We start from the raw sequence: 230,686 nt of genomic DNA, 5'->3' as shown, positions 1-230,686 counted from the left end.
TTACTGCTAGGAGAAGTCCTGTACCGAGCGCTCCATCCCCTCTCAAAATCAATAGCCAAAGGACGGATGTAAAAGCAAAACTTTCTCCTGTGTTTTTAATGAGTCTTGATATGAATAATGAGGTGAAGCGTTTATTCCAAACACTTTCACTGAGATTCGTCTTTTCCATCACACAAATCCTTTCAACAATATATTACAATTACATATTTTACCTTATTTTCTCTTTTATTCATACTATTTATTTGAAAATTTGAACTTAATTGTTTTTTATTATAAAGAAAAAAGAGGCATGACACATGCCTCTAAAGACTTATTCCAACCGACTCTTAGTCAATTGCTTACGGCTTTCTCTGATAGGTCCAAACACGGTTATGGTTCGAGTTATCCGGAAAGACGTCGCCTGCTTGAAGCTTAATCTTTAAAGGATCTTTCACCATACTGCCGGTTTCACCGATCTCGACATACACACCATTATTTGGTGCTTTATTCCCTGATTTAAACTGATGCTGCTGACCCATTTCCATCCTCCTTTCTCGATGATGTTATTATGTCCCGTGACTTGCCTCTCCAATCCTTTATGCAAAAAGTCCCTGCTCCTACGAGTCAGGGATACTTTTCATTTATTTGGTTTGTTGATACATGAGCTCTTTGATTAATGCTTTTTGAACATGCAGGCGGTTTTCTGCCTGCTGAAATACTTTTGAGTGCGGTCCGTCAATAATGTCTGCTGTCACTTCTTCTCCGCGGTGTGCCGGGAGACAATGAAGGAAAATATAATCTTTTGCTGCATGACGCATTAGTGCGTCATTGACTTGATATTCTTTAAATTCAGCAAGACGTTTCTCTGTTTCTGCTTCCTGCCCCATGCTTGTAAACACATCTGAATAAATGACATCTGCATTTTGGACAGCAGCGACAGGGTCTGTCGTAACGATGACTTCTGCGCCTGATTGTTTTGCAAACTCACGTGCTGTGTCTGTTACTTCTTGAAGTGGTTCATAGCCTTTTGGTGATGCAACTGCAATATCACAGCCTAGCTGCGCACAGCCAACCATCAAGGAGTGAGCTACGTTATTTCCGTCACCGATGTAGGCGACTTTGATTCCTTTTAATGTTCCTTTTGCTTCTTTTATCGTCAATAAATCAGCAAGTGCCTGGCATGGATGGGAGTAGTCAGTCAGTCCATTGATGACAGGAATGGAAGCGTATTGTGCCAGCTCCTCGACCTTCTCATGTTCAAAGGTTCGAATCATAATGCCGTCTACATAGCCAGACAGCACCTGCGCTGTATCACTGATCGTTTCTCCTCTGCCGATTTGCAAATCATTTGAGCTGAGGAAGAGCGCGTGTCCCCCCAGCTGCGTCATTCCCGCTTCAAACGACACGCGGGTTCTAGTTGACGATTTTTCAAAGATCATCGCTAACGTTTTCCCTTTGAATAAATCTTGGTATGGGTTTTGTTTCATTTCTTCCGCTTTTTCAATTAAATAAGCAATGTCATTGATTGAGAAATCTTTTAATGATAAAAAGTCTTTTCCGTATAATGTTGGTTGCACGTCAACTTGACTCATGCCGTCACTTCCTTTTTGTATAATTCTTGGAGCGATACTGGTGATACATCTCCATTTTTTCCTTGCAGGAATGCTTGAACTGTTTCATATTCTGTTAGAACTTGGACGCCGTGTGTGAGTGCTTTTACTCGTTGCTCTTTTGCCTCTTCATCTTCGCCTAAATGGATATGAAGGGATTTATCTTCGTTTTGCAGCCAAGTGTCAAAGCTGTCCGTCCAGACGTCAAAGCCTGCATGTTTTGCTTCATCTACCAATTGTTCACTGCCTTTTATAAAAAGGCTACCTTTCTGATGCCAGATCGACTCAAACACTTTTTTCAAGGCGCTTTCGGCGTTTTTGCCTACACACATTCCTTCTCCTGTCGCTTTCATTTCAGGTGTCAGCTTTAAGTCAATATCTTGAATGGCATGTGATGAGAAGACAGGGAATTTGACCGCTGTTCCCCCTTTGTTTTTCGTTACTGGGTTCAGTTCTTCAAGCTTTGCACCCGCTAATAATTGAGTCGCAAGCGGAATCATGTCAATGCCCATCACCTTGCTGACAACTGGAACGGTCCGGCTCGCCCGCGGATTCACCTCTAGTACAAGCGCTTGATCCCCTTTGATCACAAATTGGATATTCATAATGCCCTTAAACGCTAATTTCTTCGCTATTTGTTCGGACGCAATATCCACCTGCTGTTTGATGTCTTCACTGATAGAGACACTTGGTAAGATGGCAAAGCTGTCACCTGAATGGACGCCCGCTTTCTCAATATGCTCCACGATCGTTGGGATGAAAGTCGTTTTTCCGTCAGAAATCAGATCCACTTCAACTTCTTTTCCAGTGACATACTCATCAATTAAAATTGGATACGGCAAATGATCTGGCTGATCAAGTAGTGACGTCAAATGCGCTTCTGATTGGACAACAATCATTCCCATTCCGCCAATGACATACGATGGGCGAATTAACACAGGGTAACCGATGCTTTTAGCATGCGTGAGCGCTTCTTCTTTTGAATGAGCTGTATTTCCTTTTGCATGAGGTAGGTTCAGTTCATCAAGAAGCTGATAGAACAGATCACGATCTTCCAGCGCATCTAGCGTGTCAAAGGATGTACCTAACAACGTAATGCCCGCTTTTTCTAAACCTTCTGCTACATTGATGGCAGTCTGTCCGCCAAATTGAACGATGACGAAATCAATTTGCTCTGCTTCCACAACGTTTAAGATGTGCTCTAATGTAATGGGCTCAAAATATAAACGATCTGCGATTTCATAATCCGTACTGACCGTCTCTGGATTGTTGTTCATCATAATGGTTTCAAAGCCAAGCTTTTGCAGGGTAAGAACGCCATGCACCGCACTATAGTCAAACTCGACTCCTTGCCCAATTCGAATTGGACCAGAGCCAATGATGAGTGCACGCTGTTTGGTTTTCTCTTGATCCTCTCCATCACTTTTGCCAAAGTATGTGGAATAGAAGTAGTTCGTTTTTGCATCAAATTCCGCTGCACATGTGTCGACAATCTTAAATGAAGCCGTAATGCCATATTCTTGACGAAGCTGTCTAATAGCCTCTTCATTATTGCCTGTTAGAAGAGCAATCGTTTCATCAAGGAAGCCCTTTTCCTTTACCTTTTTCAAGGTGTCTTTTGAGAGTGTTCCCTCATGGTTCTTCAATTCCTGTTCGAGAGTGATCATATTGTTGAACACATGTAAGAAGAATAGATCGATTTTCGTCGCTTGATGGATCGCTTCAACCGTTTCCTGTCTTGAAAGAAGCTCCATGACAGCGAAGAAACGTCGATCGTCTGGTGTTTTGACAAGCTCAAATAGTTGTTCAGTCGATTGGTCTTTCAATTCTGGCAGGTGAAAGCCCTTTGTTTTGATTTCAAGAGAGGCGACCGCTTTTTGGATGGCTGATTCTAAATTACGGTCAATCGCCATGACTTCGCCAGTCGCCTTCATTTTTGTACCTAATTGCCGATCTGCCTGTTTAAATTTATCAAACGGCCAGCGCGGGAATTTCACGACGACATAATCGAGTGCCGGCTCAAAACTAGCATAAGTTGTGCCTGTGAGCGGGTTTTTCAGTTCGTCTAGTGTATAGCCTACCGCAAGCTTTGCTGCCATTTTAGCAATCGGATAGCCCGTTGCTTTTGAGGCAAGAGCAGATGAACGACTAACCCGCGGATTCACCTCAATGACAAAGTATTCTTTACTGAGTGGATCAAGGGCGAATTGGATGTTGCATCCCCCGACTACATCCAGTGCTGAAATGATTTTCAGGCTCGCTGAACGAAGCATTTGATAATCCTGATCCGTTAATGTTTGCGAAGGCGCAACGACAATCGAGTCTCCTGTATGCACGCCAACTGGATCGATATTTTCCATATTACAAACCGTAATACACGTATTTTGACGGTCTCTCATGACCTCATATTCGACTTCTTTAAAACCCGCGATGCTTTTTTCAACTAAACACTGATGAATCGGGCTCGCTAAAAGGGCTCCTTCAATAAGCGGTTTAAACGCTTCTTCTGTTAAAGCAATTCCGCCGCCCTTTCCGCCAAGTGTGTATGCTGGTCTTAGGATGACTGGGAAGCCTACTTCTTTTGCAAATTGAAGGGCATCCTTTGCATTATCCACAATTTCACTATCTGGCACAGGTTCGTTCAACTGCTTCATGAGAGCACGGAATTTCTCTCGATCTTCACCGTTTTCAATTGTTTCAACTGACGTTCCGAGCAGGGTTACCCCGTGCTTTTTCAGCACATCGGCTTTTTCGAGCTCGACAGCAAGGTTTAAAGCGGTCTGTCCGCCAAGGTTGGCTAAAAGACCATCTGGTTTTTCCTTTTCGATGATTCTTGTCACTGAATCAACTGAAAGCGGTTCAAAATAGATTTCATCAGCAAATGATTCGTCTGTCATAATGGTTGCTGGGTTGTTATTCACTAAAATGACTTTGTAGCCCTCTTCTTTTAGGGCCATACATCCTTGTGTTCCTGAGTAATCAAATTCTGCTGCCTGACCAATGATGATTGGACCAGACCCGATGACTAGAATGGTTTGTATGCTTTGATCTTTAGGCATGTGCAACTTCTCTCCTTGCTTGTTTCACTTTCTCAATAAAATCATCGAATATCCATTCACTTTCAGCAGGACCTGGGTGTGCTTCTGGATGAAATTGAACTGACATAATGAGCTTCTCTTTATGAATGAATCCTTCGACAGATCCATCATTAACATGAAGGAATTTCACGTCCACTTCTTTGTCATTCATGCTTTTTTCATTCACCACATAGCTGTGATTCTGACTTGTCATGAAAACACGTTTGGATTCTGTATCTTGTACAGGGTGATTCGCCCCGCGGTGGCCAAATGGAAGCTTATACGTATCCCCGCCAAGTGCAAGAGCGATTAATTGATGACCTAAGCAGATTCCAAGTGTCGGGAAGGTCATCATGATGTCATGAATGGTTTTTAAATATGGCTTCATTGTTTTGGGATCTCCAGGCCCATTTGATAGCAGGACCGCATCTGGCTTAATTTCAAACACCTTTTCCAGCTGTTTGTACGGAATGACGGTTACTTTACAGCCGCGCGCTTCAAGCGAATCTGCTATTGATTTTTTAAAGCCAAAATCAATAAGCGCTACATGTTCCTCGCCGCTGCCTTGTGTGTAGATTTCATCCTCTGTCACCTGTGCGACCACATTGTCTTGTTTCATGGCCGGCGGTGTTTCGTTTTCGTCTGCACTGATCACAGCATTCATCGTCCCATTTGCCCGGATGTTTTGCACGACTGCTCGTGTATCAGTATGAGTCAGAAGCGGAATGTTCCACTTTTGTAAATAATCTTTTAAGCTAACCGCTGCCAGATGGTGAGAGAAATGATCCGCTGCTTCATACACAACGACAGCTTTCACTTGTGGTTTTTTGCTCTCAAAGTCTTCATGATTAATGCCGTAATTTCCGATGAGCGGATATGTGAAAACAATGATTTGTCCCTTATAGGAAGGATCTGTGAGCACCTCTTGGTAACCGGTCATCCCTGTAAAGAAAACCACTTCTCCTGTCATGCCAGCTTCTCCTGTCAGATCTCCTTCAAAAGAGGCTCCATCTTCTAAATTTAAATAACCTTTCATGCTCGTGTCACCCCAAATTGAATAATTAGTAATATAAATGCATTTTTATGCGTTTTGGTGTAAAAAAATTTATGCCGTCACTGTTTCATTTGCTAAAACATGAGTAATCGCTTCTATTGCTTGATCTATTTCTGCTTTTTCTACATTCAGCGGAGGCAATAACCGAATCACATTCGGACCAGCTGGAAGTACCAGCAATCCCTGTTCTCTCAGAGCTGTGATATAATCACCGACTGGCTGATGACATTCAACCCCTGCCATCAATCCTTTTCCGCGTACTTCTTTTACGATATTCAGTTGTTTCAGATCTTGTAGTTTTTCTAGCAGATAAGCGCCTTTTTCTTTGACTTCTGTCAGAAACTCATCTTTGAAAATGACATCGAGTGTTGCATTCACAGCAGCCATGGCAAGCATGTTGCCACCAAAAGTTGTTCCATGTGAACCTGGTGAGAATGCGTCTCCTAAAGCCTTTTTCCCGATGACTGCACCGACTGGGAAGCCATTTCCTAATCCTTTAGCAGAAGAGATAATATCAGGATCAAGTCCCGTCTGTTCGTATGCAAATGCTGTTCCTGTACGTCCAATACCCGTTTGAATCTCATCTACGATCAGAAGTGCTTCATGCTTTTGGCAAAACGCTTGAACAGCTTCTAGAAATTCTGTTGTCGCTGGATTTACGCCACCTTCTCCTTGCACAACCTCAAGCATCACCGCTGCCACATCATCGACTTCACATGCAGCAATAGCGTCTGGGTCATTAAACGGTACATAATGAAAGCCTTCCAGCATAGGGCCAAAGCCCGTTTTGATTTTATCTTGACCTGTAGCAGCCATACCAGCATACGTGCGCCCATGAAAAGAGTGCAAAAATGTCACGATATTTGTTTTCCCTGTTGCTTTACGCGCTAATTTGATTGCACCTTCATTTGCCTCAGCTCCGCTATTACAGAAAAACACGAGATCCCCTGAACTGTTTGCAGCCAGCTTTTCTGCTGCTTTTTCCTGCAGCCCATTTTCAAATAGATTCGATACATGCCAGACGTGATCAAGCTGCTTCTTGATGGCTTGATTGACCTTTGGGTGATTATGACCGAGATTTGTGACCGCAATGCCTTGTATAAAGTCTAAATATTTTTTCCCATTTGTATCGACTGCCCAAGAACCTGCTGCCTCTTTAATTTCAACATTCCACCGTCCATAAGTTTGAAAGAGATGACTCACAGGACCGCCTCCTTTTCCTTCACAATTCTTGTTCCTTTAAAGGTTTCCCCTGTAAAGATACTTCCTTTACCATTGACGATCATGACTTCATCCACATCTCCTGATAAAGCACTCAAAGCGGATTGTACTTTTGGAATCATTCCCCCGGAAATAATGCCTTCATCAATGAGCGTGAGAGCTTCTTGTTCGGTGACGACATCTAATAATTCACCATTTTTTAAAATGCCTTCCACATCTGTAACAAACATGAGCTTATCAGCTTTCATCGCTCCTGCGACAGCTGATGCTGCTAAATCAGCGTTTACGTTTAACGTTTGGCATTCTTCTGTCATAGACAGCGGTGCAATCACAGGAATAAATTGTTTTTCCATTAATGCTTCAACCATCTCTGGATGCACTTCTTTGATTTCACCAACGTACCCGTACACGTCTTGATCAAGAAAATCAGCGACAAGCATCTGACCATCTTTCCCAGACACGCCGACAGATGAGATATCATGCTTTGCGAGCTCTGACACAAAGTATTTATTAACCGTTCCCGAGAGGACCATTTCGGCTACCTCTAATACCGGCTTCGTTGTTTTGCGCTGCCCGTCAACAAATTCTGTTTTCACTTCTAATTTTTGCAGCATGCTAGTGATTTCAGGGCCTCCGCCATGGACGATAGCCAGCTTAAATCCAGCAGCTTGAAGTGAGCGGACATTTTCATAAAAGGTATCTGAAAGTTCTCGAATGACACTGCCTCCACACTTGAATACGATCGTTTTATCCATGTCTATCTCCTTCATTATGTGCGATAGCTCGCGTTAATTTTCACATAATCATAGGTAAGGTCACAGCCCCATGCCGCTGCCTGACCATTTCCCTCATTCATTTGAATCAAAATCGTAATCTCATCCTGCTCTAGATACGCTTTTGCTTCCTCTTCTGAGAATGGCTGCGGTTCATTATGTTTAAACAGACATTGTCCACCTAAATACACTTCTACCTCTTGTGGGGTGACGGACGCTGCGCTATGGCCAATCGCTCCAATGATACGCCCCCAGTTGGCGTCGGTACCGTATACGGCTGTTTTCACTAGACTTGAACCGACGATTTTCTTCGCTATGATGCCAGCTTCTAAATGATTTTTAGTACCAGCAACTTGCGCTTCAATTAATTTCGTTGCACCTTCTCCGTCTCTTGCAATCTCTTTAGCAAGATCCTCACAAGCTAGCTTTAATCCTTCTTTGAACAATGGCCATTCTGGATGCTCTTCATTTAGCACATCATTTTCTGCCATGCCATTTGCCATCACGAGCACCATATCGTTTGTCGATGTTTCTCCGTCGACAGTAATTTGATTAAAAGTCACATCGGTAATATCACGAAGTGCATTTTGCAGAGCTTCTTGTTCGACATTTGCATCCGTTGTCACGAAGCCAAGCATTGTTGCCATGTTCGGATGAATCATGCCAGAGCCCTTCGCTGCACCTGAAATGAGAATCTCTTTGCCGTTTATCGTCAGGGTGTATGTTGTATTTTTAATGACTGTATCTGTCGTTAAAATTGCCTCTTCAAAATGACCATTTCCTGCTTTTGCTCCTTTCAGCTGAGTGATGCCTTTTTTGATTTTATCCATATCCAGACACTCTCCAATGACACCAGTAGAAGAAACAGCAATGTAATCAGGTGCTACCCCTAACATATCTGCGCAGGCTGCCTGCATTTCGTATGCGTCTTTCAAACCTTGCTCACCGGTACATGCATTGGCGATAGCACTATTGACAATGACCCCTTTTAATTGCCCTGTCTTTTTTAAGCTTTTCTGAGTGACTTGTAGAGGCGCAGCTTGAAAGTGACTTTGTGTGTATACAGCTGCACTCGCTGCCGGTACTTCACTGACGATCAGTCCAAGGTCTTTTTTTGAATAACGTAATCCAATATGAATCCCCTTTGCTTCAAAGCCTTTTGGTGATGATACGTCACCGTCTATTTTAACAATGCTTTTTTCATTCAATTCGATCATGTTTGTTGTCTCCCCTGTTCTTAAGGATAGAGAGGTGTCATTGTGAGGCCCGCCTCTTCATCTAAGCCTTTGATGATGTTGAAGTTTTGAACCGCTTGGCCGGCTGCGCCCTTCATGAGATTGTCGATCACAGACACAATCGTGAGTCTGCCTGTACGTTCATCTAAATGAAAGCCAATGTCACAGAAATTACTGCCGTATACTTCCCTTGTTTGCGGATACACCCCGTGATCTCTCACTCTGACAAAATAGGAATCTTCATAAAAGCCTTTCATATGCATCATCAATTCCTCTTTTGTGATATCTGATTTCAGCTGGGTATACATCGTCGCCATAATCCCCCTTGTCATCGGGACAAGGTGCGTTGAAAAGGTGATGTTCGCCGTTTGCGGATTCCATTCTCTTAATATTTGCTCTATTTCAGGTGTATGTTGATGTTCATTTACCTTATAAATTTTGAAGTTGTCGTTTAGCTCTGAAAAATGCGTTCCAAGTGAGGCAGATCGTCCTGCACCGGACACTCCTGTTTTTGCATCTATGATGATCATAGATTCATCGATTAGATTCTGTTTCATCAGCGGTGCTAAGCCGAGAAGAACTGCGGTAGGGAAGCACCCTGGGTTTGCAATGACTTCAGCCTGCTCAATCGTTTCACGATTCAATTCAGGTAACCCATACACAGCTTGTTGAACAGATGATTGATCAGCTGCCCTTCGTTTATACCAAGCTTCATAGGTTGCACCGTCTTGAATGCGCAAATCACCTGATAAATCAATGATAGGCACTCCTTGGTTCATGAGCTTCGGTGTGAGTTCACTTGATACGCCTGCTGGTGTCGCTAAAAACACAGCATCTGTTTTTCGCACAATAGCAGCAGGATCAATGGCTTTTAATGTTTGATCAGTAATCGTTGTTAGATGCGGATAAGATTGACTGTATAATTGCCCATCACCACTCGATGAATACAATATACATTCATCCACGTGTGGATGTTGCTTGAAGATACGAACTAATTCCGCACCACCGTATCCCGTAGCACCTATAATACCTATTTTCAACGTCAATACACCCTCTTGATCTTTGTGAAATTATTTAACATTATAACATGTATAAAAATTAATTCAATTGTATATTTAATATTTATTTTCGTTTTTTTTCATAAAAAAATCCACATATCTTCGTGAGACATGCGGATTTATCTTTCGTATTTCATCATGATGACGATGAGGGCACTGCATAAATATAATATGGAGCTTGCATAAAAAATGAAATACACGGTGAAGAAATCTGCAAACAGGCCGCCAAGCATAATCGCTATCGATGAAAAAAGAGCTGTCCAAAAATGGTAGCGGCCGACCTCTTTCATTCTTTTATTCTCTGTTGTCAGTTCCGTAACGATGAGTTTTTCCCCGTGCTTTTGAAAGCCGCCAAGCGCACCAAGTGCCAGCTGAATCATATACACTTGCTCCACTTCTGTTATATGAGGAAATAGCAATAAAAGAAATGCCATTCCGAACGAATGAATGATTAAAAAGAGACGCCTGTCAGTGGTCTCTGGTAGTTTCCCTAAGAGTAAATGAATAAACGCTCCGCTTAAACCAAACAAGCCATAGGCAAGACCAAACTGTGAATAGCTTGAACCAACATTTTTAATAAAAAGAATGTAAAAAGGGAAAATCAAACTGCTGGCGAAAAACAGCAGGCTTTGTGAGTAGACGAACCATTTCATTGCTTTTGCATTCATTGTGTATTGTACCTTTCATAAAAGTAATTGATAAACCTGCCATCTGGATCTGCTTGCTTTTTCTTTTGGAAGAATACATCGGTTTTAGGATAGGCCCGCTTCATTTGTATCTTCGTTTGATAAGGCATGTACGGTAAGTAATAGCTTCCATGGTGCTGAAGCGTGATATCTGTCATTTGCCGGATGATCCGCTCTGCTTCTGCCTTCTTTTCTTTCTCAAAACCATAATTCACTAAAAGAACAAGTGCAAACATATCTTCTTTCGCATATGAGAGATCCGCTTTTTCATTTTTTTGTACGTAGCGGATCGTGATGTTCATTAAATTCAATTCTTCCTGTTGTAAAAAGTGTCTCATGTCATCGATATACGCACGAAAGCGGTCGACTGGGACGAAATATTCCTGAAGCACATCTGTATCTGACTCATTTTCATATTCTAAAAAAGCAGAATCTGAGCGCATCACATTATTTCTTGTGATCAGCTGATCATTTTGACTTTGGAAATACTTCTTTTGCAAATTCCATAGCAGATCTTTCCCCATATCAAACCTTCTTGAAAGACCGAGCATAAATTTGAGTGGCATAACGAGTTGATCCTCTTTCAGCTCTTGATATGATTCAATCTCTTGTTGTGAAGTGAGGGAATAATTCGTCACATACATCTCTTTCAAAAAGTTTGTTTTCGCTGTTGAGATTCTGGCAAGATGCATGCGTACTTCTTTATTTTGTTTGACATGTTTTTGAAAATAATCACTGTATTCGCGATAATCTAGAGAGGTTGTCTCCATTTTGTATAATTCATCTCTCGTTAACGAAAGCTCAACATCTAAAATGACGCCGAACAAACCATATCCGCCAATCACGGCAGTAAACAAATCATCGCCCGGCTTCACTGTAACGATCTCCCCATCTGCCTTAAGTAGCCTAAAGGAACGAACAGTGTCTATGAGTGAGCCGTAGCGAATGTCACGTCCATGTGCGTTTGCACTGAGAGAACCGCCAATCGTGAAGATATTCTGTGATTGCATGACCTTCACGGCAAGACCATATGGGTTCACATATGTTTGTATATCATCCCATGTAACGCCGCTTTGGACCCGAATCGTTTTCTTTTTTTCATCAAACGCTAAAATTTGGCGGAATTCTGTCATATCGAGCACAATGCCATTTTCATAATACGTGTGGCCGCCCATGCTATGCTGTTTGCCGGCTATTGATATCGGCAAGTTTTTTACTTTCGCTTCTTCTACTACTTCTTTTAAAGTATCTATTTCTTTACCTTGAACGACTTTTTTTATTTTAACAGGCATGAGATGACTGACATCTGTAAACGCCTCAAGATCTTGTTTTTTGTGTGCTTGTTCCTCGCGGATGGTGATTGATGTAAAAAATGCAGCAGCGTATCCCATTAAAAGAACAATCCATAACCATTTTCGTTTCATTATGAGGTACTCCGATCTGTCATATTACACCCATTATATCAATCCATTCTCTTCCTCCACCTTATTTTTTCATAAAAAAACCTGGCATGAGTTCAACTCATACCAGGCATTTTCATTTGTGCTTATTGAATACCGAGCGCAATTTTTGCGTATCTTGACATTTTGTCTCGTGTCCAAGGCGGATTCCATACGATGTGAACTTCTGTTTCTTTCACTTCTGGAAGATCACTTAATGCTTTTTTCACTTCATCCACGATTACTGGTGCAAGAGGACACCCCATTGATGTTAAGGTCATCGTGATATCCGCTTTTCCATTCTCATCAAGATCGACATCATAGACAAGTCCAAGGTTGACGATGTCGACATTCAGCTCAGGGTCAATCACCTGTTCTAGGGCGCCTAAAATATTTTCTTTCAATGCTTCATCCATGATATCCACTCCTTTTCCATTAGTATAACGTACTTTTTCTTTTGACTAAACGTTTGTGCTTTTCAGATGTGTCACAAACCAGTCAACCGTTTCAAACATTGCTTGTCTTGAGACCTTATGGCCAGCCTGTCCATCTGTAATAAAACGAATCAGGTGCGGATCTTCTTTATATTGGGTTGCTGCTAACTCGTCATAAAGAGCTTTTGCATGCCGGTAAGGGACAACTGGATCATTTTCTGCATGCCAGAATAACAGCGGTCTTTTGTTTAATCGATCTGTTTGCAGCGTTAAATCATAAGGACGCAGCACGTCTAATTGCTGATGAACCTCTTCGTCTGTAATTTCTTTCATCAACCCTTTGTTCCGCATGTTCATGATTTGTGCTTGTAGGAATGTCGTATATTTCGGACTGCCCATCAAGCTAACTGCCGCTTTAATCCAATCATGCTTGGCGAGTGCACCAAAGGTCGTGATGCCGCCCATGGAAGTACCTGCAACACCGATCAGATCGGCTTCAATCAAATGTTTTTCTTCAAAGTATGTTTTGAGTATATCGATTTCACGTATTTCGTTCAAGACAATTTCCCAGAACCTTGACGCCAGTTCCTCTAAGCTGAGGTTTTCTGATCTTACACCATGATAAGCACAGTCAGGCAAAATCACTCTCATGCCTTTTTCCGCCAAATGAAAGGCGAAGTGTAAGTTGTGCTCGCGTGCACTTGTAAATCCGTGTATAAAAAATACAAGCGGCAGCGGTTTGTCTTTATTTTCAGCTTTTACGATATGTAAAAATGGAATATCGCGCGCAATTTGCTCATCAATGGTGATCACAGCCTATGAATCCTCCTTTATCATTCCCGTCTTTGTTTATTTTAACATGTAGACAACAAAGATGTGATAAAGATACACTATAGGTAGAGGCGCCGCACGAACTGCCTCCTATCACTTACAGATCAAAGGAGATTTTATGGAGACTAAACCTTACCTAATCGCACTTGACCTGGATGGCACGTTATTAAAAGATGATAAAACCATCTCTACACACACACTTGACGTCATTCAAAAAGTGAAAGACAGCGGGCATCATGTCTGTATTTCAACCGGCCGGCCATTTCGTTCCAGCTCTCCTTATTATCAGCAATTACAGCTTGATTCACCCATTGTGAATTTTAATGGAGCGTTTGTCCATCATCCTCTTGATGAAAAATGGGGCAGATTTCATACGTCACTTGATCTTCAAGTCGTTAAACAGCTTGTAGACATTAGTGAGGAGTATAAAGTGCATAATGTGCTAGCTGAAGTGTTAGACGATTTGTATTTCCATTATCATGATGAGAAGCTCATTGATATATTTAATATGAATGCAAATAAAGTCACTGTTGGAGACCTTCGGGACAACCTTGGAGAGAATGTGACGAGCGTGTTAATTCACGCAAAAGAAGAGGACGTCGGAGCCATTCGAAGCTATTTATCAGATGTTCATGCAGAAGTGATTGATCATAGGCGATGGGCTGCTCCGTGGCACGTGATTGAGATCATTAAAACAGGCATGAACAAGGCCGTTGGACTGCAAAAGATCAGTGATTATTACGGCGTTCCACAGGAGCGGATTGTGGCATTCGGAGATGAAGACAATGATTTAGAAATGCTTGAATTTGCTGGATGCGGTGTGGCTATGGGCAACGGAATCGATGCCGTGAAACGTGTTTCAAATGAAGTCACTGATACAAACGAACAAGATGGGATTGCAAAGTTTCTAACGAATTACTTCTCGCTTTAATTTTTCCATTCATACATAGCAGATGGAAGCGGGCATACTACCTTTAGACAGGTTGTCCTGTCAGCTTGTGTAAAGGGGCGGATTCCGAATGGGTAAAAGAAGCAAATCGAAACGCTTTATACAACAAGGTAAAGATTCAATCAGTCTGCATGACGCACGTTTTCCTTATCGTTCTACGCTTGAAGAAGCGTCTGGCAGAGAAAACATGAAGACTGATGCTTCTGGAGGTTCATTGTGAGAAACGAACTTTTTGATCAAGCCAAATCATTTACTGAAGAAGCCCTTACTTCTTCATTTTCATCTGGATTAGAGCGTCAACAGGCGGTCAAACGAGCCAAAAATGCCGTATCATCTGCATTTGCCAATTCGACAGATGCAGAAAGAAACCAGCTGCATACCTTCCAAGACTTGCTCGATGATCTCTAACATAAAAAAGCTGTCCACACCATTGGACAGCTTTTTCTGTTTCTTATGAAGTTGAAAGCACTTATTTCACTTGGAACGTTTTCTTTTCCGTGATTTGCTTCAGCCCTTCTGCTTTTCCTTTAAATGTGACGACCGCTTCATACGTTCCCGGCTTGACACCATTTGACCACGTATCTTGAAAATCATAGGCTTCGCCTTTCTTCAGCACAAATGATTGGATGGCCTGTGTGAACATACGGTCTTTTGAATAGCGGTATTGTTCATTTCCGTTTTCATCATACACACTGAGTTCGAATTTCTGGCTTGTGTTAAAGGTAAATTCAATATCTCGATCTGATTCATTTTTCAATGACATGTTAAATTGAACCGAAGAACCTTTCTGGACGGGGTCTACTGTGAGTACAACCGTTTTTTCTCCCATTTGACCTGATACCTCCTTGTTTGGTTCATCCTTTTTTTGTTGTCCACAAGCGGTTAAAATCAATACAACGAGGAGAAGCACCAACCCTTTTTTCATTCGCTACCCACCTTTTAATCTCGTCTGAAAAATCCAAGAATATTAGTTGTTTGCACAATATTTGTAAAGGCTTTTGGATCGACTTCTTTAATAATTTGTTCAAGTTCATACAGCTCATACCTTGTAATGACGATCACCATCATTTCTTTTGGCTCATTGGTAAAAGCTCCCTTTGCAGGTACAGTCGTAATACCTCTGACCATTTTTCCATAAATGGCTTCCTTGATTTCATCAGCCTTCTTCGTTACAATCATCGCGGTCAGCTTCTCATGTCTTGTATGGATGGCATCAATGACCCTTGTGGTCACATACAATGTGACAAGGGTATATAATGCTTTCTCCCAACCTTGTAATAATCCTGCTGTAAAAATGATGATACCATTTAAAATGAAGAAATACGTGCCGACTGGTTTATCCTTCCACTTCGCTAAGATCATGGCTATGATGTCGAGTCCGCCTGTCGATGCCCCAAATTTGAGCGTGATCCCAATCCCTACTGCGGATATCACGCCTCCAAACACAGCATTTAGTAAAATATCATGTGAAACACTCGTTTCTGGTAAGATGCCGAGGAAAATGGTCGTCAGAGCCACACTGATGATGCTGTAAAACGTAAAGGAACGGCCCACTTTCATCCAGCCTAAAATGCCGACTGGAATATTTAAAATAAATAATAGAATCCCTGTGGATACATAAAATGGCGCATATTGATCCATTAAGCTGGATAACAGCTGGGCTACCCCTGTAAACCCACTCGCGTATACATCAGCTGGGATTAAAAATAAATTCAGTCCAATCGCATTGAGCAGTGCACCAATGACGACGACAATGAGTTTTTTTGCTTCTCCGATGAACATATTGTCATTCCTCCACTTACCATTCTCTCTATGGTTTTCCCTAAAATTTAGAATTTGAACACGAAAAGTTGATTTCTGTGATATAGTTAGGCTAAAAAGTTGTAAAATATGGCTGATTTTTTTTAGAAAGAAGGGATTTTGATGACTGTTCATATCATAGCAGACAGTGCTGCTGATCTGCCTCTTTCTTATTATGATGAACATAACATGACGGTTATTCCGCTCCGTGTATTGCTTGGCGAGCAGGAATTTGAAGATTTGGTCACCATTGAACCAAAACAAGTATTTGATGCGATGAGACAAGGTGCCAGCCCAAAAACGTCACAAGCTTCACCAAACCGAATCAAAGAAGCCTTTGTTTCTCTCGCACAAACCCATACATCTGCAATCTATGTTGCCTTTTCATCAGAGCTTTCTGGTACATATCAAACCGCTATGATGATGGCAAACGAAGTGAAGGAAGAATACCCTGATTTTGATTTACGAATCATTGATTCTAAATGTGCTTCACTCGGCTATGGGCTTGCTGTCAAACACGCTCAATCACTTGCCATTGACGGAAATACAATACAAGAAATTGAAACGTCTGTAAAGCATTTTTGCGAATCTTTACAACATATTTTTACTGTAGACGATTTATCGTATTTAGCAAGAGGCGGAAGAATTAGTAAAGCGTCCGCATTTGTTGGCGGTTTATTGAGTATTAAGCCCATTTTACACGTCGAGGATGGAAAGCTCATCCCCCTTGAGAAAATCCGCGGACGTAAAAAGCTGTTGAAACGCATTATTGAACTGATGAAAGAACGTGGAACGGATTGGTCAAATCAAACTGTTGGCATTAGTCATGGTGATGATCCTGCACTTGCAGAAGACATGAGACAATTGATTGAAGCCGAATTTCATCCAAAAGAAATTGATATTCAGATTGTCGGCGCAGCTGTTGGGTCCCATTCAGGCCCAGGCACGCTTGCCATCTTCTTTACAGGCAAACCATCATAAAAAGCACCCTTCCCTGACACATCACGGGAAGGGTGCTTTTCTTATGACTTATGAAAGTTTAAAACGGTGGACGGTTTCATTTAACCTTGCCGTCATACTCATCAGTTCTTCTACCTGTTTGTTCATTTGATGGAATGATTGCAGCTGTTCATTGGCCGAGGCAGAAATTTCTTCACTGCCAGCTGCTGTTTCTTCTACAACTGCACTAATATTTTCAATCGAGTTGAGCACTTGTCCGCCAAGCTCTGTTGATTGAACAATTTGGTCATTTAAGACCGCCATTTCTTGTTTAATGTGCTGCGCTTTTGTTTCTATATCTTCAAAGGAGTGTGAGGTTTTGTCCATCGCATCCTGCTGTTGAAGTGAAAGCTTGACTCCTTCTTTGACAGTTTGACTAATGGATTGAATGCCTCTTTCAATATGACTGACCATATCAAAGATTTGTCTTGTAGCGTTAGATGATTCGTCGGCAAGCTTACGAATTTCATCTGCTACAACGGCAAAGCCTTTTCCAGCCTCACCTGCTCTTGCCGCTTCGATCGCCGCATTTAGCGAAAGTAAGTTTGTCTGATCCGCAATGTCAGAAACTGTTTTGGCCATAGCAGAGATTCCGCTAGCATATTGCGTGAATTCTCCTGCCGACTGCTCGATTTGCCTTGTGGCATGTGTATTTTTTTCAATCGCCGTTTTTGTTTCTGTTAACGTGTGCTTTCCACTTTCCACTGCTTCTATCGCATCCTCTGTACTTTGGATGACTGTTTGTGAACGTTCGGAATTTTTACGTCCATGCTGATCCATCTTTTCAATCAAGCTAACGCCATGCTGGAGATCCTCTGAAATGGCTTGTGACCCATTTGCCATTTCGTCTGTCGAGACAGATACTTGATTTGCAGATTCCATCAGCTTTTTGTTTTCATCATCTAACTGGATCGAGAATGTCTCTACTTGATTTGAGACATTACTGATTTCTTTAATCAAACTAATCAGTTGATCTGTCATTTGATTAAAGGATTCATTCAAGCCGCCGATTTCATCCTTACGCTGAATATCCAGTCGCTCGATAGCAAGGTTGCCTTCTGCGATCTGCTTCGCTCGGTAGGAAAGTGATTTAATCGGTGTCACGATGGATCTTGTTAATCCAATATTTAAAAAGACAGCAATGACAATCAGTGTGAGGGCTGCGACGAGTGCACTTGTGATGATCCATTGCACATTATCCGCTGTATTCTCTAGATTTTGTTTATATGCTTCTTCTGCTCTTTTATTCATTGTATGGATGTCGTTTAAAACACCATCAATTCTTGCAGCGACCCGTCTTGTATCCGATGCGTTTTTTTCACCAATGGCATTATTTGCTTCTTTGGTCCACGTGTCATATTTTGCATTTAACCTTGTTAATTCACCTTTATTTATATTTCCTGCATGTTTGTTTAAGGTTTGCAGTTGTTTTTTTGATGTAGAAATACCGGTTTGAACAACCTCTAGCTGTTCATCAGAAAGTGTCATTGAATAATTGGTCATGGTTTGTTCGACGCTTTCAAAGCTTGCCTTTGTTTTTTGAACATTTAATAAGGTTTGAACTTCTGTTTCATTTGATGATTGGATCTTTGTCATACTGACAATGATAAAGGCGATGACGCCAACTGCTAAAAGAAGTGAGACGAGTGAGTTGAGTAAAATTTTGATGCGCAAGCTCATGATGCGTCCCCCTCATCTTTTAGCAATTTCTGCTTCAGTTCATTTACTTTTTTGGTCAATGTTTCAGCATCTTTGAGCACCCGAATTCTTGCCATATCGATTCCGTCATTGCTTAAGTCGTAAATAACATGCCCATTTTTGATTTGATTGCTCTTGACGAGCTGTTCGCTGAATTGATAGACCACTTCATCGACTTTTTTTACCATGGACGAAATCACCGCTTTTTCAGCGGTGTAGTACTGATCACTATCTACACCAATGGCATATTTGCCCTGCGCTTGCGCTTCTTTTAATACACCGACACCTGTATAGCCAGCTGCGGCATATAAAACGTCTGCTTTCTTTTTGATCATGCCTTTGGCTATTTTACTGCCTTTGTCCGCATCACTAAACGTATTAGCATAGGTGGATAAGATCTTGATGTTCGGATTCACTGATTTGGCGCCTTTTTGGAACCCTTTTTCAAAACGATGGATCAACTCCGCATCGACACCGCCAACAAATCCAATGACATCACTTTTCGTTGTCATTGCAGCAAGTGCGCCCGCTAAATAGCTGCCTTGCTCTTCTTTAAACGTCACGGAGGTCACATTTTTCAGCTCAGATACGGCATCGATGAGCAAAAAGTGCTTCTTCGGATATTTCTTTGCGACTTTTTCTAAGTCTTCTTGCATACTAAAGCCTACCCCGATGACGAGATCATTGCCAGCTTTTACAAGCTCGGTCAGTCCTTTTTCATATGTATCGGTTTCTGCAATTTCTCTATAATCAAATTCAATACCTAGGTCATCACGTGCTTTTTCTAATCCTTTAAACGATGAATCGTTAAATGATTGATCACCAAGACCATCATCTGTGAGCATAACGCCAATATGCTTCGCATTTGATGCTGGTGGTTTCCCTTGTTGATTGCTGCATGCGGCGAGCACCATAAGCACGGCTACCAACAGAAGCAAAGAAATTTTCACTTTCATCCAAACACACACTCCTTTTATCATCCTTACTCCTTTCTTATCGGATTTGAGAGGCGTTGTTTCAATGATTAAGTGAAGGTTTTTCAGCTTTTTTCATGACTTTTTTCACTGAAAAAACCCATTATTTATAACAAATATAAAAAAAGGGATAAAACCATGATGATTTTATCCCTTTTTTTCATTTCAGTGTGATATGAAAACCCATGAGGTTAGGGTTCTCTTTCACGCTGCTCATTTTTTCTCGTATGTCCAGCCCTCTTTTTGGTAAACTAGGCCGTTTTTCATCAAATGACCTAATGCTCGTTTAAAGGCTGCCTTGCTCATTTGGAATCGTTCGCGGATGTCTTCTGGATCACTTTTGTCTCCATAAGGCATAGCACCATTTCTCGTTCTCATATAGGTTAAGATTTCTTCTGCATCGACAGATAACGCTTCCTGTTTTCTAGGAAGCAGAGAAACGTTCACGGTTCCATCCTCTTTCACTGCAATGACGCGTCCTGTCACGGTCGATCCTAATCTTGGCTCTTCCTTTCGTTCCGTACGGTGGATAAACCCTCGCACGCCTGTATCTGTCAGCATAAAAGAGCCTGTCGCAATTAAGCGATAAATCGTACCAGTGATTTCTTTGTTCATTAAGGTTTCGGGTGCTTCAGTAAACAATTCACTGATCACATCTTCAGTGGCTGGCTTTGCGAACATTCTGCCGTAGCTTGTGACTTTCAGCATACAGTAAAGTTTGTCTCCTTTTTTCGGCCATGCTTCCTCAAAAGGCGGTAGATGTTCTGTTGCAACAAGTGCATCCTTTGACAGCCCAACATCCACAAATGCGCCCATGTCTTCTAGGACGTCTACGACTTCTACCCAGCCATATGTATGCGCATTGATTGTCGGTATTTTCATCGTCGCAGCTAGTCTTTCTTCATGATCTAAGTATAAGTAGACCTCTACTTCATCTTGGTCACCAATATCTTCTGTCATTTCACTGCGGTGCAAGAGGACAGAATCTTCACCATCTGTCAAAAAGTAACCGTATTCCATCTCGTTCTCTATTTGCAAGGTCAGTTGCTCACCTGGTCTCATGTTCTCTTCCTTCCTATCTGCTCATAAAAGAGCGTTCGTTCATCTTTTGATTCACTTTATTCTACTATACTTCTCTTCACATGAACATCTCTAGTTCTGTTAGCTAAAGTGGTCAAACCGAACGCGATTTATACCGCTGCCAGCAGAACTCTTTGACTCGTCTCTTCGATAAAGTTTCTTCTTCTCCACGTTGCATGATAAAATAGACGCAATATCTATCCATGGAGGTCATGTGTTATGGCAAAAGAAAGCTCATTTGACATTGTATCGAAGGTTGAACTGCCAGAGGTGCAAAACGCCGTTCAAGCAGCGCTGAAGGAAATTAAAAACCGTTATGATTTTAAAGGAAGTAAAAGTGATATTTCTCTTGAAAAAGAAGAGCTTGTGCTCATCTCTGATGATGACTTTAAGCTTGAGCAGCTAAAAGATGTACTTGTGTCGAAGCTGATCAAACGAAATGTTCCAACTAAAAACATCGACTACGGAAAAACCGAGCATGCCCTTGGCGGAACCGTACGCCAGCGTGCAAAGCTGATCAGCGGAATTGATCAAGACAACGCCAAAAAGATCAATGCACTCATTAAGCAATCCGGCATCAAAGTGAAGTCACAGTTTCAAGATGACCAAGTGCGTGTAATAGGAAAAAATAAAGATGATTTACAAGAGGTTATTTCTCTTATGCGCAAGGCAGATTTACCGATTGACGTTCAATTTATAAATTTTCGATAAATTTCAAATTTTCCATTGATTATTTCCGATTTTTTCGATACAGTGGATGGAAGTTCAATTTATTGACAAGTTCATATCGCTTTCTTATTAAGAGAGGCAGAGGGACTGGCCCTGTGAAGCCTCAGCAACCGGTGTAGTAGAAATATATTTTCTATGACCAAGGTGCTAAATCCAGCAAGCAACTGCTTGGAAGATAAGAAGAAGAATTACGATACAGCCAAAAAGTCTTCTTCTTATCAGAAGGCTTTTTTTGTTACATAAAAATAAGGAGGAAACCAATGGGCCTATTACAAGACTTACAAAACCGCGTACTGATTGCTGACGGTGCAATGGGAACACTTTTATACTCTTACGGCATTGACCGCTGCTTTGAAGAATTAAATTTATCGAAAGAAGATGAAGTAAGGCGCGTGCACGAAGCATATGTGCAGGCTGGTGCGGACATCATTCAAACAAATACGTATGGCGCAAATTATATTAAACTATCCCGCTACGGCTTAGAGGAAGAAACAAAGCGTATCAATACAAAGGCGGTACAAATCGCAAAAGCAGCCGCAGGCTCTGCTTATGTCCTTGGAACGATCGGCGGCATTCGAACGTTTAACAAAAATGCCTATACGATTGAAGAAATTAAACGAAGCTTTAGGGAACAGCTATACATTCTATTAAATGAGCAGCCCGATGGATTATTGCTAGAAACGTATTATGACATGGAAGAAGCGAAGGCCGTTCTCCAAATTGCACGAAAAGAAACGACTCTCCCGATTGTCATGAACGTCTCCATGCATGAACAAGGTGTGTTGCAGGATGGAACACCGCTCAAGGATGGTTTATCTGAATTGTCCTCTCTTGGCGCAGACGTCGTTGGCATCAACTGCCGGCTGGGCCCTTATCATATGATTCAGGCACTCGAAGGCGTTCCAATTTTAGAAAATTCCCACTTATCAGTCTATCCTAACAGCAGTCTTCCCTCTCTTGAAGAAGGCAGACTCGTCTATGATACAGATAACGATTATTTTCGAAAAAGTGCACTTGAATTTAGAAATCAAGGCGCACGTATTATCGGCGGGTGCTGCGGAACAACGCCTCAGCATATTCACGCAATGGCTGAAGCGGTCAAGGATTTAGCCCCGATCACTGAAAAAGAAGTAAAAGTATTAAAAGAAGAAATCATTTCGATTCAAGATCAGCGGACTGAACCAGGTCTTGATGAGCTCGCTACGAAAAAACGGACGATTATTGTAGAGCTTGATCCGCCGAAGAAGCTGAACTTCGAAAAATTCCTCGTCGCAGCAAATGAATTAAAGAATGCAGGTATTGATGCCTTGACATTGGCTGATAATTCTCTTGCGACTCCGCGCATTAGCAATGTGGCTTGCGGCGCTTTATTGAAACAGCAGCTTGATATGCGTTCACTCGTCCATATCACATGCCGTGATCGTAATTTGATTGGGCTTCAATCCCATTTGATGGGTCTTGACACCCTTGGTTTAACTGATATTTTAGCCATTACAGGCGACCCTTCTAAGATTGGAGATTTCCCAGGGGCAACGTCTGTGTATGATTTAACCTCCTTTGATTTGATTCGGCTGATTAAGCAGTTTAACGAAGGCCTTTCTTTCTCAGGGAAGCCCCTTGGCAAAAAGACCAATTTTTCAGTAGCTGGCGCGTTTAATCCGAATGTTCGTCACATTGATAAAGCGGTCAAACGTCTTGAGAAAAAAATTGAATACGGTGCTGATTATTTTATTTCACAGCCTGTTTATTCTGAGGAACAGCTTGTGAAAATTCATGAGGAGAGCCGTCATTTAGATAAACCGATTTATATTGGCATTATGCCATTAACAAGCAGCCGAAATGCGGAGTTTATTCACCATGAAATTCCAGGCATCAAATTATCTGATTCCATTCGTGACATTATGGCCAAGGCTGGTGAGGATAAAGAGAAGCAGCGAGCAGAAGGCTTAGCGATTGCCCGCTCTTTATTAGATACAGCCTGCGAATTGTTTAACGGCATTTATTTAATTACTCCTTTCCTTCGATCAGACTTAACAGCAGAACTAACCACCTACATTCATCAGAAAGAAAAGGAGTCAAACACCCATGTCAACTATCACTGAACAGCTTAAGAAACGCATCCTCGTCCTTGATGGTGCAATGGGGACCATGATTCAAAATGCCAATCTCACAGCAGAAGACTTTGGCGGAGAAGAGTATGAGGGCTGTAACGAGTATTTGAATGTGACAGCCCCTCACACCATCCGCGCGATTCATAGAGAATACCTTGAGGCAAGCGCTGACCTCATTGAAACAAATACGTTCGGGGCTACAAAGCTCGTCCTTGACGAATACGGGCTTGGCCACCTTGCCTATGAACTCAATATACGGGCTGCCCAGCTGGCAAAGGACGAAGCTGACCGTTTCTCCACGCCGGAGCAGCCCCGATTTGTTGTAGGCGCGATGGGTCCCACTACGAAAACATTATCTGTGACAGGCGGCACAACCTTCGATGAGCTCGTCAGAAACTATGAAGAGCAGGCCCGCGCCTTGATTGATGGCAAATGTGATGCCCTTCTTTTAGAAACAAGTCAAGACATGCTGAATGTAAAAGCTGGTTTCAAAGGCATTCAGGAAGCCTTCCAGCAGACAGGTATTGAGTTGCCTCTTATGGTATCAGGTACGATTGAACCGATGGGCACTACCCTCGCTGGTCAGGATATTGAAGCCTTTTATATCTCTCTTGAGCATATGAAACCAATGAGTGTCGGCCTGAACTGTGCGACGGGTCCTGAATTTATGACAGACCATATCCGCACGCTCTCCTCCATCGCCAAGTCAGCGGTTAGCTGCTATCCAAATGCTGGTCTACCAGATGAAGAAGGTCAATATCATGAATCCCCTGCTTCACTTGCTAAAAAAATTTCCGCCTTTGCCAAGGAAGGCTGGTTAAATATTGTTGGCGGTTGCTGCGGAACAACACCTGCACATATACAGGCATTGTCAGATGAAGTACGAATGATTCAGCCACGTCACATTGTGCATGAATCGTCTCAGCATACCGTATCAGGAATTGAGCCCCTGATATATGAGGAATCAATGCGCCCTCTTTTTGTAGGAGAACGGACCAACGTGATTGGTTCACGCAAATTCAAACGACTCATTGCGGAACAAAAGTTTGAAGAAGCATCAGAAATTGCTCGTGCACAGGTAAAAAACGGCGCTCACGTGATTGATGTGTGTCTCGCTGATCCAGACCGCGAGGAGGCGGCTGACATGGAAGGCTTTTTACAAGAGGCTATGAAAAAAGTCAAAGCCCCTTTTGTCATTGATTCAACGGATAAACTCGTGATCGAAAAGGCGCTCACATATTCCCAAGGGAAAGCCATCATCAATTCCATTAACCTTGAGGATGGCGAAGAACGCTTCGAAGAAATTCTTCCACTTGTGAAGCTGTACGGCGGTGCACTTGTTGTCGGCACGATCGATGAAACAGGGATGGCCGTAACAGCAGAACGAAAGCTGGAGATTGCGGTACGCTCTCATGATCTATTAACGAAGAAATATGGCATTCCCGCAAGTGACATCATTTTTGATCCACTTGTCTTTCCAGTAGGCACTGGAGACGAGCAGTATATTGGCGCTGCCGAAGAAACGATCAAAGGCATCAAGATGATCAAGGAAAACCTGCCTGAGTGCTTGACGATTTTAGGCATCAGCAACGTGTCTTTTGGACTCCCGCCTCTTGGGAGAGAAATCTTGAATGCCGTCTACTTGTATCACTGCGTCCAAGCAGGACTTGACTACGCCATTGTGAATACAGAAAAACTTGAACGCTTCGCTTCTATTCCAAAGGAAGAAATCAAGCTCGCCGAAACGTTGCTCTATGAAACAAATGATCAAACCCTTGCTGAATTCACCCAATTTTACCGCGGCAAAAAGAAAACGGTGAAAAAACCAAAGGTCTCCTTATCACTTGATGAAAGGCTAGCACTCTACGTCGTCGAAGGAACAAAAGAAGGTCTTATCGATGATTTATCCCTTGCTCTAGAGCAATTTGAATCACCACTTCATATCATCAATGGTCCGTTAATGCAGGGAATGGCTGAGGTTGGACGTCTTTTCAATCAAAACGAACTGATTGTGGCGGAAGTACTTCAATCGGCAGAGGTCATGAAGGCATCTGTATCGTATCTCGAGCAATATATGGAAAAGCAGCATGCAAGCGGGAAAGGTAAGATTCTACTTGCCACTGTAAAAGGAGATGTCCATGATATTGGGAAAAACCTTGTCGACATCATTTTGAGCAATAACGGCTTTCACGTGGTCGACCTCGGGATTAAGGTGACACCACAAACATTGATCGAAGCTGTGCAAAAGGAAAAGCCCGATATGATTGGATTATCAGGATTACTTGTGAAGTCAGCCCAGCAAATGGTACTCACCGCTCAGGATTTACAAAAAGCGAATATTTCCGTGCCCATTTTGGTCGGCGGCGCTGCACTTTCTCGTAAATTTACGAAAATGAAGATTTCGCCTCATTATGACGGACCGGTCCTTTACGCAAAAGATGCGATGGACGGCTTATCTTTAGCCAATGAGTTAAAAGCAAATCCTTTTCAGTTTCAAATAAAGCCCGATGAAGAGTCTGTGGCACCTGTCAAAGAGAAAGAAACAAAGCAGCCACAAGCTGTCATTGAATTACTAGAAAAACGTGTGGCACTCCCTGAGGCACCTATTTTCACGCCGGAAAATACGGCACGTCATTATGTAAGGAATATCGACCTGCACCACATTATGCCTTATGTGAATGAACAAATGCTCATCGGCCACCACCTTGGATTAAAAGGAAAGGTCAAAAAGCTGTTGGCCGAACAGCATCCAAAAGCATTGGAATTAAAGCAGCTTGTCACAGATCTTCTAAACGAAGGTAGAGAAAAAAACTGGTTTGCCCCAGCGTTTGTCTATCAATTTTATCCTGCTAGTTCAAACGGAAATGATCTGCATATTTATGATCCCGAAGTGCCTAACCGTATCATTGAAACATTCCAATTTCCAAGACAGGAGAAGCTTCCGTACCGCTCCATTTCTGATTATGTGCGGGGAAGCGGTGAAAAGGAGAAAGATTATATTGCTTTATTTGCCGTTACAGCTGGTGCGCGTATACGTGAAGTCGCGCAGCAATTTAAGCAAGAAGGAGATTATTTAAAAATGCATGCAGTTCAAGCTCTAGCACTTGAGCTTGCAGAAGGATTAGCCGAAAGAACCCACCAAGTGATTCGTGACAAATGGGGCTTCCCTGACCCAGTCGATTTCACAATGGAAAAACGATTCCAAGCGAATTATCAAGGGCAGCGCTATTCCTTTGGTTATCCCGCTTGTCCAAATCTTGAAGACCAAGAAAAGCTGTTCAAGCTGCTTCAGCCTGAAAAAATCGGCATCCATCTAACAGAAGGATTTATGATGGAACCTGAAGCATCTGTTTCAGCGATCGTCGTTTCTCATCCTGAAGCTCGATATTTTAATGTTCATTAATGCAGAACCTCCGAAACTGGAGGTTCTTTTTTGCTGGGAAAATTAGATAAACTTCAATTTTTACACTATATCTTCTTATGGTACGATACACATAGATGAATTCAGCTAAGAAGGAGTTGCGTGTCATGACAAACGTTGTTCAACGAGCATTAACACTCGATGACATACCAGATCTTATCGCATTGTCTCAAGAGGTAGACTGGCCTGATTACAATGCGGAAGAGCTCTCATCTCTTTTAACAAATGGATATTTCACAGGTTTTTCAACAGCGGATGGACAAGTCATCTCATGCGCAGGACTTTTCCAATATGATCGAATGGCGTCAATTGGTGCTGTCATTGTATCTGAGACACATCGCGGCTTAGGTCTTGCAAGGAAAATGATTGACACCCTGCTAGATCAATGTGATCAAAGCGTTCCTGTCGTTTTAACCGCTACTGTCCAAGGGCGGCCAGTTTACGAAAAAATCGGGTTTCACACGGTTGGCTACATTACGACTTACAAAACGCAAAACCCAAACCCAGAAGCGCTTCGTGTGTCAGATGACATCCACCTGTCTCCTGCCGATGAATCGCACCTTCCGTGTATTGAAGCACTAGATGAAAAAGGAGCAGGCACAAATCGATCAAGCTTTTTAAAAAACCGGATGAACCGAGCAGCACGGCGTATCATTGCAAAGAATGAACGTCACGAAACAACTGGCTTTGCGTTTGGTGTTGAAACACCTGCCAATTTAATGATTGGACCGCTTGCTGCAAATGATGAACTTACAGCTCTCTCGCTGATCCGTTCTCTCATTTCGTCTTATTCGGGTCCGATTCGTTTAGATATGCAGGAGGAAACAGCTGAGCGCCTCCATGAATCACTTGTTGAAGCAGGTTTTACGAAAACAAACAAGGCGCATTTTATGATGATTCGTGGAAAAGAAAAGCTGAACGATCCCGCACTTCTTTATTTCCTTGCCTCTCAAGCATTTTCGTAAAATATAAAAAGCTGTAGACACTTAATGTCTACAGCTTTAGATTGTTGACAAAGTGCTAAAATGATGTTTATTTTAGCACTTTGTCTTCTTTTCAGCGTGATAGAAAACCTTTGAAGTCTAGGAAGGGTGAGCACCAGCGCGCAGACCTGACAACGAATGCGAGGGTTTGTCTACAGCTTTTCTATTATTTCTCGCCGACGGACGAAAGAACATGCGCGAGTGCATTTGTGACCTTTCCATGCTCTGATGCATGTGGGCGGTCATCTCCATCTCCATACCCATAATCAATCATTCGATTACGATTTAAGCACAATTTTGTCAGCTTCGGCTGGAATAGATCAAATAGGTCAAAACGGTCCTTCAGCTGTGGGAATTGCTTTTGATACTGCTGAATTTCTTCAGCAAGCAAGCGCCAAAGCGCTGTTTCATCTAACAGTTGATGATTGTCTAACACATTTGATACGTAACGCAGGTTACAAATAAACAATCCTGTAAAGATAAACTGCACTAACCCTTCCGGCGGCTCACTCCGCAGCACTTCTTTCAAATCTTCTCCTAGTGAGGCCAATTCAGGCAGCGGCTGATCACTAATGTTCACATCGTCAACAAAATCTTTGATCGCCAAACGATGAGGCTGATGATCTTTTAACACAAGAATCGTATTTTGTCCGTGCGGTGAAAAGACGGTGCCGTATTGATACATAAAGTGCAATAGCGGCGGCATCACCACATGGAAAAATTTCGCCATCCACTCTTTTGCTGAGAGACCTGATTTTTCAATCAGCTGTTTCACATAGGGCTCACCTTCATGATCCTCATAAGTGAGTGCCGCAAGTGTAACAGGATTCTCTCCTTCATCTAAGTACGAGTAAATGCTTTCTCTAAAAATGACACCGAGCATTTCAAGATATTGATACGGGGCACCAGGCAGTTTGCTATAGTAAGGATGATCGACATTGATACTTGCATTCTCACCAGGTAATATCACGCGGCAGACATCAGATAAAAATGAATCTTGATCCGCGATCCCTTTAATATGCGCTGTAATGCGAGGGGCAATGACTGTCCGTTCTGACGGAAGTCCTCGGTACACAAGTGTATTTAAAATGCTCATTGGCAGTTTAATATGATGCTTGCCTTTATTTGAGATGTTCGTAAAGGTTCTGATCGACTGCTGCGGGATATATTGATCCAGTCCCTCTCCTACATACACAATCCGGCGCAACGCCAAATCTTCTGGGAAATGTTGAATAATCATATGTGTCCACTGCCATTTATGAACAGGCATCAAATAATAATCAGCTGTATTCAATCCTTCATCCTTTAGCACGCGGTGAAATTGACGAATCGTGACTTCATCTAACTCTTTGGCAATTACCTGCTCATAGTTTTCATGATCGACTGCATGGAATGTGGCAAGGTCCCGGTGAACAGCAATCCAAGACAGCTGCACACTTTCTTGCCTTTCAGGTGCATAGGCTAGGTAGTCATCGTAACTGAACCCAATGCGTCCTTTGTTATACACAATCCAAGGATGACCTGTCATTTCTCCTTCAATCCATGCATAATCAGTATCTGTCAGTTCATCCGCACGAAGTGCTTTTTTCGACAGCAAATGTACATCTGCTAACAGGGTGTGATGAAGCTCTTTTATTAGGTGTCCTGTTGTCTCAGAAGACATTGGAATGAGCGGCTGAATGTCTAGTAAAAACACAATTGCACTGACATCCTTTGACCATTTTCCGTCTTGACAGCACTCGATTGATTCAGCGATTGTATCAAAACTATCAAACAAACGAGGTTTTGCAAGATAGCGATATTTCTTATGTTCGTGAATGATTAATTCATACTGAGCAATGCCATCCTTATGATCTAGCTGCACGGGATGAAGCATATCCTCATACATGTATTCAGACAGCATTTTTGCCACCATTCGCTGGTTTGCCTTTTTCCAAGCAGCAGGATTCACCGCTTTTTTCAATTCATCTTGTACACTCATCGCTTCATCCTCCTTAACCTTTGATTTCTTCGAATGTATTGACGTGCTTTTGTGTACCAAATGTCTGGAAGACGTGCTTTTGATAAAGTGGATACACGGTTTGACGAGCAAGTTCATTGATAATCACACTGTTTCGATAAGCGCCAAGACCTAAATCCGGAGCGCCAACGCCATGTGTATGAAGCTCTGCATTTTGGACAAAAATATCATTTTCACCCATTGTATTTGTTTTCAAGCGATATTCACGTTCGACTTGGAACCGTCCTTGATCATCCCATTGAATGTGATGAGAAATTGGGTTGATAAACGGCGGCAGTACGGATTGATAGCCCGTCGCCAGCACGACAATATCTGTCTCGTGGGTAAAGGTATCCTCTTTGACCCATTGCGTGCATGAAAGGGACAAGCCGCAAGCTGTTTCCTCAATCAAGTTGACCTCTGTCATCGCTTGAAGCACTGTGTTCAACTGCTCTCCGCAGGCAGAACGTTCATAAAGCAAATGATAAATATCACGGATCATTGCAGAGCTGATGCCCTTATACAGCAAGTCTTGCTGCTTTAACAACGCATCCTTTTTTGTTTGCGGAAGCTCATAAAAGAAATCAATATAATCTGGAGAGAAATATTCAAGACCAAGGTTTGAATATTCCATTGGGAAAAATCCTTTAGAGCGTGTGAACCAGTGAATATCCTTCGCCTCATCATCTGATAAAATATCATAGAACACTTCTGCCGCACTTTGACCAGAGCCGATCACTGTCACAGATTTCCCTTTGAAACAGCCTTCTTTCTTTCGTTTTAAATAGTCGGCAGAATGAAAAACTTTCTCTCCTAAAGCTGGCTGGAGCGATGCTGGTATCGCCGGCTGTGTACCAATTCCTAAGACGAGATGCTTACTTTCAAACACCTCTACCGTTTGGTCTTTCACATGACGCACATGCACTTCATATCGCTTTTCTCCTGCTTTCTCGATCAATGAGACAGATTCGACGTTCATGCCAAATCGGCAAGAGTCTAACTGGTCTGCGACCCAACGGCAATAATGACTATATTCCTTGCGAGGGATATGAAAATCCTCTAGAAAGTAAAATGAATACAAACGGTTTTGTTCCTGTAAATAGTTGAGAAAGCTATATTTACTTTTCACATCTGCCATACTGACAAGGTCCGCTAAAAAGGGAACCTGCAGTGTCGTCCCCTCAATGAGCATCCCTGGGTGCCAATGAAAGGCTTCACTTCTTTCAAAAAACAAAGCGTCAATTTCATTTACCTCTTCAGATAATGCGGCAAGTCCTAAGTTAAACGGGCCAATGCCAATTCCTATTACATCCACTACATTATTTTGCTTGTTGAACCACGTCATGGTTATACTTCCTTTCGAATCGTTCTCGATCACAAAACATTAAAAGACCTGTTTTATCCGGTAAATTGACTGGTTTTACACGTTCAAAGCCGCATTTTTCAAATACATGAATCATTTTTTCATTGCGAATATCCGGCTCAGCGACGACTTTTTCTGTTCGTTTGTTCTGCTCAAATTGAAATGCTGTCATGGCCAGAAGTAGCGGGGTCGCAAAACCTTTTCCCACATAATCCGGCTCCCCTATTAATAGATGGATTCCTTGATCATGCGAAGAAGGCTGATAGTAAGATTCAATGATGTCACCTTTGACGTTATATGCCTCAAAATAACTCATGGGCGTCCCATCAATTGTGCCTAAATATAGGGTTTGATGCGGATCATGAATCGCCTGATAAAAATGCTTTTCAAAAGCAGGAAACGGAATATTCAAATGCCAAAATGGGTGAACATACTCCTCTTGCATCCACTTGTGGACAAGCCGGACATCTCTTTCATATTCAGCGCGAATAAACTTAATACGATCCCTCATCCAATCAGCGCCTCCTTATGTAAAAAGAGCGGATTCAAGACAGCTGTGTAACGAGACTGTGTTTCCAGAGATCCTGTCAGTTCATCCATATCTTCAAACCGTGTCAGCAAATTCGCTTTTGAAGGCAGTTCTTTTGAGCGCAGAAGGCTGTTTGTCAGCTCAGATGCCCCGTAAGTTTCCTCATGAGCAAGCAATGTGTCTCTCACGAGCGCGAGCAAGTCTTCTTCTTTCGCCAGACCTTCTGTACCAAAACCGTTAATGAGACCAAATAAATGATTAAAGAAGAAATAATAACGCAGTCTCTCAACGGCTACCTCATCTGCACAAATCGTTTCACTTCTCACGCTCAGGTTTTGGACAAGATTTGCGAGTTTATCCTTTTTCGATTCACTATAGTAGTAGCCTTGGTTGTCACGATAATAGAAGGTGTGCGGGTAACCACCCTTCATTTGCACAACAGCGTTTTGCTGATGGGCTTCCAGTGCAAGACCATACGTTTCAAACAGCCAGAGCATCGGTTCTAACGAAATGGTTAAATATTGCTTAAACCAATCTTGGCTTACAGCCTCTGGTGATCGGCCTTCTGCGTCTGCAAGGTCATGGATGATCCCTGCTAATCGCGATTTGCCACCATACGCATGATCCTGACATAATCCAGCAATTAAGCTTGCCCCTTTTTCACGATGTAAAAATGGATTTTGACGAATGACTACTTCAAAGCCAGATTCCGCCTCTTCTCCTTGAATGGATAAATAGGCAGGATCTTCAATGACCCGGAATCCAGAGAATTCGTCGTATAGAGAAACGCCTAATTCTGTTTTTAAAATGCGCGACATCTCTACTCCGCGATCCAGTTCCTTTTGTTTATTGACACGTAAGGAGTTTGTAATTTTCACAGGAACAGAGAATTTGAGCATGTAAGCAGAATCCTTTTGATAGACGGTTCTGAAAGATGAAGTCGCTGTGTATTCAGAACCCATCGGTCCTAAATAAGTGAGTTTCCCTTCCTCTATATAACGGTTCACGAACGCTTTCTCCATGACCACCTTCACTTGAAGCGGGTGAATCGGAATGAGCACATATTCTCCGTTTTCTACTAACGTATTCAGTCTCTCTTTTTCTGCTGGTACCTGGCGCAAGAGCTCCTCTAGCATGAGGCTTGCCGCAGACTGTGTAATTGACGAATCCTGAAGCACAATCGAATGATGCGCTTTAAAGTAATGAAGCTGAAAAGTCCCTTTCAGCTCAGGAGAATAGATCGCTTCCTCCTCCTCTGTCATTCCTTGTCTGCTTTTTGGGGTAGGATGCGTTAAATGACCAAGGAGAAGTGACTGCTCAGCCTCGATATACTCAAAATCGGCTTCAGAAAGAGCGGCTCGATCACTTTCTCGCTCCTTTAAGAACCGTTCAATATTTCGGCAGCTTAAAATGATGCGAAGCATGAATTCATCCTCTGCATCTGTACGGCCATATTCAATGAGAAGCTCCTTTGAACATAAAGCAACAAGTGTCGTGTAATCGACGATTGCGCCCTCTTGTTCACTGCCTTGCGGGCGAAAGCGAATCGGAAAATCAAAGAGATGGCGGCCAACAGATGAAACATATCGGATCGGAATCACAAGCTCTAGGTCTTGCTTTGCTAGTTTTGCGATGAAGACAAGCGAGCCATCTGCTCTCGTCTCTTTTTTTGCAGATCGATCGATTCCTGTTTCGCGTAAAAAACAGTTTAAAAAGCTTTGCATGGTTGCATTTTCAGCCATTTGTTTATATTGACTCAACGTAGTACCCTCCCGGATTGAATATGAGCGATCCCGATATCAACGATGTCAGAAAGGATTTCCTCAATATGTGTGATTGTCGTTCTCGGATTTAACAAAGTGAATTTTAAGCAGGTTTGACCATCCACTACTGTTTTTGCAACGACAGCAGTTCCTGTTTGGAATAATGTGCGATGAATGATTTTATTGACATCATCTGTTTGGTGGTCATCCTTAAATCGGAACACAACTGCATTGATTTCTGGCTCAGGATTGATCATTTCAAGGTCATCATTTTTCTCAATAAGCGCGGCCACATCCTTTGCAAAATGGATCGTATGGTCTATGATATCGCCAAACCCTTCTTCTCCAATAAGACGAAGTGATAGAAGTAATTTCAGCGCGTCAAATCGGCGTGTTGTTTGGACAGATTTATTAACGAGATGTAGAATTCCTTCCAGCTCATCTTCCTTTGGATTGAGATAATCTGCATGATAATCAATCAAACCAAAATGCCTTTTATCCTTTAGCAAAAATGCCCCGCAGGAGATCGGCTGATAAAATTGTTTATGAAAGTCGATCGTGATCGAATCTGCAAGCTCAATACCGTCTAATTTCTTACGATAGGTTTCGCTTAATACAAGTGCTCCGCCGTAGGCAGCATCCGCGTGAATCCACAGACCGTATGGCTTGACGAGGTCATATACCTCTCGAACTGGGTCAATACTGCCAAAATCCGTTGTCCCGCAAGTTGCTACTACCGCAAAAGGCAGCAAGTTCTGCTCCCTCAACTCAGCCAGCTTCTTTTTCAAATCATTGAGGTCCATTCGATGATGCTCATCTGTCTCGACTAGTACGACTGCCTGCTCTCCTAAACCTAACTGGGAGGCAGATTTTTTCACAGTAAAGTGAGCATTCTTCGAGCAAAGGATTCTCATGCGGTGAGATTCACTTGGCAAGCCTTTCTGCTGAACATTCCACTGCCATGTGTTTTCACAAAAGGCATCTCTCGCCAGAAGCAGCCCCATATAGTTAGATTGGGTTCCACCGCTTGTAAAAGTCCCATCTGCTAGGCCGCCATAAGAAAACTTCGCACATAGCCACTTGAGAATTTCTTCCTCAACCAAAGAAGCAATACCGCTTTGATCAAAAGAATCCATTGATTGGTTAAAGGAACTTACCATCACCTCTGCGGCAAGTGCAGGAATGAGCGGTGGACAATGCAGATGTGCCAAGCATTTAGGATGCGATACATCAATCAAATGCGGCAAAAGATGTTCTTTTATATCTTGAAAGACGGATTCAATGCATTCACCAAACGGTTGAAATCGGAATAGTGATTCGACACTAGCCGCTAATTTCCCAGGCAATATTCCACTGTAGGGGCCTGTGTCTTTTTGCCATTGATCCAGTAAGCTGTCGATAGATGTATGAAGAGCCGCTTGGAAGGACTCTCTTCCAAGCTGGCTTTGATTGATAAATAATGAATCCACAGAAGCTTTAGTTGATGGCATCGTACACGGCCTCTTTAAAAATAGCGATGACTTTTTCAAGCTGTTCTTCTGTCATAATGAGTGGTGGCAGAAATCGAATGACACTTCCGAAACGGCCTCCTGTCTCCACAATTAATCCTTTATCAAAGCAATTCTTTTGAATAAGACTGGCCAGCTCTGGATTCGCTGGATAGCTTCCATCCACATCCTGTTTCTCATTTGGATTGACTACTTCAACGCCAATCATTAAACCTCTCCCTCGAACATCACCGAGAGCAGGGACTTGTTTTTGGATGTCTTTTAGATGAGCCTGCATACGATCTCCTAACCGTTCTACATGATCAAGCAGGTTGGTTTCTTTGATAAATTTAAGCGTAGCGGTTCCTGCAGCCATCGCCATTTGATTCCCTCTAAATGTCCCGATGTGTGCACCTGGATTCCATTGATCTAAATCTTGATCATAAATCACAACTGAAAGCGGCAGGCTTCCACCAATGGCTTTTGACAGCACAATAACGTCAGGTACAATTCCTGCATGTTCAAAGGCGAACATCTTACCTGTTCGGCCAATGCCTGATTGAACCTCATCAATAATGAGTGGGATCCCTTTTTCTTTTGTGATTCTTCTCATTTCTTTCATCCATTCAATCGATGCTGGAATGGAGCCTCCCTCGCCCTGCACTGCTTCAAAGATCATACCTGCTGGCGGAAGAATACCACTTTCAGGATCATTTAATACGCGCTCAATATACGAACTTGAGATGCGGTGCGAATCCTTCCCACCAATTCCAAATGGGCAGCGATATTCATATGGGTAAGGCATAAAATGAACATCAGGTATTAACCCTTGCACTCTTTCCTTCGGAGATAAATTCCCGCTTAATGACATCGTGGCATGTGTCGCACCGTGATACGCACCATGGAATGTTAGAATGCTTCGATTCCCTGTCGCTGTTTTGACTAATTTAATTGCTGCTTCTATGGCGTCACCACCAGTTGGCCCACAAAATTGAATTTTGGCTCTTTTTGCAAACTCTTCTGGCAAGTGTGAAAAAATTTCATTCACAAATTCTTCTTTAATTTCTGAGGTTATGTCCAGCGTATGCAACGGTCTTTTTTCATGAAGCATACGTTCAATAGCTTCTATAACAACTGGGTGATTGTGACCAAGTGCAAGTGTTCCTGCGCCTGCCAGGCAGTCATAAAACTCTCTGCCATCCGCATCTGTCACGATCATACCCTCGGCTTTTTGCATGGCTAATGGGAACCGTCTCGGGTAAGACCTTGCATTCGATTCTCTTTGACTTTGCTGCTCTAAAAATTGCTGATTTTTAGAAACGGTTTTGATGGACATAATAAAACACTCCTCCAATTGATAAAGATTATCATTTTCATTTACTAGCCTAGAGGATGTGAGATATGAAAGTCAATTGTATTCAAAAAGATGATTCGAAAAGCATATGAATGCTATATTCTCTTTTTAGCGAGTATTTTCGTGTAATCTTTACAAACCTCTACTGCCATAAAGACATAAAACGGATGAGACGGAATGATGTAGAAAAAAATTACAAATCATTATTCCTAGTTCTTTTGCTCTAATCATGATGAAACTCTCATTTTATATAGGAAACTGGATGAAAATGATGTAGAAAAAGAAAGAAAGAAACGTCATTCTATATTGATATAAATGGTTATAATGGTATAATTTCTCTGAAACAAAAGGGATTGGAGAGGGATCTGATGATTTTAACAAAGCATGATCTTCACCACTACTTAGCTCAGGACAAGAAAGCATTAGCCATTAAGCGCAAACGACCTAAGTGGTTTGGGGATGATATATGGAAATATCAAAGGATTTTACGAAAATATGAATACTATTCTAATAGCGGTGCTGCACTTCGCAAATGGTTTTATCGCTATTTACATAAAAAGAAAGGCATGCAGTTTGGCTTTGATATCCCGATTGGTGTCTTCGGTCCCGGTCTTAGAATCAATCATACGGGGCTCTTAATTGTGAACAAGTATGCAAAAATTGGGGCATTTTGTGATATTCATCAAGGGGTGAATATTGGTCAGAATCATCATAAAAAGGATGTGCCAACCATTGGGAATCATGTATGGATCGGCCCAGGTGCTAAGCTGTTTGGGGATATCCATATTGCAAATCATATTTCCATCGGAGCAAATGCTGTGGTAAACCGTTCTTTTCACGAGGAGAAGATTGTTATTGCAGGTGTGCCTGCGCAAAAGGTAAAAGAAAAAAGCCCTTCTTCATGAAGGACCCACCTGATAAAAAAGAATGATACCGATCAAAACAGAGATGAGCAGCATGAGGTAAAACAAAATCGTTAAAATAAGAATGGTCCAGCCAAGTCCCTTCCTCTCTGTCTTGATCAAATAAATACCGAGAACGATCGTACTAAATAAGACACCTAAAATGGCCCACAGCCATTTGTCTTTATCATGCTTTGGCGCATCAAACCATAAATAAATGGCAACAGCAAGTGAAACGAATAAACCCGTGATTCTCAAGATCAAACTCCCCCTTATGTACACACGTGCTTTCTATTATGCGTTTGAGTATCCGATCATCAGCAATAAGAAGTAAAAGACATAGACTAGAATGAAAATAGAATAGATGATAATGGACACGATCAGAACCGTCCAGCCCAATCCTTTTCTTCCTGTTTTGATCAGGTATATTCCAAATGTAAAGAGCCCGAATAAAAGGCCTAAAATCGCCCACAGCCATTTATTTTTCCCATGTTTAGGCGCATCTACAAATAGGTAAACGGCCACTATAATCGACACAAACCATCCGGTAATCCAGCGCAACTCATTCGCCCCCCTTCTTTTTTAGTTTATTCAATCCCGCTACTTTTTTACTAAAAAGAAAAGGAATTATTCAGTTGAATGTTGCAGAAGGCTTTGCCATTCCTCTCTCAGCATCCCGTAACGCATAGAATCATAATACTCTCCTTGGTAGTAACGGACCTTTCTCAGTCTTCCCTCAAGGGTAAACCCGCATTTCTCTGCGCACCGCATCATTCGTTCATTCCCAGACCAGGTGGTGAGACCGATTCGCGGGATATCAATGTGTGAAAATAACTCATTTATCCATAGATTTAAGGCCTTTGTTCCAACTCCTCCATTCCAAAAACGTGAGTCATAAATAAGAATCCCGCATTCAAGCCAGCGCGTTCGTTCATTCTCCCAATAATAAGAAACGGTGCCTTTCAATTCGCCACCTATGACAATGCCATATAGCTTTGGCGGAATGGCGTCATCCTGTACATATCGTTTCTTAAATGCAGCAAGCGGGATCTCGTGTTCATGAAAATAAGGTGCATTCCACTTTCGATAGGACTGGTCTGATGCTTTAAACTTTAAATGCCACACGACCTCTAGATCAGTTTCGTCTAATGGACGTATGCTCACATGCTCTTTTTTCCCTTTCATCATTTCACGTTCCTTTACTTTGTCGTTCTTTTTGCGAGATGACGGTACTCGATAGGCGTCATGCCTTCGTTTTGCCGAAACAGCTTAGAAAAATAAGTAGGGTCGTCAATGCCTATCTGTTCAGCAATCGCTGCGATTTTATCATTCGTTGAGGCAAGCATGCTTTTGGCTTTTTCGACCTTGAGACGATTGATATATTGGTTTGGCGTCAGTCCATAGACAGTCTGCATACACCTTGTCATGTAATCAGGGTGATAGTGCAGCTTCTCTGCAAGCTCCTCCATTTGCAGTTTCTTCATAAAGTGACGCTCAAGAAAATGAACCACTTCTGAGGCGACATTCTCCTTTGCACTTGGAATGTGAAATGCTTCTTTTTGTAAATGAATGAGCAGTTCTTCAAACTGAAGCTGTTTTTTCATTGGCAGTTCAGATGCATCATCATTTAGTGCCCGCATCTGTGCAAGGTGCTTTTCTAATACATTTCTTCCTTTCACTTTTCCTTTACGGGGCAGGCTAAATTCATATGTTGCCGGTTTTTCAAAGGTGGCTTGATTTTGTTTCATATCAAACCAATGTTCTCTCGGCCGATTCGTGAGCTCATATGGGTCAATTGAGAAATGCAGCCACTCATAGTGCGTTTCTTCTTCGCATGGCAGGTGTCCGCCATGCGACAAGCCAGGTGAGAGAATGATATATTCTCCTTCTTTTACGTGATGAGCCTCTCTGTCTTCTATGATCCATAGCTGCCCTCTTGTGACATAAAGAAGATCAAACACGGTGAAGGTTCTAGAGATATGTCTTTCTCCTTGATAAAATACGCCTTTGCCTGAAACGATATAAACCGGGAACGGCGGTACAGTAAATGTAATAAATCGATTCATATTCATCCCCTTATGAAGTCGGATTTCTCCAATAAGTTTCGGTTTCATCTCTTCTTATTATAGTCGATGCAAGGTACACTATAAATCGGATTTATACGAAAGGAGGCTTATGATGAAACCTCAAGCACTGCCAATTCAAAAGATTCAAGCCAAGGATAAGAAAACCCATCCTTCATTATTTGCATTAACTTGGCCTATTTTTATTGAAATCTCTTTATATATGCTGATGGGAAGCGCGGATACCCTCATGCTCAGCCAATATTCCGATAATAGTGTTGCCGCAGTTGGTGTAAGCAATCAGCTCCTGAATTTATTGATTGTCATGTTCAGCTTCATTACAACTGGAACGACGATTGTGATTGCACAGCTTTTAGGAGCGAGCCGCAGGCAGGAAGCGACTCAAGTCGCCTATGTCTCACTAGGAACCAATTTTTTGATTAGCTTTGTCATTAGTCTTCTCATGTTTGTATTAGCTGTTCCCATTTTACACCTGATGGGCCTATCAAGTGAGCTCATGCCGGATGCGACTGTATTTTTACAAATTGTCGGGCTGCTGTCTTTTATTCAAGCGCTCATTATGACGTATAGTGCTATTTTAAAAAGCTACGGATATACAAGAGATACGATGTATGTCACCATCGGAATGAACTTGTTAAACGTTGCCGGTAACTATTTGGTGATTTTTGGTCCGTTTGGCTTCCCTGTATTAGGTGTCATGGGGGTCGCTTTTTCAACCTCACTCGCTCGATTGATCGGTTTAATGGCCATGATCCTCATTGTACGCCGCCGAATTGGATTACGCTTTTCACTAAAGAAGATGTTTCACATCCAGCGGACATATTTAAAAAAGTTGCTGAAAATCGGCATTCCTTCTGCTGGAGAGCAGCTTTCTTATAACGGCTCTCAAATGATCATTACACTGTTTATTACATTTATGGGGACGCAGGCATTAGCTGCAAAGGTTTATACTCAAAATGTCATGATGTTCATTATGCTATTTGGTGCAGCCATTAGCCAAGGGACACAAATTTTAATCGGGCGCCATATTGGGGCGAAGGAATTCGATGCTGCCTATCACAGATGCATGAAAAGCTTATACTGGGCCATTGGCATCTCCCTTCTTTCTTCTATTGCTTTATCTTTATCATCGACGCATTTGCTTGCTTTCTTTACTAGCAACAGCGAGATCATTCAAACCGCCGCCACCCTCCTCCTTTTGACCATTATTTTGGAACCGGGCCGTTCTTTTAATATGGTCATTATTAATTCCTTGCGGGCTGCTGGCGACGCGAAGTTTCCAGTGTATATGGCGATGATTTCAATGTGGGGTATTGGGCTTCCAATCGCTTACTTGTTAGGCATCCAGCTTGAGATGGGCCTCATTGGGATTTGGATTTCTTTTATCGTGGATGAATGGGTAAGAGGCATCTTTATGTATAGGCGGTGGCGTTCAAGGGTTTGGACGGAATATCGCTTTTCTTCCACATAAAAAGGACTGCGGGTGCAGTCCTTTTTTACGTAATATTTTCTAAAATAAGTGCTTTTTCTTGGTTCGAAATAAATGATCGCTGTGTAAATACGCGGTATTCATTTTCTCTTGTCTTATCTAAAATGGCTTTATAAAAGTGAGCAGCTGCTTTCACTGGTATACGTGAATAAAGCGGGAATTCATGAAGATGGTCAAAAAACTCCTCGTAGTATGCCTCTGCCTCAAAGGCAATGTACTCCCATACGTGCTGAAATGCTTGATTGACAATGCCTTCTTGCAATTCTTGCTCTGTATATCCGAATTGATCCATGACTTGCTTTGGCAAATAAATGCGGTCTCTTTCAGCCTTATCTTCGCCGATGTCACGAAGAATATTGGTCAGCTGCATGGCAATCCCTAATGAAATCGCTGCTTCTTTTAGCTGTTCTTTTTTACGCGGTGCAATAATAGGAAGCAGCATAAGTCCAACGGTACTAGCAACATGGTAGGAATAAATGAGCAGTTCATCTAACGTTTCATAGCGGTGCTGCTCTAAATCCATCTCCTGACCTTGGAGCAAGTCACGGAACGGAGCTTCATCCATACGGAACTCTTGAAATGTATGTTCTAGCGCCACCCACATCGGATCATTCCGATCTACCTCACCTTGTAAAAATCGATCAAACGTCTCTCGAAAGGAGGCAAGCTCCTCTTTTGGCGAGGGGGACTCATCTACAATATCATCTGCTTTCCGGCAAAAGGAATACACAGCCCAGACGGCCTGTCGTTTCTTTTTAGGCAGCATGGAAAAGGCACGGTAAAACGTTTTAGAATGGGTTTGAATCGTCTCCTCACATAATTTCAATGCTGTTTGTACATCAACCACTTAGCTTCACTTCCTTTCTGTCATTCAAATCTTTTAACAGCACAGAGGCCATCAGCTTCGCACTTTGCATCACGATCGGCACTCCGCCACCAGGATGGATGGAAGCACCTACTGCATAAAGATTATCAGTCTCAGCTGCCTTCACTTGCGGGCGGAACACACCTGATTGAAATAAGTTAGGCGCAAGTCCAAAGCTGCCACCTTCAAACAATCCTTCTCGCAAGGAATCATTTGGTGTTCTGATTTTTTTCCAGACAATCGACTCTCGCAAGCTTGGAAAGCCTCTTTTCTCAAGACGATCGACCATTTTCTCTACAAAATCTGTCTCCTCTTCCCAGTTGATATGATCTCCTGAGGGAACGGGAATCAGCATATATAAAACACTACAGCCTTCCGGGGCAAGAGATGGATCAATAATCGATGGATTAAATGTATAAAACGACGGGTCTTGAGGGATCGTCTTCGTTTGAAAAACCTCTTTCATATGCTGATCAAAGTGTTCGCCCATAAAGAATTGGTGCACAGGCGCATCATGGTACATTTTGTTTAACCCGAGATACACCATTACACAGCCAGAAGACGGCACGTATTTACGCCGATCTTGTTCGTCTAAACCAAGCTGTTTTAACGCAGCTGGATAATCTCCGTTGATGACAAAAGCATCAGCTGCTATATGGGCTTCACTGACTTTTGCTTTAACCACGCGCTTCCCATCAAACTCTAGCTCCGTGACTTCTGCATTTTTTCTCACATGCACACCCTTTTTCATGAGCTCCCTCTCCAATATATCTACTAAACTCGCATAGCCGCCTTTTAAATAGTAGATTCCATGTGCGTGCTCACTATATGAAACAAGCGAATATATAGCAGATGATTCATATGGATTTCCTCCGACATAGAGGGTTTGAAGTGCATATGCATCTCGCAGGCGTTCGTCTGAGAAATACTTTTTCAGGGCACTTTGAACCGTGCGATACGCCTTTAATTTCATTAAAATTTTCATGTTTGCTTTTGTAAAAAATGTACGTTTTTCATGAAATGATTTCTCTAGAAAGGCTTGTTGTCCTTCTTGAAACCGGTCTGTCATTTCTTCCATAAACCTTAGGAATCCTTGATCTTCCTTTGGAAATACACGTCTGATTTCCTCTAGCTGACGAAGTGCATCGGAGTACTTCGTGTAGGAGGTACCATCTTGAAATTGAATCGTATACAGCGGATCAAGCTGCAAAAGATCAAGAGATGCTTCGTCAATTCCAACCTCATGTAAAATACCTTTTAACATATCTGGAAGTAGGACAATGGTCGGACCTTCATCTACTTTATATCCTTTCTCACGTACAAAAGCAAGTCTTCCGCCAAGTCGCTCATTTTTTTCGACAAGCGTGACATCATGTCCCGCTTTTTTTAAATAAAGTGCTGAGATCATCCCGCCAATACCGCCACCTGCAATCAATATATGTTTTTTCATGAGGCGCTCCCCTTTTCTTGTTGCGGCAATGTTTTGTGCGTATGTTTCTCTTTTGAAAGAATCGCATTTGTCGTGATACGTGCTGATTCTAAAATGGTCGGCAGTCCGCTTCCTGGATGCGTTCCACCTCCTACGAGCCAGCAATGATCCAATTCATCAAATTCATTGTGCGGCCTTAGAACCATCATCTGCGTCAGCTGGTGACCAAGGTTAAATGTGGCTCCTTCGTATACGTAAAGGTCTTCCTCCCATTGCTTCGGTGTGATCATCCGCTCGACTTCTATATGCTGCCTTACATTCTTAAAACCGGTTTTTCGCTCCAGTGTATTCAGTACAAGTTCTCTGAATTCATCTTGATGCGCTTCCCAGTCAATGCCGCTTTGATTGTTAGCAACGGGTGCCAATACATAAAGAGCTGACTTTCCTTTTGGCGCAAGTGAGTCATCTGTGACACTAGCATTTTGAATATAAATAGATGGATCATCTGGCAGCTCATATGTTTTCGTAATGCCTTTGACAAATTGCGCATAATCATCAGAAAAAACGATGGTATGATGCGGCTCCTTATATATGGTATCTAATCCTAAATAAAGCATAAAGGTGGAGCATGAGAATTTTTTCTTTTTTAATTTTTTCTCGCTATATTTCTTTAAAAGTCCTGGCTCTACAAGCTTTGTCATCACATGTGCAAAATCTCCATTTACGACAACCTCATCTGCCTGTATTTCTTCCCCAGATTCTAAGCGAATGCCCTTTACTTTCCTGCCTTCTGTCAGCAGTTTTTCGACGCCGGCTGACAAATGAATCGTTGCTCCAGCTTCAATTGCCACTTTTGCCATCGCTTCTGACAGCTGATTGACCCCGCCCTTCGGATGGAACACACCTGTGTCATGCTCCATAAATGATAGAATGGAGAAAGCACCAGGGCACTCCCACGGTGACATGCCTAAATACTTTGATTGAAATGTAAACGCATATTTCACTGATTCATTTGAGAAATAATCTGACAGCACATCATATAAACTCTTATTCAATGAAAGCTGCGGAAGTGCTTTGAGCACCTTTGGACGCAGATAATGATGAAAACGATCCATTTTACTTTGTAAAATAGGTGTCAGCCGATCCATTTTGCGCTTCGTATCGTTCATAAATCGTATATACCCTTCGCCCTCTCCAGGTGCAAAGGCTTCTAACCGTCTATACATTTCATCACGATCTCGTATCATATCTAGCTGATCGTCTTGGAAAATCAATCTATACATTTCTTTTAATTCAATCACATCAATATAGTCATAAAGATTTTTACCAGCAAAGGTGAACAGCTCCTCTGCAATATGAATCATGCTGAGAAAGGTAGGACCCGTATCAAACGTGAAATCACCAAGTTGAAACTTAGAGTTACGTCCGCCAACAAAGGGCTGTTTTTCGTAAACATGAACATCATGTCCTTTGCTTTGAAGCATCATAGCTGCCGCAAGTCCCCCTGGTCCTGCTCCGATCACAATGATTTTCATTATCCTTTTTCCTCCAAATTAATTCACTTTAAGTTAATTATATAAATTAGAAAGATTAGATCAACTTTCGATGTGCTCTATTCGTCTCATGTTATGTATCAAAAAAAGCCGGCTTCCCTTCAACAAATGTAAGAAAGCCGACCCTTTATTACGCTTCTATATCAATTCGATACGTTTCAAACCAATGATGAATTTGCGCCAGATGAGCGATTAATTGCGGGCCCTTCATGAGCTGGCCATACCAAGGCACTTGAAAGGAAGCTCCTTCCGTTTCAATCAGCTGCTTTAATTGATGTGGATCTAGAAATTCGTGAAGGACAGAATCTTTTTGCGCAAGGCAGTCTGTTAACATCTCTTTCACAGCCTGGGTATAGGCTGGATGATGTGTTTTCGGGTAAGGACTCTTCTTGCGATAAAGCACTTCATTCGGTAAAATTCCCTCTAATGCTTTCCGTAAAACCCCTTTTTCACGATTTCCATGCATTTTCATTTCCCAAGGAATATTCCATACATATTCGACAAGACGATGGTCCGCAAATGGTACACGTACCTCAAGACTCGCCCCCATACTCATTCGGTCTTTTCGATCTAGCAGCGTTGTCATAAACCAGACCATATTTAAGTAAAAAAGTTCTCTCCGGGCTTTATCTACTCCAGTTTCTCCATCTAAAAGAGGCGTTTCAGCCACGGTTTCTTCATATTTGCTTTGTGCATATTCTTTTAGTGACAGCTTCTTTTGCCACGAGTCTTGTAAGAGCTGCGTTCTAGCTTCCGTCGATCTCATCCAAGGAAAACCATTCGTTTCATTTGCCGAATGGAACCAAGGATAACCTCCAAAAATTTCATCCGCACATTCACCTGACAAACCGACAACAAAGTCCTTTTTAATTTCTCGACAGAACCAAAGCAAAGAAGAATCAATATCTGCCATACCCGGTAAGTCTCGGACCTCAACCGCTTCCTTTAAATAAGCAGCCAGCTCCTTTTGTCCAATGATGCAGCTGTGATGATTCGTTTGAAACGCCTTGGTCATGTGGTCAATCCATGGACCGTCCGCATTTGGCTGGAATTGACTTGCTTCAAAGAATTGATCATTCCCTTCGTAGTCAACGGAATACGTATGAAGCGGTGCTTTCCCTATTTTCTCAAAGTGCTTAGCGGCAATGGCGGTAATGGCACTCGAATCGACGCCACCCGATAAAAATGTACAAACAGGCACATCAGAGACGAGCTGCCTTGTGACGGCATCTGTAAAGAGATCCTTGACGTGCTGTGCGGTGTCATCAAGTGAGTCCGTATGCACCTTGCTTTTGACATTCCAGTATCTCCACACACGCAATCCGTCTTTTGAAAAGGTCAAGGCATGAGCAGGTCTCAGCTCTTTTACCCCTTTAAACACTCCTTGCCCTGGTGTTCTAGACGGTCCTAAACCAAAAATCTCCGATAATCCCTCATGATCGACTTTTGCTTTCATATCAGGGTGAGCAAGAAGCGCCTTGATTTCTGAACCAAATAAAAAGGAATGATGACGTTCTGTATAGAAAAATGGCTTGACGCCGAGCCGGTCTCTCCCTGCAAATAATAATTCACGCTCACTATCCCAAATCACAAATGCAAAAATACCATTAAAATGGGTCACACACTCTTCCTTCCATTCTGTGTAGGCGTGAAGAAGTACCTCTGTATCAGAATGCCCTAGAAAACGGTGGCCTCTTTTTAACAATTCTTTTCTTATATCCTCTGTGTTATAAAGCTCTCCATTGTATACAACGGTATAAGCATGGTTTTGATGTGTATATGTCATCGGCTGTTTTCCGCCTTCTACATCTACAACCGCTAACCTTTTATGCCCAAATAGAACGTGCTCACTTTTCCACGTATTTGTATCGTCTGGCCCTCTTTTAGATAATGTATCTGTCATTTGATTGATTACATGGTCCTGTTGGATGAGCTGCTTTTTAAAGTCTGCCCAGCCTGTTATTCCACACATCATCATCAGCTCCCATCCGTTTTTCCTCAAGTGTTCTCATTCAGCCTTTCTTAGTTTATGCATCGTCTCCTTGATAGTTGATTTGTCCTTTTTTCTCGGGCGTATAGGACAAGCATGATTTGGTAAGAAAAGAAAGAGGAAAGGAGTGTCTGCAAATGGAAAAACGAATGAAGCAGCTTGAACGCTGCAGCCGAAGATGGCGCAGCGGGTATTTAATCATTGAAAACGGGCATTGTCTGATTGAAGATGAAGAAGGAGAAATCATGCTACCAGAAAGTCTTCAAAGCACGATGATCTGTTTGAAGGAAAATGACACGTGGACAAAAGGGGAACTGCTCGGGTCCATGATCCTTCATGAAAGTGGACAGCTTGTAGAAGTACAAGGCGGTGAAGTGATTCAATATACGGCATCACTTGCCAAAGGATGGCTTGACCTACTGATGTTCGTACCTGAAAACGTCTTTTATGAAATCATTGCACAGGTAGAGCAGCTTGGTTTTTCCGTCTACGATTGTGTTTTCTCCTCCTTTTATTCTTTTCAACGAGTTTCTTTCTTTCAGTTTTCGACAGATACACAATCACTTGCTCTTCAATGTCACCACGACTCTGCCGCAGGTCAAATTCGTTTTGAATGGACCTCTTCTGACGGTCACCGGTCGGTTTCGCAATTTGAAGGCATATAAAAAGGACACTGCTTCGTATAAGCAATGTCCTTTTTATGTTAAAAGATATGGAAGCCGATCGGCAGACGTAAACCGAGAAGAATGGTCACAATCGCGAGTACGATAAAACCAATCAATACACCAGTCACCGATTTTCCTTTTTTCTTGCGTACAAGAACCATTTCCATGAAGCCGATCACAAGGATACCGAAAATCATTTTACCGATATACTCGCCACCGAAACCTGGAATCTTCATTCCTGTGCGAACATACAGCTCTACGCCTGTTGCAATAATGATCAAGTACAATAGTCTGACAATCATGTGCACAATTTTAGCACCTTTGTCGTTTTTACCTGCTAGAGCAAAGGCCACGAAGAATAAAATAATTCCTAGCACCCATGCTGTAATATGTAAATGCGTTCCCATCTGTTATTTCCCCCTTTATCAGAACAATTACCTTCTCATCGTACCACGAAATAAGTCGAACACAAAGCGACAATCCTGTGTCACCTCACTCTTTATTTGACGCGATTTGATAGCGTCCCAATCGGTTCAATCGTGATGTCGATTCGATCCCCTGAAGCTAAGAATTTAGGCGGTTCAAAGCCTTTGCCAACCCCAGAAGGTGTTCCCGTTGCAATGATGTCACCAGCTTCTAGTGTCATCCCTTTTGAAAGAGTAGACACAATGTTCTCGATGGAGAAAATCATTAATTCTGTACTTGCAGACTGGCGAACCTCTCCGTTAACCTTTGTTTCCACATGGAGCGCGCCGTGATCCTCGATCACAGACTTATGCACAATATAAGGTCCTATCGGGCAGGTTGTATCTAAGCTTTTACCTACAAAAAATTGTTTGTGTTTTTTCTGTAAATCTCTTGCCGTTACGTCATTTAAAATAGTGTAACCAAATAGATAATCATGGACTTCTTCAGGTGCAATATTCTTCCCTGATTTGCCCATCACGATCGCAAGCTCTCCTTCATAATCCAGTTCACTCGTCACATCTTCATGAAGGAGGATATCCGCTTCATGTCCAACGACTGAAGTAGGTGCCTTTGTAAAGATCATCACATCTTTAGGGATATCCGCTGCACTTCCCATCTCCATGACATGATCTTGATAATTCTTTCCAACACACATAATGTTTTTAACTGGCTTTGGAATCGGCGCATGGAGTTTCACGTCTGACAGCGGATATACATAAGAACCCCGATCCTCTTCTTTTTTCTCAGCCCAGTCAAGGAGCTGTTTGACATGCTCAACAAACTTGTCCCCCATATGAATACATTCAGCTAAAGAGTTTGGCAGTGTCTCAAGCTCGAATAATTTGGCTTCTGCCTTTTTAACGTCCATGACCCATTCATCATCAATGACTACCCCGATAAACATCCTGCTATGTATCTCACCTGTAAAAAACTTCATGTCTTCCCCTCACAATCTTCTTTTCGCTAAGTGATGATGTCTCATTTTATTTCTCTATGAAATAAAAAAAACCCTTTTTTATCATACTCTCTTTTAAAAAGGGTTTCAAAAAAGATGATCTGATGTTTAGCGGTAGCGGCGATACTCCCACATGTTCCCTTGATCCCATTTGCGATCAACATTTCCTCTGCTGCGGGAATGATGCTTTTTCTTCCCACATCTTTTGCAAGAGCGGCTACGTCTATGGTGATGAGATTTTTTAGAACGGTGGCTGCGATGAGACTTGCGGCAACTTTTCTTATGATGGGATCTGTGTTTGCTGCGGCATGATTTTTTCGGTTCACTCTTTTTGCTTCTGCAAGATTTCTTGCTTTTGCACGACTTTTTACTTTTGCATGGTTTCTCACTTTTCACGCTTTTCTTTGAACAGCGGCTCTTTTTCGAACGATAGCTCTTACAGCTTTTTTTACTACGATGTGATTTACGGCATCCGCCTCCACCAAAGAACCAATGACGGCGATTTGAATGGCGAGAACGTGCTGGCTTGTGCGATCGTCTCGATTCTGGTTCACGATCTAAGTGATGATCACGTCCTTCACTTCGAAGTGAATCCACTGCATGTTCAATATGTGAATGATCAAATGTGCTCACGAACGATTCCCCTCCCAGTCTATACTTTGACAAAACAAACAGATCAAACTGTTTATCTTCTCTGCTTTATGTTACGAGACTTGGTAGACAAGTGTTCTTGGCGGATGCCCCTTTCTTTTAAAACTCCATGAATACCTAACAAACGGGTACAGGACATTCCTTCATTTTCATATCGTAAAGAAGAGCATAGGAGGAGGATGAACGCATGACCACAGAACCTTTAAAGCAAATGGATATTTGGATTCACCCAAAGGACCTGATTGAATTACGAAAAGACATATGGAACGACGAACCAGTTGAAGGTATTTTGAAAACTGGTCAGATCAAATCGCACATTTATGCTTCATACCGGGGGTCTCACATCAGAAAGCTGAAAAAAAAGTCCTATCAAATTGAATATCGAAAGCCAAAACAAAGACAAGGCGAATCTATCTTTCATTTAAATGCAGAATACAATGACCCTTCGTTTATCCGAAACAGACTGTCCTTTTATTTCTTTGAGCAGATAGGGGTGCTAAGCCCTGCTGCGTCTCATGTGTTTCTCACTATAAACGGAAGAAAAGAAGGCATTTATTTAAAAATAGAATCCGTCGATGAGCACTTTTTTCAGAAAAGACAGCTTTCAGAAGGCGGCATTTATTATGCAGTCGATGACGACGCCAACTTTTCCCTTTTGAGTTCGTTTGATAAAAAGCCAAAAAAACACCTTCTCCTCGGGTACGAGAAAAAAACAGGGACTTCTCAACATGATCAGCAGCTAAGTAAATTTATTTACTTTCTCAACACAGCGAAAGATGACATATTTGCAGAAAAGATTGAGCATTACCTAGATGTGACCCAGTATTTCCGCTGGCTCATTGGTGTCGTGTGCACTCAAAACTTTGACGGCTTTGTCCATAACTACGCTCTTTATGTGAATGAACAAGGCAGATTCCAAGTTCTTCCTTGGGATTATGATGCGACATGGGGCCGTGACATTCATGGAGAAGAAATGGCGTTTGATTATATTCCAGTAAGCGGCTTTAATACGTTAACTGCTAGATTACTAGATATCCCTTCGTTTAAAAGAGCCTATTACACGCTTTTCCAGCACGTACTCGATACACAATTTTTAGAAGAACGTCTTTGTCCAATTATTGAGAAATGGCATGCTTCTATTGAGAACCGAATTGAAGATGATCCTTATACGAGAGATAGAAAAGACATCCTACAATCAGAACGAGAGGTCATCCGGCAGTATATCAACAAAAGACGACGTTATTTACAGGCTGAAATAAGAAAAGAGAGAGATCGCACGTAAGGACGCTTTCGAATTTTGTCACTTTATTACTCATATTGACGAAACAACTTTTTTTATAGAAAAATAGGGTATACTAACCATATCCTTCTATTTGATAAAAAATGTGAGAGTTGGCGTCCGTTATGATCAATTATGAAATTGAACAAAAAAGATTACATTTAATTGAGACCGCAAAAAAATTCGGGATGAATGCCGAAGAAACCATCAGGTGCAGTCAAGAACTTGACACACTCTTAAATAAAGGCATCAAATACACCTCGAATGAATGCTCTAAAAAAGGGTAAACCATACACCTCAATCCTCTCATCAAAAGCTTTCAAAAAGACAATCACACATTAAAAGACCCATCATAAGCTATGGTGAAACGCCCAAAAACAAAGTGCCTTATTTTTATAAAGGATGTGCACCGCTATGCCGGCTATTGTTGGAGCCTTTAAAGTAAATGCCGTCGGAACGAGCGGAGTCGTTCATGTTGGAGACTGCATCACCATTTCTCCAAATAGTCAGGTTAAAACGTTTGCTGGCGCAGGCAGTTTTAACACTGGTGATCAATTGCGCATTAGCAACTATAAAAGTGTGACAAATACGTACGACAGTGATGTCATTGATCAACCGCTTGTTGGTAACTTGTAAGGAGTGAGAATCCGTTGAACTTCTATATTAATCAAGCGATACAAATTAATTATTTACGCGTGGAGTCTGTCAGTAACTCATCTGTTCTGCAAATTGGGAGTGCTGGATCAATCAAGGCGCTTTCCAACCTGTATAACACAGGCAGCTACGTAGAATCAGCACCTGCCGCAGCAGGCTCACAAGGAATTGAAGAATCCCAAGGCGCAAGCACAGCACCTTTTGTACCGCTTCAGTCACCAACAACTTAAATTCATCTGCAATCCCCGGAGGTGTATGTAAATGTATGACTATCAAAGCAACGCTTCACAGGTGCATGGCATCATTCAAAAGCAAACACAACAAATCATGATGCTTGAAAAAAGGCTTAACGAGCTTCAGCAGGAAATGCAAATGATCAAAGATAAACCGACAACGAATATTGAACGGATTGATTATCAATTTGATCAACTGAAAATCGAGCGGCTAGAAGGTACATTGAATATCGGCCTCAATCCATCTGATCCAAACAGTGTTCAAAATTTTGAAGTGGGCCAAACAACAACCCCGGGCATTGGAATGATGCAGCAAGAAATGGCTGATCAATTTTTCAATCAAACACGCCAGCTTGTCGATGCATTCTTAAATGAAGAAGCACCAGAACTTCTTGAAGAACTAGAGCAGCGATATGAAGGCTCTCTTGATGAAAGCAATAAACACCATATCATTGAGGACATTCGCAAGCAAATTGACAGCAGAATCAAATACTATGCAGGACAGCTCCCGCACCGGGAAGATATGACCCCGCTGCAACGTTCAGAGCAAATTGCTGAATATGTGAAGCATGATGTCAAACGGGCAATTGAACACTTCTTAGCCCATATTCCAAATGAAACGAAAGGAGAGGAAAACGGATGAATTTCACAGTCGTCAACCGCAACATCGAGACCGCAAGCATTAAAGTAGTTGGGGTTTCGTCCTCTTCCCTATTTATCATCGGGGACACAGATCACGTACAATTATCCTCCATTTTTGATACACCGCCAGAATCTTTGATCATTGGCCCGTTTGTTCCTCTGGCTCCTCGATAATGATAAAGCGCACATCTCAAGTGAAGTTCACGAAGGTGAATTCTGTCGGGATCTCAAGTGTTGTTCAAATCGGTGATACGCAGGAGCTATGCCCGAAAGTGAAGGTGTTAGCTGTTCAGCGAACCATTAGTTTGTTTTATGGCAATGAAGCAGAAAACTTAGATGCGAAAGAATTTGAAGTGTATTATGAGCCGATTCCATTGATGCTGCCAGAACGATCAGTTAGAACGGCATTTTACCATGAAAAGCCTGTGATTAAAGTTTCTTCGATACATGTAGAAGGGGTATCATCGTCCTCTGTCTATCAAATCGGCTCTACTTGTAGAATGAATGCCGTTGCGCGAGTGAAGCATATTCGAGAGTTATTTAGCAACGACGAAAGTCCGCCAAACTCACAAATGGACCTACCTGCGCATATGATGGTGATATGACTTCGAATAAAGGATGTCGATTATGCCAGCAATTGTCGGACCCATTTACATTAACTCTATTTCTGGAGGCGTCGTAAACGTCGGTGACTCATTCTACTTGTCGCCTAAAAGTTCGTCAAAATCTGCTTTAGGCTCTGGAGCGGGAAATACCGGAGATTTCTTGATATTAAATAATGGCATTAGCGCCACCAACTATGTGGATCCTGACTTAAATGATCAGAATATGGTAGGCAATGCATAAAGCAGCTCCTCTACAGTCATTTCATGAGAGGAGCGCTTTTTATGCTTATTTTTTTCTGCGTTGTCTCGATTTTTTTGTTTTAACCAGCTTGCTTGCCGGCTGTTTTCGAATCCATTTGATGTACGAAGCAAGCTTTTCATCCTGCCTTAGTGCATCAAGTGTGTTCAAGCGCACGGCAAGCTCCTGGTTTGTAAAGAGGGCATGCACTTGTTTATGGCAAGGGATACACAGGAAGGCAGTCGGTAAAAAAGCCCCACCTTCTTCTCTTGGTGTTAAGTGGTGTTCTGTGAGCAGGACATGTTGTCTTCCGCACAGCTCACATAATCCAATGGTTTGCTTTGCCACCCTGTCATCACCTCAACATTTACATTAATTCCATTGAGACCGTTGTCCCTTTCCCGCTTGGATCTGCTGGATGGACAATCAGTTTCTTCGGTAGTCTCATTTTCAATTCTTCCACGTGGCTAATAACACCAACTGCTAAATTGTGAGACTGAAGCTTTTCTAATGCGGTAATGACCGTATCAAGCAAGTCTTGATCGAGCGTACCGAATCCTTCATCAAGGAAAAAGAATTGCAGCGGGAATTCACCTCTCAGCTGAATTTGTGCAGAAAGAGCAAGCGCAAGCGCCAATGATGTCAAGAAGGTTTCCCCGCCGGACAAGCTGGACACGGGACGCCTAACACCGCCATTTGCATCATCACGCATAACAAAGCCGCCTTCTGAGTCGACCTCAATCGCATATCTTTGTCTCGTCAACATACCTAAGCGGGCGGATGCATCACGACTGACACTTTCCAGCTGTTCTTCTGCTAAAAATTCAACAAACGTATTCCCTTTAAAAACAGTTTGCAGTTTATCAAGGCGATCAATTTCTTCCTGCAGTGCTTCCAATCGTTCGTGAATACTTGCAAAGCGCTTATGATTCTCTTCAATCACACGCAGGTGTTCATGTGCGGACCCACTCATTGCTGTCGCTTCTTCCAATGCTTTTTCAGCTGCAGCTTTTCTGTGCTGAATGTCCGTCCACTGCTTTTCATCCAGTGACTCTTCTTTCAGTAATTCAGAAATTCGCTTTAAGTTTGCGGCACATTCCTTTCTTTTATCCTCAAACTCCTCAATTTCCTGTTTGACCGATTGACGTACTGGCTGTTCCATTGAAACAGACTCAATTTCCTGCGGCATATGAAAAGGAGAAGATTCTGCTTCTTTTTCCCATGCTGCTTCTGCTTCTTGTTTTCGCCTGTTCGCCTCTTGAAGCTGACGCTCACTGCTTGAAAAATGACTTTGCGCCTCACTAAACAACTGCTGCGCGTGCTGCAATTGCTTGTACGATTGCTGCTCTTTTTCATTAAGAAGAGAAAGGGTGTGTTCAACCTCTATAAGTTCATCAGAAATAGAGGCAGCTTTTAATGGATATCGGCCTAAATCTATTTCATATTGTTGGATAAGCTGATGCTGACTTTCTAGCTGATGCGCTAGTTTATCAAGTTCTTTCTCGACATTGTATATCACTGTCTGCAGCTGCTCTTTTGCTAGCTGTTTTTCTTCCAAAAACGAAATGCTTTTCTCAATACGTTCTTTATAGCCTTCCGCTTGTTGGTCCTTTTCATCGATTTGCTTTTGCATTTCTTGTACTTGATTCAATATAAGATGCGGGAAGGTCTGTTCAAATTGAGTCGTTTGCTCTGAAAGCTCAGCATCAAACTCTTTGATCAGCACCTCTAATTCTGCGATGCGCTGCTGTTCAAAAGTCAATTGCTCTTTTATCTTGCTCATCTCTGCTGCTTGATCATGCGTTTCATCCATTAAACGAGCTCGTTTATGTTCAACTTCTTGAATATCTTGCTTTATGCCTTTCCATTCTTGCATTAGATCCTGCAAAGACTGCGAATTTTGTACTGTTTCTACTGCTGCAGCGACTTCCGCCCCAGGGGCTTTCTGAGATAAGAAAGCGAATTGCTTCACTAATTGATTGGCATGCGTTTCGAGAAGCTGCTTTGCGGCATACATGTCTCTCCCATAATCCTCTGCCTGCTTGAGCTCTTTGTCCATCCGTTGAATGACTTCATCAACTTGTGCCACGGTTTCTTCATGGTCATTGGATTTCAAAGCCTTTGGATCATGATGAATCGACCCACAAACCGGACATGGCTCACCATCTACTAGCTCTGCCGCTAATTCTTTTCTTAATTCTGCCGCCCTTACCGCATCTCGCTGCTTTAATTTTTCGAGTTTTTGTTGTTGTTCTTTTTGACTCCATTCTGTCAGAGCTCGTTCGAGTTCACATACATAAAAATAGAGGTGTTCAATTGCTTGAAACGATTGGTCTATTTTTTCATGATGGTCGCTTTGCTGCTTTTGAAGCTTTTCATATGCTTCTGAAGTCTGTGAGGCTCGCTTGTTGAGCTCCTCCAGCTTTTGCTTTTCCTTTTGAATACTAAGGTTTATTCTTTTAACATTTTCACTTAAACGTAAAGCATCCTGTACACTTTTGCGTTCTTTCACTGAAACTTGTAACTGCTCCAGCTCCTTCTTCAGCTGTGTTTGTTTCGTTAGTGCACGCTCTAATAGAGATTGGAGATTCTCCGCTTCTTTCTTCTTTTGAAGGAGTTGCTGCGCTTTTTCATTTTTTTGGCGCTCTATGCTCGTCTTTTCCTGAAGAGCTGCCTCTTTTTTACGTTCAATTTCTTTTAGCTGAATCAGCTGTTCTTTCTTTTGGAGAAGGTCTGGCTCTGTCTCTATTTTCTTTTGCCGGGCTTGCTCATACTCCCGCGCCATTTGATCATAGATCGTTCGTTGATGCTGCAGCTGCTTTTCTGCTTCCTGTTTCTCTTTCGATGCTTGAGAAAGCTGTTTTTCAGCCTTTGTCAATGCATCCGCATAAGGCTTTAGCGTCTCTGCCTGCTCTGCGATATGGAGCTTCGTCTTTTTCTCTTCTATTGATGGTGCCAGTAAATTCAGCTTGTTTTGTTCAGTCTCGTAAGCTTCTTGTTCCTTTTGATACTGCCAGATCGCTTGCGCCTTTGTAAAAGCAGTGAACGCTTCGTCCCGCGCTTGTTTTTTCTCATGAAAAATAGCCTTTGTCTGCTCAGCTGCTTCCTTTGCTTTTGCCAGCGCCTCTGGACCAGCTTCTCCTAAACCATTCAGTTCAGCCAGCAGTTCATTTTTTTGCCCATAATGTTTTTGAGCCTTTGCACGCAATCGCTTGACGAGTTGATCCCCATATTTCTCCAAGTTAAACAACCGCTGAAGCATTTGACGTCTGTCTGCCCCTTTGAGTGAGAGAAATTCTGCAAACTTCCCTTGAGGTAAGACAACCGCACGGGTAAAGTCATCAATGGTTAACCCAAGTAGTTCTTCTACTTTACGATTCACCTCACTCGCTTTATCTGCGAGAACTGTCTGCGTATCACCGATTTCAATTAGGCGGCATAATGTCGTTCTGACTTTCATTTCATCCGCTCGTTTGAAAGCACGTTCAACTTTATAAGAAATGTGGTGTTCCTTTTGCAAAGCAAATGTAAAGGAAACCGACAGCTTTTCTTCCGCTTGGTTCAAAATACCATGTGTATTATTTAACGCACGCTCCACTTTGCCATAGAGTGCCAGTGTCATGGCGTCTAATATGGACGACTTTCCACTTCCTGTCGGTCCAAATATGCCAAACACACCCGCATCACATAATGAGCTAAAGTCAATTATTTGTTCTTCTCTGAAGCTATGAAGTCCTTTAATGGTCAGCGTAATCGGCTTCAAGTCGCTTCCTCCTCTTGCATATCATTGGCTAGCTCTAAAAACAGTTTGACTGTTTTTTCATCAGGCAGACCGCCACCTGTCTGGCGCTCATAAAACTTCACGAACCTCTCTTCGATCGAGAGTTTTTCCACTTGCTTTTGCTCTTCTATTTGCTGTAGTTCTTTGAATTTTGGACGAATGTGAACAAATCCACTATGCTGCTTTCGGAGCTGATGAATCTCTTCAATAGAGAGCTGATCTGTTAAATGAATCTCTAGATCAATCCATGCCTGAAGATCCCGTTTTTCATCCAGCCACTCGTACACTTGACTCAGTCCCTCAGTCGCCTTCCATTTCATAAGTGGTTTTCCGCTTGATAAAAACACTTCTTTCCAGCTCGCTTTTTCATTCGGTTTTGCCTCTACAATTGTGACTGATTTGGCATAGCCTGATTCAGAAAAGCTATAAGCAAGAGGTGATCCAGAATACCGGGCAATCGTTTTGGCACGTTTGATCGTTTGCGGGCGGTGCAAATGACCGAGGGCAACATAACAAGCGGCTTCTGGCAGACTTTCAGCCGCAACAGTATATGCGCCGCCTACTTCAATCGGTCTTTCTGAATCTGTTTGACTTCCCCCTGCCACATAAATGTGGCTTGTTGCCATATTGACCGTATCCGGTTGAAATTGATTACTTAAATGTTGAAACGCTTGTTGAATCTTTAAATTGTAATGATCACGAAGCAATTTCTCTTCAAATGTTTCAGCTAGCACCTCATTTAGTCTCGCCTCAGACGGATAAGCGAGTGCTGCAATGGATAAACGTTCATCCGCAGAAGGAACATCGACACGGATGATGTCATTTGTCGGATATCCAATTAAATGAATCCCTTGATCATTTGTTAAAGGTGATGCGGCTGATAAGCGATCCGGATTATCGTGGTTGCCTGAAATGACCACTACCTGGCGTTTTCCTTTATCAGATAAAGCAGATAGACTTTCATAAAAAAGCTGCTCTGCTCTAGCAGGTGGATTCACTGTATCAAAGGCATCACCGGCCATCACAATGACATCAATGTGTTCGTCTTTCACGATTTGATATAGTTCATCTAAAAACTGTGCTTGCTCATCAAGCCGGCTTCGACCTTCAAGGGTTTTCCCTAAATGCCAATCCGCTGTATGCAGAATCCTCATGTGATTCACCTCTCATTCCGATACATTTATAAAGAAATTTCTAAATTCCCATCGAAGAAATAGAGAATTTTCTCCTCTAATGTTCTGTTTGTCAAACGTTCTACAGCTTTTGCATATAACGCTATTTGGGTTTCATAACGCTTTTTCAAGATCGGTTCAGCAGCGTCAACTGTATATCTGCCTTGTACTCTATCAGTTTTATAATCTAGTAAATATAGCTTTCCATCTGTTTCAAATAAACAGTCAATCATCCCTTGAATCAGAACAGGCTCTCCCTCAGTATCAATATGACTGTATACCTCTTTAACAGGTAACACCATACTAAATGACACCTCTCGTTTCACCCAGTCCGCTTTTAGCAGTTTTTGACCAATTGAAGTAGAGAAGAAAGCAGCAATTCCCTCTTGATTTATTGACTGGATCTGCTCATCTGTTAGCAAGTCTCGCTGCTGTAAGGATTCGAGCAAGTGTCCTATACGTGATTCATCATAGGGCTCCTCAGAAGGAAGCGGGATATGCTGCATCACTGTATGCATTGCGGTGCCTTGTTCTGCGGCAGTGAGTGTTTTTTTCTTCATGAAAGCCGGCCGGTCATACAATGTTGCACGAGCTTTTCGAATAGAAGAAGGAACACTGTACTCATCCTGTATTTCTTTCATTCTTTTTATCTCGGAAACAGACTGCTTTGTGCCGACTTGCGAGGCCGCTAGATACGGATATTTCCATGAGAGCCTCTCTGCCACCTGCTCATCAGCATCACCATATCCTTCAACAGGCAGCCCATTGATCAATGCTTGTACAATCTCGTCTTGCTCCTTCTTTTCAAGTGACATATCTTCCTTTAAAAGATCAGAAGCTTGCGTAAATGAGATAGTGAATGTAGACGGATGCGAAAGAACAACATCTCCTGTTTCTTCTAAAACAGATGACATCGCTTGATGACGGATGAGGGCAGGACCAATGAAATCTAAGTATGTTTTCGATTGATACCGTTCAAAATCAGGGAGCAGCCACTCTTCTCCGGTTGCGGCATTTTGCCATTTGCTTAATGCTCTCACCTGATTTTTGACAGAGCCGACCAGAAATAATTTTTCTTTAGCCCTTGTGAGCGCTACATATAGGACCCTTAATTCTTCAGATAATAACTCTTTTCTCATCTTTTTTTTCATCGCCACAAGCGGTAATGTCGCATAACTAATTCTCAGCTCAGGATGGATATACTTGCTTCCAAAGCCCAGTTCTTTATCAAGTAAATAGGACTGGTTTAAGTCCATCATATTAAAGTTCCTGCCGAGCCCTGCGGTAAAGACGACTGGAAATTCTAATCCTTTACTGCTATGGATCGTCATCATGCGCACAACGTCCTCTGTTTCACTGAACGTTTTTGCCGCACCAAGATCATCCCCACGCTCCTGCATTCTTTCAATAAAACGAAGGAATCGAAATAGCCCTCTAAAGGCAGCTTTTTCATATTGCTTGGCCCGGTCATAAAGGGCACGAAGATTCGCCTTCCGCTGCTTACCTCCAGGCATCCCGCCAACATAATCAAGATACTGCGTGTCACGGTAGACTTCCCAAATTAATTCTGCCACCGAATGATTGATAGAAAAATCACGCCACTTGCGCAGTAATTGGAAAAATCGCTCTAGTTTTTTGCATGTAGGGTGATCAGAATGCGTCACACTCATAAATGCCTTTACAGCATCATAATACGTGCCTTTTTTATCACTTGTTCGAATCAGTGCCAATTCATTTTCGTCTAAATAAACAATAGGTGATCTTAAAACAGCAGCAAGCGGGATATCCTGATATGGATTATCGATGACTTTTAACAAAGAAAGAATGACAGACACCTCTGTTGCTTCAAAATAACCAGAGGAAAGATTCGCATATACAGGGATTCCCTGCTTCTTTAATTCCTCCATCATTTGCGGAGCCCAAGGCATAGATCGAAGCAAAATGACAATGTCACGATACTGTAAGTTACGGGTCATTTGCTGCTTTGCATCGTACACTTGAAATGGCTGCTCCACTAATTCTTTTATTTTTTTAGCAATGATTCTCGCTTCAAATTGGACGGTCTCGAGCTCTTCTCGCTCTTCGCCGGGTTCTGTTTCCTGCTGATCTAAGTGGACAAGAAGCATTTCTGTCGTTGTATCTTTGCTTTCTGGATAACTCGCTCCAAGCTTTAATTCAGCTTGTTCATCATATTCAATTTCTCCAACTGTTTCCCCCATCAGCTGCTTGAACAAAAAGTTCGTACTATCTAAAACATCTGAACGGCTGCGGAAGTTTTTATTTAAATCGATCCTCTTCCCTGTTTCTTTGCCGTCTGGTTGAAAGTGTTTATATTTGTTTAAAAAAAGCATGGGCTCAGCCAGTCTAAAACGATAAATAGACTGCTTTACATCACCAACCATAAACAGATTGCCCTCTGCAGAATGTTTCCCCTTAGATACAAGCTTTAAAATCGTTTCTTGTACAAGGTTTGTATCCTGGTATTCATCAACGAGTACTTCTTCAAACTGCTGTTGATAGTACTTGGCAGCTTCTGTTTCGATCAAATGTCCTTCTGCATCCTGCTCCGCTAAAATGCGTAAGCAATAGTGCTCTAAATCCGAAAAGTCGACAATTGACTTTTCCTGCTTCGCTCTTTCGAAACGCTCACCAAATTGGATCACAAGCTCTACAAGTGTCTCCACAACTTGCTTCATTTCAGCTAAGCTTTTTAAATGCTGGGCAGGACTGCGCATGAAATATTCATCTTTTAGTTTTTCTAATTGTTTTTTTGCTTGATTACGTGCATCTGTGGCTTTTTCTATTAAAGCAGGGTCATATTCGTCCCCTTTGCACGTTTTGAGCCTTTTAAAATTGACGTTCGGCAAAAGCTCATAAAGCTTCTCAAAATCATCTTGATGACGGATTAATTCATTAACTTGCTCTAAATCATCTATAAAATTCTCTGCTCTCGGTGCTGGGCCGCTCGGTTCTTTTGATAGCGAAAGAGCTCGTTCAAGCAGCTCCTGGCAGCTCCGGAGAACGAGAGAAAGATCTTCTTTGATATATGGATAAAACGGTAATTCTTCTACTTTTGTTTGAGCATCTACATCATAAAGTGAAAGAAATGCCCGCATCCATTGCTCCGGAGAAGGATGTGATCTCGAAAACTCATAAATTCTCTTCACGAGCCATTGCAAATCTAAGTCGTGACGGTCAGACGTGTAACGATCAACCAATTCAAAGAATGATGGCTTTCCAGCCTTATATTCATCCTCAAACAGTTCGTCTAACACTTCATCTCCTAATAGTTCTCCTTCTGTTTGGTCAGCCAAACGAAAGCCTGGATCAAGATCAATTTCATAGTAAAAGGTGCGCAAAACCTGCAAGCAAAAGGAGTGCAAGGTTGAAATATTGGCTCGATTCATGAGGGACAGCTGCCTTCTCATATGAAGAGACCCAGGGTTTTTGGCTAATTCTTTTTCAAGTGCTTCTGTGATCCGATGCTTCATCTCTGCCGCAGAAGCATTTGTAAAAGTCACAACGAGCAGACGGTCCACATCAACTGGATGTTCAGGCCGGGTCATTTTTCGAATCAGGCGTTCAACCAAAACAGCTGTTTTACCTGACCCAGCCGCCGCCGCAACCAAGATATCTTGTCCTTCTGAAACGATGGCTTCCCACTGGTCATCCGTCCACGTACTGTTATTCGGTTTTGGTATTTGCATACTGATCCCCTTCTTTTTTGATCCGTTCTATCACAACATCATCCTTTTCAGAGGTGAGCACCCTAAAATCATTATCTTCTATTGATTCATCGAATTGGCAAATAGACTTGAATGAACAAAAGCGGCAAGGTGTTTGATCCTTTAATTTATATGGATTAATTGCGACCTCTCCATTTGTAATTCTTTCGCCTGCTTCTTCAAATGTGCGCCGAACGTGTTGTGTGAGTATATGGAAATGATCTTCACTTAAAACTGCCGAATCAGAACGGAAAGACCCATCCTTTTTCAAACCGGCTTGAATGACTTGCGATCTACCTGAATCAAGCGTTTGATCCATTAGCTTTACTGCTTCCACATCTTCAAGCAATAAACCCTTCATTTTAAATTTCTTGAATATTTCCTGCTCAATTTCATCCTCTGCAAGTGGAATCGGTGCTTGAATGAGCGGATCATGAATATGGAAATATAAAATGCCAGCAGGCGTTGCTTCTACGCCGAGCCACTCTTTCGAATACGTAATGGTTAGGTCTAAGTATGTGAGCATTTGCAAGGCAAGACCATAGTATACTTCTGCTAGGTCAAGACCTTTCTCACTGGATTTGTAATCGACGATTCTTAAAAGCAGCCCTTTTGAACCTTCTGCTTTATCTACCCTGTCAATTCTTCCGACAAGCTCCATCGTGCAGCCATTCTTTAATTGAAAAGTAAACGGCGGCAAAGGCCCTTGGCCCCCAAAACCTAACTCAAGCCCTACTGGAGAAAATCCACTCAATTTGGCATGTTCACTTAATATAGAAGAGACTCGAATTAAGATTTTCTGAAGCTTTTCTTTAATATAAGCATGCCGATTAGAGCTTAATAGAATCTCCTTTTGAAGACGCGGAGCAAGCTGTTCGATTGCATATCTTGAGTAGTTTACACAATCTTCCTTCGTTAGGTTTTTCCAATCCTTTTTTTGTTCAACTAGCGTATCTGAAATATGCTTCAAAGCCGAGTGAAACAACTGGCCAATATCGGGTGCTTCCAATTTGTAAAATTGTCGATCCTTTAGTTTTAAACCGTGGGAAGCAAAGTGAGAAAATGCACACGCATTGAATTTCTCCATTCTTGAAACACTGCCCTGAATATGGTCACCGTAAAGTTCTTTTGTGACATTAGGTTTTAATGGCTGCGCTCGATTTGTAAAAAACAAACTTGACATGATGTTTTTTGATACATCCCGATGAGGAGATGTCATTAAGTAGTTATAGACACTCCACCATACACCGCTAATGGGATATTGATTGAGCCATTGCTGCAGCTGTGAGACGGTATACGACAACGAAACATGCTCATTCGCTACAAATTTTAATTGCTCCTCATCTTCTAGCTGTTCTGGATCTAACACATAAAGAGCCTGCTGATGATTTGGCATAAGCTCTTGGCAATACTTGATGAGTGTCGAAGGCAATAGAGAACGTCCTTCTGCATCAGAAGCCGCATAGGATAGATACAAATGTCGGGATGGACTTGATAACGCTTGGTAAATTAAAAATTGCTCATCTAGCAGCCGTTCCTTTCCTGTCTCTGCTAGCTCTGCTCCTGCTCGTTTTAACCATTCTCGGTCATCCTCAGACAATACACTCTCATCAGAGGGGCGTGCGGGAATAACGCCATCATTTACACCAATGATAAACGTACACTTCACTTGATACATTCTGGATAAATCCATACTTCCGATAAATACTTGGTCGAGTGAAGGCGGAATCAAAGCGAATTTTAGAGAAGCTAATCCTGTATCTATCATCTGTTGGAATAAAGGAAATGAGAGCTCTTCGTCACCTAGCATGTCAACAAATTCATCCATTAATTGAATCACCGCATCCCATACTTGCCCGTGCTGCATTGCTTCAGCTAATCGACCTGCTTCTTCAGCCTCAAGCCTCGCTTTTTCAAGCTTATCTGGTACTTGTATCTCTTCTAAAAAGACATAGACAGCCTCTACCATGTCCCTTACCTTTTGCGCTTTTTTGAGCCTTTTTTGCAACTGGTAAAGCGGGGGCGCGATCCATTCTTTGACGTCATTTAGCATTTGTTCCATTTCAATTTCTTGATCTGTTTGTCCGAAATCCTCATCTAATGATTGGAAACGCCTGTAATGAAACCGGGAACCGTTTGTCCAGCGCTCTCCTTTTACACCATAAGCAATACAATAGTTTTCAAGCTGATCTGCATGCTCTCTCGCTTTGTTCTTAGTGATTTCAGCCGGAAATAAGAACTCTGTTTTCACGCAGCGAAATACCGCTTCATACCGCCAATTTCCTTTTATGACATCCAAGCTCGAACGAATCAATTCGATGAGCGGATGATACTGCATCGATTCATTTCCATCAATAAAAAAAGGAATATCGTAATCTCTAAAAACCTCTTTTAACGTATCTTTATAGTCATCTACATGCCGCGCTACAATCGAGATATCTCGCAGTCTGAGTCCTTTTTCTCTCACTAAATCAAGAATATCTCTTGCTACTCCCTCAATTTCAGCTCGTTTATTTGCACTTTTAGACACTGTGAGATGAGGGGTGTTTTCCTGATATGGCTGCACGGGCCGCTGCTCATATTGGTGTTCTAAATAAGCAAGATCTGGTGTATAAAGGTGCCGATGATTTCTTTCAAAAATGTTTTCAGAAATGTCAGCTCCGCACTCTTTAGCAAGCTGATAGAGCTGGAAATACGTTTTACCTGTCATACGAAATAAATCAAGTTCATTTGGCTGCCTATCATGATAGGATCGATCTACTGTGAAAGCCGCAGTTATTTTTGCTGCATGCAGCAAGAGCTGTTCAATGACAAGAAGCTGCTGCGGTGTAAATTGATAAAAACCATCTATATAGATGTGTGCTCCTTTTATTTCTTCAGCTGAAGGAATTTGCTGGGCAAGAAGAGTCAAATAGTCTTCTGAGTGCACATATTCATCTTGTAAATGCTGCTCCATCTGCTGATAAAGAACATGGAGATCATGCAATTTTTCGGCTGCCCGTCTTTCTTCTGTATACTCTGAATGCATGCTAGACGCTGAAATTTTCTCAATATCCTCCGGCAGCATACAGTATCTTTTGAATTCAGCCATCGTTTTTTCGATTTGCTCCACAAACCCCGGCTTATCACTCGCTTTTTTGAATACTTTAAACTTGTCTTTCTGCTCTTCAATCACTTTTCTTAAAAGCATTTGAATTCCTGTGCTTGTCACAAATTGCCGGTTCGCTCCACCAGTCTGCTGTAAAATAGACCAAGCAAGACGAGTGAAACTAAATACTTTAGCTCTGATCATTCCACCAGCTTCAGACGTTTTCGCAAGCTCATATTCCATTAAAAATGTCATTTGATCCGGGACTAAAAAAATGATTGGCGGACCCAACGGATCAAGCCGAAGCTGTTCTTTGATTTCCTCTAAGATTGCAGTCGTTTTTCCACTCCCCGATCTGCCTGCTAAAAACTGAATCTCCACGTTCCACAACACCTTTCTTATGTACTCATATTCTAGCGAAAATAAAGGTAAATAGCTATTTTCCTATCACGTTCCCATTCTCCTTTCTGAAAAAAACATAGGCACCTTTCCTCACTCTTTTCATATCATAAACCATCATGAACTAAAAGGAGGCTGGCAATATCATGTATTACGGTTACTATGACTACTCGCCTTATGACATGCGCCAAAACACAAGAATCATTTCAGACCTTGAGAAAGCGATCAATGGTGAGTATTCTGCGATCCAATGCTACGAAAAACTTGCCCAAAAGGCAAAAAATCCTGAAGCAAAGAAGATCATTCAAGAAATACGCCAGGATGAAGTCAGACACTATCAACTATTTTCAAAGCTATATTATTCTTTAACAGGTAAAAACCACAAACCAAGCGTAACAGAACCTTGTCCAGACCAATTCAGAGAAGGACTTATGTTTGCCTTTAAAGATGAACAAAAAACGGTCGATTTTTACTTAAGCGTATCAGACTATGTCCGGGATCAAGGAACAAAAGAGCTAATGAAACGTATCGCTCAAGATGAGCAGCAGCACGCTGTATGGTTTTTATATCTTTTAACGCACCATGCATCATAGATAGTCCTATTTTAATAGGAGATCGTATGTTCCGTCAAAAAATGAAATCGATATTTCGTTCATTCAATCTGTCAAAGAAAGCGCTAAATATAGCAAAGCCTCACATCCCTTCCTTATTTTCAAACGAGAAAATGAGAATTCGACCATTAAAAAAACTCCTCTGCCACAAAGAGCAGAAGGAGTTTTTTATCATCTTTTAATGAAATTTTGCTTCATTGCTTTGCTGCTGATGCTTGAGAATCCCATCAATTGATAACAGCTTACTGCCACTAAGAGTTAAATAAAGCGCCATGACGAAAAGCGAAAGTTCAAATTCATAACCACCAACAAATCCTTTAGAAAAACCAACAGTGATAATCGCTACTGCCATAATTGGTACGAATAATGCTGCGAAAATACGTGTTCCTAGACCTAAAATCAAGGCGATACCACCGACTAGCTCAATTGTCTTGACAATGTAGGCCATGAATTCAGGTACACCGATTTGTCCGAAGAATGCTGCTGTGCCTCCCAGCCCTTCTTGATATGCCTGAAGCCCATGTAAAAAGAAAATAATACCTAAAATAACGCGTACAAAAAGTGTTCCTATTTCTTGATTTGTTTTCATATAGTGATTTCCTCCTGTTTTTACACTACATAATGTAATGTTAATAAGTAAAAAAATTAGTAATTAAGGTTGAGCATAATCATTAAGACCACCATCAGAATCGCTGAAGTGACGATTGGAATCATTGGTACATTAAAAGGAATATTGTAAGTTGGATTTAAAATTTTTTGTATTCTTAAATTCAATGCCCGATCCCCAAAGGACACCGCAAACTTTGTTTGTTTTTGAAACTGGGTTCTCTTTTTAATCAGCTTCAAAAGGGCCTGCCCTACTCCAAGCTCAGTACCTGTCTGCTGAATGGCATAGTCATCTGCAATCACTTCACGAAAAACAGAGTAGCTTTGTCTCATATGCTTTAACACTGGAATGTACCAAATGACTTTTGTGAGCATTGAGAACATGAAAGCCTTTAAAGGATCATAGCTGTATTTGTGATGCAATTCGTGATGAACAACAGCGTCAATCTCTTCTTCATCTAGCATGTCCATGAGAGCTGTTGATAAATAAACCTTTGGGTGAAGCATCCCCATTGCAAAAGCAAGCGGTTCATGCCAATGAAACACGATGATGTCATTGGCATATTTCTCAGATAAAGATTCGGTCGACTGGTGATCGACTGCAAGCATCAGATTTTGCTTGAATTGAATGTACTTTTTGATTTGTTTCGTCATATAAAAAATCGCAAAACCCAATGTGTAAAAGACTAAGGCATCCAGAAAGTATTTTAAAGGAGTGAATCCATAGAATTCGAGCACAGACTGGCATACATGGATCAGGTTATATGCTTGATTCCAGCCAAAAAAGCTTGAAAGCACGTAATACCCCATTTGATAAAAAATGGCTAAACCAATCAATATACCGCCTGAAAACAGCAGACTCGACTTCATTTTATTCATTTTGCTGCTCCTCTTTTTTAGACGCTAGCCGTGCTTCTAGTACTTTGAGTAATTCAGGATCAGCACTTTCAATCGCATCCACCATATGATTCACTGCCAGTGGACCGAAATCGTCCATCAATCCTTGTGTAATCCATTTTGTTTGCTCATTTAGAAATTCTTCTTTTGTTAAAATAGGATTATAAATAGATGAACGCCCTTTTGTTTTTTTCTCCACAATTCCTTTTTCGGTTAAGCGGTTCAGCACAGTCATCACGGTGTTGAAATTAATCGGCTTCTCATCTGACAGCTTTTGCTGCACCTCTTTAATCGGCATATCCTCACCTTCATAAAGGATCTCCATAATTCTTCCCTCTAAAGGACCAAAAAAACGATTCAATCCCTTTTCATTATATTTAAAAGAAGGAATTTTCATGTTATCACCTCACACTAAGCATTGTAGTGTAATTGAAAATGATAGTCAACTGATAACATAAATAGGGGAAAATCGTTGTATATTGACTTTGTTTTTGGTAAAAATTATATCTTTCTTTATAAAAATATACTAACCATTTAGCGATAAGATAATCTTATGAAAATAGTGAAAAAATTCGTATTTTATTTATAGAGACTTTTGTATTATAGTGAAGTTAACAACATTTCACTTACTGAACAAACATATAGGAAGAAGGTTTACATGTGATGAAACAAGGAAACAGCCTTCGAACCGATCTCATTCTCATTGCGATAAGCGGTTTAGGTGGATTTCTTTTGTCTTTAACAGGTATGTCTATTGGCTGGATGGTAGGTACATTAATTACAGCAGCTTTTATTGCTATGCGCCGCCCCACCCTGTTTCAGCGTAAAGGAACCAGCACCTTACGTATTCACAGCAGATGGCTGCTCCTTGGTCAATTCATTCTCGGAATCGAACTCGGACAGAAAATGAATATGAAGGTCCTTCACATTTTCGCTGAAAATTGGCTCCCTGTGAGTTTCATGCTCGTCTTTTCTATTCTACTGGCGATGCTCTCAGGCTTTGTCTTATGGAAGCTGAGCAAAACAGATATGCTGACAAGCTTTGTCGGAACTGCCCCCGGCGGTTTATCCGCTATGCCGGGGATTGCCCAAGAGGTGGGAGCCAATACAGCTGTTGTGAGTCTTGTGCAAACGATACGTGTATTAATGGTTGTACTCACTATCCCATTTACAGTGTTTTATTTAAATACAAAAAACCAAGCGGATGCGGCTGTAGTTACGCAAGGGAGCGCTTTTTCTTCGGGTGTTTTCACCCTTTCAAACATCTCTTGGACCGCTGCGCTTATTTTAGGTGCCTGGCTCATGTCACGCCTAGCAGTTCGTCTTCATTTCCCTGCTCCTTGGCTGATCGGCAGCATGCTAGGCGTCGCAGCTCTTCAAGTTGGTGCGGGCGCACTCATAGGTTATGATTTGATTCCTTATTGGCCGGCACAAGCGAACATTGCGTCTCAAGTATTTCTAGGTGCAACCATTGGTTCAAAAATGAATAAAGAGATGTTTGTCGGGCTAAAAAACACTCTCATTGTGGCTGTCGTCAGCTCAGCTGGGCTAATTGCTGCGACTGTCCTCAGCTCTATTGCCATTGCTGAAATCACAGGTATCTCTGTCATTACAGCCATTCTTGCTTTTTCGCCTGGCGGTATTGCAGAGATGGCAACAACTGCAGTCACACTGCACGAGGATTCTACCTTTGTTGTGGCTGTACAAGTCGTCAGAATTATTCTCGTTATTGCAATGCTGCCACCGTTTTTCCGGTTCTTACACCATGTATGGGCAAAAAGGCAGCCTGATTATAAAGCCGCAAAATAAAAAAAGAGACGCTTTGCATGTGCAGAGCGCCTTTTTTTATTCGCTGGTATTCCTTTTGACACCGACAACTTGATCCTTTGAAATGGTGCCAAAATGCCGGCTGTCGAAGCTATGTATTCGGTTATCTCCGACCACAAAGTAATGATTGTTTTTGATTTTATCGTCTCCTGTGATGGCTTTCAGCTGAAAATCCCCTGTCAGGACGTTCCCCATTTTATGTTGTTTCTGCTCTTTTAAATAAGGTTCCTTCTTTTTTTCACCATCGACAAATAACTGATCATCTTCATACTTGATCGTTTCTCCTGGGAGTTCAATGACCCGCTTGATCAAGATTTGATTTTTAGGTCCGTGAAATAACACATAATCAAACCGGCTAATTTTCGTGAGTTTTGGCGAGAACTTATTGATTAATAATTCTGTTCCATCTGTAAAAGTTGGGTCCATACTAACCCCTTCTACTTTGTACGTGACAAACATGAAATTCTTTACTTGGAACAATAAGACGATGCCTGTAATAATCATCAACCATAGCAATGGCTTCTTTTTCATTAAGAGCCTCCTTTGTCCTCACGTTTGCTCATTCGAATGTTCAATCTATTTTCTACTCTCTTTCCAACATACCATAATAACGCAATAACTAGAACCGCAAAAACACTTCTTAACGGATTCTTAACTAAAGCAGAAAGATCATAACCAATAAAACTAATGATAAAGAGCATGACACACTTGCCCGATAAAGTAGCTAATGAGAATTGCCAAAAACTAATTCTTGATAAACCTGCTACAACATTGACGGCAGCAGAGGGCGTGAAAGGAAAGCAAAGTAAAATAAATAATGGACCAAACCCCCGCTTCTCCACCCAAAGCATCAATTTTTTAATGGAAGGATGCCTGCTGATAAAGTTGAGCATTCTCATCTGTCCAAATTTTCTGATCAGTAAAAAGACAAGAATAGACCCTGCACTTGCGCCAATCCAGGTCAATAAAAATCCTTCCCAAAGACCGAATGCATTTGCATTCGCTACAGCAAACGCAACGAGTGGTAAAAACGGAAGAAATGCTTCTATTAAAGGGAGCAATATGGCCACAATCGGTCCAAAGGCCTTGTAGCTCTCAAAAAATGATGTGATATTTTCGTGAGTAAATAGAGAAAGAAATGATGTCAACTTGTTTGACTCCTTCAAGATTTGTCTACTTTTCATTTTACATGGAAAACATAAAAATATACAAATGAATCCCCCCCTTGAGATTATTTGACTCATTCGGTATAATAAACAAGAACATGTGTTCTATCAAGAAAGAAAGCAGGCTTGGACATGACGAGACTATCAAGAATACAGCTTCAGATGATGGAACAGGCCATCTTTCTTCCAATGGTCGTCTCCATCCTCAATCGTGATTTGACTCACTTAAAACAACATCAAACATTCAAACTAAATGAACCATACATTCAGCTTGTGACCTCCGCCTTAAAGGAAGCACAGAAAGCACTTTATGAACTAAAGCAGCATTTACGTAAAGAAAAAATGAAGGTACAGCAAATTGAACACGATGAAGGATTTACAACGTATCTATTTATCATGGATGGCTATGAAGAAACACATAAATACTTTAATCCACGTATACGTCACCGGGTAGAGGAACTACTGACTCGTTATTTTCTTCATCAAGCGAATTGAAGTTGCTTCATTGTCGCGCTTCCCCATTCAAAGCAAAAAGCCTGCCACAGCGGCAGGCTCCTACTTATTTATGATAATTCAAGCTGTTCTCTCAGCTCTGTTCTCACTTCTTCTAATCCAGCGCCATCTAACTCAAAGTAATACACATTCCCAGGCTGATAATCATGGCCCTTTAGCTGAATGGGATCCACTGATTTCAATGAGCTCAATAATGGAAAAAGACCGATAAACTGCTTCATGGACAGATTGGTTGAAACATTATCACCAAGTGTATCAATGATGTTGTCATAGGATGGGATCGAAGAAATAGATTTAGACTTTTCAAAGATGGCTTGAAGTGCTTCCATTTGGCGCTTCCCGCGCATGAGGTCACTATCTGCCTTTCTCGTTCTTACAAAGGCTAATGCTTCTTCGCCATTTAACGTATGTGTTCCTGTTTGCACATGAACTTTCCCTTTTGAATCCTTTTCCATTTGTTTTGCGATACCTTCATCTTCAATCGTTACTTCAATTCCATTTAACTCATCTACAATGTCTTGAAACGCCTTAAAGTTCCCTGAAATCACATAGTCTACCGGAATATTCAACAGGTTTTCGACCGTTTTGACTGACAAATCTGCACTCCCAAACGCATGGGCGTGGGCGATTTTATCATATCCTCTTCCCGGAATATCTACATAAGAATCACGAGGAATACTAAGGAGCTTGATGGTTTTCTCTGTTCGGTTCACAGCCGCCAGTAAGACCGCATCACTTCTTGCTTCGTCTACCGTTTCACCTGGACGGCTGTCAATTCCAAGCAGCAGGACCGAGAAGCTGTCCTTTCCTGGATCAAAAGCTTTCACACGCTTTTGCGAGGTGTCTCCTCTTTCTAATGACACTTGCGCCTTATTCGACGCTTTTGAAATTTTATAGTAGGCATATCCTGTCACGGATATTGCCATCACCATGACAAATGCCATGATAAACAGCACGACTTTCACCCAAGGTCTCAGCCTTCTTTTTGATCTTGTTTTCTCCTTCATCCTTTCCGAACCCTCACTCTATCTTAGTCTATCAATGTAGGTTCCACTATAACATATTTCAATGAAAGTTTCCTGCACGCAACATATTTTTATGAATCCACAATAAAAAAAAAGCCGCTCAGTATGAGCAGCTTTTCTTCCATTATTTTTGGTCAATTCCTTGTTTTACTTCATCAATCATGGCAGTCAATGATTCAAGGCCGCCGCCAGATAAATACCACATGTCAGAGTTCAAATACACCACATGGTTGTTTTTGACCGCTTTGACTGATTTCACATAATCATTCTCAACAAGCTGTTTCGCAGAAGTTTCTTCTCCGATCGCTGCGCCTCGATCAATGACAAATAAGTAATCCGGATTCGTTTTGACCATGTACTCATACGAAATGCTTTGCCCGTGTTTGTCAGATGGCTCAAGCTTTTGATCTGCCGGCGTGATACCAAAAACATCATGAATGAGTCCGTATCTTGACTTAGCACCAAAGGCTGTCATTTTACTGTCGTTGGCCATGATCACTAAACCATTCTGTTTCAACTCTTTTGCCTGTTTCTTTAATGCATCTACTTTTTGATCAATAGCTGCTAGTTCTTTTTTGACTTCGTCTTCCTTATCAAAAATTTCCCCTAACGTCGTGGCATTCTTTTTAAATGATTCCATATAGTTGGCAGTATCTACATCCATCAAAATCGTAGGAGCAATTTCAGAAAATTCATCGAATGCATCTGATTGACGTGACTGAATAATAATCAAATCGGGCTTAATCTCTGCAATTTTTTCGAAGTTCGGCTCTTTTAAACCGCCGACATTCTCATATTTGTCATCCTCATATTTGGATAGATATTTTGGGACCACTTGTTTTGGTAATGCTGTCACATTTACACCTAGCTTGTCTAACGTATCAAGACTTCCCATATCAAACACGACAACTTTTTTCGGGTTTTTCTTGATCTTCACGCCATCTTTATTCAGCATGTCTTTTACCGTGACGGTTTCCTCTTTTGTTCCTTCTGTTTTTCCTTGGTTCCCGCAGGCAGCGAGTACAACAATCGCTGTTAATACAGTCATCATCCAAATCCATTTTTTCATACGTGATCACCTCTTCATTTTTTTAAGAAAAATATAAGCAAATACGCTCACCGTGAATGACTTCAATCGGTATGCGCATGTCATAAATTTGTTCAAGTGCATCTGCTTGAATCACTTCTTCTACTCCGCCTTCTTTGATCACCTGACCATCTTTTAAAGCGACGATATGATCGGAATACACAGATGCAAAGTTAATATCATGGAGAACCACAACAATCGTTTTCTCAAGATCGTTGACGAGCTGCTTAAATAGCTTCATCATCTCAACAGAATGATTCATATCCAAGTTGTTTAAAGGCTCATCTAAGAAAATATAATCCGTATCCTGAGCCAGCACCATCGCAATAAAGGCTCTTTGCCTTTGTCCTCCGCTCAGTTCATCTACATATTGATGCTGGATATCGGCAAGCCTCATGTATTGGAGGGACACATCAATCATTTTCTCATCCTCTTTTGTCAGATGGCCCTGTGAGTAAGGAAAACGACCAAAGCTGACAAGTTCTCGAACGGTCAGGCGCACACTCATGTGATTGGCCTGCTTTAAAATGCTCATCTTTTTTGCTAGTTCCTGTGGTGGGTACGCGCTATATGGCTTGTCTTCTAAATAAGCTGCACCTGAGTCTGGCTGAATCAAGCGGCTCATGATTGATAAAAGTGTGCTTTTCCCCGCTCCATTGGGACCAATGAGAGAGGTCAGCTGTCCTTTTTTCACACTGACAGTTGTTTTGTGAAGCACTGTTTTTCCGTTATATGTCTTACTGACTCCCTTCATCACGACCATGAGCGACTCTCCTTTAAAAGTAAGTAAATAAAATACAACCCGCCTACTAAATCAATCAGGACACTCAGCGGCGTTTGAAAAGTAAATACCTTTTCTACAAGAAACTCCCCGCCTACAAGGGCAATCACACTGATGAAAAAAGAGCCTAGTAGCAAGTATGTATGCCGGTACGTCCGAAAGAGCTCTCGTGCGACATTTACGACGAGTAAGCCGAGGAACGTAATCGGTCCGACAAGTGCTGTTGCGATGGACACAAGAACGGCTATCACGATCAGCATCTTTTTTGTGATGCTGTCATAGCCAATTCCCAGATTCACCGCATGCTCCTTCCCAAGTGACATGACATCTAATTTGGAGCGGAATGTCCAAATATAAAGGCACAGCGCCGCAAATAAAACAGACGCAATGAGTAAGATATCTGTGTTCATGTGATTAAAGCTTGCAAAGGATTTATCTTGTACGACCTGGTATTCATTTGGATCAATCAGCATTTCCATAAAAGAAGAAAGGCTTTTGAACAATGTCCCAAAGACAATACCAACAAGCAGAAGCAAGAAAATGTGTTTATTTTTGCGTTTGAACATCACCGTATATAACAGCACAGAAAATAGAATCATCAGCCCAACGCAAAGGAAAAAATTCAGGTTTTTATTGACGATCATAAAATTGGTCGAGCCAAACAGATAAATAATCGCTGTTTGCAAAAACAAGTATAGTGCGTCTAAACCCAGTATGCTCGGCGTTAAGATTCGATTGTTGGTCAAGGTTTGGAAGACAACAGATGAAAAGGCAATCGCGCCTCCAGTCAATGTCATCGCCAGCACTTTCTTTAATCGACTTGGCACTGTGTACGGCCAGTACCCCATTTGAAAGGTAATGAAAATCACGATCAGCACGGCTGCAATGGCTGCAATCAGGCATAATGTTCGTTTCTTATGCATAGAGTTTCCTCCTTAATAACATGTACAGGAAGATCCCACTTCCGATGATGCCTACCATGAGCCCAACTGAAATTTCATATGGATAAATGATTACCCTTCCGAGCACATCACAAATCAGAACAAAAATGGCTCCTAGTAAGGCTGTATGCGGAAGGCTCTTTTTCAAGTGATCGCCGCGGTAGATCGATACAATATTCGGAATGATTAAGCCTAGGAATGGTAGCATCCCGACAGTTAATATGGTGACAGATGTAATCATCGAAACAATCACCAAACCAACCGCCATCACACGTTTATACGTTAAACCTAAGTTGATGGCAAAGCTCTCACCCATACCCGCCACTGTAAAGCGGTCAGCATATAAATACGCGATGATCAATAGTGGAACACTCACATAGAGAAGTTCATAACGCCCCTGAACAATAAGAGAAAAATCCCCTTGAAGCCATGCGGATACGTTTTGAATCAGATCATATTTATAGGCTATAAACGTAGATATTGAACTGACAATCCCGCCAAACATTAAACCGACTAAAGGTACATAGATCGTATCGTTCACCTTAATATGCCGCAGGATTTTTAAGAAAAGAAGATTCCCAGCTAAAGTAAATAGAAACGCGATTCCCATTTTCATGAGCGGGCTCGCATGTGTAAAAACAAGCATTGCTGCTAAAATACCAAGCTTCGCCCAATCCATCGTTCCTGCAGTGGTTGGTGAAACAAATTTATTCCTCGTCATGCTTTGCATAATAAAGCCGCATAAACTAAGGCTCATGCCAGCAAGCACAATACTCATGAGACGCGGGATGCGACTTGAAACTAACGTATGCACTTGTTCATCTGTTAAATGAAACAGCTGTAAAATGGACAGATCCTGTACACCGACAAACAGTGATACACATGCCAAACATACAAATAATAAACTTAATTGATACAACTTCATACTGGTTTCTCACTTTCTATCAAGCTCTTCCCACTAAAAATGATTATCATTATCAATTAAACGACAATTCATATATTATCACATCTAGTAAAATATTCAAATAGCAGAATGAGAAAGACGGAAACTCATAAAAAAACAGCCTGCGGTAGCGGCTGCTTTTTCACCATTATTGAATACTCACTTGAAATTGTCCCTTCAATTCCTCTTCTGCTTCTTGAAATAACTGCTTTACGCTTTCTGCATACTCGCCAAGAGCGTCCTTGCTTGTGTCAAAATTCACCCATGTTAGCTCTACTGGCAGATTTACTTCTCCTGTCAAACAGTCCCATAGGGCATCAAGATTTTTCCCGTAATAGTCAGGAAGGTGTAAAACTGTTTTTAGTTGGTCATGAAGCTCTTCTTGCGACCTGCACGATGCGCCGTCCAGCTGCACTTTTTTCATGTCATCTTCCCCTCTCATGCCTTTATTTTAAACGAATGGAAGGAAAAAGAGAAAGCAAGACTCCTCACTTTTGTTTCTGTCTGACACTTGAGATCAAAAGGGTGAGACAAGCTGCCAAAACGACCAAGAAAAAGACGGTTAACACCATCTGGGTTCCGTACAGATCAGCGAAAAGCCCGACAAAAACACTTGGAAGTCCCAGACCTAAATAGGCAAACAAATAAAAACCTGCAACGGCTCTAGCTGCCTCCTTTTTTCCCCGCTCGACAATAAGCTGAAGACCACCTAAATAAGTAAATCCATAGCAGGCAGTACCCGCAATCATCGTTCCGGCAAGCACAAGAATGATGGACCCACTATTTGCTCCAAATAGCAAGAGACCGTATCCGCATGGAAGACAGATAAATCCGGCAAGGAGCGCTGCTGTGCTATTCATTTTGCGAACAAAAGGCTGCATCAGGACACCTGCCATATTAATCAAAAACAGTGCCGGACCTACCCATAATTCATATCCATACAATTTAAGCTGTGCTGGCAAAACCGAAATGACGAGGCCGCACACCGACCACGCGACAGCAATCGCTGCATTCGCTGGAATTGTTCCTTTTGGAAATGTTGGCATATTCATCATCCGTTTACCTGAATCTCCTTGTACAGGTGGAACGAAAAAGAAGACACCCACGATCGTTAGGATTAAAAAGCCAAGCACAATCCAATAACTAAGCGGCGCAAGCGACACATGCTTAAAAGAAAGAAGTGCCGTAAAAAGAGCACCGCCCCCAAAGCCAACCGAACTGCATAACGCAATAAAAGTTGGAATCCAGCTTGATTTTTCTGGATATAAAGCAATCAAATAAGCGGTGCATGTACCAACACTCAGGCCAAGCCCCACCCCTTGCAGCAGCCGGGCCAAAAAGAGCATCTGAATGGTAGGATGTACGATCATCAATAAGGTAGCACATAACGAAAAACTAAGTGCGACCAATAAAACCGGTTTGCGTCCAGCCCGGTCAGATATCCCGCCAAGAAAAAGCAAAACTGGAATCAGTCCGAAGACATATGCAGCAAATACAAGGGCTGTAGCTGCTTTTCCGTACCCTGCTTGTTCGGCATACAACGTATAAAGGGGCACCTGCAGGTTCACTGCGGTTGTAATCATAAAAAGACCAAATAAAACAAATATAAATGGAATGATGGATAGGGGTGCGATTTCTTCTTTAGATGCAGGGATCATTTCACTCTCTCCTCTAGTCATAAGCATATGAGAACAGTGTACACACCTTTTGGCTTACTTCCTATATCCAAAAATGACGCTGTTGACCACTCCATATTTCCGTGTCATCATCATGTTATATGTGACAATGAGAGAAGGTGCCCGATGTATATTTATTTAGACCGCTCAAGTACTACCCCGCTCTGGCAGCAAATCGTGACTGGGATCATTCAACAAATTCATTCCAAAAAACTGAATCCTGATGATCAGTTAACACCGACACGCCTATTAGCACAGGAGCTCAATGTATCAAGATCAACTATACAGCTTGCTTATGATGAACTGCTGGCAAGAGGATATGTCAGCACATCTAGAAGAGGCGGTACGAAGGTTATTTCGAGTGACCACTATGCAGCCTCCGCTCCCCATCAAGGTGAGCCTCCTTTTCCTCTTCCAATAAGACCACACTTTCAAGAGGCGGAGAAACAAATGAACCACTGGCTGTCGGCCAATCAATTTCATGAAAAGCTTGATATTGATTTTCGTCATCAGGAACCAGCCATCGATGAACATTTCCAAAACATATGGAAACGCTCGCTCATGAAAGCTTTACAGCGATTAGAGATGAAAGATTGGGGCTATTCCTCCCCGCATGGTTTATGGGAAGTACGTTCAGAAATACGCCAATACTTATCTGTAGAACGCGGTATCGATGTAGAAGAGGATCAAATCGTGTTAACAGGAGGCACGCAGCAAGCCATTGATTTGATTTCACAGGTATTGCTTAAAAAAGGCGATACAGTAGCTGTTGAAGATCCAGGCTTTCCTGGAGCAAGGCTTTCCTTTATGCATCGTGAAATGAACATTTATCCCGCGCCCGTCGATGAAGAAGGAATGATGGTGAATACATTGCCACGGCGAACAAAGCTGATTGCGGTGACGCCCTCCCATCAGCGTCCAACCGGTGTATGTATGAGCGTCAACAGAAGGCAGCAGCTGCTGAAATTTGCCGTCAGCCATCAGTCTTATATACTAGAGGATGATTTTGATGGAGATTATCGTTATCATGGCGGACCGCTTCCTTCATTATTTTCAGAAGCATCAGGCCATGTGATTTATATCTTAAGCTTCTCCAAAGTACTGGCACCCGGCATCCGCCTTGCTGCCATTATCGGCTCCAAAGCGATCATAAAAGAAATCGCTTCCTTGCAATCACTCATTCAAAGACAGCTGCCCATTATGGAACAGATCACACTCGCCTCTTTTTTCAGAGAAGGAGAATTTACGCGTTATGTCAGGCGAATGAGACAGCTATATAAAAAAAGACAGGCTGCCATGATGGATGCCCTTTTGACACAACAATTTGACAAGCACTTTCATATTTATGGAACAGATACCGGTCTTCATGTCTTTTTGGAAGGAGCGCCAGACTTTGACGAAAAAGGCAGTATTGAGGCAGCAAAAGCAGCAGGTATTGGCATTTATCCATTAAGTCCTTATTGTTTTGAGAGCAATCGAAAAGGATTACTGCTAGGCTTTGCTTGTACGGACGAAAACATGATTCAAGATGGTGTGCAGCGCTTAAAGCAAATACTTTATATGTAAAAAAAGCTTGGAAGTCCGCCGCCTTCCAAGCTTTTTTATGTTGATTGCTGAATGCGGCCTACTTCTTCAATAAATGCAGCTGCCCTCTGCAATCCATCTTGGAGATGATGAGTAGCGGAAATAAACAGCTTTTCTTGATCTGGGCGCTTTAATAGCTGCTCCACCTGACCAATTCCTTTTTCAAATGAATGAAGACCTGTCTTTAATTGTTCATCTGCCTTTTGATAAGCGGCTGGAACTTCTTGATGAGCAAGCCCCTTTTGAATCACACGATCAAAGGCTTTCGTCGCCTTTTTCAATTTTTTATTTACTTGGATCTTTCCCTGTCCATCTGAAATAAATTGGTCGGTCATGTTTTCATAAGCTTCATTTAACTCATCCATATAACGCTGAACCCATTGTTCATACGCAGCTGCTTTTGTGTCTTGTTTTGAAGGCGATTGACCTGCTTGCTGACAGGCTGCTAGTAATGTCACTGTCAAGGTGAATAACAGCAGCAATTGCGATTGTTTTTTCATACAGAGCCTCCATTTCTTATTCCCATTCGTTCATATCGGTCAAAATAGGAGGATCCTTTACCACATACGAACACTTTGCAAGAAATGATTTCTTTTATTGTAACAGACGGCTCGTGTCACTTCTGTGATTTATGAGTAATTGCTTGAAAATACGTCTAAGGATCCACATTTCCCTGTCATTTAGTGTACAGTCTACCGATACACTCTATAGACGACTGGATATATGGATTTGGTTTCAACAAATTCATGTGCATGGTGGATGTTGTCGTGTCATCATAATGATGCCCCAACGAAGTCGCCTTGTCCTGTTGATTTATTGAAGTTTACCTTTACAAGCAATGTCAAGCTCTTCGACTACTTCACCATGTTGGATGAGATAGGCTTTTTCATGGAGATTGACAGCGGGACAAATATGATTTGGAATGATTTGCACCTTCTCACCGATCTGGACAGTCTGACGGAAGCCTTCGTGATAAATGATGGCATGCTCATCAAATACACTGGAAACAAATACATCATCAAAGTCTTTTACCTTACCTAGTCCCTTTGTTTTCGTCAACCCTTTTGTACGGGTTTGAGCCGTGAGCCCTTTGGCTCCAACATCTGTAATGACACGAGTATTTGTTGGCTTACTAATCACCGTCGTCAGGACAGCTGCTGCGCAATGTGAAAAAGTGCCGATCACATTGGACTGAGAGGCATCCATGAAGATGTAAGTACCTGGTCTGATTTCGGTCACTCCCTTTGGAATATCAAATTGAAATAAGAACGGCGGTGTTGATCCTATGCTCACTACCTCTAGCAGCATGCCTGATTCTTTTGCAATCTGTGCAAACCGAAGCGTTCGATTCACAGCGTCTTCATATAATGTTTGACAATGCGCTTTACTTTCCGCCTTGTATGTATGACCATCATGAGAAAAAATCCCCTTTAAATGAACGAAGTCACATGTTTTTATCGCCTGCAAGATTTGACGGAAATCATTCTCTTCAATGACACCAGACCTCTCTTCTCCAACCTCTATCTCAATTAAAACCTCCGCTTTTTTCTCTGCTCCACGAAAGACATCTTCAATTTGAAACACATGCTCTACACAATCTATTCCAAATGAAATGTGTATCGACTCTGCCAGCTTTCGAATTCGCTTCAGCTTTGTCTCACCTACAATTTGATTGGCGATAAAGATATCTGTTAGCCCATGCGCTGCCATCACTTCCGCTTCCCCTACTTTCGCTACAGTTAAGCCAGATGCGCCCATCTCCTCCTGCACCTTTGCAAGACTAGGTGTTTTATGTGTTTTCGTATGAGGACGCAGTTTGACTTGCTGACGGTCCGCATATTGCTGCATAGCAGCTAGATTCTCCATCATCACCTGTTTATCAATTAATAGCGCCGGTGTATCTAGTTCATCATAACTCATCATCATATCCCCTTTCACTGCTGCACATTACATAAAAATCTATACATTTCAATTAAATTATATAATTTTTTATATAATTATCAATGTTTTTGATATGCTAAACCCTCGCTTCATAAGGAGTCCAGCGGCTGTGCTGCCGCTGGTTTTAGTTAATATCTGTTCCGAAGCTCCCTTAATATAAAATCATATACAAGGTTGAGCTGTTGTTCCTTTGGATACAGCATAAATTCTTGTTTTTTAGGAAGACCACCATCAAGGCGATCTTGAAATTTCGTTCGGAGATACGCTGTTCTGTGCACCTGACTCTCAAATGACTTATATGAGACATCGAGTTTGACGGTTTGCTCATTTGTAAAAATGACCACCGTGTCTCCGAGGGATGATTCCTGGAAGGTATGAATGTATTTGTGGGAGATCCAACCGCACTGAGGACGGTTGGATGAATAGGTTGGGAAGAAATACAGATGATTGGATGAGTCAATCACAATGGGAGGCTTGTGAGAAATTCCTGTTACTTCATATGTTCCCGCTTTTCTGCCTGCATAGCTTGAGCCGAAGAATCGGCAGCTGCGTTCAATAATTTGCAGGGGCTTTAATTCAACGTAAAAGCTTGTCTCTCTTTCTATGACTTTTGAATATACTCTTTTTCCTTCTTCAACCGGAAGGATCGCCATTGTTGTTTGATTAATGACGTATGAATCTAAAGGTGTTTCACTAATTCCTGACACTTCATTTCCTCCTGTGTTAATTTTTGGTTATTTTAGATACTATTAATCTATCACCAACATATAAGAAACGACAGGATTTTTTCAAAATTTATTAAAAATCATTTTTTTATCGTATTATTTAGTCCATTCGATCTATCGAAAAGCCTTTTTTAAAGATATATCACATTGTGTCGATCGGACAAGAGGTGTCGATTTCGCTCAAAAATAAATTGTCTAAAAATTATAAATTCTTGTTGATTTTTTCTCCGCCAATCCATATACTATAAAAAAGGCATCGGGGGGATTCTTTATGAAAGAGAAAAAAACGTATGCTGAGCTCATGAAGTCCCGCAACACCCAAAAAACCGAAGAAAACGGCGTGACGATTTTAGACATCTATATTCAAATGGTTTTAGATGAGGCGCTTTATAAACAGCGCTTAACCTTCCTTAGAGAAGAGATTGATAAGGCACTGGATCAGCGCGATGAAAAACGATTCAACGACCTGTCAGCTCAATATGCAGAACACTGCTTACATTAATCATGATGATTTTACTTGCGGCAAAGAGGGCAGCAACTCGTCTCTTTACCGCAAGTTTTTTGTTTATCCATTTAAAATGGTTCCGCCATTTACATGCAGGATTTGTCCATTTATATAAGAGGAGTCTTCGCTCGCTAAAAATAAATAACTCGGTGCAAGCTCTACTGGCTCACCAGGACGCTCCATTGGAACATCTCCGCCAAATTCAGAGACTTCCTTTTCCGTAAAGGTCGATGGAATGAGCGGTGTCCAAATGGGGCCTGGGGCTACCCCATTCACTCTAATCCCTTGCTTAATGAGCGATAAAGATAATGATCTCGTAAATGTCACGACTGCCCCTTTTGTAGATGAATAGTCGATCAAGGTTTCATGACCTTTATAGGCTGTGACAGATGCGGTATTAATGATACTGCTTCCTTTCTTTAAATGAGGAAGTACCGCTTTTGTTAAGTAAAACATGGCAAAAATATTCGTTTGAAATGTTCGAAGAAGCTGATGTGAGGTAATCTGTTCAATGCTTTTTTGCGGATGCTGTTCCCCGGCATTGTTCACCAAAATATCAATGGAACCGAAAGCATCCTTCGTTTTTTTGACGACCTCGTTTGAAAACGACTCATCTCCTAAATCACCTGCAATTAAAATGGCGCGGCCTCCCGCCTTTTCAATATAGTCCTTCGTTTCCTCTGCATCGCGGTGTTCACTCAAGTAAACAATGGCGACATTGGCGCCTTCCTTCGCAAATAAGACCGAGACTGCTCTTCCGATCCCGCTGTCTCCACCTGTCACAATAGCTGTTTTCCCTGCTAACTTTTTATCCGGCATCTCTCGATCAAAAACAGGCCTTGGATTCATTTTATATTCAAGACCTGGACGCTCACTTTGATGCTGAGGCGGCAATGTTTTCTTCGGCTGCTTTGTTGACACGTCTGACCACTCCTTCCTTTTATCTTGTTTATTTTTATGTGTTGGCTATTTTTTTATGTATGCCGAACTAGTTTCCTTTCAAATGTATGATTTTCTTCATTGTGGAAAAATTATACACAATAAGTCACTAACTGGAGGCGACAGTATGGAACAAGAACATAAAGGATTGGAACAGGCAAAATCGTTATGGATAGCGGATAGTCAAAAGCATTCTTTTCCTGCAGTAGATGAGGATCTCACAGCAGATGTCATCATTGTTGGCGGTGGTATTACCGGTATCGCTACCGCGTTTGAAATGACAGAACGCGGGCTGGATGTCATCATCATTGATGCTGATCAACTGCTGCAAGGTACGACCGGACATACGACAGCTAAGATTACCTCACAGCACGATGTGTACTACTATGAGCTGATCCAGCAAATTGGTATGCCCAAAGCCCGTTTGTATGTAGAAGCAAATGAGAAAGCAAAAGAGCTGATTCAAGCTCGCGTCAAAAAATACGACATTGATTGTCAGCTAGAAGTCAAAGATGCGTACCTCTATACAAAGGAAGAAAGCGGTGTAAAAAAATTAAAAAAGGAATTAGATGCCTACAAACAGCTTGGGATTGATCGAGAATGGAAAACAGCGCTTCCTTTTGATGCTGACATCAAGGCTGCCCTAGCAATGACGCAGCAGGCACAGTTCCATCCCCTTCATTATCTCAATGCACTCATTGACCAGCTCCTAGAGCGAGGTGTACGTATTTATGAACAGACAACTGCTGTTGACGTGAAAGAAGGAAACCGCCCTGCTGTCGTCACAAAAGACGACCATCACCTGACAGGCCGCTATATCATTTCCTGTTCGCACTTTCCTTTTTATGATGGAAAAGGACTTTATTTCACGCGCATTCACCCAGAGCAATCTTATGTGGTAGCAGCCAAAACAACGAAGCCGCTACCAGATGGAATGTACTTAGGGATCGACCAGCCTGCTCATTCTTTAAGAACGGCAGAATGGCATGGTGAGGAAGTGGTTCTCATCGGAGGAGAAGGTCATAAAACTGGACAAGGCGGGGATGAATCTGCTCACTATGAAGGACTAGAAAGGTTTGGAGACGCTACCCTTGGAATTGAAGAGGTGCTGTATCGCTGGTCTACACACGATATGGTCACAATGGATCAAATCCCTTACATTGGCCGCCTAACCAAACACCATCAAAATATCTTTGTTGCGACCGGTTTTAGAAAATGGGGCATGACGACAAGCCATGTCGCAGCTACTCTTATCGGTAATTTGATTGAAGGAAAATTGAATCCATACGAATCCATTTTTACGCCATCAAGACCTGTTTCTGATTCTTTCGTCAAAGATTTCGTTAAAGAAAACAGCAATGTCGCTGCCAAGCTGATCAGTGGTAAATTAAAACGAACCGATCAAACCATTGATGATTTAAAGCCAGGAGAAGGCGGCATTGTCTCTTATGAACATAAAAAATGTGGCGCCTTTAAATCAGAGGACGGGAACATCTTTCTTGTCGATACAACGTGTACTCACCTAGGCTGTGAAGTCGCTTGGAATAATAGTGACCGCACTTGGGATTGCCCGTGTCACGGTTCACGTTTCTCCATTACTGGAGAGGTAGTAGAAGGCCCAGCAAAGAAACCACTAAAAAGGTCTTATAAAGAACAGTAAAATTTTACTGATTCCCTTTAAAAAATCCAATATTATCCGATAGATAATATAAAGTCTGATAATTTGTGATGATTATAGGGGGACAAAAACATTGTTATTTAAAAAAGAGACGAAAAGAAAAAACACTGCTTTTTTCACACAGCAGAATGATGGGATAAAACGTATCAACTTTTCTGACAATACGGATATCGCGAAACAAATCAAAATGATAGACCTGACGCAGCATGACCTATTGATTCTAAAACAGCTCAATCCAATTGTTCAGGAGGATATTGCACGTATCGTTGATAAATTTTATAAAAATTTAGAAGTCGAGTCTTCCTTGATGCATATCATTCAGGATAATAGTTCTGTCGAGCGTTTGAAAAAAACACTCCGCATTCATATTAGTGAAATGTTTGCAGGTGTGGTTGATGAAGCCTATGTGGCAAAACGAATTAAAATTGCGCAAGTTCATTTACGGATTGGCCTCCAGCCTAAGTGGTATATGGCAGCATTCCAGGACCTTCTGCTATCAATTATGGATTTATTTGCTCAGCATATCCAAGATTTCAAAGAATATCAGACAGCAGTCAAAGCGACGACGAAAATCTTAAATTTAGAGCAGCAGCTTGTCCTTGATACATTCCAAAATGAATATTCTAAAATTCGTGATGAAGCAGAACAGCAGCAGCAGGAGCTCCATACAAAAATCACAGAAACATCAAATTCGCTTGCATCTCTCTTCTCAAACACAACGAATGCAGTGGACAAGCTTGTATCAAAATCTGATGAGATGGCGGACATGTCGCAAGCTGGAACGCAAATTTCAGCACAGGTCGAGGAAAAATCGATTGGCGGAAAAAAAGAATTAGAGATTCAACAAACACAAATGAACCAAATTGATGGCAGCATGACAAAGATTGAAACAGAAATTAAACGTTTAGAAGAAATCGCCAAACAGATTGAACAAATCTTTGGGATTGTCACAGGCATTGCAGAGCAGACGAACTTGTTATCTTTAAATGCTTCCATCGAATCTGCACGAGCAGGCGAACACGGAAAAGGCTTTGCTGTCGTCGCAAACGAGGTTCGTAAATTATCAGAGGACACAAAGAAAACGGTTTCAACCGTATCTGAACTCGTCAACAATACCAATTCACAAATCTCCATTGTGTCTCAGCACATTGGGGACGTGAATTTACTCGTGACAGATAGTAAAGAAAAAATGACTCAAATCAATTCGCTCTTCGATGATATCGTCAGCAGCATGAACTTAAGCAAAAATCAAAATGGAAAAATTGAAATAGACCTTCAAACCTTCCTGAACGAATTGAAGGAAGTCAAACAAACGGTGTCCCAAGTTGCCAGCTCAGTCGAATCCTTAACAAGTCTCACAAATCGCTGATCCAGTCTTTTTTCTTCTGCTTTAGTATAATAGAAGAAAAGATAGAAAAGGCGGGATTTAATTGACAACAATTTGCCTAGTCAGACACGGGGAAACAGATTGGAATGCAGCGAAACGAATTCAAGGACGAACAGATATCCCTTTAAATGATACTGGTAAATGGCAGGCTGAACAAACGGGCCTTTATTTGAAGAATGCCCGTTGGGATGTTGTCATTTCCAGTCCACTCACAAGGGCAAAAGAAACAGCACACTTGATTTTAAAACATGTAGATGCGCCTCTTGTCATCATGGATGATTTCATTGAGCGTGATTATGGCGATGCTGAAGGCATGTCATTTGAGGAGCGCCAAAAGCTTTTTCCAGATAAACAGTATCCAAATATGGAGCCGCTTGAGACAATTCAAGATCGAATGGTAGAAGGCATTGAGAAAGTTAGAGCAGCCTATCCGAATCAACAAGTCCTGATCGTGGCACACGGCGCTGCCATCCATGCTTTACTCACCACCATAGCGGGTGAACATCTTGGTCTTGAGAACACGAGGCTCGTCAATGCTTGCTTAAATTATGTGGAATGGAAAGATGGTAAATGGAAGGTGCTTGATTACAACGTGGTCAGCCATTTAACTCAATCCTCTCCTACTTAAAGAACCTGTTATGTAAACAGGTTCTTTAAGCGTGTAGACAAACCCTCGCATTCGTTGTCAGTCCTGTGCGCTGGTGCTCACGAATTGCAAATTTGCTCCGCGCCAGTGCTCGTCCTTCCTAGACTGCAAAGGTTTTCTATCACGCTGAAAAGAAGACAAAGGGCTAAAATCTGAGAACCTGTTATATAAACAGGTTCTTTTTAAATGACAAAAACAATGATAAAATAGTATTTTTTTATATCGAAATTCGAAATAGATGCTAGACGTTTCTACCTATTTTAAGGCTTTTCGGGTATCGAATATTTCTCCGAAAATGGATCATAAGAAAAAAAGCACACTTCCTTTTTAATAGATAACCGTTGAAATAGTAGAATAAACATATTTTACCATCATTTCCAAGTGACTTAATTCCCCACTTTTCGCTAGGACTTTCACAAAAATTCAGGTCTACTCTTATTTGCCTACTTCCCTTAAACTGAATATACAGAATAGTCAAACGGATCATTCTTATAGACTACGGATGATTATTCTGAAATAAGAAAAAAGGGATGTGGATTGTGCGTGAAAAAGAAAAATGTGATGACAAGTGTTTTATTGGCTGTCCCTCTTTTGTTTTCAGCAGGGTTTGGAGGCTCCATGGCAAATGCCGAGACGGTCTCAAAGTCAGATAGTGAAAAGAGCTATATTGTTGGCTTTAAAGCCTCTGCCACTACAAACAGCTCTAAGAAACAAGCCGTCACTCAAAATGGTGGAAAACTTGAAAAGCAATATCGTCTCATTAATGCCGCACAAGTAAAGATGTCCGAACAAGCCGCAAAAAAACTTGAACATGACCCTAGCATTGCTTACGTAGAAGAAGATCACAAAGCAGAAGCATATGCACAAACCGTCCCTTATGGAATCCCTCAAATCAAAGCTCCAGCTGTACACGCTCAAGGTTATAAAGGTGCTAATGTCAAAGTAGCTGTCCTTGATACGGGCATCCACGCTGCACACCCTGATTTAAATGTTGCAGGCGGTGCCAGCTTCGTCCCTTCAGAACCAAATGCCACCCAAGACTTTCAATCACATGGAACTCACGTAGCCGGAACTATCGCTGCCCTTGATAACACAATTGGTGTTCTTGGGGTCGCTCCAAGTGCTTCCCTATATGCTGTTAAAGTATTAGACCGTTATGGCGACGGACAATATAGCTGGATCATTAGCGGTATTGAATGGGCAGTAGCCAATAATATGGATGTCATCAACATGAGCTTAGGCGGACCGAACGGTTCAACAGCGCTTAAAAATGCCGTTGATACAGCGAATAACCGCGGAGTCGTTGTTGTGGCGGCTGCAGGTAACTCAGGTTCAACTGGCTCTACAAGTACAGTTGGCTATCCAGCAAAATATGATTCTACCATTGCCGTTGCCAATGTAAACAGCAGCAATGTCAGAAATTCGTCTTCCAGCGCAGGTCCTGAATTAGATGTTTCTGCACCTGGTACTTCTATTTTAAGTACAGTACCAAGCAGTGGATACACATCTTATACTGGAACGTCTATGGCGTCTCCTCATGTAGCAGGAGCAGCAGCGCTTATCCTTTCTAAGTACCCGAATCTATCAACTTCTCAGGTTCGCCAGCGCTTAGAAAACACGGCAACACCGCTTGGTAACTCCTTCTATTACGGAAAAGGGTTAATCAACGTTCAAGCGGCTTCTAACTAATAAATAAAATCCGGCTGATGCAGCCGGATTTTTTATTTATTGCTTCCTCGACGTTTCCTCTTTTTCCGCTGCTTTTTCCATTTCCATGATTCTCTCCATCATAGTTGGGTGCCCGTAGCGGAAGACCTTCACTAAAAGTGGTGGATTCACCTGAGACAGCCCTGATTTTGCAAGCTTTTGAAAAGACGTCACCCCTGCCTCTCCGTCTTTTGTCAGGTTTACCGCATACTCATCAGCTGCACGTTCTTGATGTCTTGAAACTGCATTTGTAAAAGGTGATGCTGCAAATGACAGCATCGATACAATAATGAGAAGAAGCGGAAGAGCAGCGATGTCGCGCGGATCCCTCAGCCGAAATAGAACTGCTCTCTTACGATAGAAATAAAAATAGAGACGGTCAATCGCAAAAAATCCCGCAAGTGACAGCACTAGATATCCTGCTAATCCTATATAGACATGCTTCATGACGTAATGTCCCATTTCATGTGCCATGATAAATAAAATTTCGCGATCTTTCAGCTTTTGCAATGTCGTATCCCATAACACAATACGCTTATTTTCACCAATCCCTGTGACATAAGCATTCATCGTGTTCGTTTTCTCAGACATATTGACCTCATATACATGATCTGCTGGGATATGAGCTTTGTCTGCAAGTGTTAAGATCTTGTTCTCAAGAGCTTGATTCTTTAGTGGATAAAAATTGTTATATAACGGATCAATGACGACCGGCTGTATAAAGAAGAGAAATAGCGTGAATGGAACTGTCAAACACCAGGCATACAGCCACCAACGCTTTCTTCTTTTTTGAATAAGCCAAAAGAATACAATGGCACATAGGGCAAGAAGCGGATATTGAATCCAGAAATCTAGAATTTGATCTTTAAACCAGCTTGCCGTACTTTGAGCAGATACTCCGTAGTGCAAAGACAGCTGATAACCAATCCACTTAATGGGAAGTGAAATCAGCATTGTCAAAAGCGACAGCACAAACACATATACAAGTTTACTTAAAAATGTGAAACGAGCTGCTGCCAGGCTCCAGTCTGCTAATTTTCGTGAAAACCCTGAAATGAGCAGAAGAAAAAAGACATACCAATCTAATGGAATTGTCATGAAAAATAGCAAGTTACGTAATCTCGAGAAATTCTCGCTGATGACAAGCTCATGGCTTGTCATAAAGGTATGCGGATCTGCACTTGTTCCTTTTACACTGTCAGGAACTGATGCATCCCCAAATAGAAACAAATAAGAATAAATAAAAAGACCGTACAATATGTATGCTACCGTTGCAAGAGCTACCCATTTACGTACTCGCACAGGTTAGCCTCCTTTCCATCCCTCTCTCTATTCTAATCATCCATTATTTTGTTTAGAACCTGTCTCATGTGGCTCCATCATAGCATGCCCTATCTGAAAAAGCTTTCACGAAAAAAATGATTATGCTACTCGAAAATCGGAGATGCTACATATAAAATAGAGAGTTGGAGGATCGAAATGAAGAAAATCCTTGCAGGAGTTGTAATCTTTGGACTTTTACTTATTACCTTCTTTTATGTATTCAGCCGGACGAGCGAAATCTTTGATGAGAATCGAGCAGAAAAATTGCTCCTTTCATCTGAAAAAGAGTCCATTTCTTATGAAATAGATGATAAGGACACAGCAGAAGATTTAATAGAAGATTTAAACAAAGGTAAACAAACAAGCAATCATCTCAAGAAAAATTTAAAGAAACCAGATTATATTGCCAAGGTGATGTACGGCCGAACAAACGGCACCACCTTTCAGCTTTGGACAAACCGTTCGCAGGTCGTTTTTTTAGTAGATGGGACTTATTATGAGCTGAATCAAAAACAGTCTAATTCTTTTCAGAAACAGTTAAAAGAAGCCATTCAAAAGGGCTGAAATTTTATTTTATCCCTTTGTCTTCTTATCAGCGTGATAGAACCTGTACACACTAAGGGAGTCTCTTCATAAAAGACTCCCTTTTTTTTATTTACTTTCCTCTGCTTGATACTTTTCCTTTAGTGCTCTTCTTAAAATTTTACCTGTTGTGTTCTTTGGAATATCATCTATGAAATGGATCGTTTGGGGCTGCTTATATTTCGCTAAAAAGCGTGAACAATGTGTGATGATGTCTTCTTGATCGATGTGAGCATGTTTCTTAGGGGAAATGTAACAGACGACAGCCTCTCCGGTGTTCGGATCTGGCACACCGATGACAACGGCTTCTGCTACAGCTTCATGTTGATAAAGCACTTCTTCTACTTCTCTTGGATACACATTATAACCGCCAACGAGAATCATATCCTTTTTCCGATCGACAATATAAATGTATCCTTCTTCATCTCTTCTCGCTAAATCACCGGTGTACAGCCACCCGTCTCTTAGTGCAACTTCAGTATCTTCTGGCATTTGATAATAGCCTTTCATAATGTTTGGCCCTTTTGCTATGAGCTCTCCGACTTCATTTGGACCGACTTCTTCTCCCAGTTCATTCACAATCTTATTTTTCACATTCATAATGTCGGTCCCGACTGAACCGGGTTTTCTTTTTCCATCAAGAGGATTGAATGCAGTTACTGGGGAAGCCTCTGATAATCCGTAACCCTCCAGCACCGTGACACCAAATTTTTTCTCAAAACCGTGAAGTAAAGCAACAGGCATTGAGGCACCGCCTGATATACAAATCCTCACAGAGGACATTGCTTTCTCATGCCCTTCCTGGCGGTACAAATAGTTATACATAGTCGGAACACCAACAAATAACGTTGGCTTCTCTTTTTCCATCATACGCAAAAGCTCTGATGGGCTGAAATGCGGCAGAACATAGATGGTCGCGCCATGAATCAATGGTGCATTCATACAAACCGTTAAACAAAATACGTGGAACATCGGCAATGCGGCAATAACCTTGTCCTTTTCATCAATGGATAGGTACTCAGCAACGTCCCTGGCATTTGAATACAGATTAAAATGAGTCAGCATCGCACCCTTTGGTTTTCCTGTCGTGCCAGATGTAAATAAAATAACTGCCGTATCGTCCTGATGAATAGAAGGATGTACGCTTTCTTTCGCATGACCAGACACAAGCTTTCCAAAGAAGACAAGTCGATCAGATACTTCCTTAAAACTTGATCTGCACGCAGATTCATTTTCTGCACAAATAATCACCCGTTCAATAGACGGAAGCTGTTCGTACACCTGCTCGTACACTGGCAGTAGCTGTTCAGGGGCAACAATCCCTTTTACATCACCTGTAATCAGCATATAGCCAATTTCACTAGGCGTGTATGTTGGATTGATTGGTACTACGACAAGCCCTGCCTTTAAGGCACCAAAAAAAGAAATGACAAAATGCGGTGAATTTCCTAAAATAAGCGCGATATGATCCCCAGCTTGAAACCCTTCGCTCACTAAACCATCTGCAAAGCGCTCGATACTTGTCATGAGCTCTCGATAGGTCCACTGATTTCCTTCAAAGATCAGTGCGATATCTTCTCCCTTCGTCATCGCCGTCTGCTCTAGATTTTTGATCAAATCCATTCTCCCACCCCTTACATGTCATCAATGAATGAATAGCCATTCATTTTATGGCCAAACATTCCTCCTTTCTATTATAATAGACAATCGAAAAAATCCACAAGATCAAATGTAAATCGCTTTCATTTCTTTCAATCAAAAAAGCACCGCTATCTCTAGCCGTGCTTGTCCCTCTTAATAAATCAAATCAAGAAAATCCTCTTTTGATACGTTGCCAAAGTAGTGGCGCATGTCCATATCTTCTAATACGTCACTGATCGTTTTGCGATCATATTGCTGCCCAATGAGTCTTTTTTCAATATCAGCAATATCCCCTACACCAAAGAAATCACCAAAGATCTTGCAGTCCTGGATCATCCCTTTTTTCACTTCTAATCGAAGATCAATGGAGCCTGCTGAGAATCTCTTAGAATGCTGTAAATTAAATTTCGGTGAACGGCCGTAGTTCCATTCCCATTTTTGATATCGATCCCCAGAAATCTCGTGAATCTTTTCCCAATCCTTCTCAGTCAACTGATATTGAGGGACATCCCCATTCGTATCGAAAATGTAGCTTAACAGAATTTTTCTAAATTCTTCTGTTGTCATCTTTTGATCCATTAATTCACTAATATTGGCAACCCTGCTTCTAATAGATTTAATGCCTTTAGATTCAATCTTTTCTTTTTTCACATTTAAAGCCGAAACAACATGTTCAATTTCTGAATCAAATAGCAGCGTGCCATGGCTGAAAATGCGCCCTCTTGTAGCGAACTGGGCATTTCCAGAAATTTTCCGACCATCTGCCATGATGTCATTTCTGCCACTTAATTCAGCCTTGACGCCTAGCTTTTCAAGCGCCTGGATGACTGGCTCCGTAAACTTTTTAAAATTATGGAAGCTGTCCCCATCATCTTTTGTGATAAAGCTGAAGTTTAAGTTTCCTTTGTCATGATAAACTGCGCCACCACCGGACAGGCGGCGGACAACTTTGATGCCGTTGTCTTCGACATACTTTGTGTTGATTTCTTCTATTGTATTTTGGTTCTTTCCAATGATAATCGACGGCTGGTTAATATAGAACAGCAAGTACGTTTCTTCTGGGTCTAAATATTTTAAGCAATATTCTTCAATTGCCAAATTAATCATTGGATCATAATGTTGTTCGTTATCGATAAACAGCATCTCTATCTTCCTTCCTTGTTCCATCTAAGCCCTGAATGGGCAAGCTGCATATTGCCAGTATATAACGCCTGTGCTTCATTGACTAGGTCTTTATGACGACCAAAATGGGGCAGGTGGGTGATGATAAGTTCCCCAACATTTGCTTCCATTGCAAGCTTGCCCACCTCTGTACTATTCATATGTCCTGCACTCGATCCGTCCTGTCCAGCGTAAAAATTGCTTTCAGCAATCAGTAGATCTGCATCCTTGCTAAATGGGACAAATGCCTCCTGATAACTTGAGTCTGCTGTATACACCACCACAGCATCCTCTGCCTGAATTCTCATCGCATAGCATTCTGCTGGATGAACCGTTTTCAAAAAATCAATTTGAAATGGACCAATTTGAATACCCTCTTCTGGCTGATAAGCCTTTGCCTTAGTATGTACATCATCCGCAAGCCGCCCAAAAGCTTCTTGATTACCCTTATGTCCATAGACCGGAAGCGGACCGCTGCTTTTTCCTAAATGATATCCCACTAGCTTCGCATATTGGAGTGGTCCGATATCTGCAATATGATCGTGGTGATAATGAGAAAGGAGAACAGCATCAAGTTCTTCTATATCTATGTATTGCTGCAGTTTGGAAAGAACACCGCTTCCGCAGTCTACAAGTAGACGAAAGCCATCTGATTCAAAAAGATACCCTGACGTCGCTTCACCAGCGGCTGGAAACCCTCCGTAGCATCCAATGACAGTTAATCTCATCGTCATTTTCCCCTCCTTTTCTAAAAATCCCCTTCTTACAATATACCCATTTTTCATGAAAAAAGCATTCTTCTTGCCTATTGTTACAAAACAAATTGACAATTATCAATCTGTTATAATACAATAATAGCAACAAAACGTATTGGAGGATGACAAATGCTAGGAAAAATCACAGAGTTTTTTAGAAATTTGCCCTCAAAAAAATGCACAAAATGTGGAAATGATTTAATGGAACAACACGAGTGTTACGGTAATGAATGTGAGGAATGCTCACAAGTAAGTTATCTTAAATAAGGTAAAAAAATGAATTAAAAAGCACTTTTTTCCTCCGTCGTCAGTTGGAGTCAAAAGTGCTTTTTATTTTTTCTGAAAAATAGGTAAAAAGGTAAAACCCTTGTCCTAAAAGGGTTTTTTAGTATTTTCATCTGATGAGTTTTAGTTCTGAAGACACTTTTTATTGACTTGAATCAATAAAGGAGGTTCTAAATGTTCATTTTTTCAAACAATTTTGTATTTTCTTAATATAATTTAATCGTGGACGAACCTCTTTAATTTTAGTTATACTTTATTTCATATATTAAAACTTAATATGATGGGAATATTCCTTTAATGAATATGCTAGGGAGGAAATCTATGAAAAAATTAAAATTTGGATTAGCTACACAAATCCTAATCGGTCTTATTCTCGGTGTCGTTGTTGGGGCAATCTTTTTCGGTAACCCAGGCGTTGAGACTTATTTAAAACCAATTGGAGACTTCTTCTTAAGACTCATTAAGATGATTGTTATACCAATTGTCGTATCTAGCTTAATTTTAGGAGTTGCAGGTGCCGGTGATGGTAAAAAGGTAGGGAAACTTGGTTTTAGAACCATTCTTTATTTTGAAATTATCACAACATTTGCGATTATCCTTGGTCTTGTGCTTGCTAACTTTGTTCAACCTGGTGCAGGCGTTGACTTTGGAAATACGGAAAAACAAGATATTAGCCAGTATGTTGAAACGGAAAAAGAGCAAAGCAGCAAATCAATTGCTGATACGTTCCTTCATATCGTTCCAACGAACTTCTTCCAATCATTGGCGGAAGGTGATTTGCTTGCGATTATTTTCTTCACTGTACTATTTGCTCTTGGCGTTTCTGCCATTGGTGAACGCGGCAAACCAGTGCTCGCCTTCTTTGAAGGTGTATCACACGCCATGTTCCATGTCGTCAACGTCGTGATGAAAGCTGCACCATTTGGTGTCTTCGCACTCATTGGTGTGACTGTATCAAAATTTGGTCTTGAATCGCTTATTTCATTAGGTAAGCTTGTAGGTCTTGTTTATTTTGCGCTCGCTCTCTTCCTTATCGTTGTATTCGGAATTATTGGAAAGATGATTGGCGTCAATATTTTCAGATTTCTTGCTTACATGAAAGACGAAATGCTTCTTGCTTTTAGTACATCCAGCTCTGAAACAGTTTTACCAAGAGTCATGGATAAAATGGAGCGCATTGGATGTCCGAAGGGAATTGTTTCTTTCGTTATCCCAATCGGTTATACGTTTAACCTGGACGGCTCCGTCTTGTATCAAGCGATTGCTGCGCTTTTCCTTGCACAGGTATATGGCATTGACCTCACGATCGTCCAGCAGCTCACACTTGTTCTTGTGCTGATGGTGACATCAAAAGGAATGGCTGCCGTTCCTGGTACGTCCTTTGTTGTATTACTCGCTACATTAGGAACGATTGGTGTACCTGCTGAAGGTCTTGCATTTATTGCAGGTGTGGATCGTATCATGGATATGGCGCGAACAGTTGTTAACTTAACAGGAAATGCACTTGCAGCTGTTGTGATGTCTAAATGGGAAGGGCAATATGACCCTGAAAAAGGACATCGCGTAATGACTGGACAAGATGTACCTGAACCGACACAGCTCTCAAGCTAATGAAAAAGAACCCCATTTATCGGGGTTCTTTTTTTTATGCTGTGATTAAGGATGATTGCACGTAGTGATAAAGAAGATTCGCTGTATGGACAAGGGAATCTTCATGTGTTCGTTCAAAAGCATGCGAGGAATCTATCCCCGGTCCAATCAGTCCATGAATGATATCATGACCTGCTCGAATCGCTGCTGATGCATCAGAGCCGTAATAAGGGTAAATATCTAGACGGTAATCTATGTTGTTCTCTTCTGCCAATGCGGCTAAATGCTTGCGTAATCCATAATGATAAGGACCGCTTGAGTCCTTCACACAAATAGACACGCTATATTCATCTGTTGATTGACCATCGCCGATCGCTCCCATATCAACAGCGAGATATTCCACCGTTTCTTCTGGAATATTGGAGTTTCCACCGTAACCAATCTCTTCATTATTAGAAATTAAGAAGTGCGTCGTATGCGGCAGTGTGATATTTTCCTTTTGAATACGGTGGATGAGTCGCAGCAAAAGCGCTACACTTGCCTTGTCATCAAGGTGTCTTGATTTAATAAAGCCTGATGACGTCACTTCCACTCTAGGATCAAATGAGATAAAGTCCCCTACTTGAATCCCAAGTGCTTTGACATCGTCTGCATTTTTCACCTTTTCATCGAGACGAATCTCCATATTTTCTTGGTTTCGTTTTGCTTTTCCAGCATCCGCATAGACATGAACGGACGTTTGATGCATAAGAATAGTACCTGTGTATGTATGACCTGTTGCTGTTTCAATTTCACAATATTCGCCTTCAATTGAGTTATATTGAAAGCCTCCAATGAGTGCAAGACGAAGCCGTCCATTTGATTTAATTTCCTTTACCATCGCACCGAGCGTATCGACATGTGCTGTCAGCATGCGGTGTTCCTCGTCATCAGTTCCTTTAATAGTGGCAATTAAGCCGCCCTTACGATTTCGTTTTGTCTCAATATTTACATCTTGTAAAAAGCGTTCAACAAAGCCGATCACCTTTTCTGTATTCCCTGACGGACTTGGGATCGATACGAGCTTTTGAATCAGCTGAACGGTTTCGTTTACTTCAGTAGTCATTCGGCATTTCCTCCTTTGTGTGAAAGCAATTCCTTCCATGTATGCCTTTTATAGCATCTCTCCTTAAAATATATCGCTTCGGGTTCAAGATGTCTAATTTCAAATCAAAAATCCTTCCTCTATCAAGAGAAAGGATTCATTGATTAAGCTTCGTCTTGTTTCATTTTTCTTACGTTCCAAGCAAAGTATGCAGTTGTTGCCGCCATCATGATGATCGCAACTGTACCGAGAATCGCTGCTTGGTGCCATAAATAGCTGTCATCACCGCTTGCAATGATCGTTCTAAATCCATTGATTGTATACGTCATTGGAAGCAGACTATGAATGACTTGGAAAAACTTCGGCACAAGCTCAAGCGGGAATGTACCAGCACTTGCTGCGAGCTGAAGAACTAAGATAATGACGGCAATGAAGCGTCCTGGGTTCCCCATTGTTGTGGCTAGCAGCTGAATAATCGCTAAGAATGTCAGACTGACGACGATCGCAAAGAGATAGAAGCGCCAGAGGCTTTCCACCTCAAGACCAAGCCCAAAGATGAGCATCGTACTTGCAATGACTGCTTGAAGGATACCGACAAGCAGAAGTACGCTATATTTGCTGACAAACCATTCAAACGCATTTCTAGGGCGTCCAGCAGGGTCTTTCATTGGGAATACAACGGTGAGCATTAGAGCCCCAACAAAGAGTCCCATGGATAAAATATAAGGCGTGAGCCCTGTTCCATAATTATCAATCTTTTTCGCTGTATCGTTTTCTGTTTTAACAGGGCTTGCAATCATATTGTAATTGTCTTGATTTGCATCAATTTCACCTGTTTCATCAGCAGCGCTTTTCAATTTATTGGACAGCTTACCTGTACCGCTTTTTAAATCTCCCAATCCTTTATCAAGCGATTTTGAGCCTTCGGCAAGCTTAGATGTATTGCTTTGGATATTTGTTGAACCACTTTCCAGCTTATTTAACGCTGCGCTAAGCTGACTTGATCCATTTGCAAGCTTATCCGCTCCGCTTTTCGCCGTATCAAGCTTTCCATTTGCTGTTTGCAGGCCATCTTGTAATTGACCTTGACCTGTTTGAAGCTTCAGTGCACCTTGATACAATTTATTCGTACCAGATGTCATTTGATCGATCGCATTTTGTATCGCAACTGTAGACGTGTACAGCTGTTCTGTTTTCTCTGGCAGCTGTTTGACTTGCTGCAGCTGCGCTTTTGCAGATGCAACTGCTTGTTGAACCTCACTTGCATCAGGCAGTTCCTGCAAGGCTGCTAAGCTTTGTTCGAGTCCAGACAGATCAGGCAGTTCGATTTTAGGCAGACTGTTCAGCTGATCCATTGCCGCCTTTTTCTCTTCATCTGTCATGGAGCTGTTTTGGATAATGCTTTTTACTTTAGTATCTCGATTTGATAATGCTTCTTTTAATGAAGCAAGTTTTGTACTGAACGTTTTTGCGTCTTTTTTCACCTGATCAAGTTTAGGCGCCATCTTTTCAAGATTCGCTAACTCTGGTGACGACAAGACTTTTTCTACTGCTGCAATTTTTTCTGAAAAGGATTGGGCTTTGTTGTTTAACTGCTCAATGCCTGCTGTGAATTGCGGCATTTTAGAAGCGAGTTGCTGATGTCCTTCTTTGCTTGTGTTTAATCCTTCGGTTAATGTATCAATTCCTGAACCAAGCTCTCCAAATTTCTGATCAATGGTTTGATAGCCTGTTAGGAGCTGACCAAGCCCACTGTCTAGAGACTGTATGCCTGTGTTCAGTTCACCCATTTTCCCTGCGAACTGATGAACACCTTCGCTATAGGTTAGCGTACCTTCAGCCAATTTGGCTAAGTTGTCTTTTAACTTCGTACTGCCATCTTTTGCGCTTTTTGTTCCGTCATCAATTTTCTTCGCGCCATCGCTTGCTTGATCTAATCCTTTTGCAATCGTTTTGAAGTTATCAAAGATGACCTCGGCGTAATTTTTTGTGACTTCTTTTGAAACCGAATCTTTTAATTTGATAATGGCATTATTCGCAATTTGTGACGCCGCATAGTTGGCGCCTGGATTCGTATAATATTTCAGATTCGATTTTTTCGGATGTTTTTCTAGCACTGTACTTGCATTTTTCGAGAAATTCTTTGGTATTTCCACCACGAGGTAATAGTCCTCGTTATTTAATCCTTTTATAGCCTTTTCATGACTATCGACAAAGTTCCATTTGAAATTATCGTTTTTCTTTAATTCCTTTACTAAATCATCGCCAACTTGAAGGGTTTTCCCGTCATAATGACTGCCTTCATCCAAGTTGACAACCGCTACAGGCAATTGATCAACTGTACCATAAGGGTCCCAGTACGCTTTTAAAAATACACCACTGTAAATCAGCGGAATAAATAAGACAGCTAAAATCGGGATCAGTAGTTTTTTGCTCGTTACAATGTCCTTCCATTGATTCCGAATTAAATTCATTGCTGTTTTCCTCCCATAGATGAATGACTAAATATAAAATTTGGTCATTTGAACTCAAAAAAAATTATGTTGTTGCAGATAGTCCTTTTAAGACATAAAGCTCCAGCGATTCGGCTACCTCTTCTTTTGTTAAAGGCTCGTATCGCTTTTCCCAATCAAAAATCAGTGCAATATATAGTTTCACCATCACAAATGCAGTCAATTCAGGATCACAAGGCTTAATGTCGCCTTTATCCATCGCTTCTTGTACTTTCATTTTGATATAGCGAATGATCATCTGCTCCATTTTTTCGATCATTTCCTTGACCGCTGACGTGCCAAGCTCTGCATTTTCCTGAAAAATCTTAATTGTGAGCTGGTGGTTTTTTCGAAATTCTAAAATTGCAAAGAGTGCTAAGTGAAGGTTTTCAGAGAAACTATTCTTCTCATCAATTGCCTCATCCGCAATTTTCCTCATCTCTAGTAAAAGGGATGTGAAAATTTCATCAAACAACTCTTCTTTGTTTTTGAAAAATGTATAAATGGTTCCTTTTCCGACGTTGGCAAGCTTTGCCACAAGGTCCATTGTGGTCGCTTTATACCCGAATTGAGTAAATGCCTTCGTCGCACCATCTAAAATCATTTGTCTCCTATCAACACTCATGATCTCACTCCCGAAATGACTATTTGAACGTTTTGGTCATTAAGTACAGAAAGTAATATACCATATCCTTTTCCCCAGATGCAACAACTTTGTTCACATTTATGATTCCCAACTCTTTTTGAATGATTCGATCATGAAAAACTCCCTTTCCATGACAGAAAAGGGAGTCGTTTTTTATGCAAATAGGTACGATAAAGCCTCTGAGATGGCAGCTTTTCCTTGATCAATACAATCAGGGATTCCGACACCTTCAAAAGCGGCACCTGTGATATAAACACCAGGATATGATTGCTTAAACGTTTCTCGCATGTTCGAAATAGCTTTCTGATGACCGACGTGATATTGCGGCATACTTGTCTTCCAGCGAGTCACTGTCGTCAATTCTGGATCTGCTTTAATATCCATGATTTTCTTTAAATCTTCGAGCACGATGCTCACGATTTGACTGTCTGACTGCTCGACAATCGATTCGTCACCAGCTTTTCCGACGTACGCACGCAATAGCGTTTTTCCTTTCGGAGCGGTATGCGGCCATTTTTTGTTTGTCCATGTACAGGCCGTAATAGAGAAATCACTGTTTCTTGAGATGACAAAACCAGTGCCGTCATATTCATTATGAACATCCTCTTCTTTAAAACCGAGTGCTACTGTTGCAACAGAAGTAGAGGTCATGTCATGCAAATACTCTAGCCCTGCTTCTTTAGGAAACATGGAATAAATCGATTGATGCGGAGTCGTGACAATGGCTGAATCGGCAAAAAGCGTTTGACCGCTGTCTAATTGCAAGCCATAGCCCCCATCCGTTTTTTCAATCTGTTTTACTTTTGTCCCTTTATACACCGTTGTCAGCTTGAGCTTACTTTCTACTGCTTCCACAAGCGACTGCAATCCTTGATTGATCGTTTGGAACTGCCCTTGTTTTTTCGCAGTCACTTGCTGCGCTTTCGCATGCTGCTGTGATTTTTTCATCCCAAGAATCAAACTGCGATGCTGCTGTTCTGTTTGATAAAATTGCGGGAAGGTGGACATTAAGCTCAGGCGGTCAATATCCCCTGCATAAATGCCTGATAAAAGCGGCTCGATTAAATTCTCAACGACCTCATCACCCACACGTCTTCTAAAAAATTCACCAAGCGACTGATCTTCGGTCTGCTTGCTTTTTGGCAACACGAAATCCATCGCTGCTCTTGCTTTTCCCGCAACTGAAAAAAGACCAGTTGTAATAAATGGGCTGATTTGAGTTGGAATCCCCATAACAGCACCCTTTGGCATCGGGTGAAGCTTTTCATTGACTAGTACATACGCTTGCCCAGTTTCATTATTGACGAGCTGATCGGTCAGACCGACATCCTTTGCCAGCTGCGGCCCACTGACCTTTCTTTCTAGAAATGAATCAGGTCCACGTTCAATGATGTAGCCGTCTTTATATAATGTTTGTATTTTTCCACCTAGCCTAGGGCTCGCTTCAATAAGTGATATTTGAATCGGAAGACCTTTTTCTTCGACTTCCTTTTCCAAATAGAAGGCGGCGGCTAAACCAGTGATGCCACCGCCAATGATGACAAGGTGTTTTTGATTGTCATGCATAGGATCGCCTTCTTTTATATGATTACTTGCTTTCGTCAAGCTTCTTTAATACGACTGTTGCCAGAGCATCAATAAATGCTGGTTTCGCATTTGGCATTTCTGGACGATAGTAGGCTGCACCAATTTCATCTGTCACGACTTTACATTCATAATCGTTGTCGTATAACACTTCAAGATGATCAGCGACAAAACCAACAGGCACATACACGAATGTTTGATAGCCTTTTTGTTCAAATAAGTCCCGCGTTAAGTCTTGTACGTCTGGTCCTAGCCATGGATCCGGCGTATTGCCTTCACTTTGCCAGCCAATTTCATAGTGTTCAATTCCCGCACCTTCTGCAATCATTTTGGCAGATTGTGCGAGCTGATCAGGATATGGATCTCCTGCTGCAATAATTTTTTCAGGAAGGCTGTGTGCAGACACAATAAGTACCGCGGAATCTCTTTCCTCTTGACTCATTGATGCATACGTATCCTTCACTTGCTTCACCCAATAGTCCACAAACTTTGGCTCATCGTACCAGCTTTCAACAGACGTAATCTGTAGATTGCCGAGCTTGTCTGCCTCATCTTGTGCACGTTTGTTATATGATTTCACACTAAAGGTAGAGAAATGCGGCGCTAAAACGATACTCACAGCTTCTGTCATGCCGTCCTTGTGCATGTCAGCAACTGCATCCTCGATGAAAGGCTCGATATGTTTTAAGCCAATGTACACATGAAATTCAATGTCGTCTTGAATGTCATTCAAGTGCTCACACAAACCATGTGCCTGCTGCTCTGTAATTTTTGATAAAGGAGAAATACCGCCAATTGCCTTGTAGCGATCCTTTAAATCTTGCAGCATTTCCGGCTCAGGCTTTCTGCCTCTACGAATATGTGTATAATAACGCTCAATGTCTTCTTCTTTATATGGGGTGCCATATGCCATGACAAGAAGCCCCATTTTCTTTTTCTCCACAACCAACACTCCTTCAGATCAATTGAAATAGTTTAGATGGATGATTTTTTATGTTTAGCTGAATAGTCGTGAATAAAATCGGTCAGCTTCTTTAACGTATCTGGTGAAACATCTGGAAATACCCCATGACCTAAGTTAAAGATGAAGTGATCTGATTTCACCCCTTGATCTAATATGTCTTTTGCTCTTTCTTCAATGACTTCCCAAGGAGAAAGTAAGATCGTTGGATCAAGATTTCCTTGTAACGTTTTTGTGAGCCCTTCTTTTCGCGCTTCGTCTACACTCATTCGCCAATCAAGTCCAACGACGTCTAGCGGCAGGTCATGCCAATCTTTCAAAAGATGGCTTGCACCAACTCCGTACATGATCATTGGTACATTTTCACTCTTCAACTCTGTGAAAATTCGCTGCATGACAGGTTTAATGAATGTCCGGTAATCCGCTGCATTTAAAGCGCCCACCCATGAGTCGAAGATTTGAAATGCACTGACCCCTGCTTTTACCTGCGCGCGTATGTACGTGATCGTCATATCAGCTAATTTGTTCATGAGCAGCATCCATGTCTCAGGCTCACTGTACATGAGCGCTTTTGTTTTATGATAGTTTTTAGACGGGCCGCCTTCAATCATATAGCTAGCCATCGTAAATGGTGCACCAGCAAAACCGATGAGCGGTACATTCAGCTGCTCCTTCGTTAAAAGCTGAATCGTATCAAGCACATATGGCAGGTCTTCTTCAGGATGAAGTTCCCCAAGACGTTCGATATCTGCTTTTGTCCGAATTGGTGAATCAATGACAGGTCCAATGCCATTTTTAATTTCAACGTCCACTCCAATAGCTGGAAGCGGGGTCATAATATCTTTATATAAAATCGCGGCATCTACACCATATTGTTCTACAGGAAGTCGTGTTACATAAGCACATAGCTCTGGCTGATGCGTAATTTCAAATAGCCCGTACTTTTCTTTAAGGGCACGATATTCAGGCTGTGAGCGTCCTGCCTGCCTCATATACCAAACTGGTACATGGTCTGTTTTTTCCCCTTTGCACGCCTTTAAGAACGTGTCGTTAAAAGCCTTCGTTTTTCCCATTACCTTTCATTCCACCTTTCGCCTTACACTCTCTTTGTATAAGGCTCAAACACTGCTTTTACTATACCGCTTTTTCAAGGCACGGTATACTAAACCGGCTCATTGTTCAAAAAATCGCCGAATATTAACGTCCAAAAGCCTCTGGCTTGACATATGGACTGCCTTCTCCTTCTTCTTGCGTTTGGGTATTATATGGAACCACCTTATACTCCGCATCTGAAAACACATTGGCATACGGCATTGTGTAGCTATTTGTGCCTGTCACTGAGTCAATCAGCGTTTCGCTTCCATTTCTCTTTTCATAGATGCGGTATTCAACGCGTTTATCCTCCTGCTTGTCCCAAGACAGCTCTAATGTAAACAATCCTTTGATTTTAAACACATAGCGGGCTTCAAATCCAGAAAGTCCTTCTAAATGAATTGGCGCTTGAAGTTCTTTAATCCCCTCTGGTTTTTTAAACTTTTCATTCGTTATTTGGGCTGCCGTTAAAATATCCTTAAACAGCTGCACTGGGTATTGACTTCCGCCAGTTAAATAGTGACTGTTATCGGTTTTGTCATACCCCATCCAGATCGCACCCGTTGTACTTGGCGTATAGCCGGCAAACCAAGCATCTTTTGTTGCACCCTTCACACCTGAATATGTGGTCGTGCCTGTTTTACCTGCTAAATCTCCAGCATACGAACCGCTCTGGGCTGTTCCGCCTTTGACGACTTGCTGCAGCATTCTTGTCATATTCCAAGCATTCTGCACGCTGAACACTCGTTCTGGCTTACTGCGATTTTTCTCTACCGTTTCTCCTTCATCATTGGTGATTTTCTGAATGAAGAAAGGCTTTTTATATACGCCTTCGTTGGCAAATGTGTGGAAAGCTCCCGCGATTTGAAGTGGAGAAACCCCTTTTTCTAAACCGCCAAGGGCTATCGCAAGTCCTTGATCCGAAATATCGATTCCCATTTTCTCGAGATATGTTTTCGAAGTATCAATACCAAGCTGGCTTAATGTCCACACCGCTGCTGTATTCTTACTTTTCATGAGGGCCTCCACCATCGTGACCTTGCCTTCATACTGTCCATCGTAATTCTTTGGTGAATAACCGTCATAGCTTTTTTCTTCGTCTTCAAGCAGGGAATAAGGTCGGAATTTTTTCTCCTGCAGCGCAGGTCCATATACCGCGATCGGCTTGAAAACAGATCCAGGCTGTCTAACAGCAGTCACCCTGTTATAGCCCCTCGCTTGATATTCTCGTCCTCCGATTGCTGCTTTTACTCCGCCAGACTCATTATCAATAAAGATGGCACTGCTTTCAGGAGAACCGCTTTTTCCCGGGAAATAACGGTTGTTTTTCATCGCATCGTAGGTGACCTTTTGCAGATTCATATCGATCGGAACTGTAATGGTATAACCACCTTGAAGCAATTGCTCATGTGAAATGGCATACTCTGATTCAGCTTCCTTAATGATGAGATCGACATAGCTATCGACCCAAGGCGTTTCTGATTTCTTTTTCAAATGAATGCCTAGTGTTCTCCCTTTTGCTTCTACTGTTTCTGTTGATGATAAATATCCTTGCTCATTCATTAAGTTAAGAATCGTGTCCCGCCTTTGTTTATTTTTATCAGGGTGTAAAACAGGCGAGTAAGTAGACGGCGCCTTTGGCATCGCAGCGAGTGTAGCCCCTTCGCTGACCGTTAAATCTTTCACATCTTTACTAAAGTAATAATTGGCTGCTGCTTGGATACCGTAGACGCCATGACCGAAGTAAAGCTGATTCAAATACATTTCGAGCAGCTTATCCTTTGAATAATCTCTTTCTAAATTAATGGCAATGATGACTTCTTTTGTTTTTCGCAGAAAGGTTTTGTCATTTGTGAGAAAAATATTTTTTGCGAGCTGCTGAGTAATTGTACTACCGCCCTCTACCTTTCCACCTGCTAATATATCTCGATAAACCGCCCTTGAAATTGACTGCGCATCAATTCCATGATGCTCATAAAACCGCTTGTCCTCAACAGCCACAAAGGCTTTTGCTACTTTATCAGGTACATCCTTTATTGACACAGGGTCCCGATTTTCTGAATACATACTTGTGAGTTCTTTTCCATTCTGATCAATGATTTGGGATGAAGCGTGAAATACAAGCTTCTTTTCATCTATGACATAATGTCCTAAAAATAAAATGGTCAGATAGCCAATAAATGAAAGCACGATTGTACTTCCTGCAATGACTAATGGAATGATTATCTTCTTTTTCTTCAAATTAGGTCACCTCATTCCTTTATACGGATAGTATGGGATGTATGGCTTCATAATATGTTTTATGGATTGACTACCAAAGAATTATATATCATTCTTTTGTTATACTATCAAGCAGGAGGCGGTTTAGATGAATGTCTATATGACTTATGGAACAGCAGATTTCTTGCATAAAATCGCAAAAAAACACGATCAGGAAAATCTGCTTTATATGGTCGGAAAAGAACAAGCAGCTCTTTTCCATGAGACGGAGGGTGAGACTGTTTTTAAAGCCCCTCATGCCTATGATGTGATTTATGCGAAAGGCGAGCTAGTCCATTCTGGCTTCGTCACCTTGAATCATATCCCTGTGAAGCTTGAAAGTAGAGCACTGTTTGAATCTACTTTTCAGAAGAAGACGAACATCTCAGAACATCAGCGGGGCTTCAAGGCTCTTCGAGTGTTAAGACCGAAAAAAGATGAAGAAGTGTATTTGATTATGACACTCTGGGAATCAGAGGACTTATTTGAAGACTTTCAAGAATCAGAAGCTTTCTTTCAGCCAAACGATGATACTGGCTCCATCTTCTCTCGTCCTGCTTATCTCACATCCTATCATGCCGTTACAGACAATTAAGGAAGTGCTGCTTTCAGCACTTCTTTTTTCATGAAAAAAAGCCCAATCGCTGGGCTTTTCAGATTGTTGACAAAGGGCTAAAATGATCTTTATTTTAGCCCTTTGTCTTCTTTTCAGCGTGATAGAAAACCTTTGCAGTCTAGGAAGGACGAGCACCGGAGTGGAGCGAATTGATTATTCGTGAGCACCGGAGCGCAGACCTGACACCGAATGCGAGGGTTTGTCTACACGCTGAAAAGCCCAATCGCTGGGCTCTTCATTTTATCGTCGTGATGTCAGCTCGTACCGATGAATGATCGGCTGAATTACATATAAATTCAATAGGATCCATCCTAATAAGATCGGCCACTTCAACATAGGTGAAGCCCCTTTCAATTGAATGAGCATCACCAATAGCGGAATCAAACAGATCATGAAAAAACTCATTTTTGATACAATGGTTTCTTTGATTTGATGCCGACAGCTTGGACACATCATCATTTTCGTATGTGATAAATGAAACTTTTCAACGTAAGAAAACGTTTTCGAACAATTTGGACAGCTTCCCAATACAATTCCTCCCTTTCCCCGCTTCATAGCAACTTCGACTTTTATGTAAAATGACCTTTTGATGCGCAAACGACATCCTCTTCTGTTGAAAGATTCTAACAATTACCATACAATCAGTAAAAGAGCATGAAGGAGGTTTTCAAATCAATGACAATATCCACTTTACAAAAAAGCATCAATGAACATCTTGATGAACATTATGAGGAAATGGTTGAAATTAGACGCCATCTCCACATGAATCCTGAACTTTCTTTCCAGGAAGTAGAAACAGCCGCTTTCATCGCCAGCTACTATGACAGATTACATATACCAACACGTACACAGGTGGGCGGCCATGGTGTACTCGCCTTTATCGAAGGAGCTTCTTCGGGGCCGACGATTGCCCTCAGGGCTGATTTCGATGCACTTCCTATCCATGATGAAAAGGAAGTGCCTTACAAATCGACAAAGCCCGGTGTGATGCATGCCTGCGGACACGATGGGCACACAGCGACACTACTTGTCTTAGCGAAAATTTTGAATGAGCACCGTGATCAATTAAAAGGGAAAATCGTCCTCATTCATCAGCACGCAGAAGAATATGCGCCAGGCGGTGCAAAACCAATGATCGAAGACGGCTGCTTAGACGGTGTCGATGTCATATTCGGGACGCACCTTTGGTCTCCAGAGCCTTGTGGCACGGTTCTTTATAAAAGCGGGAACTTTATGGCAGCTGCCGACCGCTTCTCTATCCGAGTTCAGGGAAAAGGCGGACACGGTGCCCAACCTCACTTAACGAAAGATGCTGTACTCATCGGTTCACAAATCGTCGCAAACTTGCAGCAAGTCGTTGCCCGTAAAGTCAATCCAGTTGATTCTGCTGTTGTATCTGTTGGGGGTTTTGTGGCAGAGAATGCTTTTAACGTCATTGCAGATTCTGCAGTTTTAACTGGTACTGCACGATCCTTTGAAGAGAGTGCACGACACACCATCGAACGAGAAATTGAACAGGTCGTAAAAGGGGTGTGCGACATGCATGATGCAAGCTACACATATGAATATGTGAGAGGATACCCTGCTGTCAAAAATCATCCAAAGCCAACTGAATTTATTGCTGACATCGCAAAACAAACAGATGGTGTCACAGAAGTAATAGAAGCCGAAACCCAAATGGGCGGAGAAGATTTTGCTTACTACCTTCAGCATGTCCCTGGAACCTTCTTTTACACAGGCGCCATGCCGGAAAACAGCGAAGACACGTATCCTCATCACCACCCGAAGTTTGATATCAACGAAAAAGCAATGCCTATCGCAGCAAAGGTACTCGCCCGTGCTGTCCTTTCCTACGATGAATAAAAAAAGCCGCTGGCAAGGGACTGACCCCCGTTTTTGAGACAGGGATCAAAACACCTTTATACAGCCAATTGCCGATAGTTTATCGGTGATTGGTTGTTTAGTTTCGTTTGAATACGGATGTTGTTATAATAATAAATGTATTCTTTGACAGTGCGTTCTACGATGCTGGTCGTAGTGCGGTCAATCCTGTTAAGATAGAACGTTTCAGACTTTAGTGAGGAATGAAACGATTCGATGGAGGCATTATCAGCGGGCGTCCCTTTACGGGACATGCTCATGGTAATGCCTTTTATATGAACAGCTTTCTGATACTCGTAAGATGTATACACAGAACCTTGATCGCTATGTAACACGCAATTCTCAGGCAGTGCTGGGAGCTGATTAAGTGTGTTTAAGATAAAGTCTGTGTCCTGCTTATCACCAATCGTAAAAGCAATCACTTCTCCATTATATAAATCCAATATACTGGAAAGGTACAATTGTTTCTGTCCATAAGGCAAATACGTGATGTCCGTTACTAGTTTTTCAAGAGGGCGATCAGACTGAAAGTTCCGATCCAGTATATTACTGGCCACGGCATAGGGCTGCCCATTCTTCTTACGCTTTTTCATTTTAACCCGGCATTGCCACTGGTTTTTCTGCATGATGCGTTGAACAGTTTTATGGTTAATACGCATTCTCCTTTTTAGTATAGCTGTGATTTTTCGATAACCATATCGATATTTGTGCTTTCGGCACAACGTGCCGACCTGTTTCTCTAGTTGTCTTTTAGAATGATTCTGAGTCAGATCCTTTTTCCATCTATAATACGAAGTACGTAAGATGCCTAAATGGACACAGATGTCCTGTACCGTCATCGTTTTGCACAATTCTTCTACCAGTTTGATTGACGTTTCCTTATCAACTTCCTTTCCAATTCGTTGTACTTTTTTAAAACTTCATTCTGTTGACTCAAATAGCGATTTTCTGCCTGCAGTCTCTCTAATTCGGAAGAGTACTCGGGACCCTTTCCATAGGTATATTGTTTTCCAACAGGCTGTTCGAACCGGTGTGTATCCCCAGCCTTATGCCACCTCACCCATGTCTGAACCTGCGTCTTATTCTTGATATTCAATTTCTGCATGATCTCTTTCATAGGTACGCCTGCCAATCTCATTTCTACAGCCTTCTGTTTGACTTCAACCGGATAACTCACTCTTGTCCCCATAGAAAAAACACCTCCATGTTTTATTTCGGATCACAACGATCCATTTTCAAACTTGAAGGTGTTTTTTATTTGTCTCATCTTATGGGGTCAGTTCCCAAACAGCGGCTTTTCTATTTCATTTCTTTCAACACCCGTAAGTGAAACACATGACGAGCGACATCTCCGAGCTGTCCTGTCAGGTGATGATTTGCCACACCGCCAACAGCGGCTCCGACAATCGGCATTAATTGAAACAGCTTCACTAGGTCAATGTAATCTCGATACTCCTGCTGAAAGCTGTACCAATCCATTTTCTCACGGCTCGTTTCCCAATCATCAATGATGCTCATCATTTTTTGACGATGTGTACTGCCGGAAAAGGCGAGTTGAAATATACAGAGCAAAAAGAGTCTTTCCTCTTTTTGAGACAAATCAAAGCCATAAATACATGCCAGTTCATAAAGACATTTCATCTTGATGCTAAGCAACAGCGGAAAGTCTGCCATACCGAGCAAAATACCACCTGCACCTGTTCCAATTCCTTCGATCGCAGCTGCCTTTTGATAGTACTTCACTTTCTCCTTTGCCAGTTCATTTCGCTCAATGATGGATAATTGCTCATCAATGACTGAAAATGAAGTGAAGTGAGATCCTGATACGGTGGATTCAACCATTGTTTTGACCGCACTTGTGATGACTTGATGAAACCTGGCAGGGATTCGGCGGTTCACCTGCTGCTGAACTCCTTTTGAAAACCGTTCAACCTTTGAAGGTCTTCTTAAAAATCGTGTTTGAAAAAGAATGGCTTCTTCATATAACTCCCGTTCAGCTGCATTCATCCGGTCCCCTCCTTGATGTCATCATACGCTCGCTGTCAGAAACATATCTCTGCTTATCGCATCTTTTTTAATCGACTGAGTACGTAAGGCTTGAAGAGGACAAGCACAAATGCCAGTGAAATCAGAAGGGCAAGTCCACTTCCCTGCCATCCTCCTGCCGGTAGTACTGAACAGCTTAGCAATATCGATTGGATGATGAGCACGTTACGGACGAGAACAAAAAAGCTCCGATCCTTTTCTTGCTGAGCAACAGGATAAAGTGCCTGTAATGAAAGATGGGCAAAGTGCTTCGTTAACGGCACAAGCTGGACACCTGTGATGAACACGGTGAACAAGACAAGCAGCGCGCCCACCCAGCCTGCTGCACCTGTATACAAAATAATCAGCACAAACACGGCAGTTAGCCTAAACACGAGACCAAAATAGTCATTTGATCGTAAAAATGCCCTCACATACATGTAAGAAAAAGTTTTACGCTGGTCATACGGAACAAACTGCAAAAGCCAGTCCATATAGGCTCTTCTTTTCACCTGTTTCTTTAAATGAGGCACATCTGTAAATAAATTGGCCAAACGATAAAAACGCTGTTTTCGTTTTAATTCGTCAGAAATATGCAATTCCCATTGAAAAGTCTGCTTTTTGACTGCATTCGTTAAGTAAACGAGATAGACACCATAGATGAGATAAAAAACAATTGCGATTGCATATGATGCCTGTAAAACGGTATAGATTAAAATCATATTCAATAGAAAACGAAGGACTGCATCAAGCCATCTCATCTGTTTTCCTTGAAAATACGTCATTCTCCATTGAATCGCTGTATTCAGACCCTTGATCAAAATCATTTGCGCCAATATAAGCACATACATCTTGATGCCGCCTGAAGACACCGCCGAATAAAGCGGGAGTGCGACAATGGATACGGCAATGAGAGGAAACAGCTGAGAAATGAAGCTAAAGTTAAAAGCTTGTTTTAAATAAGGCTCCATCTTCCCTTCCAAAGGAAGCAAAAACACAAGATCTGCTTCTTTGATCAACGTCCGCACGTAAGAGCTTGTCAGCACCAATGAGAAAACAACTGCCATGACCCAGTAGGATGGAAAATGACCTGGAATTTGTTTGAGCCAGTTACTATACCAGCTCGCTCCGCCTGCAAGGAAAAAAATGAGCACAATGACAAGATGATCATTGAACATGTATTTTAAATATTTTCTTGTATCTTGTATGTGTTCCTCTAATCGGGATTTCCAAATGCTTTGCGTCGTTTTACTCATAGCTTTCTTCCTTTGTTAATTCCAAATAAAGATCATCGAGTGTCGCATCTCTCATATTGAACTGTTCTCTCAGCTCTGTCAGTGTTCCTTTCGCTCTAATTTCCCCTTCGTGCAAAATAATAAAGGAATCACAATAGCGTTCTGCTGTCGCCAAGATATGCGTTGACATCAGGACACTAGCGCCGTTTTTCTTTGCAGCATTCATCCGTTCAAGCAGTGCATTAATCGCAAGAGGATCGAGCCCTAAGAACGGTTCATCGATGATATACAGTTCTGGTTCAACAAGAAACGCACACATAATCATGACCTTCTGCTTCATTCCTTTTGAAAAATGAGCAGGGAACCACTTCAAACGTTTCTCCATTCGAAATTCTTTCAGCAATGACGGCAGCCGTTCATCTAATTGTTCTTTTGATAGTCCATAAGCCATCGCTGTCAGCTCTAAATGCTCTTTTAAAGTTAATTCTTCATATAATACAGGTGTTTCTGGAATAAATGTAAATTGCGAGCGATACGCCTCTTGATCATCTTGAAGGGTTCGTCCATTCAACTCAATGACACCTTTATGCGGTTTCATGAGTCCGATGATATGGCGAATGGTTGTGCTTTTCCCCGCCCCGTTTAAACCGATGAGACCGACGATTTGATTTCTTTCTAATTCAAATGAGATATTTTTTAGAACGGGATTCTTCGTATATCCACCCGTTACATCTTTTACAGTGAGAAGGGACATGAATTCGTTCCTTTCTTTCGTTTTTCCTTTATAGTAACAAAAACGAAAGGTAATTTGAAATGTTTACCTATAAACAAGTCATGAATAAAAAATAGGCATCTTGGTCATCATATTGTTTGTAGAAGAAATGAACTTGATGACCAATAAGTAAATGAGGTGTTTGTTAAAGGCAAAGAACCGCATGACAAGTTGGTTTTTCATCTAAAAACCTTAGCTTCTGTTTTGCTTCACTGATTCTTGATTTTTGTGTCCTATACAATATGTATACGACAAACCAAAACGTCAAATGAGGTGTTTACGGCAGAAATAGCAGGCATATGAATTCTTTATTTCAGTAAATAGAGAATTCAAAAGGCATATCGAATGAAAGCATCAGCATTTCTTCTGCAGGAGCAGGATGAGCGACCAAAGGAGTTCGCTTGTCCTGTTTTCTTTTTTGCTCATTTTTATGATACGATGAAGGAAAATGATTGAGGAGTGACATGATGTGAGCGATTGTATTTTTTGCAAGATCATTGATGGAGACATTCCATGTGCAAAAGTATATGAAGACGAGCATGTATTGGCTTTTCTAGATATTAGCCAAGTAACAAAAGGGCATACCCTTGTAATCCCGAAAATACATAAAGAAAACATCTACGAAATGACACCAGAAGTGTCTAATCACTACTTCCAAGCGATTCCGAAAATTGCAAGAGCCATCAAACAGGAATTTGAACCCATTGGATTAAACCTTTTAAACAACAACGGCGAAAAAGCCGGACAATCTGTGTTCCATTACCACATGCATATCATTCCGCGTTACGGCAAAGGCGATGGCTTTGGTGCCGTATGGAAATCACATCAAGATCAATACACGTCAGAGGATTTAAAAGAGATTTCTTCTGCCATTCATACGCGGCTTACCTCATCTTAATAGATGAGGTTTTTCTTATTTCTGCCCCCCTTTTTTATCCCCTCCATCTCTTAATAGTAAGATATTTAGAACGATTCAAATTTTTTGTCCAATTGCTTCAAATTTGTGATAGGATGGTTTTATCTTTTGATCCATTAACGCGAGAAATAGGGAGAGATTGTGATGAAGCGAACGACGAATTTTAATGCTGGTCCGGCGGCACTGCCGCTAGAAGTGCTTGAAAAGGCACAGGAAGAACTTGTTGATTTTAAACAAACTGGAATGTCTGTGATGGAGCTGTCTCATCGCAGCGGTGAATATGAAGAAGTCCACAATAAAGCAAAAGCACTGTTGGTGGAACTGATGGACATTCCTGAAGATTACGAAGTCCTCTTTTTACAGGGCGGAGCTAGCCTTCAATTTGCGATGATTCCTATGAACTTCTTACATGAAGACGAAACGGCTCATTTCATTCAAACAGGCGCTTGGTCAGAAAAAGCATTATCAGAAGCAAAAGGGTTTGGTGAAACATCTGTGTTTGCTTCAAGTGAAGACGACAACTACTCGTATATTCCAGAAGTAGATGCCTCCGGTTTAACAGATGGCGCTTACTTACACATCACATCAAACAATACGATCTTCGGCACTCAGTGGAAAACGTTCCCTGGTACATCATTACCACTCATTGCGGATATGTCTAGTGATATTCTCAGCAAAAAAATCGATGTTTCTCAATTTGATCTCATTTATGCTGGGGCACAAAAAAACTTAGGGCCTTCTGGTATCACGATTGTGATCGCGCGCAAACGTTTATTAGAAAAAGAGAAAAGCAGCACACCGAAAATATTAAAATATTCAACACACGCAAAAGCTGGCTCTCTTTATCACACACCACCGACTTTTGCGATTTATATGCTGTCTCTTGTCCTTGAGCATGTCAAACAGGCTGGCGGCGTAGAAGCAGCGGAAAAACGCAATGAACAAAAAGCAGGCATTCTCTATGACACAATTGATCAAAGCGGCGGTTTTTACAAAGGACACGCACGCACTGACAGCCGGTCGCATATGAATGTCACATTTACCCTTCGTGATGATGCGCTCACTGCTTCCTTTGTAGAGAAAGCAAAGCAGGAACAAATGGTTGGACTTGCCGGCCACCGTTCTGTCGGTGGATGCAGAGCATCTATTTACAATGCGGTATCGATTGAAGACTGCCAAAAGCTTGCGGACTTTATGAAAAAGTTCCAGCAAGAAAATGAGTGAAAAAGCTTTTCTATAGAGAAATAAATTTGTTATAATAACGAGAAATATAAAGTGATGACTCTTGCAATAAATGATGAGCCATATTATTGGAGAGTTCTAAGAGCTTAGCAGAGGAGAGCATAGAAATGAAAACAAAAGAATTAGTCATTATGTCATTGCTTGCAGCAATGGGAGCTGTTTTGCATACGATTTTCCCGCCCATCTTTTTCGGAATGAAACCTGATATGATGCTGGTCATGATGTTTTTAAGCATCATCCTTTTCCCAAAGGTACAGCATGTAGTGGTTATTGCCCTCGTAACAGGCGCCATTTCTGCATTAACAACGGGTTTCCCAGGCGGACAAATTCCAAATATGATTGATAAACCAGTGACAGCCTTTATCTTCTTAGCCCTTTTCTTATCTTGCATGAAGATAAAGAACAAAGTAGTGCTGACCGCTGTATTAACTGCGATTGGAACCATCGTATCCGGCGTGATTTTCCTATCTGCCGCATTACTGATCACTGGACTGCCAGCTGCATTACCGGCACTTCTTGTAGGCGTCGTCCTGCCAGCAGCCGTGATTAATACCATTGCCATGGTATTTGTCTTCCCAATTGCTCAGTCCATTCTTAGACGTGCAAGAATGATAGAAGTTGCTTAACGAATAATCGAACCTCTTCATAATAGATGAAGAGGTTTTTTTCATGCTTTTATAAAAGAAAAAGGGTCAACAGCAAAATGAGGAGCGAAATTCCTGCACCTGCCGCACACACAAGTGCTTTTTGCTTTAATACATGTTTTGGCGGATAAGACCCTGCATACCCCAGCTGTCTTGCATAATGAATAGAACCACCTGTAAAAACGACACCGATACACGTAAAAACGAACAGAAAGACAGACAACCTTCTCCCCTCCCTTTTCTTCAAAAGTATGCTAAAATAAAGCAAGCTATGTATGGAAGTTCAATGAAGCTGATCGTCAGCTCAGAGAGAACATGCGAATGTGTAAAATTTGACTAGAGGTGATTTGAATGGCTAGTGGACGTTCTTTATTAACAGGATTATTTGTAGGCGGTCTCCTCGGAGGTGCGGCAGTGCTCCTGACGACTCCCTCTTCTGGCAGAGATGTGCGCGGAAAGATGAAAGACGGCTATGACAAATTTGAAGATACGCTGACAAGATTAAAAAGAGATGGACAAGCTTTAAAAGAACAAATTGTTGAAACAGCAAAAGAAAGCGCAGAGGTCATTAAAGAAGTCGGAACTGAATTACAAACATCGATTCAGCAATGGCGTGAAGAAATCAAACCTCACCAGCAGGACTTGCAAAAGGAAATTCAGGAAATTGAGGAAAAACTCAAGCAATTGGAGAAAACCTTACAAAACTAATATACTCAAGAAAAAATATTCGTTTACAAAAGTGTGCGGGGTGCGTATCCCGCACTTTTTTTGTTGAAAAAAGGTTATTTTGTCAATGTTTTTCATGAGTTTTAAAAATTCTTGAATTTTCAGCTTTATTAATCTTTATTTTATTGGCATAATAGAATTACAAGAAAAAGAGAAGTAGGTGAAATGGATGAATCATTCGGAACAGCCTTTCGATGTAAAAGAAGCACTTTTATTCAGTCAAAGAATGGCCCAATTGAGCAAAGCTCTTTGGAAATCCATTGAAAAGGACTGGCAGCAGTGGATCAAACCGTATAACCTAAATATCAATGAACATCATATTTTGTGGATTGCGTATCAATTAAAAGGAGCTTCAATATCAGAAATTGCAAAGTTTGGCGTCATGCATGTATCAACGGCGTTTAACTTCTCCAAGAAACTCGAGGAACGAGGATTTTTAAAATTTTCTAAAAAGTTAAACGATAAACGCAATACGTATATTGAGCTAACGCCAAAAGGCGAAGAGACATTCCATAAACTACTCGAAGATTATGACCCGGCACGAACTGGTATTGTCAAAGGCGCACAGCCGCTTCATGACATTTACGGAAAGTTCCCTGAGATTTTAGAAATGATGTGTATTATCCGAAACATCTATGGTGAGGACTTCATGGAGATTTTTGAGAAATCGTTTTCAAACATCGAGAAGGACTTTTTGAATGAGCGAGGAAAAGTCACGAAAAAACCTGAGGAACTTGAAGACTCAGCTGATGCAGCAGAAAAAGCGGCTAATAAAGCAAATCAAATTGTTTAATGATCTTTATAAATTCATTCATCAACGGCTGAAACAGCCCTTGATCATGCAATGCAAATATCGTCTCATGCACATCCAGCTTTTCAATTAACTGTCCTGCAAAAAGCGCAAGCATATCGTCAAACATGACGTAGCCTTGTGCTTTTTGCTTGTCCATTTCCTCTGAAAGCTCAGCACAAATACGCTCAATTTCCTGCGCCTCTTCTTTCGATACCCGCTGCCTAATCAATAATGCATAATATGGATAACGGCTCATATCGGTCGCCGTCAGCAAAAGTTCCATATAATATTCGAGCTGGCTCATTCGTTCCTCAATACTCATGTACGTTCCCTCTTTCTCTTAGTCTTTCTATTCTAGCCGAAATTACTCATTGACGAAAGAGACGAACCTCCCTCTTCTGTCTTTTTTTCTTGAAAAATCCAAAGTTTCCTCTCTTTATTCCATATGAACACAACATTTTATTTTTTTTCATGAAAACCATTGATTTTTATCTTCAGGAAGAGTAAATTATCTTGAGATATTCAATTAGTTTTTTAAGATTGGAAGGATGAAAAATGAATTGTTGGAAGACCATTAATCTTGAAAAGGATTATGGTTATACAAGACTGCTGATTTCAGCCATCAGCCTTGCTATACTTTTTTTCATTACGGCTTTTTTATGTTTTCAACTGACTCATCCTGAAACGAGACTAAGCAGTCACAACGCACCGCTTTTTGCTATGCTTTTACTTGTGACATTGCTTGTCCACCGTGTGGTTCACTTGATCCCAGTGATGAAAAACAAGAAAAAAATGACGCTATTTAAACGAAATTGCTGGCAACGTGTACCAAAGAACATCATGCTTTATTCACTTCTCAGTCCATTTTGTGTGATTTCACCGGTTTACTTTGTGTTAGGTGTGGCGTTTCCAATGTATGCACACTATTTTATCATCATCGCAAGTATTCATGCAGGCTATTGTTTGCCTGACTTTTTATTTGCATGGAAACTGCTCAAAGCACCTAAATCCTGCATCATCGATCAAGCCCAAGACGAGTTTGATATTTTAGTTGACCAAACATCCTCATCATGAGGTTTTTAAAGCCAACTTCTATCTTTTTCATAAAAAATTTGGTAATGTAGTATGGGAATAGCATAGAGAGGGGGGATCTCCGATAGTTTTATTTTACTTCATCGTCTTTGCCGCGTTTATTGTGTATTCAATAAACAGGCTTACTAATACATTATGCCTTGTCAGAGAGATTCCTGAAGAACGGCAAGATAAGGTGTTTCGCTTTATCAATGTATCGATACTGATCTTACTGATCTCATCATTTGTTGAAATTACCATATCTATTTAAGATCAAAGCAAAAGCTGCCAGTTTGAGGGCAGCTTTTTGTGTATATTGATTAATTAGCAAATCCAAGATGCACCGATAATGATCAATAAGATGAATAACACGACGACTAGTGCAAAACCGCCAGCGAAGACTTCTCCTCCCATGTAAAAACACCTCCTGCCAGTTCTTCCTCTGTTCTAAGCTCAGTGTATGCTATAAAATTGAAAACGTTTAGGCACCTGTCATCGTTTGAAAAAAGAACCGCCCGCACGCATGGCAGGACGGCTCCTTTCTGTCACGGCGATTTAATTAGTAAAGATATGCTGCACCAACGATGATCAGCAAAATGAATAGCACGACCAATAAAGCAAACCCATTAGAATATCCTGCTCCCATATAATTCAGCCTCCTTTTTGTGATCACTATATGTGTATGTAGCGCGCAAATTTTTGACTAGACGAATGCCCTTCCATTTGCATTTCTTTTTACAGCGTGTCACAATATGTTATGATACAAGCAATGATAAATAAATTGGAAAGATTAGGAGTGTTTTTTGAATGAAAAAAATGGCTTTAGCAGCTGTAACAGCAGTTAGTGTTTTAACTCTTGGCGCATGCAGTAGTGGTGATAAAGATGTCATCGCAACAACAAAATCAGGAGATGTCACAAAAGAAGAGCTTTATACGACTCTTAAGAAACAAGCAGGTGGAGATGCTTTAAATCTACTTGTTCAACAAAAGGTTCTTGCTGACAAATACAAAGTATCTGATAAAGAAATTGATAAGAAAATGGAAGAATATAAAAAGACACTTGGTGAAGATCGTTTAAAACAACTTCAAGATGAATTCGGAAAAGATTACATCAAAGATCAAGTGAAATATGAGCTGCTGACTCAAAAGGCTGCCAAAGCTAACATCAAAATCACTGATAAAGAAGTAAAAGCGTATTACGATGACCTAAAAGGGAAAATCCGCGCAAGCCACATTTTAGTAGCTGATAAGAAAACAGCTGACGAAGTGGAAAAGAAATTAGATAAAGGTGAAAAATGGGATGCTGTTGTGTCTGAATATTCAACTGATACCGCTTCAGCTGCACAAGGCGGAGATGTAGGCTGGTTCGCAAAAGAAGGTCAAATGGACGAGAACTTCAGTAAAGCTGCATTTAAACTAAAAGTGAATGAAATCAGCAAACCAGTGAAATCACAATTCGGCTACCATATCATTAAAAAGACCGAAGAACGCGGTAAATACGATGACATGAAAGCAGACTTGAAAAAAGAACTACTTAATCAAAAACAAGCAGACACAAATGAAATCCAAACCATCTTAAACAAATTGGTGAAAGATGCAGATGTGAAAGTAAAAGATAAAGAGCTTGAAAACACGTTCAAAGAAAAATCTGAACAACCTGCACAAGATCAACAACCTGCACAAAATCAACAATCTCAACAAAACCAGTAATCGCAAAAACCCCCTCTGCCGTGATTGGGCAGAGGGGGTTTTATATCACCTGATTAAGCAATCGAGTGATCTTCATGTGCCGCCGTATCCTGGGATCTTTTCATTTGCTGCCCCTGACGTCTGCGCTCTCTTTCTTGCTCCATTCGCTCGATAAAAATTTCTCCTTCCTTTTCAATAAAGGATTGATCAATCTCTTGCTCCTCTTTGGCCGTTGTCATTAATTTATACGCACAGAAAATAATGCCAATGATACATGCATACACCCACCATGGAAAAAACAACATTTTTTCATCGCCTCCTTTTTTTCAGAACAGCTCTCTCTTCCCTTGTGTTACATGCTTATGCAAAAAGAAGACAAGTTATGAAAAAAACGCCCGCAGAAGCGGACGTTTTGACATGGTTATTCGTGAAAGGTTGGTTTATAAAATGAACGATTCTCTAGCGCAAAAATACGTTCTGTATATTCTCCTGGCTTCACATGCTCAAGCGCACGATCCATCATATTCATCTTCGCATCTAAATTATCAATATAGTGGAGAATTTCGGCTTCCTTCACCATTGGTGGTTTCGGGCTGCCCCACTCTCCTTTTCCATGATGACTCAGTACTAAGTGCTGTAAAATCAGAATTTCTTCTGAGTCAATACCCAGCTCTTCTGCAGCTTTCGCAATTTCTGTCACCATAATCGAAATATGACCAATTAAATTCCCTTCCACCGTATAGGTGGTTGAGACTGGGCCTGAAAGCTCTTTGACTTTTCCTAAATCATGAAGAATGATGCCTGAATATAAAAGATCTCGATCTAATGATGGATATAAGTCAACAATCGATTTAGCCAAATGCAGCATGGACACTACATGATAAGCAAGACCAGAGACAAATTCGTGATGGTTTTTTGTTGCTGCTGGATAGTCAGCGAATTCCTGTCCATATTTTTTCAGCAAATGCCTTGTGACACGCTGTAAATTAGGGTTTTTCATATCAAAGATATATTGCATAATCGTATCCATCATATCATGTTTTGGAATAGGAGCTGTTTCGAGAAAATCATCAATTCGAATTTGCTCATTTTCAGCAACAGGGCGTATATTCCTAAGTTTCAGCTGATTCCTCCCGCGATAATGATGAATATCGCCTACTACCTTCACAATGGTTTGCGCGGCATAGGTTTGTTCATCATTCTGCTTCGCATCCCATAGTTTCGCCTCAATATCTCCACTTTGATCTTGAAGAATTAACGTTAAAAATGGTTTGCCATTACTCGCAATCCCTTTAGTAGATGATTTAATTAATAAATGCAGGTCAACTTGTTCGCCGACATCATAGGTCATGATCCCTTTAGCCATTCAATAAAAGCTCCTTCCATGTTTCTGCTCATATAAGTATAACATAAGTCATTATTTGTCAATCATTCAACTGCTAAACTCGTAACCTGTCCATCTTCTGCCGCTTGCTTCATATGCTCATGACAGGTGAAATAAAACAGCTGTGTTTCAAAACGTGTGAGCTCGTTCATCATCTCCAGCACTCTGCCTAGACGAACGTGATCGAAATGAACAAAGCTGTCATCCATCATAAACGGAAGCTGACAATCTTGCTGATGAGACAAAGCAAGCGCAAAACGAATCGCCAGATAGATCTGTTCACACGTTGCCTGTGAAAGTTCCTCTGGACGGAATATTCGTCCATCCATTCTTTTCACCATGAGCAAGTCATCTTCAGGTGAAAATAAAATCGCTTCATAACGATCATTTGTTAACGGTTGAATAAAACTAGAGGCTGTTTGAAGCAATGCAGGCAGCCTTGTTTCTTTATGCTCATTCAATTTTTCTCGTATGACGGAGCGGACAAGCTGAATGGCCGCCCATTTTTTTGCGAGGTGCTTCGCATGCTCCTGCTCTGCGGCAAGCTGATGAGTCAAATCAGACACCGTTCCAGAAGCTTCTATTTGCCGGATTTCCACCGCTAGTTCTGCTAAACGCTTTTCCATATTCTCCGCATTCAATTGAACGTCATGAAGGTGCTGCTTTGCTTCTGCACACTCCTCCTCAAGGAGAGGTAGTCCTTTGCGAACAATCCATTCCTCCTCATCAAAACAACCGCTTCTATGAAGCTCTTGATTCAGCTGCTGCAGCTCAGAAAGCCGTTCCCGGTATTCTTTCGATAGATGAGAAAGCACTTGGTAATCTTCTTTGGACTCTGCTTCTACTTGACGAAAAAGCTCGTCAGTTTGTTTTTCGTAATATTGAATTTCATCTTCTAGTGTCGAGAGCTGCTGCATCGCATGTTGAATGGATACATGTAATGTCTGGCGTTCTTTTTCTCTTTTCGCCTCATCTTTCAATATCTCTTGAAAGGCTGAAATATTCTCCTGAATAAATACTTCCTTTTTTTGACAAATACTACTTAATGCTAAAACCTTGCGCTCATAAACCGATTGCTTATCGGAGAGCACGTCTAATTCACGCTGAAGCTCCTCATATGCCGCTGTATTCATTTTTAATTGTTTGAGAATATGGAAGGCCTCGACTAGGAAAGAAAGCTCAGACGACAAGCCAAGCTGCCTCTTCTTTTCCTCTACTTGCTGCTGGACAGGCTCTAGCTCTAGCTCCCAGTCTTCATATTGCCGGATGATTCTTTCGTACAGCAGCTCCTTCTGCCTCATAAGTGTTTCAGTTGAAGCTGCCTGCACTTGAAAGGAATCTAAGGCGTCTTCGCCGCTTCTTTGTTTCATAGGGCTCATTTGACTGAATGAGTAAATGACAAAGAAGAGAAAAACAGAAAATCCCGCAAACAAGAACGTGATCCACCACTCTGTTAAAAAGAATAGAACAAACAGAAACACCACATCAAATGCGATCAAACCTCGGAATAATGACGTCAGGGAATAAACCGGTTTCTTTTTCGATCTTGTCTCCTTCGCATCATCTTCTGCTCCGTGCAGTCTCACTTGCTGTTCCTTTAATCCTTTTAGCGCGGCTTCTGCTTCGTCCAGCTCATGTCTTGCGTGATCAAATCGTTCATCTAACTGCGCCTTTCTGTCCATGAGACGAACGTATTGAGTGACAGACTCCTTTAATTCCCACTCAAATTCAAGCGAATCGTCGATTTGTTCGAGCTTTATCGGGCGCTCCCACTTTAGCTTTGCTACCGCTTCGTCGATTTTTTGTTTCAATGAATCACGGTTTGCTCGACACTCTGCTATACGCTTTTTCACAAGCTCAGCATTAGATGCTTCATCTACGACTCGTTTCATCTCCATTAAGGTATCCTTGTCATAAAGCGGTTGAACTTGTACGAGTGAGGTTTGCAAATGATCTAACTTCTGTTTCAGTGCAGTCAATTGAGCCTTTTTTGGGTGAAGGTGTGATTCTAGTTTATCCAGCTCATGCTCTGTTTCTGCTCTAAAACGTTTGACCCGGTCTGGAAAGCGGGCTAATTCCTTTTTCAACTCCACTTTTTTCTCAATCATGGGATACACTTGAATGGATTCAGTCAGTTTCTGAAGGTGTTCTTCTGCTTGCTTCATTTCATTTTGAAGCTTTTCGATCGTCTCCGTTAATTCAGATTGCTCCCGTTTCTTTTCGGTATAGCTGCCTTCTACCAATCTCGCTTGTTTCAGCTGACCTGTCAGCTCTTTTAAATGACCAAGCTGCTGGTTTAATTCAGGCTTGCGGCCATTTGGTTTAAACAGCTGCTCCTGCTGCTTTAGCAGCCTGCTATCCATCTTGTTGGCTGCATCTGAGCCAAATAAACTTGAGAAAAGTAGAAATTCGCCTATTTGATCCTGATTTAAGGCTTGGACATTTTGCAGTCCGAACACATCAAATGAATAGATTGATTGATATAATCTGCGATCCGTTCCCTTTAAAAGTGTCTGTAGAAAAGCCTCGTCTTTCACTTCACCATTCGGTAAAAACACCTGTGCTTGACCAACGCGGTCGGATGTTCTCTCAATGTGAATAACGCCTAACTCGTCATCTTCGCAAGTGAGGGAACCACCATAAAAAGAACCCTGTTTCGTCTTGTACATCTTGTTTTTTGGAAAACCAAATAACATCGATTCAATAAACGTTTTCAATGTCGTTTTCCCAGATTCATTCAGGCCGTAAACTAGCTGAAAACCGTCATCAGAAAAGTGAAAGGTCCGATTTGAAAATTTCCCAAAATGGGCGATATGGAGTGAACGTATTTTCATTGTGCCTCTCCTTTTCTCATAATTGCTTTAGCTGTTCTTTCAGCAGCCTTTGTGCTTCTTCTTTTATATCCACTTCATCCTCTATTGTGAGAGCTTTTCCTGACTTTCTATAAGTTGGGTGACGCTTGATCGGTGATAGAAGCTCTTCATATGCCTCAAACTGTGAAATTTCAGCAGTGAGTTCCTTTAAAAAAGAATCTTCTGGATAGGCGATTTCCTCATTTGTTCGGCAATCAATCGATATCACCCAAACGAATACATCTTCATCTTCTTCCTGTTCATGAAGAACGGTCATCAGCTCCTCAAGCAACTCAAGCTGCATATGCTCAAAGTAAGGAGGAGCCTCACCCATCAATTCAATTTTCACAAAATGAGGGACGCCATCCTTTTTCAGTTCACTGATTTTGTTATCCACAAGTATCACAAGATCCGTCATATGAACCGTCTCTGTGATGTCTATTGCAAGTGTCTCAAACATCACATCCGCACAGCTCATAAATTCCGCTGTCGCAGAATCCTCGGAGAGTTGAACAACGTAACAGCCTTTCTCTCCTGTTTCTTTTATATGTCTGCCCTGCATGTTACCAGGGTAAATAATCAACGGGTCTTCATGCAGAAGGGCTCTCTTATGTATATGTCCAAGCGCCCAATAATCGAAATCTCGGGAAACGAGCTGCTCAAGCTGAAAAGGTGCGTACGCGTCATGACCTTCTTGTCCAGCTAATGTACCGTGAAGCATTGCAATGTGAAAGGCAGCATCTGTCGTTTTGACGTAATGTGAGGTCATATTTTCATAGACAGCACGCTCTTTGTAGCTAAATCCATAAATACTTGCGACAAGCTGATCTCCTCTATAGTAGGATTGCTCACTTGGGGTACTGGTTGAAAAAACGTGCACATTCTCAGGCCACTCAACCGGTGTCCATTCACCGCCTAAATGATCATGATTACCATAAATAATAAAGACTTCAATCCCTTGAGTTTGCAGTCTTAGAAACTGATTTCTTAAAAACAGCTGTGCTTTCAGGCTGCGGTTGGATTCGTCAAATAAATCTCCACTCAGTAGCACAAAGTCTACTGCTCGACCAATGGCGAAATCAAACATATTCTTCGCACTTTGAAATGTACTTTCTTTGAGCCGCTTAAAGGGTAAGCTAGGGATATTCGACATTCCTGCAAATGGACTGTCTAAATGTAAATCTGCGGCATGAATAAAGGTGAGCTTAGTCAAACGTCTATCTCCTTGTCCGATACTGTCATTGTCCATATTTTATCATGCCATTTTTGCGAATGCACGTTCTATCACTCTCATTCTAAAAAACACATTTTTAAGGGCTAAAAAAGAGGTTTTATCTTATTCCTTGTTTAATTACATAGAAAAGTAGAGGAAAGGAAGATGAGGAATGGCGAAGACATACTTTTTAACTGTATTTGACCCATCGGGTGAGACTTTATTAAATGAAAAAATCACAACGGATAGTGATGAAAAGGCAAAGGAATTAGGTCGCCATCGCTTAATCGAACAGCAATACACGAAGCATTCTCATCGGCTCGTTGATGATGCAGGCAAGCTGCTTTTATTTGAACGTTAAAAAAGCCGGCATTCGCCGGCCTCACATCCGTTTATACATTCTGGAACACAGGTCGTCTTTTTTCTAAAAAGGCCTGAATGCCTTCCTTATGATCATGGCTTTGCCTCAGCCTTGCCTGTGCTGTCCTCTCTTTTTGAAGAACGGCTAGCAGCTCAGGTTCTGACTGCTGGAAATAGATTCGCTTTGTCTCGATAAATGCTTGAAGCGGCATGTTCATAAACGGCTTCACACATACCTTTTGATACGCATCGACTTCCTCTTGAAACACGCCGTCTGCAAGGCCCAGCTTTAGCGCTTCTTCAGCAGGAAGCTTTTGTCCGCTCCAAATCAATTGTTTCGCGGTTTGTTCACTGACTCTTTTTGTAAGGAAAAAGTGCCCTCCGCCATCTGGAATTAAGCCTACTCCATTAAAATTCATGGCGAGCTTTGCATCTTGATGCATAAACAAGTAGTCACAGCTTAAAGCAAAGCTAAAAGCAAGGCCTGCCGCTGACCCGTGGACAAGAGCAATCGTCACTTTTTTCATACCAGCTAGAGAAAGTGTAATCCCCTCGATCAAATCCATCACACGATGGAAATCTTCTTCACTTTCCTGCTTAAGCATCATGCCAATATCTCCGCCTGCTGAAAACCCTTTTCCCGCGCCCTTGATCACAACGACTTTTGCACTACTTTCCTCCGCTGCATCACATGCCTCTTTGAATTCAGCAAACATGTCCACATGAAATGAATTATAAGCCTCAGGCCTTTTGAAAACGATTTCAAAAATATCCCCGTCTAGCTGACAATTGATATATGTCATCACCCATCCCCCTTTTCTTTAAACACATGACTTACTTCCATTTCAACCCGAATAATCCCTTTTCCTCTGCATAAGAAATTTCAGGATCAGTCGATACCAAAATAAGCATAATTATTGAAACGAAAAATATATTTTTATATAGTAAAGGACCCTATGCTGGGGTCCCTTTTTCATCTCTTATTCAAATTGCTGAAAGGCTGTTTCTTGCTTGACTGGCGCTTCTTTGCCCCCACGAATGGTTTGAATCACTTTCTGGTTGCGGTAGATGGATAGTTTTAAATTGGTCGCCGCTGTTCCATGAGAGTGATCTAGGTGCGTGAATGTAAAGAAATGATGCGGACGCTTGTCTTTGAACACAAGCCTGAAGTCTTCTGTCACTTTAAAATGCTCTTCACTTTCCCATTCAATTAAAGGTTCATACGCACTAAACCATGCCGGAATATTCGGTTTGTACCCTGTAGCCAATACGACATGATCTACTGTTATACTCTTTTCTTTCTTTAGCTGCCACTGCTTTAGGTGCAGCTTCAGGGACTGATTCTCCTCCACCTGAATGGCTTCAAGCACGGTCATTGGCTGAATAATCACAGATGGCTCTTCACCTGAAACAGACCGATGATACAATTCCTGATAAATGCGTGAGAGCGTCGATGCATCTATCCCATTTCTTAATCCAGTCAGCCTAGGCAATGTGTTCATTCGTTCTTCATAAGGAAGCGAATGGAAATATTCAACGTACTTTGGTGTAAACAGCTCCTGACCAAGCTCAGCCGTCTCCAGCTCTCTAAATTCACTAGATCGCGTAAACCAAGATAGCTGCTGCCCTTTCTTCTGATACTGAAGCAGGTCTAAGAAGATTTCGGCTGCACTCTGCCCAGAGCCAATGACCGTCACCGCCTCAGCTTCATGAAGTTCTTTCTGCTGCTCTAAATACCGGCTGCTATGGGTCACATATGGCAGTGCAGCATCAGGCACATTGACAGGAATCATCGGTTTGCTCCCTGTTCCGAGCACGACATGCTTTGCCCGATACTCAGAAAGCGATCCATCCTTCAATCGCCGGACTTTCACAAGATAACCACCTTGGCAGTCCGTCACTTCCTCTACCTTCATCCCAAATTGACAGCTATCTAATTCACCTGCGACCCATGACAAATACTCATTGAATTCTCTTCGCGGAATGTCAAACTGTTCAAATGTATAAAACCGGTGAAGTCTATTTGATTCATGTAAATAATTTAAAAATGTATATCTGCTCCTTGGATTCGCCATCGTCACAAGATCAGCTAAAAAGGAGACTTGTAAATCCGTTCCTTTGATCAGCATACCAGGATGCCAAGCAAATTCAGTCTCCTGTTCAAAAAAACAGCATGAAACATCTTCATACTCCTCTAACAAAGCCGCCAAACCTAAATTGGCAGGTCCAATCCCAATTCCGATCACATCAATCATATGTACACCTGCTTTAACTTTTTATCACTTATATACCCTTTTACAAATGAAAAAAACACTGCGTCACCGCAGTGTTTAAACGTGAGGAACAAATAATGACTCAAGAAATTGAATTTTCTCTTCAGTATAGTGTTCATAACGGTCATTATATGATTTTGGATCTTTTGGATTGGCATATTGCGTAATTTTTCCTGAACGTGGATCAATGAACTTACTAGCAGCACCGCATCCAATCCCAATGATTGTCTGCACTTCTTCCATAATAATGATATTATACAAACTTTCCTGTCCATCTAATGAATACCCGACATTTTCAAGGTTCCCTAAGATGTTTTTTTGTCTATATAAATAATAAGGATGATAGTCATGTGCTTTCGTCCAAGCGACCGCTTCATCCATCATACGTGTGATTTCTTCTCGGTCAGCTACTTGATATTTGTCCTTATTGCGTGTCATCTCAGACGCTCTTTTAAAGGAGAGCGTATGCACAGTTAAAGATTCAGGCTTAAGTTCTTCAGTCTGCTGCAAGGAATGCTGGAATTCCTTGAGCCCTTCTCCTGGCAAACCAATAATTAAGTCCATATTAATATTATTCATGCCATACTGTCTTGATAAGTGATACTTTTCAATCGTTTCTTCTACACTATGGTGCCGGCCAATGGCTTTCAGTGTTTCATTCTCATACGATTGTGGATTGATACTAATCCGGTCAATATGATATCGGTTTAGCACCTCTAGCTTATCAGGCGAAATCGTATCAGGACGTCCTGCTTCGACAGTCACTTCCCGTATATGTTTCACATCAGGGAACGAGCGATACATTTCTTCATACAGCAAATCCATTTCTTCCGCAGTGATACTTGTCGGCGTACCTCCGCCAAAATAAACAGTCGTCACTTTGATCCCATGTTCTTTTAGCCAAGCACCAATTTTTTGCATCTCATAATGCAGACCAAACAAAAACGTTCCCACTCTTCCAGCTTGTCCTTTAATCGCATAAGCAGGAAACGTGCAATAAGCGCATTTTGTTGGGCAGAAAGGAATACCAATATAAATACTTACTTCCTGCTGAAGGTCATACAGATCCGGAATCGCTTGAAGCTGACGGTCAACAATCTCCTGCATCAAATCGATTTTTTCATCATGAATCAAATAATCACGCTTTAATGCAGCATGCGCATCTTCCTTTGTCATACCTTCTCTCAGCATCTTATGAAGTAATTTTGTAGGACGTATCCCTGTGAGAATACCCCACTTTTGCGTCATTCCTGTGTGCTCCTGAAGCAGATGTAAATAAACAGACAGCACTGTGTTTTTGATTTGCTTCCAGCGCTCCTTGTCATTCAAGCCCTCTGGGACGTCTCGCGAAAAACGACTAGTGATGTCTGACCCAGCGATATAGCCAGATGCTTCCACCGTTCCATTTTCTTCTTCCCAGCTAAACACCATGGTTAAGCCATCTTCCAATTCATCTGGATCAAACAGCACTTCACTATCTTCTTCAAATAAATTGGCTATATTGACAAGCGGGCGATGAAATCGTTCATCTGACAGCCCTTTAATTAAAATTCGCATCGTATCACCTTTATCTTCAAACTTGTTTCATTTTACAAAATCTATGTAGGAAAAGCAATGACTGGAACAGTTGAAGGCCCTGCCATTTCTTAATTGACAGGGCCTTCGTCTATATTATCGTTTAATATCGAATTGATGTAAAAATCCTTCTCTTTGCTGCATTCTAAAGTATTCTTTGATCATATAAGCGACTCCCTGTTCATCGTGCGAACGTGTCACCCAATCGGCTTTACGCTTAACAGTATGAGGTGCATTTCCCATCGCAACGCCTAAGCCAGCCAATTCGAGCATTGGGATATCATCTGTTCCCTGCCCAATGACCACCGTATCTTCTAAAGTCAAACCTAATGCTGAGGTCAATAGAGAAAGCCCCGCTTCTTTCGATACGCCTTTGCATACAATATTCATTTTCTCATCACTGATCCGAATAAGATCGACAGATGGAAAAGCTTGTTGAATGGTTCGGTGAATTTCAGGCTGAAGCTCTGCGGTTGAATATACTTCAATCACTGGTGTACTGACCGGTTCATCCATCAGCATATCACTTAGCGATTCAACAAATTGCACGGGATAGAAAATTGGATCAGACGGATGAATCAACGTCTTTCCCATCAGCTGTGACTGCGTTTTTTTCCGGTTGCCAATCGAGAATTTTTCATGCAGCAAGCGAACATTACAATCAAAGCTTTCAAGAATTTGTACAAGATTAAACGTTTTTTCTTCCGTTAGTTTCTTCACATGAAGCGGCTCATCGAGTTTATTCGCGATAAATGCACCACTATGCGTCACAAGGGTTGACGTTGGAATCTTCAACGCCTTGGCAATTTTTTGTGCGGAACGAAAATGCCGGTTGGTGACAAGCGTCACGTAAACCCCTTTTTTCTTCACGTATTCCACAGCTTCTTTTGTAGCGGAATGGATTTTTCCATTGGAACGAAGTAACGTTCCATCTATATTGAGTGCAAGTAATTTTTTTGACACTGAGGCATCCCCCTTCTTGATGACTGTACTTACGATGAGGATATGCCCTAGCTTGGTGCTTTAGAACATGCAGTTAAAAGAGCTCTGTGTGTTATGAATCTTTTTTTTATGTATGGTTTGGATGCGTCACAATGAGGTGATGAAGCTCCCCATGATCCCCTTATCTTTCACACACCAAAGCATTGCTTATATCAGATCCCCTTATGCTTTGTGTTTCTCCCAGAAGCGCTTCTCTCTCGTTTGGCTAATCGCCATAAATCCCAAGTGAAACGCACCCAATTGTCCCATGAGAGCGCTCATTTGAAAGCACTTTCAATATAAGTATTATCGCAGAATTTATGAGCTTCGACAACCTTTTTTTGAAAAGTTAGACAGGGAACATGTGAAATAAAAAAAGGGCGAATATCATCGCCCTTTTCATTAATTTTCTTCTGGATTCCCATAAAGCTCTTCAAGAGGCTTCATGATCACTTTATTTAATTCTCCGATGAGAACACTCACACGTTGTTCTGCTTCCATCAACTGAGAGATTTTATCGTGCTGTTGAACAAGGGCTACTGTTTTTTGAGCTTGCTCCACTTCTTCTTGTGTGATCTCTTGACCAGTCATTTGTTTTTGTTGAAGGTTTACTTGAATGTCACGGAAGTTCTCGAACATTCTTTTAGAGGATTCATCCGCGTTTACCTCATCATAAAGATTTTTTAAAGTTGAATATTCTTCGCTATGACGCAGTGCTTTTTCAAGGTCATATGCAACATCATAAACATTTACAGACATGTTATGTCTCCTTTCTATCCGTTATCACCGATATGATCGGCGGACACCACTCCACTATAACAAACTATGGCTTTCGTTTCACATATATACAATGAATTCATCAAAATTTCTCTAGTCTGTCTTAAAATAACGTGACAAAGATTGCTTGGATTGCGCCAATTAATCCGCCTAAAAGACCGCCTAAGAATGTAATCATCTTGAGCTCCTTATTGGAAATACTGACGACAAGCTCTTCCATTTTTTCTAGCGGGAAAAGTTCAATTTGTTCACGAATGATGTCTTCAAATTGCAACTTTGCCAGCAGACCCTCTAAAACATTTGATGCCGCACTGATCCCCTTTTGAATCAGTACTGGTGCAACGTGTGTTTTAAGATCATCCGCTACAGCACTGACATATGACCCAACTGACCTGTCTAATATCAGCTTGGTTGAGAAATGAGAAAGCAATTGGTTTTTCACGCTAAATATAAGTTCCTTCACATTCCATCTTTCATCAAGCTCATGTAGAGAGAACTGCTTCACCTTGTCCCATTCTTGAACAAGCAAATCTGATAAAAACCTTTTTGTCTCTGCGTTTCTTAAAAATTTGATGATTTCAGGATGTACCCGATCAATTAAGCTTGAATTTCCTAGAAACATTTGGACCATACTGCCGAGCATTCCTCTTTCTTTTAAGAAATCATCAATCATATTACCGAGTCTTGATTTTCCTTCCTCACTTTCAAAATAATGAATCCCTCTCTTTAAAATATAATCTGCTGCATCTGGAATTTTTGAAGATATTTTGTTTTCCACATCTTGCGGAAGCAATTCAGATAAAGTTTGCTCATTATAATTTTCAAGTAGTGAATTGAGCTTATGATCAGACCACTCATGGATCCATTCATCTGCTTTGACGTCAGCCTGTGATACGCCGAAGCTTTCAAGCAAAGATAGCACTGTTATCTCCATTTCAGCGCCTTTGTCAATATATCGATGGACTGTATGTAAGATTTCTTGCTTTGCCTCCGATGATTCAAATCGCTTTTGAATACCTTCTGGCGTGAGCAAATGCTCCATCACCATGACACCAACTTGCTTGGCTACTTCGTCTCTTCTTTTCGGAATGAGCCCTGGTGTAAAAGGAAGCTGTTTCCCGAATAAGTAATACGGCTTATAAGGGCGAAAAAGCATTTTAATCGCAAGATGGTTTGTTGCTGCTCCAATGACTGCGCCTATCACAATCATAAAGATAAACGTTGTGAATATATTCAAAGTCGTCATCAACCTTTCAAATAACACCCGATGTTTATTGTTTTAACCTATACGTATTATAGTTGTTGTCAAGTTCCCAAGCAAATGAAGCATGCTGCTAGACATATGATCAATCGATCTGTCGTAATGATAAAGGAGCGCAATCTTTATGTAAAATCATAAAAAAGTGTTTTTCTGCTGGTAAAAAAAGAAGTTGAAAAGAAGGTGTTTTTTAATGACATCAACATTAGGTATTGTGACCCTTTCACCGAAGTATGAAGAGACATTCACACGTGGGCTAGCCAAAGCTGCCCCTGCTTATGGTTTAAAGGTTGTCCGTTTTACACCACTTGATTTAAAGCCGGCTTCAAATTTGATACAAGGTCAAACATATACGAATGGTCATGGATTCGTCGCAGCAGAATTTGAGATTCCTGACTTGATTTACGATCGATGCCTTTACAAGCATGACGCACAATCTAAAAAAGCAAAACCAATCATGGATTGGCTGAAAAAGTATCCGAAAACAGATTTTTTGAATACAGGTATTTCAAATAAAATGATGCTATTCGAGCAGCTCCGCCTTCTCCCTGCTTTACAGCCATATTTACCTGTCTGCTCATTATTAAAAAAGACATCAGACCTTCTCAGCATGTTAAGGAAAGACGGTTATTGTAAAATGCAGCCGCTCTCTCAACACCATGCAGCATCTACTTACTTCATTTTCTTAAAAGACAACACTTTCACTGTTCAGCTAAGTCCCGAGCAAGTCATCACATTTTCGCGTCCATCAGATATAGAGCGTTGGTGTAAAAAATATGTAGGCCGATATTTCCTTCAATTTTTTCAGACGAGTGATGAAAAAGACTTTTTATTCAATGAAATAAGGATTTTCCTGATGAAAGATTCACAAAATCAGTGGAATCGCATAGGAATTCACACAAAATCACCTACAGAAAATAGTCATTTAAGCATTACACAAAAATCAGCAGCCATGATAGGCTTTGATCACTATATAAACACCTTGCTTCCGCACATCAAAGAGCTTCTTTTAGATGATATTGCATCCATTCAAGCATCTCTGCCAGTATATATAGATAAAACCCTTTCCCCTTGCTTTGAATTCGCTGTAGACTTACTTCATACAAGTGAAGGCAGGCTTTTCATATCAAATATAAGATCAAAACCAGGGCGATCCGCTTTTTTAAAAGCTTATCCTGACAAGGAAAATCATTTGATTCGTACCATTCTTGCACATGCCCAATCGATGAAGTCTCAACCGAAGGAGGTATCTTATGAACAAAAATCGCTGCATCATCGCTCCTCATCCCACAAGTGAAAAAACAATTCATCTTCCCGTCCGTTTTAAACAGCAGGAGGCGATCTATTCTCTTGCTTTAGGTTCCCGTTTAATAGATGACTTCACCGTTTCCTATCATCAACATCCGAAGAAAATTTTATTATCAGAAGATCTATATAGAGATTTACGAATTCCTTATCAATCAAAAGCTGATGTGATCGCCATTGATCATACCCTGTTTTTAGGGCCACTGCTTGGTATTTTCACCGCAGGTTTTGAGCAAAGCACGCAGCCACTCGGAACGAGATCAGACTTTTTTATCAAACTGCTGCGCTCTTTCAAACAACATGCCGGTTTTGCCTATCTTTTTGGTACTCATTCTATTGATTGGGATAAAGGAATGGTAGAAGGATTGTTGTACCAACAGCAAACATGGGTTAAAAAACAGATGCCCCTGCCTTCAGTCATTTACGACCGTCTTCCAAGTAGAAAGACTGCTCAGTCAGCATTCATTCAAGAAACAAAACGCAAACTCACTCAAGACTATGATATTCCTTGGTTCAACCCTCATTTTTTTAACAAATGGGATATTCATGAACAACTGTTAACAGATGAAAAAACATGTCCTTTTCTTCCACATTCCATTCAATTGGACCCGGTGGACGCTCTAAATAAAATAGAAACACTCCTCCATCTACATCAGGTCATTTACTTAAAACCGTCAAACGGCAGTCACGGCGACGATATTTATCAATTAAACAAGAAGGCTCATGGAATCATTGTATGCTCAAATCAAGGAAGAGCTGTTCCATATGACTCATTAGAGGATTTCGTGACCAATCTCCGGAAAGATCACGCGGTTCAAGACTTTATGGCTCAACAAGGCATTGCACTTCTTCAAATAGACAATCAACCAATGGATTTCAGAGTCCATACCAATAAAAATAAGTACGGTCATTGGACAGTCACAGCAGCAGCAGCAAAAATTTCTGGCAATCACACCGTCACGACTCACCATTCACATGGTGGCTCCGTGAGAACACTTTATGATGTTTTTCCAGAAAAGAAGAAGCGTTTCAAAATCTTAGAGCAGCTTTCTTATACGGCCATCACGCTTAGTCAGGTAATTGATGAAAAAATGTCCGGTCATATTGGTGAAATCGGTTTTGATTTAGGTATTGATCAGACAGGAGCTATCTGGATGTTTGAAGCCAATTCTCGCCCTGGCCGCGAGGTTTTCCAGCATGTCTCATTGCGAAACTCAGAAAGGCTGATCGGCAAAAGAATCATGGATTACGCATCTTACCTTTCACAAACGACCTCAACAACTACAGACCATACAAACGTCTACTGAATGTTTTTCGTTTTAAAGTGAGGGTGCTATGAAATCTATGCTTTTCCTATGCTCTTTTCATCAGATGAGATACAATAAAATCAAGTTCAAGGTTGTTTCCGTATTGTCGTGTTTATTTATTGTTTCATCAATAAAAGCAAGGAGGCAATAATGATATGATTTCTCATTTTCAATGGAAACCTCTCTTTAAAAAAGCACAATTGCCAGGCTGGAAAATATCCTTTTTTCACAATGGTGCGCACTACGAAGGCATCTACCACAAAACAGGTGATATTGAATGGGGCTCTCAGCTTCCGCCCCATGAAGTCGAACCAACATTAAAAGAAGAAATCCACGAATTAATGCTATTCCATGTCTATGATTAAACTGTTTAAGGAGCTTCGCCATGTTAGAAAAATTAAAGCTTGTTTACGGAGAGCATATCATCAGCTCCCCTACAGATGATCATCAAATTCTTTGGTACCAAACAGACGAAGGCGAATTATTTGGAGTAGACAAATCAAAGCTTACAGCTAGAGAAACACTTCTCCTCAATACTTTCCTTACACCAATTGATCTTTCTCACACAAAGCAGACTGAGGATGAACAAAAATGGTACAGCTATCTTTTTGATAACAAACCACTAACTGTTCAGCACCCCGTCCGTGTATATTATTTTAAAATGTCACATCAAGCAGAACAAAGGCAGCAAATAAAAGAGGCTGTGGTCCACAGCCTCGAACAAACTCATTTCATTTGGACAGGCGCTCATACAGCGATGCTGATTCAAACAAACGCTACATCAGAAAATAGTCAATTAGAGCTACTATATGATTTGTCTCTAGCCATTACAAGTGACTTTTTAACAGACTCAGTCTTTTTACAAGGACAGCTCCATTTGCCAAATGAACATTTACAGAATAAATTGTTAAAAGAACAGCAGCTTGTCTTGGGCCATATGCAGCGAGCTAAGCCTAGGTCAGGGATTTGCACAATTTATCAATGTCTACCCTCACTCTTACGTTATGATGAATCCGCCCTCTCTCATGCTATTTCAGATGCTTTTAAAGAGGCGGTCCTTGATCGGGACGTTTACCGTACCCTCATGACTTATATGCAATGTAACTTAAATGCATCTAAGGCAGCAAAAGCTTTATATGTTCACAGAAACAGCCTTCAATATCGAATTGATAAATTTATTGAGCGAACAGGAATTGATATACGACATTTTCCAGAAGCATCTGCCGTCTATTTTATGATGAATCTTCTCGACCTTTCATAACATTCAGTGACATGAGCACCCTGCCCAAAAATGAAAATGAGATGTTGTGCACGTTGTCCATTTACAGACGCTTCCCCATTTTATACACTTTATTTACAAGTAAAGCGCTTTCAACAAGTAAATGGGGAGGTTATCATCTATGGCTGAAATGATGCTCAATCAAATTTATAAAGTGTATGATAACAAGGTAACAGCAGTAGACAACTTTAATCTACATATAGAAGATAAAGAATTTGTTGTATTTGTTGGTCCATCTGGGTGCGGAAAATCAACAACCCTTCGCATGATTGCAGGACTTGAAGAGATTTCACAAGGGGATTTTCTTTTAGACGGAAAACGGATGAATGATGTAGCACCAAAAGACCGGGATATCGCAATGGTTTTCCAAAACTATGCATTATACCCTCACATGAATGTATACGATAATATGGCTTTTGGATTAAAGTTGCGGAAGTTCCCGAAAACAGAAATTGATGAGCGGGTTCGAAATGCCGCTAAAATATTAGGCCTTGAGCAATATTTAGACAGGAAACCAAAAGCACTGTCTGGAGGTCAAAGACAGCGTGTTGCACTCGGGAGAGCAATTGTGCGTGATGCAAAGGTCTTTCTTTTGGATGAGCCGCTTTCTAATTTAGATGCAAAACTTCGCGTTCAAATGCGTGCTGAAATATCTAAGCTTCATCAGCGTCTGCAAACGACATTTATCTATGTCACACATGATCAGACTGAAGCTATGACAATGGCTACTCGTCTTGTCGTAATGAAAGATGGCTTTATTCAGCAGGTTGGAGCGCCGAAGGATGTATATGAAAATCCAGAGAATGTATTTGTAGGTGGATTCATTGGTTCTCCTGCGATGAATTTTTTTACAGGAAAGCTCTCTGACGGTGCCATTGCAGTTGGAAAAACGCATATACGTGTACCAGAAGGAAAGATGAAGGTATTACGCAGCCAAGGTTATATAGGAAAAGATATCATCCTTGGTATCAGACCAGAAGATTTTCATGATGAACCCGTGTTTATAGAAGCGTCTGAGGGCACAAAGATTGATGCTAACGTAGAAGTTGCTGAATTAATGGGAGCAGAAACGATGCTTTACTCTTCTCTCGATGGTCAGTCTTTTATTGCACGTGTTGATTCTCGTACCGAGGTTCAGGCCGGACAATCTATACCTCTTGCCATCGATATGAACAAAGCCCACTTCTTTGATTCGGATACGGAGCTCCGCATCCGTTCCGCTGAATAAAGAGATATATGCAGTGCCATCACTCATGATTGAGTGATGGCTTTTTTGCATGTTGAACAACATTTACCATGTTCTTTTCTCGTATGTTTTTTTCGAAAATCACCATAATACTTAGTACAAAGCAGTTACTGCATTGGGTTTCGCCAAGTGGCAAATGACTTGATCATTTCGCTGGTGCGATTCCAGCAAACCCAACCAAAAACCAAATCATATACAAAAAGGAGATTCACATCATGGCAAATTCTAATAGTTCAAATCAATTACTAGTTCCAGGAGCAGAGCAAGCAATCGATCAAATGAAATACGAAATCGCTTCTGAATTTGGCGTTAACCTTGGAGCAGAAACTACAGCTCGTGCTAACGGTTCAGTTGGTGGAGAAATCACAAAACGTCTTGTGTCTTACGCGCAACAACACATGGGTGGAACAAAAGCTTAATTTCATATCTGGATATTAGAAGGCACCTCTTAAGGTGTCTTCTTTTTTTATTATTCTCCCTCACCAATCTCCTTTCCAACTCATATCATGGAGTAGAAAGGAGCGGATCTTCATGGACATTATTTCCGGTATGAACTTTGAACTTCTACAATTCGTAGGTATCTCTCTATTATGTGAATATGCTCATAGTATTCGGTCCTTTCACCTTTATAAAAAAAGCATCACATAAAAGTTGTACCATTTTCGGTTCTTTTCACTTATAGTATGTAGTGGAGGGATCGAACAGATGAAAATAGCTCTTTTCGGTGCTCATGGACGTGTAGGACAAGCATTTCTTCGTTTCGTTCAAGTAGATGATCGTTACATAGTTCGTTCATTGATTCGGACAAACCGAGAAGAAATGCTTGCGGGTATGTTTCAAGTCACCGGCAATTCAAGAAATCGAGAAGATGTGCTTGAGACGATCAAAGGAGCAGATATTGTTGTGAGCTGTCTATCGACAGATGGTGATGATACATTATCTGTTTCAATGGAGCATATCGTAGAAGCCATGAAGCAATCAAATACATCAAGAATTATTACAATAGGTACAGCAGGTATTTTAAAGGCAAGGCAGCAGCCGGAACTTTACCGTTTTGAAACAAATGAATCAAGGCGGACCACTTCCCGAGCAGCTAAGGAGCATGCCAAAGCGTTTGAACTCCTTCAATCGACTGATTTAGATTGGACCATTATTTGTCCAACCTATTTACCAGACGGAGAAGTGACACGGTCATATCGCTATGAGAAAGATTTTCTCCCTATAGATGGAAAGAAAATTTCAGTTGAAGATACCGCACACTTTTTATATCAGCAGTTAAATTCGAAGGAATTTGTACATCAACGCGTCGGCATTGCCTACTAATGACGCATAACGAGTAAAGATCGAGGTCAAAAACGATTTCTCGACTTTTTTATGCAAATCAAAAGAGCCTCATTCAATATGAATAGGCTCTTTTTTGTGATTCATCAACTGTTTGCCACAGCACCCTTTTGCAGTTCGTACATTTGCGCATATAGCCCTTCTTGCTGCATGAGTTGATCATGACTACCCCGCTCGACAATTTCCCCTTTTTCTAAAACCAAAATCATATCGGCTTTCTTAATGGTGGATAATCGGTGAGCAATGACAAAAGTTGTTCGTCCTTCTTTGACGACATCAAGTGCTCGCTGAATGATCGCTTCTGTTTCTGTATCAATGTTTGCGGTGGCTTCATCTAAAATTAAGATCGCTGGATCGTACGCTAGTGCACGAGCAAATGAAATTAACTGACGTTCCCCTGAGGAAAGAGTACTTCCCTTTTCAACGACTGGTTCATCAAATCCTTCTGGCAGATGCTTCAATAACTCTACTGCGCCTACTTGTTTTAATGATGCTTCAATCGTTTCTCTTTTAATGTCTTCATTTCCTAAGCTGACATTAGATGCAATCGTTCCGGAAAATAAATACGGGTCTTGAAGCACAATGCCCATTTGTTTCCGCAACGTTTGCCGAGACTGGCGATAAATGCTTTCTCCATCAATGAGAATGTCTCCTTGCTGAATGTCATAAAAACGCAGCAGCAAGTTCATGATCGAGCTTTTCCCAGAACCAGTATGCCCCACAAGTGCAACCGTTTGGCCTTTTTTTGCCTCGAACGTAATGTTCTTTAATACATTATTTCCTTCATTATAAGCAAAGGTGACATCTTGGAACTGAACGTGTCCCTCCATTTTCTTTTGAACAGGTTCTTCCACTGTTGTTCCTGGCTCATCCAATAATCGGAAAACCCTTTCCGATGAAACCCTTGCTAATTCCAATCTCGAGAATTGGTTCACAATACCTGTAATCGGCTGAAATAATCGATTTAAATAATCGACAAACGCATAGAGCACACCAATTGACACAATGCCCGTCGGACTTAAGGACGCACCGCCAAAATACCAAATGAGTGCCACATAGGCTAAATTCCGAAGCAGGTTAACCAAGTTATGCGACAGAAGTGAATTTAAATGCAGCATCTTTCGCTGATATCGAAAGTGATTGTTGTTCAGCTCATCAAATTCCTCTTTCGTCACTTTTTCATGACGAAACGCTTGAATAATGGTCATCCCTTGAATGGCTTCATTTAGCTTGGCATTGATGTCACTAATGATCGAACGAATGCGGTGGTTGTACACTGATGCAAACTTTCTGTAGGTCATCGACCATAGGAAAATAATCGGTACCGCCACTAAACAAATGAGTGCCAGCTTCACATTTAATAAAAACATGGCAATATAAATTCCTATCATGTAAATCGCACTCGTCACGAAATTAGCGAGGACTGTCACATATAAATCACGAATGGTTTCTGTGTCATTGGTAATCCTCGCTACGACCTTTCCAGCAGGTAAATTATCAAAATACCGGATAGGCAGTGTTTGAATATGCTCAAATACATCCACCCTCATTTTTTGAATAATTCGGTTGGCTATTCGCTGTAACAGATAATGCTGCGCATATTGAAAGAAAATCGCAATAACGAGAAGCCCTAGATAAAATAGAACAAGCTGCACCAAACCACTGATTTCCGGCTCATAAAAAGAGAAAATTTCCTCTTTCGATAAACGCTGTACTTGATAGGTCTCGTGCTCGTTTCCATTTTCAATGGTAAGCTGATCTCCCGAGATCTTTCGGTTTCCATCAAAGCGAATCGGCTCATTCACAAAATAGTAACCGAATCCGACTTGCACCACATTGATTTGTTTTCCAGATTCCATACCACTGTCTAATCGATCGCTTCGTATATAGTTATTTCCCTGGTAATAAACGGTTTTGTCTGTTTTTTCATTGACCTCGACATAAGGCTTTTCTACACCTAAAATATGATCATCAATCATTTTCTTCCCAATAAATGGTCCTGTCAGTTCAGCACCTACTGCAATGATGAGAAAGATCAAGGCAACAGACAGTACTTTCTTATAAAGGAGTGCGTAGGCAAGGAGTCTTCTTCCTGTTGTCATGCCTCATCCCCTCCTTCCAGCTGGTTTGTCAGCTGCTGACGTAGAAATTGTTCTTTGTACCATCCATCTTGCTGAATGAGCTCTTCGTGAGTTCCCTTTTGGACGATGCGTCCTTCTTCCATGACAAGTATGAGATCTGCATGCTCAACAGCTGATAGACGATGAGTCGTAATAAACGTCGTTTTCCCATGACGATTTTGCCTTAAATTTTCTAAAATAGCGGTTTCTGTTTTTGCATCTACCGCAGAAAGCGAGTCATCCAGTATTAAAATGTCGGGATCTATTAATAAAGCGCGTGCAATGGAAATTCGCTGCTTTTGTCCACCTGACAGCGCCACACCTTTTTCTCCGACCATGGTTTCGAGACCCTCTGGCAACAGACGTAAATCTTTTTCGAAATAAGCATCTTTGATCGCTTGTGCTAATTCATTTTGTTTTGCGTCTCGATGACCAAAACGCATATTCTCTTCTACACTTTTAGAAAAAAGAATATGATCTTGCGGTACGTATCCGATCCATTGAAATAGCTGATCCAATTCGATTTCTTGGATTGGGACTCCTGATAGCAGGATTTGACCATCACCTGTTGGATACTGGCGCAGAAGCTGTTTTACGATAGTCGTTTTACCGCTTCCTGTTTTGCCTGTAATTCCGATCGTCTGCCCCTTTCGAACTCTAAAGGACACATCAATTAAATTATCTTTAGGGGAAGTTGGATACCTGAATGTCACTTGGTCAAACCGAATATCGCCAGGCTCTTGTAACGTTTTTGGCTGAGAAGCGTCTGTGACATCCGGCTTGTAGCTGAGTGTATGATTCAACCGGTCTAACGACGCATTTCCTCTTTGCATAATATTAATCAACTCGCCGATCGCAAACATTGGCCAGATCATCATCCCAAGATAGACGTTAAAAGCGACAAGCTCACCAATGGTTAAATCGCTTTGGAATACAAGATAGGCTCCGTAGCCAATTCCTATTAAGTAGCTGACACCGACAAGTAATTTCACTGTCGGCTCAAACAATGAATCAATGACCGCCACTCTCATATTTTTTTGAAATACATCATCAGTCATTTGACGAAAGCGTTCGACATCTTGCTTCTCCTGTACAAAAGACCGGATGACCCGGACGCCTGCGACTGATTCAAGGACGCGGTCGTTCATATCACCAAATGCATCTTGAGCAACTGTAAAGCGATCATGAATCTTGCTGCCATAATACGCAATCAAGAGCGCCATTAGCGGCATAGGGATAATCGCCATTAAAGTTAATTTCCAGCTAATCGTCAGCCCCATCGTAAAAAAGATCATCAGCATATAAGCAGTGGAATCCACCAATGTCAGAACGCCAAAACCTGTCGTTAAAGCTACAGCATTCAAATCGTTTGTACCTAATGCCATTAAGTTACCTGTTTTTTTCTTCTCATAAAAGGTAGGTGTCATCTTAAGTAAGTGGCGCATGAGTTTCCCACGCATTACACGCTCCATGACATTTGCGCCGCCAAATAACTGATACATCCAAAAATATGTCAGCGTATAGACGACGACACCTAGCAAGCAAAAAATAGTGACATAAAACATTATACTGGATGTTGTAAATTGACCAGAACGAATGTCATCAACTGCCTGCCCAAGATATCTTGGCGGCAGCATTTCAAGCACATTCACAATGAGCAGGAGTGTAATGGCGATCGTATAACGCCTCCACTCTTGTTTGAAGAACCAGCCTAATTTCGTAAATACTGAAAACATGTGTGTCTCTCCTTTTAAAGCTAGCCGCTTTCTAGATTTTCTTGGCTGTCACCTTGAATTGTTTTTTTGGTTTTTGTCATTTGTCTTGTTTTTGGCATGTTCACATGCTTTCACTCCTCTTCATTTACTTGTTGATCTTCATCCCTTTATTTCGAAATGCGAAATGAATACAACAAAAAAAGAGGCAACCAGCTATCTGGTACGCCTCTTTTCGTCATGTAAAAAGGCGCATGTTGACAAATACGCAACATACGCCTTGATTCATCCGATCAATTGGAACATACGAGTCCCTTTTCAATGACCAATGAAGGTGTAATTGTCACGTGAATCAACCCATTCATACAGTTTGATTTCATTCTTCCAATGATGTTGCACATGACATTTCCTCCTTTTGGCTCTTGAATCTTTTTTTATCTTATAGTGGCTGTCACCATTTTGTCAATAAATATTTTTCAATAAATGAAATTTTCTAACAAAAAGTTCACCGCCTTCATGTGTATCTTTTTCAGATAACGGGTATACCATGAGTGTAAAGACTCCTTTTGAAAGGAATGAGGACATTGTTTCAAGCTGATCGGATGGTCGTTGCGTTTGATGGACATGAAGACAGTAAGAAAGCATTAAAAAAGGCAATCGCTTTAGCCAAAACCTTGAATGCCAAGCTGACCGTTGCCTATGCACATGATGGCAAATCAAGCAGACAGGTGTTTGATGCACCGCGCCCAATGACTGGCGGAGCTTATATCGGCGGCGGCATGGCAGACCTTCAAACACCCCCTGTGTATGTACCTCATGATGAACAGCAAAGTCCTTTGATTTTTGAAGATCATACAGAAGAGGTCGTTGCAGAAGCAAGAATGCTTTTAAATGAGGAGCAGTTTGAAGCTGCCATTGAAATTGTTGAGGGGGAACCAGCGGAAGCGATTATCGAATATGCTGAAGACATTTCAGCAGACCTCATCGTCATGGGAGCCCGTGACCAAAGCAGATTGAAAAAAATGCTCTTTGGCAGTGTAAGTGAAAAGTTATCATCAAAATCAGATATACCTGTGCTTATTGTAAAATAAAAGAATCACAAAAGGCTGTAAACATTCGTTTACAGCCTCTTTTTATTTATGAAGAAATCGATGCTTCACTTTCCTGTTTAATTTTTTGTTGGAAGCCTTCCTGTACACGCTTTGTCAACTCTCCTGGAACGCCTTCACCTACTGGCTGACCATCAATTTCAACAATCGGAATGACCTCAGCCGTCGTCGAGCTGATGAAGATTTCCTGCGCGCGCAGCAGCTCTTCTTTACTTATACGCGTTTCTTCAACGCTACATCCCTCTTCATCACATACTTCAAGAAGCTTTCTACGGGTAATACCGTTTAGAATAAAATTGTTTGCGGGATGTGTGCGAATCACGCCATCAATGATGGCATATACATTCGAGGAAGTACCCTCTGTCACAAAACCGTCTCTAATCAGAATGGCTTCAAACGCACCAGCTTCAGATGCTTTCTGTTTTTCCATGACGTTATATAAAAGATTTAAGCTTTTAATATCACATCTTAACCAGCGAAGGTCCTCAGATAATATAGCCTTTGCACCAGCTGTCTGCTCATGAACAGGCTTTTTCACCTGGAACGTATATGCTGTAATTTGAGGAGTGAGAGAATTGCCATATTGATGTTTACGAGGTGCGACGCCCCGCGTGACTTGAATATACACACCGCCATCTGTTAATTGGTTATGGGCGACGAGCTGTTTTAACTTTTCTTCCATATCTGATACTGCACCTTGAAGATGAATGCCGATTTCTTTTGCACTCTTGAACAGACGCTCTGTATGCTCTTTTAATGTAAACAAATTCCCATTGTATACACGGATGACCTCATAGACGCCGTCACCAAATTGATAGCCTCTGTCTTCAATATCCACATGTGCATCCTTTTTTTCAATGAAATCGTCATTATACAATACTTTCATACGGAATCTCCCCTTCGCTTCGCATTAATGGTTGAATCTGATGCTATCTTAGCGGATAAATGGGTACGTTTCAATGATTATTCAGAATTATTTCACATCATGGTAAATAGTCAACTTTCTATTGTAACAAACATAGACTCATAACCAAAAAGATTCCAATTTTTTAGCATCTTCTATATTCATAGGCTCTTTTTTCCTGTATACTTACTCCATATGAACACGACAAAAAACAATGAAAAAAGACAGAATCTACTACATGATTCGACACAAATTTTTGATTTATTGGAGCGATTGAAATGCAACGGGTTACGAAAAAACAGACACCTTCAAACACGATGCTGCTCTCAAAGGCGATTGGTTTAGTGATTTTGTCACTGATCCTCTTTTTTATTTGGGATATATCTAAAACCAATATGCAGGCAGCAGATCAGCCGGCTAAAATGTCTGCGAGCAGTCAATTCCGAGACACAAGCACAAGTCTGAAAGCAAAAGATGATTCTACGAAAACATTAGATGCACATTTTAAGATCAACCCAAACAAACATGTAACGAATCAAACGATCTTTTTAACCTTCGATGATGGTCCGTCAGCGACATCAAACCAGCTTTTAGATGTGCTTAAGGCACATCAAGTAAAGGCCACATTCTTCATGCTTGGGCCACAGATTAAAGAACATCCGGCAGCTGTGAAAAGACTTCATCAAGAAGGTCATCAGTTAGGGCTTCATGGGATCACACATGATGTGAAACGCTTTTATCAAAAAAGTGATTCTCCCGTTAATGAGATGAAGGAAGATCAGCGCATTTTGGCTTCTGTCACAGGAGAGTATACACACCTTGTGAGAACACCTTATGGCAGCGCTCCAAATTTAACGGATCAGCAAAAAGCACGTTTAAAACAAAAAGGCTTTATCTACTGGGATTGGACAATTGACAGTCTTGACTGGAAATATAAAAGCTCTAAATATGTACCAGAGGTATTGAATCAGCTGCAAATGCTAGAGACAAAACATCCAAAAGAACCAAAAATCATCTTAATGCACGATCAGCCAGCGACAGCAAAATACTTAAACAGTTTGCTCACACAGCTAAAAGCGAAGGGCTATACATTTGAAGTCCTTGATGAAACAATGAAGCCGCTACAACAATAAAGTAAGACCCCGCTCCTTTTTTGGATGCGGGGTCTTTGATGATTTATAAAGCTTTCACGAGATCGCCAATTCGTTCATGAAAGACAAGATCAAACAGTGGATCGTATTCTGTTTCACTCAAATTCATCATCACCTTGAAGATGGAAGGATTTTGAGCGGCATCTTCTGGAATATATCTTGCTGGCGCTACTTCTAGGGAAGTCCCCATGACGAGCAGAAGGTCCGCTCGCTGAAGTGATTTCTCTACTTGATCAAAATGTTTGACCCTGTCTCCAAAAAGGACAACATCTGTTTTCAGCACTTGTCCACATGTCCGTCCGTCTAAGGAAATCTTTAGACATACAGGCGCTTCTTCTTGTAATAAATAAGGCAGTTCATATGTCGCTTGGCATGATGGGCAAGTAGCTGTTTGAATGGAGCCGTGAAGTTCATATACATGCTGGCTTCCTGCTTTTTTATGCAGGCCATCAATATTTTGGGTAAAAATCTCTACAAGTTTTCCTTGTTTCTCAAGGCTGGCTAAAAAGGTATGCCCGCTATTCGGCTCGTACTCCCCGCTCATTTTCATCTGAAACAATTCCTTGAATTTCGGCCAGAATTGATGAGGATTTGATAAAAAGTAGGATCGGCTCATCGCCTCCATGCGAGCGGTGTCTTCAGTCCATAAACCGCCTGTTGACCTAAAATCAGGAATACCTGATTCCGTGCTCATACCCGCACCTGAAAGTACCATTATATGTGAAGCCTGCGTTAATTTCTCTCTTAGCACTGCCACCTTTGTTTGATCCACTCATCCTTCCTCCTTTATTCACTCAGCTGTTTTTCACCTTTTTGTTTCATGTAAATGGTCTGTCCAGGGAAGGCAAATTCTACACCTTCTTCATGGAAGATATCCATAATACGGTAGTTAATGTCCTGTTTGATATTCAGGTTTTCAGCCCAGGCCGTCGTGTTTGTGTAAAAGTTAAAAAATAAATTCAAATAACTGTCTGCCAGTACATCGAGATTCACCATGATTGTCTCCTTGTGCACCCCATCATGTTCATGAAGCATTTGTTTGAGACGTTTGATACAATGATCCAGATTTTCCTTTTGTGTATTGTAGGATACACGTACGGAAAACGTAATTTGGCGTTTATTCATTCTCGTCCAGTTCGTAATTGGTTCCTTTGAAAGCGTAGAATTCGGAACTGTCACGACAGCTTCAGCAGGTGTTCTAAATTTTGTACTTCGAAATGTAATGTCCTCGACAGTCCCAAGAACACTTGGTGTCTCCACAAAGTCGCCCATTGTAAAAGGCTTCTCTGTAATGATGACGACCCCTCCAAAAAAGTTTGCCACCGTATCCTGTGCAGCAAGCGCAAAGGCTAGACCCCCTAGACCAAGACCTGCCACAAGTCCATTTACATCATAATTAAATTCCTGTGCAATGACACTAATACTTAGTGCAATAATAATAAAACGAAGCACCTTCGATAAAAACGGCGCTAAAATATCATCCATTTCTAATTCCAATTTCGAATTTACTTTTTGAAATAAGAAAGAAGAAGCTGCGGTTAAATTACAAAGCCCCCACGTCAGCATCAATATAATGGAGGATCTATATAATTTGACGATGACATCCATATGATGCTCAAAGTATGGTGCCTGTCTTAACGCAAAATATAACCCAAGTGCGACAAAAAACAGTCTGGCTGGCTTTTCGAATGCCACAACAATTTGGTTAATGACCTCCGTTTTAGACCGATTGGTCAGCCTAAAGAGAAGATGAAATAAGTACTTCGTAAATACTTTCCGAAGCAATAAAAAAAGCAATAAAATACAAAGGCTAATACCGATTTGGATCGCAACATCTACTGTAAAATATGTATCCATCCATTTTTGTGTAAACATGTTTGTCTCTCTCCTTTAAAACAATCCTCTCTAGTTTATAATATAACCTTCGTTTATGTCCTCTCATAAATGTCTGACCTCTAAATAAAAAGCCTCGGGACCAGTCCCGAGGCATGATGTTCAATTATGAAATTTTGGCTAGAGACATATCGACGGGCAGCAAACTACTTTTTCTTCTGAGCCTGATCAAGGAGAGTCGCTTTAAACATTTCAGCATCCGTTTCGACCTTAATACGTTCTTCCACTCTAATTCTCCCTTTACCCAATCATCTCGCCTCCTTTTCATCATTATAAAACATCAGAATTTTCAGTCAACATGACGAAAGCACTAATATTTTGGCGAACGCTGACGATTTGGACAAAATTGATCGAAGAAAAAATTGATGTACTTCAGATTTACTCAATCATGGCTTGGGATATTCCTGCAACTTATCACATTTGTATTATCATACTTTCTTAGCAATCCGCTTCACCATTACATACAGCTCTTCTTTCGTCCATATAGTAAAGAAGGAAAAACGGTAAAGCATTTGATATGATAAGACCAGAACTTAAGTCAGGGAGCTGGAGCATGTGTATATTATTGCGCATAGAGGGTCATCAAGCGCTGCCCCAGAAAATACAATTGCTGCATTTGATTTAGCTGTTCAGCAGGGTGCAGATTATATTGAATTAGATGTACAGCTCACATTGGACCAGCACGTCGTCGTGATCCATGATGATACAGTTGACCGAACGACGAACGGGGCCGGCTTAGTCAAAAGCTATACACTTGATCAGTTGAAAAAACTGGACGCAGGAAGCTGGTTTGACCAACAGTACACGAATGAACGAATGCCAACATTACAAGAGATTCTTGAAAGATACAGCCAGCGGATTGGGATATTGATCGAGATCAAACACCCAAAACGGCAGATAGGAATTGAAAAGGCAGTTGCCCGCATCATCAATCGGTTTGCCTATTCTCGTCATATCATGATTCAATCTTTTGATGATCATGCACTGCAAAGAATCAAAGCATTCGCCCCTTCTCTTCGAACAGCTTTGATTATAAAGCCCAATGCATTTAAACTGACGAAAAGAAAGTTAACGGCATACAGTTCGTTTGCAAATTGTCTTAATATGAAAAAAACGATGATCAACAGGTGGTGGATAGACCGCATCCACGCATTCGGGATGGATGTGTTTATATGGACTGTGAAAGATCAAAAAACAGCCGATCGAATCAAAAAATATCCCGTTGATGGTGTGGTGACGGATCACCCGCCATTTTTTCTAAAGGAGAAATGATGTAAATGAAAGCGTATCTTGCCGTATTTATTGGTGGACTGATTGGGACACTTTGCAGATATGAACTAAGCCAATCGATCGTCAGCCAAACATTCCCCTATGCAACGCTAATCGAAAACGTAACAGGCAGTCTGCTTCTTGGTTTTTCAACAGGATATTTTATGTTCCAGAAGGGAAAAAAATATCTTGCCGCTTTGATCGGAACAGGTTTTTGCGGAGGTTTTACGACAATGTCCACTTTTTCTAAAGAAACGATTCTTTTATTACAGACTGGGCAATTCACTTCAAGTGTGATTTACATCCTGCTCTCAGTCATTGCCGGAGTAGCCGCTGCCTTATGTGGTCTAATGCTAGCTCAGCAGCTCTTTCATCAAAATAAGCAGCAGAGAGGAGGCAGATAAATGATCGTTTTATATACAGCTATTGCCGGCGGGATTGGCAGCGCCCTTCGTTTTTTCATTAGCCAATCGATACAGAAAACTAAGTCTCATGCTCGTTTCCCGTACAGTATTATTCTCATCAACTTATTAGGTGCTGCCGGTTTAGGTATACTGACAGGTGCCGTGACTGCCAATCATCCGCTGCTTGTGATCATTGGAACAGGTTTTTTCGGTGGTTTCACAACATTCTCTACGTTTAGTGTAGAGTCTGCGACCATGCTAGAGCAGCGGCAAAACGGAAAACTTGCTGTCTACTTATTGACGACAATCATCGGGTCTTTCTGTCTCTTTGCTGCGTTCTATCAAATAGGACAACACCTTTTTTAAATATTGGTAATCGCAGCTAAGCTAATGAGCAGTTGATCCATAAGCTGGCGCTTCATTAAAAAGAGGGTTTTTTCACTATAGCCGATTTCCATCGCACATTTGGCCATACGCCAATCTCGAAAGTATTTGTAATCGATGAGCTGCTTCTCTATCTCATCCAGCTCTTTTAGTGCTGTTTCAATACAAGCAACGATGAGTTCATACTGATTTTTTTGCTGTTCTAACTTCTTCCGTGTCATGTGATCCAAATGATGCGTACTTCTTTTTTCAAGCTGTCTTTCGATATTTAAAATCGCAGCCTGGTAATTTTTGAAATTCTTCAAATGAAACTCAATTCGTTTCATTGAGGTTTTTTTCTCCGTGATACTTGCTGTTTCATACCAAAGCATGTCCATCCCCCTCTATCGAACGTTTGTTCTTATTATAACCCGAACGAACATTCGTAAAAAGAGACTAAATACCTAAAAAAACCTTGAGCTTATTTTTCGCTCAAGGTCATTTCATTTACTAACAGCGGCTCTTTTATATCAAGCCCTGTGCGTGCATTTCCTTTTTCTGATGATGTGACGCCTTTCTTCAGGTCGATCTTTTTCACATAGCGTCCATCCATCTCCAAGACCTTCATCCGAATATCATCAAGATAAATGGATTGTCCCTCTCGGATATCAATATTCTCATTTAAGATTAACCCGCCTATTGTATCAATTTCTTCATCATGATATGACATTTCAATCAAATCTTGAACTTCATCTAATCTGACTTTGCCATCTAAAACATAATGATGATCGGCTCTTTTTTGAATAACCGGCTGTTCATCTTCATCGAATTCATCTCGAATATCTCCAACAATCTCTTCTAAAATATCTTCTGTGGTGACAAGTCCAGACGTTCCGCCATATTCGTCGGTTAAAATCGCCATATGCATTCGATCTCGCTGCATCTTGACGAGAAGCTCCTGAATAGGAATCGTATCAATGACCTCAATCACTGGATATATATAATCTTGAATCTTCAGTTGATCTTTTTCTCCTTGATACACAAGATCTGCAAAGAGCTGCTTTTTGTTCAGCATGCCGATAACATGGTCTTTATCGCCTGAAAACACGGGAAAGCGTGTATACTTCTCCTGCGTCATGATGGAGAGGATATCATCTAGCGGCATATCTTCTGGAATGGCACAAATTTCTCTCCGCGGGACCATGATCTCTCTGGCAATTCGATTATCAAAGTCGAAAATTTTGTTCATATAATTATATTCTGATGGGTTGATTTCCCCATTTTTTAAGCTCTCAGATAATAAAATCTTTAATTCCTCTTCAGAATGGGAATGTTCTTTTTCAGACCCCATATCGATGCCCATCATTTTGGTTAGAACACGGGCTGACCCGTTTAACACATAAATGAAAGGGAACATCAGGATATAAAATGCATGCAGCGGGCCTGACAGCCAGAGCGTCATTTTTTCCGCCTTTTGAATCGCCAGTGTTTTTGGTGCAAGCTCACCGACGACTACATGCAAAAAGGTAATAATAGAGAACGCAAGTGTTGCTGAGATCAGGCTGATTGCTGAATCAGGAATGTTTGTCAAACCGAAACCTCGAACCAAAAGTTCTTTTACAGCTGGCTTACCAATCCACCCTAAACCAAGGGATGTCACTGTAATACCTAGCTGACAGGCTGACAAATATTCATCCAGCCTTGATGTCACCTTTTTCGCCACGATGGCCTTTTTAGACCCTTCGGCAACAAGCTGATCAATTCTTGAGCTTCTCGCCTTTACTATGGCAAATTCAGATGCAACAAAGAAAGCTGTTAAAGCAATCAAAACACCGACTATACTCAGATTAACAATATCGTCCATTTAACCTTGCTCTTTCTTAGAAGAACAAGGAGTCACCTCCTGATTGATGATGTTATGTTTTGCAAAACGGTTAACTGATTAAATAAGACTATATTGAGGGCCCCACTTAACCACCTCCGGTTCACGTATAAATCCGCTTCTCTACATATATATGAAACGGTCTTCATTTTATCTTACCATAAATAATCTGAAAATTCCTGTATCACTATGTTAAATTTGCCAGGTCAATCTAGACTAAGAAACCCTTCTTTACTCTTCATATCGGCAGGAAATATGAACAATTAACTTGTATTTCAGGCTAGAATTATATTAAACTATTTTCATAAACTATAACGTGACGGTTAGGAGGAGATGTTCAGATGGGGCTGAGAAAAAGTATCGTATTGGTGAACTAGCACAGATTGCACAGGTGACGAAACGTACTGTAGATTATTATACAAATCTAGGGTTGCTTGCGCCTGTTAGATCTTGCTCAAATTATCGTTATTACGATGAACATGCTTTAAAACGATTACAATTAATCGTTCTTTGCAAACAGCAGAGATTGGCTCTTTCTGACATCAAATCCAGATTAGATGAACAATTCCCTTCTCAAAAGGAAGATCCTGATGAACTTGTCCATTTAACCTCTGATATCGATCGGATGAACGAGCATATGGACCGCATTTTGGTACGTTGTAAGCAGCTTCAACCAGAACAACGTGAAAAATTAAAAGAACAGCTTACACCTGAGAAGATGACGGCTGTCCAATCATTTTTACTGCTGTTAAGTTAAAATTTTTACTAAACAGGAGGTGTTACCTTCGTTCTCAAAGTCAGAACGAAGGCCTTAATTGGACATAGTTAATTTACTTATAGTTGCTTTGCTTATAGCTTTAACCGCATTTTTCGTTGCATCAGAGTTTGCGATCATTCGCTTAAGAAGCTCAAGAATTGATCAGTTAATCGCAGAAGGTAATAAAACAGCAGTTGCTGTCAAGCATGTCACGACTCACCTTGATGAGTATCTGTCGGCCTGTCAGCTCGGTATTACCATTACCGCCCTTGGTATTGGTTGGTTAGGGGAAGAAACAATTGCGCACATGCTTGCTCCACTATTTGTAGAGCTGTCCATTCCTCAATCAGCTAGTTCTATTGTCACTTTTATTATTGCGTTTAGTATTATGACGTTTTTACACGTTGTGGTTGGAGAACTTGCACCAAAAACACTCGCCATTCAAAAGGCGGAGCAAGTATCTCTTCTTTTTGCTAGACCGCTCATGATTTTTTACAAAGTGATGTTCCCGTTTATCTGGGTATTAAATGGATCTGCTCGTTTGTTAACAAAAGCGTTCGGTCTTCAGCAAGTTTCTGAGCATGACATGGCGCACTCTGAAGAAGAATTGCGGATTATTTTATCAGAGAGCTATAAAAGCGGCGAAATTAACCAGTCTGAATTCAAATATGTAAATAAAATTTTTGAATTTGATGACCGTCTGGCGAAAGAAATTATGATTCCTCGTACCGAAGTTGTCAGCTTCCCTCATGATATTACCATTGAGGAAATGCTGAAAGTGACCAAGGTAGAGAAATATACACGTTATCCAATTGAAGATGGCGATAAAGATAATATGATTGGTGTTCTGAACATTAAAGAGGTTCTTACTGCTTGCATTAGCGGTGAGTGTTCTACAAGTGATACGATCGAAAAGTTTGTCAATCCAATTATTCATGTGATTGAAACCGTTCCTGTACATGATTTATTGCTCAAAATGCAGCGTGAACGTGTACACATGGCGATTTTATCAGATGAATACGGCGGTACAGCTGGTCTTGTGACTGTAGAAGACATCCTTGAAGAAATCGTCGGTGAAATTCGTGATGAATTCGATATGGATGAAATCAACGAAGTGCGTAAACTTGGAGAAGACCATTACATCTTTGATGGAAAGGTTCTAGTGGACCAAGTCAACCTGCTCTTAGGTACGCAGCTTGATAACGAAGAAGTCGATACGATCGGCGGCTGGTTCCTTACTCAGAAATATGAAGTTGAGAAAAATGACACCATTCGTGAACAAGGCTATGAATTTATCATTAATGAGGTCGATGGACACCATGTGGTATATATCGAAGTCAAAAAGTTAAATGAACAATTAGCAGAAGCCGCTGAAGAAGGCGCTTCTTAAGAAAAAAACGACCCTTGCCAAAGCAAGCGGTCGTTTTTCTTATGCCTTTTCCATTAATTGAGCTTCAAGTTCTTTAATTCTCGTGTTTAATACTTCCGTCATGGCACCTAATCGTTCTTTTGGCGGCAGATGCTCAAATTCTGACTGCTCAATCGGTTCACCAATAATTAAGCGCATTTTCCCCTTTTTGAAAAGACTTTTCGCATTGGACGGTCCTTTGTACGCTGCTGGAACGATTGGCGCTTTACCGAGCTGTGCAATAGTAACCGCACCTCTTTTTAAAGGTACATCCTCTGTTGTACGTGTTCCACTTGGAAAGATCCCGACGATCTTTCCCTCTTTTAATAATTTAATGGGCGTTTTAATACTGCTTGGCCCAGGATTCTCTCGATCAACTGGAAAGGCATGAATCTTTTTTAAAAATCCACCGATCCATTTGTTTGCAAACAATTCTTTTTTCGCCATATAGTGGATCTCAAACGGAAGAATTCCTGCGCCTAATGCAAGAACATCCACAAAACCCTCATGTGTACATGCAATGACAAATCCCCGATCCGTTGGCAGATTCTCTTTTTGATATACTTTGATTCCGCCTCGGAGAGTAAATACTACTTTAATGGTATAGCCTGAAAATTTATACATAGTGCACTTCCTTTGTTTAAAGAATGAAGGATTTGTTTCTATTATAACAAATTTTTTATTACCTGGTACTAAAATTTTCATGAAGCAGCCAAACCATCACATCATTTTTCTTTTTAAATCATCGTTCTTTCTGTATTCAGGTCTATGGTTTTAGGAGAGAATAGAAGAGGAATTGTGTCCAATTTTGTCGTTTTTTAAGGTTTTTTCCTGATTTGTTCAATTGAAAATGCTTTATAAATGGTGCAAATTTCGCTATGATAAGGAGAAATGATTTTGATTCGGCGAAAGAAATGAGTATTGTACGGTATTGAGAAGTTTCGTGCAACTTTATGCCTTTCTTATGCGTGTATAACATAGAGGGGAGAAAAATCAGTGACGATCGATGAAATTTATCAAATGTATATGAACGATGTTTACAGGTTTCTGCTCTCCATGACAAAAGACAAACATTTGGCAGAAGACTTATTGCAGGAAACCTTTATGCGTGCTTATATACATATTCATTCCTACGACCATAGCAAAGTGAAACCTTGGTTATTTCAGGTGGCACGAAATGCTTTTATTGATTATGTCAGGAAACATAAAAAAGAAGTGACCATATCGGATGATCTTATTGGCGGCCTTTTACAAACGTCTGTACAAAGCCCTGCTGAACAGGTTGAAATAAAAGAAGTCCTCAACATGTATTTAGAACAGCTTCCAGATAACTACAAGGAAGCGTTGACATTGTATTATTTAAAAGAACTGAATTACAAGGAAGCATCCAAGGTCATGAATATTACTGAAGCAAATTTTAAAAGTGTTTTATTTCGTGCAAGGCAGCGCCTAAAAGCACTTTACAACAGAGGTGTTAATGATGAATGAAGAGTTTAACAAGCGATGGGAACAATATAATAATGGTGAGATGAACGAGGAAGAAATGATAGCGTTTGAAGAAGAGCTTGAAGAAAACGAAAAACGCTTAAGTCAGGAACTGAACGACTCGGATTGGACCGATTTTTCCATCAGTCCTGAAAAGCAAAAAGCCATCTTGCAATACGGAAAAAGAAAGTCTTATTTACGTATTTCTGTACTTGCTGTCATCTCTACACTTATTATTTTACCGCTTTGTACATTAGGGAGTTATCTATACTACGGCGTTGGCGGAGCAGAGAGTAAAGGGAATCACTTCATGGAAACAGCCGCTGTAACAGTCGCTTTGACGAAACCAAACGTGGCGATTGATATGAAGGATTTAAAAGGCCAAGTCAAGCTTTTTGGAATGAACACCGAATTGAAGCTGCAAAAACAAATTGGCAATAAAACAGAAGCCATTGGCAGTGAACAAATCGAGATGTTTTTCGATAAATTAAAACAGCCAACCATCTCATATTATGGTGACAGCGCACGCGATACGGAGGATTTTTTTACCCATCCTTCTACTCAGGCAGATGCATCAAAAAAACAAACACTCACTACTTTAGACAAGCTTCCTGAAGGAACAGTCAGTGAAGTGTATGTCTCCTATGACAAAGCGTATACACCAATGGACGTTTATTCCTTTGCTAAAAAATATGATATGAAAGTGCTCTGGAATGCGATTAAAACAGAGGATTCATTAAGCGAGAATCAGCGGCCAATTGGCTTTCCTGGAAGAGACTCTGAATTCTTAAAAGAGCTTCAGCACACATCAAAAACAGAGGTAGATCAATTTAAAGATGCCCTTACTTATGTCAATCAGCACCCAACCTGGGCAAAAACAATCTCTGGCAGACCTGAACTGGATCTGTCAAACCGAATACGCTATATCAACCAAAATGGTGTCACGATTTATGGCTCTGTGATCACAGGTCCTTCGAAAGAAATCGAGAAATTTGTGAAGACAAAACGCATTAAAACGGCAAAAGTGAGCGAGGTGGAATTATGGAATTGGTAAGAATTTTTAAAGAGCATAATGTATTTGGCTGGATTTCTGTCGGTACTGCGATATTATCCCTGCTCATGCTGAACCTCGCCATTATCAGTAATGTGACATTTTATTCTTTTCAGATGCTCCCTTTTGCAATGGCCGCAGTTCCATTTGGCATTATTGAACTGTTCATTAAAAAAGGCCGTACGGGCCCTGGGTTTCTCGGTGTCGTACTGAATATCTTTGTCATTGTATGTGTCTATGCCATCGTATCAATCGATATCGATCTTCAATTAGGCTTTTAAGCCGCTCTCAACATGAAAAGCCCGTGTTACTTGACTAATGCCAAGTAGCACGGGCTTTTTTGAATATCGATTTATTTTCTTAAGTCTACAGCGCAAATAAAAAAGACTGCTTCATCAGCAGTCTCAGCGTGTAGACAAACCCTCGCATTCGGTGTCAGTCCTGCGTGCTGGTGCTCACGAATGTCGAATTCGCTCCGCGCCAGTACTCGTCCTTCCTAGACTGCAAAGGTTTTCTATCACGCTGAAAAGAAGACAAAGGGCTAAAATCAAGATCATTTTAGCCCTTTGTCAACAATCTGAGACTGCTTCATCAGCAGTCTCTTAAAATAAATTAGTTTACAAATGTTTTCGCTCCAAGGTAAATCGGCTTCCAGTAGCTTGAATTCATATCACTGATCGTCACACCATCGGAAGCAGCATGAATAAACTTGTTGTTCCCAATGTAGACACCCATGTGAGATGGACCCGATTTATATGTTGTAAAGAACACAAAATCGCCAACCTTTGGAGTTGATACGCTTTTCATTGATCCCCAAAAACCTTCAGTTGTTTGTCTTGAAATCTTTTTTTGTTTGTTAATGATATACCACATAAACCCGCTGCAATCAAAGCCCTTTGGTGTCGTTCCACCCCATCTATATGGTGTGCCATTGTGCGCTTTAGCATCCGCAACAAGCTTAGACGTGTTTAAAGAAGAAGCAGAAACTGTTTTTTCTTTAACAGGTGTTGTTTTCACTTTTTTAGACGTCTTTTTGACCTTTAGCTTTTGCCCAATTTTGATCAGGTTTGTTTTGAGTTTATTTAACGATTTCAGCTCTTTTACAGTCATGCCGTACTTTTTGCCGATTTTAGATAATGTATCACCTTTCACAACTTTATGAGTGGCTGTGGCTGACGCCGCTTTTACTTTTGTTGTTGTTTTTGATGTTTTCGTTATTTTTTTTGCGGCAGTACCATTTACTTTTAACGTTTGTCCAACAAATATCGTGTTAGATTTCAGCTTATTGTCTGATTTAATCTTGCTCACGCTTGTTTTGTATTTTTTCGCTAGAACAGAAAGAGAGTCACCTTTTTGAACTTTTACTGATTGTGCTGAGGCAGCTCCGGCAAATAATGTCGTCCCAAGTAAAACTGCACTTGCAGCTGTGATCAATTGTTTTTTCATTTGTTCCTCCTGTATGTATCTATCGAGATCCGAATTTTTATCTACTTACTATTATAAGGATCAAATACCAGAAGAAATAGTCTTGACTTCCTACGACATTATGCTTATTAATTCGGCAAAATTTATTTTTTTTTAGGGTTCTTTATATTTCATTTTCATTACACAATCATGACAAAATAAACGCATCTTGTCATGGATAAATGATACATTCATTTCTCTTTTTGGCTCATTCTATGTAAAGTGGGCCTTTACAATTTTAAAGGGAACTTTACGATCCTGTAAATGGGAATCCACAATTCTGCTCTACCATTGTAAACGTAAGAGCGATACATAAACATTGAGGAGGCAAAATGAATGAGTGTGTTGAAAAGCTCGAAAACGAAAATCGCTGCAGTGGCGGCAGCATCTGTGCTATCGATTGGCATTTTTTCAGGAATTGAATTTGGACAAGCTGACAAAGCAGAGGCTAAAAAGAAGCCAAAAAATGACGTGCAAAATGTGATCGTGCTGATCGGGGATGGCATGGGAACACCGTATCTTTCAACTTACCGTTCATTTAAGCATAACGGAGACCTTTCAAAGCAAACAGCGTTTGACCCTTACCTCACTGGCATGCACAAAACATACCCTAGCGACTCGAAAAGCAATATCACTGATTCTGCCGCAGCTGGTACAGCTATGGCAACTGGTAAAAAGACTTACAACAATGCGATCAGTGTCAATAAAAACGGTAAAAAATTAAAAACAGTTCTAGAAGAAGCAAAACGGAAGGGAAAATCTACGGGACTTGTCGTGACCTCTGAATTAACAAATGCCACCCCTGCTGCGTATGTGGCTCACGATGTATCGAGAAAAAACACAGCAGCCATCGCTGATGATTTCTTCGATGAAAAAATCGGTAAACAGCATACAGTCGATGTCATGCTTGGCGGAGGTCTCGTCGATTTTGTCCGAAAGGATCGTGATTTAACGAAGGAATTTAAACAAGCCGGATATGATTATGTCACCAATAAAGATGCCTTACAAAAAAACAAAAACCAAAAGGTGTTAGGCATTTTTGCTGATGGCGGTCTTGATAAAGCGATTGATCGTGATAAAAAGACCCCTTCCCTGCAAGACATGACATCTTCAGCCATTAAACAGCTGTCTAAAAACAAAAATGGATTTTTCCTTATGGTAGAAGGCAGTCAAATTGACTGGGCAGGACATGATCATGATATTGTGAGTGCCATGAGTGAAATGAAGGATTTTGAAAAAGCATTTGAAGAAGCGATTCGTTTTGCAAAAAAGGATAAAAATACGTTAGTCATCACCACTGCCGATCATTCAACTGGCGGACTTTCCTTTGGGGCAGACGGCTCAGGCAGCTGGGATTACAAACCGGTAAAAGCAGCGAAAAAGACCCCTGATTTTATCGCAAACAAAATCGTCAGTGGCATGCCTGTTGAATCAGCGCTGAAACAATATATCGATCTTGATTTCACAAAAGAAGAAATGGCCTCCATTCAAAAGGCCGCTGAAACAAAGGATGCTCTTAAAATTGATGATGCGATTGAAGAAGTGATCAACGTGAGATCACATACAGGCTGGACCACATCAGGTCATACGGGCGATGAAGTGCCATTCTTTGCGTATGGCCCAACAAGCCAAAAGCTAAAAGGTCTGATGGAAAACACCGATCAAGCAAAACACATTTTCAAACTGCTGAAAAACCAATAAAACTGGCAAAAAAGATGTCTGCTAAGAGACATCTTAGATTGTTGACAAAGTGCTAAAATGATGTTTATTTTAGCACTTTGTCTTCTTTTCAGCGTGATAGAAAACCTTTGCAGCCCTAGGAAGGGCGGCTACTTTTGCGGAGCGAATTGAACATTCGTGAGCACCAGCGCGCAGACCTGACAACGAATGCGAGGGTTTGTCTACACGCTGAGATGTCTGCTAAGAGACATCTTTTTTTGTTTTTTTATGCGAGATATTTTCTGTGGACTCCTTTTCCATCATACGAAAACATGACTTCTTTTCCTTCAAGAATGGATTCGATATGCACACTTCTTCCCCATAGCTGATGCAAATATGGGAGTACTTTTTCTAAGTATTTCAGATCTAGTTCAATGCCCTCATACCAATGTTTAATATAGAGTTCATTGTTTTTTAAATAGTCGCCATCCATCACGGTCAAATAAGGAAAGCCGCCATTGACCCTCATGCTGACTAGCTGATCACGAACAGCCTTCCATTCTTTATCGATGACTTTATAATCTCTCCCTTGTTTTTGAAACAAGTACAAATCTTCTCTCATCACAAGGTCTTTTGTTAAGTAATTTCGAATGAAGGAAATATCTGATTCAATCTCCCTTACTTCAAACATTTTGCTTCGGCCCGATCCTTCTGTCACCCCTGCTTTTTTTAATTCTTCACATGGGTTGTCATAGCGCTCTTCGATATCTTCAAAAATCTTCAAACCTAAATAGTAAGGATTGATGCCTGTTTTTGATGGCTGTACCACGCCAGCATTTAATTTGGCAAACTCGATCGATTCACTTGAATCTAAATCAAGCTCTCGCATTATCCGCTGATGCCAATACGATGCCCAGCCTTCATTCATAATCTTTGTTTCTAGCTGCGGCCAAAAATAGAGCATTTCCTCCCTCAGCATCGTGAGGACGTCGCGCTGCCACGGCTCTAACTCCCGGGAGTGCGCCTCAATAAAAAGTAAAATATCTTTTTCCGGCTTTGGGGGAAATGGCTTGGCGATTTTCTTTTTCTCACGTATTTTCGGCTCATCCATTCCCCACAAATCATCATACGGCGTCTGACGCTTTGGTTGGTCATCTTCATATTCTTCTTCATCGCCGATATTCCAGCTTAGTTTTGAACGAACAAGAGACGGATCAATATGCTCCTGAAGAGCCAATACGGCGTCTAAAAAGGATTCAACTTCTTTTGTTCCATGAAGATGCTCATATTCCTTGATCCGCTCTGCCGCTGCTGACATGCTTTCTACCATGTCTCGTTTTGTGTTTTGGAAACGGCAATTATTTTTGAAGAAATCACAGTGTGCCAGTACATGAGCCACAATTAATTTATTTTGAACAAGCGTGTTGTTATCAAGTAGAAAGGCGTAGCAAGGATTTGAATTGATGACTAGCTCATAAATTTTGCTTAATCCTAAATCATAATGAAGCTTCATTTTATGAAATTGTTTACCAAAGCTCCAGTGGCTGAATCGTGTTGGCATTCCGTATGCACCGAACGTATAAATAATTTCCGCGGGACAGATTTCATACCTCATCGGATAAAAATCTAGACCAAATCCTTCTGCAATTTCTGTAATTTCATCAATGGCTCTTTGTAAAAGACGTTTTTCTGATACGCTCAAGGAAACCATCCCTCCTCATCGGACTTATCCCTACTATATGAGCGCATCTAAAAAAACATGATGTTCCGCCATTCGTTTAGACGACTTCCATTTCTTTCGTGGATTGCCCGCCGAATGACTCGAAATGTATATTCTGTTCTGGAATTCCCAGCTCTTTTAGTATATAAATCATCTCCTGTGTAAACACCGGGGATCCGCATAGATAAAATTGGCCTTTCCCTTCTCCAACCACTGATTGAAGGAAAGGACGGTCAATGCGGGAAGCTGCCTTTTCAACAAGCTCACCCTTACCCGACTTCGCAAATTGTTCATTACATAAGATGATGCGGCCATGCGGAGCTGATGCTAGAACGCTTTCAAATTCATTTTCAAAAGCGGTGACATCCTCTAATCGATCTGCATGAATCATTGTAAATGGATGGCTGTTTTGCGCTGCTGTTTTCAATAAACCGATCATTGGCGTGACTCCAGAACCAGCACTAATGAAATAAACAGGCTCTTTTGTGGCTTCTTGCAAGCAGAATATTCCCTGCGGCATACTCACTTGAAGAACGTCTCCTTCTTCCATTTCATCATGCAAAAATGTAGACACATGACCATCGCGCTTCACTGTGATGCGGTAATAAGATGGATGATGCTGATCTGATAAGCTGTATTGTCTGCTACACATATAAGCCTCACCTGGCATATCTGCCTGAACCGTCATATATTGACCTGCTTCAAACATTGGCAGCTCTGATTCATCTTCTGGTACTAAGTAAAAGGAGATCAGCGCTGGAGATTCCTGTACCTTTTTCTTTATCACAAACGGCTTCACATCTGCCCATCCACCAGGTTGCTTTACATTCACCTCCATCATTTCTGCTTCAATCGTAATAAAAATATTTGCAATGATGTCATATGCGGCCTTCCAAGCTAAAAGCGTGTCATCTTTTTCCGTTAAACCAAACACTTCTTTCATCGCTTCAATCAGGTGATATCCGACGATTGGATATTGCTCTTTTTTGACCATCACACTGACATGTTTATGGGCAATCTGTTTGACCGCAGGAAGTAATTCTTCTAATCGATCGATGTGTAGTGCAGCTTGATATAGTGTCGCAGCAAGCGCCTCTGGCTGACTTCCGTTCATGAGGTTTGTTTGATTAAATTGATTGAGTAGCTCTGGATGCTGACGAATCATATTTTGATAAAAAACAGTCACAAGTTTGGTTCCCTCGGCTTTTAATAGAGGGGCTGATTGTTTAATAGCATTCATTTGATCTTTAGATAACATCGTCATTCCTTCTCCCTAAAGATGTATTTTAAATACATCTTTATCGTAACGGATGACAGCTTATAAAAGCAATATTTATAATACATGTTTTGAATGTTGACACATTTAACACTTTCTCGAACAGTTTTTGTCTAAAATGTGTTACGATGATACAAAACTCTATAGGGTTTAGAGGTCGTCAAAATGAAACTAACGAATTATACAGATTTCTCATTAAGAGTACTCATTTATTTAGCATCAAGAGAGAACAATGAACTGTCAAATATTCAGCAGATCGCCGATGTTTATGGCATTTCTAAAAATCATCTGACAAAGGTGATTTATCATCTTGGAAAACGCGGCTATGTTGAAACGATCCGTGGAAGAAATGGCGGGATTAGGCTTGGGAAAAGCCCAGAAAGCATTAACATTGGAGAGGTTGTCCGTTATACAGAGGATGATTTAGTCATGGTTGAATGCTTTGATCCAAGGAAAAACAGCTGTATCATCTCCCCGATTTGTTCATTAAAGCATGTACTTCATGAAGCACTTACTGCTTACTTGCGCGTTCTTGACCAATACACATTAAAAGATTTAACACAAAACAAAGATGCTCTTAGAGAGCTCCTCCTTTAGACGAAAGAATTCTATTCTTTCGTCTTTTTCTTTACCTTCTTGTAATAATAATTAATTTAAAATTATTATAAATAGATATTGACTATCATGTTTGATTCAATATAATTAGGGTATATAGATTGCTAGAAACCATTTTTTTGTTTACAGGAGGAGAAAAAGAATGACAAATTCAAATCATAAAAATTTGACAACGAACCAAGGCGTACCTGTTGGCGATAATCAAAACTCAAGAACAGCTGGTCACCGCGGACCTACATTTCTTGATGATTACCATTTGATTGAAAAACTTGCACACTTCGATCGTGAACGTATTCCAGAGCGTGTCGTTCATGCGAGAGGCGCCGGCGCTTATGGTGTGTTTGAAGTTGAAAATAGTATGGAGAAACATACAAAAGCGGCTTTCTTAAGTGAAGAAGGAAAACAGACAGATGTTTTTGTTCGCTTCTCAACCGTTATTCATCCTAAAGGTTCACCTGAAACATTGCGTGATCCGCGCGGCTTTGCTGTCAAATTTTACACAGAAGAAGGCAACTATGATCTAGTTGGTAACAACTTGCCGATCTTCTTTATACGTGATGCATTGAAATTCCCTGATATGGTTCACTCTCTCAAGCCAGATCCTGTAACCAATATCCAAGATCCTGACCGTTATTGGGATTTTATGACCTTAACACCTGAATCCACTCATATGCTCACATGGCTCTTCTCTGATGAAGGAATCCCTGCGAACTATGCTGAAATGCGCGGTTCTGGTGTGCATACATTTAGATGGGTCAACAAATATGGAGAAACAAAATATGTGAAATATCACTGGAGACCTTCAGAAGGTATTCGCAATTTATCTATGGAAGAAGCAGCAGAAATCCAAGCGAATGATTTCCAGCATGCGACAAGAGACTTATATGACCGTATTGAAAATGGCAACTACCCAGCATGGGACTTATATGTCCAGCTGATGCCGCTGAGCGATTATGATGATCTTGATTATGATCCATGTGATCCAACAAAGACATGGAGCGAAGAAGATTACCCGCTTCAAAAAGTAGGACGCATGACTCTGAACCGCAATCCTGAGAACTTCTTTGCTGAAACAGAGCAAGTTGCTTTCACACCAAGTGCACTTGTTCCAGGAATTGAAGCATCTGAAGATAAATTGCTTCAAGGTCGTCTGTTCTCTTATCCAGATACGCAGCGTCATCGTCTTGGTGCCAACTATATGCGCATTCCGGTGAACTGTCCTTATGCACCTGTACACAATAATCAGCAGGATGGCTTTATGACAACGACTCGTCCAAGCGGTCATATTAACTATGAACCAAACCGTTACGATGATCAGCCAAAAGAAAATCCTCACTACAAGGAAAGTGAACAAGTTCTTCACGGTGATCGTATGGTGAGACAAAAAATTGAAAAACCAAACGACTTCAAACAAGCAGGGGAAAAATATCGAAGCTATTCTGAAGAAGAGAAACAAGCATTGATCAAAAATCTAACCGCTGACCTGAAAGACGTAAATGACAAAACAAAATTACTTGCGATCTGCAACTTCTATCGTGCAGATGAAGACTACGGACAACGATTAGCCGATTCACTTGGCGTGGATATCCGCTCATACCTTCAAGGAAGCATGAAATAATTGATCCGGAAATAGCACCTCTAATAAAGAGGTGCTTAGATTGTTGACAAAGTGCTAAAATGATGTTTATTTTAGCACTTTGTCTTCTTTTCAGCGCGATAGAAAACCTTTGAAGTCTAGGAAGGGCAGCTACTTTTGCGGAGCGAATTGAACATTCGTGAGCACCAGCGCGCAGACCTGACAACGAATGCGAGGGTTTGTCTACACGCTGGGCACCTCTAATAAAGAGCTGCTTTTTTATAGACGGAATACGTTAATACTAATCAAATGACCGGTCACCGGGTGAAAATAGATTTCTGCATGCGCAGCAAAAAGCGTTGAGCCTTCCTTCACGGTGACGCGAAAGACATCTTTTGTCTGATCTTCATTTACTTGTGTACGCCCGATATATTGATAATCGTTTAAAGCGGCGCCTTCATATTCCTCTTGCAACGCTGTGTACGCAAGTCTTTCCCAATTTTCAACAGGCTGCATCGCTGCATTTGTTGGAGGATGGATCATGAAACTGCCAAACAAAACCATTCCTGCTGCAAAAGGCACCCACCATTTCGGCTGCATGATATCATTGCTCTCACTTTCATGTATATTTTGTTTATGTTTTGCTGATCGATCCATTTTCATACATGAAGCATTTATTCAGCCTATAATTCCCGGTACACGATTGATGCGGACACCAACTTTTCCCCTGAAAATGTCGATATGTTCCGAGCAAACTAATGAGGACTTCTCAAGGGAAAGGAGAAGGTTTGATGAATGTGGCGGATTATGATAAAGCACTTTATTATACGCATCGCTCGCAATGGGATAATTTACTTATTCTTATGGTACGTACGCAAGATGACTTGCTCTCGAAACGTATTGAGCATTTCTTACACGCGTATCAATTTAACCGGAACGATGCTGATGTTGAAAAATGTTTATATGGGCTCCTGCAGTACATTGACCATGCTTCAGAGGCTGCTGCTTCTGAAGTTTATTCACAACCGGTGTACACATAAAGAAAAAGGCTGATGATCAGCCTTTTTACATACATTTAGCAGTGCGCAGTGATTGGAAGCATAAAGTGGTCTTTTACCCAATCTTGTTTTGTATAAACAAACAGCGCATCCTCGTCATTTGGTGCCTTCACCGCGTGTAAGCCGTCAATTGACGTATCAGGTGTAAAATAGAACAGCACTTTTTCCGTCGTTTCACTCACAATATATGCAACAACTTCCTCTATATTTTGTCGCTCGAGAGAAATGATATCAAATACATGTATGGTTTCATTTTCTTCATTCATCAGAACAATCGTATCCAACGCTTCAATATAGAAAATGGCATCCCGCCAAACGAATGTAAAATAAAACATCAATAAGCTGCCATGATCCTTAGCATCTAATTTCATTGAGCCTGTTTGGCGTTTCTCTGCGAACTGTTCAAGTAATGGCAGGTCATGTTCCAACGTCAGCTGCTTGAAACGCACGTTCTTTTTCATTTGAATAGCGCTTTTGCCGATATTTAAACTAAATTCACTTTCGTCATAACGAGTAAAGCCGAACCTTGGATAAAAATCCAGTACAGTTTCATTGGCAAAAAGAAAGATCAAATCACAATCATGTTCGTACGAATCCATAATATGCTGCAATAACTTTGTCGCTAATCCCTTGTGGCGGTAGGCTTGATCCGTCATCACCGTGCCAATTTGAACAGCTCGATACGTTTGGCCATCAATGATCAGCGACATGAGATAGACGGAAGCGTTTGAGATCACTTTCCCGTGATGGACAAAGGAATAAGGAATATATTTTTCATCCCAATACCCTCTTTTGTACCAGTCACTAAAATCCAAATCAAATGTCTTGATCGCTAACTGATTAAAACTTTCTTTCAATTTTTCATTATGGCGATAATCACTCACTAATTCATATGTCTCCATGCTCATTTCCTCCTTTTATCATTTCACCTTTAGTCAGCCGGTTTATCACCCCCTTCAAAATAAAAAAAGACTTGATGAGCATATACTCATTAAGTCTTTTTTCGTTTTACTCATAGAAATTAGACTGAACATGCTTCTCTTTTCACGCAAAAGGGCACGTCAAATAAACCAACAACCGTGCTCTTTTTATTCAATTCATTGAACTGAATGTGCGCTTAAAAGTTTTAGCATAACGACTAAATTCCCTTCTGTTATAGCAGCTCTTTAGGCTGACTTTTTTGATAATCCACTGCATACAGAGCCGCTTGGGTACGATCTGCCAGCTCTAGTTTTGATAATACATGAGATACGTGCGTTTTGACAGTTTTTTCAGAAATAAACAAGGATGAGGCAATTTCTTTATTGCTTTTCCCCTTTGCAATTTCGAATAAGACATCTCGCTCTCTATTGGTCAGCTCTTTCATTAACTCCCATTTTTGCTCTTTTGGCTCAGTCAAATGCTGCACAAGAAAATTGGTGATATGACCATCTAATTGATAGGTGCCCTTTTGTACGTCAATCATTGTCGTAAGAAGTTTTTCTGGCGCTACATCCTTGAGCTGATAGGCTTTTGCCCCTGCTTGAATGGCGGGAATAACATAATCTTTATCCGCATAGCTTGTCAGGATCACAATGCGGGTATCAGGCATTTCCAGCGTCATTTGTTTCGTTGCCTCAATGCCATTCATTACAGGCATCGATAAATCCATGAGAACGATATCAGGCCGCGTTTGTCTGACAATTTCTAATGCTTCTTCTCCATTAGAAGCCTCACCAACGATTTCGACGTCAGGCTGTGTCTGCAGGAAAAACACAAGCCCTTTTCTCACAATATGATGATCATCTGCAATGACAACTCTCATGACGACCCCTTCCTTTCTTGAGAAAATGGCACCTTCACTTGAATAGTGGTTCCTTTACCGAGCTCAGACTCTATACAAAATGTTCCACCAGCTCTTTTGATACGGTCTGACATCCCTTTCAGACCAAGTGAAGGGAGGCTCATTTGCTCGTCATACTGAAACCCTTTTCCGTGGTCGATGATTTTCATCTCAAACGTGTCTTTTGATTGTTTAAGCTGGACCTTGACTTCCTCTACTTCCGCATGTTTTTGACAATTATTCAGCGCTTCTTGGCATACCCGAAACAACGTTTCATGCTGGGAATGATCCATCTCCATACAGCCTGATAACGATAATGTACAGCGTAATCCTAAAAGCTTTGCATACTCTTGAATCCCTGTTGTGAATCCTTTTTCAAGTCCTCTTGGCCTTAGCTGCCAAATGAGTGACCGCATTTCAACCAGTGCATCTTGTGACAAATGCTGAATAAAATCAATCATTTCCCCAAGATTCTGATCGTTTGTCATTTGACGGGCGGCTTTAGCAGTCAGGCTGACTGAAAATAGCATTTGGTTAACGGAATCATGTAAGTCCTGTGCAAGCCGGTTTCTTTCTTCCAAAAGAGCATGCTGATGTTCGTTTTGCACAAGCTTCATCCGTTGAATGGCGGTACCAATTTGAAGCGCAATGCTTTCAAGCAAGTTCAATTCTTCTTGCGTAAATGTGACTTTTCCTTTTGCCGCCACATTCAATAACCCGAACGTACGCTTACATGCTTTGAGGGGAACCGTCGCATGATGCGTAATTCCTTCAGTATCCCCAAGCTGCTTTTTCATCGCCGTTTCGATGCGTTTACAATTCATAATGTTTGTGGCTGATTGGAGTGAACCTTTTGTGTATCGATTGATGCAATAGCAATCGTTTTGGCACATGAGCTGCTTTTGATGCTTTGCCAGCGCTTCGGGTAAGGAGACCTCTGCCATCAGTTCGTACGAGCCGTCTTTTTCTATAAAATAAATCCATGCGGAATGAAAGCCTGTGACATCCATCAGCATATGGAGCACTTCATGAAGCGTATCTTTCATTTCCGTGCCTTCATTTAGCTTTTCAGCAATTTCTTTTAACGTTTTTAATGTTTCAACCTTCTCTTGATATTCTCCCATACTGTTTACCCCCGGCATTTGCTGCCTTCTCTTTTCATTACGCTCATTATATCATGAGCATTCTGCCGGTTCTTTCGCTAAAAGGATGATTTTTTCTCATCCTTTTGATGGAGAAAAAGCCATCATGTATTCACACAATGGCCTTGTTTGTTTATTTAGCTGTTTCTTCCACAATTTCATAAACGACTTTCATCACTTCTTCTGACAAATGCTTCAGCTTTTCTTCGCTATCTGTTAACGATGTACCTTTGACAGCAATATAAAATTTCACTTTAGGCTCAGTTCCGGAAGGTCTTAAGCAGAACCACGAACCATCCTCAAGGAAATATTTCAGCACGTTTGATGCTGGAAGGTGAATGGTTTCTTCTTTCTTTTCGGCAATCAGATATCTTTGACTTGATTGGTAATCCTCGATGACAGTGATGCGCTGACCCGCGATAGCAGCTGGCGGATTTGTTCTAAAGGTATGAAGGATCGCTGAAATTTGCTCTGCTCCTTCTTTTCCTTTTAAGGTTAACGACTTTAACCCTTCCCGGTAAAATCCAAACTCCTTGAAAATATCAACAAGCGCATCATACAAGGACTTGCCTTGTTTTTTATAGAAAGCAGCGACTTCGACAGCTAACAGCGCTGCTTGCACGGCATCTTTATCTCGGGCAAAGTCACCGATCAAATAGCCATAGCTTTCTTCGTACCCGAATTGAAACGTGTATTCCCCGCTCTCTTCGAATTGCTTGATTTTTTCACCAATAAATTTAAAACCAGTAAGCGTGTCAATCGTATGGGCACCAAATGCTGAAGCAACAGCACGCCCGAGCTCACTTGTGACAATCGTTTTCATCACAACAGGACGAGGCGGCAGCTGACCAAGCTTTTGTTTTTCAGACAATAAATAATGGAGCAATAGGGCTCCTGTTTGGTTGCCTGTTAAGACGGTAAACTCTCCATCATGATCTCTGACCGCAATACCTAACCTATCCGCATCTGGGTCTGTTGCAATGAGGATATCGGCATTCTGCTTTTCGCCAAGCTTGATGGCATACTCAAATGCTGCATGCTCCTCTGGATTTGGCGATGTCACTGTTGAAAATTGCGGATCTGGTCTTTCTTGTTCAGGTACAACGGTTACGTGCTGATAGCCTAAAGCTTGAAGCCCTTTTCGGACAGGCTCGTTGGCCGTACCATGAAGCGGTGTGAAAACGACTTTGACATCGACCTCATCTGCCAGCTCAGGGTGCACACTGATGGTTTTTAATTTTTCAATATAAGCATGATCGATTTCTGCTCCGATCATGTTGATCAGCCCTTGTTGTTTTAACGTTTCTTCTGAATCAACTGAAATCGACAGTTCATTTTCTATTGCATCTACTTCTTGAATGACTTGATCTGCTTGAAGTGGAGGCAGCTGTCCGCCGTCTTCTCCATATACTTTATAGCCATTATATTCTGGTGGATTATGACTTGCTGTTACGACAATCCCAGCAAATGCATTCAGCTCTCGTACAGCAAAGGAGAGCTCTGGTGTTGGACGCAGTTCGTCAAATACGTATGTTTGGATGCCCTGCGCGGCAAGAGTTTTGGCTGCTTCCATCGCAAATTCAGGCGATTTATGGCGTGAATCATATGCAATGGCGACGCCTCTTCTTTTTGCATCCTCTCCATGTTTCGCAATATACGCAGCAAGACCTGCAGATGCTTTACGAACCGTGTACACATTCATTCGGTTCGTGCCAGCACCAATCTCCCCGCGCATTCCTCCAGTGCCGAACTCAAGGTTTTTGTAGAAACAGTCTTCAAGTGCTTGTTGATTATCTTGATGTGCCTCCAGCCATTCCCTTAGCTCAGTATCCAGGTGCTTCTCATTGATCCATCGCTCATAATTCGTCTTCCAACTCATGGTCGTCCTCCCAGCTCTTATCATCAATAAAATAACCTCTACTGCTATTTTATATGGAATCAACCTTTATGTCATGCTATATCATTGAGAGATGAAGAAAATGCTGAACAAATAAAAAAGCCGATGCATGATCGGCTTTTACTTATTGCTGACAAAGGGCTAAAATGATCTTTATTTTAGTTCTTTGGCTTCCTTTCAGCGTAGTCTGAAAACCCTTGAAGTCTAGAAAGGACGAGCACCGGAGCGGAGCGAATTTGACATTCGTGAGCACCGGCGCACAGACCTGACAAAGAATGCGAGGGTTTGTCTACACGCTGAAAAGCCGATACATGATCGGCTTTTCTTTTATTCAGCATCAAGCGGTACAACTGCTTCATGGAATAGTTGATCTAATTCTGTTTGATGCTTCTGTTTTACTGCTTCATCCCAGCCAAAACGCTCTGCCATATAATCAGCAACAGGCTGTGCATATTTTTTTGCCCAGTTGATATTAAATAGTAGGCTTCCTGTTCTTCTTAAGAAGAAATCGACAGGAGTAACAGCTAATTCTTCTTCGATTGCATAGATAAGCTCTGCGAGTACATACGCTGGAATATTTCGTTTGTCTGCTTCACCTTGAAGCTGCTCTACACGCTTGAAGAGACTGCTGACGTTTGAGCCATATTTTTCGGCGAGTTTTTGAGCAATCGGTTCTGTTAAACCAACAGATGCTCCTTCTGCTGTTTTCGCTTGGACAAAGGCAGCCATATTTTTAGATCCGCCTACATGACCGCCTGAAATTGGCATATGCTTTGTTTTACATGGCCCGAAGTCTTTGCCTGTTTCTTCTTTCAGTCCATCACGTACAAGATTCACAATGTGCTCAGCCATTTTGCGGTAGCCTGTTAATTTACCGCCAGCAATGGTGATTAAGCCTGAAGATGATGTCCATACTTCATCCTTACGAGAAATTTCTGAAGGGTCTTTGCCCTCTTCATGAATGAGTGGACGAAGACCAGCCCAGTTAGATTCAACATCTTTTTCTGTAATATTGAGATCAGGGAACATGTATTGAATCGCTTTGATGACATAATCTCGATCTGCTTTTGTCATACGCGGATGTTCCAACTGCTTTTTGTACACTGTATCTGTTGTTCCAACGTACGTTTTTCCTTCTCTTGGAATCGCAAAGACCATCCGTTTATCAGGTGTGTCAAAGTAGATCGCTTGTTTTAATGGGAAGACTGATTGGTCGAATACTAAGTGAATACCTTTTGTATGCTGTAAGTGCTTCCCTTCTTTTGAGTGATCCTTGTCTCTTAGTTGATCGACCCATGGACCTGTCGCATTGACGATTTTCTTCGCATATACATCGTAGGTTTTCTCCGTCATGACATCTTCAATGACAACACCGACAACTTTGCCTTTATCATAAATAAATTCTTTTACTTTCGCATAGTTGACCGCTTCTGCTCCGAATTTCACAGCCTCTTTCATGACTTCGATTGTAAGGCGTGCATCGTCCGTACGGTATTCAACATAGTAGCCACCGCCTTTTAAGCCGTCCTTTTTCACAAGCGGTTCTTTTGCAAGTGTTTCCTTCGCGCTCAGCATGCTTCTGCGTTCGCTATGCTTGACGCCAGCTAAAAAGTCATACACTCTAAGCCCAATGGATGTTGAAAACTTACCGAATGTCCCGCCTTTATGCATCGGCAGAAGCATCCATTCTGGTGTTGTTACATGAGGACCGTTTTCGTATACAATGGCACGCTCTTTACCGACCTCTGCGACCATTTTTACTTCAAATTGTTTTAAATAACGAAGTCCACCGTGCACTAGTTTCGTTGAGCGGCTAGATGTACCTGCTGCGAAATCCTGCATTTCTGCAAGACCGACGCGCATTCCCCGTGAAGCCGCATCAAGTGCTGTACCCGCGCCTGTAATACCCCCACCAATGATAAACACATCATATGGTTTTTTTGTCATTTCCTGCAGCATTTGTTCTCTTTCTAAGCTAGAAAAAGTCATCTCTTGTTCCTCCCATGTTGTACGGTAAAGAAAAAGAGACCGCAAACACCCAAAGCGTATTTCTACACTTCGGTGCCTGCGGTCTCTCCAGTTCTCCAACCGTTCTATTAACTTAATTGAAGTATACCATACTTTTGGTTTATTTGAAAGCTTGAGCTGCTTTTACAGCCTTTTTCCACCCGCTGTATAACGAGTCACGGCTGCCTTCTTCCATCTTAGGATCAAAGCGCTTGTCAAGGTTCCATTGTTTTGCAATGTCTGAACGGTCGTTCCAGAAGCCAACTGCTATTCCCGCAAGATAGGCCGCACCGAGTGCCGTCGTTTCATTAATTTCTGGACGCTCTACAGGCACATCCAGTAAATCACTTTGGAAGCCCATTAAGAAATCATTTTTTACAGCTCCGCCATCCACACGCAATGTTTTTAATGAAATGTTTGAATCCTTTTCCATCGCATCTAACACATCTTTCGTTTGATAAGCAAGTGATTCTAACGTTGCACGGACAAAGTGCTCTTTAGAAGTACCGCGTGTTAACCCGAATACAGCGCCTCTGACATCACTATCCCAGTATGGTGTGCCTAGACCAACGAATGCCGGAACGACGTATACGCCATCTGTTGACTCAACGCGCTCTGCATAAGCTTCGCTGTCTTTCGAGTCTTTAAACATTCTGAGTCCATCACGCAGCCACTGAATCGCTGAGCCAGCAACGAAAATACTTCCTTCTAAAGCATATTCAACTTTGCCGTCAATGCCCCATGCAATCGTCGTTAATAAACCATGATCCGACTTAATGGCTTTTTCCCCTGTATTCATCAACATGAAACATCCTGTACCATATGTGTTCTTCGCCATTCCTTCTTCAAAGCAAGCCTGACCGAATAAAGCAGCCTGCTGATCTCCCGCCGCTCCTGCAATCGGAATATTTCTGCCAAAGAAGTGATAGTCTGTTGTTTCACCATAAATGTGTGAAGATGGTTTCACCTCAGGAAGCATAGAAGCAGGTACGCCAAGGATATCAAGTAATTCTTCATCCCATTTCAGATCGTAAATATTGAACATTAATGTTCTTGATGCATTGGAGTAATCTGTGACGTGTGATTTACCGCCTGTCATCTTCCAAATAAGCCAAGTATCGATTGTGCCAAACAGTAAGTCGCCATTTTCTGCTTTCTCACGGGCACCTTCTACATTGTCTAATATCCATTTTACTTTTGTACCTGAGAAATAAGCATCGATGAGAAGACCTGTTTTATTTCTAAACGTTTCACTGTGTCCTTGCGCTTTTAACTCTTCACAAATGCCAGATGTTTGTCTTGACTGCCAAACAATTGCATTGTAAATAGGTGCGCCTGTATGTTTATCCCAAACAACCGCTGTCTCACGTTGGTTCGTAATTCCGATACCAGCGATTTGGTCTGCTTCAATTCCTGATTCAATTAAAGCAGTTGAAATGACCGATAGAACAGAGCTCCAAATTTCATTTGCATTGTGTTCTACCCAGCCTGGGTTCGGAAAATATTGATTAAATTCCTTCTGAGTTGTATGTGCAATTTTGCCTTCTTGATCAAATAAGATCGCTCTTGTGCTTGTTGTCCCTTGATCTAATGCAAGAATATATTTTTCTTTTGTCATGATGTTTTCCTCCCCTTACATACTTTCATTTACAGCATTTGTTTGGTTTTTCGTAGTGATATAGAGTCCTAACAATACCACAACTAAAATAACGCTTACAATCCAAAAGGCTGGTGTGACGTTCGCTTTAAAGGCTGCATTGTAGAAAACACCGCCAAATGCGCCGCCTAAAATTGGACCAACGACTGGCACCCAAGCATACTTCCAGTTCGATGGGCCTTTCCCTGGAATTGGCAAGATCGCATGTGCGATTCTTGGACCTAAATCACGTGCAGGGTTAATTGCATAACCAGTTGTTCCACCTAAAGAAAGACCAATTGCAACAATTAAGAAACCAACAATCAGCGGATTGACTCCGTCTGCAAATTTATTTGCACCAATCGCTAAGATTCCTAGAACCAATACAAATGTACCGATGACTTCACTAAGCACGTTTGCAAAAGTATGCGGAATCGCAGGACCAGTTGAGAATACGCCTAGCTTTGCACCTGGATCATCTGTTGCTTTCCAGTGCGGTAAGTAATGTAAAAAGACAATAGTAGCCCCTATTAGTGCACCAAGCATTTGACCAACAATATACATTGGAACATCAGCCCAAGGAAAACTTCCTTCTAGCGCAAGCCCAATTGTGAGTGCAGGGTTTAAATGCGCTCCGCTAATTCCACCAGTTGCATATGCTGCAATGGCTACTGCAAATCCCCATCCGAAAGCGATTACAATCCAGCCGGATTGATATGCGAGTGATTTCTTTAAATTAACTGCCGCACACACACCGCCCCCAAAAATAATGAGCAGCATTGTACCTACGACTTCTCCCCAAAATGGTGTCATGAAAAATTCCTCCTCTGGTTCAGTTGCCATCCCCTATGAATGTGTAGAAAAGATAAAGAAAAAGATCCACAACAAACATACTTTACATCAGGGTCATTTGTCACCTAGTAAAGCGTTGTTGTGGATCTCCGTTTCTCCATCACATGATATTAACTTAGTGCAATAGTATCAGAGGATGAAAACGTTGTCAATAAATATTCACATTTTATCTTTTCACTTTTGGAACGCTTTCCAAAGGGTGGTATTTGAGGTCGTCACAGCTGTAGCCCCTGCTTCAAGCGCTCTTTCTACATCTTCTTTTGTACGGATAAATCCGCCTGCAAAAATCGGGATCCCAGTTCGCTCGCGCACTTCTGTAATTAAATCTGGCACGACGCCCGGCAATACTTCAATAAAATCTGGACGATGTTTCCCAACGAACTCCATGCTTTTTTCCATGGCACTCGTATCAAGTAAAAACATTCGCTGAATGGCATATACCTTTTTTTGCTTGGCTTTTACTATGACAGAAGACCTAGTAGAAATTATTCCTGCTGGCTTCATTTCCTGACAAATAAATTCCGTTCCATACTCATCATGTTTAATCCCGTGAATGAGATCGACATGGACAAACATTTTTTTGTGATGAGCATTTGCCTCATTCATGATGCCCTTAAGCCGGCCTAAGTGAACATCAAGTAAAACACCATATGTAAATGGGCTTTTTAAAAATTCCTCAAATTGCTTCATATTGCGTACAGCAGGTAAAATGGGTTGATCATGAAAACTCATAAGCCGTCTCCTTCAAAAGTGTATTGGATCAGTCTTCTCCTAACAGTAATTGAAACTCTTCTATTTTTCAATACACCTAGTGTGCCCAATACCGATTTCATCTCACATCATCTTCATAGAACTAGCTCAAAATGATGGAAAGCAAACTTTTATTCCATAAAAAAAGCAGAGAAGTTCTCTGCTATAGCTGTGCCATGCTTTCTTTTAAGGTATTGATGATAAATGAGGCGTCATCATCTGTTATATTAAGCGGCGGTGCAAGCTGGGCAACGTTATTATAGCCCGCCACTGTATCCCCATTTTTCCCGATGATCAGTCCGCGTTTTTTACATTCAGCAATCAATTGACCGACGACATGTGGCTCAGCTGGCTTTTTGGATTGTTGATCCTGAACAAGCTCTATGCCAAACAGCAAGCCTTTTCCTCTGACATCTCCGACAAATGGGTGTTCTTTTAACTCTTGCAAACGTTCAAGCATATCCCGGCCGAGCGCATCGGACCGTTCAACTAATTGCTCGTTTTCCATAATCTCTAGGTTGGCAAGTGCCACCGCACAGGAAGCAGGGTGCCCGCCAAATGTATTCACATGACGCAGCCTGTCATACGTATCTTCTCCTGCATAGGCTTCATAGATTTCTCGTTTCACGCACGTTGCAGAAAGCGGTAAATAGCCGCTTGTGATCCCTTTTGCCATGGTGATAATATCCGGCTTTACTTCCTCATGCATAAAACCAAACCGCTTCCCTGTCCGGCCAAATCCGCAGATGACTTCATCTACAATGAGGAGCGCTCCATGAGCTTCACAGATGTCTTTGACCTTCTTCAAATACCCTTTTGGCGGCATTAGGATACCTCCGCCCGTAATGATCGGCTCCATAATGACCCCTGCTATCGTCTCACTTAGTTCCCACGTCATGGCCTGATCAATGGCCGCAGCACTTGCCAAATTCTCTTGATCCTCAGGATGACGATACACATCAGGCGGTGCGACATGAATAAAGCCCTGACCTAATGGTTCATATTTATATTTACGCTGCGCTTGACCGGTTGCAGCAAGAGCAGCTGCTGTATTGCCGTGATACGACCGGTACCGGGAGATGAACTTTGTCCTAGCACTCTCTCCTTTTTGCGCATGATATTGTTTGGCCATTTTAAATGCAGCTTCATTGGCTTCAGAACCGCTGTTAGAAAAGAAGATGACATAGTCCCCGCCAAGCCACTCATTTAGCTTTTCAGCCAGCTGAATCGCCGACACGTGGCTTTGTGTAAGCGGATAGTAAGGCATTGTCTTTAATTGCTTATACGCCGCTTCTGCAAGCTCTTTCCGGCCATATCCGGCATTTACACACCAAAGGCCTGACATCCCGTCTAAATAACGATTTCCATGAATATCTGTCACCCATGCGCCTTCTGCCTCGTGAATGACCATACTTTCATTTTCCTTGTTTGTTCCTTTCATTTGATGCCAGATCAACTGATCATCTTTTGCCTGAAGATTTTGAGCCTGCTCATGTATTTTCATCTTCCCGCCCCCATGTATCCGTTTTCATCATTAAAGAAGCTTAGACCAATTCAGCAGCACATTGCCTCTCCATTCATTATATGGATGAAACGTGAGGCATATGAAACTACCAATCGTTACTTTCATTATAAAAAAGGGGTCAGGCCGATTACATTAGACAGATCGTCAACTGATTGAGCACGAGCATAAGACATTTTTCTTGATGCCTTGGCAAAATGGAACACACTCCGCTAACGTCGATTTCCTTGCAGGAATTCATAAGCAAGAATCGCAAATTCAAGCGCCTGTCGTTTCGGCGCCTGCATCATATCCTCACCGAGCAAGGCATGCAGTTTATCCAGTCTATGATAAAGGGTTTGCCTGACAATATAAAGCTGGCTTGCGGTTTCTTTTTTAGAACCGTTTGTCTGTAAAAAGATATTCAGCGTTTGATAGAGTCTCCCGTTATTTTGATTATCGTATAAAATCACGGGCTCTAAATACTCTTTCACCATACATTCAAGCAGACCGCTTTCCTTCATCATAGGCATGAGACGGAGCATATGTAGATCTTGGTAAAATGGACTTTCCACCCGCTGAGGCATCACTTTTTTTAAATGTAGCACTTCTTTGGCTGCTTGAAAGCTTTTTCTCATGTGCTGAAACTTTTCACAATATTGCCCGATACCAAAATTGATCTCGTCCCCTCGGGGCTGCTCTCGGTCATACAATTGTTTGATGTCGTTTGCAGCCTTTTCTGCACGCTCTTTCCAGTCCTCTTTCTTTCTCGTGTTTAATAAAATAAACAAGGTTTGTTCTTGATACTCATATGCAATCAGATGGAAACCCGCACGCTGAAAAATGGAGCGGCAAGAGACAAGAAAGTAAAGATTCCCTGCGATTTCTTCAATTTGATGATGCTTTTGAAAGAGCAAGACTACGCAGCCAGTTGGCTTTTTCATCCCTTCTGTTTCTTCAAGGTGCTCTATGATCTCTTGTTCTGTATGCTCTTCTTGAAACCATTTTTGCAGCCATTCAATTTCTTTTGTCTTCTTCAGCTCTTCTGAATAAAGCTCTCTTAATGTTTGCTGGGCTAGAGCATTCGCTCCTTTATCCATCACAAGCAGTTCGAATTCAGAGAGCATGTCCGCTTGATGAATGAGCACAAGATCTGCAAATGTTTGTTTGAGCGCAAGCACTTGTTTTTGTGTCACTTCGTATCCTTTTGGCACGGAAGCAAACTGCAAATAATTCATGACCAGTTCTTCCGTTTGTTTGGAAGAATCACATAAAATAATCGGCTCGCCCTGAACAGGGAGGAGTAAAAGAATCCCCCTTACGTGCTGATACACTTGATCCAAAATATCCATCTGCGGATGCGGGGTCAGTAAAAGCTCATTCAGCTTTGATGATAGTGCTTCTAAATCAGCCATCATTTGATACTGACGCTCGATCATCATCGTATGAAGATGCTGCGTGATGTTGACGAACTTCACTTCTTTTGTAAACAGAATAAGTGGAAAATCTCTTTCTTCTGCATAAGTCAGTAATTCTTCCGGCACTTCGAATCTTAGCGGAACAAATTCAATACACAAGCCGGCCGCCCCTGAATCAATCAGCTGTCGTAAAAACGCTTGAAACACATCCAGTTGATCATGGAAGCCTGCGGCTGTCGTTAATATCAGCTCGCCTCCATTTAATAAATCTTCTACATCAGGCACTTCTAACACATGTATCCATTTGACCTGCCGAAACAATCCTTTTTCCCCTGCTAACACTTTTGCATGCGCAAAATGCTTCGTTTTCAACACGTCACTCACTTGGAAATGAACATCTACATTCATTCATATGTCCCCCTTTGTTTGCCGCCTATCCCCTATCCCAGAGGGTGCATGGATAAAATCCATAATAAAACTGGTAATGTCACGATACTTAAGATTGTACTGAGAAATGTCGTGCTTGAAACAAACTCAGGCTTCGTTCGAAATTGTACAGCCATCAGCGTGGTATTTGCTGCTGTCGGCATGGCTGCCACTAAGATCATAATTTGTTTCACCATATCATCTACCGGTAAAATAAGCGTAAAGCCAAATGCAATAAGTGGGGAGATAAACAGCTTCAGCAATACAGCATAAGAAATATTGCGATAATCCACTTGCTTAAAAGAGATCACAGCAAGCTGCATACCTAAAATAAGCATAATCGTCGGTATGGCAGCATTCCCGACAAGCTGAATACCCGTCATCAGCTCTTTAGGTAATGAAAGATCAATCAGCTGAAATAATAGACCGATGAGTGCCCCGTAAGCAACCGGCATACGCAGCACTTTTTTCAAGACGACCTTTCCATCTCCCGCATCCTCTCCGCCCTTTGCTGCATAATACATGCCGATTGTACTCATGACAAGCTGCTGCAGCACCATCAACACAATCGCAATATCCAAACCTGCGGCTCCGAAGACAAGCAGCACAACAGGCGTGCCATAGTTTCCATTGTTCATAAAAGCTGACGACAGAATCATGGCGCAATACGTTTCATTCGAATACCCATAAATACGAGATAAAATAAAAACACATAAAATAAGTGCAAGACAAAGCCCGACAACAAAAATGGATAAATACACATAGTCCATCGACACTTTGTTTTGATAAAAGGTTTCAAACGCAAGAAATGGTGACATTAAATATAAAGACATTGATGAGAGCGTATGTATGTCAAAACCAATCGCCTTCTGCCCGATATACCCGATCAGGAATATGCCGAACACTGGCAGTAAGACAAGTAAAAACTCCATGCTGCACCTACTTTTCTCTAGTTGAATTCCAGATTCCTTCTGCTCCTCATTATCATACCACTGATAAACAATAAAAAAGAAGCACCCTTATGAAAGGCCGCTTCTTTCCTCATCCATATAAAACACTTCCCACAAATGACCATCAAGATCCTGAAAGCTCCATCCATACATGAATTCATGATCCTGCTTCTCCTTAAACGGTGAACCACCTGCCGCCATTGCCTTCTCGACAAGCTCATCGACCTCTTCTCGTGAATGAACACGCATAGAGATAATCACCTCTGATGCCTTTTTTGCATCCACTAATTGTTTCTCTGAGATGGATTGAAAATGCCTAAGAGATAACAGCATGACGGTGATCGTGTCATCAATGACCAAACAGGCCGCCTGATCATTCGTGAACTGCTGCTCAAAGTCAAAGCCCAGCTGCTCAAAAAAAGCGATAGATTCCTTCACATGATTTACCGGCAAATTGATATACAGATGTTTAGATTGTCGCCCCATGTTCCTCTCCTTTTTGAACACATAATCTCCTTTCAGTATATTCAGCTTTTTCTCCAGCATCCCTTTGGCAATTGAAAAAATCTGATGTCATCAAAAAGTAGCGCCTCAACAATAGGCGCTTCTTTTCATTATTTCTTATATTCAATATGGTACACGTCTCTTCTTCGGTCTTTCAGCTGACGTACGGTCCCATCTTGCCTTTGTCTTCTTAAAATTTCTAAATCGACATCACCTACGACGACCATCTCAATGTTTGGATTACACTCTCCTACAATCCCATCTCTTGCAAATTCAAAGTCTGATGGGGCAAATATAGCCGATTGCGCATATTGAACATCCATATTTTCGGTTTGCGGAAGGTTGCCAACTGTTCCCGAGATGACGGTATAAATCTGGTTTTCAACCGCTCTCGCCTGTGCACAGTAACGTACTCTTAAATAGCCTTGGCGGTCTTCTGTACAGAACGGAGTGAAAATAATTTTCGCTCCTTTGTCAGCTGCGATCCGTGCAAGCTCAGGGAATTCAATATCGTAGCAAATTTGGATCGCAATTTTGCCGCAGTCCGTATCAAATACCCGAACCTGGTCACCAGCTGAAATCCCCCACCATTTTCTTTCATTCGGCGTGATGTGAAGCTTATATTGCTTTTCAATCGTTCCATCACGTCTAAATAAATAGGCGATATTGTAGATTTTCCCTTCCTCCTCTACAAAGTGGGACCCGCCGATGATATTAATGTTATATTTCACAGAAAGGTCTGTGAACAAATTAATGTAGTCCTCGGTATATTCCGTGATTCGCTGCACAGCAAGACTTGGTGACCGCTCTTCTAAATAAGACATGAGCTGCGTCGTGAAAATTTCTGGGAATACCGCAAAGTCAGCTGATGCATCTGATGCGACATCCACATAATACTCGACCTGATTCATAAATTCTTCAAAGGAGTGAATTTGTTTCATCGCATATTGAATCACACAAATTCGAACAGGGAATGCCGATTTAAAATATCTTTTCGATTGCGGGCGATAATCGACATTGTTCCATTCCATTAACGTGGCATATGTGCTGGATGCTTTATCATCCGGCAAGTAATTCGGATTGATCCGCATGAGACTAAATTCATTTAACAGCTGAAAAGATAAAACGGGATCATAGATTTGGTGAATCGTGACCTGCTCTACATACTGGCGAGGCGTCATTTCCTCTTGGTATTTATGATAATTCGGAATGCGTCCGCCAATGATGATGCTTTTTAAATTTAATCTTCTTGCTAAGTCTTTTCTTGCTTCATACAAACGATGTCCAATTTTCATGCGGCGGTACTCAGGACTCACCATGACTTCGATTCCGTACATATTCATCCCATCAGGATTATGGTTTGTGATGTACCCATCATCTGTAATGTCCTGCCACGTGTGGCGATCATCGTATTCATCAAAGTTAATTAATAAACTTGAACAAGAGCCAATGATTTCCCCCTCGAATTCAGCACAAAACTGTCCTTCTGGGAAATGCTCAAGGTGGCTTTCAAGATGCTCCCGTTTCCAAGGATCCATGCCCGGAAAACATACCTCTTGTAAGGAAATGATTCGATCAATATCCTCTTCATGGATATTACGGATCACTATTCTTTTTTCAAACCGCGTTAAGTCTAGTTTTTCTGCCATGATGTATTTGCCCCCTTACTGATCCTCTTTTTCAAGCTGATGGAATAGCTGGAGCAATTCGATTTCAGCCATGGATTCTAATCTGACATCATATTCTTCAAATTGCAGCGTGCTCGTCACTTTGTTTGGGACGATGACACATTTCATACCTGCCCGTTTGGCAGCTACTGATCCATTTACAGAATCCTCAAATGCCACACAATCTTTTGGCTCTACCCCTAAGCAGCGTGCGGTTTGCAAATAGAGCTCTGGATTTGGTTTCACTTCTTCCACATCATCTGACGTGCGGATACATTCAAAATAGTCGAAAAGACCAATCTGCTTCAGGTGATCAGACACCCATTTATAGTCTGAGCTGGAAGCAAGTCCAATCTTGATCCCCAGCTCCTTTGCTGCTTCTAAATAAGCTTCTACACCAGGTCTTGCTGATTCGTCCTTCATTCTTTTTTGAAAACGAGAACGCCGATCTGCTGTGAGTGTCTCATGATCCAGCGTCTTCCCTAGCTGCTTTTCCAAATATTCAAATGGCTTAAAGCCTGCCTGCGTACCAATGACCTTGCCCCATACGGAAAGAGGCAGATCTGACTCATGCTCCGCAAACATTTCTTGTAAAACCTCATATTCATGTGTTTCTGTATCTAAAATTAATCCGTCAAAATCAAATATAATCGCCTTTACCAACGAGGCCACTCCTTTTTTACAAAAGTCTTAAAGATATACTCAATGCTATCATATCGTGAATAAAATTGACTTTCAAAGATGAATGTCTGCTAAAATGATTATGTATAAAAGGAGCCTGCACCGTTTTGTCAGGCTCCTACTCGTGTTCGGTTCATTCTGCAAGAGATCCAAGCGCTCCGATTCGTGGAGAAATAGGCGATGTTGAAAAAGAGCGGGTTTGGTATTACAGATCTTAAAGGTTTCTCCGTTCCCTTAAAAATAGTATGTGCGAGGTCCTTGTAAGTTAACAAGGAAGTTCACACCATCTTTTACGCATTTTGAAGGTGACGGCTGGCAAAATCGTCTAGATCAAACGGAAAAGAAAAGCCGCAGGCATTGACCTGCTCACGGTTTCGTTCGAATAGTTCACGATCTCGTTTGGTGAGATGACGTTTCGGTTTTACAATGATGGTATGTAATAGCTGAAGTCCCGATAAAATACGAAAAGCATCGTCCATCGTCCCGTTATATACGCCATCAATAAAGGTAAGGGAGCGATCTTTTTGACGCATATCCCGTTGCTGTCCATTGACAGCATGAGAAAGAAGATCTTCAACATCCTTTGATATTTCTTCAATTGCCTGCTCTTGCAGGTCTGTAGCAGCTTTCATTAATCTCACGTGACATCTACCTCTCTGTCGTTATTCTCCATTCAGAATAGCACAGAAAAAAAGGCGTTCGCCAAGGTAAGTGTTTCCTATATATACCCATAGAGAGGAAAGGATATCATGATCATAAAAGGACACACGCTCTCACTCAAAGTAGACGAGCAGTATCATCACACTTCACTCAGTCATTTTTTAAAGACAGCCGTCTCTGCATCAAAACCGATTATTCATTTTTGGATGGAGCATCAAAAAGTTCGTTTAAATCAAAAGCCTGCCCATCACGCGGCTAAAGTCAGTCAAGGCGATCAGATCATCATTGATTTATTTGAAACAGAAGAAAGTGATGTAACACCGGAATACGGTGAATTAGAGGTACTCTTTGAGGACGAGCATTTATTAATTGTGCAAAAACCGGCCGGCCGGCCAACTCATCCGAATGAACAAGGACAAACAGGCACACTGGCAAATCTTGTGGCATTCCATTTTCAAGCAAATGGAGAAGAAAAGCGGGTAAGACATATCCACAGGCTAGATCAAGACACGAGCGGTACCGTCATTTTTGCAAAGCATAGGTTAGCCCATGCAGCTCTTGATCAAATGCTTTCTAAAAAAACAATCAAACGCACATACATCGCCATCGCAGAGGGACTTTTCAAAAAAAAGAAAGGCACCATCGATGCAGGGATCGGCCGTGACAAACACCATGCAGTCAGACGAAGAATCTCCCCTAATGGGCAAAAAGCTGTGACTCATTTTCAGGTCATGGACATGAATAAACGTCTGCAACTGACAGCCGTTAAACTTCAATTAGAAACGGGTAGAACGCATCAAATTCGTGTCCACCTGAGCAGTCTCGGGCATCCACTAGCTGGGGATACATTATATGACGGAGTTCGTGATTACATCAACAGGTGTGCTCTTCACGCCAAGCAAGTAGACATGAAACATCCTTTTACAGGTGAGCATCTGATCATCGAAGCACCTCTCCCACCTGATATGGACCAGCTCATGAGTCAAATCATCCATTAACAAAAGAGCCTGCGTATGAAAGCAGGCTCTTTTTCTTTATTCAGACACTCTTTTTGCATAAATAATATACCGCTCTGGCGCATTGCCGACGAAATGAAAAGGATAGCATGTGGTTAAGACCAGCTCTTCCTTTTCATTCTGCAACGTAATGATGGATGTATCATGCTGATCAACAATTTTCGTATGTGTGATTTCATATATAAATTCACCATACGGCACAGTGATTTTCAGCTGATCTCCAATATCCAGTTCGCCTGTCCGCCGAAACACCGTGTCACGATGGCCAGAAAGGACGATTTGTCCATTTTGATCAGGATAATAACTGCCTTTGTAGTGTCCTACTCCCTTTGCTAGGTCATCCGCATCCGTCCCTTCGACAATGGGAAGGTCTGCTTTTAATTTTGGAATCGTCAGGATGCCAGAAGCTTTCCCCACTTCTGGAGCAAACTGCTTCTTGGACATCCCTTGATCGTCCGCCACGACCTTCTTCGCTTCGTCTAATGATTGGGCTGTTTGAAGATGAGTAGAGGCGATTTGCCAAATTCCCCAGCCGAGCAGCACAATCCCGGCTGTCATCACAGTCAGTGCAAGCCACTTTTTCATGTTTAAACTCCTTTGCCTGTTACGTTTCTCTTAGATGATACGCTTTTTTAGCTTGCTGCTTTTTAGCTTGCTGCTTTTTAGCTTGCTGCTTTTTCTTCTTGTTTTGCTTTTTGAATTCGTCCTTCTTTTTGATACACAATGGAAGCTCCCTCAAAGCTTTTCACAAAATCGACAGTGGCTTCTAAGTCTTCTGGGCCTGTTTCAGGGTTTTGCCCAAGCCTGCCTATTGGTGCATATTTACTGCCAGTTGCAGTTGCCATGAAGTTATTCACAGTGAGTGTATACGTTTGATCGAGAGCTACGGCTGAACCATCTGGCAGCTTCAAGTCGACTACTTTATATGTTACAGGATCATAGGAATATGAAAAGCCTGAAATGCTATAATCTGGTCCAAATTGCGGAGAAATTTGTGCTTCTATGATCTCTACTAAGTCTTTTCCCTTGATCTCTAGTTTGACTAAAACGTTGCCAAATGGCTGAATATTAAAGAGATCTCCCCATGTTATCGGCCCTTTTTCAAGGTTTTGCCTAATGCCGCCTCCATTCATCATGGCAAAGTCACTTTTCATTGAATATCTCATACCATCCGCAATCAAATTACCAAGCGGCGTGTCTCCATCATTTGAATAGCCGCCTTCCATTTTGACCCCGGCTTCTCCAACAACCTCACTAATAATCGGCTCCACTTCTTTCCCGTAATGAGCCAAGATGTCTGCTGCTTCCTTGTCCTTTTCTATATCAGATTGATCTACATACTGGATATTCGCACTTTTTTTGACGATATCCTTCGTTTTACGGTCAAGTGTCACATTAACTTCGCCAATCGCCTTCCCGTATTCAAAGGCTTGCACAATTAATTTTCCATTGACCTCTCCATTGACCACTTCGTGATTATGCCCTGCAAAGATGACGTCAATTTCATCATCACCTTCTTTGGCAAGCTTTACACTCTCCCCGGTGATCGTATCGCCATTTTGAGAGGCTGTCATATGAGCTAAAACCGCTATAGCTTTAACTCCTTTTTGTTTTAATTCCTTCGTGGCTTCATTCACAGCTTTGACTTCATCTGTAAACTGAATGTCTTTAATCCCTTCTGGCATGACCATTCCTGCGGCTGACTTGGTCACAACGCCGATAAATGCGACTGGGATTCCTTCGACATCGATGATTTCATAAGCCGGTAAAAGCGGTTTGCCAGTATCCTTGTATTCACAGTTCGCACAAACGAGCGGAAAGTTCTGTCCGTCATACCCTTTTGTGCCTTTAGGATGATCTCCGCCATTTAAGATACGCAATAGCTCGTCTACGCCTTCATCGAATTCATGGTTGCCGACCGTGCCGACATCAAAGCCAATGTTCTCCATGAGTTCAACGGTTGGTTCATCTTGCAGAAGAGAAGATATTGGAGAGCTCCCGCCAATCATATCTCCAGCATGGACCGTGATCGTATTTTTGTGCGCTGCTTGTTTTTGCTTCATATAGGCCGCGACATAATCCATCCGCCCATACATGCCTTTATTGCCATCATCTTTTAGATCCAATTCGTATTCTTGATCAATTTTACCGTGTAAATCATTCAAACTTAAAATCGTTAATGGTACGTCGTCCGCATCCTTTGCCGGCTGATAACCAGCCTGCTCTGCTTCTTCTTTGGAAGCAAAAAAGATCCGTTTATCCACATCGATTTCTTTCCATTTGTCAGGGGACACGTAGGTTTTGACAGATGAATCACCAACATAGCGTGTCAGTCCTTTTTTCTGTTCACGTGCTCTAAATTCAAATGGCTGTTCCAGCAGAGGATCCGCTTCGTTCCATATGCCCAGTCCTTTTTCCTTTGCTTCTTTTACTGCTTTTTGAAACGTATGATAGTCCTTTTCATCTCCAACTGGCCAGATGAAATAAGTAGGGGCATATCCTTTTTTCACAAGCTCTAGATTTGTATTTAACCCTTTTTTGGTTTTCACTTGAGCTAAAAGACGTCCATAGTTATCTTTCGCTTCAGGACCAATCTTTAATGTGACTTGGTCACCGCTTGAAAGTAGTGTTTTTAAATAGTCAGTCGCTTGCTGTCCAAAACGCAATTGGTTTTTGTCTAGTTCACTTTTTGGCTGATGATACGTTTCCGGCGTGTCCATATTCACAAAACGCACCTTTGTTGTACCTAGAACGGGCTTCTTTAGATGAATCGTATCTCCATCCACCACACGGTCAACCGTTGCTTTGTATTCTTTCTTCATCTTTGGCGGCTTTGGCTGACGTTTCAGCAGGTTGATATCATCCTTATGTCTTGGAAGCAACTGCAACGTATCATACCTGCTTAACACCCCTGTAAACTCGTACCATTTTCCTGTCTTTACTTTATCAATTGTATTCGTATCGACCATCACTCTCAGAGTGGTGCTGTGATATTTTTTATCAATGATCACCACATTGTATCCTCCGCCAGCCGGCTGCGTTGGTTTTGTTTCTACATAACCTTTGACCTTCACTAATCTTCCTTCATGCTTACCTGCTTGTTCCGTTTCTAGCTGCTTCACAGACACTCGCTTCGCCTTTGGCAAGGTTTGGTTCACAGCATCTATCTTCAGACTGCCTTGATCTGGCACAATTTCAATCAGTCCTTTATAAGACGTAATTTTACCAGTCACTGTCACCTTCATCCCTGCTTTTAGTTCCGGGAAGTGATTGGGCTGCGCTGAATAAACATTGATTCCAGCTGATTTGTCTTGAATGTATGTGGACAGTTTCCCATTGCCTACAGCTGATTGATCTGCTGTCACAATTCCGCTCACTGTCACAGTCTCTCCTATGAGCTGACGGGCTTTTTTGATGTGCACAATCTTTTTTTGTTTCCACACCATTTCTTTCTTTTCAGATGCATTGACCTCGCTCCTTGCGGACATACCAGGCAATAAGGATTGCAAACTAAAGATCACCAAAACCAAACAACAAATCATTCGAATAGATAGCATTCGTTTCATTAGACTTCTCCCCTTTGCGCTTCATCTCTCATAGTGTACAAAGTAAATATTGATGTTGAATGGATTTCATGTAAAACTTGTCTTTTTAACTCATTGGAAAGGTAATAATTACTCGTGTCCCCTCAAAGTTTTTGCTTTCAAAACGAATGGTGCCGCCATGGCTTTCAATGATTTTAATGGTCATCATTAAACCAAGGCCTGTCCCCTTTTCTTTTGTTGTATAAAATGGTTCACCGAGTTTCCCTATTTCGTCCTCTGGTATTCCCTTTCCTTGGTCTTCAAATATCAACATCATTTGATGATCTTTCATGAGAGAGGTCACCTTGATGACGCCTGTCACACCATCCATCGCTTCTATTCCGTTTTTAAGGATGTTTAGGAAGACTTGTTTCAGTTCATTCGGAATGCCTTGAATGTTAGGGAGCGACGGAGACAGCTTTTTCTGAATGGAAACACCTTTTAAGACCGCCTGGGATTCAACGACCATGATCACTTCTTCGAGCAGAAGATTGACATGTACCGGTTCAAATTTCACCGATTTGCTTCTAGAAAGAACGAGGAATTCATTAATAATTGACTCGAGCCGATTAAACTCTGACATCATCACATCTGCATAATCTTTCTGATACTTTTTACTTTGAATCATCAGCTGTAAAAATCCTTTTAATGAGGTCAGCGGGTTCCGTATCTCATGAGCGATGCCTGCTGCAAGCTGCCCTACTGCTGACAGCATCTCTGATTTCATCAGCATCTTCTCTGACTGCTTTTGATTGGTGATATCCTCTGAAATCCGCATGACGGTTGACTGCATTTTGTCAGGGTCATCGATTCGATGTAAAGAGACTCTCTCCCATCGTTCGCGTCCAGATAAATCTTGAAAGTACAGCTCACCTGTCCAGCTGCCCTCTCTTAAACAAACCTTCCATTGCTTCTCTAAATCATCACATTGACATAGCGAATGATAGACAGAAAAAATATCTTTGCCGATCAGGTCAAATTCATGTTGCTGGACAAACTGACAGAAACGCTGATTCACGCATTGGATGACTCCTTCCTCAGTTGCCACAACAATATGAATATGGCTGTTATCAAGTGCCGTCACCGCTAGATGAAGCGACTGCTTGATTTTCGTTACTTCAGTCATTTTAATCCAAGTCATCACTGCTCCTTCATGTTCTTCATCGAAGATGGGTGTGATGTGAACGGTGAATTGCTCGCCTTCGTTCGTTTCAATTTCACGTTCGATCGCGCGCCTATCCGAGATGACGGATTGGATATCATGATAGAGCGTTTCCTGCGTAAGCTTTTTAGCCATCGACCGAAAGGATTGCTGATGTCTGATTTTCGCAGAAGTAAATAAAGAGGCAGCTGTAGGAGTGTAATAGCGAATATTCATGTCCCTGTCCACAAACAGCGTTGCAAGCTCCGGCTTGACAGAGGGTCTGTACAGTTCTTCTCTTGTCACCCTCAAGTTGTTTATGATATTTATATAATGCTCGTGTTTTTTCTCAAACTCCTCTAATTGCGTGTGTTTTGCTTTTAATTGAGCCCTTGCCTCCTGCTCCTTTTGTTTGACTTCATTGAGTTCATTTTCTAAATCGACAATACGCTGTTGATAGACTGAATTCTGATCTGACATCCCTATGTCCCTGCCGTTCTTTTGATTTTTTCCTCTCTCATTCATTCGAATGAGAATGACGTAAACTCCCTTAAAACGGCGGTCAAAACTTTTCACGGTAAAATCTGCATACTGCTTGCTGCCTTTTTCCGAAATGAGAACATGTTGAAACACAACCTCTGTCTCGTCTGTCCACACCTTTTGAAAGGTTTGACTGAGCATCTCTTTCATATAATCAGGTGTCACATATTCACATGATTGATCTGACACTTCTGTATGGTCTAAAAAAGAATACGCACCCTTTGATACTGCCAGGATTTTATCACTATCATTGATGATCATACATGCATCATAATCCTTGCTTACTTCTTGCATATATTGTTCGGCTCGCGCTTTCAACTCGATATCACGAGCGTCTGGTGTCCAAGGAACATGTGGTTTTGAAACGTTTGAATGGGTGTAAATGTTCCATTTTTCATTGAACAAATGAAACAAACGAGGGATATTGGGTACAGTTTCATTTGGCCCTAATATCAACATCCCTTGATCTTTTAATGCATATTGGAATCGGGACAATACTCGTTTTTGCACTTCAGGCTGGAAGTACATCAGAACATTTCGGCAACTGATAAAATCGAGGTGGATAAAAGGTGAATCGATCAATAAATTGTGAGGTGCAAAAACAATATGTTTTCTAAGCGACTGCTTCACAATAAAAGCGTCACCTTTCCTTTCGAAATATCGCGCCCGCCATTTTTCCGGCATCCTTGCCATAGACTCTACTGAGTAAAGACCTTTACTAGCTGTTTGAATGGCTTTTCGGTTGATATCTGTTGCAAATACTTGAAGTTCAATGGTCACTTGTCTTCTCTTCATTTCTTCTAAAAATAAGATCGTAAAAGAATAGGCTTCCTCTCCTGTCGAACATCCAGCAATCCAAATACGGCATCGAGATTTCCCGTTTTTCACCGCATTTTCAATGATCGACGGAATGATCTGATGTTCACATACATGAAAAGCCTCCATATCCCTAAAAAAAGATGTCATGCCGCTTAGAAGCTGTACGTGCAGTAGGTCAAGCTCATCTGGTTCTCTTTCTAATAAGCAGTCGTACTCTGCTAATAATGAAATCCGTTTTTTTGCAATCCTCATTCGTTTTTGAATGTCAGATAGCAGCCTTTTCTTTTGATAGGTTGAAAAGGCAATGCCTTTATACATTTCAAGACGTTCAATAATTCTCAGTAATACAGGATCTGCCTCATCGATGTGCGGAACGTTAATGATATTGGCGATATATGCCGCAAGGGTGGAAGGGTCTTTGAATGTTTGTTGATACAAGGTGTCAAAACCACTTTCTACCTCGCTGCACGATAAAGCTGTACCGCCCTGCTCAACCAACTGAAGCAAGCCACTTCCCACACAATGACCTTTTTGAAAGAAAATCGCAAAAGCCTCCTCCTTTTGAACGCTGGCGAGAGACTGAAAAAGCAAATCCACAGAGCAAGCCATGCACGGAGGCAGCTGCTCTGATAGGTGCAGCCGCTGATCTTCTGTTAACGTCACAACCGCATGCTGTGGACAAAAATAAATCGTCTTCTTCATGACTTTCTCACCATGTTTAATCGTTTTTGCCCGGTAGCCAATCGGTAAAACAAGTGCTTCCAAATCAGTTATACAATCGCCCGTCACATGATTTTGCACAACAATAAAAGAGGCATTTAGTTCATGTGGAAATGATTGAAAAAAAGCCTCAAGATGATGCTGTTCAAACGGCGAAACACCGATGCCAATCACTGGTGCCTGCACATGTTCGTCTTCTATCAAACGATTAATGATTTTGTCCTGCATCTGGTACCCCCATGTTCATTCGTCTGATACTTTTTTTCGACAAAAAGGAAGAAAACCCTCTAATTGTAAATAATGTTTTTTGCATGAAAGAAGGAAAACATCCTCACATTAAAACTGATTGTATAAACAGAAGGAGGAATCTCAATGCAAAACGATCAGCAGACAAACGTTCAAGGAAATGTCCAGCAGCCTCAATTCAATCATGGCGGGCATGAGTTATTTGATTTACATGAAGTATTAGCAGGGACCATTAATATTTTGGATCAATACATGATCTTTCGCCAATTCATCCAAGATCCCGCATTATCCGACATTTTAGATCGACAATATCAATTTGTATTGTCACAGTATAATGTCACGGTAGATTGTTTTTCTACTGGTCAAAAGCCTAGTGAAGAAACATCTACGTATATGATGAAAGAACAAACACAGGTGACATACGGAATAAAACCATCTCAGCCTAAGAAGCCAAATCAATCGTTGCAGGATGTAAAAGACACGGGAATTACAGGGCATATGCTAGGTCTCGTGAAATCACATGCTGGATTACTTTCAATGACTGCACTAGAGGTAACAAACCCTGTGGTGCGACGTGTGCTTGCAGCGCAAATTCCGAACTTTATTGAAATGGCGTATGAAATTTTCTTATATCAAAATAAACATAGCTATTATCAAGTTCCGCAGCTTACAGCTCAAGATATGCAGGCGATGACGTCTACATTTGCCCCAATGAAGGGCCAAGTTCAAATGCCGCCAAGCAAAGCCAATCAGCAAAAACCGCTTCATTAAACAAAAAACGGCCGACCTATATCCTCAGGTCAGCCGTTTTTTCTTTGATAACTCAGTTTAAATTGCTCTTCAAAATCTGCCAGACGTTGCCCTGTCGCTTGTTCAAAACCTCTATCAAAACGGCCAGTCTTCGCCGTTTCCTTCATAATCTCATGTATGACGTCTCGTCCATAAAGCTGCACGAGCTCATAAATCATATAGTAGCTTTGTAAATAAACATCTGTCTCATACGTCGTGCGAGAATCTTGCCAGTCTTGATCAGAATAAAGAGATTCAAAAGGAATGACATCGAACCGTTCAGACGTGGCATTCAGCACATCATAGGCCGTCCATTCTGCTGTTCCCTCATGGAACCAAAGGGGAAAGATCACCGGAGACACTTCGTAAGAATGAACTTTTTCATAGAAAACAAAGTGAGCATATTCATGAATCAATAACGTGTTGAAAAAGTATAAAGGGAGTGTCTCTTTCTTCAATAATGCTTCCCTCTTATCTGGATATAACCCTATCATTTGATCATGATCGGAGTAAAAACCCGTAATATGCTTGATTCCTGCAAATTGTTCGATTGTCTCTTTATCATCAAAATAAATAATGTCTAAAGGTTTGTCAGTTTCAAATTGAAATACTGACGCTGTCCTCTTCTTTGCCTGATCCATAGCCTCAATTGTCAAATCAACAAAAGCGTCCTCTTCCTCTGCATAGTATATTCTAATATGTTCATAGACTTGCTTATTGAGTCCCTCCGTTAAAATCGTTTTAGGAGAAGACTGCTGCTCTAAATATTGTCCTGTCAGCTGAAACGCAACATAAATCAAGTACGCGGTGAAAGCATAAAAAATGAGACCTGCTGCTATCATTCCGCCTACAAGCTTTTTATGAATCAATGACGGCTTGGCTTTCATTTGCTCCCCACCTGAATTCATCCTGCAGCCTCTTTCTCTTTCTATGAAGAAACAAAGATCAACAAGAGGTGATATATTTTTTACTTTATGCAGTCAGGTGCGCAAGGTGCGGTTCCAAACAAAAAAGCCGCATATGACATACGGCTTTTGTCGTAGCTATTTTGATTCAGGGAAGATACGTCTGACCGTTTCAGTAAATTCATCGAAAAATCCTGAGATGGGCTCTCCGCTTCTAATACGTTTTCCGTACCCTTCCATACGATCGACAAAGTCTGGATTCGCAGATACATACACATTGTCGATTTGCTGATCCGTTGATTTGACTTTATCAGAAATTTTCTTTTTCAAATCTTCTGTCACATTACCACTTTTATCGCCTTCAAGCATAACAGCAACAAATGCATTCTTTCCTGTAACAAGTACGTTCGCTGTTTTTACTTCAGACATGTTGGCTACTAACTCTGACGCTTTATCTGCCACTTTGACCTTCTGAGGTGTTTGAACATCTGGCTGATCCTGCCTCATATTGTCATTCTTATATGTGACATTTTCATACTGTCGTTTCATTGTTCCTCTTCGCTCATCGCCCTGGTTGTTCATACCACATCCAGTGGTGATCAATGCTGGAACGAGTAGTAAAGATAGCATCCATTTCTTATTCATCATTTATTCCCTCCTTTTGCTCTTAGGTTTTTCATCCAGCCGGCTTTTTATGCATACATCCTCTCTTTCAGCGAAATGAATTCATAATTCAGCTTTGTTTGGTCATCCTAAACATGATGAAGAAGAATCATCACGATCAAATGGAGGGATTCGTTTGTTTAAAAAAAGAAAAGGCATGAGCACTGGCGCAATGATCGCAGCATCAACAGCTATCATTGCATTATTTTCCCCGGTTTTACGAAGAAGACTGAAAAGCATGACGCAAATGAATATGTCTTCAATGATGAAGGGAAAAAGTCAACAACACCATGATTCGTCTCGAAACGAGTCACACGCACAGAAAGAAGCAAAGGGAACTGCGGAAATCGGACAAATGATGAAGCAAGCATTCACTGCTGTACAGCCAAACCATACGAATCAGCACCAATCGACATCAAGAAACCATCAGCCAAGAGAGTCTTATGCACAGTCTCTCCATATTGATGAAAGTGTCATGAATGTGATGGATGATGAATCAATCCAGCAAGTGATCAATGACATCGAGCACAAATAAGAAAACAGGAGCCTTTATGAATAGAGGCTCCTGTTTATTCTCCTGAAAAATGTTCTTTCACCATCACAGAGAAGAAAGGTAAAAAGGTAATTTCAACTGTTGTGATAAAATCGCCATGAGCTTCTACTATGATTAAAAGCTCTTTCTCGTATTGCTTGTCTTTTTTTATCTCTACATGCTGCACGGTTTTAAAATCATAGATGCCTAAAAACGATCCATCTTTTTTTCGAACAGCTTTTAACGTAAATTCTTGACTTCCAAGGTACATCTTGACAACGAAACGCTCGTCTTGATTCTCAAATCGAAATGTCAGGCTTTGATATTCAATAGGCATCCCTTTCTCGAACCTTTCATCAGGCTCCGTTTCAAAAAAAGAGAGCCAGTCCGTTTCATCTGGGAAGCGTTTTCCTTGCATATGTTTCGATCCCCTTATAAGTGAAATTTTTATTAATTATCCTTTTTCCCCTTTTCTTTTGCAACAAATTTTAGTAATTTTAAAAAGGTGATTTAATTTTGCTAAGAGACCTCTTTATTAATTTAACAATTCTTGTCACTTTTCATTATTTATTTCTGCTTGTGTTTAAAGAGAATTTTCTTAAGAAAGAAGATACCCTGCTCAGACAACTATGCAAAGGCATTCTTTCTGGGTTACTCGGTGTCCTCTTAATGTTCTTCTCTATCAATTCAGGACCAGCCATCGTCGATTTAAGACATATCCCCCTTATTTTAACTGCCTTTTATGGAGGCATCGCCCAAACCATCATTGCAGCCTGTGTTGTAATCATTGGTCGATTATTAATCGAAGCCAACGTCGCTTCTTTCATCAATATTTTCTCCATGATGATCATCGCAACAGCTTCTTTTTTAATTGCTGAGCGCCATATGAATCAAGTTGTGAAAATGCTTTTGTCCATTACGTTAGGTAATGTGATTGCCACAAGCCTGTTTATCATGATCGTGCATGAGACATCATTTGAACTGCATTTTGCTTATTGGATGTTCTCATATATTGCTGGTTTGTTTAACTTTTACGTCATTGAGCATCAAACAAAAGCATATCAGCTATTGAATTTGTATAAATTCCAAGCTCATTATGACTTTTTAACAGGTGTTTTAAATAAACGGAAGTTCGATGAGGTCTTAAATGATGCTTTTTCGATGAAATTTAAGCAGCCTATCCATCAAATGTCCCTTATTTACTTAGACATCGATTACTTCAAATCCATTAATGACCAATATGGACATCATGAGGGAGATTTGGTTTTAAAAGAAATCGGAAAAAGGCTGATCAAAAACACAAGAAGCTCAGATTATATTGGCAGGATCGGCGGTGAGGAATTTGCCGTCCTTCTACCCAATTGTACAGTTGAAAAAACATGGCAGATTGCAGAACGCTTACGGAGAAAAATAGCAGATCAGCCGATTTATTTACAAAATGGCATGTCCATTCATATTACAATATCACTTGGGTGTGCGTATTACTCCACGAGAAGTCGAGACATCAAACAATTACCGATTATAGCTGATCAGGAGCTCTATAAAGCGAAGCAGTCTGGCCGAAATCAAGTGAGCTTCTCAGGGAGAAAAAGAGGCCAATGAATATAGGCTATTTCCTCAATTTGTTAGCGCTAATTATTTTTAAAAAAGTTTTTGGATAACAGTTGTTTTTTCCCGCAAACACTGGTAAAGTAAAGGTAATTATTTTTGTTCGTATCATCTTTAAGAAGAAAGTTTTGAAAGAGTTTTCGTCTTTGAAGTTTGTGTAAGAGCAAGAATAGTGAATTTAAGCGTTAAGATCGCTTTAGGAGGAAATTTCATGTTAGAAGGTAAAGTAAAATGGTTCAACTCTGAAAAAGGTTTCGGATTCATCGAAGTAGAAGGTCAAGACGATGTATTCGTTCACTTCTCTGCTATCCAAGGCGAAGGCTTCAAAACTTTAGAAGAAGGTCAAGCAGTTTCTTTCGAAATCGTTGAAGGTAACCGTGGACCACAAGCTGCTAACGTTAACAAAGCGTAATTTAAGAGCATCTGCTCTTTAGCACTTTATAGAGTGAAGGAAAACCGCCCGGCTTCTGCCGGCGGTTTTTTTGTGCCATAAAAAAAGAGAACCTGACAAGAGGTTCTCTTCAAATTGTTGACAAAGGGCTAAAATGGTTTTATTTTAGCCCTTTGTCTTCTTTTCAGCGTGATAGAAAACCTTTGAAGTCTAGGAAGAACGAGCACTGGCGCGGAGCGAATTTGACATTTGTGAGCAACAGCGCGCAGGACTGACACCGAATGCAAGGGTTTGTCTACACGCTGAGAGAATCTGACAAGAGGTTCTCTTTTTATTTGTCCTTCTGCTTTAGCTTCTGTAAAGCAGAACGATACATATCATCATTCATTTTAGTTTCTGGCTCTTCTTCTTTGACAGGTGGTTCTGGCTGCTTAAACTTTTGAAGCGCCTGTCTATAGAAATCATCACCAGACACTCGTTCATCCGTTTGAGAAGGCGTTGACGCTTCTTCTTCTACTTCAGGCTCTACAGGTCTCGCCGCAACTTCTGACTCGCTGCGGGGCACGTCAGGCTGATTGGGCACATCTTCATTGATCTCTTTCTTCTCGATCGAAGCGTGTCTGACATTGAATGCTACTAATCCGATAATGACTAGAACAGCAGCTACTAACGCTACAATAATCGTCGCCAAAAGAACCCTCTCCTTATCGCTTAAATGACGCAGTGACTGATGCTACACGTCTTCCTAATGCTTTCCCAAGTTCAATGCCTTCTGTCGAAATCACTTCATCAGAATCAATCGGACATGTCACACCTGCTCCATAGTAAGAGCCGTATAAAGCATTTTCTGGCACATTTCCAGGAAGGCCAACAACAAGCATCCCTTGGTGGAACATTGGTGTAATTAAATTATGCATCGTCATTTCTAAACCGCCGTGCGTTGTAGCAGTTGTACAGAAAACGGCACCGACTTTATCGATCAGTTTTCCTTCTGCCCATAAGTAGCCAAGACGGTCAATCCATGTCTTTAACCCAGAACTAATGGTCCCAAAGTGACCAGGGCAGCCCCAAATGATCGCATCCATTTGATCCAGCTTGCGAATATCCGCATCTTTCACATGATCGACGAATACTTCAGCGTGCTCTGTTTCACCTGCACCCGCTGCAATTGCTTCTGCCAGTGCTTTTGTATGGTCACCTTCACTATCGTATACGACATAAATTTTCATGTACGGTCCCTCCACACTTATCTTGCATCTTGGTTTGCTTCCTTAGGTGCTGGAAGCAGTGTCATTTCTTGTTTTTTATGCTGCTGGTCTTTTCGATTTTTATCCTTACGTACATCACGCAGGAACAAGCTGAGAATGACACCAGCGGCACAGAATAACGTTACCCACATGTAAGCATCATTGATACCCATTACGTTTGAATCAACCTGTGCTTTCGTAAAGAGCTGGGTGGATACATATTTTTGAGCAGCTTCAGCTGTCATGCCCATATGGTGCATCACATTCGACACAGCCGCCTGGAATGAATTCATAAAGAACGGGTCCGCTGTATTTGTTTGATCCGCCATATTGGAATAATGGAATGTTGTCCGATTCGTATAAATCGTTGTGATCAAACTCGTACCGATCGAACCGCTTATTTGTCTTAATGTATTAGACATCGCTGTACCATGGCTGTTTAAGTGCTGTGGTAATTGGTTCATCCCAGCTGTCATCACAGGCATCATAAGGAGTGACATACCGAATGCACGAACTGCATACATGAGCACAATGTGACTATAAGATGTATCAATCGTCAGCCTTGTAAACTCGAATGTAGTGACAACGGTAATGAGCATCCCCACAATCGCAAGCGGACGAGGTCCAAATTTATCAAACAAAATCCCTGAAATCGGGGACATAATCAGCATCGCAAGTGCCCCTGGAAGCATTAATAGCCCGGATTGCAATGCCGTAAACCCAACGAGGTTCTGCAGATAAATCGGAAGTAAGAACATCCCGGTGTATAAGGCAACTGTAATAATAATATTAATGACACTTGATAATGAGAAAATGCTGTATTTAAACACTCGGAAATCAAGCATTGGATTATCAACTTTCAGCTGTTGGAAAATAAAGAGAATGATCGCAATCGCACCAACAATAATCGTCGATAAGACGATCGGATCTGTCCAGCCATCACTTCCGGCTTCACTCACTCCGTATAGGAGCGAAGCAAAACCAACGATGGAAAGAACCGCACCAAGGCTGTCCAGCTTGATCTTTTTAGGCTCTACAATATTTCTAAACATAAAGAAAGCCGCGATAATGACAATTGCTCCAATTGGAACAAGTCCATAAAACATAATACGCCAAGAATAATGTTCAATAATGTAACCAGATAATGTTGGTCCTACCGCTGGAGCAAACATCATCGCAAGACCGAAAATCCCCATTCCTTTCCCTCTGTTTTCAGGTGGGAAAATAAAAAGGATTGTTGTCATCACGAGCGGCTGCAGGATACCGCCGCCGATTGCCTGAATCAAACGACCAATGAGCATGGTCGAAAAGTTCGGCGCAATCCCGCAAATAAAGGTCCCTAGTGTAAACGAGATCATGGCAACTAGGAATAAGCTGCGCTGTCCAAAGCGTGTGATTAAAAACGCAGATAACGGAATCAGCACACCGTTGACAAGCATATAACCTGTTGTAAGCCACTGAATCGTCGTTGCACTCACATTAAATTCAGTCATTAAATGGGGCATGGCTACGTTCAGAAGTGTTTGGTTCAAAATCGCAACGAACAAGCCGGCCATTAAAATGATCAGTAAAGACAAGGAGCCTGCTCCCTGTTTTGTTGCTGCAGGTTGATTTGCCATCTCAGACAACCTCCTTTCATTTTTTGATATCAATCATCATTAAGATGAAATTTTGACAGAAGCATTCATACCAGGAAGTACTTTGTCTGATGGATTTTTAATTGAAATTTTCACTGCTACTTTTTGTGTCACTTTTGTATAGTTACCACTTGAGTTTGTTGCTGGCAGCATGTTGAATGTTGAGTTTGTCGCATAACCAATTTGTTCAACTGTTCCTTCAAATGTTGTATCAGGATCACCATCTACCACGATGTCGACTTTGTCGCCTTTTTCAATGCTTTTAATATCTGTTTCTTTGATATTTGCTGTGATGTAAAGCTTGCTTAAATCAATCGTTTCACCAAGAACTGTACCAGGCTGCACTTGTTGATTGTTTTGTACTTCTTTTTTGACTAATGTGCCATCAGCCACTGATTTAATGTTTGTTTTTGTTTCTCCTTCAACTTTTGCGACTGTGCTGTCTTTTTGCACTTCGTCACCTTCATTGATATCCCAGCCTTTGATTTGTCCAGCTGCTGGTGCTGTGATTTGATACATGTCACCTGTCACTTTCGCCTCGTCAGTTTTGACAAAATTTGTGCTTTCGTAGTAGTAATAAGCACCTCCGGCAATAATGGCAAGAATTACAATAAGGCCAATAATATTCGTTAGCAATAAACGCCCTCTGTTCATGTTTTGTTTCTCCTTTCATGTATAAAAATATAGTGTCATCTGCTTTAGCAAACTTAGAATGCCCATCATCTGACAGAATATGAAGCAAGCTCATAAAACCGTTATATCTCCTTCATCTTCCCCGCATGAATAATGGTGTGCAGCCCATTTATACTTATTGTTCACTCATGAGCAAAGAGAAGAAAAAGAAGAAAAGACGATCGGCATCTTTTTTGAAAAACTTATATTTAACAAGATTAAATATTAATAAATGAAAATTGAAATGTCAAAGAGAAAGTTTTACTTTTTTTCTGGTGATCCCTTCCTTCTCCATACAAAAAACCCTTCAGCCCTTATGCTGAAAGGTTTTTTCAAATGTGCTATTTACGAAAGAACTTCTTCCTGCTGAAAAAATTTTTTTAGGGCAAGAAAAACGTCTGATTTTTGCTTCAAAATATAATGCTTAAATTTCTCATCCTGTATATGCTTATATGCTGACATTAATGTAGAATGCCGGTTGTATTGATTCACTTCACCATAGCAGAATAAGTTGGCTTTTTTCATAATTTCAGAAACAAGCTTCACGCATCGTGCATTGTCTGAGGTCAAATTGTCTCCATCAGAAAAATGAAAAGGATAAATATTATATCGCGACGGCGGATAACGTTCGTCTATGAGCTCTAGCGCTTTTCGATAGACAGAGGAGCAAATGGTTCCTCCGCTCTCCCCCCGCGAAAAGAAATGCTCTTCATCGACAACCTTCGCCTCCGTATGATGAGCAATAAATTCAATTTCAACCGTTTCATACTTTGTCCGTAAGAAACGTGTCATCCAAAAGAAAAAACTTCTCGCCATATATTTTTCCCAAAGTCCCATACTTCCGCTCGTATCCATCATCGCCAAAACGACGGCTTTCGACTCTGGTTTGGTCACTTCATTCCACGTCTTATATTTGATATCCTCTGGGTAGATTGGATAAAAGGAAGGACTGCCTGTCATTGCATTTCGTTTAAATGCTGACAGCATCGTTCGTTTTTTATGAATATTCCCTGTTAACCCGGTTTTGCGAATATCGTTAAACTCAATTTGCTCGACAATGATGTCGTCAAGCTCCTTTTGTTTAAGGTTTGGCAGCTCTAATTCCCGAAACAGCGCTTCCTCAAGATCCATTAATGAGACCTCAGCTTCGTAATAATCCTCTCCAGCCTGATCTCCTGCGCTCTGTCCCTTTCCTTGCCCTTGCTTACTGTCTGATCCATCACGTGCGACAATATCGCCTACCTCGCTGTCTCCATCGCCTTGACCCACATGCTTATTTTTATCGTAGTTGTACCGAATTTTATATTCATCTAACGAACGAATCGGAATTTTGACAACATCTTTTCCGTTAGACATGATAATGCTTTCTTCTGTGACAAGATCCGGCAAATTGTTTTTAATCGCTTCTTTGACCTTTTTCTGATGACGCTGCTGGTCGTCATAGCCTTTTCGATGGAGGGACCAGTCTTCCTGTGATACAATAAACTGACTTTTTTCTTGCCGGGACATCCATCCCCCTCCTCACCTGTTTGCACAATTCTTCTAACCACCGATTCCTTTATCTTATGCTGCTCGTCACCCAAGTTGACGATCATTTCTAAAAAAGACATTACCGGTGCAGGTGCGCCAATAATGCCTCCTTCATTTATTAACGATTAAGAAGACTGCCTACATATTTTAAAAGTTCATTTGCACTTGTTGAATTATAGCCATGTTCATCAATTAATCTAGCCACTACTTCATTCACTTTCTTCAGCTGCTGTTCATCCGGTGTCTTCGTTGACGTCGTGATTTTCACCACATCTTTTAAATCAGCAAACAGCTTCTTCTGAATTGCCTCACGCAATCTCTCATGAGAATTATAATCAAAGCGTTTGCCCTTTCTCGCATAAGCCGAAATACGAATCAGAATTTCTTCTCTAAATGCCTTTTTCGCATTTTCAGAAATTCCGATCTGCTCTTCAATTGAACGCATAAGCTTTTCATCAGGATTCATTTCTTCACCGGTTAACGGATCACGCAGTTTGTTTTTGTTGCAATATGCCTCGACATTATCTAAGTAATTATCCATGAGCGTTTTCGCAGACTCCTCATAGGAATACACAAATGCCTTTTGTACTTCCTTCTTCGCAATATCGTCGTACTCTTTTCGCGCAACAGAAATAAAATTCAAATAGCGCTCCCGGTCCTCGCTTGAGATAGATGGATGCTGATCGAGTCCTTCTTTTAACGAACGAAGGACATCCAGCGCATTGATCGACTCCATATTCTTCCGGATAATAGTGGAGGAAATGCGGTTAATCACATATCGCGGATCAATCCCGCTCATCCCTTCATCATGAAATTCCTTTTTCATCTCATCAATATCAGCAGATTGGAATCCCTCGACACTTTCTCCGTCATAAAGGCGCATTTTTTTCACCAAATCAATATCAGAACGCTTCGGCTCTTTGAGTCTTGTCAAAATGGAGAACATCGCTGCCACCTTCAGCGTATGCGGGGCAATATGCACATCAGAGACATCACTTTCTGAAATCATTTTATGATAAATGCGTTCCTCCTCTGTCACCTTCAAGTTATAAGGAATCGGCATCACAATAATTCTTGAATGCAAGGCCTCGTTCTTTTTATTTGAAATAAACGACCGGTACTCGGTTTCATTCGTATGAGCGACGATCAATTCATCTGCACTAATCAAGGCAAAACGGCCTGCTTTAAAATTTCCTTCCTGCGTTAATGACAGAAGATGCCATAGAAATTTCTCATCACACTTTAACATCTCCTGAAACTCCATCATCCCTCGGTTTGCTTTATTGAGTTCTCCATCAAAGCGGTAGGCCCTTGGATCTGACTCTGATCCAAATTCAGCAATAGTGGAAAAATCGATGCTTCCTGTTAAATCAGCAATGTCCTGAGATTTTGGATCAGACGGACTAAAGGTACCAATACCGGTCCGTTTATCCTCTGAGAAAAAGATCCGTTCAACCCTTACATCCTCAATTCGTCCACCATATTCCTCTTCCAGCCTCATCATATTCAGAGGGGACAAATTCCCCTGCACACGAATGCCATACTCTCTATAGAAATCCTCACGTAGATTTTGCGGAATAAGATGAAGCGGATCTTCATGCATCGGGCAGCCTTTGATCGCATAGACTGCGCCATGATCTGTCAGTGAATATTCTTCTAGTCCTCTTTTCAGCCTAGTAACAAGCGTAGATTTCCCCCCGCTCACTGGTCCCATCAATAACAAAATACGCTTCCTCACATCGAGCCGCTTGGCAGCAGGGTGAAAATATTCCTCCACTAATCTTTCCAATGATTCCTCTAATCCAAAAAGCTCCTGATCAAAAAATTTGTACGTTCTGACCCCATTCTCCTCTTCAATCCCGCTGTCTTTAATCATATGATAAACGCGAGAATGAGCAGATTGAGCGACAAGTGGATTTTCCTTTATAATGTCTAAATATTCGCCGAATGTGCCTTCCCATTTGAGACGCTGCTCTTCTTCTCTGTGCTGTTCGATTTTCTTTAAAATATCCATATGAACCTCCTCTTTCAAGATTGAAGCAAGTAATCAGATACTGTTTTACAATCTATGCGGAGGCGTCCTATTACATGCTTTCGTTCTTCAAAATGACGAATTGGCAAACTGAATTGACAACCATCCGCAAGACCCTTCATAATAAAGAAAAAACAGGAGAAAAATGATCTTCTTCTCCTGCTTTTTAAGGCGAACTTCACATCATATGAAATAGGCAGCGATAGAAACAAAGGGATAAGGGGGAGCTTATATGAGAACGGTCATTATGATGGGCGTCATCATTACGTTTTTAGTATCCATTTTCACAGCTGGCTACGAAGGCAAGCCTGGTAAATGAAGAAAAGGATGTTCCATAAGCGGAACATCCTTTTTCATTTAATTCGTTGTTTTTAGCACCTACATATTTACTGTCCTTTGATTTTTTTCAATATGTCAAAAAATAGACTAAACAAGTCATATTTTGTTCCTTATCTCATATAAAAAAGCCGAGATAGGCGGGACTGACCCCCGTTTTTGAGACAGGGATCAAAACACCTTTATACAGCCAATTGCCGATAGTTTATCGGTGATTGGTTGTTTAGTTTCGTTTGAATACGAATGTTGTTATAATAATAAATGTATTCTTTGACAGTGCGTTCTACGATGCTGGTCGTAGTGCGGTCAATCCTGTTAAGATAGAACGTTTCAGACTTTAGTGAGGAATGAAACGATTCGATGGAGGCATTATCAGCGGGCGTCCCTTTACGGGACATGCTCATGGTAATGCCTTTTATATGAACAGCTTTCTGATACTCGTAAGATGTATACACAGAACCTTGATCGCTATGTAACACGCAATTCTCAGGCAGTGCTGGGAGCTGATTAAGTGTGTTTAAGATAAAGTCTGTGTCCTGCTTATCACCAATCGTAAAAGCAATCACTTCTCCATTATATAAATCCAATATACTGGAAAGGTACAATTGTTTCTGTCCATAAGGCAAATACGTGATGTCCGTTACTAGTTTTTCAAGAGGGCGATCAGACTGAAAGTTCCGATCCAGTATATTACCGGCCACGGCATAGGGCTGCCCATTCTTCTTACGCTTTTTCATTTTAACCCGGCATTGCCACTGGTTTTTCTGCATGATACGTTGAACAGTTTTATGGTTAATACGCATTCTCCTTTTTAGTATGGCTGTGATTTTTCGATAACCATATCGATATTTGTGCTTTCGGCACAACGTGCCGACCTGTTTCTCTAGTTGTCTTTTAGAATGATTCTGAGTCAGATCCTTTTTCCATCTATAATACGAAGTACGTAAGATGCCTAAATGGACACAGATGTCCTGTACCGTCATCGTTTTGCACAATTCTTCTACCAGTTTGATTGACGTTTCCTTATCAACTTCCTTTCCAATTCGTTGTACTTTTTTAAAACTTCATTCTGTTGACTCAAAAAGCGATTTTCTGCCTGCAGTCTCTCTAATTCGGAAGAGTACTCGGGACCCTTTCCATAGGTATATTGTTTTCCAACAGGCTGTTCGAACCGGTGTGTATCCCCAGCTTTATGCCACCTCACCCATGTCTGAACCTGCGTCTTATTCTTGATATTCAATTTCTGCATGATCTCTTTCATAGGTACGCCTGCCAATCTCATTTCTACAGCCTTCTGTTTGACTTCAACCGGATAACTCACTCTTGTCCCCATAGAAAAAACACCTCCATGTTTTATTTCGGATCACAACGATCCATTTTCAAACTTGAAGGTGTTTTTTATTTGTCTCATCTTATGGGGTCAGTTCCAGGCATCCCGGCTTTCATCATGACCTTATATCAGATCTCGATATTGCTGCTGGCGAAGTGCCTCATACACAAGAATTGCTGCCGTATTCGATAGATTCAGAGAACGAACATGTTCTGTCATCGGTAAACGAAGGCAGCGGTCCATATTCCGCTCGATCAAATCTTTCGGCAATCCACTTGTCTCTCTGCCAAAAACGAAGAAGTAATCTTCATCTAACTGAGAGTAATCAAATGTCGTATGCGGCTTTTGACCAAATTTTGTGATATAGAAGAATTGTCCCTTCGGATGTGCCGCAAACAATTCATCAAGTGAATCATGATAGACGACATTGGCATATTTCCAATAATCGAGTCCTGCACGCTTCAGCATTTTATCATCTGTCGAAAAACCAAGCGGACGAATCAGATGAAGGGTTGTATTTGTTGCTGCACATGTACGCGCAATATTTCCAGTATTAGCTGGAATCTCTGGTTGATATAAAACGACATGAAGTCCCAAAAAAGTTCACCTCTAATTTTCTTTTCCGCTCAACATTATACCATTAACTATCCTTCGCGGCATCGTCCAGAATGTGAAAAAACGTATAACGAATAGCAGGAGTATAGGCAGTCGAATCCTCATACGACCAATAACGCATACGGCTGTCATATGTTTGAGCATTCACAAGAGGCATTCCGCCTTTATCATGATCGACGACAATGGTTGTATGATTATACCTGCCATCTCCCTCAAAATCGTAGCAAATGACATCACCAATTTGAAGCTCCTGTGCTTCTTTGAGTTTCTTTGCTCTTAAACCCGCTTTCGAATTCGCTAAATAATTTTTCATCGAATGAGCCACCGTCCAGCTATAGCTCCACGTGTGCGGCCGCACCCACCAGCCAGATCCGCGGTTCGGATACCCTCTCGTTGGCGCATTCCCTGCCTTCAAGCATTGTGAAATAAAATTCGTGCAGTTATCTTCGAAGTTTTTATAGGCGGGATTTCGTTTATTCCAATACGTCTCCGCATATTGTACGGCTGCCCGCCGGTCATAGTGGAAGGCTCTCCCAAACTGTTCTTCGGTCTGAAAGCGCTCATCCACCTGCTCTTCCATTTGACGTTCTTCAATCATCATTCGATCTTTGACAAGCATGTCGTTGTAAAGGAACGCTTCTCTTTTTTCTACCTGCTCCTCTAAATAAAAAGAATCGTCTACATCCTTGCATACATAAGTGAGATGAGCGAGATACTGCACATGCTGAGCCCCGTCATCCTGAATCGAAGAATCTAGGAGTGTTGCTTTGGCTTTCGCTTTGACAATCTCCACCTGTCTTCTAGCAAAAAGCTCTTTTTTCCGTTCGACTGCTTCCACATCAGACATGAGCTGCGGCTGTTTGATTGCACTCCCATTTAATAAATAACCAAGCCTGTCTTCTAATGTTTGCTCTAATAATTGTTTCACACAGACACCACCAAACTTTTTTAAAATCTCTGTTTGGTTCATTCTATGTTCACAGGGACGTTATTTAGTATTTAAAGGTGTCTGTAAAAGCTCAATCCCTTTGACAATTTCCTGTTTCGCTTCCTCATCGCTTTCCCGCTCAAGGGCTTTTTCCAGCTCTGGGAGCAGCTCCTCATCGCCAATTTTCCCTATTGCCCAAGCAGCCGTGCCCCGAATAACAGGTCTTGGATCCTTGTGCATCAATTCAATCAACACGGGTAAGGCAGATGTATCTTTAAAGTGAGCAAGTGCCAAAATCGCGTTTCGCTGAATCGGCTTTTTCCCCCGCCATGAACCTGAAACATGACCGTATTTTTCCTTAAACTCACGATTACTGATCGTAAGAAGCGGCTTTAAGAGTGGCTTCGCAATTTCAGGGTCCGGCTCCATTTCAGGATGAAGGTGAAAGTCCTTCCCTTTATTGATCGGGCAGACAATTTGGCACGTATCACACCCGTACAATCGATTTCCTATTTTCGAACGAAATTCGTCAGGCAAAAATCCTTTTGTTTGCGTTAAAAAGGAAATACACCGTTGAGAATTCAGCTGTCCTGGATTCACAAGTGCACCAGTTGGACACGAATCTACGCATTTATTACACGTTCCGCACTGGTCTTCAATTTTTTCATCCGGTTCAAATGGGACATTTGTGATCATTTCAGCCAAATACACGTAAGACCCAAACTCTGGCGTGATAATCATACAGTTCTTCGCACTAAAACCTATGCCAGCGCGTTCCGCTACTGCACGATCAGATAGTTCCCCTGTGTCCACCATTGATTTTGTCCGTATATCGACATGTTTACTCCGCAAGAATTCTTCGAGCATATCAAGCTTTTTTTTCAGCACAACATGATAATCTGTTCCCCAAGAAGCACGGCAAAAAATCCCTCTTCTTGCATCCTTTGTACTTCGAGGAGCATCTTTCATTTTGGAAGGATACGCGAGCGCTATCGCAACAATTGATTTGGCCTTCGGAAGCAGCAAAGAAGGGTTTGTTCGCTTCTCTATATCAGGCTCTTCAAAGCCTGACAAATACCCTAACGATTCATGTAAGATGAGGCGGTCTTTTAATGAATCAAATGTATCAGCACTTGCAAATCGGATTTTATCGACACCAATTTCTTTCGCATATTGAATCAATTCTTCTTTTAATTCTCCAACATGAATCACCTTGCAAACCTCCTTTCTTTGTTTCTTCTGTTGTTTTCAGTATAATACGAGTGTATCATGACCGATTGGAGTGAGTCACTGTGAAGATACATATGGAAATTTCTCATCCTGACAACCCGTCTATCCATGTTGGACAGATTGAATATTCGCATATTGAAGTTGGCACATCCCCTCAAATGTTAAAAGGCCGGCTCCGCCTGTTTCAAGAATCTTTATTTTTTGAATACGAAGATAAAGTATTAGAAGAAGTACCAGCAATCAAAGAATGGACGGACCTTTTAAAAGACGTTCCTTTCCTGCCAATTCTTGCTGATATCCAAAAGGAACGATTTATTGACTCGACCAATTCCGTACAGGATTTGTCGATCTTTTTCTCTTTAAAATATTTCTTGCCTATCTTAACATTCGATGCTGATCATATAGAAGAGCCGCTTTCACTAGCAAAACATGAGAGTGGTCACATTGAATGGCAGGACAACGCAGGACTTAAAGGATTATTTTCTCAACCAAGTAAAGCACACATTTCTCAAGACACAAAAAACATTTTGCAAATCATCCTGTTTCCGCCATCTATTTCCCGGGAAAAGAGTGAAGCTCTCATCCAATCCTTGACGAAGATGTTTGTACAAATACATGGTGGAGAAAGTAAATATGAACTTATTGAAAAAGCACTGTAGCTTGACAGTGCTTTTTCACATTATACTGACATAATAAAAAACGCAACACTTCGTTTATCTAAGAAACGAAATACTGCGTTATAAACAAAATTATGTATTGGAGCGGGTGATGAGAATCGAACTCACGACATCAGCTTGGAAGGCTGAGGTTTTACCACTAAACTACACCCGCATCAATAAGCAACGTCATCGCGTTGACTTTTATTATGTTACAACTTTCTTAACAATTCGTCAAGAGAATATGAAGATTTTCCGTCAAAAAACTTCATATTCTCCGTATATATTACGATAGTTATTTATCGAGCTGGATATAAAATAAGTAGGCATGTGACTTATTCTTCAGCGCTTGCTTTGGATTCTTCTCAATCTCTTCAAGCATCGGTGAATTTCCGTCTTTCCCCATTGCCGCTGTATACGCAATCAGTGCCTTTCCTCCAGAAGAGACTTTGACAGTTTCAGATTGTGCAGAAAAAACATAGTCACTTACTTTGAACGGAAAGCTTGCTGTCGCTTTTGTCATTCCCTCGTTCTTGTTGTCTGACCACATACTAAATTGTGATTCATATGTATCTTTCTCATGTTTTAATTGTAAGAGCACATTCATCGTTTGGTCTGTGCCATCCTGATGTAAAGTAAAGGTGGCAGATGATGCTTCCTTATTAGCTAATCGGCCATTTTTGTAATGACTCCCGATAAACGTAATACTCTTATCCTTCTTCGTTAATCCTTTTAATGTCAAAGCCACCATTTCATTAGTGGTTGATGCTTCTAGTAAGCTCTTTTCTTTTTTTGTCAGTTTCATTTGTTCGATGGTTACTTGCTTCTTAGTAGCAGGCTCCGTATTTATTGTTGATACCGTCTTCTCGGTTTGCGTGGTTTCTTCAGCCTTCTCACCGCATCCTGCTAATAGAAAAACAGTGAATATAAGAACACTCCATTTTTTTAACATTGAGATCCCCTTTGATGTTTTTTATTTTCTATTATACTAAAATTTGGTTGGACATACAAAAAAAGATTAGGAGAATTCTCCTAATCTTCCGCTTTTTTCTGCTTCATGGCTGATAAGATAGCCACAATGAGAAAACTCGCGGCAAAAATCACAATCATATAAATAAAAAAGTTTGGCTTGATTTGAAAAGTAAATGCGGATGAACCTTCCATCTCAAAAGCGAGACTGTTAAATAATAAAGCATCATTCGTTTTTGATTGAAATAAATGATAGAACAATACACCGATTGTCAGCATCGGAAAGCCTAAAAACCCCAGAAAACCACCAACAATAGCACCTTGTTTCATCGCCTGTACGTTCATGATCGTTGTCCTCCCATTCCCCCAAGCAATAGCTGCTTCATAATGGATTTACCATCCCCCATAAACGGAAGAAGATAGAGTAATTGAATAAAATATGTGATTGAAAAAATAAAGAATCCGGTCGAGATTGGATTTTCTTTTAGACATAATACGGTCACAATGATCCCTGCTGCTCCGATCACACCTGGGACAAGCGGCCCAAGCAGCGTAATCCATACCTGCTTCTTCTGAAACGGATCTAATACTGGTCTTACAAATTTCACAGACATCATATCACTCGCAAAAAAGCCTTGTGGACCATCCCTTCCCGCAAATTTTCGATGCGCATAGCCGTGTGCTGCCTCATGTAATGCGGTCCCCGTAATTAATCCAAAATATATAATTGTAAAATAAATCGCAATGGCTGCAATCGACCGGTCAGGAATGAATAAAAAAGCGATCCCTGCCATGACCATAAAAAGCATCCAGAAAAAGATGATTTTACGCGTCACCATGAGTAATGCTGTCCCAAAAATATGAAAGAACGAGTGACCAGTGCAATCAAATCGTTCCTTCATTTTCACTTGATACTGTTTGAAAAATTGACAGCAGGCTGTCACAATTCGATATGGTGATTGATAATGAATAGACAGTAAGTGGTGCTGATTCAACCCCATCATCAGTTGATAAAAGTCACGAGAAATCACAGACTCATCGACCTGAAACAAATCGGCGAGCTCTGCGGTAATACTCGCTTCTGTCCTTTTGCCATCTACTTTCGTTAACATATGATAGGCACTTTCATTAATCGGGAGTGTGCTTCCATACTGCGTATCCGTGAGATGTCTCTTTTGTAAGGTCACATACGGCGCGAGTGCCGGTACCCGCTCAATCTTTAGCTTATTGTTAAGAAGTTGAATCATGTGAATACCTCCATGAAAAACCTTTGTATATGGCAAAGATGAGCAGACCTTCAAATGCAGCTACAAGCAGCCACTGAAGCGTTTGACTCGACTCCCCTATGACATAGTTTCCAATAAAAACAATCGGAATCATGAGTAAAATAAGTGCTCCAAATGAAAAAATGCCTGTGTAGGGATTGTTCCGATCAAGCGGAAGTAAAATACCTACCACATAAAAGAGCGCAGTGGCATTGCATAAGACAGCGGCCCCAATCAATACGTTCCAAACCTGATCAGGAAGCGTCAACGTTGTCAGCATGAAGATTGCTATTTGCAGTACACCAACAAGCAAAAGCCCGATAAACTTATACAGAGCCACTTCCCACGATCTTAGGCCAAATGTTTTGTACATCCCCAGCATTCGTTTATCATTGCCAAATGAATTGAAGGCGGTTAATCCAGCAAGAGCGCAGAGAACAAAAAACGCTTCTTCTTCAAAGCGGAACCTAAACTGATAACGGACGAATAAGATCACAATGAGGAGTATGAGAAAGTTTAAAATGTTTTCTTCATTTCGCACCTGTGATTTCATTTCCTTTACAATAAGTGACCATTTTTTTGAAGAAGAGAACGGCAGTTTATTTAAAAAGGTTAACGCTTTTTTCTCTGCCATAATCGGCATCATCGCAAGAGAAAGAAATGCGCCGCCCGCCGATAAAAGGATGACTAGGATCAAAATTGCATAGTTTATCCCTTCAGGAGACATTCCTTGAGCCGCTAAGAAAAACGGTGCTGTAAAATACATCAAATGATAATCAAACTGTATATATGATTGCTGAATTTGATTGATATCAAAATGCGTCATTCCATACGCTACAACCAGTGCTAATAAAACAAAGATCGCTGCAAATTTTTGCAACGGTAATTTTAATTTCAGAACGATCAAATAGGTAATATTATAAATGAGTTGCAAAAGCATTAAGACAAAAAGCGATTGCAAAATCACCATCAAAAAGAACGTAAAGATAAAGAAAATACCTATTCCCTGGGCAATAAAATTAGGTAACAGCAGAATACCGATAAAAAATAAAACAAGCCCTGCCACCACTGTCACCATCGGAATAAAGTATCCGAGGCTTTTCTGAAAGGTAGAAAGCGGGAACCAACTGAGCTGCATAGAAAAACGGTCTTGCTCAGGCGTCCTGACTTTGATCAAAATGAATAACAGGCTTGTAAAGATGGATGCATTGATCGCCATTGACACAACGAGTAATCCAAGTGAACGTTCATCGCCATTTAAGAATGCCTTCATAAAGACACCCGTAAAACTGTATCCGATGATGGCGCCCATTGTCACTGCAAACAAAAAGAATAAGATCACAATGATCCGCTTCGTCTGAGTATCAAAGAGCTTATACATCTCCTGCTGCCACATTTTAAGCATCATTCTAGAAATGATTAATGATTTCATCAAAATGTGCACCCCTATCACTTAACATTGAAGCTTTCAGAAACACCTGTTCCAATGTGCTTGATTGATACTTCTCCTTTAAGGCTGAGACCGTTCCTTCATCCATTTTAATTCCCTTAGAAATAATGGCGATTTTATGGCACAGCTCTTCCGCTGAAAGCATATCATGCGTTGAAAGCATGATCGCACCATGGTGCTCGGTATAACGTTTCATCAGTTTCTTTGTGTTTATAACCGCTTCAATATCAAGTCCTCTAAAGGGCTCATCCATGATCACCAATTGACTATCAAGCATAAAGGCGGCAATCAGCTGTGTCTTTTTTTTCATACCATGTGAATAGGTTTCAATCGGTCTTGATAAAGCCGAGTCCATATCAAACAGTTCAATTAGTTGATTTCTTCTGTGAATTGTTTTACATTCATACATAGAAGAAACAAAATCTAAATATTCAGCACCAGTCAATGCTTCAGGGAGTAGCAGATCATCTGGAACATAGGCTACTTGTTTTTTAAAGGATGGTTCGTCATTTGTGACGTCCTGCAAGAGAATCGTTCCTTCTGTATGCTTAATGATACCGAGTATACAGTTAATCATCGTTGTTTTACCGGAACCATTCGGTCCAGCAACAGCAACGATTTGATGAGGGTCGATTTTTAAATGAAAATCTTTGACAGCAGTCACGTTATTTTTATACGTCTTGGTTAATTTCTCGATCGTAAACATATAACCTCCAAGTGTCTGCATATTCTTTAAAAACAGATCAGGCTAAACCGCCCGCCACAGACGGTTTAGCCCTGGTGTCATTTCATAGAAGTAAAAAGATGAATCCTAAGTATAGCTACTTACATTCAATTTGGACTTTTAAGCCACTTTCCCACTGAACGGCTCCTGTAAAGCTACCCTTGCCGTTTGCTAAACACCAAACTGCTGCTCCTAGAACAACTGTTGCTCCCAATCCAAGAAGGACAGCAACAAATACTAAGAACCAAGCTTGGTCCATAATAGCAGGTTCCATAGTGGAATAGTCAACTTGCGGCGCTGCATAAGTCATACTTTTCACCTCCCAGCTTATGATGATCGTATCATAGGCTTCACTCTCCAAACATCAACAGAAGATCCCATTTTCGACCGAACATACTTTCGGACAAAATGTGACTTTTTATTCAATTCTTCACTTTTAAGTGTAGGACCCCTATCTTATTATCTAGTTTTTCGCAATCCATAAGAACCACAAAACCCATATAATGTAAATTAAACCAGCTTTTTTCTTCTTTTTTTGAAATAGTCCTTATTTATCAATCCCTTTATATATTCTTTCTTTTTTGTGAAATAGAAAGAATTCCCCCGATATATCAGATAAAAAAGTCCTAATTATATGTCGTTATCACACCATTTATGAAATATTTACTGATAATTCCGACAAAAGAGTGAGCATATTTTCCTTCTTCTCTTGTCACTTAAAATATGTATATACAAGAAAGCCCCTTGGGAAAAAAGCCCTTTCCTTTCTTGAGTCACATCCAACATATGACTCGCTTCTTTCTATGGAAGAGCAACTTACTGCATAGGCATTCCTATGATTTCACTAGCTGGCAATGATTTATTACTTTCAAAAAAACTGATCCGCACTCTCTAATGAAACAATCCCTCTTTACATCAACATGTCCACACCTTTCCTCATTGAAATAAAAAAAGTCCATCAACTTTATTTATTATTTTTTCAGATTTATCTAAAAAATGATTGACCAGGCACGAAACAACATTTATAGTCTTATTAAATATTTCTTATCAAACTAGTTGGTTTTATTTAGTAAAAGGAGGATACACACATGTCAGAAGAACGTCCATTCCGTTTAGAAACAAAAGCCATTCACGCAGGTCAGGAGCTTGATTCAGCTACCTATTCAAGAGCCGTTCCTATTTACCAAACAAGCTCTTTCGGTTTTAGAGATAGCGAGCATGCGGCGAATTTATTCGGACTGCAGGAACCCGGAAATATTTATTCTCGCATTATGAACCCTACAAATGATGTCTTTGAAAAACGGATCGCTGAGCTTGAGGGCGGCATTGGTGCACTTGCTGTCTCTTCTGGACAAGCAGCGACCACTTATTCTATTTTAAACATTGCAGGAGCTGGTGACGAAATTGTCTCCTCCAGCAGCCTTTATGGAGGCACATACAATTTATTTGCCCATACACTCAAAAAGCTCGGCATTACAGTGAAATTTGTTGATTCGTCCAATTTAGAAGAACTCGAAGCCGCAATTACAGACAAAACGAAGGCAGTATATGCAGAGAGCATTGGGAATCCTAAAGGCGACATTCTACATATTGAAGCCATCTCAGCCATTGCACACAAGCACCATATTCCGCTTATTGTGGACAATACGCTCGCAAGTCCCTATTTATTGAGACCGATCGAATTTGGTGCAGACATTGTCGTCCATTCCGCTACGAAATTCATTGGCGGTCATGGTACATCAATTGGCGGTGTCATTGTCGATAGCGGCAAGTTTCCTTGGGCCGACAGTGATAAGTTCGAAGGGCTGACTGAACCAGATCCAAGTTATCACGGTCTGACGTATACTGAAGCAATTGGAGAAGCGGCTTATATCACAAAAGCACGTGTACAGCTCTTACGGGATTTAGGAGCAGCCTTGTCACCTTTCAACTCATTTTTACTTCTGCAAGGCCTAGAAACTTTGCATCTGCGTCTCGAGAGGCATAGTGAAAATGCATTAAAAACAGCGCAGTTCTTACAAGATCACCCTCTTGTAGATTGGGTAAGCTACCCAGGTCTTGAAAGCCATGAATCTCATGAGCTTGCTCAAACCTATTTGCCAAAAGGACAAGGCGCCATTCTCACATTTGGTATTAAAGGTGGACGAGAAGCTGGTAAAAAGCTCATTGATTCTGTTAAGCTGTTCTCACACCTTGCAAATGTGGGCGATTCTAAATCACTGATTATTCACCCTGCCAGCACAACGCATCAGCAATTAAGTGAAGCAGAACAAAAAGCGACAGGCGTCACACCAGAGCTCATTCGTTTATCTGTTGGAACAGAAGCGATTGAAGACATTATTGCAGATCTTGAACAGGCGATCACAAAAAGCCAGGCTGAATGAAAATAAAAAAAGCACACCTCTGTGTGCTTTTTTTATTTCATTCATTATTAAGTAGTCGAACGTCTTGGAAAGGATAAAACACAAATGATGTCGTTCCTTGAATATCACTCTTTGTAAAAAGACCTAAGCCATTGCGGCTGTCCATTGAGTTTTGACGATTGTCACCCATGACAAAATACTTGCCTTTTGGAACGGTAAGAGGGCCAAAATCAGGTGTCAGCAAGGTCCCATCTGCGGCTGCTTTCTTTTTGTTTGACGCTAAGTAAGGCTCCGCCACTTTTTGACCATTGACATATAGCTGGTCATTTTTCATTTCAATTTTATCACCAGGTAACCCAATTAATCTTTTGACATAATGAGTGCTGCGGTCTTCCCCATCAAGAACAATAATCTGTCCCCGTTTGTAATCGCCGAAATAATCAACCGTTTTATTCACAAAAACCCGCTCTGTATCTTGTAATGTTGGTTGCATAGAAGTCCCTTTTACAATGTACGGTGCGAATAAAAAGTTACGAATGATAAAAACAGCAATGAATGCAATTAAGATTGCTTTGAGCCAGCCCCATACTTCTGATTTCTTTTTTTGTGTTTTTGTATTTGTTGTCATAAGCTCCTCCTGAAATCCCCTAGGACGAAATGAGTTCCGCTAGCTGCACGCCAGCATCACGCTTGTATCACCCTAAATATAAACATATTTTGCCAACAAATCAAGCGATGAGAGAGAAAAAGGCAAGCACCCTTCTGTGCTTGCCCAAAACTCAGTTACTTAGTAGAAGAATCCTCTTCTTTTTCTTTTGATTTACCATAGAAATAATCAGATGGATTCACTGGTTTAAAATCAGACAGCTTATGGAATCGAAGAAGATCCCTATAAAGCACTTTATCTGAAAGGCTTAACTGATTATCGACACGGGCTTTAATCGCCTCTGTCTTTTTATTTTGTTTCACAACTTTACCTGTTTTTGTATCGTAGACAGTGTTATCTACAAGTGTATATTTTGGTGTCACATAGTTTCCGTTACGGAATGCAACAGTTTGATCATGCTTCTTAGAGAATAGATCTGTTCCAAAATTCACATACTCATTTGAATCAATACCTTGTAAGTGAAGAAGCGTAGGCATCACGTCTACTTCACCACCATACGTATGGTTCACGCCGCCCTGTTTGCCAGGAATACGAATCATGAGTGGTACACGCTGGTTTTGTGCATTTTGATAAGGTGTAATTTCTTTCCCTTGAATTTCACTCATTGCACGGTTATGGTTTTCAGAAATACCATTATGATCACCATATAATAAAATGACAGAGTCTTTATACATACCTGATTTTTTCAAGTCTTTAAAGAATTGCTCTAATGACTCATCTAGATATCTTGCTGTTTGGAAGTAGTTATCTACTGTTTTGTCACCAGTTGTTGCCTTAGCAATCGTCGCATCTTTTTCATCTAAATTAAATGGATAGTGATTAGTCAATGTCATTAAGTGTGCATAAAATGGTTTTTTCATTGATTCTAGCATCGGGATTGATTCTTTAAAGAATGGTTTATCCTTCAGACCCATATTCACAAGATTTTCTTCATCCATGTTGTAATGTGAAGCATCGAAGAATTGATCATATCCCATATGCTTATAAATCGTGTCACGGTTCCAGAAAGATTTGTAATCCCCGTGAAGCACTGCGCTCGTATAGCCTGCTTTTTGATCTAGGATGGCAGGGAGTGATTGGTAAGTATTTTCACCTTTTGTCACAAACGCTGCTCCCTCTGGCAAGCCGAACATACTATTATCCATCATTAGCTCAGCATCAGCTGTCTTTCCTTGACCTGTCTGATGGAAGAAGTTATCGAAATACGTAAAGTCCTCTTTACCATGAGCCAGTTTGTTTAAAAACGGTGTCACTTCTTCTCCATTTAGTTTGTAGTCAATTAAGAAAGACTGGAAGCTTTCTAAATGGATTTTAATAATGTTTTTCCCTTTAGCTTTACCGAAATACTCTGCGTTTGGCTTTGCATAGTGAGAAGCTGTATAGTTTACAACATCCGTTAAATCTTCACTGCTCGCATTTGCTACCTGTGTTGCATTTTGTGCTGATTGTACTCCATCATAAATCGTATAATTATAAACACCTAAATATTTGACAACATACTTGTGATCAAATGTTCTTGTTAATAATTCTGGACGGTCCTTTTCAGCTAAATGAAGGTTTACAAAGAACAGTCCTACACCTGTAGCCACAATCAACAGTGCAAATGTCTTTTTCATTTGGAATTTCTTCACTTCTGGTCTCCAAATCACAATCGCAATCAAGATAATAATATCAAGGAAATACAAAAGGTCATGCGGCTTAATACTAGATAACACACCGCCAGTCATGCCTCCTCCAAGATTGCCTGCTTGCTTCATTGTGGAGAAAGTCAAAAAGTCATCAAAGAAACGGTAGTACGCTACATTCGCATATAAAAGTGCGGTCATAATAAAGTCAATGACAATTAAAACAATGGCAGATTTACGACCCTTCAAAAAGAGAGCCAGTCCCAAAAACACAATGGCTGAACTAAATGGATTTAATAAGAGAAGACCCTCTTGAAAAGAACCTTTCACTCCTAAATTAAAGTCCATTTTGTAGGCTGCGTACGATTTCGCCCAAAATAAAAGGACAGCCAATACAAAAAAGCTATATTTGTTCGCAAATTTTTTTTTCATAAAACCTCTTCTTTCTTATTATCGTTCTGATATAAATGAAATCATAAAAAATTTACATTGATTTTGCAAATGTAAATCTTCTTCACCAAGCATTCCGATGCTCTGTTTCCGCCGGATATATGTGCTCCTTTAATATAACGAATGAGAAGCATCATAGGTTTCAAAAAAAAATACGAGTAAATAAAAGGAAAAATATCCATTTACATTTCATTTACACACACTTTGCAATTCAATAGATGAAGAAGGGTTTGTAAATCACTCAGTACTACTTTACTTTTTTCATCTATTCATGTCAAAGTAATTATAAAGAAAAGGAAGAATCACCTAGGCTTTTCGACTCATTTACCCAAATATATACAAAATTCGATACATAACATATTCGTATTTATTGTAACTCAACCTCCAGCCATCCATGTATTTTCTCTCCTTCTGACAATCTAAAAAAGTTTTAAGCAAAAAAAGCTTGATTTCTCCTCCTGATGTACGGTGTGATAAACATATAGATTTTCAACAAATCAGGCTGGAGGACATCACATGAAACATAACAAACAAATGAACGCATTTGAAGAACGATTTTCAGAAGAAATAGACCACATCATTGCTGTCACAGGACCTTCAGGAGTAGGTGCAGGAAAAGCCGGACAAGAATCTCTTTGGACCGCTTCTATTCCACTGATTGCATGGAAAGAAAAAGACCTCATCAAAACCGAAAACATAAGGCTCTGCTGGTTAACAGATGAAGAGGGATTAAGGGAAAAGCAGGCACAATTACATAAAGAATCAATCATGACACTTCAGGTCCGAAAAGGTGAAGGTGAGTTCATGCTTGTATCACTCATCGATACAGATACACAGGATGAAGAGCTGCAAGAGATACTAGAAGAAGCCAAAAAACCTGTCTTTTATCATAATGACCTGCTGGGCACCTTTGAATTAGTGAAAGGACTAGACTTATTTGAAACAACGATCCAGTGGAGTAATCAAGAATGCCTGCTCTACTTCAACCTCGAAGAAGATGAAAAAGTAAACGACTCTCTTCGAACCGCTAGACAACTCATGAAAGAGCAGACTACATGGGATGCTTCTATTAAATCATTTGCAGCAAATCAGTTGTTTGAATTAGCTAAAGACTGGCAGGAGCAAGATGACTCCTCTGAAACACAAGAAGAGCTCACACTGGATCAATTTATGAGCCGCATCTCACTTGAAAGTCTGCATGCTTACCCAGATGGAGAGTTTGAAGTCTACTGTCATGACGGTGATTTATTTTGGGGACATGTCATCATTGTCTCAGGCAATATCAATGGCACGTTTCAAGATGCCCACATTGCAGGCTAAAGATTGGAGGGATAAGTAATGGAGATCAAGGCTTTTCATGAATTAAAACAACTAGGAAAAACACCCGTCGTGGCTAAGATTGGCGGCTTTCTTCCTGATCCAACAGCACACAGCTGGTTTGCCGGTCATTTCTTCATCCACCCCGATCAAGGCTGGCCCGCAGACCAAGATGGCGTCATGATTCCGATCTTACAAATTTCTTTACCTGAAGTGCCAGGAGGAATGAACAGATTCAATGAATGTAAAATGTTTCAAATCTTTCTCAACCAGAAAGCACTTCCGATGGATATCACAAAAAACGGAGAAGGCTGGAAGCTCATTGAATATGTAGATATGGAAGGATTAGAAGTAGTTGAAACTCCTGAAGAAGTGAGAGGACTCAAACCCTTTCAAATCCAATGGAACCAAAATGAGCAAGAAGACTACCTTTGCTGGGAAGAAGCGTGGTCATACGTCGATTTATCAGAAGTAAATGAAAGTGATGAAGCGACAGAACATTTCATTGATCAATACACAAATTATTCATTCACAAAAATCGGTGGGTATGGTGCATATATTCAATCCCCACCCCATCATCAACTAGGCAAATTCATGCTGCAAATCGCCTCAGAAGAAAAACCTCGGTTCATGATTGGTGATAACGGCACGATGTATTTCTATTACGACAAAGACACAAAAGAATGGTCTATGCATTGGGATTGTTTTTAAAGTTTTATTGAATGAAACCTTTCCTCCTTCTAAGCGTAGGAAATAATATGGAAGGAGGAACCAACATGGGATTCATTTTAGATATCTTTTCACTTGCTGTATATATCCCTTTTCTACAGGTAGATGAAGAGGATATCTCTAGAAACGCAGCCCATCTCAAAAAACATAGCTGGTTTCATGAGTTATTAAATGATCCAGCTTACAGACATCTCATCATTTATCATCCAGATGTCCGCCAAGTCATTGGCAGATGTAACACAGATAAACTTCATCAGAAGCGATACAACTTAAAATGCAAACGTAAAGTGCTGAAAGCATTACGTCGTGCCAAGTAAATGGACAAAAGGGCCGCGCTTTCTGTGGCTCTTTTCATCGTTCTCTAAGAAAACATTTGACGCCTGGACAACTCTCCCCGTATATTATGTATAAATCCATCTTTTTCATAGAAAAGGGGGCTTTACATGCGCTTGTTTAAGTACTGGAGAAAAAAGCAGCCTAAACAACAGATCACCTCAGAAATGAAAGAAGAAAGCATCCCAATCAACTTCTCCACACTTCCCTTTGGTACAGACACCTTAGATGATTTTTTGTTCAATTTAGACCTGACCTCGAAGCTCACAGATCCCTATAAAGAAACAGATCCGAACAAATGAACCTATCCTCATCCAATCCTGGATGATTTTTTTATACTCAATGAAAGGTGTGGCCCATGAAAACATATTATATCGTCAGACACTGCCAAGCCAATGGACAATCCGAGGATGCGTCTTTAACGCCACAAGGCATCGCACAATCTCAAGCACTAGCACAGTTTTTTAATGGCATTCACCTCAATCAGATCATCTCAAGTCCCTATAAGCGAGCGATCCAAACCACTGAGCCCCTTGCTCATACAAGACAACTCAGAGTGAAAATTGATCAGCGTCTTTCTGAACGTGTGCTAAGCCTCAAACCAATGGACGATTGGTTTGAGAAACTAAAGCTCAGTTTTACGGACTTACACCTGACTTGTGAAGGCGGAGAATCAAGCCTTGAAGCCATGAACCGCATTGTAGAAGTACTATACGAACAAATAAATTCAGGAAAAGATCGTACCCTATTCGTCACACATGGCAATATTATGAGCCTGCTTCTTAAACACGCCGATCCCACGATTGGATTCAAAGAGTGGGAGAAACTAAGCAATCCAGATGTCTATGTCCTGAAATATTTCAAACCAGATCATATAGAAATAGAGCGAATATGGCATAAATAAACGGCAGAATGAATTCTGCCGTTTCCTCATCTATTGTTGATAATAAAAAGCCTCTACCCACTCATACGGCTTCTTACGCTCCGCACACCATTTCATGAAGCCTCTTGTCTCCGTTTGCTGAAATTTCTTCCAGTCCGATAAAAGCTGATCATAATAGGCTACTTGTTTTTCAACATTGGTACGAATCCTCTTATCTTCGATCAGCATCATGACATCTTCAATGCCTTGAATTCGCTCTTGATCTTTCTCATAGGTGCTTAAATAAAGATCTTCATGTATATGATGAAACGAATACCACAAAGCCGATAAATAGATTTCGCAAATTTGTACAATGACACGCTGTTCCTTGCTACCTCCAAGCCCTAATGCCTTCAATAAATAAGGCAGCCCTTCTCCCTGATGCACAAACAAGCCCTGCCAGCGATACGGTCTCACATCCATAGGATCAACCTTCTCCCACTCTTGAAGAACAGGCTGAATCACCCCAATTATCAATGGATACACAAGCAAATGATGACCATCCTCAAACCGTTCAATCTTCTCAAAGAGCCAATCAACAAATGAACGCCGTGCTGCAAAATCGTTCTCCTTCATCTCTTCAACAAAAAACTGAAGAACCTTTAACGCATCTTTACGCAGACCCTGTTCTTTCTTCACACAGTACTGTCTAAAAAGCGGATAAGCATGTGATCCCTCGTCTTCAATGATGGTCTGTAATATCGTCTTCATTTGCAAGTTAACAACTCCGCCTTTTTACATTCATTTTTAGAAGCCCTTGGCACCCTCAAATCCATTCTTTTCGGTGTTCATGAATGAATTGAATGTCTTTTTGATAATGTTCAAGGTGCCCCTCATGAATCATTTTTTGAAAAGCTATATCACCTTCACTCGCTTTTCGTTTCATGTACTGACATAACCCTTTTAAACGCAGCAGCACCATATCCAAATAACCTTCTGCTATTTTCTCCCCATAAGATTCAAAAAACAGTTTCACTCTATGCTTTATATGGTCTTCATGTTCTGATGAATGGTAGTTCACGATCTCTCCTGTTTCGGTGCGAAAAAACCTACTGAGAGGTACACAAGTATACAGAGTATATGCGATATCCCACAGCCTTGGACCAGGAGCAGCTACATCAAAATCAATGATTCCTACTGGTTTTTCATTATTGAAAATGATATTGTACATAGCAAAATCATTATGGCACACAACCTCTATGTTGTTAGGCGTATTGTCCATTCGTTCCCAATCGTCTGAAATGGGAAAATCACGAACAGCATCATGATACAGTCTAAGCACTCTTGCTATTTCTTTTAAGGCATGGTGAGAGCACATGTATTCTTTTAAGGGATCATGACCGGCTACGCCTTCAATGAAGGACAATATCTCTCTACCTTTTTCATCAACCCCTAAAAACTTTGGAGCATAGGAGAAATTCTTTTTTTCTAAATGCTTTAGCAGCTTTTGGATATTGATATTATCTGACTTTACTTCTCGACGAACCGTATCTCCAAAACGATATACGTTCGAGACATTTCCACCTGTCAATAACTCTTCATGATCATTCTGTTTTTTCATAAATTCTCCCCTCAAATTGGGTCACAATGATGATATCAGCTAAAGATGTGTATTTACCCAAATATTCATTTAGTTACACAAAAAGGTAGTACACACTGTTTTATGGGAATGCGCTACCCCATTTTGTTTCCTTACATGATTAAATGTATCTTATCAAATGTTGCAAATCATCTAAAGATTATTCTGCTAAAAGAAGTACATGCTCATTATTTTTTAATAGGTTTCTATTTTTATCTAAATAACTCATTCAAACCACAAAAAAACGTTTCACCACGAGGGTGAAACGTTAGGTTGACGGTAAAAACCGATCATGAAACTTTTAATAGAATAGATACCGGTGGCCGGGGTCGAACCGGCACTCCGTGAGGAACACGATTTTGAGTCGTGCGCGTCTGCCAATTCCGCCACACCGGCATGATCATTAAAGAGCGCAACTTATGATAAAAACATGGTGCCGAGGGCCGGACTTGAACCGGCACGGTAGTCACCTACCGCAGGATTTTAAGTCCTGTGTGTCTGCCAATTCCACCACCCCGGCAGTCTTTTTCAAAAAGGCGACACCCGGATTTGAACCGGGGATAAAGGTTTTGCAGACCTCTGCCTTACCACTTGGCTATGCCGCCATTATTGGAGCGGAAGACGGGATTCGAACCCGCGACCCCCACCTTGGCAAGGTGGTGTTCTACCACTGAACTACTTCCGCAAATCAACTGGGCTAGCTGGATTCGAACCAACGCATGACGGAGTCAAAGTCCGTTGCCTTACCGCTTGGCTATAGCCCAATAATAAAATGGGGCGATTGATGGGAATCGAACCCACGAGTGCCAGAGCCACAATCTGGTGCGTTAACCACTTCGCCACAACCGCCATAGATGTTATGAATCATATTAAGAAAATTGGCAGGGGCAGTAGGAATCGAACCCACACCGGAGGTTTTGGAGACCTCTGTTCTACCTTTAAACTATGCCCCTATGAAAATAAAAATGGTGGAGGGGGGCGGATTCGAACCGCCGAACCCGGAGGGAGCGGATTTACAGTCCGCCGCGTTTAGCCACTTCGCTACCCCTCCACATTTGAAAAACAGTGCCGGCAAGAGGACTTGAACCCCCAACCTACTGATTACAAGTCAGTTGCTCTACCAATTGAGCTACACCGGCAAATAGTGGTGGCTCGGGACGGAATCGAACCGCCGACACACGGATTTTCAGTCCGTTGCTCTACCAACTGAGCTACCGAGCCAAGTATTCATTTTAAAAATGGCGGTCCGGACGGGACTCGAACCCGCGACCTCCTGCGTGACAGGCAGGCATTCTAACCAACTGAACTACCGGACCATTTTGGTTGTACTCAATGAGCAATCCCCATTGGTACATAAAATAATTTGGTTGCGGGGGCAGGATTTGAACCTGCGACCTTCGGGTTATGAGCCCGACGAGCTACCGAACTGCTCCACCCCGCGATGATATAAAAGATATGGTGGAGGATGACGGGCTCGAACCGCCGACCCTCTGCTTGTAAGGCAGATGCTCTCCCAGCTGAGCTAATCCTCCGAATAAAAAATACTGGTGTATATTCTATAAAATGGTGACCCGTACGGGATTCGAACCCGTGTTACCGCCGTGAAAGGGCGGTGTCTTAACCGCTTGACCAACGGGCCCTTTATTATGTAAATTGTGGCGGAGAGCAAGGGATTCGAACCCTTGAGACGGGGTTACCGCCTACACGATTTCCAATCGTGCTCCTTCGGCCACTCGGACAGCTCTCCAAATTGGCTCCGCAGGTAGGATTCGAACCTACGACCGATCGGTTAACAGCCGATAGCTCTACCACTGAGCTACTGCGGAATGAAGAAAGCCTGGCGATGTCCTACTCTCACAGGGGGAGACCCCCAACTACCATCGGCGCTGAAGAGCTTAACTTCCGTGTTCGGTATGGGAACGGGTGTGACCTCTTCGCCATCATCACCAGACAATTTAGTGACAAAAGATATTATACTATGTATTGAAAATAAATCAAGAGATATTTAAAAAATGTTCTCTCAAAACTAGATAACAATGTTCAAACTTCACATTAGAATATAGGTTAAGTCCTCGATCTATTAGTATCTGTCAGCTCCACGTGTCACCACGCTTCCACCTCAGACCTATCAACCTGATCATCTTTCAGGGATCTTACTTCCTTGCGGAATGGGAAATCTCATCTTGAGGGGGGCTTCATGCTTAGATGCTTTCAGCACTTATCCCGTCCGCACATAGCTACCCAGCGATGCCCTTGGCAGAACAACTGGTACACCAGCGGTGCGTCCATCCCGGTCCTCTCGTACTAAGGACAGCTCCTCTCAAATTTCCTGCGCCCGCGACGGATAGGGACCGAACTGTCTCACGACGTTCTGAACCCAGCTCGCGTACCGCTTTAATGGGCGAACAGCCCAACCCTTGGGACCGACTACAGCCCCAGGATGCGATGAGCCGACATCGAGGTGCCAAACCTCCCCGTCGATGTGGACTCTTGGGGGAGATAAGCCTGTTATCCCCGGGGTAGCTTTTATCCGTTGAGCGATGGCCCTTCCATGCGGAACCACCGGATCACTAAGCCCGACTTTCGTCCCTGCTCGACTTGTAGGTCTCGCAGTCAAGCTCCCTTGTGCCTTTACACTCTGCGAATGATTTCCAACCATTCTGAGGGAACCTTTGGGCGCCTCCGTTACATTTTAGGAGGCGACCGCCCCAGTCAAACTGCCCACCTGACACTGTCTCCCTGCCCGATAAGGGCAGCGGGTTAGAAGGTCAATACAGCCAGGGTAGTATCCCACCGATGCCTCCACCGAAGCTAGCGCTCCGGTTTCCAAGGCTCCTACCTATCCTGTACAAGCTGTACCAACATTCAATATCAGGCTGCAGTAAAGCTCCACGGGGTCTTTCCGTCCTGTCGCGGGTAACCTGCATCTTCACAGGTACTATAATTTCACCGAGTCTCTCGTTGAGACAGTGCCCAGATCGTTGCGCCTTTCGTGCGGGTCGGAACTTACCCGACAAGGAATTTCGCTACCTTAGGACCGTTATAGTTACGGCCGCCGTTTACTGGGGCTTCAATTCGCACCTTCGCTTACGCTAAGCGCTCCTCTTAACCTTCCAGCACCGGGCAGGCGTCAGCCCCTATACTTCGCCTTACGGCTTCGCAGAGACCTGTGTTTTTGCTAAACAGTCGCCTGGGCCTATTCACTGCGGCTTCTCGGGGCTTTAACACCCTAAGAAGCACCCCTTCTCCCGAAGTTACGGGGTCATTTTGCCGAGTTCCTTAACGAGAGTTCTCTCGATCACCTTAGGATTCTCTCCTCGCCTACCTGTGTCGGTTTGCGGTACGGGCACCTCTCACCTCGCTAGAGGCTTTTCTTGGCAGTGTGGAATCAGGAACTTCGCTACTAAATTTCGCTCGCCATCACAGCTCAGCCTTCACGGGAAACGGATTTGCCTATTTCCCAGCCTAACTGCTTGGACGCGGATATCCAATACCGCGCTTACCCTATCCTCCTGCGTCCCCCCATTGCTCAAATGGTGAGGAGGTGGTACAGGAATATCAACCTGTTGTCCATCGCCTACGCCTTTCGGCCTCGGCTTAGGTCCCGACTAACCCTGAGCGGACGAGCCTTCCTCAGGAAACCTTAGGCATTCGGTGGACGGGATTCTCACCCGTCTTTCGCTACTCATACCGGCATTCTCACTTCTAAGCGCTCCACCAGTCCTTCCGGTCTGACTTCACAGCACTTAGAACGCTCTCCTACCACTGTTCGTAAGAACAGTCCGCAGCTTCGGTGATACGTTTAGCCCCGGTACATTTTCGGCGCAGAGTCACTCGACCAGTGAGCTATTACGCACTCTTTAAATGGTGGCTGCTTCTAAGCCAACATCCTGGTTGTCTAAGCAACTCCACATCCTTTTCCACTTAACGTATACTTTGGGACCTTAGCTGGCGGTCTGGGCTGTTTCCCTTTCGACTACGGATCTTATCACTCGCAGTCTGACTCCCAAGGATAAGTCATCGGCATTCGGAGTTTGACTGAATTCGGTAACCCGGTAGGGGCCCCTAGTCCAATCAGTGCTCTACCTCCGAGACTCTTACCTTGAGGCTAGCCCTAAAGCTATTTCGGAGAGAACCAGCTATCTCCAGGTTCGATTGGCATTTCACCCCTACCCACACCTCATCCCCGCACTTTTCAACGTGCGTGGGTTCGGGCCTCCATTCAGTGTTACCTGAACTTCACCCTGGACATGGGTAGATCACCTGGTTTCGGGTCTACGACCACGTACTCATGCGCCCTATTCAGACTCGCTTTCGCTGCGGCTCCGCATCTTCTGCTTAACCTTGCACGGGATCGTAACTCGCCGGTTCATTCTACAAAAGGCACGCCATCACCCTTTAACGGGCTCTGACTACTTGTAGGCACACGGTTTCAGGATCTATTTCACTCCCCTTCCGGGGTGCTTTTCACCTTTCCCTCACGGTACTGGTTCACTATCGGTCACTAGGGAGTATTTAGCCTTGGGAGATGGTCCTCCCGGATTCCGACGGAATTTCACGTGTTCCGCCGTACTCAGGATCCACTCTGGAGAGAACAACATTTCAGTTACAGGGCTGTTACCTTCTTTGGCGGGCCTTTCCAGACCTCTTCGCTTATATCGTTCCTTTGTAACTCCGTATAGAGTGTCCTACAACCCCAAGAGGCAAGCCTCTTGGTTTGGGCTGTTCCCGTTTCGCTCGCCGCTACTCAGGGAATCGCATTTGCTTTCTCTTCCTCCGGGTACTTAGATGTTTCAGTTCCCCGGGTATGCCTTCTCATACTCTATGTATTCAAGTATGGATACTACTCCATTACGAGCAGTGGGTTTCCCCATTCGGAAATCTCCGGATCAAAGCTTGCTTACAGCTCCCCGAAGCATATCGGTGTTCGTCCCGTCCTTCATCGGCTCCTAGTGCCAAGGCATCCACCGTGCGCCCTTTCTAACTTAACCATTTCTTACTTTAGAAAGAATCACTATGTGTGATGAACTTTGCATTGCATTCAATGTGAATGTATTACTTATTGTTATCTAGTTTTCAAAGAACAATCCTGTCTCGCTAGAGACATGTTTTGAAGGAATGATCCTTCAAAACTAAACAAGACGAAAACGCACGCTGCTCCATATATCCTTAGAAAGGAGGTGATCCAGCCGCACCTTCCGATACGGCTACCTTGTTACGACTTCACCCCAATCATCTGCCCCACCTTCGGCGGCTGGCTCCATAAAGGTTACCTCACCGACTTCGGGTGTTGCAAACTCTCGTGGTGTGACGGGCGGTGTGTACAAGGCCCGGGAACGTATTCACCGCGGCATGCTGATCCGCGATTACTAGCGATTCCAGCTTCACGCAGTCGAGTTGCAGACTGCGATCCGAACTGAGAACAGATTTATGGGATTGGCTAAACCTTGCGGTCTCGCAGCCCTTTGTTCTGTCCATTGTAGCACGTGTGTAGCCCAGGTCATAAGGGGCATGATGATTTGACGTCATCCCCACCTTCCTCCGGTTTGTCACCGGCAGTCACCTTAGAGTGCCCAACTAAATGCTGGCAACTAAGATCAAGGGTTGCGCTCGTTGCGGGACTTAACCCAACATCTCACGACACGAGCTGACGACAACCATGCACCACCTGTCACTCTGTCCCCGAAGGGAAAGCCCTATCTCTAGGGTTGTCAGAGGATGTCAAGACCTGGTAAGGTTCTTCGCGTTGCTTCGAATTAAACCACATGCTCCACCGCTTGTGCGGGCCCCCGTCAATTCCTTTGAGTTTCAGTCTTGCGACCGTACTCCCCAGGCGGAGTGCTTAATGCGTTAGCTGCAGCACTAAGGGGCGGAAACCCCCTAACACTTAGCACTCATCGTTTACGGCGTGGACTACCAGGGTATCTAATCCTGTTCGCTCCCCACGCTTTCGCTCCTCAGCGTCAGTTACAGACCAGAGAGTCGCCTTCGCCACTGGTGTTCCTCCACATCTCTACGCATTTCACCGCTACACGTGGAATTCCACTCTCCTCTTCTGCACTCAAGTTTCCCAGTTTCCAATGACCCTCCCCGGTTGAGCCGGGGGCTTTCACATCAGACTTAAGAAACCGCCTGCGAGCCCTTTACGCCCAATAATTCCGGACAACGCTTGCCACCTACGTATTACCGCGGCTGCTGGCACGTAGTTAGCCGTGGCTTTCTGGTTAGGTACCGTCAAGGTGCGAGCAGTTACTCTCGCACTTGTTCTTCCCTAACAACAGAGCTTTACGATCCGAAAACCTTCATCACTCACGCGGCGTTGCTCCGTCAGACTTTCGTCCATTGCGGAAGATTCCCTACTGCTGCCTCCCGTAGGAGTCTGGGCCGTGTCTCAGTCCCAGTGTGGCCGATCACCCTCTCAGGTCGGCTACGCATCGTCGCCTTGGTGAGCCATTACCCCACCAACTAGCTAATGCGCCGCGGGTCCATCTGTAAGTGACAGCCGAAACCGTCTTTCATCCTTGAACCATGCGGTTCAAGGAACTATCCGGTATTAGCTCCGGTTTCCCGGAGTTATCCCAGTCTTACAGGCAGGTTACCCACGTGTTACTCACCCGTCCGCCGCTAACATCCGGGAGCAAGCTCCCGGATGTTCGCTCGACTTGCATGTATTAGGCACGCCGCCAGCGTTCGTCCTGAGCCAGGATCAAACTCTCCGAGGTATGCAGGATGCATATCACACATGCGCTGCTACACGATGTAGCGAACATAGCATGTGATCATTTCCTGCCTCGTCAGCGTTTGACTGACTACCTATGAAATATCATAGGATTTTTTTATAAAAACTCGAATTAACAGGTACGTTTTGTCTTGTTTAGTTTTCAAAGATCATCTTCGTCGTCTCTCAGAGGCGACTTTCTCAATATAACATTTCAACGCTGTGTGCGTCAAGTGTTTTTTAGAATTTCTTTTTGTCAGCTTTTCTTTCAAAGTAACTTGGTTGCTCGTTAGCGACGTATAATAATATACCATCATAATATTCAGGCGTCAATATCTTTTTTCACAAAATATCCTCGATGATAGATTTTTTGCCCCTTTGTCTCAATCGGCTCCACTTGAACAATTCCTTTTTCCACAAAGAAATCAATCATGACGCTAAGGTCAGGCGTGAAATACTTGAGGTCAGGATGCGCGAGAAGCTCGCCAAAAAGCCATATATCTTGCTGTTCCATGACATGACGCAAATGAGCGGCGCCAATTTCTGCTTTTGAATGGATCAAAAAGTCATTTGCTAAAAATAAAAGTTCCAAACGCTTATGAAGGCTTTCGTGGCTTTCAATGAGTTCTGAATAAAGTTTATATACTTCCGGTTCCATATGACGCACCTGATTCCAAACTGTCACTTCTGGGTGGAAACCTTTATCGATCACTTC

The 230,686-nt window shown here is 41.5% G+C and carries 217 protein-coding genes, 17 tRNA genes, 3 rRNA genes and 1 riboswitch (2 of these 238 running past the window's edge); of the genes, 75 read left to right on the top strand and 162 right to left on the bottom strand.

Annotation, left to right across the window (positions count from 1 at the left end; all coding sequences use genetic code 11):
* From MKY18_RS05555 to MKY18_RS05495, 13 genes are all read right to left on the bottom strand, one after another.
* On the bottom strand, positions 1 to 169 hold the 5' end (the start) of the coding sequence (locus MKY18_RS05555; protein WP_106064982.1) for an MFS transporter. Its footprint begins 1,097 nt before the window's first position; only the first 169 of its 1,266 coding nucleotides appear in the window; the start codon lies at positions 167 to 169; its stop codon lies off the left edge, out of view.
* Between the two features lie 169 nt (positions 170 to 338).
* A complete protein-coding gene (locus tag MKY18_RS05550) occupies positions 339 to 518 on the bottom strand; it encodes a YjzC family protein (RefSeq protein WP_003211282.1) in 180 nt (59 codons plus the stop codon).
* Positions 519 to 620: 102 nt separating this feature from the next.
* Positions 621 to 1,571 carry an ornithine carbamoyltransferase gene (gene argF / locus MKY18_RS05545; RefSeq protein WP_003211887.1) on the bottom strand — a complete coding sequence of 317 codons (951 nt, stop codon included), beginning with the start codon at positions 1,569 to 1,571 and terminating at the stop codon, positions 621 to 623.
* Positions 1,568 to 4,648, bottom strand: a complete 3,081-nt coding sequence (locus MKY18_RS05540) for a carbamoyl phosphate synthase large subunit (protein ID WP_342497774.1) — start codon at positions 4,646 to 4,648, stop codon at positions 1,568 to 1,570. The genes argF and MKY18_RS05540 overlap by 4 nt, the downstream gene beginning before the upstream one ends.
* Positions 4,641 to 5,702, bottom strand: a complete 1,062-nt coding sequence (locus MKY18_RS05535) for a carbamoyl phosphate synthase small subunit (protein ID WP_044139915.1) — start codon at positions 5,700 to 5,702, stop codon at positions 4,641 to 4,643. The genes MKY18_RS05540 and MKY18_RS05535 overlap by 8 nt, the downstream gene beginning before the upstream one ends.
* A gap of 69 nt (positions 5,703 to 5,771) precedes the next feature.
* The gene (locus tag MKY18_RS05530) at positions 5,772 to 6,923 is read right to left on the bottom strand and encodes an acetylornithine transaminase (protein ID WP_111912282.1); all 1,152 of its coding nucleotides are present in this window, start codon (positions 6,921 to 6,923) and stop codon (positions 5,772 to 5,774) included.
* Entirely contained in the window at positions 6,920 to 7,696 is a 777-nt protein-coding gene (gene argB, locus MKY18_RS05525; protein ID WP_111912280.1) for an acetylglutamate kinase, read from the bottom strand. Before argB ends, MKY18_RS05530 begins: the two co-directional genes overlap by 4 nt.
* A gap of 14 nt (positions 7,697 to 7,710) precedes the next feature.
* Positions 7,711 to 8,931 (bottom strand): bifunctional ornithine acetyltransferase/N-acetylglutamate synthase, encoded by a 1,221-nt coding sequence (argJ, locus tag MKY18_RS05520; protein ID WP_342497773.1) that lies wholly within the window; start codon positions 8,929 to 8,931, stop codon positions 7,711 to 7,713.
* Positions 8,932 to 8,951: 20 nt separating this feature from the next.
* Positions 8,952 to 9,989 carry an N-acetyl-gamma-glutamyl-phosphate reductase gene (argC, locus tag MKY18_RS05515; RefSeq protein WP_342497823.1) on the bottom strand — a complete coding sequence of 346 codons (1,038 nt, stop codon included), beginning with the start codon at positions 9,987 to 9,989 and terminating at the stop codon, positions 8,952 to 8,954.
* 137 nt (positions 9,990 to 10,126) lie between these two features.
* Positions 10,127 to 10,675 (bottom strand): MFS transporter, encoded by a 549-nt coding sequence (locus MKY18_RS05510; protein ID WP_044139910.1) that lies wholly within the window; start codon positions 10,673 to 10,675, stop codon positions 10,127 to 10,129.
* Complete coding sequence (locus tag MKY18_RS05505; RefSeq protein ID WP_342497772.1) at positions 10,672 to 12,117, bottom strand: FAD-binding oxidoreductase; 1,446 nt, start codon at positions 12,115 to 12,117, stop codon at positions 10,672 to 10,674. Before MKY18_RS05505 ends, MKY18_RS05510 begins: the two co-directional genes overlap by 4 nt.
* 122 nt (positions 12,118 to 12,239) lie before the next feature.
* Positions 12,240 to 12,548, bottom strand: a complete 309-nt coding sequence (locus MKY18_RS05500; protein WP_003211530.1) for a metal-sulfur cluster assembly factor — start codon at positions 12,546 to 12,548, stop codon at positions 12,240 to 12,242.
* Between the two features lie 45 nt (positions 12,549 to 12,593).
* Positions 12,594 to 13,379, bottom strand: coding sequence for a prolyl oligopeptidase family serine peptidase (locus tag MKY18_RS05495; protein WP_111912274.1), 786 nt, complete (start codon positions 13,377 to 13,379; stop codon positions 12,594 to 12,596).
* Between the two features lie 136 nt (positions 13,380 to 13,515).
* On the opposite strand from MKY18_RS05495, the gene MKY18_RS05490 reads away from it, so the two are divergent.
* The 3 genes from MKY18_RS05490 (at position 13,516) to MKY18_RS05480 (ending at position 14,754) form a co-directional block, all read left to right on the top strand.
* Positions 13,516 to 14,328 carry a Cof-type HAD-IIB family hydrolase gene (locus tag MKY18_RS05490; protein ID WP_012009535.1) on the top strand — a complete coding sequence of 271 codons (813 nt, stop codon included), beginning with the start codon at positions 13,516 to 13,518 and terminating at the stop codon, positions 14,326 to 14,328.
* 88 nt (positions 14,329 to 14,416) lie between these two features.
* Positions 14,417 to 14,566: a hypothetical protein gene (locus tag MKY18_RS05485; protein WP_003211909.1), complete on the top strand. Its 150-nt coding sequence runs from the start codon at positions 14,417 to 14,419 to the stop codon at positions 14,564 to 14,566.
* On the top strand, positions 14,563 to 14,754 hold the full coding sequence (locus tag MKY18_RS05480; RefSeq protein ID WP_024425070.1) for a DUF3813 domain-containing protein: 192 nt from the start codon (positions 14,563 to 14,565) through the stop codon (positions 14,752 to 14,754). Before MKY18_RS05485 ends, MKY18_RS05480 begins: the two co-directional genes overlap by 4 nt.
* 61 nt (positions 14,755 to 14,815) lie before the next feature.
* Here MKY18_RS05480 and MKY18_RS05475 read toward each other — a convergent pair whose 3' ends face one another.
* Both MKY18_RS05475 and MKY18_RS05470 read right to left on the bottom strand, forming a co-directional pair.
* Complete coding sequence (locus MKY18_RS05475) at positions 14,816 to 15,271, bottom strand: BsuPI-related putative proteinase inhibitor (protein WP_044139906.1); 456 nt, start codon at positions 15,269 to 15,271, stop codon at positions 14,816 to 14,818.
* 14 nt (positions 15,272 to 15,285) lie between these two features.
* Entirely contained in the window at positions 15,286 to 16,128 is an 843-nt protein-coding gene (locus MKY18_RS05470) for a YitT family protein (protein WP_003211320.1), read from the bottom strand.
* Positions 16,129 to 16,269: 141 nt separating this feature from the next.
* On the opposite strand from MKY18_RS05470, the gene MKY18_RS05465 reads away from it, so the two are divergent.
* Positions 16,270 to 17,127 (top strand): DegV family protein, encoded by an 858-nt coding sequence (locus MKY18_RS05465; RefSeq protein WP_065098873.1) that lies wholly within the window; start codon positions 16,270 to 16,272, stop codon positions 17,125 to 17,127.
* 48 nt (positions 17,128 to 17,175) lie between these two features.
* Here the strand turns inward: MKY18_RS05465 and MKY18_RS05460 are convergent, their stop codons facing one another.
* The 3 genes from MKY18_RS05460 to MKY18_RS05450 all read right to left on the bottom strand — a co-directional run bounded on the left by MKY18_RS05460 (position 17,176) and on the right by MKY18_RS05450 (position 20,879).
* Entirely contained in the window at positions 17,176 to 18,825 is a 1,650-nt protein-coding gene (locus tag MKY18_RS05460; RefSeq protein ID WP_342497771.1) for a methyl-accepting chemotaxis protein, read from the bottom strand.
* Positions 18,822 to 19,799, bottom strand: coding sequence for a BMP family ABC transporter substrate-binding protein (locus MKY18_RS05455; protein WP_106067192.1), 978 nt, complete (start codon positions 19,797 to 19,799; stop codon positions 18,822 to 18,824). Before MKY18_RS05455 ends, MKY18_RS05460 begins: the two co-directional genes overlap by 4 nt.
* Positions 19,800 to 20,030: 231 nt before the next feature.
* The gene (locus tag MKY18_RS05450) at positions 20,031 to 20,879 is read right to left on the bottom strand and encodes a S1 RNA-binding domain-containing protein (protein WP_342497770.1); all 849 of its coding nucleotides are present in this window, start codon (positions 20,877 to 20,879) and stop codon (positions 20,031 to 20,033) included.
* 237 nt (positions 20,880 to 21,116) lie between these two features.
* Here MKY18_RS05450 and MKY18_RS05445 point away from each other — a divergent pair, with 237 nt between their 5' ends.
* The 4 genes from MKY18_RS05445 to MKY18_RS05430 all read left to right on the top strand — a co-directional run bounded on the left by MKY18_RS05445 (position 21,117) and on the right by MKY18_RS05430 (position 28,123).
* Positions 21,117 to 21,608 carry a YajQ family cyclic di-GMP-binding protein gene (locus MKY18_RS05445; protein WP_044139900.1) on the top strand — a complete coding sequence of 164 codons (492 nt, stop codon included), beginning with the start codon at positions 21,117 to 21,119 and terminating at the stop codon, positions 21,606 to 21,608.
* Between the two features lie 81 nt (positions 21,609 to 21,689).
* A riboswitch (SAM riboswitch) is annotated at positions 21,690 to 21,808 on the top strand.
* 78 nt (positions 21,809 to 21,886) lie between these two features.
* Positions 21,887 to 23,728 (top strand): bifunctional homocysteine S-methyltransferase/methylenetetrahydrofolate reductase, encoded by a 1,842-nt coding sequence (locus MKY18_RS05440; protein WP_044139898.1) that lies wholly within the window; start codon positions 21,887 to 21,889, stop codon positions 23,726 to 23,728.
* Positions 23,712 to 27,140, top strand: a complete 3,429-nt coding sequence (gene metH, locus MKY18_RS05435; protein WP_342497769.1) for a methionine synthase — start codon at positions 23,712 to 23,714, stop codon at positions 27,138 to 27,140. The genes MKY18_RS05440 and metH overlap by 17 nt, the downstream gene beginning before the upstream one ends.
* 125 nt (positions 27,141 to 27,265) lie before the next feature.
* A complete protein-coding gene (locus MKY18_RS05430) occupies positions 27,266 to 28,123 on the top strand; it encodes a GNAT family N-acetyltransferase (RefSeq protein ID WP_342497768.1) in 858 nt (285 codons plus the stop codon).
* A gap of 184 nt (positions 28,124 to 28,307) precedes the next feature.
* On the opposite strand, the gene MKY18_RS05425 is transcribed toward MKY18_RS05430, so the two are convergent.
* The 6 genes from MKY18_RS05425 to MKY18_RS05400 are packed head-to-tail and all read right to left on the bottom strand — an operon-like array spanning position 28,308 to position 36,618.
* Entirely contained in the window at positions 28,308 to 30,122 is a 1,815-nt protein-coding gene (locus tag MKY18_RS05425) for an IucA/IucC family siderophore biosynthesis protein (protein WP_065098878.1), read from the bottom strand.
* A gap of 13 nt (positions 30,123 to 30,135) precedes the next feature.
* Positions 30,136 to 31,485 carry a lysine N(6)-hydroxylase/L-ornithine N(5)-oxygenase family protein gene (locus MKY18_RS05420; RefSeq protein ID WP_111912262.1) on the bottom strand — a complete coding sequence of 450 codons (1,350 nt, stop codon included), beginning with the start codon at positions 31,483 to 31,485 and terminating at the stop codon, positions 30,136 to 30,138.
* Positions 31,460 to 32,014: a GNAT family N-acetyltransferase gene (locus MKY18_RS05415; protein ID WP_265208991.1), complete on the bottom strand. Its 555-nt coding sequence runs from the start codon at positions 32,012 to 32,014 to the stop codon at positions 31,460 to 31,462. The genes MKY18_RS05420 and MKY18_RS05415 overlap by 26 nt, the downstream gene beginning before the upstream one ends.
* Positions 32,011 to 33,792, bottom strand: a complete 1,782-nt coding sequence (locus tag MKY18_RS05410; RefSeq protein ID WP_065098881.1) for an IucA/IucC family protein — start codon at positions 33,790 to 33,792, stop codon at positions 32,011 to 32,013. Before MKY18_RS05410 ends, MKY18_RS05415 begins: the two co-directional genes overlap by 4 nt.
* Complete coding sequence (locus MKY18_RS05405; protein ID WP_065098882.1) at positions 33,789 to 35,285, bottom strand: aspartate aminotransferase family protein; 1,497 nt, start codon at positions 35,283 to 35,285, stop codon at positions 33,789 to 33,791. The genes MKY18_RS05410 and MKY18_RS05405 overlap by 4 nt, the downstream gene beginning before the upstream one ends.
* Entirely contained in the window at positions 35,272 to 36,618 is a 1,347-nt protein-coding gene (locus tag MKY18_RS05400) for an aspartate aminotransferase family protein (protein WP_065098883.1), read from the bottom strand. The genes MKY18_RS05405 and MKY18_RS05400 overlap by 14 nt, the downstream gene beginning before the upstream one ends.
* Before the next feature lie 386 nt (positions 36,619 to 37,004).
* On the opposite strand from MKY18_RS05400, the gene MKY18_RS05395 reads away from it, so the two are divergent.
* The gene (locus MKY18_RS05395; RefSeq protein ID WP_065098884.1) at positions 37,005 to 37,541 is read left to right on the top strand and encodes a serine acetyltransferase; all 537 of its coding nucleotides are present in this window, start codon (positions 37,005 to 37,007) and stop codon (positions 37,539 to 37,541) included.
* On the opposite strand, the gene MKY18_RS05390 is transcribed toward MKY18_RS05395, so the two are convergent.
* From MKY18_RS05390 to MKY18_RS05375, 4 genes are all read right to left on the bottom strand, one after another.
* Positions 37,536 to 37,796: a hypothetical protein gene (locus tag MKY18_RS05390; RefSeq protein WP_044139886.1), complete on the bottom strand. Its 261-nt coding sequence runs from the start codon at positions 37,794 to 37,796 to the stop codon at positions 37,536 to 37,538. The two genes, MKY18_RS05395 and MKY18_RS05390, sit on opposite strands and share 6 nt — an antisense overlap.
* Positions 37,797 to 37,832: 36 nt before the next feature.
* Entirely contained in the window at positions 37,833 to 38,099 is a 267-nt protein-coding gene (locus MKY18_RS05385; RefSeq protein WP_003212235.1) for a hypothetical protein, read from the bottom strand.
* Positions 38,100 to 38,165: 66 nt separating this feature from the next.
* Positions 38,166 to 38,723: a GNAT family protein gene (locus MKY18_RS05380; RefSeq protein ID WP_106067187.1), complete on the bottom strand. Its 558-nt coding sequence runs from the start codon at positions 38,721 to 38,723 to the stop codon at positions 38,166 to 38,168.
* Positions 38,724 to 38,737: 14 nt separating this feature from the next.
* Positions 38,738 to 39,604, bottom strand: a complete 867-nt coding sequence (locus MKY18_RS05375) for an AraC family transcriptional regulator (RefSeq protein WP_342497767.1) — start codon at positions 39,602 to 39,604, stop codon at positions 38,738 to 38,740.
* 112 nt (positions 39,605 to 39,716) lie between these two features.
* Here MKY18_RS05375 and MKY18_RS05370 point away from each other — a divergent pair, with 112 nt between their 5' ends.
* Entirely contained in the window at positions 39,717 to 41,093 is a 1,377-nt protein-coding gene (locus tag MKY18_RS05370; RefSeq protein ID WP_044139882.1) for an MATE family efflux transporter, read from the top strand.
* 25 nt (positions 41,094 to 41,118) lie between these two features.
* Here the strand turns inward: MKY18_RS05370 and MKY18_RS05365 are convergent, their stop codons facing one another.
* The 4 genes from MKY18_RS05365 to asnB all read right to left on the bottom strand — a co-directional run bounded on the left by MKY18_RS05365 (position 41,119) and on the right by asnB (position 46,930).
* Complete coding sequence (locus MKY18_RS05365) at positions 41,119 to 41,958, bottom strand: phytoene/squalene synthase family protein (RefSeq protein ID WP_065098887.1); 840 nt, start codon at positions 41,956 to 41,958, stop codon at positions 41,119 to 41,121.
* On the bottom strand, positions 41,951 to 43,426 hold the full coding sequence (gene crtI / locus MKY18_RS05360) for a phytoene desaturase family protein (RefSeq protein ID WP_065098888.1): 1,476 nt from the start codon (positions 43,424 to 43,426) through the stop codon (positions 41,951 to 41,953). Before crtI (MKY18_RS05360) ends, MKY18_RS05365 begins: the two co-directional genes overlap by 8 nt.
* Positions 43,423 to 44,940, bottom strand: a complete 1,518-nt coding sequence (crtI, locus tag MKY18_RS05355; protein ID WP_126741313.1) for a phytoene desaturase family protein — start codon at positions 44,938 to 44,940, stop codon at positions 43,423 to 43,425. Before crtI (MKY18_RS05355) ends, crtI (MKY18_RS05360) begins: the two co-directional genes overlap by 4 nt.
* Positions 44,941 to 45,088: 148 nt before the next feature.
* Complete coding sequence (gene asnB / locus MKY18_RS05350; RefSeq protein ID WP_106067184.1) at positions 45,089 to 46,930, bottom strand: asparagine synthase (glutamine-hydrolyzing); 1,842 nt, start codon at positions 46,928 to 46,930, stop codon at positions 45,089 to 45,091.
* Between the two features lie 155 nt (positions 46,931 to 47,085).
* Here asnB and MKY18_RS05345 point away from each other — a divergent pair, with 155 nt between their 5' ends.
* Positions 47,086 to 47,613, top strand: coding sequence for a DUF2777 family protein (locus MKY18_RS05345; protein ID WP_342497766.1), 528 nt, complete (start codon positions 47,086 to 47,088; stop codon positions 47,611 to 47,613).
* Between the two features lie 38 nt (positions 47,614 to 47,651).
* Here MKY18_RS05345 and MKY18_RS05340 read toward each other — a convergent pair whose 3' ends face one another.
* The 4 genes from MKY18_RS05340 to MKY18_RS05325 all read right to left on the bottom strand — a co-directional run bounded on the left by MKY18_RS05340 (position 47,652) and on the right by MKY18_RS05325 (position 49,590).
* The gene (locus tag MKY18_RS05340; protein ID WP_003212021.1) at positions 47,652 to 48,020 is read right to left on the bottom strand and encodes a YisL family protein; all 369 of its coding nucleotides are present in this window, start codon (positions 48,018 to 48,020) and stop codon (positions 47,652 to 47,654) included.
* Between the two features lie 92 nt (positions 48,021 to 48,112).
* Entirely contained in the window at positions 48,113 to 49,018 is a 906-nt protein-coding gene (locus tag MKY18_RS05335) for a fumarylacetoacetate hydrolase family protein (protein WP_065098892.1), read from the bottom strand.
* Between the two features lie 41 nt (positions 49,019 to 49,059).
* The gene (locus MKY18_RS05330; RefSeq protein ID WP_342497765.1) at positions 49,060 to 49,362 is read right to left on the bottom strand and encodes a hypothetical protein; all 303 of its coding nucleotides are present in this window, start codon (positions 49,360 to 49,362) and stop codon (positions 49,060 to 49,062) included.
* A 66-nt stretch (positions 49,363 to 49,428) separates the two neighbouring features.
* Entirely contained in the window at positions 49,429 to 49,590 is a 162-nt protein-coding gene (locus tag MKY18_RS05325; protein WP_189282563.1) for a hypothetical protein, read from the bottom strand.
* Between the two features lie 284 nt (positions 49,591 to 49,874).
* Here MKY18_RS05325 and MKY18_RS05320 point away from each other — a divergent pair, with 284 nt between their 5' ends.
* From MKY18_RS05320 to MKY18_RS05285, 8 genes are all read left to right on the top strand, one after another.
* Complete coding sequence (locus MKY18_RS05320; protein WP_342497764.1) at positions 49,875 to 50,969, top strand: CotH kinase family protein; 1,095 nt, start codon at positions 49,875 to 49,877, stop codon at positions 50,967 to 50,969.
* Positions 50,970 to 51,091: 122 nt separating this feature from the next.
* Positions 51,092 to 51,253: an aspartyl-phosphate phosphatase Spo0E family protein gene (locus tag MKY18_RS05315; protein ID WP_012009503.1), complete on the top strand. Its 162-nt coding sequence runs from the start codon at positions 51,092 to 51,094 to the stop codon at positions 51,251 to 51,253.
* Positions 51,254 to 51,380: 127 nt separating this feature from the next.
* A complete protein-coding gene (locus MKY18_RS05310) occupies positions 51,381 to 51,602 on the top strand; it encodes a spore germination protein (protein ID WP_003211745.1) in 222 nt (73 codons plus the stop codon).
* A 14-nt stretch (positions 51,603 to 51,616) separates the two neighbouring features.
* On the top strand, positions 51,617 to 51,850 hold the full coding sequence (locus tag MKY18_RS05305) for a spore germination protein GerPB (protein ID WP_034323585.1): 234 nt from the start codon (positions 51,617 to 51,619) through the stop codon (positions 51,848 to 51,850).
* 31 nt (positions 51,851 to 51,881) lie between these two features.
* Entirely contained in the window at positions 51,882 to 52,496 is a 615-nt protein-coding gene (locus MKY18_RS05300; RefSeq protein WP_106064956.1) for a spore germination protein GerPC, read from the top strand.
* Entirely contained in the window at positions 52,493 to 52,669 is a 177-nt protein-coding gene (locus MKY18_RS05295; protein ID WP_342497763.1) for a spore gernimation protein GerPD, read from the top strand. Before MKY18_RS05300 ends, MKY18_RS05295 begins: the two co-directional genes overlap by 4 nt.
* Positions 52,669 to 53,100: a spore germination protein GerPE gene (locus tag MKY18_RS05290; RefSeq protein ID WP_044139871.1), complete on the top strand. Its 432-nt coding sequence runs from the start codon at positions 52,669 to 52,671 to the stop codon at positions 53,098 to 53,100. Before MKY18_RS05295 ends, MKY18_RS05290 begins: the two co-directional genes overlap by 1 nt.
* Positions 53,101 to 53,122: 22 nt before the next feature.
* Positions 53,123 to 53,341 carry a spore germination protein gene (locus tag MKY18_RS05285; protein ID WP_003211468.1) on the top strand — a complete coding sequence of 73 codons (219 nt, stop codon included), beginning with the start codon at positions 53,123 to 53,125 and terminating at the stop codon, positions 53,339 to 53,341.
* A 45-nt stretch (positions 53,342 to 53,386) separates the two neighbouring features.
* Here MKY18_RS05285 and MKY18_RS05280 read toward each other — a convergent pair whose 3' ends face one another.
* From MKY18_RS05280 to addB, 5 genes are read right to left on the bottom strand one after another with little or no spacing between them, the layout of a single operon-like run.
* Positions 53,387 to 53,686, bottom strand: a complete 300-nt coding sequence (locus MKY18_RS05280) for a hypothetical protein (RefSeq protein ID WP_106029934.1) — start codon at positions 53,684 to 53,686, stop codon at positions 53,387 to 53,389.
* Positions 53,687 to 53,705: 19 nt separating this feature from the next.
* Positions 53,706 to 57,101 (bottom strand): SMC family ATPase, encoded by a 3,396-nt coding sequence (locus tag MKY18_RS05275; protein ID WP_342497762.1) that lies wholly within the window; start codon positions 57,099 to 57,101, stop codon positions 53,706 to 53,708.
* Positions 57,098 to 58,273 carry an exonuclease subunit SbcD gene (gene sbcD / locus MKY18_RS05270; RefSeq protein WP_106064954.1) on the bottom strand — a complete coding sequence of 392 codons (1,176 nt, stop codon included), beginning with the start codon at positions 58,271 to 58,273 and terminating at the stop codon, positions 57,098 to 57,100. The genes MKY18_RS05275 and sbcD overlap by 4 nt, the downstream gene beginning before the upstream one ends.
* A gap of 26 nt (positions 58,274 to 58,299) precedes the next feature.
* Entirely contained in the window at positions 58,300 to 61,998 is a 3,699-nt protein-coding gene (addA, locus tag MKY18_RS05265) for a helicase-exonuclease AddAB subunit AddA (protein WP_342497761.1), read from the bottom strand.
* Positions 61,976 to 65,485 carry a helicase-exonuclease AddAB subunit AddB gene (addB, locus tag MKY18_RS05260; protein ID WP_113768390.1) on the bottom strand — a complete coding sequence of 1,170 codons (3,510 nt, stop codon included), beginning with the start codon at positions 65,483 to 65,485 and terminating at the stop codon, positions 61,976 to 61,978. The genes addA and addB overlap by 23 nt, the downstream gene beginning before the upstream one ends.
* A 164-nt stretch (positions 65,486 to 65,649) precedes the next feature.
* Here addB and MKY18_RS05255 point away from each other — a divergent pair, with 164 nt between their 5' ends.
* Positions 65,650 to 66,096, top strand: a complete 447-nt coding sequence (locus MKY18_RS05255; RefSeq protein WP_044139865.1) for a ferritin-like domain-containing protein — start codon at positions 65,650 to 65,652, stop codon at positions 66,094 to 66,096.
* 196 nt (positions 66,097 to 66,292) lie between these two features.
* Here MKY18_RS05255 and MKY18_RS05250 read toward each other — a convergent pair whose 3' ends face one another.
* From MKY18_RS05250 to MKY18_RS05240, 3 genes are read right to left on the bottom strand one after another with little or no spacing between them, the layout of a single operon-like run.
* On the bottom strand, positions 66,293 to 66,703 hold the full coding sequence (locus MKY18_RS05250) for a DoxX family protein (RefSeq protein ID WP_065098902.1): 411 nt from the start codon (positions 66,701 to 66,703) through the stop codon (positions 66,293 to 66,295).
* Between the two features lie 56 nt (positions 66,704 to 66,759).
* Positions 66,760 to 67,599, bottom strand: coding sequence for a M56 family metallopeptidase (locus MKY18_RS05245; protein ID WP_185107590.1), 840 nt, complete (start codon positions 67,597 to 67,599; stop codon positions 66,760 to 66,762).
* Entirely contained in the window at positions 67,592 to 68,014 is a 423-nt protein-coding gene (locus tag MKY18_RS05240; RefSeq protein WP_003210872.1) for a BlaI/MecI/CopY family transcriptional regulator, read from the bottom strand. Before MKY18_RS05240 ends, MKY18_RS05245 begins: the two co-directional genes overlap by 8 nt.
* Before the next feature lie 266 nt (positions 68,015 to 68,280).
* On the opposite strand from MKY18_RS05240, the gene MKY18_RS05235 reads away from it, so the two are divergent.
* Complete coding sequence (locus MKY18_RS05235) at positions 68,281 to 69,426, top strand: AbrB family transcriptional regulator (protein ID WP_044140720.1); 1,146 nt, start codon at positions 68,281 to 68,283, stop codon at positions 69,424 to 69,426.
* A 36-nt stretch (positions 69,427 to 69,462) separates the two neighbouring features.
* Here the strand turns inward: MKY18_RS05235 and lepB (MKY18_RS05230) are convergent, their stop codons facing one another.
* On the bottom strand, positions 69,463 to 69,975 hold the full coding sequence (gene lepB / locus MKY18_RS05230) for a signal peptidase I (RefSeq protein WP_342497760.1): 513 nt from the start codon (positions 69,973 to 69,975) through the stop codon (positions 69,463 to 69,465).
* Entirely contained in the window at positions 69,975 to 70,592 is a 618-nt protein-coding gene (locus tag MKY18_RS05225; RefSeq protein WP_080772985.1) for a TVP38/TMEM64 family protein, read from the bottom strand. The genes lepB (MKY18_RS05230) and MKY18_RS05225 overlap by 1 nt, the downstream gene beginning before the upstream one ends.
* A gap of 150 nt (positions 70,593 to 70,742) precedes the next feature.
* On the opposite strand from MKY18_RS05225, the gene MKY18_RS05220 reads away from it, so the two are divergent.
* Positions 70,743 to 71,105, top strand: a complete 363-nt coding sequence (locus MKY18_RS05220; protein WP_185107594.1) for a hypothetical protein — start codon at positions 70,743 to 70,745, stop codon at positions 71,103 to 71,105.
* Positions 71,106 to 71,173: 68 nt separating this feature from the next.
* Here MKY18_RS05220 and MKY18_RS05215 read toward each other — a convergent pair whose 3' ends face one another.
* The 7 genes from MKY18_RS05215 to MKY18_RS05185 form a co-directional block, all read right to left on the bottom strand.
* On the bottom strand, positions 71,174 to 72,130 hold the full coding sequence (locus tag MKY18_RS05215) for an LCP family protein (protein WP_113768389.1): 957 nt from the start codon (positions 72,128 to 72,130) through the stop codon (positions 71,174 to 71,176).
* A 142-nt stretch (positions 72,131 to 72,272) separates the two neighbouring features.
* Positions 72,273 to 73,217 carry a siderophore ABC transporter substrate-binding protein gene (locus MKY18_RS05210; protein WP_044140716.1) on the bottom strand — a complete coding sequence of 315 codons (945 nt, stop codon included), beginning with the start codon at positions 73,215 to 73,217 and terminating at the stop codon, positions 72,273 to 72,275.
* Positions 73,218 to 73,239: 22 nt separating this feature from the next.
* Positions 73,240 to 73,998, bottom strand: a complete 759-nt coding sequence (locus tag MKY18_RS05205) for an ATP-binding cassette domain-containing protein (RefSeq protein ID WP_044140715.1) — start codon at positions 73,996 to 73,998, stop codon at positions 73,240 to 73,242.
* Positions 73,989 to 74,939 (bottom strand): iron chelate uptake ABC transporter family permease subunit, encoded by a 951-nt coding sequence (locus MKY18_RS05200; RefSeq protein WP_065098908.1) that lies wholly within the window; start codon positions 74,937 to 74,939, stop codon positions 73,989 to 73,991. Before MKY18_RS05200 ends, MKY18_RS05205 begins: the two co-directional genes overlap by 10 nt.
* Positions 74,932 to 75,882, bottom strand: coding sequence for an ABC transporter permease (locus MKY18_RS05195; protein WP_113768388.1), 951 nt, complete (start codon positions 75,880 to 75,882; stop codon positions 74,932 to 74,934). Before MKY18_RS05195 ends, MKY18_RS05200 begins: the two co-directional genes overlap by 8 nt.
* A gap of 166 nt (positions 75,883 to 76,048) precedes the next feature.
* A complete protein-coding gene (locus tag MKY18_RS05190; RefSeq protein WP_044140712.1) occupies positions 76,049 to 76,324 on the bottom strand; it encodes a barstar family protein in 276 nt (91 codons plus the stop codon).
* Positions 76,325 to 76,388: 64 nt separating this feature from the next.
* Positions 76,389 to 77,558, bottom strand: coding sequence for an MFS transporter (locus MKY18_RS05185; protein WP_065098910.1), 1,170 nt, complete (start codon positions 77,556 to 77,558; stop codon positions 76,389 to 76,391).
* 144 nt (positions 77,559 to 77,702) lie between these two features.
* On the opposite strand from MKY18_RS05185, the gene MKY18_RS05180 reads away from it, so the two are divergent.
* Positions 77,703 to 79,142, top strand: coding sequence for a PLP-dependent aminotransferase family protein (locus MKY18_RS05180; protein ID WP_185107596.1), 1,440 nt, complete (start codon positions 77,703 to 77,705; stop codon positions 79,140 to 79,142).
* 35 nt (positions 79,143 to 79,177) lie between these two features.
* Here the strand turns inward: MKY18_RS05180 and MKY18_RS05175 are convergent, their stop codons facing one another.
* The 3 genes from MKY18_RS05175 to MKY18_RS05165 all read right to left on the bottom strand — a co-directional run bounded on the left by MKY18_RS05175 (position 79,178) and on the right by MKY18_RS05165 (position 81,808).
* Positions 79,178 to 79,660, bottom strand: coding sequence for a hypothetical protein (locus tag MKY18_RS05175; protein ID WP_065098911.1), 483 nt, complete (start codon positions 79,658 to 79,660; stop codon positions 79,178 to 79,180).
* Between the two features lie 313 nt (positions 79,661 to 79,973).
* Positions 79,974 to 81,080, bottom strand: coding sequence for a D-TA family PLP-dependent enzyme (locus MKY18_RS05170; protein WP_342497759.1), 1,107 nt, complete (start codon positions 81,078 to 81,080; stop codon positions 79,974 to 79,976).
* Positions 81,081 to 81,229: 149 nt separating this feature from the next.
* A complete protein-coding gene (locus MKY18_RS05165) occupies positions 81,230 to 81,808 on the bottom strand; it encodes a competence protein ComK (RefSeq protein ID WP_003212419.1) in 579 nt (192 codons plus the stop codon).
* 289 nt (positions 81,809 to 82,097) lie between these two features.
* On the opposite strand from MKY18_RS05165, the gene MKY18_RS05160 reads away from it, so the two are divergent.
* Entirely contained in the window at positions 82,098 to 82,328 is a 231-nt protein-coding gene (locus tag MKY18_RS05160; protein ID WP_003210924.1) for an IDEAL domain-containing protein, read from the top strand.
* Positions 82,329 to 82,391: 63 nt separating this feature from the next.
* On the opposite strand, the gene MKY18_RS05155 is transcribed toward MKY18_RS05160, so the two are convergent.
* Positions 82,392 to 83,252, bottom strand: coding sequence for an SDR family oxidoreductase (locus tag MKY18_RS05155; RefSeq protein WP_044140706.1), 861 nt, complete (start codon positions 83,250 to 83,252; stop codon positions 82,392 to 82,394).
* 145 nt (positions 83,253 to 83,397) lie between these two features.
* Here MKY18_RS05155 and MKY18_RS05150 point away from each other — a divergent pair, with 145 nt between their 5' ends.
* The 4 genes from MKY18_RS05150 to MKY18_RS05135 all read left to right on the top strand — a co-directional run bounded on the left by MKY18_RS05150 (position 83,398) and on the right by MKY18_RS05135 (position 88,670).
* The gene (locus MKY18_RS05150; protein ID WP_185107599.1) at positions 83,398 to 84,930 is read left to right on the top strand and encodes an FAD-dependent oxidoreductase; all 1,533 of its coding nucleotides are present in this window, start codon (positions 83,398 to 83,400) and stop codon (positions 84,928 to 84,930) included.
* 91 nt (positions 84,931 to 85,021) lie between these two features.
* Entirely contained in the window at positions 85,022 to 86,317 is a 1,296-nt protein-coding gene (locus tag MKY18_RS05145; protein ID WP_065098915.1) for a globin-coupled sensor protein, read from the top strand.
* Between the two features lie 61 nt (positions 86,318 to 86,378).
* The gene (locus MKY18_RS05140) at positions 86,379 to 86,963 is read left to right on the top strand and encodes a histidine phosphatase family protein (protein WP_065098916.1); all 585 of its coding nucleotides are present in this window, start codon (positions 86,379 to 86,381) and stop codon (positions 86,961 to 86,963) included.
* Between the two features lie 561 nt (positions 86,964 to 87,524).
* Positions 87,525 to 88,670, top strand: coding sequence for a S8 family peptidase (locus tag MKY18_RS05135; RefSeq protein WP_044140726.1), 1,146 nt, complete (start codon positions 87,525 to 87,527; stop codon positions 88,668 to 88,670).
* A 36-nt stretch (positions 88,671 to 88,706) separates the two neighbouring features.
* Here MKY18_RS05135 and MKY18_RS05130 read toward each other — a convergent pair whose 3' ends face one another.
* Complete coding sequence (locus MKY18_RS05130; RefSeq protein WP_106067176.1) at positions 88,707 to 89,990, bottom strand: M48 family metallopeptidase; 1,284 nt, start codon at positions 89,988 to 89,990, stop codon at positions 88,707 to 88,709.
* A 177-nt stretch (positions 89,991 to 90,167) separates the two neighbouring features.
* Between MKY18_RS05130 and MKY18_RS05125 the strand changes: the two genes are divergently transcribed.
* Positions 90,168 to 90,575, top strand: a complete 408-nt coding sequence (locus tag MKY18_RS05125) for a sporulation protein (protein WP_106067175.1) — start codon at positions 90,168 to 90,170, stop codon at positions 90,573 to 90,575.
* 87 nt (positions 90,576 to 90,662) lie between these two features.
* Here the strand turns inward: MKY18_RS05125 and MKY18_RS05120 are convergent, their stop codons facing one another.
* The 3 genes from MKY18_RS05120 to MKY18_RS05110 all read right to left on the bottom strand — a co-directional run bounded on the left by MKY18_RS05120 (position 90,663) and on the right by MKY18_RS05110 (position 94,123).
* Positions 90,663 to 92,216: a fatty acid--CoA ligase family protein gene (locus MKY18_RS05120; RefSeq protein WP_106067174.1), complete on the bottom strand. Its 1,554-nt coding sequence runs from the start codon at positions 92,214 to 92,216 to the stop codon at positions 90,663 to 90,665.
* Between the two features lie 171 nt (positions 92,217 to 92,387).
* Positions 92,388 to 93,377: a lipoate--protein ligase gene (locus tag MKY18_RS05115; protein WP_185107601.1), complete on the bottom strand. Its 990-nt coding sequence runs from the start codon at positions 93,375 to 93,377 to the stop codon at positions 92,388 to 92,390.
* Positions 93,378 to 93,379: 2 nt separating this feature from the next.
* Positions 93,380 to 94,123, bottom strand: coding sequence for an MBL fold metallo-hydrolase (locus tag MKY18_RS05110; RefSeq protein WP_065098967.1), 744 nt, complete (start codon positions 94,121 to 94,123; stop codon positions 93,380 to 93,382).
* A gap of 156 nt (positions 94,124 to 94,279) precedes the next feature.
* On the opposite strand from MKY18_RS05110, the gene yhfH reads away from it, so the two are divergent.
* Together yhfH and MKY18_RS05100 are read left to right on the top strand one after the other, a co-directional pair.
* Positions 94,280 to 94,417 carry a protein YhfH gene (yhfH, locus tag MKY18_RS05105; RefSeq protein WP_008359029.1) on the top strand — a complete coding sequence of 46 codons (138 nt, stop codon included), beginning with the start codon at positions 94,280 to 94,282 and terminating at the stop codon, positions 94,415 to 94,417.
* 339 nt (positions 94,418 to 94,756) lie between these two features.
* Entirely contained in the window at positions 94,757 to 96,046 is a 1,290-nt protein-coding gene (locus MKY18_RS05100) for a cation:dicarboxylase symporter family transporter (protein WP_044140699.1), read from the top strand.
* A 34-nt stretch (positions 96,047 to 96,080) separates the two neighbouring features.
* Here MKY18_RS05100 and MKY18_RS05095 read toward each other — a convergent pair whose 3' ends face one another.
* The 7 genes from MKY18_RS05095 to MKY18_RS05065 form a co-directional block, all read right to left on the bottom strand.
* A complete protein-coding gene (locus MKY18_RS05095) occupies positions 96,081 to 97,130 on the bottom strand; it encodes a M42 family metallopeptidase (protein ID WP_065098920.1) in 1,050 nt (349 codons plus the stop codon).
* 143 nt (positions 97,131 to 97,273) lie between these two features.
* Positions 97,274 to 99,583 (bottom strand): YhgE/Pip domain-containing protein, encoded by a 2,310-nt coding sequence (locus MKY18_RS05090; RefSeq protein ID WP_217012979.1) that lies wholly within the window; start codon positions 99,581 to 99,583, stop codon positions 97,274 to 97,276.
* Positions 99,584 to 99,647: 64 nt separating this feature from the next.
* A complete protein-coding gene (locus MKY18_RS05085; protein WP_034620016.1) occupies positions 99,648 to 100,226 on the bottom strand; it encodes a TetR/AcrR family transcriptional regulator in 579 nt (192 codons plus the stop codon).
* Positions 100,227 to 100,400: 174 nt separating this feature from the next.
* The gene (gene hemY, locus MKY18_RS05080) at positions 100,401 to 101,813 is read right to left on the bottom strand and encodes a protoporphyrinogen oxidase (protein WP_217012978.1); all 1,413 of its coding nucleotides are present in this window, start codon (positions 101,811 to 101,813) and stop codon (positions 100,401 to 100,403) included.
* Positions 101,814 to 101,835: 22 nt separating this feature from the next.
* Positions 101,836 to 102,774 (bottom strand): ferrochelatase, encoded by a 939-nt coding sequence (hemH, locus tag MKY18_RS05075; protein ID WP_050945387.1) that lies wholly within the window; start codon positions 102,772 to 102,774, stop codon positions 101,836 to 101,838.
* Positions 102,775 to 102,806: 32 nt separating this feature from the next.
* A complete protein-coding gene (gene hemE / locus MKY18_RS05070) occupies positions 102,807 to 103,865 on the bottom strand; it encodes a uroporphyrinogen decarboxylase (protein ID WP_185107607.1) in 1,059 nt (352 codons plus the stop codon).
* Positions 103,866 to 103,989: 124 nt separating this feature from the next.
* A complete protein-coding gene (locus tag MKY18_RS05065) occupies positions 103,990 to 106,125 on the bottom strand; it encodes a PBP1A family penicillin-binding protein (protein ID WP_065098925.1) in 2,136 nt (711 codons plus the stop codon).
* A 127-nt stretch (positions 106,126 to 106,252) separates the two neighbouring features.
* Between MKY18_RS05065 and MKY18_RS05060 the strand changes: the two genes are divergently transcribed.
* Positions 106,253 to 106,738: an antibiotic biosynthesis monooxygenase gene (locus MKY18_RS05060; protein WP_044140691.1), complete on the top strand. Its 486-nt coding sequence runs from the start codon at positions 106,253 to 106,255 to the stop codon at positions 106,736 to 106,738.
* Positions 106,739 to 106,999: 261 nt separating this feature from the next.
* On the opposite strand, the gene MKY18_RS05055 is transcribed toward MKY18_RS05060, so the two are convergent.
* A complete protein-coding gene (locus MKY18_RS05055; protein WP_223252843.1) occupies positions 107,000 to 107,152 on the bottom strand; it encodes a hypothetical protein in 153 nt (50 codons plus the stop codon).
* Positions 107,153 to 107,434: 282 nt separating this feature from the next.
* Here MKY18_RS05055 and MKY18_RS05050 point away from each other — a divergent pair, with 282 nt between their 5' ends.
* Positions 107,435 to 108,622 (top strand): M20 family metallopeptidase, encoded by a 1,188-nt coding sequence (locus MKY18_RS05050; RefSeq protein WP_065098926.1) that lies wholly within the window; start codon positions 107,435 to 107,437, stop codon positions 108,620 to 108,622.
* Positions 108,623 to 108,678: 56 nt separating this feature from the next.
* Here the strand turns inward: MKY18_RS05050 and MKY18_RS05045 are convergent.
* The 4 genes from MKY18_RS05045 to MKY18_RS05030 form a co-directional block, all read right to left on the bottom strand.
* Positions 108,679 to 109,829, bottom strand: a protein-coding gene (locus MKY18_RS05045; RefSeq protein ID WP_185108217.1) for an IS3 family transposase whose coding sequence is annotated in 2 segments (ribosomal slippage) — positions 108,679 to 109,556 and positions 109,556 to 109,829 — 1,152 coding nt in all. Because the reading frame shifts where the segments join, the coding sequence is not laid out codon by codon here.
* 110 nt (positions 109,830 to 109,939) lie between these two features.
* Positions 109,940 to 110,647, bottom strand: coding sequence for an EcsC family protein (locus tag MKY18_RS05040; protein WP_065098927.1), 708 nt, complete (start codon positions 110,645 to 110,647; stop codon positions 109,940 to 109,942).
* Between the two features lie 53 nt (positions 110,648 to 110,700).
* Positions 110,701 to 111,921: an ABC transporter permease gene (locus tag MKY18_RS05035; protein WP_065098928.1), complete on the bottom strand. Its 1,221-nt coding sequence runs from the start codon at positions 111,919 to 111,921 to the stop codon at positions 110,701 to 110,703.
* Positions 111,914 to 112,654: an ABC transporter ATP-binding protein gene (locus MKY18_RS05030; protein WP_003212171.1), complete on the bottom strand. Its 741-nt coding sequence runs from the start codon at positions 112,652 to 112,654 to the stop codon at positions 111,914 to 111,916. The genes MKY18_RS05035 and MKY18_RS05030 overlap by 8 nt, the downstream gene beginning before the upstream one ends.
* Positions 112,655 to 113,141: 487 nt before the next feature.
* On the opposite strand from MKY18_RS05030, the gene MKY18_RS05025 reads away from it, so the two are divergent.
* The 3 genes from MKY18_RS05025 (at position 113,142) to MKY18_RS05015 (ending at position 115,456) form a co-directional block, all read left to right on the top strand.
* The gene (locus MKY18_RS05025) at positions 113,142 to 113,570 is read left to right on the top strand and encodes an HIT family protein (RefSeq protein ID WP_003212458.1); all 429 of its coding nucleotides are present in this window, start codon (positions 113,142 to 113,144) and stop codon (positions 113,568 to 113,570) included.
* Positions 113,571 to 113,732: 162 nt separating this feature from the next.
* A complete protein-coding gene (gene serC / locus MKY18_RS05020) occupies positions 113,733 to 114,812 on the top strand; it encodes a 3-phosphoserine/phosphohydroxythreonine transaminase (RefSeq protein ID WP_044140686.1) in 1,080 nt (359 codons plus the stop codon).
* Between the two features lie 125 nt (positions 114,813 to 114,937).
* Positions 114,938 to 115,456 (top strand): tryptophan transporter, encoded by a 519-nt coding sequence (locus MKY18_RS05015; protein ID WP_003212065.1) that lies wholly within the window; start codon positions 114,938 to 114,940, stop codon positions 115,454 to 115,456.
* Positions 115,457 to 115,505: 49 nt separating this feature from the next.
* Here MKY18_RS05015 and MKY18_RS05010 read toward each other — a convergent pair whose 3' ends face one another.
* A complete protein-coding gene (locus MKY18_RS05010) occupies positions 115,506 to 115,697 on the bottom strand; it encodes a hypothetical protein (RefSeq protein ID WP_003211362.1) in 192 nt (63 codons plus the stop codon).
* A 128-nt stretch (positions 115,698 to 115,825) separates the two neighbouring features.
* On the opposite strand from MKY18_RS05010, the gene MKY18_RS05005 reads away from it, so the two are divergent.
* Together MKY18_RS05005 and MKY18_RS05000 are read left to right on the top strand one after the other, a co-directional pair.
* Positions 115,826 to 116,182: a YtxH domain-containing protein gene (locus tag MKY18_RS05005; protein ID WP_007497160.1), complete on the top strand. Its 357-nt coding sequence runs from the start codon at positions 115,826 to 115,828 to the stop codon at positions 116,180 to 116,182.
* A gap of 187 nt (positions 116,183 to 116,369) precedes the next feature.
* Entirely contained in the window at positions 116,370 to 116,993 is a 624-nt protein-coding gene (locus tag MKY18_RS05000) for an HTH-type transcriptional regulator Hpr (protein WP_044140685.1), read from the top strand.
* On the opposite strand, the gene MKY18_RS04995 is transcribed toward MKY18_RS05000, so the two are convergent.
* The gene (locus tag MKY18_RS04995; protein ID WP_044140684.1) at positions 116,968 to 117,315 is read right to left on the bottom strand and encodes a YhaI family protein; all 348 of its coding nucleotides are present in this window, start codon (positions 117,313 to 117,315) and stop codon (positions 116,968 to 116,970) included. The genes MKY18_RS05000 and MKY18_RS04995 overlap by 26 nt on opposite strands.
* Positions 117,316 to 117,548: 233 nt before the next feature.
* Between MKY18_RS04995 and MKY18_RS04990 the strand changes: the two genes are divergently transcribed.
* The gene (locus tag MKY18_RS04990) at positions 117,549 to 118,067 is read left to right on the top strand and encodes a DUF3267 domain-containing protein (RefSeq protein WP_003210901.1); all 519 of its coding nucleotides are present in this window, start codon (positions 117,549 to 117,551) and stop codon (positions 118,065 to 118,067) included.
* Between the two features lie 82 nt (positions 118,068 to 118,149).
* Positions 118,150 to 118,335 carry a hypothetical protein gene (locus MKY18_RS04985; protein ID WP_072368131.1) on the top strand — a complete coding sequence of 62 codons (186 nt, stop codon included), beginning with the start codon at positions 118,150 to 118,152 and terminating at the stop codon, positions 118,333 to 118,335.
* A gap of 53 nt (positions 118,336 to 118,388) precedes the next feature.
* On the opposite strand, the gene MKY18_RS04980 is transcribed toward MKY18_RS04985, so the two are convergent.
* Together MKY18_RS04980 and MKY18_RS04975 are read right to left on the bottom strand one after the other, a co-directional pair.
* A complete protein-coding gene (locus tag MKY18_RS04980; RefSeq protein WP_017360317.1) occupies positions 118,389 to 118,478 on the bottom strand; it encodes a YjcZ family sporulation protein in 90 nt (29 codons plus the stop codon).
* A gap of 145 nt (positions 118,479 to 118,623) precedes the next feature.
* Complete coding sequence (locus MKY18_RS04975) at positions 118,624 to 118,710, bottom strand: YjcZ family sporulation protein (RefSeq protein ID WP_008361129.1); 87 nt, start codon at positions 118,708 to 118,710, stop codon at positions 118,624 to 118,626.
* 161 nt (positions 118,711 to 118,871) lie between these two features.
* Here MKY18_RS04975 and MKY18_RS04970 point away from each other — a divergent pair, with 161 nt between their 5' ends.
* A complete protein-coding gene (locus MKY18_RS04970) occupies positions 118,872 to 119,774 on the top strand; it encodes a peptidylprolyl isomerase (RefSeq protein WP_044140682.1) in 903 nt (300 codons plus the stop codon).
* Between the two features lie 53 nt (positions 119,775 to 119,827).
* On the opposite strand, the gene MKY18_RS04965 is transcribed toward MKY18_RS04970, so the two are convergent.
* The 4 genes from MKY18_RS04965 to MKY18_RS04950 form a co-directional block, all read right to left on the bottom strand.
* Positions 119,828 to 120,058, bottom strand: coding sequence for a sporulation YhaL family protein (locus MKY18_RS04965; RefSeq protein ID WP_044140681.1), 231 nt, complete (start codon positions 120,056 to 120,058; stop codon positions 119,828 to 119,830).
* 116 nt (positions 120,059 to 120,174) lie between these two features.
* On the bottom strand, positions 120,175 to 121,119 hold the full coding sequence (gene yhaM, locus MKY18_RS04960; RefSeq protein WP_065098931.1) for a 3'-5' exoribonuclease YhaM: 945 nt from the start codon (positions 121,117 to 121,119) through the stop codon (positions 120,175 to 120,177).
* A 62-nt stretch (positions 121,120 to 121,181) separates the two neighbouring features.
* On the bottom strand, positions 121,182 to 123,971 hold the full coding sequence (locus tag MKY18_RS04955) for an AAA family ATPase (RefSeq protein ID WP_342497758.1): 2,790 nt from the start codon (positions 123,969 to 123,971) through the stop codon (positions 121,182 to 121,184).
* Between the two features lie 16 nt (positions 123,972 to 123,987).
* Positions 123,988 to 125,202, bottom strand: coding sequence for a DNA repair exonuclease (locus MKY18_RS04950; protein WP_185107611.1), 1,215 nt, complete (start codon positions 125,200 to 125,202; stop codon positions 123,988 to 123,990).
* Positions 125,203 to 125,374: 172 nt separating this feature from the next.
* On the opposite strand from MKY18_RS04950, the gene MKY18_RS04945 reads away from it, so the two are divergent.
* Positions 125,375 to 125,563, top strand: a complete 189-nt coding sequence (locus tag MKY18_RS04945) for a YhzD family protein (protein ID WP_065098934.1) — start codon at positions 125,375 to 125,377, stop codon at positions 125,561 to 125,563.
* A 31-nt stretch (positions 125,564 to 125,594) separates the two neighbouring features.
* Here MKY18_RS04945 and MKY18_RS04940 read toward each other — a convergent pair whose 3' ends face one another.
* The 6 genes from MKY18_RS04940 to MKY18_RS04915 form a co-directional block, all read right to left on the bottom strand.
* A complete protein-coding gene (locus tag MKY18_RS04940) occupies positions 125,595 to 126,365 on the bottom strand; it encodes an enoyl-CoA hydratase (protein WP_185107613.1) in 771 nt (256 codons plus the stop codon).
* A gap of 177 nt (positions 126,366 to 126,542) precedes the next feature.
* On the bottom strand, positions 126,543 to 127,817 hold the full coding sequence (locus tag MKY18_RS04935) for a SidA/IucD/PvdA family monooxygenase (RefSeq protein WP_185107615.1): 1,275 nt from the start codon (positions 127,815 to 127,817) through the stop codon (positions 126,543 to 126,545).
* 75 nt (positions 127,818 to 127,892) lie between these two features.
* Positions 127,893 to 129,392: a coproporphyrinogen III oxidase gene (locus MKY18_RS04930; protein WP_044140674.1), complete on the bottom strand. Its 1,500-nt coding sequence runs from the start codon at positions 129,390 to 129,392 to the stop codon at positions 127,893 to 127,895.
* Between the two features lie 114 nt (positions 129,393 to 129,506).
* A complete protein-coding gene (locus MKY18_RS04925; RefSeq protein WP_065098937.1) occupies positions 129,507 to 130,373 on the bottom strand; it encodes a Cof-type HAD-IIB family hydrolase in 867 nt (288 codons plus the stop codon).
* 420 nt (positions 130,374 to 130,793) lie between these two features.
* Positions 130,794 to 131,150 carry a YlbF family regulator gene (locus MKY18_RS04920; RefSeq protein ID WP_012009440.1) on the bottom strand — a complete coding sequence of 119 codons (357 nt, stop codon included), beginning with the start codon at positions 131,148 to 131,150 and terminating at the stop codon, positions 130,794 to 130,796.
* Between the two features lie 121 nt (positions 131,151 to 131,271).
* Positions 131,272 to 132,405: a DUF445 family protein gene (locus MKY18_RS04915; RefSeq protein WP_065098938.1), complete on the bottom strand. Its 1,134-nt coding sequence runs from the start codon at positions 132,403 to 132,405 to the stop codon at positions 131,272 to 131,274.
* A gap of 214 nt (positions 132,406 to 132,619) precedes the next feature.
* Here MKY18_RS04915 and MKY18_RS04910 point away from each other — a divergent pair, with 214 nt between their 5' ends.
* The 7 genes from MKY18_RS04910 to MKY18_RS04880 all read left to right on the top strand — a co-directional run bounded on the left by MKY18_RS04910 (position 132,620) and on the right by MKY18_RS04880 (position 138,886).
* Positions 132,620 to 133,723 (top strand): YheC/YheD family protein, encoded by a 1,104-nt coding sequence (locus tag MKY18_RS04910; RefSeq protein WP_065098939.1) that lies wholly within the window; start codon positions 132,620 to 132,622, stop codon positions 133,721 to 133,723.
* Positions 133,680 to 135,038 (top strand): YheC/YheD family protein, encoded by a 1,359-nt coding sequence (locus MKY18_RS04905; protein ID WP_065098940.1) that lies wholly within the window; start codon positions 133,680 to 133,682, stop codon positions 135,036 to 135,038. The genes MKY18_RS04910 and MKY18_RS04905 overlap by 44 nt, the downstream gene beginning before the upstream one ends.
* Before the next feature lie 155 nt (positions 135,039 to 135,193).
* A complete protein-coding gene (locus tag MKY18_RS04900; protein WP_003211787.1) occupies positions 135,194 to 135,403 on the top strand; it encodes a YheE family protein in 210 nt (69 codons plus the stop codon).
* A 20-nt stretch (positions 135,404 to 135,423) separates the two neighbouring features.
* Complete coding sequence (locus MKY18_RS04895) at positions 135,424 to 136,299, top strand: helix-turn-helix domain-containing protein (protein WP_065098941.1); 876 nt, start codon at positions 135,424 to 135,426, stop codon at positions 136,297 to 136,299.
* 139 nt (positions 136,300 to 136,438) lie between these two features.
* A complete protein-coding gene (ugpC, locus tag MKY18_RS04890) occupies positions 136,439 to 137,545 on the top strand; it encodes a sn-glycerol-3-phosphate ABC transporter ATP-binding protein UgpC (protein ID WP_065098942.1) in 1,107 nt (368 codons plus the stop codon).
* A gap of 233 nt (positions 137,546 to 137,778) precedes the next feature.
* Positions 137,779 to 137,982 (top strand): alpha/beta-type small acid-soluble spore protein, encoded by a 204-nt coding sequence (locus tag MKY18_RS04885; protein WP_003210761.1) that lies wholly within the window; start codon positions 137,779 to 137,781, stop codon positions 137,980 to 137,982.
* A gap of 286 nt (positions 137,983 to 138,268) precedes the next feature.
* Positions 138,269 to 138,886 carry an NAD(P)H-binding protein gene (locus MKY18_RS04880; RefSeq protein WP_044140667.1) on the top strand — a complete coding sequence of 206 codons (618 nt, stop codon included), beginning with the start codon at positions 138,269 to 138,271 and terminating at the stop codon, positions 138,884 to 138,886.
* A gap of 104 nt (positions 138,887 to 138,990) precedes the next feature.
* Here MKY18_RS04880 and MKY18_RS04875 read toward each other — a convergent pair whose 3' ends face one another.
* Both MKY18_RS04875 and MKY18_RS04870 read right to left on the bottom strand, forming a co-directional pair.
* Positions 138,991 to 141,006, bottom strand: a complete 2,016-nt coding sequence (locus MKY18_RS04875) for an ABC transporter ATP-binding protein (protein ID WP_065098943.1) — start codon at positions 141,004 to 141,006, stop codon at positions 138,991 to 138,993.
* The gene (locus MKY18_RS04870; protein WP_065098944.1) at positions 141,003 to 142,760 is read right to left on the bottom strand and encodes an ABC transporter transmembrane domain-containing protein; all 1,758 of its coding nucleotides are present in this window, start codon (positions 142,758 to 142,760) and stop codon (positions 141,003 to 141,005) included. Before MKY18_RS04870 ends, MKY18_RS04875 begins: the two co-directional genes overlap by 4 nt.
* A 560-nt stretch (positions 142,761 to 143,320) precedes the next feature.
* On the opposite strand from MKY18_RS04870, the gene MKY18_RS04865 reads away from it, so the two are divergent.
* On the top strand, positions 143,321 to 143,827 hold the full coding sequence (locus tag MKY18_RS04865; RefSeq protein ID WP_003210990.1) for a universal stress protein: 507 nt from the start codon (positions 143,321 to 143,323) through the stop codon (positions 143,825 to 143,827).
* A 46-nt stretch (positions 143,828 to 143,873) separates the two neighbouring features.
* Here MKY18_RS04865 and dat read toward each other — a convergent pair whose 3' ends face one another.
* Entirely contained in the window at positions 143,874 to 144,731 is an 858-nt protein-coding gene (gene dat, locus MKY18_RS04860; RefSeq protein ID WP_065098945.1) for a D-amino-acid transaminase, read from the bottom strand.
* A 296-nt stretch (positions 144,732 to 145,027) separates the two neighbouring features.
* Between dat and MKY18_RS04855 the strand changes: the two genes are divergently transcribed.
* Complete coding sequence (locus MKY18_RS04855; protein WP_065098946.1) at positions 145,028 to 145,882, top strand: polysaccharide deacetylase family protein; 855 nt, start codon at positions 145,028 to 145,030, stop codon at positions 145,880 to 145,882.
* A 43-nt stretch (positions 145,883 to 145,925) separates the two neighbouring features.
* Here the strand turns inward: MKY18_RS04855 and MKY18_RS04850 are convergent, their stop codons facing one another.
* The 3 genes from MKY18_RS04850 to MKY18_RS04840 all read right to left on the bottom strand — a co-directional run bounded on the left by MKY18_RS04850 (position 145,926) and on the right by MKY18_RS04840 (position 148,041).
* Positions 145,926 to 146,672: an NAD-dependent protein deacylase gene (locus MKY18_RS04850; RefSeq protein ID WP_081277206.1), complete on the bottom strand. Its 747-nt coding sequence runs from the start codon at positions 146,670 to 146,672 to the stop codon at positions 145,926 to 145,928.
* A gap of 14 nt (positions 146,673 to 146,686) precedes the next feature.
* Positions 146,687 to 147,775 carry a mechanosensitive ion channel family protein gene (locus MKY18_RS04845; protein WP_185107618.1) on the bottom strand — a complete coding sequence of 363 codons (1,089 nt, stop codon included), beginning with the start codon at positions 147,773 to 147,775 and terminating at the stop codon, positions 146,687 to 146,689.
* A gap of 164 nt (positions 147,776 to 147,939) precedes the next feature.
* Positions 147,940 to 148,041, bottom strand: coding sequence for a YhdX family protein (locus MKY18_RS04840; protein ID WP_008359843.1), 102 nt, complete (start codon positions 148,039 to 148,041; stop codon positions 147,940 to 147,942).
* A gap of 307 nt (positions 148,042 to 148,348) precedes the next feature.
* Between MKY18_RS04840 and MKY18_RS04835 the strand changes: the two genes are divergently transcribed.
* Genes MKY18_RS04835 through crcB (MKY18_RS04825) form a run of 3 tightly spaced genes read left to right on the top strand, consistent with a single transcriptional unit; the run spans position 148,349 to position 149,832 of the window.
* Positions 148,349 to 149,065, top strand: coding sequence for a glycerophosphodiester phosphodiesterase family protein (locus MKY18_RS04835; RefSeq protein ID WP_044140661.1), 717 nt, complete (start codon positions 148,349 to 148,351; stop codon positions 149,063 to 149,065).
* A 5-nt stretch (positions 149,066 to 149,070) separates the two neighbouring features.
* Positions 149,071 to 149,466 (top strand): fluoride efflux transporter CrcB, encoded by a 396-nt coding sequence (gene crcB, locus MKY18_RS04830; protein WP_044140660.1) that lies wholly within the window; start codon positions 149,071 to 149,073, stop codon positions 149,464 to 149,466.
* The gene (gene crcB / locus MKY18_RS04825) at positions 149,467 to 149,832 is read left to right on the top strand and encodes a fluoride efflux transporter CrcB (RefSeq protein WP_044140659.1); all 366 of its coding nucleotides are present in this window, start codon (positions 149,467 to 149,469) and stop codon (positions 149,830 to 149,832) included.
* Here the strand turns inward: crcB (MKY18_RS04825) and MKY18_RS04820 are convergent.
* Complete coding sequence (locus MKY18_RS04820) at positions 149,829 to 150,221, bottom strand: hypothetical protein (RefSeq protein ID WP_044140658.1); 393 nt, start codon at positions 150,219 to 150,221, stop codon at positions 149,829 to 149,831. The genes crcB (MKY18_RS04825) and MKY18_RS04820 overlap by 4 nt on opposite strands.
* An 89-nt stretch (positions 150,222 to 150,310) precedes the next feature.
* Positions 150,311 to 151,693: a hemolysin family protein gene (locus MKY18_RS04815; RefSeq protein WP_044140657.1), complete on the bottom strand. Its 1,383-nt coding sequence runs from the start codon at positions 151,691 to 151,693 to the stop codon at positions 150,311 to 150,313.
* Between the two features lie 334 nt (positions 151,694 to 152,027).
* Between MKY18_RS04815 and MKY18_RS04810 the strand changes: the two genes are divergently transcribed.
* Together MKY18_RS04810 and MKY18_RS04805 are read left to right on the top strand one after the other, a co-directional pair.
* Positions 152,028 to 152,468 carry a MerR family transcriptional regulator gene (locus tag MKY18_RS04810; RefSeq protein ID WP_034620022.1) on the top strand — a complete coding sequence of 147 codons (441 nt, stop codon included), beginning with the start codon at positions 152,028 to 152,030 and terminating at the stop codon, positions 152,466 to 152,468.
* Between the two features lie 58 nt (positions 152,469 to 152,526).
* Entirely contained in the window at positions 152,527 to 153,858 is a 1,332-nt protein-coding gene (locus tag MKY18_RS04805) for a hemolysin family protein (protein ID WP_034620023.1), read from the top strand.
* A 39-nt stretch (positions 153,859 to 153,897) separates the two neighbouring features.
* Here the strand turns inward: MKY18_RS04805 and MKY18_RS04800 are convergent, their stop codons facing one another.
* Entirely contained in the window at positions 153,898 to 154,500 is a 603-nt protein-coding gene (locus MKY18_RS04800) for a 1-acyl-sn-glycerol-3-phosphate acyltransferase (RefSeq protein WP_003212102.1), read from the bottom strand.
* 372 nt (positions 154,501 to 154,872) lie between these two features.
* Here MKY18_RS04800 and MKY18_RS04795 point away from each other — a divergent pair, with 372 nt between their 5' ends.
* Genes MKY18_RS04795 through MKY18_RS04785 form a run of 3 tightly spaced genes read left to right on the top strand, consistent with a single transcriptional unit; the run spans position 154,873 to position 156,693 of the window.
* Positions 154,873 to 155,364: a sigma-70 family RNA polymerase sigma factor gene (locus tag MKY18_RS04795; RefSeq protein ID WP_003211938.1), complete on the top strand. Its 492-nt coding sequence runs from the start codon at positions 154,873 to 154,875 to the stop codon at positions 155,362 to 155,364.
* On the top strand, positions 155,357 to 156,415 hold the full coding sequence (locus MKY18_RS04790) for an anti-sigma factor (protein WP_185107619.1): 1,059 nt from the start codon (positions 155,357 to 155,359) through the stop codon (positions 156,413 to 156,415). The genes MKY18_RS04795 and MKY18_RS04790 overlap by 8 nt, the downstream gene beginning before the upstream one ends.
* A complete protein-coding gene (locus MKY18_RS04785) occupies positions 156,403 to 156,693 on the top strand; it encodes a hypothetical protein (protein WP_044140655.1) in 291 nt (96 codons plus the stop codon). The genes MKY18_RS04790 and MKY18_RS04785 overlap by 13 nt, the downstream gene beginning before the upstream one ends.
* A gap of 331 nt (positions 156,694 to 157,024) precedes the next feature.
* Here MKY18_RS04785 and MKY18_RS04780 read toward each other — a convergent pair whose 3' ends face one another.
* Positions 157,025 to 157,858 (bottom strand): C40 family peptidase, encoded by an 834-nt coding sequence (locus tag MKY18_RS04780; RefSeq protein WP_065098947.1) that lies wholly within the window; start codon positions 157,856 to 157,858, stop codon positions 157,025 to 157,027.
* Positions 157,859 to 158,212: 354 nt separating this feature from the next.
* Between MKY18_RS04780 and MKY18_RS04775 the strand changes: the two genes are divergently transcribed.
* On the top strand, positions 158,213 to 159,577 hold the full coding sequence (locus MKY18_RS04775; RefSeq protein WP_185107621.1) for an alkaline phosphatase: 1,365 nt from the start codon (positions 158,213 to 158,215) through the stop codon (positions 159,575 to 159,577).
* A gap of 244 nt (positions 159,578 to 159,821) precedes the next feature.
* Here MKY18_RS04775 and MKY18_RS04770 read toward each other — a convergent pair whose 3' ends face one another.
* Positions 159,822 to 161,237 (bottom strand): SpoVR family protein, encoded by a 1,416-nt coding sequence (locus MKY18_RS04770; protein ID WP_106032296.1) that lies wholly within the window; start codon positions 161,235 to 161,237, stop codon positions 159,822 to 159,824.
* Between the two features lie 76 nt (positions 161,238 to 161,313).
* Positions 161,314 to 162,513, bottom strand: a complete 1,200-nt coding sequence (locus MKY18_RS04765) for a globin domain-containing protein (protein WP_185107623.1) — start codon at positions 162,511 to 162,513, stop codon at positions 161,314 to 161,316.
* Between the two features lie 183 nt (positions 162,514 to 162,696).
* Between MKY18_RS04765 and MKY18_RS04760 the strand changes: the two genes are divergently transcribed.
* On the top strand, positions 162,697 to 163,128 hold the full coding sequence (locus MKY18_RS04760; protein WP_050945422.1) for an Rrf2 family transcriptional regulator: 432 nt from the start codon (positions 162,697 to 162,699) through the stop codon (positions 163,126 to 163,128).
* Between the two features lie 160 nt (positions 163,129 to 163,288).
* Positions 163,289 to 164,764 (top strand): catalase, encoded by a 1,476-nt coding sequence (locus MKY18_RS04755; protein ID WP_003211348.1) that lies wholly within the window; start codon positions 163,289 to 163,291, stop codon positions 164,762 to 164,764.
* 237 nt (positions 164,765 to 165,001) lie between these two features.
* On the opposite strand, the gene MKY18_RS04750 is transcribed toward MKY18_RS04755, so the two are convergent.
* Positions 165,002 to 165,385: a YqzG/YhdC family protein gene (locus tag MKY18_RS04750; RefSeq protein ID WP_003211293.1), complete on the bottom strand. Its 384-nt coding sequence runs from the start codon at positions 165,383 to 165,385 to the stop codon at positions 165,002 to 165,004.
* A 128-nt stretch (positions 165,386 to 165,513) separates the two neighbouring features.
* Between MKY18_RS04750 and MKY18_RS04745 the strand changes: the two genes are divergently transcribed.
* Positions 165,514 to 165,762, top strand: coding sequence for a YhdB family protein (locus MKY18_RS04745; protein WP_003211315.1), 249 nt, complete (start codon positions 165,514 to 165,516; stop codon positions 165,760 to 165,762).
* A 35-nt stretch (positions 165,763 to 165,797) separates the two neighbouring features.
* On the opposite strand, the gene MKY18_RS04740 is transcribed toward MKY18_RS04745, so the two are convergent.
* From MKY18_RS04740 to MKY18_RS04670, 15 genes are all read right to left on the bottom strand, one after another.
* On the bottom strand, positions 165,798 to 166,682 hold the full coding sequence (locus tag MKY18_RS04740) for a GNAT family N-acetyltransferase (RefSeq protein ID WP_065098950.1): 885 nt from the start codon (positions 166,680 to 166,682) through the stop codon (positions 165,798 to 165,800).
* 251 nt (positions 166,683 to 166,933) lie between these two features.
* Positions 166,934 to 167,584, bottom strand: coding sequence for a response regulator transcription factor (locus MKY18_RS04735; protein ID WP_003212112.1), 651 nt, complete (start codon positions 167,582 to 167,584; stop codon positions 166,934 to 166,936).
* Positions 167,581 to 168,726 (bottom strand): GAF domain-containing sensor histidine kinase, encoded by a 1,146-nt coding sequence (locus tag MKY18_RS04730; protein ID WP_065098951.1) that lies wholly within the window; start codon positions 168,724 to 168,726, stop codon positions 167,581 to 167,583. Before MKY18_RS04730 ends, MKY18_RS04735 begins: the two co-directional genes overlap by 4 nt.
* A 151-nt stretch (positions 168,727 to 168,877) precedes the next feature.
* Positions 168,878 to 170,623 carry a phospho-sugar mutase gene (locus MKY18_RS04725; RefSeq protein WP_065098952.1) on the bottom strand — a complete coding sequence of 582 codons (1,746 nt, stop codon included), beginning with the start codon at positions 170,621 to 170,623 and terminating at the stop codon, positions 168,878 to 168,880.
* Between the two features lie 345 nt (positions 170,624 to 170,968).
* Positions 170,969 to 172,630: a glycerol-3-phosphate dehydrogenase gene (gene glpD, locus MKY18_RS04720; protein WP_342497757.1), complete on the bottom strand. Its 1,662-nt coding sequence runs from the start codon at positions 172,628 to 172,630 to the stop codon at positions 170,969 to 170,971.
* A 139-nt stretch (positions 172,631 to 172,769) separates the two neighbouring features.
* On the bottom strand, positions 172,770 to 174,266 hold the full coding sequence (gene glpK / locus MKY18_RS04715) for a glycerol kinase GlpK (protein WP_106064894.1): 1,497 nt from the start codon (positions 174,264 to 174,266) through the stop codon (positions 172,770 to 172,772).
* A gap of 15 nt (positions 174,267 to 174,281) precedes the next feature.
* The gene (locus MKY18_RS04710; protein ID WP_003211784.1) at positions 174,282 to 175,097 is read right to left on the bottom strand and encodes an MIP/aquaporin family protein; all 816 of its coding nucleotides are present in this window, start codon (positions 175,095 to 175,097) and stop codon (positions 174,282 to 174,284) included.
* Positions 175,098 to 175,310: 213 nt separating this feature from the next.
* A complete protein-coding gene (locus tag MKY18_RS04705) occupies positions 175,311 to 175,868 on the bottom strand; it encodes a glycerol-3-phosphate responsive antiterminator (RefSeq protein ID WP_003212480.1) in 558 nt (185 codons plus the stop codon).
* Positions 175,869 to 176,049: 181 nt separating this feature from the next.
* A complete protein-coding gene (locus MKY18_RS04700) occupies positions 176,050 to 177,390 on the bottom strand; it encodes an aspartate aminotransferase family protein (protein WP_185107629.1) in 1,341 nt (446 codons plus the stop codon).
* 230 nt (positions 177,391 to 177,620) lie between these two features.
* The gene (locus MKY18_RS04695) at positions 177,621 to 179,213 is read right to left on the bottom strand and encodes a PucR family transcriptional regulator (RefSeq protein ID WP_185107630.1); all 1,593 of its coding nucleotides are present in this window, start codon (positions 179,211 to 179,213) and stop codon (positions 177,621 to 177,623) included.
* Between the two features lie 32 nt (positions 179,214 to 179,245).
* On the bottom strand, positions 179,246 to 180,163 hold the full coding sequence (locus MKY18_RS04690; RefSeq protein ID WP_003212117.1) for an AEC family transporter: 918 nt from the start codon (positions 180,161 to 180,163) through the stop codon (positions 179,246 to 179,248).
* Positions 180,164 to 180,250: 87 nt separating this feature from the next.
* Positions 180,251 to 180,667 carry a VOC family protein gene (locus MKY18_RS04685; protein ID WP_034620024.1) on the bottom strand — a complete coding sequence of 139 codons (417 nt, stop codon included), beginning with the start codon at positions 180,665 to 180,667 and terminating at the stop codon, positions 180,251 to 180,253.
* A 128-nt stretch (positions 180,668 to 180,795) separates the two neighbouring features.
* Positions 180,796 to 182,334 (bottom strand): bifunctional GNAT family N-acetyltransferase/carbon-nitrogen hydrolase family protein, encoded by a 1,539-nt coding sequence (locus MKY18_RS04680; protein ID WP_044140640.1) that lies wholly within the window; start codon positions 182,332 to 182,334, stop codon positions 180,796 to 180,798.
* A 15-nt stretch (positions 182,335 to 182,349) separates the two neighbouring features.
* On the bottom strand, positions 182,350 to 183,015 hold the full coding sequence (locus MKY18_RS04675; RefSeq protein WP_003211898.1) for an HAD family hydrolase: 666 nt from the start codon (positions 183,013 to 183,015) through the stop codon (positions 182,350 to 182,352).
* A 308-nt stretch (positions 183,016 to 183,323) separates the two neighbouring features.
* A complete protein-coding gene (locus tag MKY18_RS04670) occupies positions 183,324 to 183,674 on the bottom strand; it encodes a DUF5365 family protein (protein ID WP_003212251.1) in 351 nt (116 codons plus the stop codon).
* A gap of 108 nt (positions 183,675 to 183,782) precedes the next feature.
* On the opposite strand from MKY18_RS04670, the gene MKY18_RS04665 reads away from it, so the two are divergent.
* Positions 183,783 to 184,691, top strand: a complete 909-nt coding sequence (locus MKY18_RS04665) for an RluA family pseudouridine synthase (protein ID WP_113768343.1) — start codon at positions 183,783 to 183,785, stop codon at positions 184,689 to 184,691.
* A gap of 36 nt (positions 184,692 to 184,727) precedes the next feature.
* Here the strand turns inward: MKY18_RS04665 and MKY18_RS04660 are convergent, their stop codons facing one another.
* The 3 genes from MKY18_RS04660 to MKY18_RS04650 form a co-directional block, all read right to left on the bottom strand.
* Positions 184,728 to 185,294 (bottom strand): class D sortase, encoded by a 567-nt coding sequence (locus MKY18_RS04660; protein ID WP_185107634.1) that lies wholly within the window; start codon positions 185,292 to 185,294, stop codon positions 184,728 to 184,730.
* Between the two features lie 77 nt (positions 185,295 to 185,371).
* Positions 185,372 to 188,275, bottom strand: coding sequence for a 5'-nucleotidase C-terminal domain-containing protein (locus MKY18_RS04655; RefSeq protein ID WP_185107636.1), 2,904 nt, complete (start codon positions 188,273 to 188,275; stop codon positions 185,372 to 185,374).
* Between the two features lie 85 nt (positions 188,276 to 188,360).
* Positions 188,361 to 191,741: a CheR family methyltransferase gene (locus MKY18_RS04650; RefSeq protein ID WP_342497756.1), complete on the bottom strand. Its 3,381-nt coding sequence runs from the start codon at positions 191,739 to 191,741 to the stop codon at positions 188,361 to 188,363.
* Between the two features lie 144 nt (positions 191,742 to 191,885).
* Between MKY18_RS04650 and MKY18_RS04645 the strand changes: the two genes are divergently transcribed.
* Positions 191,886 to 192,530, top strand: a complete 645-nt coding sequence (locus MKY18_RS04645; protein WP_106067153.1) for a spore coat protein — start codon at positions 191,886 to 191,888, stop codon at positions 192,528 to 192,530.
* Positions 192,531 to 192,559: 29 nt separating this feature from the next.
* On the opposite strand, the gene MKY18_RS04640 is transcribed toward MKY18_RS04645, so the two are convergent.
* Together MKY18_RS04640 and MKY18_RS04635 are read right to left on the bottom strand one after the other, a co-directional pair.
* Entirely contained in the window at positions 192,560 to 193,435 is an 876-nt protein-coding gene (locus tag MKY18_RS04640; RefSeq protein WP_342497822.1) for a hypothetical protein, read from the bottom strand.
* A 156-nt stretch (positions 193,436 to 193,591) separates the two neighbouring features.
* Positions 193,592 to 194,101 carry a YhcN/YlaJ family sporulation lipoprotein gene (locus tag MKY18_RS04635; protein WP_185107640.1) on the bottom strand — a complete coding sequence of 170 codons (510 nt, stop codon included), beginning with the start codon at positions 194,099 to 194,101 and terminating at the stop codon, positions 193,592 to 193,594.
* Positions 194,102 to 194,252: 151 nt separating this feature from the next.
* On the opposite strand from MKY18_RS04635, the gene MKY18_RS04630 reads away from it, so the two are divergent.
* Positions 194,253 to 194,651, top strand: coding sequence for a spore coat protein (locus MKY18_RS04630; protein WP_106067152.1), 399 nt, complete (start codon positions 194,253 to 194,255; stop codon positions 194,649 to 194,651).
* Positions 194,652 to 194,685: 34 nt separating this feature from the next.
* On the opposite strand, the gene MKY18_RS04625 is transcribed toward MKY18_RS04630, so the two are convergent.
* Entirely contained in the window at positions 194,686 to 195,066 is a 381-nt protein-coding gene (locus tag MKY18_RS04625; RefSeq protein ID WP_342497755.1) for a hypothetical protein, read from the bottom strand.
* Positions 195,067 to 195,164: 98 nt separating this feature from the next.
* On the opposite strand from MKY18_RS04625, the gene MKY18_RS04620 reads away from it, so the two are divergent.
* The gene (locus MKY18_RS04620) at positions 195,165 to 196,250 is read left to right on the top strand and encodes a diguanylate cyclase (protein ID WP_106067150.1); all 1,086 of its coding nucleotides are present in this window, start codon (positions 195,165 to 195,167) and stop codon (positions 196,248 to 196,250) included.
* Between the two features lie 217 nt (positions 196,251 to 196,467).
* Positions 196,468 to 196,668, top strand: a complete 201-nt coding sequence (cspB, locus tag MKY18_RS04615; RefSeq protein WP_003212277.1) for a cold shock-like protein CspB — start codon at positions 196,468 to 196,470, stop codon at positions 196,666 to 196,668.
* A gap of 310 nt (positions 196,669 to 196,978) precedes the next feature.
* Here the strand turns inward: cspB and MKY18_RS04610 are convergent, their stop codons facing one another.
* The 10 genes from MKY18_RS04610 to queG all read right to left on the bottom strand — a co-directional run bounded on the left by MKY18_RS04610 (position 196,979) and on the right by queG (position 208,183).
* Entirely contained in the window at positions 196,979 to 197,338 is a 360-nt protein-coding gene (locus MKY18_RS04610) for a hypothetical protein (protein ID WP_111912671.1), read from the bottom strand.
* A gap of 13 nt (positions 197,339 to 197,351) precedes the next feature.
* A complete protein-coding gene (locus MKY18_RS04605; protein WP_044141622.1) occupies positions 197,352 to 197,876 on the bottom strand; it encodes a flavodoxin family protein in 525 nt (174 codons plus the stop codon).
* Between the two features lie 17 nt (positions 197,877 to 197,893).
* Positions 197,894 to 199,513, bottom strand: coding sequence for a DHA2 family efflux MFS transporter permease subunit (locus MKY18_RS04600; RefSeq protein WP_342497754.1), 1,620 nt, complete (start codon positions 199,511 to 199,513; stop codon positions 197,894 to 197,896).
* Positions 199,514 to 199,552: 39 nt separating this feature from the next.
* A complete protein-coding gene (locus tag MKY18_RS04595) occupies positions 199,553 to 200,185 on the bottom strand; it encodes an HlyD family efflux transporter periplasmic adaptor subunit (protein ID WP_034663794.1) in 633 nt (210 codons plus the stop codon).
* Positions 200,186 to 200,548: 363 nt separating this feature from the next.
* Positions 200,549 to 201,712, bottom strand: coding sequence for a sporulation protein YhbH (gene yhbH / locus MKY18_RS04590; protein ID WP_044141624.1), 1,164 nt, complete (start codon positions 201,710 to 201,712; stop codon positions 200,549 to 200,551).
* 139 nt (positions 201,713 to 201,851) lie between these two features.
* On the bottom strand, positions 201,852 to 203,747 hold the full coding sequence (locus MKY18_RS04585; RefSeq protein ID WP_003211752.1) for a PrkA family serine protein kinase: 1,896 nt from the start codon (positions 203,745 to 203,747) through the stop codon (positions 201,852 to 201,854).
* 536 nt (positions 203,748 to 204,283) lie between these two features.
* A protein-coding gene (locus tag MKY18_RS04580) for an IS3 family transposase (RefSeq protein WP_342497753.1) occupies positions 204,284 to 205,434 on the bottom strand; the annotation gives its coding sequence in 2 pieces (ribosomal slippage) (positions 204,284 to 205,161 and positions 205,161 to 205,434; 1,152 coding nt in all).
* Between the two features lie 120 nt (positions 205,435 to 205,554).
* Positions 205,555 to 206,028 carry a tRNA (uridine(34)/cytosine(34)/5-carboxymethylaminomethyluridine(34)-2'-O)-methyltransferase TrmL gene (gene trmL, locus MKY18_RS04575; protein ID WP_065097756.1) on the bottom strand — a complete coding sequence of 158 codons (474 nt, stop codon included), beginning with the start codon at positions 206,026 to 206,028 and terminating at the stop codon, positions 205,555 to 205,557.
* A gap of 43 nt (positions 206,029 to 206,071) precedes the next feature.
* Positions 206,072 to 206,974: an amidase domain-containing protein gene (locus tag MKY18_RS04570; protein WP_106067744.1), complete on the bottom strand. Its 903-nt coding sequence runs from the start codon at positions 206,972 to 206,974 to the stop codon at positions 206,072 to 206,074.
* A 60-nt stretch (positions 206,975 to 207,034) separates the two neighbouring features.
* On the bottom strand, positions 207,035 to 208,183 hold the full coding sequence (gene queG / locus MKY18_RS04565) for a tRNA epoxyqueuosine(34) reductase QueG (RefSeq protein ID WP_106067745.1): 1,149 nt from the start codon (positions 208,181 to 208,183) through the stop codon (positions 207,035 to 207,037).
* 83 nt (positions 208,184 to 208,266) lie between these two features.
* On the opposite strand from queG, the gene MKY18_RS04560 reads away from it, so the two are divergent.
* Positions 208,267 to 208,863, top strand: coding sequence for a hypothetical protein (locus MKY18_RS04560; RefSeq protein ID WP_223252903.1), 597 nt, complete (start codon positions 208,267 to 208,269; stop codon positions 208,861 to 208,863).
* A gap of 98 nt (positions 208,864 to 208,961) precedes the next feature.
* On the opposite strand, the gene MKY18_RS04555 is transcribed toward MKY18_RS04560, so the two are convergent.
* The 7 genes from MKY18_RS04555 to MKY18_RS04525 form a co-directional block, all read right to left on the bottom strand.
* Positions 208,962 to 209,035: transfer RNA gene (locus MKY18_RS04555), tRNA-Gly, on the bottom strand.
* A gap of 120 nt (positions 209,036 to 209,155) precedes the next feature.
* Positions 209,156 to 209,812, bottom strand: a complete 657-nt coding sequence (locus MKY18_RS04550) for a hypothetical protein (protein WP_065097754.1) — start codon at positions 209,810 to 209,812, stop codon at positions 209,156 to 209,158.
* Positions 209,813 to 209,892: 80 nt separating this feature from the next.
* Entirely contained in the window at positions 209,893 to 210,174 is a 282-nt protein-coding gene (locus MKY18_RS04545; RefSeq protein ID WP_342497752.1) for a hypothetical protein, read from the bottom strand.
* The gene (locus MKY18_RS04540) at positions 210,171 to 211,076 is read right to left on the bottom strand and encodes a PqqD family protein (RefSeq protein WP_044141629.1); all 906 of its coding nucleotides are present in this window, start codon (positions 211,074 to 211,076) and stop codon (positions 210,171 to 210,173) included. Before MKY18_RS04540 ends, MKY18_RS04545 begins: the two co-directional genes overlap by 4 nt.
* Positions 211,060 to 212,526: a hypothetical protein gene (locus MKY18_RS04535; protein WP_065097753.1), complete on the bottom strand. Its 1,467-nt coding sequence runs from the start codon at positions 212,524 to 212,526 to the stop codon at positions 211,060 to 211,062. Before MKY18_RS04535 ends, MKY18_RS04540 begins: the two co-directional genes overlap by 17 nt.
* Positions 212,504 to 213,250 carry an ABC transporter ATP-binding protein gene (locus MKY18_RS04530; RefSeq protein WP_185108691.1) on the bottom strand — a complete coding sequence of 249 codons (747 nt, stop codon included), beginning with the start codon at positions 213,248 to 213,250 and terminating at the stop codon, positions 212,504 to 212,506. Before MKY18_RS04530 ends, MKY18_RS04535 begins: the two co-directional genes overlap by 23 nt.
* A 115-nt stretch (positions 213,251 to 213,365) precedes the next feature.
* On the bottom strand, positions 213,366 to 213,578 hold the full coding sequence (locus MKY18_RS04525) for a hypothetical protein (protein WP_003211695.1): 213 nt from the start codon (positions 213,576 to 213,578) through the stop codon (positions 213,366 to 213,368).
* Positions 213,579 to 214,356: 778 nt separating this feature from the next.
* Here MKY18_RS04525 and MKY18_RS04520 point away from each other — a divergent pair.
* Positions 214,357 to 215,652 carry a homocysteine synthase gene (locus MKY18_RS04520; RefSeq protein WP_342497751.1) on the top strand — a complete coding sequence of 432 codons (1,296 nt, stop codon included), beginning with the start codon at positions 214,357 to 214,359 and terminating at the stop codon, positions 215,650 to 215,652.
* A gap of 37 nt (positions 215,653 to 215,689) precedes the next feature.
* Here the strand turns inward: MKY18_RS04520 and lepB (MKY18_RS04515) are convergent, their stop codons facing one another.
* Both lepB (MKY18_RS04515) and MKY18_RS04510 read right to left on the bottom strand, forming a co-directional pair.
* A complete protein-coding gene (lepB, locus tag MKY18_RS04515) occupies positions 215,690 to 216,259 on the bottom strand; it encodes a signal peptidase I (protein WP_044141633.1) in 570 nt (189 codons plus the stop codon).
* 155 nt (positions 216,260 to 216,414) lie between these two features.
* Complete coding sequence (locus MKY18_RS04510; protein ID WP_342497750.1) at positions 216,415 to 218,355, bottom strand: LTA synthase family protein; 1,941 nt, start codon at positions 218,353 to 218,355, stop codon at positions 216,415 to 216,417.
* 534 nt (positions 218,356 to 218,889) lie between these two features.
* Between MKY18_RS04510 and MKY18_RS04505 the strand changes: the two genes are divergently transcribed.
* The 5 genes from MKY18_RS04505 to MKY18_RS04485 all read left to right on the top strand — a co-directional run bounded on the left by MKY18_RS04505 (position 218,890) and on the right by MKY18_RS04485 (position 221,656).
* A complete protein-coding gene (locus MKY18_RS04505; protein WP_283924256.1) occupies positions 218,890 to 219,693 on the top strand; it encodes a DUF2262 domain-containing protein in 804 nt (267 codons plus the stop codon).
* Positions 219,694 to 219,711: 18 nt separating this feature from the next.
* Positions 219,712 to 220,401 carry a DUF1963 domain-containing protein gene (locus MKY18_RS04500; RefSeq protein ID WP_283924255.1) on the top strand — a complete coding sequence of 230 codons (690 nt, stop codon included), beginning with the start codon at positions 219,712 to 219,714 and terminating at the stop codon, positions 220,399 to 220,401.
* A gap of 65 nt (positions 220,402 to 220,466) precedes the next feature.
* A complete protein-coding gene (locus tag MKY18_RS04495) occupies positions 220,467 to 220,736 on the top strand; it encodes a hypothetical protein (RefSeq protein ID WP_065097749.1) in 270 nt (89 codons plus the stop codon).
* A 126-nt stretch (positions 220,737 to 220,862) separates the two neighbouring features.
* A complete protein-coding gene (locus MKY18_RS04490) occupies positions 220,863 to 221,054 on the top strand; it encodes a hypothetical protein (protein ID WP_065097748.1) in 192 nt (63 codons plus the stop codon).
* 56 nt (positions 221,055 to 221,110) lie between these two features.
* Positions 221,111 to 221,656 carry a histidine phosphatase family protein gene (locus MKY18_RS04485; RefSeq protein WP_265209135.1) on the top strand — a complete coding sequence of 182 codons (546 nt, stop codon included), beginning with the start codon at positions 221,111 to 221,113 and terminating at the stop codon, positions 221,654 to 221,656.
* Positions 221,657 to 221,686: 30 nt separating this feature from the next.
* Here MKY18_RS04485 and MKY18_RS04480 read toward each other — a convergent pair whose 3' ends face one another.
* The 22 genes from MKY18_RS04480 to MKY18_RS04375 all read right to left on the bottom strand — a co-directional run.
* Positions 221,687 to 222,391, bottom strand: coding sequence for a hypothetical protein (locus MKY18_RS04480; RefSeq protein WP_113768335.1), 705 nt, complete (start codon positions 222,389 to 222,391; stop codon positions 221,687 to 221,689).
* Positions 222,392 to 222,440: 49 nt separating this feature from the next.
* The gene (locus MKY18_RS04475; protein WP_217013239.1) at positions 222,441 to 223,235 is read right to left on the bottom strand and encodes an aminoglycoside phosphotransferase family protein; all 795 of its coding nucleotides are present in this window, start codon (positions 223,233 to 223,235) and stop codon (positions 222,441 to 222,443) included.
* 332 nt (positions 223,236 to 223,567) lie between these two features.
* Positions 223,568 to 223,649, bottom strand: a tRNA-Leu gene (locus tag MKY18_RS04470).
* Positions 223,650 to 223,684: 35 nt separating this feature from the next.
* Positions 223,685 to 223,773: transfer RNA gene (locus MKY18_RS04465), tRNA-Leu, on the bottom strand.
* 14 nt (positions 223,774 to 223,787) lie between these two features.
* Positions 223,788 to 223,858: transfer RNA gene (locus MKY18_RS04460), tRNA-Cys, on the bottom strand.
* A gap of 5 nt (positions 223,859 to 223,863) precedes the next feature.
* A tRNA-Gly gene (locus tag MKY18_RS04455) sits at positions 223,864 to 223,938 on the bottom strand.
* Between the two features lie 7 nt (positions 223,939 to 223,945).
* Positions 223,946 to 224,017 (bottom strand) — tRNA-Gln (locus tag MKY18_RS04450).
* Positions 224,018 to 224,026: 9 nt separating this feature from the next.
* Positions 224,027 to 224,102, bottom strand: a tRNA-His gene (locus MKY18_RS04445).
* A gap of 30 nt (positions 224,103 to 224,132) precedes the next feature.
* Positions 224,133 to 224,206: transfer RNA gene (locus MKY18_RS04440), tRNA-Trp, on the bottom strand.
* Between the two features lie 13 nt (positions 224,207 to 224,219).
* Positions 224,220 to 224,304 (bottom strand) — tRNA-Tyr (locus MKY18_RS04435).
* A 15-nt stretch (positions 224,305 to 224,319) separates the two neighbouring features.
* Positions 224,320 to 224,392 (bottom strand) — tRNA-Thr (locus MKY18_RS04430).
* 6 nt (positions 224,393 to 224,398) lie between these two features.
* Positions 224,399 to 224,474: transfer RNA gene (locus MKY18_RS04425), tRNA-Phe, on the bottom strand.
* A gap of 18 nt (positions 224,475 to 224,492) precedes the next feature.
* A tRNA-Asp gene (locus MKY18_RS04420) sits at positions 224,493 to 224,569 on the bottom strand.
* A 48-nt stretch (positions 224,570 to 224,617) separates the two neighbouring features.
* Positions 224,618 to 224,694: transfer RNA gene (locus MKY18_RS04415), tRNA-Met, on the bottom strand.
* Positions 224,695 to 224,709: 15 nt separating this feature from the next.
* A tRNA-Val gene (locus MKY18_RS04410) sits at positions 224,710 to 224,785 on the bottom strand.
* Between the two features lie 32 nt (positions 224,786 to 224,817).
* A tRNA-Glu gene (locus MKY18_RS04405) sits at positions 224,818 to 224,892 on the bottom strand.
* A 17-nt stretch (positions 224,893 to 224,909) separates the two neighbouring features.
* Positions 224,910 to 225,000 (bottom strand) — tRNA-Ser (locus tag MKY18_RS04400).
* A 4-nt stretch (positions 225,001 to 225,004) separates the two neighbouring features.
* Positions 225,005 to 225,079, bottom strand: a tRNA-Asn gene (locus MKY18_RS04395).
* Between the two features lie 9 nt (positions 225,080 to 225,088).
* Positions 225,089 to 225,204 (bottom strand): 5S ribosomal RNA (gene rrf / locus MKY18_RS04390).
* A gap of 109 nt (positions 225,205 to 225,313) precedes the next feature.
* Positions 225,314 to 228,244, bottom strand: a 23S ribosomal RNA gene (locus tag MKY18_RS04385).
* A 182-nt stretch (positions 228,245 to 228,426) separates the two neighbouring features.
* A 16S ribosomal RNA gene (locus MKY18_RS04380) occupies positions 228,427 to 229,975 on the bottom strand.
* The 16S, 23S and 5S rRNA genes sit together here with 16 tRNA genes alongside, the layout of an rRNA operon.
* Positions 229,976 to 230,293: 318 nt before the next feature.
* Positions 230,294 to 230,686: the 3' end of a nucleotidyltransferase-like protein gene (locus MKY18_RS04375; protein WP_003217861.1), read on the bottom strand. The gene runs 486 nt beyond the window's last position; the window shows 393 of its 879 coding nt (coding positions 487-879); the start codon falls outside the window, past its right edge; the stop codon is at positions 230,294 to 230,296.

The organism is Bacillus sp. FSL R7-0672 (assembly GCF_038601465.1).
Taxonomy (GTDB): domain Bacteria; phylum Bacillota; class Bacilli; order Bacillales; family Bacillaceae; genus Bacillus; species Bacillus pumilus.
The sequence above is the reverse complement of the archived record's forward strand: the minus strand, read 5'-3'. Positions and strand labels throughout refer to the sequence as shown.

Coding starts and splice junctions, on each gene's coding strand:
- MKY18_RS05550 (WP_003211282.1), bottom strand. CDS start 518: ATGGGTCAGCAGCATCAGTTTAAATCAGGGAATAAAGCACCAAATAAT.
- argF (WP_003211887.1), bottom strand. CDS start 1,571: ATGAGTCAAGTTGACGTGCAACCAACATTATACGGAAAAGACTTTTTA.
- MKY18_RS05540 (WP_342497774.1), bottom strand. CDS start 4,648: ATGCCTAAAGATCAAAGCATACAAACCATTCTAGTCATCGGGTCTGGT.
- MKY18_RS05535 (WP_044139915.1), bottom strand. CDS start 5,702: ATGAAAGGTTATTTAAATTTAGAAGATGGAGCCTCTTTTGAAGGAGAT.
- argB (WP_111912280.1), bottom strand. CDS start 7,696: ATGGATAAAACGATCGTATTCAAGTGTGGAGGCAGTGTCATTCGAGAA.
- argJ (WP_342497773.1), bottom strand. CDS start 8,931: ATGATCGAATTGAATGAAAAAAGCATTGTTAAAATAGACGGTGACGTA.
- MKY18_RS05510 (WP_044139910.1), bottom strand. CDS start 10,675: ATGAATGCAAAAGCAATGAAATGGTTCGTCTACTCACAAAGCCTGCTG.
- MKY18_RS05505 (WP_342497772.1), bottom strand. CDS start 12,117: ATGAAACGAAAATGGTTATGGATTGTTCTTTTAATGGGATACGCTGCT.
- MKY18_RS05500 (WP_003211530.1), bottom strand. CDS start 12,548: ATGGATGAAGCATTGAAAGAAAATATTTTAGGCGCCCTAGAACAGGTG.
- MKY18_RS05490 (WP_012009535.1), top strand. CDS start 13,516: ATGGAGACTAAACCTTACCTAATCGCACTTGACCTGGATGGCACGTTA.
- MKY18_RS05485 (WP_003211909.1), top strand. CDS start 14,417: ATGGGTAAAAGAAGCAAATCGAAACGCTTTATACAACAAGGTAAAGAT.
- MKY18_RS05475 (WP_044139906.1), bottom strand. CDS start 15,271: ATGAAAAAAGGGTTGGTGCTTCTCCTCGTTGTATTGATTTTAACCGCT.
- MKY18_RS05470 (WP_003211320.1), bottom strand. CDS start 16,128: ATGTTCATCGGAGAAGCAAAAAAACTCATTGTCGTCGTCATTGGTGCA.
- MKY18_RS05465 (WP_065098873.1), top strand. CDS start 16,270: ATGACTGTTCATATCATAGCAGACAGTGCTGCTGATCTGCCTCTTTCT.
- MKY18_RS05460 (WP_342497771.1), bottom strand. CDS start 18,825: ATGAGCTTGCGCATCAAAATTTTACTCAACTCACTCGTCTCACTTCTT.
- MKY18_RS05455 (WP_106067192.1), bottom strand. CDS start 19,799: ATGAAAGTGAAAATTTCTTTGCTTCTGTTGGTAGCCGTGCTTATGGTG.
- MKY18_RS05450 (WP_342497770.1), bottom strand. CDS start 20,879: ATGAGACCAGGTGAGCAACTGACCTTGCAAATAGAGAACGAGATGGAA.
- MKY18_RS05445 (WP_044139900.1), top strand. CDS start 21,117: ATGGCAAAAGAAAGCTCATTTGACATTGTATCGAAGGTTGAACTGCCA.
- MKY18_RS05440 (WP_044139898.1), top strand. CDS start 21,887: ATGGGCCTATTACAAGACTTACAAAACCGCGTACTGATTGCTGACGGT.
- metH (WP_342497769.1), top strand. CDS start 23,712: ATGTCAACTATCACTGAACAGCTTAAGAAACGCATCCTCGTCCTTGAT.
- MKY18_RS05430 (WP_342497768.1), top strand. CDS start 27,266: ATGACAAACGTTGTTCAACGAGCATTAACACTCGATGACATACCAGAT.
- MKY18_RS05425 (WP_065098878.1), bottom strand. CDS start 30,122: ATGAGTGTACAAGATGAATTGAAAAAAGCGGTGAATCCTGCTGCTTGG.
- MKY18_RS05420 (WP_111912262.1), bottom strand. CDS start 31,485: ATGACGTGGTTCAACAAGCAAAATAATGTAGTGGATGTAATAGGAATT.
- MKY18_RS05415 (WP_265208991.1), bottom strand. CDS start 32,014: ATGAGGGATCGTATTAAGTTTATTCGCGCTGAATATGAAAGAGATGTC.
- MKY18_RS05405 (WP_065098882.1), bottom strand. CDS start 35,285: ATGCCATCAACTAAAGCTTCTGTGGATTCATTATTTATCAATCAAAGC.
- MKY18_RS05400 (WP_065098883.1), bottom strand. CDS start 36,618: ATGTCCATCAAAACCGTTTCTAAAAATCAGCAATTTTTAGAGCAGCAA.
- MKY18_RS05395 (WP_065098884.1), top strand. CDS start 37,005: ATGATTTTAACAAAGCATGATCTTCACCACTACTTAGCTCAGGACAAG.
- MKY18_RS05380 (WP_106067187.1), bottom strand. CDS start 38,723: ATGAAAGGGAAAAAAGAGCATGTGAGCATACGTCCATTAGACGAAACT.
- MKY18_RS05375 (WP_342497767.1), bottom strand. CDS start 39,604: ATGAATCGATTTATTACATTTACTGTACCGCCGTTCCCGGTTTATATC.
- MKY18_RS05370 (WP_044139882.1), top strand. CDS start 39,717: ATGAAACCTCAAGCACTGCCAATTCAAAAGATTCAAGCCAAGGATAAG.
- crtI (WP_065098888.1), bottom strand. CDS start 43,426: ATGAAAAAACATATATTGATTGCAGGTGGCGGTATTGGCGGGATGATC.
- crtI (WP_126741313.1), bottom strand. CDS start 44,940: ATGAAAATCATTGTGATCGGAGCAGGACCAGGGGGACTTGCGGCAGCT.
- asnB (WP_106067184.1), bottom strand. CDS start 46,930: ATGTGTGGAATAACAGGCTGGGCAGACTTTAAAAAGCAGCTCATCCAA.
- MKY18_RS05345 (WP_342497766.1), top strand. CDS start 47,086: ATGGAAAAACGAATGAAGCAGCTTGAACGCTGCAGCCGAAGATGGCGC.
- MKY18_RS05340 (WP_003212021.1), bottom strand. CDS start 48,020: ATGGGAACGCATTTACATATTACAGCATGGGTGCTAGGAATTATTTTA.
- MKY18_RS05335 (WP_065098892.1), bottom strand. CDS start 49,018: ATGAAGTTTTTTACAGGTGAGATACATAGCAGGATGTTTATCGGGGTA.
- MKY18_RS05320 (WP_342497764.1), top strand. CDS start 49,875: ATGACCACAGAACCTTTAAAGCAAATGGATATTTGGATTCACCCAAAG.
- MKY18_RS05315 (WP_012009503.1), top strand. CDS start 51,092: ATGATCAATTATGAAATTGAACAAAAAAGATTACATTTAATTGAGACC.
- MKY18_RS05310 (WP_003211745.1), top strand. CDS start 51,381: ATGCCGGCTATTGTTGGAGCCTTTAAAGTAAATGCCGTCGGAACGAGC.
- MKY18_RS05300 (WP_106064956.1), top strand. CDS start 51,882: ATGTATGACTATCAAAGCAACGCTTCACAGGTGCATGGCATCATTCAA.
- MKY18_RS05295 (WP_342497763.1), top strand. CDS start 52,493: ATGAATTTCACAGTCGTCAACCGCAACATCGAGACCGCAAGCATTAAA.
- MKY18_RS05290 (WP_044139871.1), top strand. CDS start 52,669: ATGATAAAGCGCACATCTCAAGTGAAGTTCACGAAGGTGAATTCTGTC.
- MKY18_RS05285 (WP_003211468.1), top strand. CDS start 53,123: ATGCCAGCAATTGTCGGACCCATTTACATTAACTCTATTTCTGGAGGC.
- sbcD (WP_106064954.1), bottom strand. CDS start 58,273: ATGAGGATTCTGCATACAGCGGATTGGCATTTAGGGAAAACCCTTGAA.
- addA (WP_342497761.1), bottom strand. CDS start 61,998: ATGCAAATACCAAAACCGAATAACAGTACGTGGACGGATGACCAGTGG.
- MKY18_RS05255 (WP_044139865.1), top strand. CDS start 65,650: ATGTATTACGGTTACTATGACTACTCGCCTTATGACATGCGCCAAAAC.
- MKY18_RS05250 (WP_065098902.1), bottom strand. CDS start 66,703: ATGAAAACAAATCAAGAAATAGGAACACTTTTTGTACGCGTTATTTTA.
- MKY18_RS05245 (WP_185107590.1), bottom strand. CDS start 67,599: ATGAATAAAATGAAGTCGAGTCTGCTGTTTTCAGGCGGTATATTGATT.
- MKY18_RS05240 (WP_003210872.1), bottom strand. CDS start 68,014: ATGAAAATTCCTTCTTTTAAATATAATGAAAAGGGATTGAATCGTTTT.
- MKY18_RS05235 (WP_044140720.1), top strand. CDS start 68,281: ATGAAACAAGGAAACAGCCTTCGAACCGATCTCATTCTCATTGCGATA.
- lepB (WP_342497760.1), bottom strand. CDS start 69,975: ATGAAAAAGAAGCCATTGCTATGGTTGATGATTATTACAGGCATCGTC.
- MKY18_RS05220 (WP_185107594.1), top strand. CDS start 70,743: ATGACGAGACTATCAAGAATACAGCTTCAGATGATGGAACAGGCCATC.
- MKY18_RS05215 (WP_113768389.1), bottom strand. CDS start 72,130: ATGAAGGAGAAAACAAGATCAAAAAGAAGGCTGAGACCTTGGGTGAAA.
- MKY18_RS05210 (WP_044140716.1), bottom strand. CDS start 73,217: ATGAAAAAATGGATTTGGATGATGACTGTATTAACAGCGATTGTTGTA.
- MKY18_RS05205 (WP_044140715.1), bottom strand. CDS start 73,998: ATGGTCGTGATGAAGGGAGTCAGTAAGACATATAACGGAAAAACAGTG.
- MKY18_RS05200 (WP_065098908.1), bottom strand. CDS start 74,939: ATGCATAAGAAACGAACATTATGCCTGATTGCAGCCATTGCAGCCGTG.
- MKY18_RS05195 (WP_113768388.1), bottom strand. CDS start 75,882: ATGAAGTTGTATCAATTAAGTTTATTATTTGTATGTTTGGCATGTGTA.
- MKY18_RS05190 (WP_044140712.1), bottom strand. CDS start 76,324: ATGAAAAAAGTGCAGCTGGACGGCGCATCGTGCAGGTCGCAAGAAGAG.
- MKY18_RS05185 (WP_065098910.1), bottom strand. CDS start 77,558: ATGATCCCTGCATCTAAAGAAGAAATCGCACCCCTATCCATCATTCCA.
- MKY18_RS05180 (WP_185107596.1), top strand. CDS start 77,703: ATGTATATTTATTTAGACCGCTCAAGTACTACCCCGCTCTGGCAGCAA.
- MKY18_RS05175 (WP_065098911.1), bottom strand. CDS start 79,660: ATGAAAAAACAATCGCAATTGCTGCTGTTATTCACCTTGACAGTGACA.
- MKY18_RS05170 (WP_342497759.1), bottom strand. CDS start 81,080: ATGAGTTATGATGAACTAGATACACCGGCGCTATTAATTGATAAACAG.
- MKY18_RS05160 (WP_003210924.1), top strand. CDS start 82,098: ATGAAAGAGAAAAAAACGTATGCTGAGCTCATGAAGTCCCGCAACACC.
- MKY18_RS05150 (WP_185107599.1), top strand. CDS start 83,398: ATGGAACAAGAACATAAAGGATTGGAACAGGCAAAATCGTTATGGATA.
- MKY18_RS05125 (WP_106067175.1), top strand. CDS start 90,168: ATGAAGAAAATCCTTGCAGGAGTTGTAATCTTTGGACTTTTACTTATT.
- MKY18_RS05120 (WP_106067174.1), bottom strand. CDS start 92,216: ATGGATTTGATCAAAAATCTAGAGCAGACGGCGATGACGAAGGGAGAA.
- MKY18_RS05115 (WP_185107601.1), bottom strand. CDS start 93,377: ATGCTGTTTATCGATAACGAACAACATTATGATCCAATGATTAATTTG.
- MKY18_RS05110 (WP_065098967.1), bottom strand. CDS start 94,123: ATGAGATTAACTGTCATTGGATGCTACGGAGGGTTTCCAGCCGCTGGT.
- yhfH (WP_008359029.1), top strand. CDS start 94,280: ATGCTAGGAAAAATCACAGAGTTTTTTAGAAATTTGCCCTCAAAAAAA.
- MKY18_RS05100 (WP_044140699.1), top strand. CDS start 94,757: ATGAAAAAATTAAAATTTGGATTAGCTACACAAATCCTAATCGGTCTT.
- MKY18_RS05095 (WP_065098920.1), bottom strand. CDS start 97,130: ATGACTACTGAAGTAAACGAAACCGTTCAGCTGATTCAAAAGCTCGTA.
- MKY18_RS05090 (WP_217012979.1), bottom strand. CDS start 99,583: ATGAATTTAATTCGGAATCAATGGAAGGACATTGTAACGAGCAAAAAA.
- MKY18_RS05085 (WP_034620016.1), bottom strand. CDS start 100,226: ATGAGTGTTGATAGGAGACAAATGATTTTAGATGGTGCGACGAAGGCA.
- hemY (WP_217012978.1), bottom strand. CDS start 101,813: ATGCATGACAATCAAAAACACCTTGTCATCATTGGCGGTGGCATCACT.
- hemE (WP_185107607.1), bottom strand. CDS start 103,865: ATGGGAAAAACGAAGGCTTTTAACGACACGTTCTTAAAGGCGTGCAAA.
- MKY18_RS05060 (WP_044140691.1), top strand. CDS start 106,253: ATGAATGTCTATATGACTTATGGAACAGCAGATTTCTTGCATAAAATC.
- MKY18_RS05055 (WP_223252843.1), bottom strand. CDS start 107,152: ATGATCTGTTTGATTCCGCTATTGGTGATGCTCATTCAATTGAAAGGG.
- MKY18_RS05050 (WP_065098926.1), top strand. CDS start 107,435: ATGACAATATCCACTTTACAAAAAAGCATCAATGAACATCTTGATGAA.
- MKY18_RS05040 (WP_065098927.1), bottom strand. CDS start 110,647: ATGAATGCAGCTGAACGGGAGTTATATGAAGAAGCCATTCTTTTTCAA.
- MKY18_RS05035 (WP_065098928.1), bottom strand. CDS start 111,921: ATGAGTAAAACGACGCAAAGCATTTGGAAATCCCGATTAGAGGAACAC.
- MKY18_RS05030 (WP_003212171.1), bottom strand. CDS start 112,654: ATGTCCCTTCTCACTGTAAAAGATGTAACGGGTGGATATACGAAGAAT.
- serC (WP_044140686.1), top strand. CDS start 113,733: ATGAAGCGAACGACGAATTTTAATGCTGGTCCGGCGGCACTGCCGCTA.
- MKY18_RS05015 (WP_003212065.1), top strand. CDS start 114,938: ATGAAAACAAAAGAATTAGTCATTATGTCATTGCTTGCAGCAATGGGA.
- MKY18_RS05005 (WP_007497160.1), top strand. CDS start 115,826: ATGGCTAGTGGACGTTCTTTATTAACAGGATTATTTGTAGGCGGTCTC.
- MKY18_RS05000 (WP_044140685.1), top strand. CDS start 116,370: ATGAATCATTCGGAACAGCCTTTCGATGTAAAAGAAGCACTTTTATTC.
- MKY18_RS04995 (WP_044140684.1), bottom strand. CDS start 117,315: ATGAGTATTGAGGAACGAATGAGCCAGCTCGAATATTATATGGAACTT.
- MKY18_RS04990 (WP_003210901.1), top strand. CDS start 117,549: ATGAATTGTTGGAAGACCATTAATCTTGAAAAGGATTATGGTTATACA.
- MKY18_RS04980 (WP_017360317.1), bottom strand. CDS start 118,478: ATGGGAGGAGAAGTCTTCGCTGGCGGTTTTGCACTAGTCGTCGTGTTA.
- MKY18_RS04975 (WP_008361129.1), bottom strand. CDS start 118,710: ATGGGAGCAGGATATTCTAATGGGTTTGCTTTATTGGTCGTGCTATTC.
- MKY18_RS04970 (WP_044140682.1), top strand. CDS start 118,872: ATGAAAAAAATGGCTTTAGCAGCTGTAACAGCAGTTAGTGTTTTAACT.
- MKY18_RS04965 (WP_044140681.1), bottom strand. CDS start 120,058: ATGTTGTTTTTTCCATGGTGGGTGTATGCATGTATCATTGGCATTATT.
- yhaM (WP_065098931.1), bottom strand. CDS start 121,119: ATGGCTAAAGGGATCATGACCTATGATGTCGGCGAACAAGTTGACCTG.
- MKY18_RS04955 (WP_342497758.1), bottom strand. CDS start 123,971: ATGAAAATACGTTCACTCCATATCGCCCATTTTGGGAAATTTTCAAAT.
- MKY18_RS04945 (WP_065098934.1), top strand. CDS start 125,375: ATGGCGAAGACATACTTTTTAACTGTATTTGACCCATCGGGTGAGACT.
- MKY18_RS04940 (WP_185107613.1), bottom strand. CDS start 126,365: ATGACATATATCAATTGTCAGCTAGACGGGGATATTTTTGAAATCGTT.
- MKY18_RS04935 (WP_185107615.1), bottom strand. CDS start 127,817: ATGATTGATGTGATCGGAATTGGGATTGGACCTGCCAATTTAGGTTTG.
- MKY18_RS04930 (WP_044140674.1), bottom strand. CDS start 129,392: ATGCGAATTTTAATTAAAGGGCTGTCAGATGAACGATTTCATCGCCCG.
- MKY18_RS04920 (WP_012009440.1), bottom strand. CDS start 131,150: ATGTCTGTAAATGTTTATGATGTTGCATATGACCTTGAAAAAGCACTG.
- MKY18_RS04910 (WP_065098939.1), top strand. CDS start 132,620: ATGACATCAACATTAGGTATTGTGACCCTTTCACCGAAGTATGAAGAG.
- MKY18_RS04905 (WP_065098940.1), top strand. CDS start 133,680: ATGAACAAAAATCGCTGCATCATCGCTCCTCATCCCACAAGTGAAAAA.
- MKY18_RS04900 (WP_003211787.1), top strand. CDS start 135,194: ATGATTTCTCATTTTCAATGGAAACCTCTCTTTAAAAAAGCACAATTG.
- MKY18_RS04895 (WP_065098941.1), top strand. CDS start 135,424: ATGTTAGAAAAATTAAAGCTTGTTTACGGAGAGCATATCATCAGCTCC.
- ugpC (WP_065098942.1), top strand. CDS start 136,439: ATGGCTGAAATGATGCTCAATCAAATTTATAAAGTGTATGATAACAAG.
- MKY18_RS04885 (WP_003210761.1), top strand. CDS start 137,779: ATGGCAAATTCTAATAGTTCAAATCAATTACTAGTTCCAGGAGCAGAG.
- MKY18_RS04880 (WP_044140667.1), top strand. CDS start 138,269: ATGAAAATAGCTCTTTTCGGTGCTCATGGACGTGTAGGACAAGCATTT.
- MKY18_RS04875 (WP_065098943.1), bottom strand. CDS start 141,006: ATGACAACAGGAAGAAGACTCCTTGCCTACGCACTCCTTTATAAGAAA.
- MKY18_RS04870 (WP_065098944.1), bottom strand. CDS start 142,760: ATGTTTTCAGTATTTACGAAATTAGGCTGGTTCTTCAAACAAGAGTGG.
- dat (WP_065098945.1), bottom strand. CDS start 144,731: ATGAAAGTATTGTATAATGACGATTTCATTGAAAAAAAGGATGCACAT.
- MKY18_RS04855 (WP_065098946.1), top strand. CDS start 145,028: ATGCAACGGGTTACGAAAAAACAGACACCTTCAAACACGATGCTGCTC.
- MKY18_RS04845 (WP_185107618.1), bottom strand. CDS start 147,775: ATGTTTACACAAAAATGGATGGATACATATTTTACAGTAGATGTTGCG.
- crcB (WP_044140660.1), top strand. CDS start 149,071: ATGAAAGCGTATCTTGCCGTATTTATTGGTGGACTGATTGGGACACTT.
- crcB (WP_044140659.1), top strand. CDS start 149,467: ATGATCGTTTTATATACAGCTATTGCCGGCGGGATTGGCAGCGCCCTT.
- MKY18_RS04820 (WP_044140658.1), bottom strand. CDS start 150,221: ATGCTTTGGTATGAAACAGCAAGTATCACGGAGAAAAAAACCTCAATG.
- MKY18_RS04815 (WP_044140657.1), bottom strand. CDS start 151,693: ATGGACGATATTGTTAATCTGAGTATAGTCGGTGTTTTGATTGCTTTA.
- MKY18_RS04800 (WP_003212102.1), bottom strand. CDS start 154,500: ATGTATAAATTTTCAGGCTATACCATTAAAGTAGTATTTACTCTCCGA.
- MKY18_RS04790 (WP_185107619.1), top strand. CDS start 155,357: ATGAATGAAGAGTTTAACAAGCGATGGGAACAATATAATAATGGTGAG.
- MKY18_RS04785 (WP_044140655.1), top strand. CDS start 156,403: ATGGAATTGGTAAGAATTTTTAAAGAGCATAATGTATTTGGCTGGATT.
- MKY18_RS04780 (WP_065098947.1), bottom strand. CDS start 157,858: ATGAAAAAACAATTGATCACAGCTGCAAGTGCAGTTTTACTTGGGACG.
- MKY18_RS04775 (WP_185107621.1), top strand. CDS start 158,213: ATGAGTGTGTTGAAAAGCTCGAAAACGAAAATCGCTGCAGTGGCGGCA.
- MKY18_RS04765 (WP_185107623.1), bottom strand. CDS start 162,513: ATGTTATCTAAAGATCAAATGAATGCTATTAAACAATCAGCCCCTCTA.
- MKY18_RS04760 (WP_050945422.1), top strand. CDS start 162,697: ATGAAACTAACGAATTATACAGATTTCTCATTAAGAGTACTCATTTAT.
- MKY18_RS04755 (WP_003211348.1), top strand. CDS start 163,289: ATGACAAATTCAAATCATAAAAATTTGACAACGAACCAAGGCGTACCT.
- MKY18_RS04750 (WP_003211293.1), bottom strand. CDS start 165,385: ATGAAAATGGATCGATCAGCAAAACATAAACAAAATATACATGAAAGT.
- MKY18_RS04745 (WP_003211315.1), top strand. CDS start 165,514: ATGAATGTGGCGGATTATGATAAAGCACTTTATTATACGCATCGCTCG.
- MKY18_RS04740 (WP_065098950.1), bottom strand. CDS start 166,682: ATGGAGACATATGAATTAGTGAGTGATTATCGCCATAATGAAAAATTG.
- MKY18_RS04735 (WP_003212112.1), bottom strand. CDS start 167,584: ATGAGAGTTGTCATTGCAGATGATCATCATATTGTGAGAAAAGGGCTT.
- MKY18_RS04730 (WP_065098951.1), bottom strand. CDS start 168,726: ATGGGAGAATATCAAGAGAAGGTTGAAACATTAAAAACGTTAAAAGAA.
- MKY18_RS04725 (WP_065098952.1), bottom strand. CDS start 170,623: ATGAGTTGGAAGACGAATTATGAGCGATGGATCAATGAGAAGCACCTG.
- glpD (WP_342497757.1), bottom strand. CDS start 172,630: ATGACTTTTTCTAGCTTAGAAAGAGAACAAATGCTGCAGGAAATGACA.
- glpK (WP_106064894.1), bottom strand. CDS start 174,266: ATGACAAAAGAAAAATATATTCTTGCATTAGATCAAGGGACAACAAGC.
- MKY18_RS04710 (WP_003211784.1), bottom strand. CDS start 175,097: ATGACACCATTTTGGGGAGAAGTCGTAGGTACAATGCTGCTCATTATT.
- MKY18_RS04705 (WP_003212480.1), bottom strand. CDS start 175,868: ATGAGTTTTCATGATCAACCCATTTTACCTGCTGTACGCAATATGAAG.
- MKY18_RS04700 (WP_185107629.1), bottom strand. CDS start 177,390: ATGAAAATACATGAGCAGGCTCAAAATCTTCAGGCAAAAGATGATCAG.
- MKY18_RS04695 (WP_185107630.1), bottom strand. CDS start 179,213: ATGAATGTAGATGTTCATTTCCAAGTGAGTGACGTGTTGAAAACGAAG.
- MKY18_RS04690 (WP_003212117.1), bottom strand. CDS start 180,163: ATGGAGTTTTTACTTGTCTTACTGCCAGTGTTCGGCATATTCCTGATC.
- MKY18_RS04685 (WP_034620024.1), bottom strand. CDS start 180,667: ATGGGGCGACAATCTAAACATCTGTATATCAATTTGCCGGTAAATCAT.
- MKY18_RS04680 (WP_044140640.1), bottom strand. CDS start 182,334: ATGGCAGAAAAACTAGACTTAACGCGGTTTGAAAAAAGAATAGTGATC.
- MKY18_RS04665 (WP_113768343.1), top strand. CDS start 183,783: ATGATCATAAAAGGACACACGCTCTCACTCAAAGTAGACGAGCAGTAT.
- MKY18_RS04660 (WP_185107634.1), bottom strand. CDS start 185,294: ATGAAAAAGTGGCTTGCACTGACTGTGATGACAGCCGGGATTGTGCTG.
- MKY18_RS04655 (WP_185107636.1), bottom strand. CDS start 188,275: ATGAAACGAATGCTATCTATTCGAATGATTTGTTGTTTGGTTTTGGTG.
- MKY18_RS04650 (WP_342497756.1), bottom strand. CDS start 191,741: ATGCAGGACAAAATCATTAATCGTTTGATAGAAGACGAACATGTGCAG.
- MKY18_RS04645 (WP_106067153.1), top strand. CDS start 191,886: ATGCAAAACGATCAGCAGACAAACGTTCAAGGAAATGTCCAGCAGCCT.
- MKY18_RS04640 (WP_342497822.1), bottom strand. CDS start 193,435: ATGAAAGCCAAGCCGTCATTGATTCATAAAAAGCTTGTAGGCGGAATG.
- MKY18_RS04635 (WP_185107640.1), bottom strand. CDS start 194,101: ATGATGAATAAGAAATGGATGCTATCTTTACTACTCGTTCCAGCATTG.
- MKY18_RS04625 (WP_342497755.1), bottom strand. CDS start 195,066: ATGCAAGGAAAACGCTTCCCAGATGAAACGGACTGGCTCTCTTTTTTT.
- cspB (WP_003212277.1), top strand. CDS start 196,468: ATGTTAGAAGGTAAAGTAAAATGGTTCAACTCTGAAAAAGGTTTCGGA.
- MKY18_RS04605 (WP_044141622.1), bottom strand. CDS start 197,876: ATGAAAATTTATGTCGTATACGATAGTGAAGGTGACCATACAAAAGCA.
- MKY18_RS04600 (WP_342497754.1), bottom strand. CDS start 199,513: ATGGCAAATCAACCTGCAGCAACAAAACAGGGAGCAGGCTCCTTGTCT.
- MKY18_RS04595 (WP_034663794.1), bottom strand. CDS start 200,185: ATGAACAGAGGGCGTTTATTGCTAACGAATATTATTGGCCTTATTGTA.
- yhbH (WP_044141624.1), bottom strand. CDS start 201,712: ATGTCCCGGCAAGAAAAAAGTCAGTTTATTGTATCACAGGAAGACTGG.
- MKY18_RS04585 (WP_003211752.1), bottom strand. CDS start 203,747: ATGGATATTTTAAAGAAAATCGAACAGCACAGAGAAGAAGAGCAGCGT.
- MKY18_RS04550 (WP_065097754.1), bottom strand. CDS start 209,812: ATGTTAAAAAAATGGAGTGTTCTTATATTCACTGTTTTTCTATTAGCA.
- MKY18_RS04545 (WP_342497752.1), bottom strand. CDS start 210,174: ATGAACGTACAGGCGATGAAACAAGGTGCTATTGTTGGTGGTTTTCTG.
- MKY18_RS04540 (WP_044141629.1), bottom strand. CDS start 211,076: ATGATTCAACTTCTTAACAATAAGCTAAAGATTGAGCGGGTACCGGCA.
- MKY18_RS04535 (WP_065097753.1), bottom strand. CDS start 212,526: ATGAAATCATTAATCATTTCTAGAATGATGCTTAAAATGTGGCAGCAG.
- MKY18_RS04530 (WP_185108691.1), bottom strand. CDS start 213,250: ATGTTTACGATCGAGAAATTAACCAAGACGTATAAAAATAACGTGACT.
- MKY18_RS04525 (WP_003211695.1), bottom strand. CDS start 213,578: ATGACTTATGCAGCGCCGCAAGTTGACTATTCCACTATGGAACCTGCT.
- MKY18_RS04520 (WP_342497751.1), top strand. CDS start 214,357: ATGTCAGAAGAACGTCCATTCCGTTTAGAAACAAAAGCCATTCACGCA.
- lepB (WP_044141633.1), bottom strand. CDS start 216,259: ATGACAACAAATACAAAAACACAAAAAAAGAAATCAGAAGTATGGGGC.
- MKY18_RS04510 (WP_342497750.1), bottom strand. CDS start 218,355: ATGAAAAAAAAATTTGCGAACAAATATAGCTTTTTTGTATTGGCTGTC.
- MKY18_RS04505 (WP_283924256.1), top strand. CDS start 218,890: ATGAAACATAACAAACAAATGAACGCATTTGAAGAACGATTTTCAGAA.
- MKY18_RS04500 (WP_283924255.1), top strand. CDS start 219,712: ATGGAGATCAAGGCTTTTCATGAATTAAAACAACTAGGAAAAACACCC.
- MKY18_RS04495 (WP_065097749.1), top strand. CDS start 220,467: ATGGGATTCATTTTAGATATCTTTTCACTTGCTGTATATATCCCTTTT.
- MKY18_RS04490 (WP_065097748.1), top strand. CDS start 220,863: ATGCGCTTGTTTAAGTACTGGAGAAAAAAGCAGCCTAAACAACAGATC.
- MKY18_RS04485 (WP_265209135.1), top strand. CDS start 221,111: ATGAAAACATATTATATCGTCAGACACTGCCAAGCCAATGGACAATCC.
- MKY18_RS04475 (WP_217013239.1), bottom strand. CDS start 223,235: ATGAAAAAACAGAATGATCATGAAGAGTTATTGACAGGTGGAAATGTC.